The sequence below is a fragment of the Pantoea sp. PNT03 genome, assembly GCF_014852515.1.
GTDB lineage: Bacteria > Pseudomonadota > Gammaproteobacteria > Enterobacterales > Enterobacteriaceae > Pantoea > Pantoea leporis.
The window spans coordinates 1,035,116-1,265,801 of the sequence record NZ_JACVBT010000001.1 but is presented as its reverse complement, the minus strand read 5'-3'; the positions used below and the strand labels follow the sequence as shown (position 1 = coordinate 1,265,801).

Sequence of the window (230,686 nt, the reverse complement as noted above, 5' to 3'; positions counted from 1 at the left end):
CGCGGCGATGATTTTAATTTCGACTTTATACTTCGGGTTCATCAAACCGGCCTGCACGGTGCAACGCACCGGCGCATTGCCTGGCGAAACCCACGCATCCCAGGCGCGATTCATCGCCGGAAAATCGCTTTTCTCCACCAGAAAAATGGTGGCGTCGAGGATCTTGCTCTTATCCGATCCCACGCGCGTCAGAATGGCGTCAATCACCGCCAACGCATTGGCGGTTTGCGCTTCCGCATCTTCATCCAGGTTTTCCGGTACGCTGGTGTAATAGACGGTTTGGTTATGCACCACGGCTTCCGACATGCGGTGCTCTGGATCAATACGCGTAATGGTCATGCTGTTCTCCTTTAATTTTGCTGCGCTAGCCTGCCATATCCCAGGGGCGCATGTCATCTGTTGTGGTTGCCCGCCGGGAATCCTGACATAATTACAGTGGTTTTAATTTTTGATGTGAGGAAGTGTGGCAGACGATTTTGCAGCTGATGGCGCACTGGCGCAGGCAATTCCGGGCTTTAAACCGCGTGAAGCACAGCGCCAAATGGCCAAAGCGGTAACCGAGGCGGTGAAAACAGGCGGCGAGCTGGTAGTAGAAGCGGGCACCGGAACCGGTAAAACCTATGCCTATCTGGCGCCGGCATTGCGGGTAAAGAAAAAAGTCATTGTTTCCACCGGATCCAAAGCGTTGCAGGATCAGCTCTATAATCGCGATCTGCCTACCATCGCGCGTGCCCTGAAGTTCAGCGGCAAAACTGCGCTGCTGAAAGGGCGCTCCAACTATTTATGCCTCGAACGTCTTGAGCAGCAGAATCAAACCGGCGGCGATCTCAGCGTTCAGGCGCTGGGCGATTTGATCAGCGTGCGCGGCTGGTCGTCAGAAACCACCGATGGCGATGTCAGCAACTGCAACGGCGTGGCCGAAGACAGCCCGATCTGGCCGTTCGTCACCAGCACCAACGATAACTGCCTCGGCAGCGATTGCCCGCTGTATAAAGATTGCTTCGTGGTCAAAGCGCGCAAAAAAGCCATGGACGCCGATGTGGTGGTGGTGAACCATCATCTTTTTCTTGCCGATCTGGTGGTGAAAGAGGGCGGCTTTGGCGAACTGATCCCGGAGGCCGATGTGATGATCTTCGATGAAGCGCATCAGCTCCCCGATATCGCCAGCCAGTATTTCGGTCAGCAGCTGTCGAGCCGTCAACTGCAGGACCTCGCCAAAGACATCATCATCGCCTATCGCACCGAAGTGCGTGATGTGCAGCAGCTACAGAAATCTGCCGATCGTCTGGCGCAGTGCGCGCAGGATTTTCGTTTGACGCTCGGCGAACCGGGTTTTCGCGGCAATCTGCGCGATCTGCTGAGCGATAACAACATCATGCGCATGTTTACCTTGCTGGATGATGCGCTCGAACTCTGTTACGACGTGATCAAACTGTCGCTGGGGCGCTCCGCGCTGCTGGACGCCGCCTTTGAGCGCGCGGCGTTGTATCGCACGCGCCTGAAACGGCTGCGCGCCATTGACGAGCCCGGCTTCAGCTATTGGTATGAGTGCAATAGCCGCCATTTCACGCTGGCGCTGACGCCGCTGTCGGTGGCGGAACGCTTCCGGGAAGTGATGGATAACCGCAAAGCTGCGTGGATTTTCACGTCAGCCACGCTGGCGGTGAATGAGCAGATGAGCCATTTCTCCAGCCGCCTCGGGGTGGATAACGCTACTACGATGATCCTCGACAGCCCGTTCGATTACACCCAGCAAGCGCTGCTGTGTGTGCCACGCAACATGCCGGAACCCAATCATCCCGGCGGCGCGCGCCAGCTGGCGCGCATGATGAAGCCGCTGATTGATGCCAACAAAGGCCGCTGCTTCTTCCTCTGCACCTCGCACAAGATGATGCGCGAGTTAGCCATTGAGTTTCGTGCTTCCATGACGTTGCCGGTATTGCTGCAAGGTGAAACCAGTAAAGGACAGCTGCTAAAGCAGTTCCTGGAAGCCGGTAACGCACTGTTGGTCGCCACCAGCAGCTTCTGGGAAGGTGTTGACGTACGCGGCGATGCGCTGTCGCTGGTGATCATCGACAAGCTGCCATTTACCTCGCCGGAAGATCCGCTGCTCAAAGCCCGCATGGAAGATTGTCGCCTGCGCGGCGGCGATCCCTTTAATGATGTGCAGCTGCCCGATGCGGTAATCACCCTGAAACAGGGCGTGGGGCGTTTGATTCGTGATACCGAAGATCGCGGCGTACTGGTGATTTGCGATCAGCGCCTGGTTTCTCGCCCCTACGGCGGCCTGTTCCTGAACAGTTTGCCGCCCACGCCGCGCACCCGCGATATTGCGCGCGCCATCGAATTTGTCCGTCAGCCAGTGGATCACTAATTGTGCCAGGCTGTGATAAGATGCGCGCCATTTTGACTCTCTGAGGTTGTTATGTCCGCCCGAATTTTAGCCCTGGACACGGCGACAGAAGCCTGTTCTGCCGCGCTGCAAAATCTGCAGCAGATTGATGCCCGCTTTGAAATCGCCCCGCGCGATCATACCCAACGTATTCTGCCGCTGGTGCAGGAGCTGTTGCAGGCGCAGCAGCTGGAGCTGACCGCGCTTGACGTGCTGGCGTTTGGCCGTGGACCGGGCAGTTTTACCGGTGTGCGTATCGGCATTGGCATTGCTCAAGGGCTGGCGCTTGGCGCGAATCTGCCGATGATTGGCGTCTCCTCGTTAGCGACCATGGCGCAGGGCGCGTGGCGTTTGACCGGCGCGACGCGCGTGCTGGCCGCAATCGACGCGCGCATGGGCGAACTCTATTGGGCTGAATATCAGCGCGACGAAAACGGTGAATGGCAGGGCGCGGAAACCGAAGCGGTGATCAAACCCGACGTGGCGCAGCAACGTATTGCCGCATTAGGTGGCGAATGGACGGCTGTTGGCACCGGCTGGCAAGCCTATCCGCATCTGCTCACCTCGCCAGGCGCGCAGCTTATTGCCTCAGAGGTATTGTTACCCGCAGCAGAAGATATGCTGCCGCTGGCGCTCAGCGCCTGGCAGCGTGATGAAGCAGTTGCGGTGGAGAATGCCGAGCCGGTTTATCTGCGCAATGAAGTGGCATGGAAAAAGTTGCCGGGACGCTAGGCCGCGCGCAACTTATCTTCGCGTGCTCAGTCTAATCAGAGAAATAACAGGAGAAGTGCTATGCCAATAAGTCGTAAAGGGATGTCTGGCGCTCTGTTAGCCTGCGCAATGCTGCTCAGCGGCTGTGTTTCGGTGCCAGATTCAATTAAAGGAAGTTCTGAGCTTCCACAGCAAGATTTACTGCGCGTGATGAACGCGCCGCAACTGTTTGTCGGTCAGGAATCACGCTTCGGCGGGAAAGTGGTGAAGGTCACCAATCTTAACGGCTTAACGCGCGTGGAAATTGCGACACAGCCGCTGGATGAGAGCGCGCGTCCGCGTTTAGGCGCAGCTTCGGTTGGCCGCATCTTTGCTGACATCCGCGGCTTTGTCGATCCGGTCGATTTGAATAACCAATACATCACGGTGCTGGGCAACATCAAAGGCACCGAGAAAGGCGATATCGGTAAGGCCAGTTACAACTTTGTGGTGATCGATGTGCGCGGCTATCAGCGCTGGCATCTGACGCAACAGGTGATGACGCCGCCGCAGCCGATTGATCCCTACATCTGGTATGGCCCAACGCGCCATCGTCCGGGATATTGGGGACCCAATCCGTATTGGGGTATGAACCTCGGCCAACCGGCGCAGGTACAAACTATCCTCACCGAATAAGCTATTAATGGTGTTATTTACGGCCCGGTCGCGGTGCGTGCGAACGGGCCTTTTTATTGGGCGCGCAACCGATGCGCGAAATTTAGTGATGCGCTTCGCAACCTGAAAATGCCGAAACAGGCAAACTGGTACAATCAGTTAAAATATTGTTAACAACATTGATTGTCGAGGCGGCGATGGCTACGCAACAGGATTATCGGGGTGATTCTTTGAATAAGGTTTGGCTCAAACGCTATCCGGCAGATGTCCCTGCGGAAATTAATGCGGATCGTTACGCTTCTCTGGTCGATCTTTTCGAGCACGCAACAGAGCAATACGCCGATCAGGTGGCTTTCATCAATATGGGCCAGCCGATGACCTATCGGCAGCTGGAAAAGCAAAGCCGCGCCTTTGCCGCCTGGCTGCAGCAAGGTTTAGGGTTAAAGCAGGGCGATCGCGTGGCGCTAATGATGCCCAATCTGCTGCAATATCCCGTCGCGCTGTTTGGCGTACTGCGCGCTGGCATGGTGGTGGTCAACGTCAATCCGCTCTATACGCCGCGTGAACTCAAGCATCAGCTCGTTGATAGCGGCGCCAGCGCCATAGTGATCGTCTCGAACTTTGCCCACACGCTGGAAAAAGTGGTGGCCGAAACGCCGATCAAACATGTGATGTTAACGCGTATGGGCGATCAGCTGGCGCCGGTGAAAGCCACGCTGGTGAACTTCGTCGTTAAATACGTGAAAAAGCTGGTGCCAAAATACCATCTGCCGGGCGCGGTCCCGTTCCGCAGCGCCTTGTCGCAGGGCGAACAGATGACCTATCAACGCCCAACCGTGACCAATGACGATCTCGCTTTCCTGCAATATACCGGCGGTACCACCGGCGTGGCCAAAGGCGCGATGCTGACGCACCGCAATATGCAGGCCAATCTGGAACAGACTAAAGCTACTTACGGCAAGCTGCTGCGTCCGGGCAAAGAGCAAGTGGTGACCGCGCTGCCGCTCTATCACATCTTCGCGCTGACGGTGAACGGGCTGTTGTTCCTTGACCTTGGCGGCACCAACCTGCTGATCACTAATCCGCGCGATATTCCCGGCTTTGTTAAAGAGCTCAGCAAGTTCCCATTTACCGCCATTACCGGCGTGAACACCTTGTTCAATGCGCTGCTGAATGATGCCAATTTCAATAAGCTCGATTTCTCTACGCTGCGCCTGTCAGCCGGCGGCGGCATGGCGGTGCAAAAAGCGGTCGCCGAGCGTTGGGAAAAACTCACCGGACACTATCTGCTGGAAGGTTACGGTCTGACCGAGTGTTCGCCGCTGGTGTCAGTGAATCCGTATGACATTACCTGTCATACCGGCAGCATCGGTTTGCCGGTGCCTTCCACCGATGTGCGCATCGTCGATGATGAAGACAAGGATGTGGCGCCAGGTGAACCGGGCGAGTTGTGTATTCGCGGACCGCAGGTGATGACCGGCTACTGGCAGCGCGCCGACGCTACCGATGAAGTGCTGAAAAATGGCTGGCTGCATACCGGTGATATTGTTACCGTTGATAGCGAAGGCTTTATTCGCATCGTCGATCGTAAGAAAGACATGATTCTGGTGTCAGGCTTTAACGTGTATCCTAACGAGATCGAAGATGTGCTGATGCAGCACGAGAAAGTGCGTGAAGCCGCGGCGATTGGCGTTCCCAGCGATCTGTCGGGCGAAGCGGTAAAAGTGTGCATCGTGAAGAAAGATCCGTCACTGACGAAAGAAGAAGTGCTGGATCATTGCCGTCGCCAGCTCACCGGCTACAAAGTGCCGAAGATTATCGAGTTTCGTGACGAGTTGCCGAAGACCAACGTCGGCAAAATATTGCGTCGCGAATTGCGTGATGAGGCGAAGCGAGAAGGGCAGTAACGCGCCATTCTCCTCAGGTTAACGCCGGCACAGTCCGGCGTTTTTATTGCTTTTAACATGGAGCGCTGCGCGTTGTTTGCCGCAGCGAGAAAGACAACGTGAATTACACCCTGATCGACCAAAATGACCAACTGGCCGCCGTGTGCGAGAAAGCACGCCAGCACGCCGCCGTGGCGCTGGATACTGAATTCGTGCGCACCCGCACCTACTATCCGCAGCTCGGCCTGATTCAGCTGTTTGATGGCGACCAGCTGATCCTGATCGATCCGCTTAATATCAGTGACTGGACGCCGTTTGTGGCGCTGTTGCAGGACAAGCAGGTCACCAAATTCCTGCACGCCGGCGGCGAAGATCTGGAAGTGTTCCTGCATCGCTTTAAATGCCTGCCCGATCCCATGATTGATACGCAAATTCTGGCGGCATTTACCGGCCAGGCGTTGTCGTGGGGCTTTGCCTCGATGGTGATGCATTTCAACCAAATCGAGCTGGATAAAAGCGAATCGCGTACCGATTGGCTGGCGCGTCCGTTGACCGAACGTCAATGTGAATATGCCGCCGCCGATGTCGCCTATCTGCTGCCGATTGCCCATCAGCTGGTGGCGCAAACTGAAGAAGCTGGCAACATGGCGGCGGCGCTAAGCGAATGCAAGATGCTGTGCCAGCGCCGCCTGGATGTGCTGCAACCGGAAGAAGCCTGGCGCGACATCACCAATGCGTGGCAACTGCGTCCGCGTCAGCTTGCGGCGTTGCAACGTCTGGCCGCGTGGCGTTTAAACCTCGCGCGTCAGAAAGATATGGCGGTGAACTTCGTGGTGCGCGAAGAGAATCTGTGGAAAGTGGCGCGCTTTATGCCGGGCAGCCTTGGCGAGCTGGATCATTTAGGGCTGAACGGCCATGAAATCCGCTTCCACGGTAAAGTGATGGTGGCGCTGGTGGCTGAAGCGCAGGCGCAGGATGAAGCGACCTTGCCGCAGCCGCTGCCCAATCTGATCGACCACCCACACTACAAGCAGGCGTTTAAAGCCATTAAAGCGCTGGTGCAACAGGTGAGTGAAGAGAGTGGTTTCAGCCAGGAACTGCTGGCATCACGTCGGCAGATTAATCAGGTGCTGAGCGTGCATTGGGGATTGAAAAACGCGTCGCGCACACCTGAGTTACAGACAGGCTGGCGGGGCGACTTGCTGAAAGCAGGTATCGACGAGATTCTGCAGGCACTTTAATGCGAGCATTTTCCCCTGCGCAACACCGCAGGGGAAAATCAGGAAACCGCTTTAATCATTTAGGAACGTCTTCCGGCTCCGGCAGTGTCACGTTGAGCTCGAGGATCGAGATATCATCCCCTTTCTGATCCAGCTGAACGGTCACCATATCCGGGTCAATTTTTACGTATTTACAGATCACTTCCAAAATATCGCGCTTCAGCTGCGGCAGATAGTGGGGCTCACTGTCGCCCCTTCTGCGTTCGGCTACGATAATCTGCAGCCTTTCCTTGGCTATATTGGCTGTGTTCTTCTTACGGGATAAAAAGAAATCAAGTAATGCCATTGGTTATCCCCCGAACAGGCGTTTAAGGAAACCCTTCTTCTCTTCTTCGATAAAGCGGAAGGGGCGTTCTTCGCCAAGCAGGCGATCTACGGTATCAGCATAGGCTTTACCGGCGTCAGCGTTTGCGTCGAGGATCACCGGCTCACCCTGGTTAGAGGCGCGCAGGACAGATTGATCTTCCGGGATGACGCCAACCAGAGGAATGCGCAGAATTTCCAGCACATCTTCCATGCTCAGCATATCGCCACGGGTTACGCGGCCAGGATTGTAACGGGTCAGCAGCAGATGCTCTTTCACCGGATCCTGGCTGTTCTCTGCACGACGGGATTTCGAAGAGATGATGCCGAGAATACGGTCGGAGTCACGTACTGAAGAGACTTCCGGGTTGGTGGTGATGATGGCTTCATCGGCGAAGTACAATGCCATCAGCGCGCCGGTTTCAATACCTGCTGGTGAGTCACAGACGATAAAGTCGAACTCCATCGCCGCCAGATCGTTCAGCACTTTTTCAACGCCTTCACGCGTCAGTGCATCTTTATCGCGCGTCTGTGAAGCCGGCAAAATGTAGAGTTGCTCTGTGCGCTTGTCGCGAATCAGCGCTTGATTCAGCGTTGCATCGCCCTGAATGACGTTTACAAAGTCATACACCACGCGGCGTTCACAGCCCATGATCAAATCCAGGTTACGCAGACCGATATCGAAATCGATGACGACGGTTTTTTTGCCTTTCTGCGCTAACCCGGTAGCGATGGCCGCGCTTGACGTGGTCTTGCCAACGCCCCCTTTACCCGATGTAACTACAATAATGCGTGCCATAAATGTTGATTTCCTTAACGAAAGAAAAGGGGCTTAATTAAGTGTCTGAATGGTAAGCGCGCCCTCTATCAGGCTGAGGCGCGCCGCTTTACCAAAGAATTCCACCGGGATTTGATCGATCATCCAATATTCTCCGGCAATAGAGACCAACTCTGCGGCGAGGTTGGTGCAAAAAATCTGGCTGTCGCGTTGTCCGCCGACGCCGGCTAACGCGCGACCGCGCATCATGCCGTAAATATGGATGTTACCGTCGGCGACCAGTTCGGCACCGGCGCTGACGCTACTGGTGACGATGAGATCGGCATTGCGCGCATAAATTTGCTGGCCCGAACGCACCGGCGTATTAATGATGCGGGTTTTACTGGCGGCATCCGGCACAACTGCCGCAACAACCGGTGCGGCTTCAGCGACCGGCGCCGCGGCTTGTTTGCGGCTCTCTTTACCTTCAGAGAGCACCGGCAAGCCCGCGCGGGCAATCATTTTTTTCAGGGCTTCATCTTTGCAACCGCTGACACCAACGATACGCAGACCGGTCGCCATCACCGCTTGTTGCATCTGTTTCCAGTTAATGTCACCGGTTAACGCTGAAACATTCAGCACCACCGGCGCATTCAGCAAAAAGGCTGGTGCCTGATCGATTTTGTCCTGTAGCGCCTGACGAATCACCTCGGGTTGCGAATGATGCAGATGAACGACTGACAGGGTAAAACTGCTTCCCTTGAATTCGATTGGCGTTTGCGACATCTGTGCTGACTCAGTCCTGTTTTACGACCCTTAAATGTACGCCGATAAAATCGGCAATAACATCAAACGGTCAATATTCGAAGTTCTGCAAGCATGTTATAGTTACTGCTATATTCAGGCAAGTGACGCCATCGGTTAATTCGAGTAAAAAATATGTTTTGTGTGATCTACAGAAGCCCGCAACGTGAACAGACTTATCTGTATGTTGAAAAAAAAGACGATTTCTCACGGGTACCGGAAGAACTGCTGCGTGGCTTCGGCAAACCCCAGCTGGCCATGGTGCTGTCACTGGATAAGCGTGACAAGCTGGCTAACGCGGATATCAATAAAGTTAAGCAAGGTTTAAGCGACCACGGCTTTTATTTGCAAATTCCACCGCCGGTTGAAAGTCTGCTCAACATTCATCTCGATCAGGGTAAAAAAGATTAATTCAGATTCCTCTGTAAATATATCCTGTAGAAATAATCAGTGCTATTTGCGTTAATTAACTGCCCGCTTTAACTCTTTATTGCGGGCAATTATCCCGGCGTTTAGCTGATTTTGTTGTATACGATTAACGACTTTTGACAATTTCCGCCACGCCTGCTGCCATAAACCCGCTAATATATTCCACCTCAGCGTGCCGCGTTCCGGCTCTGAGCCAGACTTCATCGCCAGATGCACTGGCGGCAAACACAACCAAAGCAGGGGAATAGCATGTATCAGCATCGTAACTGGCAGGGCGCTCTGTTGGATTATCCGGTCAGCAAAGTGGTTTGCGTCGGCAGCAACTATGCAAAGCACATAAAGGAAATGGGAAGTGCCACGCCAACCGAACCGGTAGTGTTTATCAAACCGGAAACCGCGGTGTGCGATCTGCGCCAGCCGCTGTCAATCCCGGCAAATTTTGGTGAAGTGCATCATGAAGTGGAGCTGGCGGTGTTGATTGGCTCGACGCTGAAGCAGGCGAGCGAAGAGCATGTGGCGAAGGCGATTGCCGGTTATGGCGTCGCGCTGGATTTGACCTTACGTGACGTGCAGGCCGGGTTGAAGAAAGCGGGCCAACCGTGGGAAAAATCCAAAGGTTTCGATAACTCGTGCCCGCTGTCAGGTTTTATTCCGGTTGCCGAGTTCAGCGGCGATCCCCAGAACACCGAACTGAAGCTGATGGTTAACGGCGAAGTGCGTCAGCACGGGACGACCGCCGATATGATCCACAAAATTCTGCCGCTGATTGCCTATATGAGCCAGTATTTCACCCTGCGCGCGGGCGATGTGGTGCTGACCGGTACGCCTGAAGGCGTTGGCCCGATGCGTTCTGGCGACAAGCTGGAAGTATCGCTGGCGGGTCACGGTATTTCGACGCGCGTTCTGTAAAACTTGCATCACCGCACCTGAACCTTTATAAGGTGCGGTCTCTTTGCTAACCCGGACCGCCATCATGACTGAACAACCTTTCTGGCAGACTAAACGCCTTGACCAAATGAACGACGCAGAGTGGGAATCCCTGTGCGACGGCTGCGGCCAATGTTGCTTGAATAAGTTGCAGGATGCGGATACCGACGAAATCTACTTCACCAACGTGGCCTGCAATCAGCTGAATATCAAAACCTGCCAATGCCGTAACTACGAGCATCGTTTTGAGTTAGAAGAGAATTGCATCAAGTTGACGCGTGAAAACCTCACCAGTTTTGAATGGCTGCCGCGTACCTGCGCCTATCGCGTGTTAGGGGAAGGGAAAACCTTGCCGGCCTGGCATCCGCTGATCGCCGGTTCTAAAAAGGCGATGCATGCGCAGCGCATTTCAGTGCGTTTTATTGCGGTGCGTGAGAGTGAAGTGCGGGATTGGGAAGAGCATATAATCGATCGACCGGATCGCAACGGTTAAACATAAAACAGGCAGCCAGGGCTGCCTGTTTTTTTGTGTTTAACGTCCGAACAGATCGCGGCGTTTCGGTTTGAACGGTTGTGCAATCAACACCAGCAGCGCCACCAGCAGATAAGCGCCGAAAATCACGATCATCCACTGCGGCATGCTCCAGGTCATGAAAGTCCAGCCGCGCTCGGCGCAGTCACCGCTGGCCACAAACACCGAAGGCAACCATTTATCCAGTGGCAACCAGGTTGGGAAACGTGCGGCAAAGTCGCAGGTGACAAACGGATTGGGATGCAGCTGAATCATGGTGTGATCGTAAGAGAGGCGAGTGCCTTCAATCGCGCTATAAATCCAGATGAGGATCGCCGCCCAGCGCAGCGGGGTTTTCGGTGCAATCGCACCCACGATGCCCGCGCCCATCACGCCAAACAGCGCGCAACGCTCATAAATACACATTACGCAGGGTTGCAGCCCCATGACGTGCTGAAAATACAACGCCGTCAATTCAAACGCTAGCGCCGTCAGGGCCAGCAGAAGCCAGGCACCGCGTCCACGCGAGCATTGATTCAAATATCGCAACATATTGCTTTTCCTGTAACCGTTAATGTTTCGCAGTGTAAACCAAAAGCGCAACCGTGCCAGCCAGGTAAAGGGAAAAAATCATGTACAAAAATGACTTAAGTCGCGTTGAGGCCAAAAAAGATCCGGCCATGCGCTTCATCCGATAAGTGCAAGCCACAGGAGCAGCGCAAACGTGTGCTTGCCAGCGTTGTTTCATCTGAATTCACGGCTGAATTTTGCGCCAGCGCGCGCTTTTAATCGGTTGGCAGGCTATTTCCGCTATAGCCGCTCTGGTATGATGAGTCGCATTACGATAAAGAAAGCAACGAGAAATAAATGCTATGGTGATTAAGGCGCAGAGCCCCGCGGGATTTGCGGAAGAGTATATTATTGAAAGCATCTGGAACAGTCGTTTTCCGCCGGGATCCATTCTACCTGCCGAACGTGAGCTTTCTGAACTGATTGGTGTGACCCGCACCACGTTGCGTGAAGTCTTGCAGCGTCTGGCGCGCGATGGCTGGTTGACCATTCAACATGGCAAACCGACGCGCGTAAACGATTTTTGGGAAACCTCCGGTTTAAACATCCTCGAAACCCTGGCCCGACTCGATCACGATAGCGTCCCCCAGTTGATTGATAATCTGCTGTCGGTGCGGACTAACATCTCTTCGATTTTTATCAGCCGTGCGCTGCGTCATCATCCTGATAAAGCGCGCGAAGTGCTGGAAAATGCACTGATCGAGGAAGACAAAGCCGAAGCCTACACCGAGCTGGATTATCGCGTGTTCCGCGGCCTGGCGTTTGCATCAGGTAACCCGATTTATGGTCTGATTTTGAATGGCCTGAAAGGGTTGTATACCCGCGTGGGTCGTCACTACTTCTCCAGTCTGGAAGCGCGTGAACTGGCGCGTAACTTCTATCGCCAGCTGGCTGACCTGTGCGTGGCTAATCCTTCGCAGGAGCAGATTGTCGATAGCGTGCGTGAATACGGACGCCGCAGCGGTGAGATTTGGCACAAGATGCAGAAAAGCATGCCGGACGATTTAGCCAGTAAGCGATAAAAGAAAAACCGGACTTCGACAGTCCGGTTTTTTTTGCCTTAAAGCGTTGGGCCGCGCGTGGGCGAACGATCCAGCAACTCGACGCTGCCGTCTTCATTCTGCTGTTCCAGAATCACATCAAAGCCCCACAAACGGTGCACATGCTTCAACACTTCTTTGCGGCTCTTATCGAGCGGCGCACGCTGTTGCGGCACATAACGCAGCGTCAGTGAGCGATCGCCACGCAAATCCACGTTGTAGACCTGAATGTTAGGTTCCAGATTGCTCAGGTTGTATTGCGCCGACAGCTGCTGACGAATGGCGCGGTAACCCGCTTCGTCATGGATCGCTGCAATTTCGAGGAAATTGTTGCGGTCATCATCCATCACCGTGAACAAGCGGAAATCACGCATCACTTTTGGTGACAAGAATTGGCTGATAAAGCTTTCGTCCTTGAATTCACGCATGGCGAAATGCAGGGTTTTCAGCCAGTCGGAACCGGCAATGTCCGGGAACCAGTAGCGATCTTCTTCGGTCGGTGTCTGACAGATGCGTTTAATGTCCTGGAACATCGCGAAGCCCAGCGCATACGGGTTGATGCCGTTATACCACTGGCTGTTATACGGTGGCTGATACACCACGTTGGTGTGGCTGTGCAGGAACTCCATCATAAAGCGTTCCGACACTTTGCCTTCGTCATACAGATGATTAAGGATGGTGTAGTGCCAGAAAGTGGCCCAGCCTTCATTCATAACCTGCGTCTGTTTCTGCGGATAAAAATACTGGCTAACTTTGCGCACAATGCGCAGCACTTCACGTTGCCAGGATTCCAGCAGCGGCGCATTTTTTTCCATAAAATAGAGCAGGTTTTCCTGCGGTTCAGAAGGGTAGCGCGATGCCTCAACGTGCACCGACTCTTTCTCTTTACGCGGCAGGGTGCGCCACAGCGTATTCACCTGACTCTGCAAATACTCTTCGCGGCTCTGCTGGCGCGCCTTCTCTTCCTGCAGCGAAATTTTCTGCGGACGCTTATAGCGATCCACACCGTAGTTCATCAACGCATGGCAGGAATCGAGCAGCCGCTCAACTTCCTCCACGCCATAGCGCTCTTCGCAGTCGGTAATGTAATTTCGCGCAAACAGCAGGTAATCCACAATCGAACTGGCATCGGTCCAGCTGCGGAACAGATAGTTATTTTTAAAGAAAGAGTTGTGACCGTAACAGGCGTGCGCCATTACCAGCGCCTGCATGGTCATGGTGTTCTCTTCCATCAAATAGGCGATACACGGATTGGAGTTGATGACGATCTCATACGCCAGGCCTTGCTGACCATGCTTGTAGCGCTGTTCCGTTTCGATGAATTTCTTGCCGAACGACCAGTGCGCATAGTTGATCGGCATACCCACGCTGGAGTAGGCATCCATCATCTGCTCGGAGGTGATCACTTCAATTTGGTGCGGATAGGTTTCCAGTCCGTAACTTTTGGCTACGCGGTCAATTTCCGCCAGATAATCATCCAGCAGTTCGAAGGTCCAGTCGGGACCATCACTGAGTCGTTTACTGTTGCGGGTTGGCTCGTCAAAGATTGTCGTCATAGCGCACCTCTGTTTTGCAAGCGGCAGGAGTTACCTGTCACGATCGTTTAAGGCCTCATCCTGAGTAAAGATGGCCCAAAAAACTGAGCGAACACTTCAATGATAGTCCACTGTCGCCTATCCGAAACTGAATCTCAATCGAATTCTTTTGGCAGAAAATCATTCAAAAAGCGTTAGTTAAGCCGATACTGATGACAAGTGTTGGTTAGGTTTCATTTTGCAGAATAATGCTCTGTTTATAAGTGGATTGTATGACTGCGGCGCTTTCTCCTGAAAAAAGTCAAAACCGCTGCCCTCCGCATAATAAATTGCTGATTAAGGGATTTAAGGCATAAAAAATCCTGATTTTGCCGCTGTTGCATGATTTCAGTGTGCAGTCAGGTAAAAAACATGTGAAATAAGTCGGTCGAATGTAAGATTTCAATAGCGGTCGGGTTATGCTGTGTTGGGCTGGGTTAATAGTTAATTATTCTTTTGCTGCGACGAGGGGCTTATGCGCGTAGTGATTCTTGGTAGTGGTGTGGTTGGGGTAGCGAGCGCATGGTATCTGGCGCAGGCCGGACATGAGGTAACGGTTATCGATCGTCAACCTGCCGCCGCGCTGGAAACCAGCGCCGGTAATGCGGGACAGATTTCACCGGGCTATGCTGCGCCCTGGGCGGCGCCGGGCGTTCCGCTGAAAGCGGTCAAATGGATGTTCCAGCGTCACGCGCCGCTGGCGGTACGTCTTGATGGCAGCAAATTCCAGCTGGAATGGATGTGGAATATGCTGCGAAACTGCGACATGCAGCACTATCAAGAGAATAAGAGCCGCATGGTGCGCATTGCGGAGTACAGCCGCGACTGCCTGAAAACGCTGCGCGCCAGCACCGGCATTGCCTATGAAGGTCGGCAGGGCGGCACGCTGCAGCTGTTCCGCACGCAGCAACAGTTCGAAAGTGCCAGCAAAGATATCGCCGTGCTGCGCGATGCGGGCGTGCCCTATGAGTTGCTGGAAGCGCATCAGCTCAAAAATGTCGAACCTGCGCTGGCGGCCACGGCGCATAAACTCACCGGCGGTTTGCGTCTCCCTAACGACGAAACCGGCGACTGCCAACTGTTCACCCAACGTCTGGCTGCGATGGCAGCGGCGGCGGGCGTAACCTTCCGCTACAACACCTCGGTTGATCAGTTGTTGCGTGAGGGCAATCGCATTTATGGCGTGAAGTGTGGCGATGAAGTGATCAAAGCCGATGCTTACGTGGTGGCATTCGGTTCCTATTCAACCGCGCTGCTGAAAGACATTCTCGCCATCCCGGTTTACCCGTTGAAAGGCTATTCGCTGACGATTCCAATCAAGAATGCCGACGCCGCACCGGTTTCCACCATCCTCGATGAAACCTACAAAGTGGCGGTAACGCGCTTTGACGATCGCATTCGCGTGGGCGGCATGGCAGAAATTGTTGGTTTTAACACCAAACTGTTGCCGGCACGACGCGAAACGCTGGAGATGGTGGTCCGCGATCTCTATCCTGAAGGCGGTTTTGTCGAACAGGCCACGTTCTGGACCGGATTGCGTCCAATGACGCCAGACGGTACGCCGATTGTCGGGCGCACGCCGCTCTCCAATCTCTATCTCAATACCGGTCACGGTACGCTGGGATGGACGATGGCTTGTGGTTCCGGTCAGCTTCTGGCTGATTTAATTTCCGGTCAGAAACCGGCGATTGCCGCAGATGATTTGTCAGTGCTGCGCTACCTGCCAGGTTTTGAGCCACATTCTTCGCCACTGCGTAACGCCAGCGCGGCGCGCTGAGACCTCAGGGAGAGTAAAAGCATGTCACGTCCAACCGGTGCCACCATCAATCAACAGGCATTGCGTCATAATCTGGCCGTTGTTCGCCGGGCGGCCCCGCAATCACGCGTCTGGTCGGTGGTAAAAGCCAATGCGTATGGTCACGGTGTGGCTCGTGTGTGGCAAAGCCTGGCAGAAACCGATGGTTTCGCGCTGCTGAATATGGAAGAGGCGATCCTGCTGCGTGAGCAGGGCTGGAAAAAACCGATCCTGCTGCTGGAAGGTTTCTTTCATGCCGAGGATTTAGCGCTAATCGATCGTTACCGCCTCACCACCAGCGTGCACAGCAACTGGCAGATTCAGGCGCTGGCAAAAGCGCAGCTGTCGGCACCGGTCGATGTGTACCTCAAAATCAACAGCGGCATGAACCGGCTTGGTTTCCGTCCTGAGCAGGCTCATGCGGCGTGGCAAAAACTGCGCGCTCTGCCGAACGTCGGTGCAATGACGCTGATGGCGCACTTCGCTGATGCAGAAAATCCGCAAGGAGTTGTTGAGCCGATGAAGCGCGTCGAACTGGCGGCGGAAGGGCTCGATTGTCCGCGTTCCCTGTCTAACTCTGCGGCCACGCTGTGGCATCCTGAAGCGCATTTTGACTGGGTGCGTCCGGGCATCATTCTCTATGGTGCATCACCGAGCGGCGACTGGCAGGATATCGCCAGCACCGGATTGCAGCCGGTGATGACGCTCACCAGCGAAATCATTGGCGTGCAGCAGCTGAATGCCGGTGACGGCGTGGGTTACGGTTATCGCTATCACGCCAGCGGCACCCAGCGTATCGGCATTGTCGCCTGTGGTTACGCCGACGGTTATCCGCGTCATGCGCCCACCGGCACGCCAGTCAGCGTGGATGGCATACGCACGCAAACGCTGGGCGCCATCTCCATGGACATGATGATGATCGATTTAGAACCTTGCCCGCAGGCCGGCATCGGTTCAAAGGTGGAGCTGTGGGGCAATCAGGTGAAGATCGATGAGGTGGCAAAAGCCGCCGGAACGGTGGGCTACGAGCTGATGTGTGCGCTCGCGCCACGCGTTCCGGTTGAGGTTATTTAAGCGCGGTCACGCGACCGTGCATTTTCTTACTGCAGCGCCAGGCGGTCAGTGCCAGCGCTGCACCCAGCAGCATCATCAATGCCAGTGACGACTTCTCCGCAACGGGCAATGCCACGATTGCCATGCTGCCGCCCGCACCACACGCCATCTGAATAAATCCCTGCAGTGCTGAGGCCACGCCCGCTTGCTGCTGATATGGCTCCAGCGCGTAGCTGGTGGCGGGACCGACCGTGAACGCCAGGCCAGCAACGGAAACCGCCACGGGAATCATGTACAGCGCCCAATGGTTTTGCCACGCCGCCGGTAACAGCGTGGTGCCCATCATCAGAAGAATTGCGCCGATCAACATGGTGGCGAAACCCATCGCCAGGCAGAACGGGCGTCCCGCTTTGCGAATGGTTTTGTTTACGAACGCGCTAACCAGCATGATCCAAAACCCGTTGGCGCCAAAGGCGAAAGAGAATTGCAACGGCGTCAGGCCGCCTTCGGTCATCAGCACGTGTGGCGCCAGAGACACATAGGTCAGCACCATACCCAGCGCGCCGGCATTGGCAAAGGCAAAGGCGAGAAAGCGCGGTTCACGGGCGATGGCAGCATACTGCGCCAGCGGTAAACCTTTAACGCGTAAGGTGTCCGCCGGGCGCGTTTCGGGCAGCCACAGCAGGACGATCAAGCCGATCACCACCGCATAGCCGCACAGGAACCAGAACGGCATCCGCCAGCCGTAGGCTTCGGCGAGGATCCCACCCAGCAGTGGCGCCAGCGCGGGAACGATATTCAGCGCACCATTGAGAAAGCCGTAAGCGCGTGCGGCATCCTCGCCACTGAGACGGTCACGCACGCCGCTGAAGGCCACCACCGCCGTGCAGCACACCGCGCAACCCTGAATGATGCGGGCGAGAAAGAACACCGGCCACAGCGTGCTCGTGGCGGCAATCGCGCTGCCAATGATGTAAAGCGCAAGACCAATTAACGCGAGCGGCTTACGACCAAAATTATCCACCAGCGGACCGGTGATCAATTGGCCAATGCCCATCACCAATAAAAACAGAGGAATCGTGATTTGGATGAGGCTCACCGGGCTGTTAAGACCTTCGGCGATTTGCGGCAATGTCGGGAGGTAAAGATCAATGCCAAGCGGCGCCAGCAGCACCAGGCTAAGAAGTATTAAGGTGAATTTTTGCATTACGAACCGGACGACCTGTTAAACAATCCGGAAGGGTAATGACTCTTAGGGGAAAAAGAAAGGGATAATAAAAGCGATGCCTGCCGAAGTGCACAGGCACCGCCTCGAGGGTATTAGTAAGCGCCGTCGCGACGAACCACTACGCCAGCGGTTTTGAACAGAATTGCAATGTCAGTCCATAACGCCCAGTTTTTCACGTACCAGGAATCGAAGTAGACGCGCGTATCGTAGTCAATGTCGTTACGTCCGCTGACCTGCCACAAGCCGGTCATGCCCGGTTTCGCCATCAGGTAGTAATCCACATCACCGGCATAACGCTCCAGTTCTGCTTCAATCACCGGACGCGGACCGACCAGACTCATTTCGCCACGAATCACGTTCCACAACTGTGGCAGCTCATCAAGGCTGGTTTTGCGCAGGAAGTTACCAATTTTGGTCACACGCGGATCGTTTTTCAGTTTGAAATCACGGTCCCATTCGGCACGCGCTTCCTCGCTGGTCGCCAGCAAATTTTGCAGCACTTCCTGCGAGTTGGTCACCATTGAGCGGAACTTCAGGCACTTAAACTTCACGCCATCTTGCCCAACGCGTTCATGACCATAAATCGCATTGCCGCCGTCACGTTTCACCATCGCACACAGCAGTCCAAATACCGGTCCGAGGAACAGCAGCAGCATGGATGCCACCACGATATCGAAGGTGCGTTTCAGGAAGCGCGAAGAGCGTTTCGCCAGGTTGTTGCTGACGCGCAAAATCATCACTTCATGGCTGAAGATGAATGACATATCGGTGCCATACAGCGGCACGCCGCGCAGCGTTGGGATCACGGAAATTGAACGGCACTTCATTTTGGACAGGAACTTCAGCCATTTATCGCGCACCACTTGCTGCTCAAATTCGGTGGCGACGATAAATTGCGTGTTGTCACGGTCCATGGTTTGCCAGTTGATGTCTTTCCAGGTGATCACCGGAACGCCATTAACCTTCTCATGCTGTTGGTCATCATCCAGCGAGATAAACGCCTGCACGTTATAACCGAGGATCTCCTCGCTCTGCAGCGCCGCATAAGCTTCCATGGCATTTTTACCGGAACCAATGATGATGGTTTCCTTCTGCCACTGACCTGCGCGGTTGATGGCGCGTTTTACCACGGCACGCATTAACGGCAGCAGCAGCAGGGCGTAAGTCCAGCTGAATACCCAAACCATGCGCGAGAAGTCCCATTTTGAAAAGGCAATCAACGCCAGATCAAGCAGAGAGAAGACGAACAGGGTTTTAATCACTTCTTTCAGTTCAAACCAAAACGGCTTGCGATAAGTGTAGTGACGCATACGCACCCAGAACCAGGCGGTGCAAAGAATAGAAAGGCTAAATTGGGCAATAAACCGGTATTCAATCTGCTGGGGCGGAATAAAGGTATCCAGTTCGCCCCAAATACCTTGAACGGTGGCGGCAGATAAAAACAATGCCAGATTTAATGCAATTAAATCCGAGAAACTAAGTGCGACTTTTGCGATGAGGTTTTTGCGCAGTCCGCTCCACGAGCGGGTTGCATCATTCATTATCAAAGTACTTGCCATAAAACCTGCTCTCTTTTCTTAAGTAAAAGATGGCCTGACCAGAATCAAGTACGCGCTCAGGAGTGGTCCGCTGAAAAATGGAAAGAATAATTCTTTCAGCGAGATATAAGTCAGTGCTGCCATAAGCGCTGCAAGGAAAGGACCGTTTGAGACGTGATGCACGTCACGAAAAGCTGCAGCAACGTTTAAGAGTATGCAGGAGTTATTTGACCGAGTTAATATGGAAATAGTCTGAAAAGGAAATAAATGACTAAAGAAATAATTGGCTATTTAATTGAAATGTATGGTTAAAAGTTAATTAATCTCGAATATTACGCTTCATTTTAAGACAGCTTTTCGGAATGACCGCCATTCACATCAATGGCGGCGCCAGCCAATCAGGCGGGTTTTTTTAATACCCACAGGTCCTGCTGCTTGTCATAGTGTCCGATTTGCAGATCGACAGCCTCTTCATCAATCCATGCCGGTACACTGGTATCCACATCCCAGCCGTCGAGTTGGTCACTCAGGCCGGGATTGGTATGGCAGGGAATACTGACAGTGTCGCCATTGTCACTATTGAACTCTGCATCAACGATTTCATATTGACCAATCTTCACCACGCGTCCCATTACATTCTCCCGTATTTGCTGGGTTGAATAGTGAGCATAGTCGTTCACACGCAGTTTACGAGCGATAAAGCCTCGGATTAATCCTTGTCTTCGCTGACGCGCACACCGACCTTCACAATCTGGTTATCTTCTTTTTCTGCCACCGTCCAGGTTAACTGCTTCCATTCCACCTGATCGCCAACCACCGGCGTGCTGCCGAGCAAACTCATTACCAGCTGTCCTAGCGACTGCTGATCGTTGGTCTGTTCATCTAACTCCAGGCCGTAAATTTGCGCCACGTCGCGCAGGCGCGCCTCGGCATCCAGAATAAAGTCGCCGAAGAAGCGTTGATCCAGCGATACCGGCGGCGATTGGCTGAACATTTTACCCAAGGCGGGGAGATCACGTTCACGGCCAATCACACACAGCACATCGCCTTCTTTCAGGCGCGTATTGCCGTTGGGATGCATTAACGCGTTATCGCGGAACAGGGCGGCGATGCGGGTTTCGCGCGGCATCTGCAAATCACGCAGCGCTGCGCCGACGCACCATTTGTCGGCGCTCAGCTGATAAATAAATTGTTCCCACGGATTCTCCGGATGGATATCCAGCCCAACCCGGCTAATCGGCGAGGCGGTTGGTGGCACCACCACTTTGGCGCGTTTGGCGGCATAGCCCAGCGAAGTGCCTTGCAGCATCAACGACACCAATACTACAAAGAAAGCGATGTTGAAGTAGAGCTTGGCGTTCTCCAGCCCGGCCATCATCGGAAATACGGCGAGGATGATTGGCACTGCGCCACGTAAGCCCACCCAACTGATGAAGATACGTTCGCGTCCGGTGAAGCCTTTGAACGGTAACAGACCAACCAGAATCGACAGCGGGCGCGCTACCAGAATCAACCACAGCGACAGAATCATCGCCGGCACCGCGATGTGCCACAAATCGGAGGGTGTCACCAGCAAGCCCAGCACAATGAACATGCCGATTTGGCTCAGCCATGCCATACCGTCAAAGGTTTGCAAAATACCGTGGCGGTTACGGATCGGGCTGTTGCCCAGCAGGAAGCCACACAGGTACACCGCCAGAATGCCGCTGCCTTCCATCACGGTGGTGAGAGCAAACACGATGATGCCACCACTCACCGCCAGCAGCGGATACAAACCCTGCGCCAGATTGATCCGGTTAATCAACTGCTGCAGCGCCCAGCCGCCGCCCAGGCCTAATACGATGCCAAGACCAAACTGCTGCACCAGATGCACCACAAACATCCAGCTCAGGCCGGACTGGCCTTGCTGAATCATGTCGATCAGCGTGATGGTGAGAAACACCGCCATCGGATCGTTGCTGCCGGATTCAATCTCCAGCGTGGAGCTGACACGTTCGTTGAGGCCTTTATCACCCAGCAGCGAAAATACGGCAGCGGCATCGGTAGAACCGATAATCGCGCCAATCAGAAAGCCCTGCATCAGATCGAGCTTAAACAGCCAGGCAGCGGCAACGCCGGTTAACCCTGCAGTGATCATCACGCCAACCGTCGCCAGCGATAATGCCGGGCCGAGCGCCACCTTTAGCGAAGATGCTTTGGTGCGCATGCCGCCATCAAGCAAGATGATGGCTAAAGCGAGGTTGGAGACCAGATAGGCGACGGGATAGTTATCAAAGGCGATGCCACCGATACCATCAATCCCGGCCAACATGCCGAGAGCGAGGAAGATCACCAGAATCGGAATGCCAAGGCGTGAGGAAAAGGAACTGAGCAAAATACTTGCTGCTACCAGCACGGACCCAATAATGAACAAACTGTAAATCATGCTGGTATTCAACGGCGTTCTCCTGCGGCGGGGCAAAAAAGACAAACTGCGGGCGATTCACACAGACAAGGTGGAAAGATAATGCCTTATCAATAGCTTGTCAGCGCTTAATTGCACATTTTTTCATTCTGTGGGTCCGCATCCCATATACAGCTAAATTTGTATGAAAAAACAACAGGAAATGGCGCGAAGTGAGCGGGGCTGCTGCAAAGAAAAAGCCGGTCAGTGACCGGCTTATAAACTCAGGCTTCTGCAGCCTGTTTGTGGAAAAGTTCTCTAAATACCGGATAGATGTCTTCTGGCTCGCGGATATGTTGGATTGCGAAGTTATCAAACATTGCCTGCAGATGTTCATACTCGCGCCATAAGGTCTGATGCGCGCGACGCGTGATCTCGATGTAGCTGTAATAACGCACAACCGGCAGAATATGTTTGGCTAAGATCTCGTGGCAGAGCGGTGAATCATCGGCCCAGTTATCACCATCCGACGCTTGCGCCGCATAGATGTTCCACTGTGACGGGTCATAACGCTCTTTAACCACCTCATCCATCAACTTCAGTGCACTGGAAACAATGGTGCCGCCCGTTTCCTGCGAGTAGAAGAACTCCTGTTCGTCGACCTCTTTCGCCTGAGTGTGATGCCGGATGTAAACCACGTCGACGTTCTTGTAGGTACGGCTCAGGAACAGATACAGCAGAATGTAGAAACGCTTCGCCATATCTTTGGTGGCTTGATCCATCGAACCAGACACGTCCATCAGGCAGAACATCACGGCCTGGCTGGAAGGTTCTGGTCGCTTCTCGAAGTTTTTGTAGCGCAGGTCAAAGGTATCGATAAACGGCACGCGGTCGATGCGCGCGCGCAACTCAGCGATCTCTTTACGTAAACGCTCCTCTTCCAGTAACTGCGCCGGTTCGCTGGTTTCCACTTCGGATAGCGTAGCTTCCAGTTCGTTTAACATGCGGCGTTTACCCGCCGTCATCGCCGTACGACGAGCCAGCGAGTTCTGCAGCGAGCGCACCACGCTGATATTAGCCGGCGTACCGTTTGAGGTGTAGCCCGCGCGATGGGTTTTGTACTCGTTTAACTGCCGATGTTGATTCTTACGCAGGTTCGGCAACGCCAAATCTTCGAACAGAAGATCGAGATATTCATCTTTAGATATCTGGAAGCTGAATTCGTCCTGGCCTTCACCATCCTGACTGGCGTTGCCCTGGCCGCTACCGCCGCTGCCGCCGCCACCTTGCGGACGTTCAATGCGATCGTTTTGCACGAAATGGTCATTCCCAGGATGCACGCGATGGCGACTGCCGCCGCGGCCCTGATGGAAGCTCGGTTCATTGATATCGTCAATTGGAATCGAGACCGATTCGCCGCTCTCGACATCGGTCACCGAACGCTTGTTGATGGCCTCGGAGATCGATTGCTTGATTTGCGACTTATAACGGCGCAGAAAGCGCTGCCGATTGACGGCGCTTTTGTTCTTACCGTTGAGACGCCGATCGATAAAATAGGCCATAAAAATCCCCCAAACTGCATTGCAAGCTTAGGCCGGGAAAACCCGGCCTCCTGTTGCAGCACCGAAGCGCCGCGACGCTTACAGATAACGATTATGAAGATTTACGCACGCGCAGATACCACTCGCACAGCAGGCGTACTTGCTTGCGGGTATAGCCTTTTTCCATCATGCGATCGACAAAATCATCGTGTTTTTTCTGCTCGTCCGTTGAGGTTTTGGTATTGAACGAAATCACCGGCAGCAACTCTTCGGTGTTCGAGAACATTTTCTTCTCGATGACCGTGCGCAGTTTTTCGTAGCTGGTCCAGTTCGGATTGCGTCCGCTATTCTGCGCACGGGCACGCAGCACAAAGTTGACAATCTCGTTACGGAAATCTTTCGGGTTACTGATCCCGGCAGGTTTCTCGATCTTTTCCAGCTCGGCGTTCAGCGATTCGCGGTCAAACAGCTGTCCGGTGTCGGGATCGCGGTACTCTTGATCCTGAATCCAGAAATCAGCGTAGGTAACGTAGCGATCAAAGATGTTTTGACCGTATTCAGAGTAGGATTCCAGATACGCGGTCTGAATCTCTTTACCGATAAACTCGGCGTATTTTGGAATCAAATAGCCTTTCAGGTGCTCCAGATACTTCTCGGCTTGATCCTGAGGGAACTGCTCGCGCTCAATTTGCTGCTCCAGCACGTAGAACAGATGCACCGGGTTGGCCGCTACTTCGGCATGGTCGAAGTTGAATACGCGTGAAAGGATTTTAAACGCGAAGCGGGTTGAAAGGCCGTTCATGCCCTCATCAACGCCCGCGTAATCGTGATACTCCTGCCAGGATTTGGCTTTTGGATCGGTATCTTTCAGGCTTTCGCCATCATAAACGCGCATTTTCGAGTAGATGCTGGAGTTTTCCGGCTCTTTCAAACGCGATAGGATCGAGAAGCGGGCCAGGGTTTCCAGCGTGCCCGGCGCGCATGGCGCCGTGGTCAACTCACTGTGATCCAACAGTTTGTTATAGATCTTAATCTCTTCGGAAACGCGTAGGCAGTAAGGCACTTTGACGATGTAAACACGGTCAAGGAATGCCTCATTGTTTTTGTTATTACGGAAGGTGACCCATTCTGATTCGTTGGAGTGCGCCAGAATGATGCCGTTGAACGGCAGGGCAGAGATCCCTTCGGTACCGTTGTAGTTACCTTCCTGCGTGGCGGTCAGCAGTGGATGTAGCACTTTAATCGGTGCTTTAAACATCTCAACGAATTCCATCACGCCCTGATTCGCGCGGCAAAGGGCACCTGAATAACCGTATGCGTCAGGATCGTTTTGCGCGTGATTTTCCAGTTTGCGGATATCTACTTTACCGACCAACGCAGAGATATCCTGGTTGTTCTCATCGCCTGGCTCTGTTTTGGCAATTGCTACCTGCTCCAGAATCGACGGCCACACTTTCACCACTTTGAAGCGGGTGATATCGCCGCCAAACTCATGCAGGCGTTTCGCCGCCCAAGGCGACATGATGGTGCCCAGATAACGCCGCGGCACGCCATACTCTTTTTCCAGAATATTGGCGTCTTCCTGCGGGTTAAACAGGCAGAGTGGATGATCGTTTACCGGGCTGCGCTCGCCGTCGGCGCTCAGCACATAGATCGGCACACGCTGCATCAGCGCTTTCAGGCGCTCGGCCAATGAGGATTTACCGCCACCCACCGGGCCCAGTAAGTAAAGGATCTGTTTCTTCTCTTCCAAACCCTGCGCGGCGTGTTTCAGGTAGGAGACGATTTGCTCAATCGCTTCCTCCATACCGTAAAACTCTTCGAAGGCCGGGTAGCGTCCCATGACTCGGTTGGAAAAGATTCGGGAAAGGCGAGGCTCTTGCGCAGTGTCAACCATCACCGGCTCACCGATGGCCATTAATAGTCGCTCGGCAGCGTTGGCGTATGCACTGCGATCCTGTTTACAGATGGCGAGGAATTCCTGCAATGAGAACTCTTCGTCCTTGGCAGCTTCATAACGCTGACGATAGTGATCGAATATATTCATAGCGATGCCCGTCCTTTCGTTTTTAGCACAGGTAAAGGAGCGTAATAAAAGTTTGTAGCAGCTCCCGGAAGATATTCTTTATTGAGTACAGCAACCCTTATGCCAACCTGACGTTTTTTTATCGGGATACACAATTCTTATGGTTACTCTGCTCGTACAAAAAAGTCTCGTCTTACATTTAACTGTAGAAGGCATTCAGAAAACCTGCAGCCACTTTTCTCCTTATTCAGCGATATATCAATAACAAAGTCTCATAAGCACTGAGGCAATCAACCTAAGCCGTGAGAGCGATGAAGCCACTGAGAATATTTCGCTATGCTGGTTAGAGAGCATCATTAAACGTTAACCGATAGCAAAATTTTGGTTAGACTCTGCGTGTGATTGTTATATTAATGGACTGAATAAATTGTGAACCAATTCAAACTTAAAGCGCTTACTCTGGCTATTCCTTGTTATTTTGCGGCGTTCGGCACTCATGCAGAACCCTTATCTCTTGGCGCTTCGGTGATTTATGCGCAGTCACCTTATCGGGGCGGACAAGACCGCTATCTGCCGATTCCGGTGATTAATTATGAAGGTGAAAACTTCTGGTTCCGTAGCCTGCAAGGCGGCTATTACCTGTGGAAAGACCCGCAGAATCAGCTGTCGCTGACGGTGCTGGGATCGCCGCAGCAGTACGATCCGAAAGACAACGATTTGGGTGACATGAAAGCGCTGGATAAGCGCCGTATGACGCTGATGGCCGGCGCCAACTATCGCCATGTTGCCGATTGGGGTATCGTGCGCACCGCTCTGCTGGGTGATGTGCTCAATAACAGCAATGGGTTAATCTGGGATCTCACCTATCTATATCGCTTTGATTTCGGCGCATTCAGCCTGACGCCGGGCATTGGTGCCATGTGGAACAGCGCCAATCAGAACCGTTATTACTACGGTGTTTCATCCCATGAAAGTGCGCGAACCGGCATCGCTGAGTATCATCCAGACGACAGCTGGTCGCCGTATGTCGAGATGAATGCCAGCTACCAAATCAGCGAAAGCTGGAACGCCAGCTTGTCAGGTCGCTACACGCGCTTCGACAGCGAAATCAAAGACAGCCCGATGGTCGATAAGAGTGGCCAGTTCACACTCTGGACCGGCATCAGTTACAGCTTCTGACGATTAAATAAACGCCTCGTAATGAGGCGTTTTTCTTACATTGCACCAATTCAGAGCCCCATATCAGCGCAACAGGAGGAGTGATGAAGACTATCCAATTTCACGGTGAATCAGCTTTACCCGCTATTGGCCAGGGAACCTGGTATATGGGTGAGAATGCAGCGCTGCGCAGCCAGGAAGTGGGCGCACTGCAGGCGGGTTTAGATCTTGGACTTAAGGTTATCGACACGGCGGAAATGTATGCGGAAGGCGCTGCCGAAGAGGTGGTCGGCGAAGCGTTACGCGGCCGTCGCGATCAAGCCTGGCTGGTATCGAAGGTGTATCCCTGGAATGCCGGTGAAGTCGATGCTATCGAGGCCTGCGAGCGCAGTCTGCGTCGTCTGCAAACCGATTACCTCGATCTCTACCTGCTGCACTGGCGTGGCAATGTGCCCTTAGAAGAAACCATTCGCGCGATGGAATCCTTGCAGCAGCAGGGCAAAATCCGCCATTGGGGCGTCTCGAACTTTGACCATGACGATATGCTGGAACTGTGGCAAGAGCCCGGCGGCAAATCCTGTTTAACCAATCAGGTGCTGTACCACTTAGCGTCACGCGGGATCGAGTACGATCTGTTGCCGCAGTGTCAGCAGCGCGAGATGCCGATTATGGCCTATTGCCCGTTAGCGCAGGCTGGACGACTGCGACAGGCGCTGTTTGACGATGCGCATCTTCAACAGATTGCACAACAGAAGGGCATCAGCGTGGCGCAAGTGCTATTGGCTTGGGTGATCCGTCAGCAAGGCGTTTTGGCCATTCCTAAAGCCAGCAGCGTTGCACATGTGCAGCAAAACGCGGCCGCGCTTAGCATCAATCTGACTGATGAAGAGCTGAGCATCATTGATCGGGCGTTTCCTGCGCCTCAATCTAAAACTGCATTAGATGTGGTTTAGCGGCGCAACGGCGCCGCATCTTATTACTTATTAACGATACGAATTGTGGTGCCCAAACGCGCAGGGGATTCACCCGCGCTTTTTAACGGCTTGCTAATGCGCGCCGTTTCCACGCACACCATGGTTTTATAGCCTTCATTTGGCATGTCCCCCATGCTGCATGATAACTCCGGACCTGGATTCCACGTGACAACGTCACTCTGATAGTGGTGATAGACTTCAATCTGGCGTTTGCCCGCTTTATCATGAATCACGCTGCAGTCATCCGCCGCGGTGTGGATACGATCCACGCGGTTGGGATAGGTCTGCTTGCCGTCGGATGCGCCAACAGCATTATCGTTAACCTTATCGATAAAACTGTTACCCAATCCGCTCACTTCGACCTGTGAGATGTCCGCAATCTGGAAGTAGCTGTGCAGCGCTGCGGTGGCTTCATAGTCGCCGTAAGCTTCCAGCTCAATTTCACAATGCTCAGCAATCCGGAAGCGAGCAAGCAGGGTGAAATCGTGCGGCCAGAGCTTTTTGGTTTGTGCGTTGCTTTCCAGCGTAAAAGTCAGCATTACCGCATCTTCGTTTTCGTCATGGGCGGTCAGCGTCCACGGCATATTGCGTGCAAAACCGTGCGACGGTTCACCTGCCGGACCAAACCACGGCCAGCAAATCGGCACGCCGCCGCGGATTGCTTTACCTGTGGTAAACGGGGTTTTTTCACTGAGCCAAATCACCGGTTTTTGGCCGCTAGGCTGCCACGAAAGCAGATGCGCACCTTGCAGGGCAATCGCCGCACGCACTTTAGGATGGCTGATTACCACAATCGGCAAATCACCCTGCTGGCGCTGTGACAGATAAGGGGTGATTTGACTCACTACCGGAAGGGTATAAAGCGTATCTTGCATGGTCAGACCTTCTCTTTTATCCAGTCGAAAAAAAGGGGCGACCGAAGTCACCCCTTGTCTATGTAGCCGGTTAGCTTACTTTGAAGCAACCAGTGCAATCAGATCCAGAACTTTGTGTGAGTAACCAGTTTCGTTATCGTACCAGGAAACCAGTTTCACGAAGTTGTCGTTCAGAGCGATACCTGCTTTAGCATCGAATACTGAAGTCAGGGTTTCGCCATTGAAGTCGGTAGAAACCACGTCGTCTTCAATGTAGCCCAGAACGCCTTTCATTTTGCCTTCTGACTCAGCTTTGATCACTGCACAAATTTCTTTGTAGGTCGCTGGTTTTTCCAGGCGAACAGTCAGGTCAACAACAGACACGTTTGGAGTAGGAACGCGGAACGCCATACCGGTCAGTTTGCCGTTCAGCTCTGGCAGAACAACGCCAACTGCTTTAGCTGCACCGGTAGAAGATGGGATGATGTTCTGCGCTGCGCCACGGCCGCCGCGCCAGTCTTTGTGAGACGGGCCATCAACGGTTTTCTGCGTCGCGGTGGTTGCGTGAACGGTGGTCATCAGACCTTCAACGATACCGAAGTTGTCGTTGATAACTTTAGCCAGTGGAGCCAGGCAGTTAGTGGTGCAAGACGCGTTAGAAACGATGTCCTGGCCAGCATATTTGTCAAAGTTAGCGCCACGTACAAACATCGGGGTGCTGTCTTTAGATGGACCAGTCAGAACCACTTTCTTCGCGCCAGCGGTGATGTGTTTACGTGCAGTTTCGTCGGTCAGGAAGATACCGGTCGCTTCAGCAACAACGTCAACACCCACTTCGTCCCACTTCAGGTTAGCCGGGTCTTTCTCAGCGGTAACACGGATTTTCTTACCGTTAACAATCAGTGCACCGTCTTTCACTTCTACAGTGCCGTCAAAACGACCGTGAGTAGAGTCATACTTCAGCATGTATGCCATGTAATCGGCGTCGAGCAGATCGTTGATCGCGACGATTTCGATGTCAGAACGCTGCTGCGCAGCACGGAAAACGATGCGACCGATACGGCCAAAACCGTTAATACCTACTTTGATAGTCATATATTCCACCAGCTATTTGTTAGTGAATAAAAGGTTGGCTGTAAAATTACAAAAACCTTACTAGGCGTCAAGCGGAATCGTGTCAATTGTTGCGACAGGTCAATTCCAACACCAGGAATAATTCGTTGCGCAATCGCTTACGCAGCACCCTTATTGCGCGCCTATGTTACGCCGAATGCGGGCTGAAAAGGGATGACTTTTGCAAAGGGTGATCGCCATCACAAAATCGTGCTGTGGAACAGATGTCGGAGGCGTTAGCACGAAAAAAGACCCGATAGATGTTGTACGTTTGTTAGAATACTAGTCGATTTTTTCAGAATGACACTCCGGAACTCAAAATGGCTAAAGACACCGCACCCGACGCAAAAATTGCGCAGCTTTCCGAAATGCAGCGCTATGTCACTCAGCATCGTGGAACGGAGCCCCCTTTCTCGGGCGCCTTGCTGCACAACAAGCAGGAAGGGATTTACCACTGCTTAGTTTGTAATTCGCCGCTGTTTCTCTCCGAAACCAAATACGATTCAGGCTGTGGCTGGCCAAGTTTCTATCAGCCTTTCAGTGACGACGCTATCCGCTATCTGGAAGATGATTCACACGGCATGCACCGGGTTGAGATTCGCTGTGGCAACTGTGATGCGCATTTGGGACATGTGTTCCCGGATGGCCCACAGCCGAGCGGCGAGCGCTACTGCGTGAACTCCGCCTCGCTAAACTTCACTGATGAGCAGGGCAATCAGCAAGAGGGCTAAGCATGAAACAGGAACTGGAAGCGATGCTGGAGGCGATGACGCCGGAAGTGTACGAGCGGCTCTCCACGGCGGTTGAAATCGGCAAATGGCCAGATGGCGTCGCGCTGACGCCAGAGCAGAAAGAGAATTGTCTGCAGCTGGTGATGTTGTGGCAGGCTCGCCACAATGACGATCCGCAACATATGACCATTAGCAAAGGTGGGGATATGGTGATGAAATCGAAGAAACAGCTGAAAGAAGAGTTTGGCATTGAGCCCGACGTCACGCGCATCAACCTGCACTAAAAATCAAAAGGGCTGGTTCTCACCAGCCCCTTATTTTCAGATTAATACCGCACCTTGTGCTTCCATCTGAGCGAAAGCAATTTCACTGTCATCCGGATTCAGGTTCACACCGCGGCAGCCCTCTTTAACCACCTCCACGTTGTAACCTAACTCCAGCGCATCCAGCACGCTGTATTTGACGCAGTAATCGGTCGCAATACCCAGCATCACTAAATCGCTAATGCCGCGCTCGCGCAGCCAACTGTCGAGTTCTGTCTTGCGTCGATGGCCGTTATCGAAGAAGGCGCTGTAGCTATCCACCTCAACATCGCCCCCTTTATGAAACACGGCATCAATTAGAGAGCGATCGAGATCGGGATGAAAATCCGCCCCGACAGAATTCTCAATACCGTGATCGGGCCACCAGATCTGCGCTAAACCGTTTAATTCGCCGAGCGTATAGACCGGCTCGCCGGAGATCGAGGCGAAGCTGCCGTGATTGGCTGGATGCCAGTCTTGCAATGCCACCACACATTCACCCCGATCGTGAAACTCACGCGCAAATCGATTGGCGACGGCAACCGTTTGGTCACCCTCACGCACCGCCATTGGGCCGCCGGGGCAAAAATCGTTCTGAATATCGATGATTATCAATGCCCGCTTCATTGGTTTCGCTCCGTATCAATCTTCGGTCAGTTCGCCGCGTAAATTCTGCTGCATTTTGGCACGAATTTCCGCGCTGGTAAGGTTCTGACTCAATAAAAAATGCAGTTTGGTTAATGTGGCCTCAACGGTGAGATCAAAGCCGCTGATCACGCCCGCATGCTCAAGCGCATTGCCGGTGGCATAGCCGCCCATATTCACTTTGCCGGACATACACTGTGTCAGATTCACCACCACAATGCCGCGATCGCTGGCCTGTTGCAGTTCCGAAAGAAACTCAGCATTTTGCGGCGCGTTGCCAACGCCGTAAGAGCGCAGGATCAAGGCTTTCACCGGTTGACGCAGGAAATTACCCACCACGTCGGCAGAGATACCCGGATAAATCGTCACCACGCCAATCGGCTGTGGTGTTATCGGATGCACAATCAGCTCGCCGTGACCTTGCGGTGCGGGCGGGGTGTTTAACCGGCGGATATGAATACCCGCTTCCAGCAAGGGCGCCAGGTTTGGCGATGCGAAGGCATTAAAGCCGTCAGCATGTGCCTTAGTGGTACGGTTGCCGCGGAACAGCGTGTTATTGAAAAACAGGGCAACTTCACTGATCGGATAATTGGCCGCCACATACAGCGAGTTCAGCAGGTTTTGCTGCCCATCAGAACGCAATTCTGCCAGGGGAATTTGCGAGCCGGTGACAATCACCGGCTTAGCGAGGTTCTCCAGCATAAAGGAGAGCGCCGAAGCGGTGAAGGCCATGGTGTCGGTACCATGCAAAATTACAAAGCCATCGTAACGATCGTAGTTTTGCTTAATATCGTTCGCAATCGATTGCCAATCCTGCGGCGTCATGTCCGAGGAGTCCATCAGCGGCTGATATTCATGGATGGTGAAATCCGGCATTTCAGGCCGATGGAATTCGGGCATGTTTGCCAGCTGCTGTTGTAGATGACCCGATACCGGAATGTAGCCCTGCGCAGAGCGCTGCATCCCGATGGTGCCGCCGGTGTAGGCTACGTAGATATTTTTCTTTTGCATGAAGGAACTCAGACTTGCCGTAAAACGCGCAGTATAAGGGGATTGCGAACGAAAAGCAGCCCGACCAGCGGCCGGGCTGTAAAGATTAGCGTACGTTGCCGCAGTTCAGGCAGAAAGCGTAGCGATTTTGCGGATCGTTGAGGTTATTCAGTAAGCCAGGTTGCTGTTTCATTGCGCTCATTACGTCCAGCATTGGCGCAGGCAGCCAGACTTTCAGCGCAGCCGGCAACACCGCCTGAACCGACGCGTTCATCTGATTCAGCAGCAGATCGATCATGCCCGGATCGTCCTGATACCAGCTCAACTCCGGCTTAGCGACTTTCGCCAGCTCAGCAGCTTTCGCCACGGCATCGTCAAAGTCTCCCAACGCATCGACCAAACCATTGGCTTTCGCATCGCTACCGGTCCAGACGTGACCCTGCGCAATCGCATTGATCTCTTCAGGCGTTTTGTGACGTGAGGTCGCCACCAGGCCCACGAAGTTACGATAGCCGTTCTCAATGGTCAGCTGCATCAACTGCTGCACTTCGGTTGGCAGCGCTTTGGTGGTAGCGACGTCCGCCAGCGGCGATGTGGCAACGCCGTCAGTATGCACACCCACCGAACTCAGGCTGTTTTCAACGGTGTTAATCACGCCAAAGATACCGATGGAACCGGTCAGCGTGCTGGGTGCCGCCACGATGTAATCGGCAGGCGTTGAAATCCAGTAACCGCCGGAAGCCGCCATGCCACCCATTGAGACCACCACCGGTTTACCCGCATCGTGGGCTGCCGCCAGCTCTTCACGAATGGCTTCCGATGCCGTGACACTGCCGCCCGGGCTGTTGACGCGCAACACAATGGCTTTGATTTTAGCATCCAGACGCGCATCTCGGATTTGCGACGCCGTGGTATCACCGCCGACGTTTCCGGCGCTCTCTTCACCGTCCATAATCGCACCGCTGGCAAGGATCACGGCGATATTGCCATCCTGACTCTTCGGCGGCTGTTTAACGGTGTAATCGTAGATACTGACGCTACGGTAATCGTTATTAGCCTTATCCCAGCCGAAGGTTTTCACCAGTTGCTGATCGGCGGCTGCTCGCGTATCCAGCACATCCACTAATTTATTGTTCAGCGCATATTTCGCGGTATCACCTTGCACCGCCTGCAGGCCGCTAATAATGCCGGCTGCACCCGGGAACAGCTGTTCTGGTGTGATTTGACGATTAGCTGCCACAGTATTCAGGTAATTCTGCCACAGCTGGCCGATCCAGCGTCCATCAGCGTCGCGCGCTTCTGGTGACATATCGTCACGCAGGAACGGCTCGACCGCAGACTTATAAGTGCCTACGCGGAAGACATGCGAATTAACTTTCAGCTTTTCCAGCAAAGTCTTGTAGTACAGGCCGTTGGTGGCGAAACCGTGTAGATCAACCGTGCCCTGAGGTGAGAGATACACCTTGTTGGCGTAGCTGGCGATGTAGTATTGCGCCTGGCTGTAGCTGTCGCCGACCGCATAAATAGGTTTGCCGGCGTCACGGAATTCGCGCAGTGCTTTACCCACATATTGCAGCGAAGGTTGGTCGCCACCGGCAAAGTCACGCAGCTCCAGCACGATGCCAGTGACGTTTTTATCGGTTTTTGCCTGGCGGATCGCATCGACGACATCGAACAAGGAATTCTCCTGCAGACGATCGCTATTGGCGCCTAACAGTTGACGGCTGATACGACTCAGACGATTGCTGACGGAAGGTTTATCGACCAGCACTCCACTCAGATCGATTTTCAATGCGCCTTGCTGTACAGGCTCACTGTTGTTGGAACTGGAAACCTGCAGCCAAATCCCGACGCCCGCCAGGATCAAAACAATAAGAAATAAATTAAGAATAAATTCCCGAATAAAATTCAGTACCCGCCAGGTCCAGCGGAACAGACCGGAAATAATTCGCCACAAAGTGCGCATAAACTCTCCATATTCACGTAGCAGGGCAGCCAGCACGCGGTCTGCCCCGATGTCGGGTTCATCCTAAAGAGCGGCGTGCGAAAAGTCAGCAGGAAATCGCGCCAGACTGTTACAAAAGATCGTGCTGTGCCAGGATTAGCCCACGCTTTTTATTCACGGGAGAAGAATAATGGATGCATTGGATTTATTAGTTAATCGCCGCTCGGCGTCTCGTCTGGCAGAACCGGCTCCGGCAGGTGAAGCGTTGCAAAATATTCTGCACGCCGCGATGCGCGCCCCCGATCACGGTACGCTGCAGCCATGGCGTTTCATTATTGTCGAAAATGAGGGGCGCGAGCGCTTTGCTAACTTGCTGGAACAGGCCGCGCGTGACAGCAACCTTGAGCAGAAGGCGATTGACAAAGCAGCCTCCGCGCCTTATCGCGCGCCGATGATCATCACCGTGGTGGCGCATTGTGAAGAGAACGCCAAAGTGCCGCAGTGGGAGCAACTGGCGTCTGCCAGCTGTGCAGTGATGGCGATGCAGATGGCCGCCGTGGCGCAAGGTTTTAATGGCATCTGGCGCAGCGGTCCGTGGACCGATCATCCGTCCGTGCGCGAAGCCTTTGGCTGCCGCGAGCAAGATGCGATTGTTGGTTTCCTCTATCTCGGCACGCCACAGTTGAAAGCCAACACCACCGTGGTTGCGCCGGACACCGCGCAGTTTGTCAGTTATTTCTGACAGACCATGCTGGACTTTTGCGGCAGGTTAGGCGCCGTTGCAAAGATTGCACAGAGCCTGTGCGAAAGATCGAGGTTAGGTCGTGCAACACTTACTCCCAACTGACAGCCAGGCTAACATAGCGCCTTCTGTTCATCGCATAAGGAAGTCGCCATGAGTGAACCTGTTCGTTTAACGCAATACAGCCACGGTGCGGGTTGTGGGTGCAAGATTTCGCCGCAGGTGTTGGAAACCATTCTGCGCAGTGAGCTCAGTCCGTTTAACGATCCGCAACTGCTGGTTGGCAATGAAACGCGTGATGATGCTGCAGTCTACGATCTCGGCAACGGTACTGCGGTGGTAAGCACCACCGACTTCTTTATGCCGATCGTCGACGATCCTTTTACCTTTGGTCGTATCGCCGCCACTAACGCCATCAGCGATATCTACGCCATGGGCGGGAAACCCATCATGGCGATCGCTATATTAGGCTGGCCGGTGAATCTACTGAGTCCGGAAGTGGCGCAGCAGGTGGTCGAGGGCGGGCGTGCCGCTTGTCAGGCGGCGGGAATCGCCCTGGCGGGCGGCCATTCGATTGATGCGCCAGAGCCGATCTTCGGCCTGGCCGTAACCGGTATCATCGATGTGGCGCGGGTGAAAAAGAACAGCGCGGCGCAGGCCGGTTGTCAGCTTTTCCTCACCAAACCATTAGGCATTGGCATTCTCACTACCGCGGAGAAAAAAGGCCTGCTGCGGCCTGAACACCGTTCGCTGGCTGCCGATGTGATGTGCCAGCTGAATAAAGCCGGAGCGGAGTTCGCCAAACTGGCGGGCATCAGCGCGATGACCGATGTCACCGGTTTTGGCTTGCTCGGCCATTTAAGTGAAATCTGCCAGGGTTCAGGATTGCGTGCCGAAGTGATTGCAGCGCAGGTACCGCGCCTGGCGGGCGTCGATGACTATATCGCTGCGGGAGCGGTGCCCGGTGGCACCAGCCGCAACTTCGCCAGCTATGGCGAGCAGGTTTCACCCTTAGATGACGCCACCCGCGCGTTGCTGTGCGATCCACAAACCTCCGGTGGTCTGCTGGTGGCGGTTCAACCCAGCGCCATTGAGGCATTCCAGCGCTGCGCCTCTGCAGCAGGCGTGCAAGCAACGTCGATTGGCGAACTGTTTGCCGCTAGAGCCGATCGTCCACTGATTACCGTAGTTACCTGACGTTAAGGAACGACGCCATCCATGCGTTTGTTTATTGCCGAAAAACCCAGCTTAGCGCGTGCGATTGCCGACGTGTTGCCAAAACCGCATCGACGCGGAGACGGCTATATTGCCTGCGGGAATGACCAGGTTGTGACCTGGTGTGTTGGGCACCTGCTGGAGCAGGCGCAGCCCGACAGTTATGACAGCCGCTATGCGCGCTGGAATCTGGCTGATTTACCGATTATTCCGGAAAAATGGCGCTTGCAGCCACGTCCATCCGTGGCTAAGCAGTTAAAAGTGATTGAAGGCCTGCTGCAACAAGCCAGCATGGTGGTGCATGCGGGTGACCCCGATCGTGAAGGTCAACTGCTGGTGGATGAAGTGCTGGATTATCTGCAGCTCGCACCAGAGAAACGCAAAGCGGTGCAGCGCTGCCTGATTAACGATCTTAATCCTTCGGCGGTTGAACGTGCGGTTGGGCGCTTACGTGAGAACCGCGAATTCATTCCGCTGTGTGTGTCTGCGTTAGCGCGTGCGCGCGCCGACTGGCTGTACGGCATCAACATGACGCGCGCCTTTACCTTGCTGGGCCGTAACGCCGGTTACGACGGCGTGCTGTCGGTTGGCCGCGTGCAGACGCCGGTGCTGGGTTTAGTGGTGCGCCGCGATGAAGAGATCGAAAACTTTATCCCTAAGGACTATTTCGAAGTTAAAGCGCACATCGTCACGCCAAAAGACGAGCGTTTTGTCGCGACATGGGTGCCAAGCGATGCTTGCGAGCCGTGGCAGGATGAAGAGGGGCGTTTGCTGCATCGTCCGCTGGCGGATCACGTGCTTGAGCGCATTAATGGTAAGCCGGCGCTGGTCACCGGATATAACGACAAACGTGAATCCGATACCGCACCGCTGCCATTTTCGCTTTCTGGCCTGCAGATCGAAGCCGGTAAGCGCTTTGGCCTCAGCGCGCAGAACGTACTGGATTGCTGTCAGCGGCTGTATGAAACCCATAAGCTGATCACCTACCCGCGTTCCGATAGCCGCTATCTGCCCGATGAGCACTTTGCCGGACGCCATGCGGTGCTGAACGCCATTCAGGCGCATCAGCCCAATCTGACACCGCCAGCGGATTTCAATCCCGATCAGAAGAACCGCTGCTGGGACGACAAAAAGGTCGATGCGCACCATGCCATCATTCCCACTGCGCGTGCCAGTAAGGTTAGTCTGACCGAAAATGAGGCCAATATTTACGGATTGATCGCCCGTCAGTATTTAATGCAGTTTTGCCCGGATGCGGTGTTCCGCAAATGCGTTATAGATCTTGATATCGGCGGCGGAAAATTTATCGCCAAAGCGCGTTTTCTGGCCGAAGCCGGCTGGCGTGCGCTGCTCGGCAGTAAAGAGCGTGACGAGGAGAACGATGGCACGCCGCTGCCGGTCGTCGCTAAAGGTGATGAGCTGCTGTGCGAGCGCGGCGAAGTGCTGGCGAAGCAGACGCAACCGCCGCGTCCGTTTACCGATGCGACGCTATTGTCTGCGATGACCGGCATCGCCCGCTTTGTGCAGGATAAAGAATTAAAGAAAGTGCTGCGTGCAACCGATGGTTTAGGTACGGAAGCGACGCGTGCGGGCATTATCGAATTGCTGTTCCGCCGCACTTTCCTGGTGAAAAAAGGCCGCTATATTCATTCGACGGATGCGGGCAGGGCGTTGATCCATGCACTGCCAGAAATGGCCGCCCGGCCCGATATGACGGCGCAATGGGAATCGACGCTTACCCGGATTAGCGAGAAGTCTTGTCGCTATGATGAGTTTATGCAGCCGCTGGTCAGCACCTTGATTGGGCTGATTGGTGAAGCACGCCAGCGACCGTCGTTACAGGCCTTTCGCGGATTGACAGCGCCTGGGGCCAAAAAGAAAGCCAAACCGAAAACGGCTCGTCGCAAAACCAAGGAGACAGAGTGATGCGTTATGCAATGATGTTGCTGGGCGGATTGTTGTTATGTAGCACCTCGGCGCTGGCCAACCGCCAGCCGGAAAACAATCGTATGGGCAATACCGATGTGGTGGTGGATCTGCCGCCAGAAGTGTGGACACAAGGGCAGAACAATCGTCAAAGCAACTGCATGCAGTGCTGTACCTATGAGAACCGCAGTTATTCTGAAGGTGCGGTGGTCAAAGCGGAAGGCGTGTTATTGCAGTGCGGCAGGGATGAGAAGGTATTAGGCACTAATCCGCTTATCTGGAAAATCATCAAATAAAAGCGCGTGGCGTATCACGCCACGCTGCTTCATTACAGCTTAAATGTCGACCAAACCGGGGCGTGATCCGACGGTTTCTCCATGCTGCGGATATCGTAATCGATGCCACTCTCAATACAGCGCGAGGCGAGCGGTTGACTTGCCAGCAGCAGATCAATGCGCAGACCACGGTTGTCGTCAAAGCCTTTCGAGCGGTAATCAAACCATGAGAAACGATCGTTGGTCTCCGGGAACTTATCGCGCCAGGTATCAACCAAACCCCACTTTAGCAAGCGATCCATCCACTCGCGCTCCTCAGGCAGGAACGAGCATTTTCCGGTACGCAGCCAGCGTTTACGATTGTCTTCACCAATGCCGATGTCAAAATCGGTGCTGCTGATGTTCATGTCGCCCATGATCAATACCGGTTTATCCACGGCTAGCTGTTGCTCAAGATAGCTTTGCAGATCGCGATAAAACTTCTCTTTCGCCGGGAACTTGGTGGGATGGTCGCGGCTTTCACCCTGCGGAAAATAACCGTTGATCACCGTGATATCACCAATCGGACTCGGGATTTCCGCCATGATCAAACGACGCTGCGCATCTTCCTCATCGCCAGGGAAACCACGGTAGACGTTGACAGGCTCAGCTTTGGTCAGCAGCGCGACGCCGTAATGACCTTTCTGTCCATGATAAAACACGTGATAACCCAGTTTGCTGACGTCTTCGAGCGGGAACATATCGTCATGCACTTTGGTTTCCTGCAAGCCGATAACATCGGGTTGATGCTGTTCAACCAGCGCGGCTAATTGATGAGGACGCGCACGCAAGCCGTTGATGTTGAAAGAGACAAATTTCATTTCGCTGCCATTTTTATCCGCAAAAGTATGGCGCGATGGTAACGAGTTTTTGGGGAAAAGTCATGGTGTGAATCAGGAGGTTACAACGATTAAAACAAGTGGGAAAAACAGGAGAATGGTATTGATGGTGGTGGGAGAAGGATTCGAACCTTCGAAGTCTGTGACGGCAGATTTACAGTCTGCTCCCTTTGGCCGCTCGGGAATCCCACCGGGGATATGACATATTGTGGCTTCAGGCAGAGACGATTCAGATGGTGGTGGGAGAAGGATTCGAACCTTCGAAGTCTGTGACGGCAGATTTACAGTCTGCTCCCTTTGGCCGCTCGGGAATCCCACCACTGGCCTGAATCATTGCGTCTTAAAGCGGGGCGCATCATAACAAATGCGCTCAGTCTGTAAAGCGCCGTCACTGAAAATAAAAACTGTTTGCCCACTTTTTATGCGTGGCGCTGAAGAGTTGTGCAGTTCAGCGCCGAAGTGGTTAAAGAATGATCGTGCGGTTGCCGTAAACGAACACGCGCTGGCCTAACACTTTATACAGCGCGCGGCTCAACACATTCTTCTCAACGTCTCGTCCTGCACGCATCATCTCTTCTGCGGTGTAGCTATGATCGACGTTGATCACGTCCTGCATGATAATTGGACCTTCATCGAGGTTATCGTTCACGTAGTGCGCGGTGGCGCCGATGATTTTCACGCCACGCTCATAAGCCTGATGATACGGACGCGCGCCAATGAACGCCGGCAAGAAGGAGTGGTGAATATTGATGATCTGGTTTGGATAACGTTGCACAAAGGCGGGCGTCAACACGCGCATATATTTTGCCAGCACCACGTAATCAGGCTGATAACGGTCAATTTCATCCGCCATGCGGTTGTCGTGCTCTTCACGCGTGTGGCCTTCGTGGCTCACCATCACAAACGGAATATCGAAACGTTCAACCAGTGAGCGCAGCGTTTCGTGGTTACCGATGACTGCAGCAATCTCCATATCCAGACCGCCAAACGCGCTTTTCATTAGCAGATCGCCCAGGCAATGCGCCTCTTTGGTCACCAGAATCACGACACGGCGACGACCGGCACTTTGCAGTTCACGCACTGAACCGACGGGCAGCGCGCTATCGAGATCGGCCAGCAAGGTGTTGTCGTTGAAAATGCCTTCCAGCTCGGTGCGCATGAAAAAGCGTCCGGTGCGGTGATCGACAAACTCATTGTTCTGCACAATGTTGAGTTCGTGCTTGTAGCAAATGTTGGTGATCTTGGCGATCAAACCTTTCGCATCAGGGCAAATGGTTCGTAAAACTTTTCGTTGGATGGTTTGCGCTTGCATCTCGATCAGAGTCCTGTCAAAGCGATGAATGGTAAAGCCGTTGTGTATCTGTCCAGATTACCCACAACATTTTTTGTATTTTTTATCGGCGCCACAAGGACAGCGATCGTTACGTCCCAACTCAGGCGTTGTTCCGTCGACATAGTACCAGCGTTGATCCTCGCGAAGAAAGCGCGAACATTCATAGATGGCTGAAGTGCGGCCTTTTTCGAGGTAACGCGCAAAAAACGTCACGAAGGCTTCATTCTCATGGCTTCCATGATTACAACGAGTTACATTCAAGCCCAGCCATTCAGTACCGGCAAAACTTTCGGATAATAACGTCTCAAGGTCGGCCACGCGTTTACTGGAGTGCCAGGTTTTCGCCAGCCACGCGGCATCTTTCACGACGTAAGCGGTGTAACGTGAGCGCATTAATTGTTCCGCGCTGGACGGGTTCGCTTGGCCATTCAGAAAGGGTTGGCAACATACGCTATACTCCTTTCCGCTGCAGCAAGGGCACTTTTCAGACACGTCATCTCCTGGAAGTGATTAAAGTAAATTTAAGCGTGCGCTATGGTAGCCGACTGTCAGGCGTGATGCTACGTACCATGCCAATCATGAGGTGAGATGAGAAAGGTCAGGATTGGGCTGGCACTGGGTTCAGGTGCTGCCAAAGGTTGGTCGCACATCGGCGTGATCAATGCGCTGGAACGCGCAGGGATTGAAATCGATGTGGTGGCCGGATGTTCTGTTGGCGCGTTGGTCGGTTCGGCTTACGTGAATGGACGGCTGGGCATGATGGAGAAGTGGGTGAGTGCATTCCGTTATTGGGATGTCATTCGATTAATGGACCTGTCGTGGCAGCGCGGTGGTTTATTGCGCGGCGACCGGGTGTTTAGCCACATCCGCCAGCTGATTCCCAACGACCTCATCGATGAGTGCGATAAGCCATTCGGCGTCGTCGCGACCAATCTCAGTACCGGACGAGAAGTGTGGTTGACCGAAGGCGATTTGCATCAAGCTGTGCGTGCGTCCTGTAGTATGCCAGGCTTATTGCCACCCATTGCTTACAATGGATACTGGTTGGTGGATGGCGCGGTGGTGAATCCCGTGCCGATCTCATTAACCCGCGCATTGGGTGCTGACATCGTTATCGCCGTGGATTTACAGCATGACGCACATCTGATGCAACAGGATTTATTGTCAGTTACGCCGCAGAGCGGTGAAGAAGCGGCGGCAGTAGAAGCGCTGAGCTGGGGAAAGAAACTGCGTCAACGCCTGATTGGCCTGACGCATCGCCGTGCTAATCAAACGCCGGGTGCGATGGAGATTATGTCGACATCAATCCAGGTTCTGGAAAATCGCCTGAAACGTAACCGCATGGCGGGCGATCCGCCGGATGTGCTGATTCAGCCGTTTTGTCCACAAATTTCCACACTGGACTTCCATCGTGCAGAAGAAGCCATTGCGGCTGGCAAGGCCGCCGTTGAGAAAAAAATGGATGAACTATTACCGCTGGTCCGTGGCAGATAGTCAGGTTGTTCATTCACAGGTGTTGCGACTTCAGCCAATTCTGAAAGGCGCAACGGCATTTTATGAACCACTATTGAATTATCTGGTACGCAGGGGGAGAGAATGGAAAAACCGCTAATCGGCAAAAAGATACTCATTGTCGAAGATGAGGTCGTTTTCCGTTCATTGATAGACAATTTATTAACCAGCTTAGGTGCAACAACGCTTGAGGCAGGTGATGGTGTTGATGGCTTAACCTTGTTGTCGGCGCAGTCAGTGGATCTGGTTATTTGCGATCTTGAAATGCCGCGTATGGGCGGTATCCCGTTCGTTGAGCGTCTTCGCACGCGCGGCAACAATGTGCCCATTCTGATTATCTCCGCCACACAAAATATGGCTGACATCGCGCATGTGTTGCGTTTGGGCGTGCAGGACGTATTGCTAAAACCGCTCAAAAATATGGAACGTTTCCGTGAAGCGGTGTTTGAGTGTCTCTATCCATCAATGTTTACCTCCAAAGTCGAGGAGGATGAACAACTGTTTCAGGATTGGGATGCGCTGGTCAGCGATCCGCTGGCGGCATCTAAATTACTCAAACAGCTCCAGCCGCCGGTGCAGCAAACCATTGCCAATTGCCGTATCAATTACCGTCAGCTCACCATGGCGGAACAGCCGGGCTTAGTACTGGATATCGCGGCGCTGTCAGATAACGATTTGGCATTCTATTGCCTTGATGTAACGCGCGCTGGCGATAATGGCGTGTTAGCCGCGCTGTTACTGCGCGCACTGTTTAATGGTTTGCTGCAGGAGCAGCTCTCCGGCCAGAAGCAGCGACTGCCTGAGTTGAATGGGCTGCTGCGTCAGGTCAACATGCTGTTAAGGCAGGCGAATCTCAGCGGGCAGTTCCCGTTGCTGGTGGGCTATTATCATCGCCAGTTAAAAAACCTAATCCTGGTTTCAGCAGGGCTCAACGCGACGTTGCATGTCAATACTCATCAAATCCAACTCAGTAATGGTGTGCCGCTTGGTACTATGGGCAGCACTCATCTTAATCAAATCAGCCAACGTGCCGACGCCTGGCAGTGTCATATTTGGGGCGCCGGAGGCAGGTTACGTTTGATGCTATCAGCCGAAGAATAACCGGTTAGATTTAATTTTTCCGTGGGTTAAAGACAGGACCAGGAGCAAGCTTTACACTTGGGTAATAGTCCTAAATTCCGTGGATTAACTTCTTCCAGGATAATTCCACCTGATAGTAACTGATATACTCATTTCGTTTTTAAACCGACATATCAAGTATTAACTTGAACGGCCTATTAAGAGAGGTATTTTTGATGTCTGCCTATAAGACTAAAGTTAAAAAAGCGGTAATCCCAGTTGCAGGCCTCGGCACGCGTATGCTGCCTGCGACCAAAGCTATTCCAAAAGAGATGTTACCGTTGGTCGATAAGCCGTTGATCCAGTATGTCGTAAATGAGTGCATTGCAGCAGGCATTAACGAGATTGTGCTGGTTACGCACTCTTCTAAAAACGCCATCGAAAACCACTTTGATACCAGTTTTGAGCTGGAATCTATGCTGGAAAAACGTGTTAAGCGTCAGCTGCTGGACGAAATCCAGTCAATCTGCCCTCCACACGTCACCATCATGCAGGTTCGTCAGGGTATCGCGAAAGGTCTGGGCCACGCAGTAATGTGCGCACATCCACTGATTGGTGATGAGCCGTTCGCCGTAATCCTGCCAGACGTAATCATCGACGAATACGAATCTGATCCAACCAAAGACAACCTGGCAGAGATGCTGGCTCGTTACGAAGAGAGCGGCCGCAGCCAGATCATGGTCGAGCCGGTTGCTGATGTAACCGCTTACGGTGTAGTTGATTGCCAGGGTGCTGAACTCTCTGCAGGTCAGAGCGCGCCAATGGTTGGCGTGGTTGAGAAGCCTAAAGCTTCAGAAGCCCCATCAAACCTGGCCGTTGTAGGACGTTACGTGTTGTCTGCTGAAATCTGGCCGCTGCTGGCGAAAACGCCTCCAGGTGCAGGTGGCGAAGTTCAGCTGACTGACTCCATTGCGATGCTGATGGAAAAAGAGACCGTTGAAGCTTATCACCTGAACGGTGTCAGCCATGACTGCGGTAACAAACTGGGTTACATGCAAGCGTTTGTTGAGTACGGCGTTCGCCATCCAGTGCTGGGTAAAGATTTCACCCAGTGGCTTGAAGGCGCGGTAGGCAACAAAAAGTAACTCAATAAACACAGGATAATTCAATGAAAGTCACTGTATTTGGTATCGGCTATGTCGGTCTGGTTCAGGCTGCGGTGTTGGCCGAAGTCGGACATGACGTTCTCTGCATTGATGTCGACGAAAAGAAAGTCGAGAACTTAAAGAAAGGCAATATTCCGATCTTTGAACCAGGCCTGACGCCGCTTGTTATGTCTAATTACGAGTCGGGTCGCCTGAAGTTCAGTACGAATGCGGAAGAAGGCGTTAATCATGGCGTGATGCAGTTTATCGCCGTGGGTACGCCACCGGATGAAGACGGTTCTGCCGATCTGAAGTATGTGACTGCCGTTGCGCGCACGATTGCGCAGCACATGAACGATCACAAAGTTGTTATCGACAAATCTACTGTACCAGTGGGTACCGCAGATCGCGTGCGAGCGGTAATGACGGAAACCCTGCAAAAGCGTGATGCAAACATCGCCTTTGACGTGGTTTCAAACCCGGAATTCCTCAAAGAAGGTGCGGCAGTCAATGACTGCATGCGTCCTGAACGTATCGTTGTCGGTACCGATAATGATGAAGTAGTTGAGCTGTTACGCGAGCTGTACGAGCCGTTCAACCGTAATCATGATCGTATGATTTTGATGGATATCCGTAGTGCAGAGCTGACCAAATATGCGGCTAACTGCATGCTGGCAACCAAAATCAGCTTCATGAACGAGATCTCTAACCTGGCAGAACGTCTGGGAGCCGACGTTGAGAAAGTTCGCCAGGGTATTGGTTCAGATTCACGTATTGGTTATCACTTCATCTATCCAGGCTGCGGCTATGGCGGCTCTTGTTTCCCGAAAGACGTGCAGGCGCTGATTCGCACTGCTGAGTCAATTGGTTACACTCCGCGTCTACTGCAGGCGGTTGAAGACGTTAACGATTCGCAGAAGAACAAGCTGCCTACATTTATCAAACGCCATTTTGGCGACGATCTGCGCGGCAAAACCTTTGCTCTGTGGGGACTGGCGTTCAAACCGAACACTGACGATATGCGTGAAGCCTCCAGCCGCGTGCTGATGGAGACGCTGTGGGAAGCAGGGGCAACGGTTCAGGCGTTCGACCCAGAAGCGATGGACGAAGCGCAACGCATTTACGGCCATCGTAACGATCTGAAGTTGATGGGTACCAAGGAAGCAGCGCTGCAGGGTGCGGATGGCTTAGTGATCTGTACTGAGTGGCAAAACTTCCGTGCGCCAGACTTTGACGTCATCAAAAGTGCGTTAAAAGAACCCGTGATTTTTGATGGTCGTAACCTGTATGATCCTGAGCGTATCAGCAAGCGCGGTTTCACGTACTATGCAATCGGCCGCGGAGCGTCAATTAAAATCATAGAATAATGAGGGATGTATGAAGTTTCTGGTCACCGGCGCGGCAGGTTTTATTGGATTTCACGTCAGTCAGCGTTTGCTGGCCGCTGGTCACCAGGTTGTCGGTATCGATAACCTGAATGACTATTATGATGTCAGCCTTAAACAGGCTCGTTTAGACCAGAACACCCAACATCCTGATTTTATTTTCGTAAAAATGGACCTGGCGGATCGCCAGGCCATTTCCTCTTTATTCGCTGAGCATGCGTTTGAACGCGTTATTCATTTGGGCGCTCAAGCTGGCGTGCGTTATTCAATCGAAAATCCCCATGCTTATGCCGAAGCAAATCTAATCGGCCACCTCAATATTCTTGAAGGTTGCCGTCATCATAAAATCGGCCACCTTTTGTATGCCTCATCCAGTTCAGTTTATGGCCTGAATCGCAAAATGCCTTTTTCAACGGACGATTCCGTTGACCATCCGGTTTCACTTTACGCGGCCACAAAAAAAGCCAACGAATTGATGTCGCATACTTATTCACACCTTTATCAATTGCCCACTACGGGATTACGTTTCTTCACCGTGTATGGCCCATGGGGCCGTCCGGATATGGCATTGTTCAAATTTACACGCGCGATGTTAGCGGGTGAGCAAATTGACGTCTATAACAACGGACAAATGACGCGTGACTTTACGTATATCGATGATATTGCTGAAGCCATCGTGCGCTTGCAGGATGTGATTCCTCAACCGGATGAAAAGTGGACGGTGGAAGCAGGTTCTCCCGCCAGCAGCTCGGCTCCTTATCGCGTTTACAACATTGGTAATAGCCAGCCGACCAGCTTAATGACGTATATTGAGTCGCTGGAAAAAGCATTGGGCATTGAAGCGAAGAAAAATATGCTGCCCATGCAACCTGGCGACGTACTGGGCACCAGCGCTGACACGCAACCTTTGTACGACGCGATCAATTTCCGTCCTCAAACTAGCGTAGAGCAAGGTGTTCAGCATTTTGTTGATTGGTATCGCCGCTTCTATCAACAATAATTAAGCATGAAAAAAGGAAGCCATTGGCTTCCTTTTTCTTACCTGGTCAAAGTGAATTAGCGATGAACTAATTACAATGCTGAGCGCTGGAATGATTACAGTAGGAAATCGTCCAGTTGTTTACCTTGTTCTTCAATTGCTTTTTTAATCACAGCAGGAGTGCGGCCCTGGCCAGTCCAGGTACGGTTTTCACCGTTTTCATCAACGTAAGAATATTTAGCTGGACGCGCAGCGCGCTTAGCTTTGCCCGGAACTTTCGTTTCAGATAATGCCTGTAACAGATCATTTGGGTCAATACCATCGGCAATTAGCATCTCGCGGTATTGTTCGAGTTTGCGTGTGCGTTCTGCATTTTCCGCTTGTGCATGAGTATCATCTTCACGACGCTCATTGACCACAACTTCGAGTTTTTCTAGCATCTCTTCCAATGTTTCCAGAGAGCATTCCCGAGCTTGTGCGCGCAATGTACGGATATTATTAAGAATTTTAAGTGCTTCGCTCATTGTCCTAATCTCAAAATATAATAAATGGGAGTTGTTCTGCCGACTCATAATAATGGTGCAAAAAAATAACTGCAATAGCCAGATTTAAAAGCAAAACGTAAAAATAAAAAAGAAGGGCAGATTGATAACGCTCTTCAGAATATATTTACTTATTTGGTAATCTTTTCTAACTTGCTGACCAGACTGAACGCTGAACCTGACGCTTCGGCTTTAATTTAAATGAATAAAATATCGGCGTAATCGTTATTTTGTCAAAACGTGCTTTCTTTCTATAGTGACTGTGATATCCATCTTAATGGTGATGTTATTTTGAGCAGATGATAAAAATAATGCATCGCTACAGCTATACAGGTTTATGGTAAACTGCGCCGCAACAGATATAGGCTGCGATGAGATTTTCTAATGGCTCAACTTTATTTTTATTACTCTGCGATGAATGCGGGTAAATCAACGGCTTTGCTACAGTCTTCTTATAATTATCATGAACGTGGTATGCGATCGTTGGTTTATACCGCCGAGATCGACAACCGCTTTGGTGCAGGCAAAGTCAGTTCACGTATCGGGCTTTCGTCTCCTGCATTTTTATATAACGATGAGACAAAGCTCGATGAGGAAATAGCTGCAGAACATGCGAAGCAACCCGTGCATTGCGTGTTAGTCGATGAAAGCCAGTTCCTTACGCGCGAACAGGTCAAAGCATTATCTGATGTTGTCGACAATCTGGATATTCCGGTGCTTTGCTATGGCCTGCGCACCGATTTCCGTGGAGAGCTGTTTGTTGGCAGCCAATATTTACTGGCATGGGCGGATAAGCTGGTTGAGCTTAAAACCATCTGCCACTGTGGCAGAAAAGCCAGCATGGTGCTTCGTCTTGATGCTAAGGGTAAACCTTTCAGCGAAGGTGAGCAGGTGGTGATTGGTGGCAATGAGCGTTATATATCGGTCTGTCGTAAACACTATAAGCAGGCAATCGATGAGGGTTCACTTCAGGCGATATATGGCTCACAATCGCCGCAGGTTTAACTCATCAGCAAGCCATAAAAAAACCCGCCGTAGCGGGTTTTTTGTTTAAAGCGGTTTACGCTTTTTTGGTTTTCTTATCAATTTTCACTTCGGCTTTAACTTCTTGAGCATTCTCACTTAATGACTCAGAAAATTCACGGCCGTAGAAGGTATCCAGCATGATTTGTTTTAACTCAGCAATCAGCGGATAGCGTGGGTTCGCACCGGTACATTGGTCATCGAATGCATCCTCAGCCAGTTTGTCCACTTTCGCGAGGAAATCAGCTTCCTGCACGCCCGCTTCGCGGATTGAGGTTGGGATGCCCAACTGCGTTTTCATCTCTTCAAGCCAGGCGAGCAGTTTTTCAATTTTCTGCGCGGTGCGGTCGCCAGCGGCGGAGAGTCCCAGATGGTCAGCAATCTCAGCATAACGACGACGTGCTTGTGGGCGGTCGTACTGGCTGAAAGCCGTTTGCTTAGTCGGGTTGTCATTGGCGTTATAGCGAATGACGTTTGAAATCAGCAGGGCGTTTGCCAGACCGTGTGGAATGTGGAACTCCGAGCCCAGTTTATGCGCCATTGAGTGACACACACCCAGGAAGGCGTTTGCGAACGCAATCCCCGCGATAGTTGCCGCATTGTGAACGCGTTCACGTGCTACCGGATTTTTTGCGCCATCGCGATAACTGGCTGGCAGGTTCTCTTTCAGCAGTTTCAGTGCTTGCAAGGCCTGGCCATCAGAATACTCATTCGCTAATACGGAGACATAGGCTTCGAGTGAGTGCGTTACCGCATCGAGGCCACCGAAGGCGCAAAGTGAACGCGGCATATCCATCACCAGGTTGGCATCAACTATGGCCATATCTGGCGTCAGCGCATAATCCGCTAATGGATATTTCTGGCCGGTCGCATCGTCCGTCACCACGGCAAACGGCGTTACTTCAGAACCCGTACCGGAAGTGGTAGTGATGGCCACCATACGCGCTTTAACACCCATTTTCGGGAACTTATAGATGCGTTTACGGATGTCCATAAAGCGCAGTGCCAGCTCTTCGAAATGCGTCTCAGGATGTTCGTACATCACCCACATGATTTTTGCTGCATCCATCGGTGAACCACCGCCGAGTGCGATAATCACATCAGGTTTAAAGCTGTTCATCTGCTCTGCACCTTTACGGACGATGCTCAGCGTTGGGTCAGCTTCTACTTCGAAGAAGACTTCGGTTTCAATACCGTGAGATTTCAGTACGCGAGTCACCTGATCGGCATAGCCATTATTGAACAGGAAGCGGTCGGTAACGATAAAGGCGCGTTTGGCACCATCAGTTGCCACTTCTTCCAGAGCAATCGGCAGTGAGCCGCGACGGAAGTAAATAGACTTCGGAAGTTTATGCCACAACATATTCTCAGCTCGCTTGGCCACGGTTTTCTTGTTGATGAGATGTTTTGGTCCCACGTTCTCAGAAATGGAGTTACCGCCCCATGAACCACAGCCCAACGTCAGTGATGGAGCCAATTTGAAGTTGTACAGGTCACCGATACCACCTTGTGACGCCGGCGTGTTAATCAGAATACGCGCGGTCTTCATTTTGTCGCCGAAGTAATGCACACGCTCGATCTGATTATCCTGATCGGTATACAGACATGAGGTGTGGCCAATACCGCCCATGGTTACCAGTTTTTCAGCTTTATCGACCGCGTCGTGGTAATCCTTCGCCCGGTACATCGCTAAGGTTGGAGAGAGTTTTTCATGCGCGAAAGGCTCTGATTCATCAACCAGTTTCACTTCACCAATCAGAATCTTGGTGGTTGCCGGCACGCTAATTCCCGCCAATTCGGCAATCTTAGTCGCCGGCTGGCCGACAATCGCCGCATTCAGCGCGCCATTCTTCAGAATGATATCCTGAATCGCTTTCAGCTCTTTACCTTGCAACAGATAGCCGCCGTGGCTGGCAAAACGCTCACGTACCGCGTCATAGGCCGAATCAACCACAATTACGGATTGCTCAGACGCACAAATCACACCGTTATCGAAGGTCTTCGACATCAGGATGGATGCGACAGCGCGTTTGATATCCGCTGTTTCATCAATTACGACTGGCGTGTTACCGGCACCAACACCAATTGCGGGCTTACCGGAACTGTAAGCGGCTTTGACCATGCCCGGACCGCCGGTTGCAAGGATCAGGTTGATATCAGGGTGATGCATTAACTGATTAGAAAGTTCGACGGATGGGGTGTCGATCCAGCCGATGATATCTTTTGGCGCACCCGCCGCAATCGCTGCCTGCAGCACAATGTCAGCGGCTTTGTTAGTGGCATCTTTCGCACGTGGATGCGGAGAGAAGATAATGCCGTTACGGGTTTTCAGGCTGATCAGTGCTTTGAAAATCGCCGTAGAAGTTGGGTTGGTGGTAGGAACGATGCCACAGATCAGGCCAATCGGTTCAGCAATAGTAATCGTGCCGAAGGTGTCATCAGTGGCGAGAATACCGCAGGTTTTTTCATCTTTATAGGCGTTATAGATGTATTCAGAAGCAAAGTGGTTCTTGATGACTTTATCTTCAACAATACCCATACCTGATTCGGCAACGGCCAGCTTGGCCAGTGGAATTCGTGCGTCTGCAGCGGCGAGGGCGGCAGCGCGGAAGATTGCATCAACTTGTTCCTGACTAAAATTAGCGTACTCACGCTGTGCCTTTTTTACACGTTCAACCAGTGCATTAAGTTCGGCAACATTAGTAACGGCCATAGTGCTCTCCTGAAGGAAGTTAAACTCTTTTAGTAAACAAGCCTGAATCCAGAAGTATAGTCACGCTATGCTTATATATTGGGCAGGTTGGCGTCTGTTTTGCCGTTGCTTACTAAAAGGGTTTCCTGGTCAAGATACTTAAGCGTCAGGAAGTTGTTTCGACGGGGTAAGATTACCCCTGATGAGGTAGGTAAATTTTGATGCAGATCAATCCGGATCTAAGCTGACACCTTTCAGCACAAACTTTCGCAAGTAAAGTTAGCGCGATGTGCCACATATTCTGCACGCATCGGCTGCATCGCAATAACCAACGGTTAACAGCAGTTGAAAAAACTGGCTCAAAGCCAGACGTATAGCATAAATTTCTGCCGTCAACTCTGGTTTTTCGCCCGGCTTATGCACTACATTAAGCGCGCTTTTCTACTCAGACTTTACCGGAGCCTACTTTGAATCCCGTGCTACTCGATCTTTCCGGCTACATTAAGTTTTTTGTCGGTTTGTTTGCCCTGGTAAATCCGGTAGGTATCATCCCGGTCTTTATCAGCATGACCAGCTATCAGGCGGTGGTTGAACGTAATAAAACTAATCTTACCGCCAACCTGGCCGTGGCCATCATCCTCTGGACGTCACTGTTTCTTGGCGATGGCATCCTGCATCTGTTTGGCATTTCGATAGATTCATTCCGTATTGCTGGCGGTATTCTGGTGGTCACTATCGCGATGTCGATGATCAGCGGAAAACTGGGTGAGGATAAGCAGAACAAGCAGGAGAAGTCAGAGAGCGCTATTCGCGAAAGCATTGGCGTGGTACCGCTAGCGTTACCGTTAATGGCTGGTCCCGGTGCAATTAGTTCAACCATTGTCTGGAGTACGCGTTATCACAGCTGGCAGAACTTAATTGGTTTTAGTATCGCGATTGCCATTTTCGCCTTTTGCTGTTGGCTGCTGTTCCGCGCAGCACCGCTGATGGTGCGGGTGCTTGGACAAACCGGGATTAACGTGATTACCCGTATTATGGGCTTGTTGTTAATGGCGTTGGGCATCGAGTTTATTGTTACAGGTATGAAATCTATTTTTCCTGGTTTGCTGAATTAAACGAAGTTATTTTTTTCTTTTAAGAGATTTCACGATCCAAAATGGTGCATATCTTCATTTTATTGCACCATTTTGGTTAATTTATTCATTAACCTTAACTGCAAACGTCCAGCATCACTTTTACTACTATCCTCATCCCATCCGAGTAAAACCTCACACTAAACTGTGATAATTGTCACAGATAATTGTTCTGCACATAACTTTGAAATTAGCATTTGAGAAAAGTTGATAAGTTAATCGATGACTCTTTATGCGGATAATGGCTATTTTTATAGTCGAATTCGTAAAAATCATATTGAAAGAACAATAACGAGTAAAATACATGCAGTTATCCTACAAATAACTTTAAAATCATTTGGTTAATCGATAATTCAATAAAAGAATTAACACTTCTCCTACTCTCGCGAACGTGATAAAAGAGAATCTGCTAACATTTTTGCAGTTTAGCTTTGGCGTGCGGGCATCGGTTCTGATAATTTTCGGCACATCACAAATTTTTTATCTGATAGTGACAAATGTGTACGCTTCTTGCTTACAGGCTATCAGGCTTATGATTAAGGTTGATATTTGTTGATGAAATGCATGGTAGCGAAAACGGCCGTACTTTCAGTGCTTGCCTTCTGCCTTACAGACGCACTGGCAGCAAGCCAGGCAGCCCAAATTCCCGCGGGCACGCAATTATCAGAATTACAGCGTATCGTGATTAATAATGGCGGTGAGGTGGCAACGCTTGATCCGCAGAAAGCAGAAGGCGTGCCGGAATCCAATGTCATGCGTAATTTGCTGGAAGGCCTGGTTGAAACCGATAATAACGGTCAACTGGTCCCCGGTGTCGCTAAGCAATGGCAAAGCGAAGAAGGGCGCATCTGGATTTTCACGCTGCGTGACGATGCGCGCTGGAGTAACGGCCAGCCTGTTACTGCTCAGGATTTCGTCTACAGCTGGCAGCGCCTGGCCGATCCTAAAACTGCTTCGCCTTACGCCAGCTACTTACAGGCTGCGCATGTGGCGAACGTTGACGCCGTTCTGTCTGGAAAAGCCGCACCCTCTGAACTCGGCGTTAAAGCCCTCGATGATCGTCATCTGCAAGTCACCCTTTCTGAACCCGTTCCCTACTTTGTTGCCATGCTGGCTCACAGCGCGATGAAACCGGTCTATCGTCCGGCGATAGAGCAGTGGGGCGAGCAGTGGACACAGCCGCAACACTATGTTGGCAATGGCGCTTTTACACTCGCGGAGTGGGTGGTAAATGAAAAAATCGTGGTTAAACGCAATTCACAGTATTGGGATAATGCCCACACGGTGATGGAAGAGGGTGTATTTTTACCGCTCTCCTCAGAGAACAGCGATATCAACCGCTATCGCAGCGGTGGCACCGATATGACCAACAGCGTAGTGCCGCCGGAAATGTTCAAAAAGTTACAGCAGGATCTCGGCGATGAGGTCAAAATCAGTCCGCTGCTGTGCACCTTCTATTACGAAATCAATAACAAAAAAGCGCCATTCGATGACGCGCGCGTACGCGCCGCGCTAAAGTTAACCCTCGATCGCGACATCATTGCGCAGAAGATCATGGGCCAGGGCCAGATTCCTGCCTACGGATTGACGCCGCCGTTTACCCACGGTATTACGCTTTCCCCTCCGGCCTGGGCGCAACAAACGCAGTCCGAGCGTAATGCCAGCGCCAAACAGTTATTAGCCGATGCCGGCTTTAATCAGCAAAACCCGCTGCGTTTTACGCTGCTGTACAACACCTCCGAACAAAACAAGCGACAGGCGATTGCTGCGGCCTCGATGTGGCAAAAAAATTTGGGGGCGGTGGTGACATTGCAGAACCAGGAGTGGAAAACGCTGCTGGAGACGCGCCATCAGGCGCAGTATGACGTGGTGCGCGCCACATGGTGCGCGGATTACAATGAACCTTCTACCTTCCTGAATATGCTGTTGAGCGGTTCGTCCAATAACACCGCGTTTTACCACAGCCCGGCGTTTGACCAGTTGATGAAGCAAACATTAACCAGCGCAGACGAAGCAAAGCGCGCCTCGCTTTATCAGCAGGCGGAAGCGCAACTCGATAAAGACTCGCCAATCGTACCTGTCTATTACCGCGTTAGCGTGCGGTTGGTAAAACCCTGGGTGGGCGGTTTTACCGGCAAGGATCCGCAGGACATGCTGGCGTTGAAATACTATTACATAAAGAAACATTGAGTAATGGGCCGATCCGGCGCTAAAGTCGGGCGGCACTTTACCGTGGTAAACCCTGAAGGGTGATTAGGGTCTTCGTTCAGACACGCGAAGATCACCTGGAAACGGGGTACGCCGGGCGTTAAATCGACCCGGTAAAGATAATAAAACTGGAGCGTAATAATGAACAACATCACAAAAAAAAGCCTGATTGCCGTGGGCGTATTAGCCGCAATCGGCGCGCTGGCAGGGAATGCCGCGCTGGCAGCAACAGTGCCAGCAGGCGTTGAATTGGCAGCAAAACAGGAACTGGTTCGCGGTAACGGCGATGAAGTACAGTCGCTGGATCCCCACAAGATTGAAGGTGTACCCGAAGACAACATCGCGCGTGACCTGTATGAAGGTTTAATCACCAGCGACAGCGATGGCAAACCGGTACCGGGCGTGGCAGAAAGCTGGGAAAACAAAGATTTCAAAGTCTGGACTTTCCACCTGCGCAAGAACGCAAAATGGTCCAACGGTGAGCCGGTTACTGCACAAGATTTCGTATATAGCTGGCAGCGCCTGGTCGATCCGAAAACCGCATCGCCTTATGCCAGCTATCCGCAATACGGCCACATCGTCAATGTTGACGACATCATCGCCGGTAAAAAGCCAACTTCCGAGCTGGGCGTAAAAGCCATCGACGATCACACGCTGGAAGTGACGCTGAGCGAGCCCGTACCCTACTTCTATAAGCTGCTGATCAACTCCGTGATGTCTCCGGTGTATAAGCCGGCGATCGACAAATTTGGCGATCAGTGGACTCAACCGCAAAACTGGGTCGGTAACGGCGCCTTTAAACTTGAATCGCACGTGATCAACGAACGCGTAACGCTGGTGCGTAACCCGCAGTATTGGGATAACGAGCACACCGTGCTGAACAAAGTCACCTTCCTGCCAATTAACTCCGAAGTCAGCGACGTTAACCGTTACTTCTCTGAGAACGGCAGCGATATCACTTACAACAACATGCCTATCGAGCTGTTCAAAAAACTGCAGCGGGACAACGGCAAAGAGTTGATGGTCAAGCCATACCTGTGCACCTATTACTACGAAATCAATAACCAGAAAGCGCCATTCACCGATCCACGCGTGCGTACCGCGCTGAAACTCGGTCTGGATCGCGACATCATGGTGAACAAGGTTCTGGCACAAGGTCAGCAACCGGCTTACAGCTTCACCCCGCCAGCCACCGATGGCATGGAACTGCTGCCGCCGGATTGGTTCAAGTGGGATCAGAACAAGCGTAACGAAGAAGCGAAAAAGCTGCTGGCTGAAGCGGGTTACACCGCGGATAAACCGCTGACCTTCAACCTGCTGTACAACACCTCCGATTTGCACAAAAAACTGGCGATCGCCGCCTCTTCTATCTGGAAGAAAAACATCGGCGTGAACATTAAGCTGGAAAACCAGGAGTGGAAAACCTTCCTCGACACGCGTCATCAGGGCAACTTTGATGTCTCTCGTGCGGCATGGTGTGCGGATTACAACGAACCCACTTCATTCCTGAACATCATGCTGTCTGACAGCAGCAGTAACACCTCGCATTACAAAAGCGCTGACTTCGATAAAGTTATTCACGATGCGGTTAAAGCCACAGACGATAAAGCGCGCGTAGCGGATTATCAGAAAGCTGAGCAGATTCTGGATAAAGACAGCACCATTGTACCGGTTTACTACTACGTCAATGCGCGTTTGGTGAAACCTTACGTGGGCGGTTACACCGGCAACGATCCGCTGGATAAAACCGTCGATAAAAACCTGTATATCATTAAACATTAATAGCACTCAGGCTATCGACAGTGGCGGTGCTGCGGCACCGCCTTTTTACTTTGTGAAGCAACAGCCTGGTAGGTACGGCAATGTTAAAATTCATCCTGCGTCGGCTCCTTGAAGCCATCCCGACGCTGTTTATCCTCATCACCATCTCTTTCTTTATGATGCGACTGGCACCCGGCAGTCCATTTACCGGCGAACGTGTCCTCTCGCCGGAAGTGATGGCGAATATCGAAGCGAAGTACCATCTCAACGATCCCATTGGCAAACAGTACCTGAGCTACCTGGTGCAGTTGGCACATGGCGACTTTGGCCCTTCGTTTAAATACAAAGATTACTCGGTCAATTATCTGGTCGGCCACGCCTTCCCGGTGTCAGCCAAACTTGGTCTGGCTGCCTTCTTCCTCGCCGTGGTGCTGGGCGTAACGGCTGGCGTGATCGCCGCCCTGAAGCAAAACAGTTTGTGGGATTATGCCGTGATGGGGGTCGCGATGACCGGCGTGGTGATCCCCAGCTTTGTCGTGGCACCGTTACTGGTGCTGGTGTTTGCGATTACCTTACGCTGGCTACCAGGCGGCGGCTGGAACGGCGGCCAATGGAATTACATGTTGCTGCCGATGGTGGCGCTGTCGCTGGCCTACATCGCCAGCATCGCGCGTATTACCCGTGGTTCGATGATTGAAGTGATGCATTCAAACTTCATCCGTACCGCGCGCGCTAAAGGACTGCCATTGCGTCGTATCGTGCTGCGTCACGCGCTGAAGCCTGCCATGTTGCCGGTGCTTTCCTATATGGGACCGGCGTTTGTCGGCATCATCACCGGTTCCATGGTGATTGAATCCATCTATGGTTTGCCGGGCATCGGCCAGCTGTTCGTTAACGGGGCATTGAACCGTGACTACTCGCTGGTGATGAGTCTGACCATTCTGGTTGGCGTGCTGACCATTCTGTTTAACGCGATCGTTGATGTGCTGTACGCCGTGATCGATCCGAAAATCCGTTACTGATTGTGGAGCTCGCCCATGATGTTAAGTAAGAAAAACAGCGAAGCTCTGGATGCCTTCAGTGAAAAACTGGAAGTCGAAGGGCGCAGCCTCTGGCAGGATGCGCGTCGCCGCTTTATTCACAACCGCGCAGCCTTCATCAGCCTGCTGGTGCTGCTGGTGATCACTTTGTTCGTGGTGTTCGCCCCGATGTTGTCGCAGTTCAAATATGACGATACCGACTGGGCGATGATGTCTGCCGCGCCGGATACCGTCTCCGGCCACTGGTTTGGCACCGATTCATCGGGTCGCGACCTGCTGGTGCGTGTTGCGATTGGTGGCCGTATCTCGCTGATGGTGGGTATCGCCTCCGCGCTGATCGCGGTGCTGGTGGGCACGCTGTATGGCTCACTGGCGGGTTATCTGGGCGGTAAAATCGACTCGGTGATGATGCGTATTCTGGAGATCCTCAACTCCTTCCCGTTCATGTTCTTCGTTATCCTGCTGGTAACCTTCTTTGGTCGCAACATTCTGCTGATCTTTGTGGCGATCGGCATGGTGTCGTGGCTGGATATGGCGCGTATCGTACGTGGGCAGACGCTGGGCCTGAAGCGCAAAGAGTTCATCGAAGCGGCGCAGGTCGGCGGTGTGAGCACCTTCAAAATCGTGCTGCGTCACATTGTGCCAAACGTATTAGGCGTAGTAGTGGTGTATGCCTCGCTGCTGGTGCCGAGCATGATCCTGTTCGAATCTTTCCTCAGCTTCCTTGGCCTCGGCACTCAGGAACCGCTGAGCAGTTGGGGCGCATTGCTAAGCGATGGCGCCAACTCGATGGAAGTGTCGCCGTGGTTACTGATGTTCCCGGCAGGTTTCCTCGTGGTCACGCTGTTCTGTTTTAACTTTATCGGCGATGGCTTGCGTGATGCCCTCGACCCGAAAGATCGTTAAGGAGTTTCCCGATGACCATTCATGAATTTCAGCCAGCCCTGGCTGCACGTGCGGGAAACAATAACCTGCTGCTTGATGTAAAAGACCTGCGCGTCACCTTCAGCACCCACGATGGCGATGTCACCGCTGTGAACGACCTCAACTTTTCACTGCATGCGGGTGAAACGTTGGGCATTGTTGGCGAATCCGGCTCGGGGAAATCGCAAACCGCGTTTGCCTTGATGGGCCTGCTGGCAAAAAATGGGCGCATTGGCGGTTCAGCGAAATTTAACGGCGCAGAGATCCTCAATCTGCCGGAAAGCAAGCTCAACAAACTGCGCGCAGAGCAGATTGCGATGATCTTCCAGGATCCAATGACGTCGCTTAACCCTTACATGCGCGTCGGCGAGCAGTTAATGGAAGTGCTGAAGCTGCATAAAGGCATGAACAGCGCTCAGGCGTTCGAAGAGTCGGTGCGCATGCTGGATGCGGTGAAAATGCCGGAAGCGCGTAAGCGTATGAAGATGTTTCCGCATGAGTTCTCGGGTGGTATGCGTCAGCGTGTGATGATTGCGATGGCGCTGCTGTGTAGGCCAAAGCTGCTGATTGCCGATGAGCCGACTACGGCGCTCGACGTGACCGTACAGGCGCAGATCATGACGCTGTTGAATGAGCTGAAGCGCGAATTCAATACCGCGATTGTGATGATTACCCACGATCTCGGCGTGGTAGCGGGTATCTGTGACAAAGTGCTGGTGATGTACGCCGGTCGTACCATGGAATATGGACGCGCACGCGATGTGTTCTATCATCCTGCCCATCCATACTCGATTGGCTTGCTGAGTGCGGTGCCGCGTCTGGATGCTGAGGAGGGCGAGTCGCTGACCACCATTCCAGGCAACCCGCCAAACCTACTGCGCCTGCCGCAAGGCTGTCCGTTCCAGCCTCGCTGCGCCTACGCCATGGACATTTGTGCCAAGGCACCGCCGCTGGAGCCTTTCGCTGAAGGTCGCTTGCGTGCCTGCTTCAAGCCGGTGGAGGAGTTAGTATGAGCACCGTAGTCGAAGAGAAAAAAGTCCTGCTGGAGATCGCCGACCTTAAGGTGCACTTCGAGATTAAGGATGGCAAACAGTGGTTCTGGCAGCCACCGCATACCCTGAAAGCGGTCGACGGCGTCAGTCTGCGTTTGTATGAAGGTGAAACATTGGGCGTGGTAGGCGAATCAGGTTGCGGTAAATCAACGCTGGCCCGCGCCATCATTGGCCTGGTAAAAGCCACAGAAGGGCGCGTCGCCTGGTTAGGACGCGATCTGCTCGGGCAAAGCCAGGAGCAATGGCGTCAGGCGCGCAGCGATATCCAGATGATTTTCCAGGATCCGCTGGCATCGCTCAATCCGCGTATGACCATTGGCGATATCATTGCTGAACCGCTGCGCACCTATTACCCGAAGATGCCGGGCCAGCAAGTGAAGGATAAGGTGAAAACCATGATGATGAAGGTTGGGTTGTTACCTAATCTCATCAACCGCTATCCGCACGAGTTCTCGGGCGGCCAGTGTCAGCGTATTGGCATTGCGCGTGCGCTGATTCTCGAGCCGAAGCTGATCATCTGCGATGAGCCTGTATCGGCGCTGGACGTGTCGATTCAGGCGCAGGTCGTTAACCTGTTGCAGCAATTGCAGCGAGAAATGGGGCTGTCACTGATCTTTATCGCGCACGATTTGGCGGTGGTAAAACACATCTCCGATCGCGTGCTGGTGATGTATCTCGGGCATGCGGTTGAGCTGGGTACTTACGATGCGGTGTATAACAATCCGCAGCATCCGTACACCCGCGCGCTGATGTCAGCGGTGCCAATTCCCGATCCGGACCTGGAGAAGAACAAGCAAATCCAGCTGCTGGAAGGAGAGCTGCCATCGCCGATCAATCCGCCATCGGGATGCGTGTTCCGCACCCGTTGCCCGATTGCCGGACCAGAGTGCGCGAAAACCCGGCCGCTGCTGGAAGGCAGCTTCCGTCATGCGGTCTCTTGTTTAAAAGTCGATCCGCTGTAAATGAAAACGCCGGGCGATTGCCCGGCGTTTTTTTGTCTGTCGCTTACTCGCGCCACAGGATGTGGCAGAGTTTGTGATCTTTCTCGCGGCAAAGCAGGACGCGTGCGAACACATCAGTGATCGGCTCGCCGTCGGCTTCACCTAAGCCAATCACCACTTCTGCGAAGAAGTCTGGGTTGAGATCGAAATCAACATGTTCCTGCCAGTCTTCCGCAGGATCGAACAGTTCCGCGCCACCGCGCTCTTCAAACTGCAGATTGAACAGAATAATGTCAGCGGGATCGAGATTGTCACCAGCCAGCTCAAGAAAAATATCGTAAGCCTGCTCCAGCGTTTCATCTTCAGTAAGGCGATTATTTAAATCCATGGTCATTCCTGCTTGCCCTGAGGCGGTAATATTTTCGCTCGTTTTACAGTAAAGGACTAAAGAAGTAAAACAGTCGTTCAACGATGCGTTGCCACCAGGCACGTTTAGCCCAGCGAGCACCATCCAGTAAGCGTGAGCGGGCGATGTAATCATCCTGCACGGTAGCGAGATCGCTGCCAAAGCCGTCATCATCAACCACCAGAGTGATCTCAAAGTTGAGCCACAGGCTGCGCATATCCAGATTTACCGTGCCGACCAAACTCAGCTGCCCGTCAACCAGCACACTTTTGGTATGCAACAGGCCATCTTCAAACTGGTAAATCTTCACGCCGGCTTCCAGTAGTTCGGTGAAGAAGGCACGACTCGCCCAGCCTACCAGCAGCGAATCATTATGGCGCGGCACAATGATGCTCACTTCCACACCGCGTAACGCTGCGGTACAGATGGCGTGCAGCAGGTCATCGCTCGGCACAAAGTAGGGCGTGGTCATAATCAGCTGCTGACGCGCGGAGTAGACCGCTGTGAGTAACGCTTGATGGATCATATCTTCCGGGAAGCCGGGACCAGAAGCGATCACCTGAATGGTATGCCCGCTCTCCTGTTCGAAGGGCATCACGTTGCCATCCGGCGCGGGCGGCAGAATGCGTTTACCGGTTTCAATCTCCCAGTCGCAGGCATACACAATGCCCATGGTGGTTGCCACCGGGCCTTCCATGCGCGCCATCAGGTCAATCCATTGTCCCACGCCGGCTTCCTGCTTAAAGAAGCGCGGATCGACCAGGTTCATGCTGCCGGTATAAGCGATGTAGTTATCGATCAGCACCACTTTGCGATGCTGACGTAGGTCCATGCGGCGCAGGAAAACGCGCAGCAGGCTTACCTGCAATGCTTCAACCACGTCGATGCCGGCATTGCGCATCATATTGACCCACGGACTGCGGAAGAAGGTGACGCTGCCCGCTGAATCCAGCATCAAACGGCAATGTACACCGCGACGAGATGCAGCCATCAGCGATTCCGCCACTTCATCGGCCAACCCGCCGGGATGCCAGATATAGAACACCATCTCGATATTATGCCGTGCCAGCTGGATATCTCGGATCAGTGCGTGCATCACGTCATCGGAGTTGGTCAGCAACTGCAGCTGATTACCTTTCACGCCGGCGATGCCCTGACGGTGGCGGCACAAATCAAACAGGGACCGCGCCACGTCGCTGTGTTCAGTGGCGAAGATATGCCGGCACTGTTTGAGATCGTTGAGCCATTTGGCGGTGGAGGGCCACATGGTGCGCGCGCGTTCGGCACGCCTTTTACCTAAATGCAACTCACCAAAAGAGAGATAAGCGATTATACCCACCAGCGGTAGAATGTAGATGATCAGCAGCCAGGCCATTGCTGAGGTGACTGCGCGGCGTTTCATCAGAATACGTAGCGTGACACCCGCAATCAGCAGCCAGTAACCAAACAGCAGCAACCAACTGATTAGGGTATAAAATGTGGTCATTAAGTGGACGTCCTGTTCGCGCTTTGTTGTGCAAAGTTTACGTGCTGATCACAGGGAGTGAAACCTTTAATCGTGAATGACGTTTCGATGAAGCTTTCGATTTGGCATTTCCTGGCAGATCTTTATAATGCCTGCCGAGTTTAGCCTGTCTGAGAGGATGTGATGAGACGCAGCAAAAATGAAGTGGCGCGCTGGAGAATGTTACGGCAGGTACACCGTCGTCGTTCTCGCTGGCTGGAAGGGCAGTCGCGTCGTTATAAGCGCATCCATACCATTCGTCATCAGGTGGCGCAGCAACATCGCCGCTCCATCCTGTTTATCTCGCAAATGGACTGATGGGTTTACGCGGCCATCATGCGCCGCGTAGCACCCGAATGACATTGACCATCTCTACTGCCGCTGCCAGCACAATTAACATCACAATGTGCTGACGAGCGTTGCGCCAGCCTTGCTGACGCCATAGCCAAAGTGCTCTGCCGATGAGAGCGAATGCTATCACCAGCAGTAAAACTGACAACCACATAGATTAGAAAACGCGTTTGAACGGTTTGACCGCGACTTTCTCATACACGCCTGCGGCAATGTAGGGATCATCCTTGGCCCATGATTCCGCGACTTCCAGCGAAGAGAATTCGGCGATGATCACGGAACCGCTGAAACCGGCCGGGCCTGGATCGTTGCTGTCAACTGCTGGCAGCGGACCCGCAGCAATCAGTCGACCTTCATCTTGCAACAGCTTCAAACGAGCAAGATGCGCGGGACGTACCGAGTTGCGTTTTTCCAGTGAATCAGCGGTATCTTCCGCATAAATGACGTAAAGCACGATGGGATACTCCCGTTAGACTTGCCGAAATTGCGTGACACGTTAAGTGATCGTTAATCAGAGTGCAAACGAAAGATAAATACGCTGTCATTCAGCGCAATCAGGGTTAAAAAAGACCTTTCTGCGGGGCGCTTGCACATCGCTTATTGAAACTGATTGCTATTTGCATTTAAAATCTGCGCTTCACTCAATGAACATGAATGATATGACCACGTTGACTACGCCTTTACCTTCACGTACCCCCATTGCTGTAATTTTATCCGTGGTACTTCACGGTTCGTTGATCGCTGGCATTCTCTATGCATCGTTTCATCAGGTGATTGAAGTTCCAAAAGCGTCGCAGCCTATCAGCGTTTCGCTGGTGGCTCCGGAAGTGCAACCCGAACCTGCGCCTGCTCAGGTCACGCCGCCGCCACCTGAACCTGAGCCGGAGCCTGAAGTGGTGCCAGAGCCGCCGAAGGTTGAGCCGGTACCGATTCCTAAACCGGAGCCTAAGCCGAAGCCAAAACCTAAACCGAAGCCAAAGGTTGAAAAGAAGGTTGAGCCGAAACCGCGTCAGCAAGTGAAGCCGCAGGAAAATCCGTTTAAGCAGGAAGCGCCAACCACGCAGACGCGTCCAACAACCGCGCCGAAAGCCAATCCGACCGCAACGCCGAGCATCTCAGATGGTCCGAAAGCGATGAGCGTCAGCAAGCCTGCCTATCCGGCACGTGCGTTCGCGCTGCGTGTTGAGGGACGTGTGCGGGTGCAGTTTGACGTTGATAGCGACGGTCGTGTGGATAACGTCCAGATTTTGTCGGCAGAACCGCGCAACATGTTCGAGCGCGAAGTGAAGCAGGCGATGAAGAAGTGGCGTTATCAGCCAGGTCGTCCGGGCAAGAATCTCACCATGAACATCGTATTCCGCATCAATGGTGGCGCCAATATCGAATAAGCACTCGTGGCTGAGAGGCAATAAGAAAGCGGTCAGATGACCGCTTTTTTAATGTTACAGATCGCTTAAATTGCTTCTGCCGGGCGGCAACGGGCGAGATTGACCGGTATTGTCGACAGCGACGTAGACAAACACCGCTTCGGTTGCGCAGTAGGTCTGTCCAATCGGTTCGGACGACACTTTCTTGATCCACACTTCGACGTTTATGGTCATGGAACTGTTGCCGGTGCGGATGCAGCGTGCGTAGCAGCTCACCACATCGCCAACCGCCACCGGTTTAAGGAACGTCATTCCGTCCACGCGCACGGTGACGACACGTCCTTCGGCAATCTCTTTCGCCTTAATTGCGCCGCCCATATCCATCTGCGACATCAACCAGCCACCAAAGATATCTCCGTTAGCATTGGTATCCGCTGGCATGGCCAGGGTACGCAACACCATCTCGCCTTGCGGCGACTTATGTTTTTCGTCCATTGCTCAGTTCTTCTGCAGGTGAAGAGAAGCCCGACGCTGTCGGGCGGAGTGGCATTATTTTTGTTCTTGTTGCGGCATCTGTCGCCAGATATACACGCCGCTTAACAGAGTAAAGAGTAGGGTCAGGCCGGTCAGACCGAACACCTTAAAGTTAACCCAAAATTCCTGCGATAACCAAAACGCAACATAAATATTCGCTAAGCCGCAGGCGAGGAAGAAGATTGCCCAGGCAATGTTGAGATTGCGCCACACGCCTGAAGGCAGTTGTAACTCTTTACCCAGCATGGTTTGGATCAGCGGTTGCTTCATAAACCACTGGCTGTAGAGCAGCGCGACGGCAAACAGCGAATAGATCACCGTGACTTTCCATTTGATGAATTCATCGTTATGGAATACCAGCGTCAGCGTGCCGAATACCGCGACCAGCACAAAGGTAAAAATGGTCATCTTTTCCAGCTTGCGGTAGAGCACCCAACTGACGACCAGCGCCAGACCGGTGGCAACGATCAGTGCGCCGGAGGCGACAAAGATGTCGTACAGCTTGTAGAAAATGAAGAAAACCACCAGGGGAAGAAAATCGAGTAACTGCTTCATAGCGTTTCCAAGTAGGCAGGAGCGTACTGTTATGGCGCCCGGGTGAGCGCCATAACGATTAACGTAACAGCATATACAGCCGGTACAGATAGATAATCAGCACTGCGGAGACCAGGTTACCCAGCGCGTTCAACCCCACGGAGGCGATATTGGCGGGCAGCACGGTCAGCGATGAAAAGAAGAACATCAGCACAATTTTGGCCAGCAGCCACAGCACAATAGCCGGTGCGATAACCTTAATATTCTTCCAGGCGAGACGCATGCTGACACGCATCGCGCCAATCACGCCGAGCTTCTCATTGGCGAGAATCACCGGTGCCAGTGAAAACAGGATCGCCAGAATCACGCCCGGTACCATCAGCACCATAAAGCCCAATTGAACCAGCAGGGTAATCAGGAAGGTCTGCAGCAGCAGCTTTGGCAGGATGGGCGCAGATGCACCAATAGCGCGCAGCGCGCTGACGCGTTGTCCGCCCGATACCATAGGGATCAGAAGCAGCATGCCACCCAGCAGCAGCGCGTTGCCAATCAACGCAGCGAACGTGCCTGCAGCGGAAGCGCGCAGCAAAATACGCTGCTGATCCGGAGACATATTTTGTACCAGCTCAAACAGCGACGATGCGCTGTCATCGGACTGGCTCAACAACGAGAGCTGGTCTTCACCTGGCGTTAACGCGTGGCCGACGATCACAGTAATGAACGAGGTCAGCAGCGCCAGCAGTAAAATAGTAACCAGCTGATGGCGCAAAAAATTTCCTGTGTCACGGTATAACGAGCTTGCCGTGATAGACATGTAAACTCCTTGAAAGAACCGGATTAATTAACCCGGCGATTGTACATGTTCTACTGGCGTGCTGGCACCCGCATTGGGATAACTTTCTGTCATAACAGGTAAAGAAGGGTGAAAAAGCGCAGGAAGACCGTAGCGAGCACGGGCGCGATCGCAAGCTTCGTTCTGTTCACCGTTCTCGCCGGACATCGAAAACTCCCGACAGGGCGAAGGGCGCTGCTGATAAATACTGCAGGAGACGCAGCCGCCGACGTCGCCCTGCAGCGCAATACAGCGCGGCTGGCGTTGGTTGGTGCCGCGCATATTGCGCATAAACGGGGTTAACGGTTCGGTTAATTCAACGGGAACAGCACCGGCGCCATCATCGGCTTCGGCCCAGTAAAATGAGACACGGAAGTGCGCGCAGCATGCGCCACAGGTCACGCAAGGATTTAGTGAATCGCTCATCTGATCGCCCGCCACCTTTAAGGTATCGAACCAAAATCACACAGGGGAAAGTTAAAATAGTCACGGCGAAAAATTTTCGCAAGCGGACTTTTATTACGCGTTGTAAAGCCAAAATTGATCTGAATCAATTCATTGTTTTTTAAGTGATTAATTTAGATTGATGCAGATGATCTTTTACCAAAAAAGGGGTAAATGTTGTGCCGCATTCAACATTGTGACCCATCTTTATTTGGCAAAGGAGTGATTATGAAACTGGCAAAATGCGCACTGCTGATGGCGCTGGCAATTCCGCAACTGGCTCTGGCTCATGAAGCCGGTGATTTCTTTATGCGTGCAGGTAGCGCCACCGTTCGTCCGACCGAAGGCTCTGACAATGTGCTGGGTATGGGTGGCTTTAACGTTAGCAACGATACGCAGCTGGGCTTGACCTTCACCTATATGGCAACGGATAACATCGGCGTTGAGCTGCTGGCTGCAACCCCGTTCCGTCATAAGGTTGGACTGGGCGCCACCGGTAATCTGGCCACCGTGCGTCAGCTGCCGCCAACCTTAATGGCGCAGTACTATTTCTTTGATAGCAAAAGTAAAGTCCGCCCGTACGTTGGCGTCGGTATCAACTACACCACCTTCTACGATGCCAAATTCAACCAAACGGGTGAGGATGCCGGTTTAAGCGACCTGAGCGTCAAAGACTCGTGGGGCATGGCGGGCCAGGTTGGTCTGGATTATCAAATCAACCGCGACTGGATGCTGAACGCATCGCTTTGGTACATGGATATTGATACCGAAGTGAAATTTAAAGCTGGCGGTGAGCAGCAAAACATCAACACGCGTATCGATCCGTGGGTGTTCTTCTTTGGTGCGGGATATCGATTCTAATCGGCAACCAGAAATGAAGCGGGCGACCAGAAGGTCGCCCGTTGTATTATTTGATCTGCATATTGTTAACCACAGATTTCACACCCGCCACGCTACGCGTTACGGCCACCGCGCGATTTGCCATCTGCGGTGAGCTGACAAAACCGCTCAGCTGAACTTTACCCTTGAAGGTTTCAACGTTAATTTCGGTCGATTTCAGCGACTCGTCATTCAACAGCTGAGCCTTAACTTTGGTGGTTACCACGGTATCGTCGATGTAACCGCCAGTGCCTTCTTTGGTCGCTGTGGGTGCACACGCGCTAAGTGCCAGCGCCATTACCGCAGCCATCATAAATCCTGCAACGACTTTGAAAAATTTCATTGGTTATCTCCCTGTCTTAGATGATGTTTCGCCGCAATGGGGCGGCGCAGTTAATTGTGGTCTGGAGATGCGAAATCAGCAAATCGGCGCGCGCGAAAAAGTCAGAAAGAGGGCATTTTTACCACTTAATGAGCCAATCGCAGTTTTCGCTGGGCATGAAAATCTGAGAGTAGCCGGGAATTTGAGTTTGGGGATGTTTGTGGCAATAAAAAGGCCTTATCCGCACCTGCGAATAAGGCCCTGAAGATTTTAGCGGGTGGCTGCTTTCAGACTACTCACAAAGGCTTTCAGCTCGCTGAGCAGCGTGGCCGGATCGTTCTGGTTACGCTCAATGATTTTCACAATTGCCGACCCGGAAATGGCACCCGCCGCACCAGCGGCGATGGCTTCTTTCACCTGGCCGGGTTCAGAGATACCAAAGCCCTGCAGCGGCGGCGCAGCGTTAAACTCACGCAGCTTTTCGATCAGGTGATGCAGCGGCAGGCTGGCACGATTTTCCGAACCGGTGACGCCTGCGCGTGACAGCAAATAGGTATAACCGCGACCGTGCGCAGCGATCTCACGCAGCAGTTCATCGTCAGCATTTGGTGGACAGATAAAGATCGGCGCCACATTGTGGCGCAGCGCAGCCTGACGGAAGGGCGCAGACTCTTCCAGCGGCACATCCGCAACCAGCACGGAATCGACGCCCACCGCTTCACACTGCGCATAAAAGTTGTCGATACCTTTGCTGAACACCAGATTGGCGTACATCAGCAAGCCAATCGGCAGCTCGGGATATTTCTGACGCAAGGTCGCCAGAATTTCAAAGCACTGCGCCACGGTGGTGCCGGAAGCAAAGGCACGCAGCGTCGCGCCCTGAATGGTTGGGCCGTCGGCCAGCGGATCCGAGAACGGAATACCGAGCTCTAGCGCGTCCGCACCGCCTTCAACCAGGGTATCGATAATTTTTAGCGACAGTTCAGGTGACGGATCGCCGAGAGTAACGAAGGGGACAAACGCGCCTTCTTGCTGCGCCGACAGACGTTGAAACAGCTGATTATAACGCTCCATCAGATCTCTCCCTTGGCTTTCAAAATATCGTGAACGGTGAAAATGTCTTTATCGCCGCGGCCAGAAAGGTTAACCACCAGCAGCTGCTCTTTTTCCGGATTTTCGCGGATCATTTTCAGTGCATGTGCCAGCGCGTGTGAGGATTCGAGCGCAGGAATAATCCCTTCAGCACGGCACAGCTCTTTAAAGGCGCTGAGCGCTTCGTCATCGGTGATCGAAACATATTCCGCGCGGCCGATACTGTTCAGATGCGCATGCTGAGGACCCACTGACGGGAAGTCCAGACCCGCAGAGATTGAGTAAGATTCTTCAATCTGCCCCTCTTCGGTCTGCATCATCGGCGCTTTCATACCGAAATAGATCCCTACGCGACCGTGCTTGAGCGGCGCACCGTGTTCTCCGGTTTCGATCCCGTGACCGGCCGGCTCTACGCCGATCAGGCCAACACTTTCTTCTTCGATAAAATCAGCGAACATGCCGATAGCGTTCGAACCACCGCCCACGCAGGCTAACACCGCATCCGGCAGGCGACCTTCGCGCTCCAGAATCTGCGCTTTGGTCTCTTCACCAATCATGCGCTGGAATTCACGCACGATAGTCGGGAACGGATGCGGGCCAGCGGCGGTGCCGAGCATGTAGTGCGCGGTTTCATAGCTGCCAGACCAGTCGCGCAGCGCCTCGTTACAGGCATCTTTCAGCGTGGCTGAGCCGCTATGCACCGGAATCACTTCCGCGCCCATCAGACGCATACGGAATACGTTTGGCGACTGACGCTCAACGTCCTTGGCGCCCATGTAGATGCGGCACTTCATACCCAGCAGGGCACAGGCTAACGCTGACGCGACACCGTGCTGACCGGCGCCGGTTTCCGCGATGATCTCGTTTTTGCCCATGCGTTTGGCCAGCAGCGCCTGACCCAGCACCTGGTTGGTTTTGTGCGCGCCACCGTGCAGCAGATCTTCACGCTTTAGATAGAGGCGGGTTTTGCTGCCTTTAGTCAGGTTGCTGCACAGCGTCAAAGCCGTTGGGCGTCCAGCGTAGTTTTTCAGCAGGTCAGTAAACTCGGCCTGAAACTCGGGATCGCGCTGCGCTTCAACAAACGCATTTTCCAACTGGCGCAAGGCTGGCATCAGGATTTGTGGTACGTACTGGCCGCCAAACTCGCCAAAATAGGGATTCAATAACGTGGTCATTTTTTCATCTTCCTTATTCGGCCCGCGCCATGGCGGGCAAGCGAAATTAATAGGCGCGCAGCGTGCGGAATACCGCCGCGACTTTGCTGGCATCTTTAATGCCTGGCGCAGATTCTATGCCGGAGTTGAAATCGAGGCCGGCACAGCCCAACTGCGCGGCTTCAACGCAGTTGTCCGCGCTTAGGCCACCGGCCAGCAGCACATTGCTGAGATCCTGGCCTTGCAGCAGTGACCAATCAAAACGCTGGCCGGTGCCGCCCTGGCCATTATCAAACACGTAACGATCGACGTGCGGCCAGTCGCGCGCAGGTAACTGCTCTTTAATGCTCAGCGCTTTCCAGATTTTGGTGTCTGCCGGCAGCGCCTGACGCAATTGTGCGACAAACGCCTGATCTTCATCGCCGTGCAGCTGCACCGCATAAAGTTTTAAACTTTCCGCTAGCGTGACAATGTCACTTAGCGCATTGTTGCGGAATACGCCAACATACTTCAGCGGGGCAGCCGCCTGCACAATCTGCGCCTGCTCGCGGCTGATTTTACGCGGTGAGCCTTCAGCGAAGATCAAGCCACCGTAAATGGCGCCGGCTTCCTGCGCTGCGCGTGCATCTTCGGCGCGGGTCAGGCCGCAGACTTTGTTATCACCGAGCAATACGCGACGCACGCCAGCGGTGAGATCGGCTTCTTCCATCAGCGCGGAGCCAATCAGGAAGCCGTTAGCGAAGTGGCTCAGCTCACGTACCTGCGCATAATTGTGAATGCCAGATTCGCTGATGACGGTGACGCCATGTCCGAGGCGCGGCGCTAACTGACGCGTGCGATTCAGGTCGATGGACAGGTCGCGCAGGTCGCGGTTATTAATGCCGACGACTTTGGCTTCCAGCGCAATCGCGCGTTCCATCTCTTCTTCATTACTGACTTCGGTCAGCACGCCCATTTTCAGGCTGTGCGCCACGGCGGCGAGCTGACGATATTGCTCATCATCCAGCACCGACAACATCAGCAGAATGGCGTCGGCCTGATAATGTCGTGCCAGATAGATCTGGTAGGGATCGATGATGAAGTCTTTGCACAACACCGGTTGCGTGATGGCGGCGCTAACAATCGGCAGGAACGCAAAATCGCCCTGGAAGTATTTCTCATCGGTTAACACCGACACCGCAGAAGCGTAATGACGATATACGCCAGCGATGGTGGCGGGATCGAAATCCTCGCGAATCAGCCCTTTGGAGGGCGATGCTTTTTTGCATTCCAGGATGAATACCGTGCGCGATCCACGCAGTGCATCGTAAAAATGACGTTCCGCAGGCTGCAAATCGTTCTGGAAGGTGGCCAGCGGCTGCTGTGCTTTGCGCGCTTCAACCCAGACGGCTTTATCTTGTACGATTTTCTCTAAAACAGTGCCCTTAATACTCATCTCATCCTCTCGCTGCCAGAGCGACAACGCGCTCGTAGGCCTGTCCGCTGCGAATGGCAGCGATGGCGCGCTGTGCGTTGTCGCGCAAATCTTCATTTCCGAACACTTTCAGTAACATTGCGACGTTGACCGCCACCGCCTGCTCATGGGCGGGCTGGCCTTTACCCTGAAGTAAACGGGTCAGAATGTCACGGTTTTCTTCCGGCGTGCCGCCTGCCAACGCGTCTTTATCATGGAAGCCAAAACCGAAGTCTTCTGGCGTCAGCTGATAGCCAGTGATTTCGCCATCACGCAACTCGGCGACCTGCGTTGGGCTGTGCAGCGCCACTTCATCCATGCCGCCGCCGTGAACCACAGCCGCACGTTGATAGCCGAGCACTTTTAGCGTTTGGGCGATTGGCAGTACCAGCTCCGGGCTGTACACGCCAATCACCGCCAGCGGTGGACGCGCGGGGTTAATCAGCGGACCCAGCACGTTAAAGATGGTACGGGTTTTCAACTGCTGACGTACCGGCATTGCGTGACGAAAACCGCTGTGGTACTGCGGAGCAAACAGGAAGCAGACGTTGAGATCGTCCAGCGCCTGGCGTGCTTGTTCCGCAGGCATATCCAGATTGATGCCAAATGCCGCCAGCAGATCGGAAGAACCCGACTTGCTGGAGACGCTGCGATTACCGTGCTTTGCCACTTTCAGGCCGCAGGTTGCCGCAACAAAGGCGCTGGCGGTGGAGATATTGATGCTGTTGCTGCCGTCACCGCCGGTACCTACGATATCGGCAAAGGTGTAATCCGGGCGCGGGAACGGTTTTGCATCGGCCAGCAGCGCGGAAGCGGCACCGGCGATCTCTTCCGGACGCTCGCCACGGACTTTCATGGCAATCAGCGCGGCGGCTAACTGCGTCGGCTCCAGCTGACCGGTAATAATAGCGCTAAATAGCTGGTGGCTTTCGCCCTGGCTCAGCGTCTCAGACTGATAAAGTTTTTCCAAAATAGTTTGCATCATAATCTCCCTATTACTTCGCCAGCGCCCAGGCTAACGTCTGTTCTAATAAGCGCGCGCCCTGAGTGGTGAGAATGGATTCGGGGTGGAACTGGAAGCCACAGACGCGGTCGGCATCGTGGCGCACGGCCATCACCATGCCGTTGTAGCTGGCGTTAACGGTCAATTCGGCTGGCGTATTGCTACCGACCAGCGAGTGATAGCGCGCCACCGGCAGCGGATTGCTCAGGCCAGCGAACATGCCTTCGCCATCGTGGGTAATAGAAGAGGCTTTGCCGTGCAGGATCTCGCCGGCCTGGCCGACATGGCCGCCGTAGGCTTCAACAATCGCCTGATGACCGAGACAGATGCCGATAATCGGCAGACGACCGCGCAGCGCTTGCAGCAAATCTGGCATGCATCCGGCATCTTTCGGCGCGCCCGGACCCGGCGACAGCATCAGAATCGGATTTTCCATCTGCTGCAGGCGTTCAATCAGCACCTCAGCGGGCACGTTGTTGCGGTAAATCACCACGTTATGGCCAAAGGTACGCAGCTGATCAACGAGGTTGTAAGTAAAAGAGTCGATGTTATCGAGCAGCAGGATATCGGCCATCAGAAAATCTCCTTGCAGTGATGGGCTGTTGCGATGGCACGCAATACCGCGCGCGCTTTATTGCGGCTCTCGTCCGCTTCTGCCTGAGGCTGGGAATCCAGCACCACGCCGGCACCGGCTTGCACGGTGGCTACGCCGTCTTCAACCCACGCGGAACGGATAACGATGCAGGTATCAAGATCGCCGTTAGCGGTGAAATAGCCGACTGCGCCGCCGTAGCTGCCGCGACGTGTGCCTTCTTTCCCGGCAATCAGTTGCATCGCACGCACTTTCGGTGCGCCGCTCAGCGTGCCCATGTTCATGCAGGCGCGGTAGGCGTGCAGCACGTCGAGATCTGCGCGCAACGTGCCGACCACGCGTGACACCAGATGCATCACAAACGAGTAGCGGTCAACTTTAGTCAGGTCTGCCACGTAACGGCTGCCCGGCACACAGATACGCGCCAAATCGTTACGTGCTAAATCCACCAGCATCAGGTGCTCAGCCATCTCTTTATGGTCGGTGCGCATTTCCAGTTCGATGCGGCTGTCGAGATCGCGATCCAGCGAGCCATCGGCATGGCGGCCGCGTGGACGCGTACCGGCAATCGGGTAGATCTCAATCTGACGCGACGTCGCGTCATATTTCAGTGAGCTTTCTGGCGAGGCACCAAACAGCGCGAAATCCTGATCCTGCATAAAGAACATGTAAGGACTTGGATTGCTGTTTTTCAACGTGTCGTAAGCGGCCAGTGGAGAAGGGCACGGCAGCGAGAAGCGACGTGAAGGGACAACCTGGAAGATTTCGCCAATGCGAATCGCTTCCTGCATCTCACGCACCACGTTGCAGTACTCTTCATCGCTCTGACTGGTGCTCAGCGTCATGTGCTCGACGCGCTGGACCGGCAATGCGGGCGCTGCTTGCGTCATCTGGCCGCGCAGTTGTTCGATGCGGCCTTGCAGACGCTGGAACTCGCTGGTCGATGGGCTGAATAAGCTGGCCTGCAGGCGAGCAGTGCGCTGCTGATGGTCGATCACCAGTAAGGTTTCGGCCAGATAGAAGCAGTAATCCGGGCAACGCTGTTCGTTGCGCAGTTGCGGCAGATCTTCGAAACCGGCCACTAAGTCATAAGCGAACAAGCCGCCAAGTAGCATCGCTTCACGCTCCTCTTCCGGGCTGTTCACCAGTTGCGGGATCAGGCGCAGCGCATCAAATACGGAAAGGGCCTTCAGGCGGGAATCTTCGTCCTGCATGCCTTGCGGCTGGGTGAAATGCAGCTCGCGGCCATCAGGGCGCACCTCGATACGCACCTCAGAGGGCAGCGCCTCGTCCAGCAGCGGCAAGATGGCGCGACCATTTTCCGACAGCGCTTTGATGGCGACGATGTTGCCCAGCGCACTGACGCGCAGCGCGCTATCCACGATTAACAGGCTTTTCAGGTTTTGTTTGCTGTCGATATCTGCGGATTCAAGCAGCAGAGTTGCTGGACGTGCGCCGCATAACTGATGAAACACTGCGGCCGGATCTTCGCGGTAGGGCGCGGTACCGGTTATCAACTTCAATGTAGGTTTCGCAATAGCCATAATGGATTCTCTGAATTTCGCTCAAAAAAAAGCCCGCTCGGTGGCGGGCTTAGGTATCAATCTGCACTGCGGTTACGCAAATTGTGCACGACGACGTCGCCCGATAAAGGGATCTTCGCGCCACCAACCATTTAGATGCGTACCAAAAATAGTCATGATTAAATACCCGTTACGTGTGAACTTGTGTACTAGTTAACTGGTTCGGGCGAAAAATGTCAATACCCTTTTTCAGCCAGGGGCAAAATCGTTATCATGCCTGCCGGTTTATGCAGTTGCTGGAGTTATTTTGTCGGACATCGCTCGTTTTCCCCTTTACGATTTACACAGCCATACGCTGGCTTCTGACGGCTTATTGACGCCGACCGCGCTGGTGCAGCGCGCGGTTGAGATGAAAGTCGGTGTGCTGGCGATTACCGATCACGACACGGTGGCGGGCGTGGCAGAAGCGCAGGCGGCAGTGATGCAACAGGATCTACCGATCCGCGTGCTAGCCGGTTTAGAAGCATCAACCTTATGGGAAAATCACGAAATCCACATTGTGGGGCTGAATGTCGATTGCCAGCATCCCGCGCTGACTGAATTCCTTGCGCAGCAGTACCAGACACGCCTTGATCGTGCGCAGCAGATTGCCGAACGCCTCGAGCGCGCTCGCATTCCTGATGCGCTAGCCGGTGCGCAGCGACTGGCGCAGGGCGGCTTGATCACGCGTGGCCACTTTGCGCGTTATCTGGTGGAGATTGGCAAAGCCGACAATATGGCGCAGGTATTCAAGAATTATCTGGCGCGCGGGAAAACCGGCTACGTGCCGCCGCAATGGTGTACAATTAAACAAGCCATTGATGCTATTCATCATTCTGGCGGCTATGCCGTTTTGGCGCATCCCGGTCGTTATGGTTTGTCGGCTAAATGGTTAAAGCGGCTGATTGCGCATTTTGCCGACGTGGGTGGCGATGCCATGGAGGTCGCGCAGTGCCAGCAAGCGCCCAACGAGCGCACGCAGCTGGCAACCTATGCGCGTGACCATCAGTTAGCCGGGTCGCAGGGATCAGATTTCCACCAACCTTGTCCGTGGATAGAACTGGGACGCAAGTTATGGCTACCGGGCGGCGTGGAGCCGGTTTGGGAACGCTTCCCCGCATTGGCGCCCAGCAGTGCTATTACAGACAGGTGATATGAGGTTTTTATGAGTCAATATTTTCACATTCATCCCGACAATCCGCAGCCGCGCCTGGTAAATCAGGCCGTTGATTATCTCAATAAAGGCAGCGTGATTGTTTATCCAACCGACTCTGGCTATGCGCTGGGGTGTCGTCTGGAAGAGAAAAATGCCATGGAACGCATTTGTCGCATTCGCCAGTTGGATGGCAATCACAACTTTACGCTGATGTGCCGCGATCTGTCGGAGCTGTCGACTTACGCGCAGGTGGATAACTCCGCGTTTCGCCTCCTGAAAAACAACACGCCGGGCAACTACACCTTCATTTTGAAGGCGACGAAAGAAGTGCCGCGTCGTCTGATGAATGACAAACGTAAAACCATCGGGCTACGCGTGCCGTCCAACCCGGTGGCGCTGGCGCTATTGGAGCGCCTCAACGAGCCGATGATGTCGACTTCGCTGATGCTGCCCGGCAATGATTTCACCGAGTCCGATCCGGAAGAGATTCAGTACAGCATTGGCAAGCTGGTGGATCTGATCATCGATGGCGGCACGCTGGGACAGCAGCCGACCACGGTGATCGATCTCACCAGCGATGCGCCGGTGGTGGTGCGCGAAGGTGTCGGTGACACGAGCCCGTTCCAGTAATCATGCATGGTCAGGCGTGGCTTTCTGCGTCTGACCAATATTGGATTCCAGCCAGGTTTTGAAATCCCCGTACGGAATATACAGCGAGACATCTTTTAAGATGACTTTCTTGCTGCGAACGTTAGATATTTCATGGCTGTAACCGACAATCACCCCGCCAATAGTTTGGTCCGCATTATATACCGCGCCACCCGACATCCCTTGCACCACGCCAGCATTTGATGCCATCGCCATACAGGGCTTTTTATTCCAATTATTGGTAATGGCGGTACGCGCTAAATTAACGCCGCTCGATTCCACCGGCATAGCGGAAATAAAGCTGTAACCGTACATTTTAATCGGTTCGCCAATAGCACCGTTGCGGAATTTCGCCAGCGTTTCTGGACTGTTTTTGTGATAAATAATCGCGACGTCGCAATAAGGATGATAGGCCTTGACACGCTGCACGGCCGTTTTTGCCACGTGCGCCGCCGTCAGGCTGTATTCTGGCGTCAAAGGAATGGTTGTACCGAGAATGCCCAAACCCAGCACGGTCGGAATGCCTGTCACGCTCATATCAACGTGTTGCATCGCAGTACGACTGTACTCAGTGTGGCCCACGGAACAACCGCTCAGAGCCAGCGCAGCGAGCGCAGGCCAAAGCAGAGAGGTTTTCATGGCTGTGATCTTCTTTAAAGCATGTCCGTAAAATCCCTGGTGAAGACTTTCGACATGCAAATTAAATTCATTCCGTAAATGAATAAACGCGTCTAATCCCGCGCGCGCCGGTTTGTAATATCAGTGAAATTACACAGTGGTTCGTTAATGATTTGTAAGTTGAACGAATATAAATAGTAAATGAAAGCTATGTTATTATGACGACGCACTGGATTTCAGGCTTAAATTTTACACAGTTTTTTCTGCAGAACAATTCATCAAATTTAATATTAATCAAATAATACAAAAATACAGACTTAATCCAACCTGTAGTGCCAATAAACTATCAGTTTGCATTTATTACGGTAATGGGCCTTATTTAATGCTGTTAAATAGTTTTTTATGCTGTTTTATTGTTTTTACTTAGATTTAAAGTTTGTGATTATCCTTAAGCGTGGCGAGCAATAGCGGTTAAGCAGTCTTGCAAAGTGCTAATGTATCAGTTGTCTTAAGTTGATAATAGGCTCAGGCGGGAAAGGTTAGGGACAAGTAATAATAATTCAGTCACTTGGCGTGGATGCTGCGGATGCAAATAAGATCGATCTATCAGCCAGCTGAATGTTTATCGTCATGGTCTTAATGGCCATGTTTTTACCAGACCCTCTGTTATCGGCAGCAAAGGAAAAGGTGTTAACGAAACTTGCGTTAGTGTAAAATCGCGGGCCGTCTGAGATTGCAGCAGCGATGCAGAGCGGTAACAGATTCTGATATGGGAATTGGTAATCCCTGTATCGCACCTCTTCTTACCACGACGCCTGGGAAGGCGACAACGAGGCTCCATGAGCGAAAAATTACAGAAAGTATTAGCGCGCGCCGGTCACGGTTCGCGTCGCGAAATCGAAACCATGATTTCAGCCGGACGCGTCAGCGTTGACGGCAAACTGGCGACGCTTGGCGATCGCATCGAAAGTGATAAATCCCTGAAAATTCGTATCGATGGCCATCTGGTTTCCATCGCTGAGTCGGCGACCGAAGTGTGTCGCGTATTGGCGTACTACAAACCAGAAGGTGAACTCTGCACGCGTAACGATCCGGAAGGGCGTCCAACCGTATTTGATCGTCTGCCGCGTCTGCGTGGTTCACGCTGGATTGCCGTCGGTCGTCTGGATGTGAATACCTGCGGTTTGATGCTGTTCACCACCGATGGTGAACTGGCTAACCGTTTGATGCACCCAAGCCGTGAAGTGGAGCGTGAATATGCGGTTCGCGTGTTTGGCGAAGTGGATGACGATAAAATCCGTCAGCTGAGCAAAGGCGTGCAGCTGGAAGATGGCCCGGCATCGTTCAAAACCATTAAGTTTGCCGGCGGCGAAGGCATTAACCAATGGTACAACGTGACGCTGACCGAAGGTCGTAACCGCGAAGTGCGCCGTCTGTGGGAAGCGGTTGGCGTGCAGGTTAGCCGACTGATGCGTGTGCGTTACGGTGATATCCAGTTGCCAAAAGGGTTGCCACGCGGCGGCTGGATCGAGATGGAATTACCGGCAGTCAACTATCTGCGTACGTTAGTCAGTATGCCGGAAGAGACGGTAACGAAAGTGGCCGTTGAAAAGGATCGTCGTCGCACCAAGGCTAACCAAATTCGTCGTGCGGTAAAACGTCACGGTGTGGTGAGCAACAATCCGCGTCGGAATAACACTAAACGCGGTTCCTGATCCTAAGCCTGACGCCGTGCTCTGCGGCGTCAGCGTGTTACCAATCTATTCCTTGCTGTGCCTGAATTCCCGCATCAAACGCATGTTTCACCGGACGCATTTCCGTTACGGTATCTGCCAAATCCAGTAACGTACGATGACAGCCGCGACCGGTAATGATCACGCTTTGCTGAGCAGGGCGCTGTTGCAGCGCATCGACCAGCTCCGCTAAATCCAGATAATCCATGCTCACCATGTACGTGATTTCATCCAGGATCACCAGATCGACGCGGCTATCGGCCAACATACGACGCGCCTGCTGCCACACTAACTGGCAGGCGGCAGTGTCGGTCTCGCGGTTCTGCGTATCCCAGGTAAAACCGGTGGACATCACCTGAAATTCGACGCCGTGCTGTTCCAGCAAGTTACGTTCACCGTTGGGCCATTCGCCTTTAATGAACTGTACCGCCGCCACTTTTTTACCGTGTCCGCATGCGCGCAACGCAGTGCCAAAAGCCGCGGTGGTTTTCCCTTTGCCGTTACCGGTGAACACCATCAAGATGCCGCGCGTCTCGGTGGCGGCGGCGATTCGGGCATCAACCTGCTCTTTTAGTCGCTGCTGGCGTTGCTGATGGCGATCGTTCATGCGGTTGCCGGACCCGCTTTGCGTCCCGGCTGCGCATCAAAGCTGGTACCGGTTTTACGTCGGCTGTCATCGCCCATCAAATAGAGGTAGAGCGGCATCAAATCCGCGGGGGTTTTGAGTAAATTGGCATCCTCATCCGGGAAAGCGCTGGCGCGCATTTTGGTGCGCGTACCGCCAGGATTGATGCAGTTCACCCGCAAGTGACGGTTTTTATACTCGTCGGCCAGCACCTGCATCATACCTTCGGTGGCAAACTTCGAAACCGCATACGCGCCCCAGCCTGCACGGCCGGTACGGCCCACGCTGGACGTGGTAAACACCAGCGATCCGGCATCTGATTTCAGCAGCAGCGGCAGTAATGCCCGGGTTAAATAGAAGGTGGCATCAAGGTTAATCTGCATCACGTCACGCCAGATCTGTGGATCGAGCTCCTCCAACGGTACGATTTCGCCCAGAATGCCAGCGTTGTGCAGCACGCCATCCAGACGCGGCACCAGCGCAGTAACCTGGTCGGCTAACTGCTGGCAGCTTTCTGGCGTAGCTTCGGCCAAATCCAGTAATAAAGAAGCGGCTGGCTGCTTGTTTAACTGGTTAATGGCCTGCTCCGTTTTCTGCAGGGTGTCGGCGTTGCGGCCCAACAGAATGACGCGCGCGCCGTAGCGCGCATAGGTCAGCGCCGCTTCACGGCCGATGCCATCGGAAGCGCCGGTGACGAGGATGATGCGATTTTCCAGCAGATCGCTTTTCGGTTGATAATGCACAGCGATGTCCTTTGCTCGGGTCAGAAGGTTTTTGGCTTTATGCCTGAATTTGCCGCGCGGTGCAACGCTTGAGCCTCGCATTCTGTGCCGCCTGCGGGCATTTCAGGCGACGACAGCGCGTAAAGCGGGTAAACTTACAGCTGTTGTAATTTACTGTTTAATAAGGCGGCAGAATGGATTTTTTCTCCAGTTATGGATTATTTCTGGCTAAGGCCGTTACCGTGGTGGTGGCGATCGCAGCTATTGTTCTGATTGTGCTAAATGCCGCGCTGCGTAAACGTCACAGCAGCGGTCAGCTGCGTTTGACGCATCTCGATGATGATTATCGTGAGATGAAGGAAGATCTGCAGCTCGCCAAAATGAAGCCACAGGCGCAAAAAGTGTGGCTCAAGCAGCATAAGAAAGAAGAGAAGCAAAAGGCGAAAGCTGATAAACGCAATGCTAAAGCGGGCGTGAGCGAGACGCTGAAGCCCACGCTGTATGTGCTGGAGTTCAAAGGCAGCATGGACGCGAGTGAGGTCACCTCATTGCGTGAAGAGATCTCCGCGGTGCTGGCAGTTGCGGTGCCGGGCGATGAAGTGCTACTTCGCCTGGAAAGCCCCGGCGGCGTAGTACACGGCTACGGTTTGGCGGCTTCGCAGCTGCAACGCCTGCGCGATGCCGGTCTGCAATTGACGGCGGTGGTGGATAAAGTCGCTGCCAGCGGCGGTTACATGATGGCTTGCGTGGCGGATCGCATTGTGGCCGCACCGTTTTCTATTATTGGTTCAATTGGCGTGGTCGCGCAGATTCCCAACTTCAACCGCCTATTAAAGCGCAACGATATTGACGTCGAGCTGCATACCGCCGGTCAGTACAAACGGACTTTGACGCTATTTGGTGAAAATACGGAAGAAGGGCGCGAGAAATTCCAGGAAGATCTCAATGAAACGCATCAGCTGTTTAAAGATTTTGTACAGCAGATGCGTCCGTCGCTTGATCTGAACAAAGTGGCGACCGGCGAGCATTGGTATGGCCGTCAGGCGCTGGATTTGGGTTTGATTGATGAAATCGGCACCAGCGATGCGTTGATTATTAAGCATATGGATCGCTTCACCGTGCTGGGCGTCCATTACGCACGTAAGCGTAAAATGATGGATCGCTTCACCAACAGCGCCAGTCTGGCGGCAGAACGGTTGATTCTGAAAATATGGCAGCGCGGCGAGAAGCCGCTGTTGTAACCGAGCCCGGCAACTGCCGGGCTTTTTTATGCCAGATGATATTGAGAGGAGAGTTCGACCGCGAGGTGTTTAAACACGTTAAATACCGTGGTGGTTTTCGCGGTGGGCAAGCCTTCATCATCGAGAAAATAGGGACCGCGAAACACCAAAACATCACCTTGCTGAATCACATCATTGGCTTCTAATCCGACAAAATAATCGTCGTGCTGCGTGATTATCTGATTGGCTATTTCCAGTAACGCGTGGCGTGAAATAGCTTCCGTTGGCACTGACATTTTTCACCTCTTTTTTGACAGCCATTTTTCTCCTTCTATATTACTTGCGAGCTATCGCGTTCAGCAAATCAGCATGGCGTCGTAAAACTGACGCAAAATTAGGCAGAATGCTAATTAAGTTGCGTAACGGATTTTATCAGGTAGAGTGTGGGCGATTCAGCTTTCAGGGAGATCACACCCGGATGTGTGGTTCTGTCAGATGGAAAACTCGCTCCTAATCATAAAGTTGCAGAAGTCGACGCAATCTGACCTGAGATTATCCCTGCTGCCTTGAAATGCGAAATGCCGGCAGCAATATTGAACCCATTGGGTTTTGGGACCTCCAATTCTCTCCCGTTTATCAGGACGTTTCATTTAGGTAAAGGTACATATGGGTAAATCACTCGTAATCGTTGAGTCCCCGGCAAAGGCCAAAACAATCAATAAATACCTCGGTAATGACTACGTGGTGAAATCCAGTGTCGGTCATATCCGTGATTTGCCGACCAGCGGTTCAACTGCCCGTAAAAGTGCCGACGGGGAAAAAGCGAAACCTGGAAAAAAGGTTAAAAAGGATGAGAAAGCCGCACTCGTAAACCGCATGGGTGTGGATCCCTGGCATGGTTGGGAAGCGGATTATCAAATTCTGCCGGGCAAAGAAAAAGTTGTCGCTGAGCTGAAAAACCTGGCTGCCGATGCAGACCACATCTATCTCGCAACCGACCTTGACCGCGAAGGGGAAGCCATTGCCTGGCACCTGCGGGAAGTGATCGGTGGGGACGATAAGCGCTTTAGCCGCGTAGTATTTAACGAAATTACCAAGAATGCGATTCGTCAGGCGTTTGACAAGCCTGGCGAGCTTAATATTGAACGTGTCAACGCACAGCAAGCGCGCCGCTTTATGGATCGCGTGGTGGGTTACATGGTGTCGCCACTGCTGTGGAAGAAAATTGCCCGCGGCCTGTCAGCCGGCCGCGTTCAGTCGGTTGCGGTGCGTCTGGTCGTTGAGCGCGAGCACGAAATCAAAGCCTTCGTGCCAGAAGAGTATTGGGAAATCGATGCTGATTTCGCCACGCCGAAAGGCGCCGATCTGGCCATGCAGGTGACGCATCAGAATGACAAAGCGTTCCGTCCGATCAATCGTGAGCAAACTCACGCGGCGGTAGCGATTTTGCAGAAAGCGCGTTACGAAGTGCTGGAACGTGAAGACAAGCCGACCAGCAGCAAGCCTTCTGCACCTTTTATTACCTCAACGCTGCAACAGGCGGCGAGTACGCGTTTGGGCTTCGGCGTGAAGAAGACCATGATGATGGCGCAGCGTTTGTATGAAGCGGGCCACATCACCTATATGCGTACCGACTCCACCAACCTGAGCCAGGATGCCGTGGCGATGGCGCGCGGTTATGTTGAGAGCAGCTTTGGTAAAAAGTATCTGCCAGAAGCGCCGAATACCTATGCCAGCAAAGAGAACTCACAGGAAGCGCACGAAGCGATTCGTCCTTCTGACGTGAATATCGTGGCTGAGCAGCTGAAAGATATGGAAGCTGATGCGCAGAAACTTTATCAGCTGATTTGGCGCCAGTTTGTTGCCTGCCAGATGGTTCCGGCTCAGTACGACTCCACCACGCTGACCGTGGGCGCGGCTGAATTCAAATTGAAAGCCAAAGGCCGCACGCTGCGTTTCGATGGCTGGACGCGCGTGATGCCTGCGCTGCGTAAAAATGATGAAGATCTGACGCTGCCGCCGGTAGACGTTGGCGACATGCTGGATCTTAAAGAGCTGATGCCAAGCCAGCACTTCACCAAACCGCCGGCGCGCTTCAGTGAAGCATCCCTGGTGCGTGAGCTGGAAAAACGTGGCATTGGTCGTCCATCAACGTACGCCTCGATTATCTCCACCATTCAGGATCGTGGTTACGTGCGTGTTGAGAACCGCCGTTTCTACGCTGAAAAAATGGGTGAAATTGTTACCGACCGTCTGGAGTCTAATTTCCGCGAGCTGATGAACTATGACTTCACCGCGCGCATGGAAAATAGCCTCGATCAGGTGGCGAATAATGAAGCCGAATGGAAAGCGGTACTCGACTCATTCTTCAGTGATTTCAGTCAGCAGCTAGATGATGCTGAGAAAGATCCGGAAGAGGGCGGCATGCAGCCGAACCAGATGGTGTTGACGTCAATTGATTGTCCAACCTGTAGCCGCCCGATGGGGATTCGCACCGCCAGTACCGGCGTGTTCCTGGGTTGCTCGGGTTATGCTTTGCCGCCGAAAGAGCGCTGCAAGCAGACCATCAACTTGATCCCGGAAAATGAAGTGCTCAACGTGCTGGAAGGCGATGATGCTGAAACCAATGCGCTGCGCGCTCGTCGTCGTTGCCAGAAGTGTGGCACCGCGATGGACAGCTATCTGATCGATAACCAGCGCAAGTTACACGTCTGTGGTAATAACCCAGAGTGCGACGGCTACGAGATTGAGCAGGGCGAATTCCGCATCAAGGGCTACGACGGTCCGATTGTTGAGTGCGAGAAGTGTGGTTCTGAAATGCATCTGAAAATGGGTCGTTTCGGTAAGTACATGGCGTGTACCAACGACGAGTGCAAAAACACCCGTAAGATTCTGCGTAACGGTGATGTCGCGCCGCCAAAAGAAGATCCGGTGCCGCTGCCAGAATTGCAGTGTGAAAAGTCGGATGCTTACTTTGTGTTGCGTGATGGTGCAGCGGGCGTGTTCCTTGCTGCGAATACCTTCCCGAAATCACGTGAAACGCGCGCGCCGCTAGTGGAAGAGCTGCAACGCTTTGCCGACCGCCTGCCAGAAAAGCTGAAATATCTGTCAGAAGCGCCAGCCGCCGATCCGGAAGGGAATAAGACGATGGTACGTTTCAGTCGCAAGACCAAACAGCAATACGTCTCTTCCGAAAAGGATGGCAAAGCCACCGGCTGGTCAATGTTCTATATTGATGGCAAATGGCAGGAAGCGAAAAAGTAATTCCCCGAAAGGCCAGCATTCGCTGGCCTTTCTCTTATCCTTATAGCTAATCGTTCTACATTCTTCCTTTAACTGATATAGTAGTTATAGAACTCTTTTCGTTTCGCTGATTCGCTTTCCCTCCCTCACCGCAATTAAAGCGGAAACACGCCTGCCGGGAATGCACCTCTGTCGCTACCAGGAAGATATAACTATGAAATTGCAGCAGTTGCGTTACATCGTCGAAGTGGTTAATCACAATCTTAATGTCTCATCGACCGCCGAAGGCTTATATACCTCGCAGCCAGGCATCAGTAAGCAAGTCCGTATGTTAGAAGATGAGCTGGGCGTGCAGATATTTGCGCGCAGTGGTAAGCATCTGACGCAAGTAACGCCTGCAGGTGAAGAGATTATTCGGATTGCGCGCGAAGTGCTGTCCAAAGTTGATGCGATTAAATCTGTTGCTGGTGAACACACCTGGCCAGATAAAGGCTCGCTGTATGTAGCAACTACCCATACGCAGGCACGTTATGCGCTGCCAGGCGTGATTAAAGGCTTTATTGAGCGCTATCCTCGCGTCTCTTTGCATATGCATCAGGGGTCGCCGACGCAAATAGCTGAGGCGGTTTCAAAGGGCAATGCAGACTTTGCCATTGCCACAGAAGCGCTGCATTTGTATGACGATTTGATTATGCTGCCGTGCTATCACTGGAACCGCGCCATTGTGGTAACGCCAGATCATCCGTTGGCGGGTAAATCAAATGTGACGATTGAAGAGCTGGCGGATTTCCCGTTAGTGACTTACACATTTGGCTTTACAGGCCGTTCAGAGTTGGACACCGCGTTTAATCGCGCCGGATTAACGCCACGCATCGTCTTCACTGCGACGGATGCTGACGTCATTAAGACGTACGTGCGTTTAGGCCTGGGCGTTGGCGTAATTGCCAGTATGGCGGTTGATCCGGTTGCAGACCCCGATTTGGTGCGTATTGAAGCTTCAGAAATCTTTACGAATAGTACGACCAAAATTGGCTTTAGACGTAGCACTTTCCTCCGCAGCTATATGTATGATTTCATTCAACGTTTCGCACCACACCTGACGCGTGATGTGGTGGATGCGGCGGTCGCATTGCGCTCCAATGAAGACATCGAAGCTATGTTCCGCGACATCAAGTTACCCTTCAAGTAAATTCCTAACTCATTCTTTTGCCAAGGTGTCCAGTGGGCACCTTCGGAATCCCTTAGCGCTTAGCGCCACGAGTACTTCAAAAAAAATCATTATTTTTTTGTAAATGAAACATGGGTCACATGTTTTTTCATTGTTATCTATTAAATGCGAATCAGTACACAATTTTTACGATGCTGCTTTGCAGCTCGCCAGGAATATTCCCATACTCTAGTTAAGAGTTGATGAAGAAGGGCTTTTTAACTGGATTGATAAATTAAACTCAAATTTAGATTGGATCTAATTTGCTGTTAACCCAAATTTACAATGTAACGTTTTAATTAATAGTTGTGTTGGTAATTAAATTTATCTCATCAATTTTTGGCGTTTTGATAAATAGCGTTAATCGTTGTGCTCAATAAAAATAACTGGATTTTCGGTCTTAACAAGTTTAGGATTCGTCCTAAATCTTAATCGTTGTCATCAATCGTTTTATTGAGAGTGATTATCAAAAACTATGAACACGAGAATAACTGTACAGCCGGGCTTCCGGACTAAAAGCACCAAAGTTGAGCGTACTGGTAATACCCGTCGCAAAGCTTGGATGACTGTCTTCGCTGCTTCAGCACTGTTCTGGGTAGTGGTGACGTTAATGATTTGGCGTATGTGGGGTTAAGCCATGTGGGCAAATACACTCAGTCGTAAGCATCCGGTTTCTGCACGTCAGCCGCAAACGCCTGCGTGCAAAGTTAAAGACGTTGTATCCACTGAACCTCAGGTCACCATTCCGACTTCGTGGGAACTCAGCGAGAATCAGCGCAACTTTATTGAATCCTTCATGGATATGAAGTCGAAATAACGCAGCATGCGTTCCGTACTATATTTAGTCGTTTAGTCCCTCTTTTTGCCGGATTATCCGGTGGGCAAGTTAAAAGCCCGTCCTTTAACACTCAGCATTAAAAAAACGGTGTCATCAGTACAACGCTGAAGACGGTGGACTTTTTTGCCCGGAATCCGGGAGGGAGTGAATTATGAGCATCAATACAACAACATTATCCTGGGTGAGCGTTTATACCTTTTCCCTGGCTTTTTGGGCCGCCGCCTTCTGGGCAATGATTTAAGCCCTAACTCAAATTACACTGAATTTTATAAATGCCCTGACAAACGTCGGGGCATTTTTCATTGTGTTTTAATGTGTCTATTCGTGTTGTTATCAAAACGTTAACGGCAATGTAGTCTATCTTTAAGTTAAACCTTGCAGTCACTGAGGTTTAAAAAAGATTCACTTACATGGAGGCGCTATGTCGTTAACGTTACGCGAGCAGAGTCAGGACACGCTGGATGTTCGGGCAAAAAAATATCATTACTACAGCTTGCCCAAAGCAGCTCAGCAACTGGGCAATATCGATCGCTTGCCCAAGTCGATGAAAGTCCTGCTGGAAAACCTTTTACGCTGGCAGGATGGTGATTCTGTCACGCTTGAAGATATTGAAGCGCTGGTCGCCTGGCAAAAAGATGCTCACGCCGATCGTGAGATTGCCTATCGTCCCGCGCGTGTATTAATGCAAGATTTTACCGGCGTACCGGCGGTGGTAGATTTGGCTGCCATGCGCGAAGCGGTGAAACGCCTTGGCGGCGACGTCGCCAAAGTCAATCCCTTATCCCCGGTAGATTTGGTTATCGACCACTCTGTCACCGTGGACCATTTCGGTGATGACAAAGCCTTTGATGAAAATGTGCACCTGGAAATGGAGCGCAACCACGAGCGCTACGTTTTCCTACGCTGGGGGCAAAAAGCTTTCAATCGATTCCGCGTAGTTCCGCCAGGCACCGGGATTTGTCATCAGGTCAATCTGGAATACCTCGGTAAATCTGTCTGGCATGAGACGCTGAATGGGCAAGAGATCGCCTATCCCGATACGCTGGTGGGCACCGATTCGCATACCACCATGATCAATGCGCTCGGCGTATTGGGTTGGGGCGTTGGCGGGATTGAGGCTGAAGCGGCGATGCTTGGTCAGCCGGTCTCAATGCTGATTCCTGACGTAGTCGGTTTTAAACTCACTGGTAAATTGCGTCCGGGCATCACCGCAACGGATCTGGTGTTAACCGTAACGCAAATGCTGCGCAAACATGGTGTTGTGGGTAAATTCGTAGAATTTTACGGCGACGGCTTAGCCGACCTGCCGCTTGCCGATCGCGCCACCATCGCCAACATGGCGCCTGAGTATGGTGCGACCTGCGGCTTTTTCCCTGTCGATGATGTCACCCTGAGTTATATGACGCTCACCGGCCGCGATGCGGAGCAGGTTGAACTGGTTGAGGCTTATGCTAAGCAACAAGGTATGTGGCGTAACGCGGGTGATGAGCCGGTGTTCACCAGCTCTCTAGCGCTGGATATGGGCGACGTCGAGTCCAGCCTGGCCGGTCCAAAACGTCCGCAGGATCGTGTATCACTCGGTGATGTTCCTACTGCCTTTGATGCCAGCAACGAACTGGAAGTTAATCAGGCGCAAAAACCGCATAAAACCGTGAGCTACCGCGATAGCGAAACTGGAGAAAGCTATCAGCTGGATGACGGTGCGGTCGTGATCTCGGCGATTACCTCTTGTACTAATACCTCAAACCCTAGCGTGCTGATGGCTGCCGGTTTACTGGCGAAGAAAGCCGTTGAACGCGGTCTGATGCGCAAGCCCTGGGTTAAGGCCTCACTGGCACCCGGTTCCAAAGTGGTTTCTGACTACCTTGCTGTGGCCCAGCTTACGCCATATCTGGACGAGTTAGGATTCAATCTGGTCGGTTACGGTTGTACTACTTGCATCGGTAATTCCGGCCCGTTACCAGACGCGATAGAAAGTGCGATTAAAGAGGGGGATCTCACGGTTGCTGCGGTGCTTTCGGGTAACCGTAACTTCGAAGGCCGTATTCATCCGTTAATTAAAACCAACTGGCTGGCTTCGCCGCCGCTGGTGGTTGCTTATGCCTTAGCGGGTAATATGAAGCTCAATCTGCAATCCGATCCGCTCGGCCAGGATCGCCAGGGCAACGATGTTTTCCTCAAGGATATCTGGCCTTCGCCGGAAGAGATTGCGGAAGCGGTGCAAAAAGTCACCAGCGATATGTTCCACAAAGAGTATGCCGAGGTGTTTAACGGCACGCCTGAGTGGCAGCAGATCAAAGTCAGCGAAGCGGCAACCTACGATTGGGATGGTGATTCCACCTACATTCGTCTGTCGCCATTCTTTGACGACATGGAGAAAACGCCGAAGCCGGTGCAGGATATCAAAGGCGCGCGCATTCTGGCGATGCTGGGTGACTCCGTCACCACCGACCACATTTCTCCAGCGGGAAGCATCAAAGCCGAAAGTCCAGCCGGACGCTATTTGCTGTCGCATGGCGTTGAGCGCACCGATTTCAACTCTTACGGTTCGCGTCGTGGTAACCACGAAGTGATGATGCGCGGCACCTTCGCTAATATCCGTATTCGAAACGAAATGGTGCCGGGTGTAGAGGGCGGTTATACCAAACACTTCCCGACTAACGAGCAGTTGGCGATTTACGATGCGGCGATGAAGTATCAGCAGGAAGGTGTGCCGTTAGCGGTGATTGCTGGTAAAGAGTACGGTTCAGGCTCAAGTCGTGACTGGGCAGCAAAAGGGCCGCGCTTACAGGGCGTGCGCGTGGTTATCTCCGAATCCTTCGAGCGAATTCACCGCTCTAACCTGATTGGTATGGGGATTCTGCCGCTCGAGTTTCCGGCTGGCGTGACGCGTAAAACGCTGCAGCTTACGGGTGAAGAGTTTATAGATGTGGCAAACCTGTCGCAGCTTAAGCCGGGTGGCACGGTAACCGTAATTCTGACGCGCGCGGATGGCAGCCAGGAGACGCTGGAAACGCGCTGCCGTATCGATACGGGTAACGAGCTAACCTATTACCAGAACGACGGCATTTTGCATTATGTGATACGCAATATGCTGAACTAAAAGAAAAAGCCGGGATTTCCCGGCTTTTTTTATCTGCTACAAAGACCGCTTACGACTTTGGCAACAGATGACCCATTTTTTCGGCTTTCGTATCGAGATAGTGCGCGTTTTTCGGGTTACGCCCGACAACCAACGGCACGCGTTCGACGATATTGATACCGGCTTCACTCAGGATTTCAACCTTGCGCGGATTGTTTGTCAGCAAGCGCACTTCATTGACGCCCAACAGTTTGAACATATCTGCACATAGCGTGAAGTCACGCTCATCAGCGGCGAAACCGAGCTGATGGTTGGCTTCGACCGTGTCGTAGCCTTTATCCTGCAATGCATAAGCACGAATTTTATTCAGCAAACCGATGTTACGACCTTCCTGACGGTGATACATCAGAATGCCACGACCTTCTTCCGCAATCGCCGTTAACGCCGCTTCCAACTGGAAACCGCAGTCACAGCGTAAGCTGAACAGGGCATCGCCGGTGAGACATTCGGAATGGACGCGCGCCAGCACCGGATTGTGATCGCTAATATCACCATAAACCAGCGCGACATGGTCGTGGCCGGTTGCCAGTTCTTCAAAACCAACCATCAGGAAATCTCCCCATGGCGTGGGCAGTTTGGCTTCTGCTACCCGTTTAAGCTGCATGTGACTCTCCAGAACCTTCAGAGGATGCGCTATCATCATGATAACGCACGGGCCATGTGGCCCGATGAAACTTACGCTATTGTGCCACAACCCGAACGGCTGCCGTTAATCGGTCAGAGTGATTGTAGTGATAAAGCACAATTATCCAAGCCGTAATAGGTATGTTATTCTTTTTTCAGCTAAAGTTATGCTTAACGCACCTGTTAATCCGGATCTAAAAGGAAGCGAATGTTAAAAATCATTCAGCGCACCACCTTAGGGGCGTTTTTATTGTTGTTGATGCCGTTGGGCGTGTGGATATCAAACTGGCAATGGCAACCCGGGGAAAGCGGCAATCTACTTCGCGTGCTGTTTTGGATGACGGAAACCGTTACCAGTCCGTGGGGTATCCTCACCAGTATCATCCTCAGCGCCTGGGTGTTGTGGTGTTTACGCTTTAGGCTTAAACCCGCGATTCTGCTCATTCTTATCATGAATGGTGCGATTCTTGCTGGTCAGTACACCAAATCCTCAATCAAAGAGCATGTGCAGGAACCGCGCCCCTACGTCATCTGGCTGGAAAAAAGTCATGGCATTAACGGTGATGAGTTTTATCAGCTTCATCGCCAGCAGCGCGGCGAAATGGTCTCAACTTTGCTGGCCAATGACACTCAGCTGCCGCAATGGCTGAAGAATCATTGGGCATTTGAAACCGGTTATGCGTTTCCTTCCGGGCATACCATGTTTGCCGCCAGCTGGGCGCTTTTAGCCATCGGCCTGTTATGGCCGCGCCGTCATTTTGCTACCGTTGCCGTATTATTCGTTTGGGCGACCGCGGTGATGGGCAGCCGTTTAGTGCTGGGTATGCACTGGCCGCGTGATTTAGTGATGGCAACGCTGATATCCTGGTTATTGGTGACCGTAGCTACGCTGCTGGCCCAGCGTTTCTGCGGCCCGCTCACCATTCCACCAGAGGAACATCGTGAGATCGCGCAACGTGATGATGGATTGTAATCAGCCTATTCATCCCCATATGATTGATTGTGCTTGTAGAAAAAAGCGCTAACTGATGTGGGGATAAGCAGCATCGACGGCGGTTTTTTGGCATACTTCTATTGGATAACCTCTCGACAGGACGCATTGTGAAATATTTGCTTATTTTTCTCGTGGTATTGGTCATTTTCATCATCTCCGTCACGCTCGGAGCGCATAACGACCAAATCATCACCTTTAACTATCTGCTAGCGCAGGGCGAATTCCGCATTTCAACACTGCTCGCCAGCTTGTTTGGCGCTGGATTCCTGCTGGGATGGGCGATTTGCGGTCTGTTCTGGTTACGCTTACGTGTTTCTCTGGCAAATGCACAGCGTAAGCTTAAACGTATGCAGGCACAGAATGAACAATCTACTGCAGTGACCCCATCACCAACTGCCAGTCGTCGGGATTAATTTTCGATGCTTGAATTGCTGTTTCTGCTTCTTCCTGTTGCTGCGGCGTATGGCTGGTATATGGGCCGCCGCAGTGCACATCAGGATAAGCAACAGGAAGCGAATCGCCTGTCGCGCGATTATGTGACCGGCGTAAACTTCCTGCTCTCCAATCAACAGGATAAAGCGGTTGATCTCTTTCTCGACATGTTGAAAGAGGACAGCGGCACGGTTGAGGCGCATCTGACGCTTGGCAATCTGTTCCGTTCGCGTGGTGAAGTTGATCGCGCCATTCGCATTCACCAATCCCTAATGGAAAGTGCGTCGCTCAGCTATGAGCAGCGCTTGCTGGCGATTCAGCAACTCGGCCGCGATTACATGGCAGCCGGGTTGTACGATCGTGCCGAAGATATGTTTGGGCAGCTGGTGGAAGAGACCGATTTCCGTATTGGCGCGCTGCAGCAATTGTTGTTGATTCATCAGGCAACCAGCGACTGGCAAAAAGCCATCGACGTGGCGGAAAAGCTGGTTAAGCTCGGCAAAGACAAGCAGAAAGGGGAAATTGCCCATTTCTACTGTGAGCTGGCGTTGCAGGCATTAAGCAGTGACGACCTTGATCGGGCGATGAGCTTGCTGAAGAAGGGCGAGTCAGCCGATCATCAAAGTGCGCGCGTCTCAATCATGATGGGCCGCATTTTGATGGAGCAGGGCGAGTACGCTAAAGCCGCCAGCCGACTGCAGCGCGTGCTGGAGCAGGACAAAGAGCTGGTGAGTGAAACGTTACCCATGCTGGAAACCTGCTACCAGCGCCTGAACCAACCCGAAAACTGGGCGCAATTTTTACAGCGTTGTGTCGACGAGAATACCGGCGCCGCAGCAGAGCTTTATCTCTCTGATATTCTTGAGCAACAGCAGGGACCGGAAGCGGCACAGCTGTATATCAATCGTCAGCTTCAGCGTCATCCGACGATGCGTGTGTTTCATCGTTTGATGGATTTCCACTTACACGAAGCGGAAGACGGACGTGCGAAAGAGAGCTTGATGGTGCTGCGCGATATGGTCGGCGAGCAGATCCGCACTAAGCCGCGATATCGCTGCCAGAAATGTGGCTTCACTGCCCATGCTCTGTATTGGCATTGCCCATCTTGTCGCGCCTGGTCTTCAGTTAAACCCATCCGTGGACTCGACGGCCAATAAATGGCCGCATCACGCGTCTGGTTACATCTATTTAGTTACAACATACTTGTGAGTTTGATTAAGAAACTGCCTTGGCATCGTGCAGCTAGCAGTCAAACAGGCAAGTTCTGGCGGTAGCGTGATTGTCGGCACCGGCCTGCGCAGGTAGAATGCTTGCCGTTTGTCCATCGCGCCTGCGGGTGCCAGTTACTGAGGAAACGTTATGCCTGTAACCACTTCACCTATTCTGGTGGCACTCGACTATCATGATCTCAACAGCGCGCTGCAGTTTGTAGACCGCATCGATCCAGGCCAGTGTCGCCTGAAAGTGGGCAAAGAGATGTTCACACTGTTTGGTCCATCGCTGGTGAAAACGCTGCAGGAACGGGGTTTTGAAGTGTTCCTCGATCTCAAGTTTCATGACATCCCAAACACCACCGCACATGCAGTCGCGGCCGCAGCCGATCTTGGCGTGTGGATGGTGAACGTGCACGCCAGCGGTGGCGCTCGCATGATGAACGCGACTCGTGAAGCGCTGGTGCCATTCGGCAACGATGCGCCGCTGCTGATTGCTGTCACCGTATTGACCAGCATGGATGAAGACGACCTCAAAGGTTTAGGCATCACCTTATCTCCAGCCGCGCAGGCTGAGCGGCTGGCACGTTTGACCCGCGATTGCGGCCTGCACGGCGTGGTTTGTTCGGCGCAGGAAGCCGCGCATTTTAAGCAGGTGATAGGTCAGGATTTCGCGCTGGTTACGCCAGGCATTCGTCCGGCCGGCAGCGATGCGGGCGATCAGCGCCGTATTATGACGCCGCAGCAGGCAAAACTCGCGGGCGTGGATTATATGGTCATCGGGCGTCCGATCACCCAATCCGCCGATCCGGCCGCCACGCTGCAGCAAATCCTGCAAAGTTTACAGGAGGCTTAATGGCTCAGGACAATCGATTGGTGTATTCGACCGATAGCGGTCGTATCACCCATGAAGAAGAGAAAGCGCCACGACCTAAAGGCGATGGCATCGTGCGTGTTCAACGCCAAACCAGCGGACGTAAAGGTAAGGGCGTGTGTCTGATTACCGGTGTCGATCTGGATGATAGCGCTCTCGAAAAACTGGCTGCTGAACTGAAGAAAAAGTGTGGTTGCGGTGGGGCAGTGAAAGAGGGCGTCATTGAGATTCAGGGTGATAAACGCGATTTGATAAAAACGCTGCTGGAAGCCAAAGGCATGAAAGTCAAGCTGGCGGGTGGTTAAGCAGTTCGGGCCACTTTTTAGGTGGCCCGGTGTTAAGTAGATGCGCTGCGTAGCCTGATAATTATAATTTATTTGCTGATCTGGTGGCCGATGATGCCGCCGACAGCTGCGCCACCAACGGTACCAAGTCCGCTACCGTTGGTCAGCACTGAACCACCAATGGCACCCGCACCCGCACCGATTGCGGTATTACGGTCGCGTTTAGACCAATTCGAACAGCCGCTCAGCGCGACAACTAGTGTTGTTGCCAATACGGCAGCAGTAAGACGTTTCATTGTTGTAGTCATTAACTTCTCCTTGATTGTTAACACCGTGGTAACCATATAAGTATAGATGTTACACCGCACTCGGCAGGGTAAAACGGTCCTAAAATGCGAGTTTGCAAGCCACTTCTTGTTTAATCATCAAAACCAACCCGCGCCACACATTTAACCCATTAGCCACTTTCCGCAGCTTTTACAGCCGTTCCATCCATAACGCTTTTTCTCCCTGCTCCGCACAATTCAGCTATCACAGTTCGCAGGAGAAAAAAGATGCTGGAAGCGTTAAAGCAGCAGGTGCTGGAAGCCAATCTCGATTTACCCCGTTACAACCTGGTCACCTTTACCTGGGGCAACGTCAGTGCGGTGGACCGCGATCGGGGTTTACTGGTGATCAAGCCGTCGGGCGTGAAGTACGAGCAGATGCAGCGCGACGATATGGTTGTCGTCGATCTCGCCAGCGGCGAGGTAATAGAAGGGAAAATGCGCCCATCCTCGGATACCGCCACCCACCGCGCGCTCTATCTCGCCTGGCCAGAGATCGGCGGCATCGTGCATACGCACTCGCGCCATGCCACCATTTGGGCTCAGGCTGGACGTGAAATCATCGCGTTAGGCACCACGCACGCCGATGATTTTTACGGCACCATTCCCTGCACGCGGCAGATGAAGCGCGAAGAGATTGAGCAGGAATACGAGTGGAATACCGGCCAGGTGATCATTGAAACTTTTGCGCAGCGCGGAATTGAACCAACGGCAATCCCCGCCGTGCTGGTGAACTCCCACGGCCCGTTTGCCTGGGGTAAAGACGCGCATGCTGCAGTACACAGCGCGGTGGTATTAGAAGAGGTGGCCTATATGGCATTGCATACCGAGCAGCTGCGCACTGAGTTACCGCCGATATCGCAAACACTGCTTGATCTGCACTATCTGCGTAAGCACGGTAAAAATGCGTGGTATGGGCAGAATTAACCTGTATTTAAAAACATAAGCGTCTGCAGGTGTCATGCCAGTCAATTAAGTTAATGGTGAGCGCGCAGGCCGGTGACACTTTTGGTCCGGCGGTCCTCGCGCCGCTTACGCGGTACCTTCACTTCGTTCGTCTGCCTGACGGACCGGCGGAGACGGGACGTCCTTGTCCCGGCTCCGCCTTTCGCCCGCGTCCTGCGGGCTCTCCTGGCCTCCTCGCTTCGTTCAGCGCTGCGGATTGCCGGCACAAAAGCGCCCCCGGCCTGCTCATAAGCTTCAGTGCGAGTTGTTGAAAAGGGCAGATGTGTCAGCGCCCGCAAAGATAATCCATCCTTTGAGCAAAAACGCCTCCCGGCTCCTCTCTTTTAACTTCCAATCATCTGGTATGGCGATTCACGTCATAAATACAAAATGATCAATCAATAAAAATAAAACGGCGTTTCATAAATGCATTTGCGATCACTTTTTTCCTTTCTGCCAATCGTTATCTTGCTCGCCATGCCATCTGGCAATTCATAAAAACACCTCCCTCTGGCTCAGTTAAGGTGACACCTTTATGCATATCAAACGTGCAATCGATAAAATTCCTGGCGGCATGATGCTGATTCCGCTGTTTTTGGGCGCGCTGTGCCATACGTTCTCTCCGGGCGCAGGTAAATACTTTGGTTCGTTCACCAATGGCTTGATGACCGGAACCGTCCCAATTCTTGCGGTGTGGTTCTTCTGTATGGGTGCATCCATCAAACTCAGCGCCACCGGCACAGTACTGCGTAAATCGGGCACGCTCGTGCTCACCAAGATTGCGGTGGCGTGGGTAGTAGCGGCGATTGCTTCACGTGTAATGCCGGAAAATGGCGTAGAAGTAGGCATGTTTGCCGGTCTCTCGACGCTGGCGTTAGTGGCGGCGATGGATATGACCAACGGCGGTTTATACGCATCCATCATGCAGCAATACGGTTCGAAAGAAGAGGCTGGTGCGTTTGTCTTGATGTCGCTGGAGTCCGGGCCGCTGATGACGATGGTGATTCTCGGCACCGCAGGCATTGCGTCGTTTGAGCCACATGTCTTCGTTGGCGCAGTACTGCCGTTTATTGTCGGGTTCGCGTTGGGTAATCTCGATCCCGAACTGCGCGAGTTCTTTGGCAAAGCGGTTCACACGCTGATTCCGTTCTTTGCTTTCGCGTTGGGTAATACCATTGATTTGACCGTCATCGCGCAAACTGGCCTGCTGGGCATTATGCTGGGTGTCGCAGTGATCATTGTCACCGGCATTCCGCTGATTATTGCCGATCGCCTTATTGGCGGTGGCGATGGGACAGCGGGGATTGCGGCATCCAGCACCGCAGGCGCTGCCGTAGCCACGCCAGTGTTGATCGCCGAGATGCTGCCACAGTTTAAACCGGTCGCACCCGCCGCAACGGCGTTAGTCGCCACGTCGGTCATTGTCACCTCCGTCATTGTCCCCATCATCACCGCGGTTTATTCACGACGCGTTAAGCGTTCTCATGTTGCTGTGGGGCAACGCGCTGCCATCAAGTAAGCCCGCTAATGCTTCCCCGGCCGCTGGTCGGGGATATCTCTGGATTTTGCTTTATAAATCAATCTCTCATTTGGTCTGGCCTCACTCTGGATTACGCTGATGTGGCGTTTAACGCACTACATAAACATAAACAGAGGATGAGACAATGACAGTAATTAACCAACCAACATGCAGACTGTTCACCGAAGTTGGACAAACCACACAGCTCGCGGCCTACTATGAAGAGGGTCGCCGCACCATGTGGATGATGCTGCGTGCGCAACCCCGTCCGAGTTTTAACCACGAATTAATTGAGGAGATCATGAACCTGAGCTATTCCGCTCAACGTTCCGGTTTGCCGATTGATTTCTGGGTGACGGGTTCGTTAGTGCCACAGATGTTTAACGCCGGAGGCGATTTGCGTTTCTTTGTGGAATGCATTCGCAACAACCGTCGTGAAGCACTGCGCGCTTATGCGCGTGCCTGTGTCGACTGCATCCACTCCGCAGCGCGGGGTTTCGATACCGGTGCGGTTACGCTGGCAATGATTGAGGGCAGTGCGCTCGGCGGCGGCTTTGAAGCGGCGCTGGCACATCACTTCATTCTGGCGCAGAACAGCGCGCGCATGGGTTTCCCGGAGATCGCATTCAACCTGTTCCCCGGTATGGGCGGCTACTCGTTAGTGTCGCGTCGGTCTGGCATGAAGCTGGCCGAAGAGCTGATTATGGAAGGTGAGTCACACAGCGCGGAATGGTATGAAACGCGTGGTCTGGTCGACAAGGTGTTCCAGCCGGGCGATGGTTATCGCACCACACGCACCTTCATTGATACGTTACGTCCAAAACTGAACGGCGTGCGGGCAATGCTGAAAGCGCGTCAACGCGTATTGCAGTTATCACGCGCTGAGCTGATGGATATCACGGAGGACTGGGTCGATTATGCCTTCACACTGGAACCTAAAGACATTGCTTACATGGAACGACTGGTACAACTGCAGAACCGTCATAGCGCATCCTTGCGCAAAGCCGGCTAATCTCGCAGACCAGCGTTAAACGCGGGCAGGATGCTTAGCCAGCCAATGCCCGAGCTGTTCTGCGGGCATTGGTTTTGCATAATAATAACCTTGACGCCCATCAACACCGTTGGCCATAACAAACTTCTCTTCGGCTTTGGTTTCAATGCCCTCGGCGATCACCTGCAGCTTCAGGGCTTTGGCCACCGCGACAATCGCACGCACCAGCGACTGCGCCACGGGTTGTTTGTTGATATTACGTACAAAGCTCTGATCCAGCTTAATGGCATCAATCGGAACGCGCGCCAGCTGAGAAAGTGAGGAGTAACCGGTACCAAAGTCATCCAGATGCACCTGCGCACCCAGCTCCTGAAATTGTTTCATCAGCATCAGCGCACCAGCTTCGTTCTCAATCAAACAGCTTTCCGTCAGTTCGATATCAATCGGACAATCGGTCAAACCGGCTTCATTCAATGCCTGTTTCAGATCGGTGTAAATGCTCTGGTCGATCAGCTGCTTAGCCGAGACGTTAACCGCGACGCGCAGAAAGATGCCTTCGCTGCGCCACTTAATGATCTGCTGCAGCACGTTGAGCATCACCCAGCGGCCCAAGGGCACAATCAAACCAGACTCTTCGGCGTAGGAGATAAAATCGCCCGGCGGCACCAGACCACGCTCTGGAGAATTCCAGCGCACCAGCGCCTCGGCGCTCAGCACTTCGCCTTCGGCATTGAGTTTTGGCTGGTAATGCACCACCAGATGATCCAGCTCGAGCGCTTTGCGCAGGTTGGTATCGAGCCACAGATACTCAAACACGCGCTGATTCATCTCATTAGCGAACACGCAAAACTTGCCGCGGCCGTTTTCTTTGGCGTGATACATCGCGGTATCGGCGTTACGAATCAGGCTTTCACGATCTTCACCATGCAGCGGGGCGAGGGCGATACCCAGCGAGCAGCCGCTGTAAACCTCAATCAGGCCAATGCGGAATGGCTGACGCAGCCGCTCAAGAATACGCGACGCCATCGCTTCCAGCGCTGCCTGGCTGGTGTGTTCCGCCAGCACCACGAACTCATCGCCGCCAAGGCGCGCCAGCGTCTGGTCTTTGCCAAGACAGCTGAGGATGGCCAGCGACACCGCTTGCAACAGCTGATCGCCAAACATATGGCCGTAAGCGTCATTTACCTTCTTAAAATTGTCTAAATCGAGGTACACCACACCGGTCTGACTGCCATTCGCCAGCTCCAGTGCCAGACTAATCTGCTGATGGATCGCGTTGCGATTGGGCAAGCCGGTGACGGTATCGGTATTGGCCAGCACGCGCAGACGTTCCTGAGCGCGGCGCTCTTCGGTTATGTCGGTTCCGGAACAGATGAGGAAAATTTCATTTTTTCCGCTGCCGCTGTGAACGAACTTATTACGAAACAGAAACAGTCGCTGACCTTTACGGGTTTTTATCCAGCGTTCAACTTCGTAAGAACTGCCTTCACGGAAGAAACCGGCGATATTACGGCGCGATGCCTGCGCTTCCTGCTTGGTCATAAACAGCTGGAATACGTTGCGGCCAATCACTTCCTGCTCTTTCAGCCCGGTGTACTCTTCACTCAAACGGTTGAAACGCTGGATATTGCCGCGTTGATCGAGGATCACGATGACGGAATTCGCCTCAGAAACCACTTGCTCGGCGAAGGATAAACCCAGCGTCAAATCACGCGCGACAGACGACGTATCGCCCCAGGCTGACGAGGTGCCTGCCCAGGTAGATTGATTGACTTTACGGCCGACAAAATGCATCGGAACAGGTTCGCCATGCAGCGACAGCGTGAGGTTAATACTTGAGGTAATGACCGTCATCGCACGTAATAAACTGGCTTGTGCTGGAGTCAGCGGCACCGCCATATTGGTGTTTGCGTTCTCATCTTCGGCAAAATGCAGAGCATCACTATCTGAAGTTAAACGCCAATGAGGGCTGGTGGTGCCAAACAAGGTATATAGCAATGTTTGCCCTTGTTCATCGGTCATGGAAACTTCCTCCGGGGGAATGCTCAGCGGGCGGTATCTCATTATTTTAGCAACAGTATTCAACCTCCTGCGTCAGCACAAGATGCAATCCAAATATATTTTTGTTTTTATTAAAGAATGGCACGAAAAAGCCCCGACAAGCGGGGCTAATCTCTGTTAGCAAGGGCACTTACCGAGTTTTCCGGCCTGGCTGGGAAAGCGGGCATCGAGGCAGTGACGGTGAAAAGCACGCTCATCCATGGGGGCGATCGTTGGATGATGTTCGCGCATATGCTTCAGATAAGTTTGATAGTCATGAACGCCGACCATTAAACGAAAACTTTGCTGCAATCCCTGCCAGATGCGCTGCCAGCGCGTAAGATTTTGCCCAGCCGTGGCGGGGGCGATTGGTAAGCACTGCTGAATGTGCCACGGCCCGTTGGGTTTTCTCCAGTGATAAATGGACTCAGACATTTCGCACCTCTTTGCGCAGTGAGATCTCAGATTCATGGGTGGTTGGCACCGTGCTGTTGAGCGCCCGACGAATCACGAAGAAGGCCGCCACCAGCATGGTCACCGCCACCAGCATGAAGAAGGCGCACAGGGCCGCGTTAATTTGATTGCTGAAGACGATGGTTTGCATGTCAGCGACACTCTTCGCCGGGGCGATGACGATGCCGTCATCAATGCCTTTGCGGAACTTGTTGGCCTGCGCCAGGAAACCAATCGAAGGTTTTTCGTGGAAAATCTTCTGCCAGCCCGCGGTCATCGAGGTAATGAACAGCCAGGCGGTTGGAACAATCGTCACCCACGCATAACGCTGCTTCTTCATTTTGAACAGCACCACGGTGCCGAGAATCAGCGCCATTGACGCCAGCATCTGGTTGCCGATACCAAACAGCGGCCACAGCGTATTGATGCCGCCGAGCGGATCGACCACGCCCTGATACACGAAGAAACCCCAGCCCGCCACCGCGACGGTGGTTCCCGCCATGTTGCCCAACCATGAACGGTTATTCGCCATCGACGGCACCACGGTGCCCACCAGATCCTGCACCATAAAGCGACAGGCGCGGGTGCCGGCATCCACAGCGGTCAGGATAAACAGCGCTTCAAACAAGATGGCGAAGTGATACCAGAACGCCATCATGGCGCGGCTGTTAAACACTTCGGTGATGATATGCGCCATGCCGACCGCAAAGGTTGGTGCACCACCGGCACGCGAAAGAATGGTGCTTTCGCCGACGTCGCGCGCAATGCCGCTCAGCATCTCTGGCGTCACCACGAAGCCCCAGCCGTTAATCACCTGCGACGCATTTTCCACCGTGGTGCCAATCAGCGCGGCAGGGGAGTTCATGGCAAAGTAGACGCCCGGGTCAAGCACCGAGGCACAGATCAGCGCCATGATTGCCACAAAGGATTCCATCAGCATCGCGCCGTAGCCGATGAAGCGGATATGGCTTTCGCGCTCCACCAGTTTCGGCGTGGTGCCGCTCGAAACCAGCGCATGGAAACCTGAAATGGCGCCACAGGCGATGGTGATAAACAGGAACGGGAACAGCGCGCCGGAGAAGACCGGCCCGGTGCCATCAATAAATTTGGTCACCGCGGGCATCTTCATCTCGGGCATGGCAAACACGATGCCGATGGCCAAACCGATGATCACGCCAATTTTCAGGAAGGTGGAGAGATAATCGCGCGGTGCCAGCAGCAGCCACACCGGCAGCGAAGAGGCGACAAAACCGTAGATCACCAGCACCCACGTCAGCTCCGTGCCTTTCAGCGTGAACAGCGGGCCCCAATAGGGATCGGCTGCTACATTGCCGCCGTAAATAATCGCCGCCATCATCAGCACGAAGCCAATGATCGACACTTCCGCGATTTTTCCCGGACGCAGGAAGCGCATATACACACCCATAAACAGCGCAATCGGAATGGTTGCGGCAATGGTGAACAAACCCCATGGACTGTTGGCCAGCGCCTTCACCACCACCAGCGCCAGCGCGGAGAGGATGATGATCATCACACCCAGCGCGCCGAGCATGGTGACCACGCCAGCGAATGAGCCGAGCTCCTGACGCGCCATCTCACCCAGCGAGCGGCCATCACGACGCGTTGAGATAAACAGGATCAGGAAATCCTGCACCGCACCAGCAAACATTACGCCAACCAGAATCCAGATGGTGCCTGGCAGGAAGCCCATCTGCGCCGCGAGAATCGGGCCAACCAGCGGGCCCGCACCGGCAATCGCCGCAAAATGGTGGCCGAACAGCACCCATTTATTGGTCGGCACATAATCGAGGCCGTCACTAAAGCGCTCCGCCGGCGTGCGACGGCGATCGTCCAGTTCGAAAATACGCTTAGCGATAAACAGGCTGTAAAAGCGATAGGCAATGCTGTAGCAGGCGACGGAGGCAATCACCAGCCACACCGCGTTGACGTGTTCGCCACGGCTGAGGGCCAGCATGGCAAATGCGCCCGCGCCAATTAACGCCACCGCTAACCAGATGAGACTGGTTTTGACGTTGTTCATGAGTTAACTCCTTGTAGGGACCGGGAAAAGAGGCGATCGAATACAACAAGTTAAAAGTAATGTAATGAATTGTTAACGACAGACAAAGGCATTAGAAATGTGAAGCGGAAAGCAAATTTAACATTTGCTAAAGCGGGCGGAGAGAAATGCGGGATAACGGCTGTTATCCCGCGAGTTTTCATGCTCAGGCGGCCGGACGCGCGACCACGCTGCGGGTTTCCATACGCACTTCGGCGATGGTCACGTCAATGATGTCAGTGACACGGTAAGCGACCTCACCTTTAATCTGCACGGTGCCGCTTTCCTGCGAGCACACCAGCTCATCACGCACCGCGTGGATGAACGGCGCAGGAATGAAGGCTACCGCGCCATTCTCCAGCAGACGAACGCGCATGCCGCCGCGAGATACGTCGATGATCTCGGCGCTGAACTTGCGATCGGTAGCGGCAAACGGTGCGAGGAAACGGGCATACAACCAGTCCCCAACATCGCGCTCGGCCATGCGGTTCAGGCGACGACGTTCGCTCATGATGGTGGTCAGCTCATCCTGCGGACGGCCAGTGCTTTCACCGCGCACAATTGCCTTCAGCAAGCGATGGTTGATCATGTCGCCAAACTTACGAATCGGCGAAGTCCAGGTCGCGTAGGCTTCGAGGCCAAGACCAAAGTGCGGGCCCGGCTCGGTGCCGACTTCTGCAAACGACTGGAAGCGACGAATGCGGCTATCCAGATACTGGGTTGGCTGCGCGTCGAGTTGACGACGCAGCTGGCGGAAGCCTTCCAGCGTGGTAATCGCCTGCGGATCCACGGTGATGCCATGCCCCGCCAGCACGCCAGCGGCCTGCTCAGCATTGGCCAGATCGAAACCGGTGTGCAGGTTATAGATACCGAAGCCCAGCTTCTCCTGCAGCACTTTCGCGGCACAGACGTTAGCCAGAATCATCGACTCTTCAACGATGCGGTTCGCTATGCGACGTGGCTCAGAGATGATATCCAGTACTTCACCTTTCTCGCCCAACACAAAGCGGTAGTCTGGACGATCTTTAAACACCAGCGCGTGGGTTTGACGCCATTCGCTGCGCGCCAGGCAAACCTGATGCAGCAGGCGAATCTGCTGAGCAATGGCGTCGTTTTCAGGCTGCCAGCTGCCGCTGTTTTCCAGCCAATCGGAAACTTCGTCATAAACCAGCTTGGCTTTCGACTCAATCCACGCAGCAAAGAAATGCACGTCATCAGCCAGGCTGCCATCTTTCAGCACGGTAACGCGGCATGCCAGCGCGGGACGACGCTCGTTCGGACGCAGGGAACAGACGTCGTCAGAGAGTTCGCGCGGCAGCATCGGTATATTGAAGCCCGGCAGATAGTTGGTGAACGCGCGTTTCGACGCCAGCTTATCCAGCTCGCTGCCTTCTGCCACGTAAGCGGTTGGATCGGCGATAGCGATGGTCAGGATCAGATTGCCGTCGGCAGCCTCTTCCACGTACAGCGCATCATCCATATCCTGGGTGCTGGCGCTGTCGATGGTGACGAAGTTCAGTGCGGTCAAATCTTCACGCTGCAGATTTTCGTCGAGCATCTCACCAAAACCGACGTCCGGAGCCTGACGTTCGAGGTTATGGCGCGACAACGTTACCCACCACGGCGCGAGGTGATCGTCCGCAGTGACAATGAATTCGGTCAGTTCAGCATAGAAACCGCGATCGCCTTTCAGTGGGTGACGACGCATCTCTGCTACCGCCCAATCGCCGTTCTGGAAATCGTGGGTCACGCCACGTTCGGCGCGGCACTGAATCGCCTCTTTCAGCAGCGGATGATCCGGCACAATTGACAGGCGATCGTCTTTCTTCTGCACGCGGCCGACAAAGCGGGTCAGGAACGGCTCAACCAGGGTTTCCGGCTCGGCACTCTCGCGGTCTTTATCGGTGTGGATCACGGCTGAAATACGGTCGCCGTGCATCACTTTCTTCATCTGCGGTGGCGGAATGAAGTAGCTTTTCTGGGCATCAACTTCGAGGAAGCCAAAGCCTTTTTCCGTACCTTTAACAACACCTTCGACGCGCGGAGTCTGCGCGTGAAGCTTCTCTTTAAGCTGCGCGAGCAGCGGATTATCCTGGAACATAATTTATATAGTTTCGTGGCCTAAGAGCGGCTGACAGTTTTACGCGAATCGGGTCCGCGCGGCAAGGCCAAAACAGGCTAAAAAGCCGCTTTACGCGGCTTTTTACCTTCTGATAACGCTTTGGTCAGGCGATACGTTGTGACGGTGTGGCGGCGCTTAATGCCAGCTTCACCGGCACCGATTTTGAGGTCGGCGTACCGCTGCCGTCGCCAAAACTCGAGAGCGGCACCAGCGGGTTGGTTTCCGGATAATACGCCGCGAGGTTACCGCGCGGAATGTTATACGGCACCAGCTTGAAACCGCTGACGCGACGGGTTAAACCGTCATTCCACAGCGTCTCGATATCCACCAACTGGCCTTCAGTGAAGCCCAACGACGCCATATCATCCGGATGGATAAACACCACTTCGCGCTGACCATACACGCCGCGATAACGGTCATCGAGGCCGTAAATCGTGGTGTTGTACTGATCGTGTGAACGCAGCGTTTGCAGCGTGAACGGCACCGCGACATCGCCCAACTGCGGGAACAGCGACGTTGGCAGGGCGGCGGCGCTGAACTCAGCACGTTTGCTTGGCGTATTGAAGCGCAGCTCGGCGGCAGCGCTACCCAGGTAGAAACCGCCCGGAATGTCGCACTTGTTATTGAAATCAGCAAAGCCGGGAATCGTGGCGGCGATGTGATCGCGAATCAGATCGTAATTGCCTGCCATCGCCAGCCAGTCGATTTTATCGCTGCCTAATGTCGCATGGGCTATGCCAGCCACAATCGCGGTTTCAGAGCGCTGCGTCTCCGCCAATGGAATGCCGACGCCTTCTGAGGCGTGCACCATGCTGAACGAGTCTTCCACGGTGATGTACTGATTACCGCTTGCCTGACGATCGCGTTCGGTACGGCCCAGCGTTGGCAGAATCAGCCCTTCGTGGCCCGGCACCAAATGGCTGCGATTGAGTTTGGTGCTGATGTGCACGGTCAAACCGCAATGCTGCAACGCTTCTTCGGTGACCGGTGAATCCGGTGCGGCCGCCGCGAGGTTGCCGCCCAGCGCAATCAGCACTTTCACTTCGTCACGCAGCATCGCGTTCAGCGCTTCAACGGTGTTGTGACCATGCTCGCGCGGGGGTTCGAAATCAAAGTGCGCGCCGAGTGCATCGAGGAACGGCTTGCCCGGCTTCTCATCGATGCCCATGGTGCGGTTGCCCTGCACATTACTGTGGCCGCGCACCGGACACAGGCCTGCGCCTTTCTTGCCCAACTGACCAAACAGCAGCTGCAGGTTGGTGATCTCGCGAACGGTATCCACCGAGTGTTTATGCTGAGTAATGCCCATCGCCCAGGTGACAATCACGCGTTCAGCACTTTGATAGATCGCCGCCGCCTCACGAATCTGCACTTCGCTGAGACCGGATTGGCGCACGATATCGTCCCAGCGGGTGTTATCAACGGCGGCAAGATACGCATCAATGCCATGAGTGTTGGCATCGATAAACGCCTGATCGAAAATGCCTTCTTCACCGGCAGCTAAACGTGCACGCTGTAGCTCAAGCAGGGCTTTCACCATGCCGCGCACCGCCGCCATATCGCCGCCCAGATTAGGTTGGTAATAGGCGGAACTGATGGTGCCCGCCATCGACGTGACAATCTCCAGCGGCTTTTGCGGATCGGCAAAACGCTCGAGGCCGCGCTCGCGCAGCGTGTTAAAGGTGACGATTTTCGCGCCGTGATCGGCCGCGTGCCGCAGGCTGTGCAGCATGCGCGGATGGTTGGTGCCCGGATTCTGACCCAACACGAAAATCGCGTCGGCATGATCAAAATCGTCCAGACGAATGGTGCCTTTACCCACGCCGATGCTGCGTTTCAGGCCGGTGCCGCTGGCTTCGTGGCACATGTTGGAGCAGTCGGGGAAGTTGTTGGTGCCCATCACACGGCCAAAAAGCTGATAGAGCCAGGATGCTTCATTGCTGGCGCGGCCGGAGGTGTAAAGCTCCATTTGATTTGGATGATCCATCGCCTTCAAATGGCGAGCAATCAAGGCTAACGCATCGTCCCAGCTGATCGGTTCGTAGTGGTCGGTCGCGCTGTTGTAGCGCATCGGATGGGTCAAGCGTCCCTGATACTCAAGGAAGTAATCGCTCTGCTGGTAAAGGGTGCTGACGCTGTGCTGGGCAAAAAATTCCGGCGCAACCACACGACGCGTGGCTTCCCACGTCACCGCTTTTGCTCCGTTTTCACAGAAGCTGAAGGTGCTTTTGTTGTCATCGCCCCATGCGCAACCTGGGCAGTCGAAACCGCGCGCTTTATTCATGCGCATCAGGTTTCGCATGTTCTTCAGGGCAGCTTTACTATCAAGGACGAAACGGGTGGTGGCTTCCAATGAACCCCAGCCGCCCGCAGCAGCGCGATAGGGTTGAATCTTACGTTTAAATTTCATAGTTGCAGGCTTATTTGTTTATGAGTTGTTATCAGAATATGTCTTCTGTTAGCGGGAAGTGTGCGACTCTCCTTAAAAGTTGTCTAATTGATTGGTTTAATGGTGCGATAGGCGGCGTTTATCGTGAAACGCACGCAAAGCGTGACCTAAGTCAAACTTCCCCGGCTGTTAAGGGGCGGCAGTTACGTGCTGCTGAGATAACTGACTAATAATTGCTCTTTCCATTCTGAAAAGGGCACGCAGCATGAAGAATCTGGCAAGCCAAATTCACGCCTTCGGTAAAGCCTTAATGATGCCCATCTCGGTGATTGCTGCAGCAGGGATCTTTCTTGGCCTGGCCGCCGCAATGCAAAATCCGGCCATCACCGGCGATGCCTTCGCCAGTCTGCAGGTGCCACAGCTGATTATCGGGTTTATCCGCAAGGTGGCGGGCGCGCTGTTCGCCAATTTGCCGCTGTTCTTTGCGGTGGCCAGCGCCATCGGGCTGGCGAAAGCGGAGAAACCGACCGCCGCCTTTGCCGCCGTAATTGGCTATATCGCCATGAATGTTGGTATCAGCTCCACGCTGGCGTCGAAAGGTTTGACAGCCGCTACCACCACGCCAGAAGCGCTGCAGAAAGCGGGTATGGATCAAACCGCAGCGATGATGACGTCGGCCGAATACATCGACATGCTCGGCATCTTTACTTACAACATGAGCGTGCTGGGCGGCGTGATTGCTGGATTGATTACCGTGCTGCTGCATAACCGTTTTTACACTCAGCAACTGCCGACGGCGATCAGCTTCTTTGGTGGACGCCGCTTTGTGCCGATCGTGACCGTGGTGGTGCTGCCGCTGGTGGGCGTGCTGCTGGCGTTGATTTGGCCGACCATCGGCGAAGGCATCGCGTGGGTGGGTTTGATGATTGGTAAAAGCGGGCAATACGGCGCCTTCCTGCTTGGCACCAGCGAACGCTTACTGATTCCCACCGGTTTGCACCATATCCTCAACGAAACCGTGCGCTTCACACCGATTGGCGGCATGGCAACGGTTGATGGACAAAGCATCGTCGGCGCGCTGAACATCTTCAACACCTCGCTAACGCATCCCGGCGCCATCCCGGACGATACGGTGCGCGGCGCGACGCAGTTCCTCGCGCAGGGCAAAATTCCGGTAATGATGTTTGGCTTACCAGCCGCCGCGCTGGCGATCTACCACACTGCGCGCCCTGAGCATAAGCAGCGCGTTAAAGCGCTGGTGCTGGCCGGTGCACTGACTTCCTTTACCACCGGCATCACCGAGCCGCTGGAGTTCTGTTTCATCTTCGTGTCGCCGGTGCTCTATATCCTGCATGCGCTATTAACCGGCCTGTCATTTATGTTGATGTCGATGCTGCATTTGATGATTGGCAACGTGCAGGGCGGCGCCATCGATCTGGTGGTGTTCGGCATTCTCGGCGGCAGTAAAACGCACTGGTGGTGGACGATTGTACTCGGCGTGATTTACGTGCCGATTTACTACTACGGTTTCCGTTTTGTGATCACGCGGATGCGGGTTGAAACGCCGGGACGGGAATCCGATGATGAGCACAAACCCGAACAGGTGGCGGCGGATGAGCGCACCAAAGTGATCATCAGCGGGCTGGGCGGCGAAGCCAATATAGAGGATGTCGATTGCTGCTTCACCCGGCTGCGCGTGCGGGTTAAACAGATGAATGAAGTGGTCGATCAAACCTTACTGACAACCGGCGCGAACGGCATCAATCGCGTCAGCGAACACGATATCCAGGTGATTTACGGCCCGCAGGTCGAGAAGATCGCCAACGACGTAAAAAGTGCCTTGGGTGTGGCGTAACAAAATGACCGCTGCGCGTGGACTCAGCGCAGCGGCAAACGCCATGATACACTGCCGTTTTCCAACCAATTCTGCTTTCCATGGACATCAAACAACTCATCTATCTTTGTAATCTGGAGCGCGAACGCCACTTTGGCCGTGCAGCAGAAGCCAGCTTTGTCAGCCAGCCGACGCTATCGATGCGCCTGAAAAACCTCGAACGCGAATTAGGGCTTTCGCTGATCAACCGCAGTAATAATTTCGATGGCTTTACGCCGGAAGGCGAGCGCGTGCTGACCTGGGCGCGGGAAATTGTTTCGGTGTATCAGGGATTGAAGCTGGAAGTGGAGTCGCTCAAGCATGGCGTCAACGGCACCTTGCGGCTGGGTGTTATGCCGCAGTGCAGCGTGGCGCTGCCTGCGTTGTTGAAAGCGATTGAAGCGCGTTATCCACAGCTGGATTATCGCGTGGCCGCGATGAGCGCCGATCAGCTGCTGGAAGCGCTTAACAGCCACACCGTGGATGGCGGTATCGGCTTTTTTGAACTGACGTCACTGCGCGAGCTGCATTTTCAAACTGCGCTGTTGAAAGATCCTGGTGTCGAGGCGCTGTTCAATCCGGCGCACTTTCCGGCGCTGCTCGAGCAAGAGAACATCTCGCTCGCCACGCTTGCCTGCCAGCCGCTGTGTCTGGCAGAGCCCACGCGCTATTTTCGACGCTATCTTGATGGGCAGCTGCGGGAAACCGGCTTGATTCCACGTGTGATTGTTGAGAGCGCGTCGATCATGCAACTGCTGCAAAGTGCGCAGGTTGGTTTGGGCGTGATGGTGTCGCCATGCGGACATCTGTTGCCGGAGCTGATGCAGAATCTGGCGCGGCGGCCGATTGAGATGGCGCCGATGGGCCGGCAGGCGGCATTAGTGATTGCCGAGCCGGGCAGAGCATCGCCGCTGGCTCAGCATTTCTTTGATGAAGCGCGGCGACATCTGCCCGATTAACGGGTTTCGCCCAGCGCCATCAGCAGGCGATCCTGCCAGCTGGCGAAAGCCACCGCTTGCAACAGCGTGAAGATGCGTTCGCTGCCCCAGCCCGCGTTCAGCAGCGGCTGCAAATGTGCAGCGCTGAAGCGGTCGGGCAGGCGAGTGAGCTGGGCGCTGAGTGAAATCACCGGCGATGCTGCGCCAGCGCTTTCGACATCCTGCAGCAGTGCGTCACGCCATTCATCGGTAACAAAATCAAACTGACGTCGACAACCCAGCACGCGTGCGCTAACCGCCTGCGCCAGCGCTTCATCCCCGGCAAAATGTTCACTCAGCCGCTGTTTTAGCGTGGCGAAGCCATACAGCACTTGCGCATCGTGCACCAGCAGCCAAATGGCATCATCCAATCCCTCAATACCCTGACAGTAAGTAACCGCCGCCAGTTGATCGGCGCTGGCATAGCGCAGTTCAACCGGTTTCAACGCGTGCTGCCAGCCGTCGTTGCCGGTAAACAGCGCTGCGCTGGCGTCCGGCGGCGGTGTTACGCCCGGAATCCAGCGCACCGGCAAGCCCATCATCGCCTGCAGCGATGCCACCACGCGTGACTGATAGCTGACATATCCCACCAGTTGATTCAGCGTGACGATATCGGGCTCGGTTAAGCCCACCGCGTCCAGCGCGCTGATGCTGCTGGTGGTGATCAGTTCCGGCTGCATCGCCAGCTGACGCGCATATTGGGTGATTTGCGTCAGGCGATTATTGCTTTCACGTGATGAGTCCGGACCCGGCAACGGATTGAGCCGGGCTGAGTAGTGATTGCACAGGCGCTGCACGCCGGCGACCTGCGCCACCGTTAGCGCGGTGCTGAGGCGATCGTACAGCGTTAAGGTGTGGGTCAAACTGGTGGCAAGCGTATCGGGAAACAGAATCTGGCTGAGATCGCGCGCGGCCAATAACGCAGGCTGAAAACGCGACAGCAGCGGCTGTAGCGCGGTCGCTTCCTGTTGCAAACCGAGTAAGAAACGATCGTCGATATAGGCGGCTTCGGGCACCAGCGGCGCAGTGGCGGTGCTATTCGGGCGAGTCTGGCTTTCATAAAACCAGTGGTCATGGCCGGGAGAACGGCGTTGTTCCATGGTCATTCCTTGCGCTAAAAACGGACTTGCTGCACAGCGTGCGAATCTGAAAAGCAGGCATGCAACAAAGGGCTAGCTTATCGTCGCTGAACGGCTGTCCACGGCAAAAGAATGTTGGGGAATAATTAATAGCTTACGAGTATAAGGAGAGCGTTATTTGATGAGGAGGTCGCCATGAAAGGCGACCTTAGGTAAATCTTATTTCAGTTCCAGCTCGTTCATTGCGGCAATGCTGAATCCGCCATCAACGTGTACCACTTCACCGGTGATACCACCCGCCAGATCAGAGCACAGGAATGCAGCTGAGTTACCCACGTCTTCGATGGTAACGGTACGACGAATCGGGGTAACCGCTTCGCAGTGCGCCAGCATTTTACGGAAATCTTTGATGCCTGATGCAGCCAGCGTACGGATTGGACCGGCAGAAACGGCGTTAACACGTGTGCCTTCTGGACCCATTGCGTTCGCCATGTAGCGTACGTTAGCTTCCAGAGACGCTTTCGCCAGACCCATCACGTTGTAGTTCGGGATGGCGCGCTCTGCACCCAGGTAAGACAAGGTCAGCAGGGCGGAATTCGGGTTCAGCATCGCACGGCACTCTTTCGCCATCGCAACAAAGCTGTACGCGCTAATGTCGTGAGCGATCTTGAAGCCTTCACGGGTCACGGCATTCACGTAATCGCCATCCAGCTGATCGCCAGGTGCGAAACCGATGGAGTGAACGAAACCGTCAAATTTCGGCCAGGTTTTTGCCAGTTCGGTGAACAGCGCAGTGATGCTCTCGTCTTCAGCCACATCGCATGGCAGAACAATGTCTGAACCCAGATCTTTAGCAAACTCTTCCACACGACTTTTCAATTTGTCGTTCTGGTAGGTGAAAGCCAGTTCTGCGCCCTGTTTGTGCATCGCCTGCGCAATACCGTAGGCGATTGAGAGTTTACTGGCAACGCCAGTAATCAGAATGCGCTTACCGGAAAGAAAACCCATAGCTGTAATCCTTTTGGTCATTGTTGTTGGCGGTCGCGATGGTTGAAAAACAGGCGACCGACGTTAATCTCGTGCGAAGTCTAGCACGTCTCTATAAATGCGGTAAATCGCACCGCGTTTTCGGCGCCTTAACGCTCGCGGCGCCAGGCTTCAGCGGTTAAGGCTTCACCAAAGTGGCTGGTGATCAGGCGTTTGGTGAGATCGTGCAGCGGCGAGGCCAATACATCGGCGGTGCCGCCGCGCTCGACCACTTCGCCCTGATGCATCACCAGCACCTGATCGCTGATGTGCTTCATCATGCCGAGATGCTGCGTGACATAAATATAGGCGATGCCGTGCTTCTCCTGCAGTTCCAGCATCAGGTTTACCAGCTGTGAACGCATGGTCATATCCAGCGAGGCGAGGGCTTCATCGGCGACGATCACTTTTGGCTGCAGAATCAGCGCTCGCGCCAGCGCCAGACGCTGCTTCTGGCCCGGCGCCAGCATGTGCGGATAGTATCCGGCGTGGTCGCGCAGCAAACCGACCTGACGCAGCGTGGCGATAATGCGTTTTTCACGCGCGTCATCATCCAGCTCGGTATTCAGGCGCAGCGGGAAATCGAGTATCTGGCTGATGCGCTGGCGCGGATTCAGCGAGGTTGAGGGATCCTGAAAAATCATGCGAATGCGCTGGCTGCGATAACCATAATCACCGTACTCCAGCGGATGATCGTCAATCAGCATCTCGCCCTCGCTCGGCTCGACCATGCCGCTGAGCATTTTTGCCAGCGTCGATTTTCCCGAACCGTTTTCACCAATTACCGCCAGCGTCTGTTTTTCACGCAGGGTAAAACTGACGCCTTTCACCGCCTCAACGTGCTGACGACGGAACAAACCGGTGCGATAGCGGTAGGTTTTACTCAGGTTGCGCACTTCCAGCAGCGTTTCCATGTTTACTAGCTCTCCATATTCAGCGGGAAGTGACAAGCAAACAGATGCGCTTTATTGCCGGTCAGGCGCGGTGTTTCGATGCATTTACGCTGCGCATACGGGCAGCGCGGCCCCAGACGACAGCCAATCGGCAGATGTTCCAGTGAAGGAATCGCGCCAGAAAGCGTGTTGAGGCGGCTTTTGTGCGGCAGCGCGCTACCGAAATCGGGCATCGCCCGGATCAGCGCCTGCGTGTAAGGATGATGCGGTGACTCCATTAACTCTTCGCTTTGCGCGATCTCCACCGTCTGGCCGCAATACATCACATTAATGCGGTCAGCCCAGTGGCTCATGGTGCGCAGATCGTGGCTGATCAGCAAAATGGTGGTGTTGTTATTCTGATTGAGGCGGCTCAGCAGGCGGAAAATTTGCGCCTGCGTGGTCGGCTCCATCGCATTGGTTGGTTCATCGGCGATCAGCAAACGCGGCTGATTGGCCAGCGCGATGGCGATCATCACCTTTTGGCATTCGCCGTCGGTGAGTTCATACGGGAAACTGCGCATGATGTCTTTATGATCTTTGATGCCGACACGATGCAGCAGCTCAATGGCGCGCACTTTGCGCCAGAACCACAGCCGTTTATACCAGCGGCCTTTGTGCGTCCAACGCGGAATCGCCTGCATCAGCTGGCGACCAATACTTTCTGACGGATCAAGACAGGATTGCGGCTCCTGAAAAATCATCGACACGTTATGGCCGACGATCCGACGGCGTTCGCGCGGTGACAGGCGCAGCAGATCAATATCATCAAACACCATGCGATCGGCGGTGACGCGCCAGTTATCTTTGGTGACGCCGCAAATTGCTTTGGCGATCAGACTTTTGCCTGAACCCGATTCACCCACCAAACCGCGGATTTCGCCTTCGCTTAGCGTCAGGTTGATGCGATCAACCGCTTTGACCGGACCGTCAGCGGTCATAAATTCGATGGTCAGGTTACGGATATCCAGTAGCGGCATTATTCAACTCCCGCTTCTACAGCGCGACGAATGCCGTCGCCCAGCAGGTTAACGATCAACACGCTGACCATCAGCGCCACGCCCGGCAGCATGACCGTCCACGGCGCAACGTAGATCAGCTCCAGCGCGTCACCCAGCATCGCACCCCATTCGGGCGAGGGCAGCTGCGCGCCAAGATCGAGGAAACCGAGTGCGGCGATGTCCAGAATCGCCATCGACAGCGAGCGGGTAAATTCGCTCACCAGCAGCGGCAGCACGTTAGGCAGCACCGCATTCCACAAGATATTCAGGTTGCGCGCGCCATCAAGACGCAGCGCCACCACATACTCTTTTTCCATCTCATCATGCACAGCAGTATAGATCTCGCGCACCAGACGTGGGATCAGCGCGAGAAACACCGCCAGCATCGCGTGTTCCAGGCGCGGGCCGAGAAATGCCACCACGATAATCGCCAGCAGCAGCGAGGGAATCGACAGTAAGGTATCCAGTACGTGATTCATCACCGCCGAGCGCATGCCGTGCGTGATACCGGCAAACACGCCAAGCACCAGCGCACAAATTGCCGCCAGCACCGTCACCAAAATCGCCGATCCCACGGTCGGCGCTACGCCGCTCAGCAGGCGGCTCAGCACATCACGGCCTAAATCGTCGGTGCCGAGGAAAAAGGAGACATCGCCGTAGCGCGACCACGATGGCGGCAGCAGCTGATAACCGAGGAATTGCTGATCGATACCATACGGCGCCAGCAGACCGCCAAACAGGCACAGGAACAGCAGCAGGCCAAAGCCGTACAAGCCGACCATACCGCTGGTATCGCGATACAAGCGCTGCCAGCTGCGACGCAGCGTGCTGGGCAGCCGCTTCTCGTCGTAGACATTATCTAAGGGCATACCATTCCTTATGTTTCAGCGGGTTAAGCGCCGCACCCAGAATATCGGATAACACGCTGACCAGAATCACCAGACCGCCCACCACCATCACGCCAGCGGAAATCGCCGCGTAATCCTGCTGGCGAATGGCGTTAATCAGCCAGCGGCCGAGGCCCGGCCAGTTGAACACCACTTCGGTGATCATCGCCAGCGTCAGCATGGTGGAAAATTGCAGCCCAAGGCGCGGAATCACCGGCGGCAGCGCATTGTGCAGCACGTGGCGGCGGATCACCGTGAAGCGCGACAGGCCGCGCGTGGCGGCGGCTTTGACGTAGTTTTTGTCCATCACATCGCTGGTGCTGCTGCGCAGTAAGCGGATCATCTCGGTAGCAGGCGCAACGGCGAGAACGACCACCGGCAGAATCATGTGCGTTAAGGCGCTGACCAGCATTTCATGACGCCACGGCGACGGGCTCAGCCAGGCATCAATCAGCGCGAAGCCGGTAACGTTTTGCACCGGATAGAGCAGGTCGAAACGTCCGGACACCGGCAACCAGCCGAGCGTTAACGAGAAGAACAGCGTAAACAGCAGCGCCAGCCAGAATACCGGCATCGAGAAGCCAAGCAGCGCCAGTGCAATAATGGCTTTATCCTGCCATTTTTTGCGCATCACGCCGGCGCAAATTCCCAGCGGAATCCCCACCAGTAGCGCCAGAATAAATGCCATTACGCACAGCTCCAGCGTGGCGGGAAACACTTCGCGCAGCTGAAGATCAATCGGCTGGCCGTTGGTGCTGGAGACGCCAAAATCGAACTGCAGCAAGCCCTTGAACCAGAACCACCACGCATCAAACAGCGATGCGCCTTCGAGCGGGGCATTTGGTGTGAAGTAGCTCAGACTGAAGCTCACCAGCGACAGCAAAAACAGGGTGATGAGCAGCAGCACCACGCGACGCAGAATATAGATAATCATGCTTACTCCTCGCTGCTCTCATCGCGGTAAACGCCAGCGAACGAAGCGTTACCAAACGGGCTCAACACCAGGCCTTTGATATCATGCCGATAGGCTTGCAAACGCAGCGATGACGCCAGCGGCAGCACCGGCAACTCCTGCGCCAAAATCTGCTGCGCCTTGTCATAGCTGTCAATGCGCGCCGATAGCTGCTGGGACAACAGTGCATGCTGCAAAGCCTCATCAAAGGCGGGCGAGCACCAGTGTGCGTAGTTGGTCTGCGAACGGATCGCCGCGCAGCTTAACAGCGGACGGAAGAAACTGTCGGGATCGTTACTGTCGGTTGCCCAGCCGGTGAGCGTGAGGTCATGATTCATCTCCATCAACTGCGCTTCCTGGAAGCGGCCTTCCACCGGCGCGATAGTGACGCGCACGCCAACCTGAGCCAAATCCGCTTGCAACAATTCAGCGGTTTTTAGCGGGCTGGGATTCCACGACTGCGAGGAGGAGGGCACCACTAAACGTAAATGCAAATCTTCCAGCCCCAGCGCTTTCAACTCTTCACGCGCTTTAGCCGGATTGTATTCGGTGACGCGCGCATCGTTGTCATACGCCCAGGACGCACGCGGCAAAATGGAGGCGGCAGTTTCGGCGGTGCCGTAATAGATCGACTCCATCAGGCGTTCGTTATTGATCGCCAGCGCCAGCGCGTGACGCACTTCCGGGCGATCCAGTGGCGGTTTGCGCGTGTTGAACGCCAGATAGGCGATGTTCATGCCGGGACGCAGCGTCATGCGCAGGCGCGGATCGTCACGCAAAATGCTCAGCTGGCTGGCGGCGGGATAGGCCAGCACATCGCATTCGCCGGTCAGCAGTTTGGATAACCTTCCGGTGCCGCCGACGCCCAAATCAATCACCACCTGCTGCAGACGCGGCACGCCTTTCCAGTACTGCGGATTACGCGCCAGGCGGAGATATTGCCCGGTACGGTATTCGCTCAACTGGAACGGGCCGGTGCCGACCGGTTCGCGGTCCAGCTGTTCCTGCTGGCCTTTAGCGCTGAGTTTATTGGCGTACTCCTGCGACAAAATCGGCGCGTAATGCGTCGCGATATGCCACAAGAATGAGGCGTCCGGGCTATTGAGGCGGATTTCAACGGTATCGCTATCCAGCTTTTTCACACTCTGCACTGAATCGGCAAACTGCAGGCTATCAAAATAGGGATAGCTGCCGCCGTTGACGTTGTGCCACGGATGCTTGCGATCAAACATGCGTGCAAAGCTGAACACCACATCATCGGCGTTCATTTTCCGCGTCGGTTTAAACCAGTTGGTGTGCTGGAAGGCGACATCTTTACGCAGGTGAAAACGGTAGGTTGCGCCGTTATCACGCACTTCCCAGCTCTGGGCGAGGTCGGGAATCAGCCGATAAGTATAAGGATCCACGTCCAGCAGCCGGTCATAAAGCTGCGCCGCCAGCGTATCAACGACTAATCCGCTGCTAACCATTTGTGGATTGAAGGTATTAACCGTGCCGTTAACGCAATAGACAAAACCGCTGTTGCGGATGTTGTCCGTTGGCGCGGCCCACGCTGACGCGCTCATTATGCTGAGACCCAGCAGCAGAGAGGGGAATAATTTTGGCATAGAACTCAACGATTCTGAGGCAATAGCGTGAGTGTATCTTAAACGCCACGTACTCCCCAAATTCGCGACGCTTCTGCTGTGTTTTTCGCCAAACTGGCGATGGGGTAATCACAATCTCTGTGTGGAGATGAGAAAAATTCTCAATTAGGGCTTTACAGATGATAATAAGAATGATTATTATTCTTCTGCGCTTCGACGGTGGCTCTACCGAAGAAGAGCACGACATTGCTCACATTGCTTCCAGTATTAGTTGCCCGCGTTAACCCGCGGGCCTTTTTTCGTCCTGTTTCGAGCGGCTGCCGCGTTGGCTGCGCTCGTCCACCCTGGTCACATACTTATGTATGCTCCCAGGGATGTCCTCGCTTGCCGCCTTGCATCCACTCGAAACAGTTAGAAAAAAACACCGTGCGATTTGCTTTAAAAAAGAAAAATCAAATGAATACGTATAGGCGACGTTTATGGCGATTTGGCTAATCCTCGTCGCGTGCCTGAATACCGTGCTTTTTCATCATGGCGCGTAATTGGTGATACGTCACACGCAATAACTCGGCGGCGCGGCGCTGGTTGTATTTGGCTTGCTGTAAACTCGCTTCAACCAACTCGCGTTCCTGTTGATTTTGCCACTGACGCAAATCCAGCGGCAGGGAAGGCAAGGCAGATACGTCCGCCTGGGCAATGACGTCGGCGGGCGGCGTGCGGGGGGCGAACGGGTTAATGATAATGTTATCCAGCTCATCGTCGGCGCTGTGATGGCGATAAACCGAACGCTCGACCACGTTCTTCAGTTCACGCACGTTGCCGGGCCAGCTGTGATTGAGCAACGTCAGCTGAGCGCGATCGCTGAAGCCAGGGAACAGCGGCAAGCCCAGTTCGCGGCACATCTGAATGGCGAAATGGTTGGCCATCACCAGTATGTCGCTGCGGCGTTCACGCAGCGGCGGCAGTTGCACCACATCAAAGGCGAGGCGATCGAGCAGGTCGGCGCGGAATTTACCGGCGGCGGCAAGCGCCGGCAGATCTTCATTGGTGGCGCACACTAAACGCACATTCACCTGCAAAGATTGATTACCGCCAACGCGTTCCAGCTGTCCGTATTCAATCACGCGCAGCAATTTCTCCTGCACCAGCATCGGCGCGGTGGCGAGTTCATCAAGAAACAGCGTGCCGCCATCGGCGCGTTCGAAGCGTCCCAGATGGCGTTTTTGCGCCCCGGTAAACGCGCCGGCTTCATGGCCGAACAGCTCGGAATCGAGCAGGTTTTCATTTAGCGCGGCGCAGTTCAGCGATACAAACGGCCCTTCCCAGCGGTTTGACAGATAATGCAGGCGGCTGGCAATCAGCTCTTTGCCGGTTCCGCGCTCGCCAATCACCAGCACCGGTTTTTCCAGCGGCGCTAAGCGCGAAACCTGTTCCAATACTTCCAGAAAGTTATTCGATTCGCCTAAGAGGTTGTCTGAATTGTTCGCCATGATGAAATTCGCCACTGATTAATCAATTTCACTACCTTAAGCGATGTCCAGGCGGATGTAAAATAAACAAATCGCGTAAAATCAATAAATTAAAAGTTGGCACGCGAATTGTATTAGTGAAGGGCGCCTCGCGCACCTACACACAAAATTTGAGGAACATCATTATGGGTATTTTTTCTCGTTTCGCCGACATCGTGAACGCTAACATCAACTCTCTACTGGAGCGCGCCGAAGATCCGCAGAAACTGGTACGCCTGATGATTCAGGAAATGGAAGATACGCTGGTAGAAGTCCGTTCAACCTCAGCCCGTGCGCTGGCCGAAAAGAAACAGCTGCTGCGCCGCAGCGAGCAGGCTGAAATTCAGCAGGCCGAATGGCAGGAAAAAGCGGAGCTGGCAATCAACAAAGGTAAAGAAGATCTGGCGCGTGCTGCTTTAATTGAGAAGCAGAAGCTGACCGATTTGATTGCTGCGCTGCAGCAGGAATCGACTCAGGTTGAAGAGACGCTGGACCGCATGAAAGGCGAGATCGGTGAGCTGGAGAAAAAACTCACTGAAACCCGTGCGCGTCAGCAGGCGTTAACGCTGCGCCATCAGGCAGCATCGTCATCACGTGATGTGCGTCGTCAACTCGACAGCGGCAAGATTGATGATGCGATGGCACGTTTCGAATCCTTTGAACGTCGCATCGATCACATGGAAGCAGAAGCAGAAAGCCAGCGTTTTGGTAAACCAAAAGGTTTGGATCAGGAGTTCGCCGAGCTGAAAGCCGATGATGAAATCAGCCAGCAGCTGGCCGCGCTGAAAGCTAAAATGAACCGCCCTGAGTGATCGCCACGGGCCTGATTGCGGGCCCGAGTTAAAAATGGTGTTAGTGATTAAGGAGAGTCAATGAGCGCACTTTTTTTAGCCATACCTTTAACGATTTTCGTGCTGTTTGTCGCACCAATTTGGTTATGGCTGCATTACAGCAACAAACGCAACGGCGGCGCCGATCTATCGTCCAGTGACCTGCAGCGTTTGCAACAAATTACCCAGGATGCGCGCCGCATGCGTGAGCGTGTTGAAGCACTGGAAGCCATTTTGGATGCCGAACATCCAAACTGGAGGCAACCATGATGAATGGCCGTAAACTGTGGCGCATTCCGCAGCAGGGCAAAGTACGCGGCGTCTGCGCGGGTATCGCCGAGTACCTCGACATTCCGGTGCGCTTGCTGCGTGTGATTGTGGTGCTGTCGCTGTTCCTTGGGCTGTTTATGTTCACCATCGTCGCCTATTTTATTCTGGGCTTTGTGCTGGACGAGAAACCCGTTGATGTGACATCTGAACGGGCACCCAGCGCACGTGAACTGCTCGACGAGCTGGAAACAACGCTGCAAAGCGATGAGCGAAAAGTGCGTGAAGTTGAACGCTACGTCACTTCAGAGACGTTTAGCGTGCGCAGCCGCTTCCGCCAGATCTAAATTCCCGGGCTTTCGGGCCCACTTCTTCTATTGTGATAAGAGGCTCTATGCAAACTCAACGTTTTACTGCTCTGCGCCGTCGCGCGACACCTGCGTTGATGTCGGCGGGGAAATTTATCATCATTAGTGCAGTAACTTACGGGCCCGGCGGTATCGCTGGCTGGGCGGTGAAATCGGTGGCGCGCCGTCCGCTGCGCCTGTTGCTGGCGGCCGCCCTGGAACCGTTGCTGAGCAAAGCGTTTAAACGCTTATCGGCACGATTCATCAGGGAGAACGATGAAAAGACTGCAAAATGAATTTGTGGCGTTGATGAACCGCGGTGTTGACCGCCATCTGCGCCTGGCTGTAACCGGTTTAAGCCGTAGCGGCAAAACCGCGTTTATCACTTCGCTGGTTAACCAGCTTCTCAATGTCCACAGCGGCGCACGTTTGCCGCTGTTTTCCGTGGTGCGCGAAGATCGCCTGCTGGGCGTCAAGCGCGTGCCGCAGCGTGAACTCGGCACGCCGCGTTTCACCTACGACGAAGGTCTGGCGCAACTGTACGGCACGCCGCCGATGTGGCCGACGCCGACGCGTGGTGTGAGCGAAATGCGTCTGGCGCTGCGCTATCGTCCGGATGAATCGCTGCTGCGCCATTTCAAAGATACCGCCACGCTCTACCTTGAAATTGTCGATTACCCCGGCGAATGGCTGCTGGATCTGCCGATGCTGGCGCAGGATTATCTCAGCTGGTCACGCCAGATGGTGGGCTTGCTGCAGGCCGATCGCGCAGGCTGGTCAGCGCACTGGCGCAGCTTGTGCGCCGATCTCGATCCTTTTGCGCCCGCCGATGAAAATCGTCTGGCAGCGATTGCCGCTGCCTGGACCGACTATCTGCACCAATGCAAAAGCGAAGGCTTGCACTTTATCCAGCCGGGCCGCTTTGTATTGCCGGGCGATATGGCCGGCGCGCCCGCGCTGCAGTTCTTCCCGTGGCCGCAGGTCGACGAGATGCAGGTTAGCAAGCTGGCGCAAGCGCCAGCAGGCAGCAACTTCGCCATGCTGCAGCAGCGTTTCAACTATTACTGCCAGCACGTGGTGAAAGGATTCTATAAAAATCATTTCCTGCGCTTCGATCGCCAAATCGTGCTGGTCGATTGCCTGCAACCGCTTAACAGCGGGCCGCAAGCGTTCAACGATATGCGCCTCGCCTTGACGCAACTGATGCAAAGTTTCCACTACGGTCAGCGCACGCTGTTCCGCCGTCTGTTCTCTCCGGTGATCGATAAGCTGCTGTTTGCTGCCACCAAAGCCGATCATGTGACTTCGGATCAGCACGCCAATATGGTGTCCCTTTTGCAGCAGCTGGTGCAGGACGCGTGGCAAAACGCGGCATTCGAAGGCATCAATATGGATTGCCTCGGTTTAGCCTCGGTGCAGGCCACAGAAAGTGGGCTGGTTGATCATCGTGGCGAGAAATTACCGGCGTTGCGCGGTCATCGTCTTGCCGATAATGAAGCGCTGACGTTTTATCCCGGCGAAGTGCCGCCACGCTTGCCTGGCCACAATTTCTGGCAGCAGCAGGGATTTCAGTTTGAACAGTTCCGGCCGCAGCAGCTGGATGTCGATCGCCCGCTGCCGCACATTCGCATGGATGCCGCGCTGGAGTTTTTATTGGGAGATAAATTGCGATGAGCGACGAAACACCTTTGAAAGGACGCATTGATTTTGCCCGTCCGCTGACGGTGGAAGCGGAAAAACCGCTGCGCGCCGCACAAACCTTTAGCGCGGACAGCGAGAAAGCCTTTCTCGCCACGGCGGAAGCCGAGCCGTTGGAAGAGGGCGAAGGCGAAAAAGTGGTGGAAGCCGCGCTGCGGCCGAAGCGCAGCCTGTGGCGTAAAATGGTGGGCGTTGGCCTCGCTATTTTCGGCGTCAGCGTGGTGGCGCAGGGCGCGCAAACGCTGCACGATGCGTGGCTGGTGCGCGACTGGTTTACCCTCGGCACCGGCGTGGCGGGCACATTGATTGTCGCCGCGGGGGCGGGTGCGCTGATTGGCGAATGGCGGCGTTTATATCGTCTACGTCAGCGGGCCGAAGAGCGCGATATTGGCCGCGAATTGCTGCACAGTCACGGCGTCGGCAAAGGTCGCGCGTTCTGTGAAAAACTGGCGCAACAGGCGCAGCTTGATCAGGCGCATCCTGCTCTGCAGCGCTGGCATGCGGCGCTGCATGAAACCCACAACGATCGTGAAATTGTCACCTTATATGCCCAACTGGTGCAGCCGGTGCTGGATCGTCAGGCGCGCCGGGAAATAAGCCGTCATGCCGCCGAATCGACGTTAATGATCGCCGTTAGCCCGCTGGCTTTGGTAGACATGGCGTTTATCGCCTGGCGCAATCTGCGGCTGGTCAATCGCATCGCGGCGATCTATGGCATTGAGCTGGGCTACTTTAGCCGCATCCGCCTGTTCCGCTTAGTGCTGCTCAATATGGCGTTTGCCGGGGCTTCCGAACTGGTGCGCGAAGTCGGGATGGATTGGATGTCACAGGATCTTGCCGCGCGCCTGTCAACCCGCGCTGCGCAAGGGATCGGTGCTGGTTTGCTCACCGCACGCCTAGGCATTAAAGCGATGGAGCTGTGTCGCCCGTTACCGTGGCTGGAAGATGATAAGCCGCGTCTGGGCGATTTCCGTCGCGAGTTAATCGGTCAGCTGAAAGAATCCCTGGTAAAAAGTGGGGATAAAGCAGGGCAGGCTGCTAAATAATCAGCACTTGCGTACCTTTCACGCTGCAACTGGCGTGAAAGGTAAAATTATCTGTGTTACCACGCATATTCGGCGGGATTTTTGTTGGTCGCTCCGTTACACTTCCCTTTATCACCTGCCTCTGGCTGTCAACTTTTCCTGACAGGCCTCTTCTGAGGCGCTGCAAGTTAGCGTATTATCACTAAAATCAAAACCTGACTAAGGCTCATCGCAATGCGTTTGGAAGTTTTCTGCCAGGACCGAATCGGTCTGGCGCGCGAGTTGCTCGACCTGCTGGTTGCCCGCAATATCGACCTGCGCGGCATCGAAATTGCGCCACTCGGTCGCATTTATCTCAATTTTACCGCACTGGAGTTTGAACCCTTCAGCAATCTGATGGCGGAAATCCGCCGTACACCTGGCGTGACAGATGTGCGTACCGTTTCGTTTATGCCCTCTGAACGCGAGCATCGCGCATTGAGCGCGCTACTGGTGGCGATGCCCGAACCGGTGTTATCCATCGATCTGAAATGCAAAGTCGAGCTGGCCAATCCGGCAGCACAGAATCTGTTCACCCTTGATGAACAGAAGCTGCGCAATCAAAACGTTGGCACCCTAATCACCGGCTTCAATTTCCAGCGCTGGCTGGAGAATGATCGCGTTGACGCACAGGCGCAGCATGTGGTGATTCAGGGGCGCGATTTCCTGATGGAAGCGCGACCAATTTATCTGGCAGAAGAAGAGGGCCAGAGCGATCTGCCAGTCGGCGCGATGATCACCCTGAAATCGACCGCGCGTATGGGCCGACAGTTGCAGAATCTTACCGTTACCGATGAATCGGAATTCGATCATATCGTGGCGGTTACGCCAAAAATGCGTCAGGTGATCGATCAGGCGCGCAAGCTGGCGATGCACGATGCGCCGCTGTTGATCGTCGGTGATACCGGCACCGGCAAAGATATGCTGGCACGCGCCTGTCATTTGCGTAGCGCGCGCGGCAAAAAACCGTTCCTGGCGCTGAACTGCGCCTCATTGCCGGATGATGTGGCGGAGAGCGAGCTATTTGGTCACGCTGCCGGTGCTTATCCCAATGCGCTGGAAGGCAAGAAAGGCTTCTTCGAGCAGGCTAACGGCGGTTCGGTATTGCTGGATGAGATTGGCGAAATGTCGCCACGCATGCAGACCAAACTATTGCGTTTCCTCAACGACGGCACGTTCCGCCGCGTGGGTGAAGAGCATGAAGTCCACGTTGATGTGCGCGTGATTTGCGCCACGCAGAAGAATTTGATTGAGCTGGTGCAGCGTGGTGAGTTCCGCGAAGATCTGTTTTATCGCTTGAATGTGCTGACGCTCAATCTGCCGCCGCTGCGTGAACGTCCGCTGGATATTCTGCCGCTCACCGAAATGTTTGTCGCGCGTTTCGCCGATGAACAAGGCTTGCCGCGTCCGCGCCTCTCATCGCAGTTGACGCCATTCCTGACGCGCTATAACTGGCCCGGTAACGTACGCCAGTTAAAGAATGCGCTGTACCGCGCGCTGACGCAGCTGGAAGGTTACGAGCTGGGACCACAAGATATTGTGTTGCCAGAGCAGGCGCTGGATGTGTCATTGGGCGAAGAGGCGATGGAAGGTTCGCTGGACGATATCACCAGCCGTTTCGAACGTTCGGTGCTGACGCGTCTCTATCTCTCTTATCCCAGCACGCGCAAACTGGCGAAACGCCTCGGCGTGTCGCATACCGCGATTGCCAATAAGCTGCGTGAATATGGGTTAGGGCAGAAGCGCAACGAGAGCGAGTAATAGAGCGCGTGCATCTCGCAACGCTGTTCTACGTTTACGTTCAACATTCATGGCGTAATGCCTGTTAGTTAAGCCAACGACGAGTGCGCTGGCCGGAGCTTCCGTACGTGTTGTTGAAAAGGGCATATTTGCCAGAGGCGCTGGCGCGTCTGCTGCGGCAAAAGGGCCATTCGCAGCGCTGAGGCTTTTACGTTGGGCCAGGAGCCTCACGCATGGATGCGTGAGGCAGTTCGGGGCCGGCCAGGACGGCCGATCCCCGAATGGTCCGTTGGCACAATGTGAAAGCCGAAGGTACCGCGCTAGCGGCGCGAGGACGGCCCGTGACGCAGCAGATGTGTCAGTGCCCGCACCAGATTTAAAGCAACATGCTCTCTAACTGACAAGCATTACGCCATTCATGGCGACCTTTCGTAAATCTGCATCTACTCTGGCACGCGGATGTCTACCTGACTTCCTGCTCTCGTAAACACTGGAATTTCCCTCAGTGGCGCGGCGACGCTGATGCGTTGGCCGCCTTGATAGCACTCACCATTGCGGGTAATCCATTGCTCGCCAGCAGGTAACCACACTTCACGTTCACGCTGCCCGGCGTGCAGTACCGGCGCGATCAGGAGGTCGCGGCCCAGCAGATACTGATCTTCCACTTGCCAGCTCTCTGGCTGCTGCGGGTAGTGATAGAACAGCGGGCGCATCACCGGATCACCGAGCTCATGGGCTTCGCGCATCAGGCCATCAATATAGGGGCGAATCTGCTCACGTTGCAGCAGGCAGCTTTTCATCAGCGCGTAATTCTCCTCACCGTAACTCCATACCTCATTGGGTGAGCCGCTGTTACACTGCGCAATACCATCGCGCCAGGCTTCTTCAGGTGCAATTTGTGGCTCGCGGTAACCATGCAAACGCATCACCGGACAGAATACCGCCCATTGGAACCAACGGATCAACAGTTCATGAAACGCCGGATCATGAATATTCCCGCCCTGAAAACCGCCGATGTCGGTGGTCCACCATGGAATACCTGCCATCGCCATATTCAGCCCGGCAGTAAACTGATTACGTAAGGCATGGAACGAGGAGTGAACGTCGCCCGACCAGGCAAGCACGCCGTAACGCTGGCTGCCCGCCCAGGCGCAGCGCACCAGATTGACGACCTCGCTCTCGCCCTGTTGTTGCAGACCTTCATAAAATCCGCGGGCAAACAGCTGCGGATAGATATTGCCCACTTCCTGTACCGGGCCGAGATGATAGCGGTAATTATCAAAATCGTAGGCGCGGTATTCTGGCTCTGCTTCGTCGAGCCAAAAAGTGCGGATGCCGTGGTCATAATAGTTGCGCTTAACTTCCTGCCAGACGAACTCGCGAGCGGCGGGATGCGTGGCGTCAAAAAAGGTGGTGTTGCCCATAAAATCAAGGTTCACCGATACGCCGCGCTCGCTGTTAACCAGCAAGCCTTTGGATTTCATCAGACGATAGTTATCACTGCGGCTATCCACCGTGGGCCACACCGACACCATGGTTTCGATGCCCATCTCTTTCAGCTCCTGCACCATAGCACGCGGATCCGGCCAGTCGCGCGCATCGAAACACCAGGTTCCCTGATTTGGCCAGTGGAAAAAGTCGATGACGATCACCGAGAGCGGTAGCTGCAGGCGGCGATATTCGCGCGCGACCTCCAGCACTTCCTGCTGAGTGCGATAGCGCAGTTTGCATTGCCAGAAACCGGTCGCGAAGCTGGGCATCATCGGAGCTGTGCCGGTGGCGCGTCCATACTGACGCACGATCTCAGCGGGTGTGTCGCCTGCGGTGATCCAGTAATCCATCTGATCGGTTACTTCGGCTTGCCAGCGCGTGCCGTTTTTACCAAAGGTCACTTCGCCGATGGCCGGATTATGCCACAGCAAGCCGTAGCCGAGATTGGATACCATAAACGGCACGCTGGCCTGCGAGTTGCGCTGCGCCAGCTCAAGCGTGCAGCCTTTCAGATCGAGACAATCCTGCTGATACTGGCCCATGCCATAGATTTTCTCTTCGGCACGCGCTTCAAAGCGCACGCTAAGCTGATATTTCCCTCCCGGAATCGGTCGAAAGGCGCGCGCATCCAGCTTGAGGGCGCTGATGTATTTGTCCTGGCTCTTTTCGCTGGCACCGATGCCCACGGTGCTGCGCTGACGCCAGAACTCCTCGAGCAGCAATTCGCCGTGCTGATTATAGAAAGCCAGCTGGCCGCGAATATTCAGCGTGGCGGTGATATTGCCGTTACGCAAGCTGAGAGATTCATGCTCGCGCTGGATCTCCACCTCGCAAGCCGCAGGCGATAACAACGCCCAGTCATGGTCGATCAGTTCGGGCTGACAGGTGGCTCGTACTCGCAGGCTATGCGCGCCCCAGGGTTCGATAACCAGCGTCTGACGGTCAAATGTCCAGATAATACGCTGGGATTCGGCGCGTAATTCACTCATGACAACTCCTGTGGTTGTAAAAGGGGGGAAGCAGTGGCAGCCGGTTGGGCTGACACTTTGTGCTGATTGATGGTGCGCATGGTGGCATCGTTAAGTTTGTAGCCACGCATCGCCAGCGCGCTTAACAGCGACAGCAGGCCGGGAACCACCGAAAACAGCGCCACGATGGCCATCATGGCGGCGGGTTGCTGATGCGGTGCCTGAGCGACGTAACCGCTCAGGCCAAGCGTCCAGCCTACAATCGCGCCGCTAATGGCCATGCCCATTTTCAGTACGGCGAGCAGAGTCGAGAAGACGGTGCCATCGAGGCGTTTTCCCTGACGATATTCACCGTAATCCACCACATCGGCCATCATCACCCACATCAATGTGGTGGTGACCTGATAGAAGCTGGAGACGATGAATGTCATGCCAACCAACAGCGCCAGCGAGCCGGGCAGGAACACGATGCTGATGCTTAGCACGCCAGCAGTAATGGCGCTGAGCGTAAAGGCGGTGATTTTGTTCAGGCGGCGCGTCAGCAGTTTCGCCAGCACGCTACCGACGCTTTTGCCGACAATATGCGCGGCCAGCAGCCACATGAAGAGGCTGGCATCACCCAGAAAATAGGTGACGTAGTACATCATCGCGCCGAGCCGCACCACGCCGAATGAGATATTGCAGAACACCAGCAACGCGACCACGCGCCACTGATCGTTACGCAGCAAATCGCGCAGATCGGCAAGAAAGTTGCCGTGGCTAGCGGGAGCATTGATGCGTTCTCGTGTATTGAGAAAACAGATAAAAAACAGCAGGGTTGCCAGCGTCGCCATTATCGACATTGCTGCGAAGTAACCGTCCAGTTTGTTACCGCCGCCCAGCCAGGTGGCGAGCGGGATCATCAGGAAAGTGGACATCGCGCCGCCCAGCGTGGCGAGGAAGAAGCGCCATGATTGCAGGGAGATGCGCTGATTATCATCGGCGGTGATAATCGCCCCCATCGAGCAGTAAGGAATATTGATGGCGGTGTACATCAGCATCATCAGGCTGTAGGTCACGGCGGCGTAAATCATCTTGCCAGTCAGCGACAGGCTTTCCGGCACCGCATAAATCAACATACAGCTGACGCCGAACGGTACCGCGAGCATCAATAGCCAGGGACGGAATTTGCCCCAGCGTGAACGGGTTCGGTCAGCCACCATCCCCATCGCCGGGTCGATCACCGCATCGGCGACGCGCGCCAGTAAAAACAGCGTGCCGACAAAGATCGCGGGCAAACCCACCACATCGGTGTAGTAAAAGGTGAGAAAAATAATGACGTTATCGATGGCGATATGGCTGGCCATATCACCGAGGCCGTAACTAAACTTTTCTTTAATGGATAAGCTTGCTTGCATAAAGATTCCCGCCTGTCTTTGAATCGCTTAAGTGCAATTGACGGTTAGTTATAGGTAGCGATGCTGATGGGAACAATTGCGGGATTTGTTACGGGTTTTATGTTTTTTAATTAATGTGATACGGGTAACAAGAATCACAGTAAAAATGCAACATGGCGGGAAGAAGTGCTACGTATCGCGATAAATCAACAGGTTGAAAATTGAGCCATCCTGAAGGTGAGCATAAAAAAAGCACCGACGCGTTAATCATTCGGTGCTTTTTGTTTCGCCTGGCAGGCGAGAGATTTACTTCAGCGCAGCCAGCGCGGCATCGTAGTTTGGCTCTTCGGTGATTTCATTCACCAGCTCGCTGTAAATCACTTTATCGTTTTCATCCAGCACCACAACCGCACGTGCGGTCAGGCCTTTCAGCGGGCCATCAGCAATCGCCACGCCATAGTTTTCTTTGAACTCAGCGCCGCGCAGGGAAGAGAGCGTGATCACGTTGCTGACGTTCTCTGCGCCACAAAAGCGTGACTGGGCGAAAGGCAGGTCGGAGGAGATGCACAGCACAACCGTGTTGTTCGCTTCACCTGAACGCTCGTTAAACTTACGTACCGATGCCGCACACACGCCAGTATCAATGCTTGGGAAAATGTTCAGAACTTTGCGTTTGCCTGCATAATTAGCCAGGGATACGTCAGTAAGATCTTTTGCGACCAGGTTGAAAGGTTTAGCTTGCTCGCCAACTTGTGGGAACTGGCCTGCAACCGGCACCGGATTGCCCTGAAAGTGAACAGTCTGAGACATGCGATTTCCTTTTTTAACGATGAAATATCTGACTTTTGGAACGTCAGAACAGGTATAGCGCTTGTTTATGACATAATTTTTAAGGGTTTACGAGCGCATTTCCTGGCGATAATCGAGCCGGCTCGCATTAAAGCGACGGATTTAAGGAGAAATAATGAGAACAGTGAAGAGTTATCCGGAAGCCTGGCCGTTACATTCGCCGTTTGTTATTTCGCGCGGCAGCCGCACCGAGGCGCATGTTGTGGTAGTGGAAATCGAGCAGGATGGCGTTAAAGGCGTTGGCGAAGCGACGCCTTACGCGCGCTACGGTGAAAGTGAGGAGTCGGTGCTCAAGCAGATCGCCTCGCAGCTAAGCGCGTTGCAAAGCGGCATGACGCGAGAAGCGCTGCAACAGGCGTTACCGGCGGGCGCGGCACGCAACGCGATTGACTGCGCACTGTGGGATCTGGCACGACAGCAGCAAGGCGAAAGTCTGGTGCAATTGTGCGCGGTGCAACTGGCTGACGAGATTGTCACCGCACATACCATCAGCATCGATACGCCAGATGCGATGGCCAGCAGCGCGCAGGCGCTGTGGCAACATGGCGCGCGTTTATTGAAGATTAAAATGGACGATCACCTGATCAGCGAACGTTTGGTGGCGATACGCAGCGCGGTACCTGACGCGACTTTGATTGTCGATGCCAACGAATCCTGGCATGCCGAAGGCCTGGCGGCACGCTGTCAGCTGCTGGCCGACCTCAATGTCGCGATGCTGGAACAGCCGCTACCGGCCGCAGAAGACAGCGCGCTGGGCAACTTTATCCATCCGCTGCCAATCTGCGCCGATGAAAGCTGCCACACGCGTGAAAGCCTGCCGCAGCTGAAAGGGCGCTATGAGATGGTGAATATCAAGCTGGATAAAACCGGCGGATTAACGGAAGCGCTGGCGCTGGCAGAGGCGGCGCAGCAGCAGGGGTTCGCGATTATGCTCGGCTGCATGCTCTGCACCTCGCGGGCGATTCGTGCGGCATTACCGCTTACGGCGCGCGCGACCTTCGCGGATCTCGACGGTCCAACCTGGCTTGCGGCCGATGTTGAACCGTCGCTGCATTTCTCTCACGGCGTACTCAAGCCGCTGGCTGCCAGCGCAGCAGATTGATCATCGCTTCCAGATAGACTTCGGTGGCTTCGTCCACCGAAATCGGTGGCATCTCGGCGGTAATGCATAACAGACCGAGATCGTCGCACCAGCTGCCAAACGAACCCGGCGTAGCATAACCCACGCTGCTCACCACCGGCAGCGCGGTCTGCTGAGCCAGCCACTGCGCTAAATCGCTGTGGTGCGGATCATCAATACAGGCCAGCGGTTCATGCCACGAAACCACCCAACGCGGTTTGATCTGATGAATCAGCTGGCACAGCGCGCGGGTTTCTGGTTCGGAAGAGGGCGCAGATCCGGTTGAGAGCACCACATCGCGCTCATCCGCTTCGCTGTTCCAGCGATACACCGTGTTGCCATGCTGCCAGTTAGCGGCGGGGAAATTACGGTTAAGATCGACGCCGTTGGCGTTGGCGCGCAGCCCCAACTGACAACCATCGGGATTGACCGCCAGAACAACGTGATGACGCCGCAGCGCCTCCGGCAAGGTGCGCATCGCGCCCGACAAGGTGGCAATCGCGGCATTCTCGTCGCCGTGCGTGCCAGCAATAATCAGCCCGCTTTCGGCATCGGCGGCGGGTGCCGGAAACCACAGCAGCGGTGCACCCAGCACCGATTGCCCGTATTGTTGCCAGACAGCGTCCAGCTTGCCGCGCAGCGGACGTGGATGGTATGACGACATGACGTTCCTCTATGAAATGCTTCCAACACCGCCAAAAGCCTTCTGGCGCTCAAGGTAAAAATGTGACCGGGAATCCAGCCTCAACATAACGGTAAATAGCCTGCGGGGAAATAGCTATATATCAATCAGCAATTTGCGATAAAGTGCCAAAAGTTGCTGGCGACACAATCTCTTCGCGGTCGCCATTTTTTTCGCGTAAAGGAGTGGTGATGAAACTAACGTTCCGCAAAACGCTGACTGCCTTAATTGTAGCCAGTGCAGTCTCACCCGCATTCGCCGCCAACGTGCCGTCGGGCGCACAGCTGGCCAGCACCCAGGAAATTGTTCGCCATATTAAAGATGAACCCGCTTCACTCGATCCGATGAAGGCGGTTGGCTTGCCAGAAATTCAGGTGATGCGCGATCTGTTTGAAGGGCTGACCAATCAGGACGCCCACGGAAAAATCGTGCCGGGCGTGGCGCTAAGCTGGAGCAGCAACGACAACAAAACCTGGATGTTTACCCTGCGCAAAGATGCGCGCTGGTCAAATGGTGAGCCGGTTACCGCGCAGGATTTTGTCTACAGCTGGCAACGTTTAGTTGAGCCGAAGAACAGTTCGCCGTTTGCCTGGTTCGCCGCCTTAAGCGGCATTGAAAACGCCGAAGCAATCACCAAAGGACAGATGAGCGCCGATAAGCTGGGCGTGACGGCAACCGATGCGACTCACCTTAAGGTGACATTGTCACGTCCTGTGCCGTGGTTCCCGAGCATGGTCGCCAACGCCGCGATGTATCCGGTATCGAAGCAAGTGATTGAAAAAGAGGGTGATAGCTGGACGTCACCGGGCAAGCTAGTGGGCAATGGCGCTTATCAGCTGCAGGATCGCGTGGTGAACGAAAAAATTGTATTGGTGCGCAACGCTAATTATTGGGATGACCAAAAATCGGTGCTGACGAAAGTCACGTTTATTCCGATTAATGAAGAATCCAGTGCTACCAAACGCTATCGTGCCAACGATATCGATATCACCGAATCCTTCCCGAAAAACATGTACGCGCTGCTGAAAAAAGAGTTGCCTGGTCAGGTGTATACGCCGGATCAGCTTGGCACCTATTACTACGCGTTCAATACTGAGAAAGGGCCAACCGCTGATGTACGCGTGCGCAAGGCGCTGTCGTGGAGCATCGATCGTCGCATCATTGCGGAGAAAGTATTGGGCACCGGCGAGAAACCGGCCTGGCACTTCACGCCGGACGTTACCGCCGATTTCACCCCGATGAAGAGCTACCTGCAGCAACACAGCCAGCAGGAGCTCAATGCGCAGGCTAAAGCATTGCTGACGGCGGCAGGTTATGGGCCGGGCAAACCGCTGCATTTGACGCTGCTCTACAACACGTCGGAAAGTCATCAGAAAATCGCTATCGCGGTGGCTTCGATGTGGAAGAAGAATCTTGGCGTGGATGTCACCTTGCAAAATCAGGAGTGGAAAACCTATATCGACAGCCGTAACAGCGGCAGTTTCGATGTGATCCGCGCCTCGTGGATCGGCGATTATAACGAGCCTTCAACCTTCCTCAGCCTTCTGACCTCGACGCACACCGGCAATATCGCGCGCTTCCGCAGTGCCGAATACGATGCGGTGATCACCAAAGCCAGCACCGAAACCAGCGTTGCGGCGCGTAACACCGATTACAACAAAGCCGAGCAGATCATCGCCGATCAGTCACCGATCGCGCCGATCTACCAATATACCAACGGTCGCTTAATCAAGCCGTGGGTGAAAGGTTATCCGATCACCAATCCTGAAGACGTGGCGTACAGCCGCGAGCTGTGGATTGAGAAGCATTAACCCCGCACATCCGCAGGCGGTGATTGTCACCGCCTGTCATCTTTGCTCACAGCCTGAGGATTGCAACTGGTCTGCGCCACGCTAGACTGTATCGTATTGATTTTGATAGTGAGGCGAGTTCGTGAACGTCATTGAAGGAAAAGCGTTACAAGTATCCGATGCCATTGTGTCCTGTCAGCTGGATGGCGCAGGCGGCATGATCCCCATCGAAGATAAAGACGTCATCAACTGCGAACGTCCCTGCTGGTTGCACCTCAATTACACCCAACGGCAAAGTGCGGAATGGCTGCAAAACACGCCGCTGATCCCCGATTCGGTGCGTGATGCGCTGGCGGGCGACAGCATGCGGCCGCGCGTGACACGCCTCGGCGACGGCTTCATGATTGTGCTGCGCAGCGTGAACCATAACGCCGATTCACGTCCCGATCAGCTGGTGGCGATGCGCGTGTTTATCAACGATAAGCTGATTGTCTCGACGCGCCGTCGCAAAGTGTACGCCATTGATGCCGTGCTGACCGATCTACAACAGGGTAACGGTCCGGTTGATGGCGGCAGCTGGCTGGTGGATGTGTGCGATGCGTTAACCGATCACGCCAGCGAATTTATCGAAGAGATGCACGATAAAATTATCGAGCTGGAAGATGCGCTAATGAATCAGGAAGTACCAGCGCGCGGCGATTTGGCGCTGCTGCGTAAGCAGCTGATTGTGATGCGTCGTTATATGGCACCGCAGCGCGATGTCTATGCGCGGCTGGCTATCGAGAAGATGGCGTGGATGAACGACGACGATCGTCGCCGTATGCAAGAAGTTGCCGATCGCTTAGGTCGCGGATTGGACGATCTTAATGCGGGCGTGGCGCGTACTTCGATTCTGGCGGATGAAGTGGCGTCAATCCTTGCGGAATCGATGAACCGCCGCACTTATACCATGTCGTTGATGGCGATGATTTTTTTACCGGCCACGTTCCTTACCGGCTTATTCGGCGTCAACCTCGGCGGCATTCCGGGCGGCAATTGGGCGCTGGGCTTTACCGCTTTCTGCGTGCTGCTATTGGTGATGGTTGGCGGCGTGGCGATATGGTTGAAACGGCGGAAATGGTTGTAAGGCATAAAAGCGGATTAAACCTGATCGATATCAATATCCCGCCAGCGCAATCGGGGCAAACTCTTTCCCGCAGGTGAATGCAACGTCAAGCGATGGGCGTTGCGCTCCATATTGTCTTACTTCCTTTTTTGAATTACTGCATAGCACATTTGATTCGTACGACGCCGGCTTATCCGCCGGCTTTTTTTTTGCCTGCCTGGCTTGCTCGGCCAACCTTTCCTATGCTTAAAGAACATTCAGCGACAAGGAGAAGGGCATGCAAGAGATCATTGCCAGCGAACCGATTCCTACCGATCCACCACCGATTCCCGAACCGATTCCACAACCGCAGCCGATACCACCCGCACAGCCACCGCACGATCCCGAATTCCCACCGATCCAGGATCCACCGCCGCACCGTTAATAAAAAAGGCGCGTAGCCGAAGCGACGCGCCTTTTTCACAGCAAAACCGATTACTTAATTTCCAGCACATCAAGACGTACGCTGAGATTCGGCGCATCATCCTCTTCTGGCTGCCAACCCGCAGGCTGCACCGGCAAGCTTTCGCGATCAAACGCCAAATCACCGCCATCCACCACGGCATCACCGTGTTTGATGCCCTTGAAATCGAACAGATTAATGTCGGCCATATGTGATGGCACCACATTCTGCATCGCGGTAAACATGGTTTCGATACGGCCCGGATAACGTTTATCCCAGTCACGCAGCATGTCGGCAACCACCTGACGTTGCAGATTCGGCTGCGAACCACACAGGTTGCACGGAATGATCGGGAACTGGCGCGCTTCCGCAAAACGAATGATGTCTTTCTCGCGGCAGTATGCCAGCGGACGAATCACGATATGTTTACCGTCATCGCTCATCAGTTTTGGTGGCATGCCTTTCATCTTGCCGCCGTAGAACATGTTGAGGAACATGGTCTGCAGAATATCGTCGCGATGATGACCTAAGGCGATTTTGCTACAACCCAACTCGGTGGCGGTGCGATACAGAATACCGCGGCGCAGACGCGAACAGAGCGAGCAGGTAGTTTTGCCTTCAGGAATCTTATCTTTAACGATGGAATAAGTGTCTTCGTTAACGATGTGATACTCAACGCCTTGTTGTTCCAGATAGGCCGGCAGAATATGCTCCGGGAAACCGGGCTGTTTCTGGTCGAGATTCACCGCCACCAGCGAGAAGTTCACCGGCGCGCTCTGCTGCAAATTACGCAGGATCTCCAGCATGGTGTAGCTGTCTTTACCACCAGACAGACAAACCATGATGCGATCGCCTTCTTCAATCATGTTGAAGTCAGCAATGGCTTCGCCAACGTTGCGACGCAAACGCTTCTGCAGTTTGTTGAGGTTGTACTGCTCTTTTTTTGTTACTTCTTGATTTTCTGACATTATTTTCACGCTTGAGAGTGAAGGCGAGGGCCGTTAGCGGCTGAAGCAATCTTCAACGGCAATAAACCCTATAAACATGACTGCGTATGGTACGGATTGCGGGCGCGAATGCTAGCCTGAAGTGATCTCTTTTCTGATGATAACTCAATGCGCTTGAGACAAAGGCGCGCACTTTGTCAGAACAATCTGGCTATTTATTGATCTGGGCAAATATTTACCTCATCTGGGCCTGACAGGATGGCCGAAGTGCTTTTTTTACTTTCTTTAGGTGAGGAGCGGCAAATGCAAACGTACGATATGGTTTTTGAAGAGGCGTGTCGGCTGGTGGGGCAATGTTATCTGGAGCTGGCACAGCGAGGCGCAGCAACCGAAAAAGAGGTGCTAGCCAGCGAGTTGCGCAATCTACAGTTGCGCTATCGTGAACTCACCGGTTCACCGAATCGGGCGGTAGAGATGGCCATCGTTCAGCTCAAGCCGTGTTAATCCATCAACATTAACCCAGCAAAGCAACGCCCGGCCATCGCGCCGGGCTTTTTCATCTACTCGCTTTTCTCGGTTTTCCCGGCTAACTCGGCCAGCCGCTGATAACGCTGACTGGCGGCTTCCGTTGCATCACGCCACAGCTGCGACGCTTCTTCTGGCCGCTGAGTTTGCAATTGGCGGAAACGCTGCTCGTTCATTAATGCTTGTTCGAGTTCCGAGGTCGGCGGACGCGAATCCAGCGCCAGCGCGGCTTTACCTTGCTCGGCGCGTCGAGGATCAAAACGATAAAGCGGCCAGAAACCGCTGGTGGTCAGCAGGCGCATCTGTTCGTGGCTATAAGCCAGATCGTAGCCATGCTCTTCACACGGGCTGTAAGCGATGATCAGCGAGGGTCCCGGCCAGGCTTCCGCTTCCTGAATCGCTTTCACGGTTTGATTGAGCTGCGCGCCCAGCGAAATCTGCGCCACATACACATGCCCATACAGCAGCGTCGACATGCCGAGATCCTTACGCGCCTTGCGTTTCCCCTGTTCGCCAAACTTGGTCACCGCGCCGAGCGGCGTCGCTTTTGATGCCTGGCCGCCTGTATTGGAGTAGCACTGCGTATCCAGCACCAGCACGTTGACGTTTTCGCTCAGGCTCATCACGTGATCGAGGCCGCCGTAGCCAATGTCGTACGCCCAACCATCACCACCAATTAGCCAGACTGATTTCGCCACCAGCGCATCCGCTGCTTCGTTTAACGCTTTGGCTTCAGGCTGCGGTGAAGCCCCGAGAAGGGCGCGCAGCTGTGTAATCTGCTCGCGTCGTTGCGAAATGGTGACGTTGTCACCTTTTAATGCGTCAACCAATGCCGCCGGTAGCTGCGCAGCGCATTGATCCAGTAATCTCAGCGCGCGCTGTTTCTGCTGGTCGACGCTCAAGCGGAAGCCCAGACCAAATTCGGCATTATCTTCAAACAGCGAATTCGCCCACGCCGGACCGCGACCTTCAGCATTGGTGGTGTAAGGCGTGGAAGGCAGATTACCGCCATAAATGGAGGAGCAGCCGGTGGCATTGGCAATCAGCAAGCGATCGCCATACAGCTGCGTCAGTAGTTTGATATAGGGCGTTTCCCCGCAGCCCGAGCAGGCACCGGAATATTCAAACAGCGGCGTAATCAGCTGCGAGGTGCGAATATCAATACGTTCCAGCTGCTCGGCGGTGATCTCCGGCAGCGCAAGGAAGGCAGCGTAATTGACCTTTTCCGTCTCAACATGCTCCAGGCGTGATTTCATGTTGATGGCTTTGATTTCCGGATGCTGGCGATCGCTGGCCGGGCACACTTCCACGCAAAGATTGCAGCCGGTGCAATCTTCCGGCGCTACCTGCAGCACGTATTTCTGTCCGCGCATATCGCGCGATTTCACATCGAGTGAAGCGAGCGAAGCTGGCGCATCGTCCAGCGCTGCAGGATCGACCACTTTGGCGCGAATGGCTGAGTGCGGGCAGGCGGCGACGCAATGGTTGCACTGCGTACAGAGATCGGGCTGCCAGATCGGCACGGCTTCGGCGATATTGCGCTTTTCCCATTGCGTGGTGCCAACTGGCCAGGTTCCATCAGGCGGCAGTGCCGAAACCGGCAGTTTATCGCCAAGGCCGGCCAGCATCGCTGCGGTGACGGTTTTGACGAAATCGGGTGCGCTATCGGACACCACCGGCGGGCGATGCGGACTGCGATCGTCTACCGGCTGCAGCGGCACCCTCTGCAGCGCTTGTTGTGCCATCGCTAGCGCTTGCCAGTTGCGCTGCACCAGCTCTTCGCCTTTGCTGCTGTAGCTGCGCGCAATGGCGTTTTGCAGTTCAGTTAACGCGCTATCGCCCGGCAAAATCTGGGTCAGCTGGAAAAAGGCCATCTGCATCACGGTGTTGATGCGTGCGCCCAACTGGCATTCGCGCGCGATACGCGCAGCGTTGATCACATAAAATCGCGCCTGTTTATCGTTGAGCTGGCTCTGCACTTCCTGCGGCAGGCGCGACCACACTTCCTCAGCGCTGTAGGGCGTATTGAGCAGAAAAATCCCGCCCGGTTTAAGCTGATCGAGCATCGAATACTTATCGATAAACTGCAGCTGATGGCAGCCAATGAAGTCGGCTTGCTGAATCAAATAGGCGGATTGAATCGGATATTCACTGACGCGCAGATGGGAAACCGTCAGGCCGCCGGCTTTCTTCGAGTCGTAGACGAAATAGCCCTGCACCTGCCACGGCGTGGCGTTACCGATTATCTTCAGGTTGTTTTTACTGGCGCTGACGCTGCCGTCGCTGCCCAAACCATAAAACAGCGCTTCAAGCCGTGCACGATTCGGCACGATATTGGCTTCCAGCGGCAGCGAAAGATGGGTGACGTCGTCGTAAATGCCGACGGTAAAACGCGCTGGCGGTGTTTCGCGCAGCAAGGCACGAAACACCGCCAGCACCGCATCGGGTGCGAACTCTTTCGACGACAAACCATAGCGACCGCCGATTACCTTCGGCAGCGACGCACGCTCGCCACGGCTGTAAGCTTCAGCCAGCGCGGTCATCACATCCAGGAATAGCGGTTCGCCGAGCGCGCCGGGCTCTTTGGTGCGATCGAGCACCGCAATCCGCTGGGCGGAAGCGGGGATCTTTTGCAGCAAATACGCCGCCGAAAACGGGCGATAGAGGCGCACTTTCACCAGCCCGACTTTCTCGCCACGCTGCAGCATTTCATCAATCGCCTCTTCAGCCGTGCCGCAGCCGGAGCCCATCATCACCATTACGCGCTCGGCCTGCGGATGGCCGTAAAACTCAAACGGCTGATAATGGCGGCCGGTATTTATGCCAAACGCGGTCATTGCAGCCTCAACGTGCTGGGTGCAATCGTCATACCAGCGGTTGGTGGCTTCACGTGACTGAAAATAGGTATCAGGGTTGGCGGATGTGCCGCGAATCGTTGGTCGATCTGGCGTTAATGCACGAGCGCGATGGGCGTTAATTGCCTCGGCGGGCATCAGCGCCTGCAAGGTTTCATCGCTGATCGGCACGATCTTGTTGATCTCGTGCGAGGTGCGGAAGCCATCGAAGAAGTGGATAAACGGGATGCGGCTATTCAGTGAGGCGATTTGTGCAATCAGGGCAAAATCCTGCGCTTCCTGCACGCTGGAGGCGCAGAGCTGCGCGCAGCCGGTTTGTCGTACTGCCATGACATCGGAGTGATCGCCAAATATCGACAGCGCGTGCGTCGCCACGGTCCGCGCCGCGACGTGCAGCACAAACGGCGTCAGCTGGCCCGCCAGTTTGTAGAGCGTCGGGATCATCAACAGCAATCCCTGCGAAGAGGTAAACGTGGTTGAGAGTGCGCCAGTTTGCAGCGCGCCGTGCACCGTGGCAATCGCGCCGCCTTCAGATTGCATCTCGACCACGCGCGGCACATCGCCCCAGATATTACGGCGGCCTTCGCCGGACCAGCTATCCGCCAGCTCGGCCATGGTTGAGCTGGGCGTGATGGGATAAATGGCAATCACTTCGCTGGTGCGGAAGGCGACTGAAGCCACTGCACCGTTACCGTCGACGGTAATCATAAATCGTCCTTTGCTACGCTGAGAAACCCGCAAACTTTACGGGGGTTATCAGTTCAGTTTAGCAAAGGGCTTGGACGCGACTTTTTCATCTGTGTGCTAGCGAGATGGCAGCGCACCGCAATCTAACATTGATGATTTTTACATCATCTCTAACGATTGAACGCCTTTGATTTCCATCACTTTGTCATAGATATTATGCATTGGTGTACGTCGTGACAACGTCACCTCAACGCTCAGTTCGCACAGACCAACCTCTTCATCACGGTTCACTACGGCGATGTGACCGTAGCGCACATTTTCGCGTTGCAGCACCAGCAGCACCAGCGGCACGCTTTTCGGTTTGAGGTGCACCAGCAGCGTATGGTGACGGCCAATCAGCCAGTGACTGATGCGACGGAACGTCTCCAGCACCACCAGCGCCAGCACGGTGCCGTAGATACCGATTTCATACATGCCGCTACCGATCACCAGACCAATCGCCGCAGTGACCCATAAACCGGCGGCGGTAGTAAGACCTTTCACCACTTGCTTCTGAATAATGATGGTACCGGCGCCAAGGAAGCCCATGCCGCTCACCACCTGCGCCGCAATACGGCTGGGATCGAGCGCTACATGGTCGCTGACTAACATATCGGCAAAGCCATATTTCGATACCAGCATAAACATCGCGCTGCCGATACCGACCAGGATATGGGTGCGCAAACCGGCCTCTTTGGCGCGCAGCTGCCGTTCCAGGCCAATCAGTCCGCCGAGAATTCCCGCCAGCGCGATGCGGATAAGCATATCCGTCAACATCGTTCCCTCCTTAGTTGTTGATAAACAAATCATCCGCCGGGTGAAAAGGGCGGAAATAACTCAAACAGGATAATTCTGCTTGCAAACAATGAAATTAAATTTTGTAAAAAGCTGTGTCGCCTATCGATCCCTCAGCGCACCTGACATATGCTGGTGCGACTTTTTCGCTCAATCCCCGGAGCCCCATCGATGAAAGCTGCTCTCTTCCTGCTGGCTGGCGCCACCTTGTTACTTTCTGCCTGCAGCAGCAACAGTGACAACGAACCGCCGCAACAAGCTACTGCCGCCCACGTACAACCGCGCGTTGTGATGTCATCAATGGCTGAAGTGAATTGCAGTAATGCCGGGGGATCGCTGGCGTTTTCGCGTCAGTTAGACGGTTCACGCATCGGTATGTGCCAGTTGGCGAATGGTCGTCGCTGTGACGAACAGGCGCTAATGGGTGGAAGCTGCGCCCGCTAAGGCAGGCGCAGAAGGGTTAAGCGGTGACCTGATTCGGGCTGATTTCGCCGCGTTCCAGCTGTTGCAAGTTGCTGAGCGTGGTTTCTGAAATTGCCGTCAAGGCTTCGGCGGTCAGGAAAGCCTGATGGCCGGTGAACAGCACGTTGTGACAGGCCGACAGACGACGGAACACATCATCCTGAATCACGTCATTCGATTTGTCTTCAAAGAACAGATCGCGCTCGTTTTCATACACATCCATTCCCAGCGAACCAATCTTCTGCTGCTTAAGCGCATCAATTGCCGCTTGTGAATCAATCAAACCGCCACGGCTGGTGTTGATGATCATCACGCCATCTTTCATTTGGCTGAACGCCTGCGCGTTGAGCAGATGGTGGTTTTCCGGCGTAAGCGGACAGTGCAGCGTAATCACATCGGCTTCAGCGAACAGCGTTTTGAGATCGACATATTCCGCGCCCAGCTCCAGCGCCGCCTGGCTTGGATAGGGATCGAACGCTAACAGGCGCATGCCAAATCCCTTGAGAATACGCATCGCCGCGATACCAATCTTGCCGGTTCCGACCACGCCCGCGGTTTTGTTATGCATGTTGAAGCCGGTTAAGCCATCCAGCGAGAAGTTAGCGTCGCGCGTGCGTTGATAGGCGCGGTGAATGCGACGATTCAGCGTCATCATCAGGCCAACCGCATGTTCCGCCACCGCTTCTGGCGAATACGCCGGGACGCGCACCACGTTTAAGCCGAGCGCTTTCGCCGCCGCCAGATCGACGTTATTGAAACCGGCACAGCGCAGCGCAACGTGCTTCACGCCCAGCGCCGCCAACTCTTCCAGCACCGCTTTGCTGGCATCATCGTTGACGAAAATACACACCGCATCACAGCCCGCGGCGTTCTTTGCCGTCGCCGGTGTCAGCAGGAAGTCAAAAAACTGCAGCTCAAATCCGTAGCTGTCGTTGACGTGTTCAAGGTATTTTTGGTCGTAATGCTTGGTGCTGTAAACCGCAACTTTCATTGTTTCGCTCCTGAAAAATGCAACGTCGGTATCACAACAGGATAACGTTTTCCGCGTCATTTTGCTGTGCTTCAGCCAGACTATGTCGCTAACACCTTCATTTGCCGGACGTAACATGCCATCATTTGGCCTCGTCAGGATTGTGTAAAGAACAGGAACGTTAATTGCCATGACGCGTGGCCTTCGCCGAACACTTGCTGCGCTGCTGGCGCTGATACTGCTGCTATTGGGATTGCTGCTGACGCTCACGCAATGGTTGCCGCGTCTGGCCGGTATCTGGCTGCCCGAAAACACCCGAGTGGAACTCAACGGCACGCCGCGCTGGCAGCAGGGTGCGCTGCATTTCCCGTCGGTGCGCTATCTGGCGGGCGATTGTGAACTGGCAAACGTCAGCGATGCGGCGCTCGGCTGGCAGCAAAAGCGCTGGCAACTTAGCGCGGGTGAAGTCCAACTCAACAGCGACTGCCTGCAATCGCTGCCGCACAGCGAAGCGAGCGGTGCGCCGCGCAGCCTGGCCGACTGGCAGAAGATGTTGCCTGGCGCCGATGTCCACCTGCAAAAAATCACCATTCTGCCGTGGCAACAATATGCCGGACGTTTCGATCTCACCTTAAATAACGATGTGCAGCGGCTGCATTATCAGGGCGACAACCTGAGTGTGGATGCGCGGTTGCAAGGCCAACTGCTGCAGATTGCCCAGCTGCAGCTCAGTCATCCTTTACTGCCCAAACCGCTCAACCTGCATGGCGATGTCACCTTGCCAACCTTTGCCGATGGCTTGCCGGTAGCGGGCGAACTCAGCGCTGACCTCAATATTGTGCAGTGGCCGCAGCCGCTGGCCCTGACGCTTAACTGGCGGCAACAGCAAGGCACCCTGACGGTGACACAGCAGGATGACGATCAGCCGCTGCTGCAGCTGCCGTGGCAGGTCGATGAGCGGCAGATTCGTATTACGCAAGGTCAATGGCGCTGGCCGCAGGCCGATCAGCCGCTATCGGGTGGCGTGGCAGTAACGCTGGAAAACTGGCAGCAAGGACTGGAAAACACGCTGGTCAGCGGGCGATTTAATTTGCTGACGCAAGGGCGCGGCGGTAAAGGCAATCTGGTATTAAGCGTTGGCCCGGGCAAACTGAGCATGGTCGATAGCGCCTTGCCGTTCCAGTTGACCGGCGAGAGCAAATTCGCCGATCTGCAGCTGTTTGGTAGCATGCCGGGCTTACTGCACGGCGTGCTGACCGATCCGCAATTGACCCTGAAACAAGGCGCGCTGCTGCGTTTGCGCGGTCGCTTGCTCTCAACGCTGGAAGTGGATGAAGCGCGCTGGCCGCTGGCGGGCGTGACGGTGGCGTCGAGCGGAATTAATGGTCGCCTGCAGGCAATACTTAAGGCACACGATCCCAGCTTTGGTCGTTTCAGATTGCATCTCGATGGCCGCGCCAGCGATTTCTGGCCCGACAGCGGCGTGTGGAACTGGCGTTATTGGGGGGACGGCCTGATCGAGCCGCTCACCGCCAAATGGGACGTGAAGGGCACCGGCAGCTGGCAGGACACTTTGATCAGCCTCGACACGCTGAATACCGGTTTCGATCAGCTGGCGTACGGCATGGTGCAAGTGGCTAAACCGCGCCTGACGCTCAATGCGCCGGTGCGCTGGCAGCGCGATCCCTCGCATCCGGCGTTTAACGGTGGCTTCACGCTCAAATCCGGTCAAACCCAGTTCAGCTACGGCGGCTGGCTGCCGCCATCAGAACTTAATTTTGAAGCCAAAGGCAGCGATCCCAGCCAGTTTATCTGGCGCGGTCAGCTGACGGCGGAGGATATTGGCCCGGTACGCGTGCATGGCCGCTGGGACGGCGAACGTCTGCGCGGCGAAGCCTGGTGGCCGGCGCAATCTTTGACGGTGTTCCAGCCGCTGCTCAGCAGCGATTTAAAAATGCGTATCCAGTCGGGTGAACTGCGCGCGCAGGTGGCATTCTCGGCGGCTAGCGAGCAGGGCTTTGAAGCGGGCGGTCACTGGACGGTGAAAAACGGCAGCCTGTGGATGCCGGACAGTGAAATCAACGGCATCGATTTCTCGCTGCCGTTCCGGCTGAAGGATCATCAATGGCAGCTTGGACGGCGCGGCCCGGTTTCACTGCGTATCGCCGAAGTAAAAAATCAGTTCTCACTGCAAAACATCACCGCTGATTTGCAAGGTCACTATCCATGGCAGGAGCGCCAGCCGCTAACGCTCAGCAACGTCAATCTCGATCTGTTAGGCGGACACGTCAGCATGCCCGAACTGCGCATGCCACAGCATCAAGCGGCGCGCGTCTCGCTGAAGGAGATCAATCTCAGCAAGCTGGTCAGCGCGATCAAACCCAAGCAGTTTGCCATGTCTGGCAAGGTCAATGGCGAATTGCCGCTGTGGGTGAATAATCCGCAATGGCTGGTTGAAAAGGGCTGGATCGCCAACAGCGGTCCGCTCACCTTCCGGCTGGATAAAGATATGGCGGACGCGATTGTCAGCAATAACTTTGCGGCCGGAGCGGCGCTGGATTGGCTGCGCTACATGGAAATCTCGCGTTCATGGGCCACTATCGATCTGGATAACTTCGGCAATCTAATCATGCAATCGGAAGTGAAAGGCGTTAGCCAGTTCAGTAACCGCCGACAGACCGTTAATCTGAACTACCGGCATCAGGAAAATTTGTTCCAGCTGTGGCGCAGCCTGCGCTTTGGCGATAATTTGCAATCCTGGGTGGAGCAAAATGCCACCTTACCCTCGAAGAAGGATCCCCAACCATGAGCCTCAGGGCATTACTGGTGCTGGCAGCTTGGCTGCCGCTGATTGGCTGCGTGCCGCGCATTGAAGTTGCGGCGCCGAAAGAGCCCATCACCATCAATATGAACGTCAAAATTGAGCATGAGATTCACATCAAGGTGGATAAAGATGTGGAAGCGCTGCTGAAGAATCAGAGCGGACTGTTTTGAGGAGAAGCATGATGAAACGCAAGGGGATCGCGCTGCTTGCGGCGCTGCTGTTGATGCCGTCTGCCTGGGCGCTCACGCTGGATGAGGCGCGTCAACAGGGGCGCGTGGGCGAAACGCTCAGCGGCTATGTGGCGGCGCGTCAGCAGGACGAAGAAACGCTGGCGCTGGTCAAGCGCATCAACGATGGCCGCCTGCAGCAATATCAGCGCGTGGCGCAGCAAAATAACCTGACTGCCAGCGAAGTGGCGCGCATCGCCGGCGAAAAGCTGGTGAACCGCGCAGGTAGCGGCGAGTATGTGCGCGGCATCAATGGGCAGTGGCTGCGTAAGTAAGGTTTATCCGCAGATAATCTTTTTGGGAGCTTAAAATGCCAATGCCTCAAACGACAACGGATGCACAGAAGCGCGCCTTAATCGCCGGTTCAGTGGGCAATTTCATTGAATGGTACGAGTTTGCGGTTTATGGCTTTCTCGCGACGGTGATCGCGCAGAACTTCTTTCGCCTGCAAGGCGAAGCCGAGCTGACCGGCATTATTTTGACCTACGCTTCCTTCGCCATCGCCTTTTTCTTCCGTCCGTTGGGCGCAATATTTTTTGGCCGCATGGGCGATCGTATTGGGCGCAAGCCGACGCTGATTTTTGTCTTGATCATGATGACGCTGGTAACGACCGCGATCGGCATTATTCCCACCTATGCCAGCATTGGCGTGGCGGCGCCGCTGATCATTACCGGTCTGCGTATTCTGCAGGGCTTGTTTGCTGGGGGGGAATACGGCGGTGCGGTGTCACTGATGACAGAGTTTGCCCCCAAAGGGCAGCGAGGACGTTACGGTGCCTGGCAATCATTCACCGTGGCGTTGGGCCTGCTGGCGGGCGCTGGCATTGTCGCGTTGCTGTCGGCGGTGTTGAGTGTGGATCAGATGCACAGTTGGGGCTGGCGCATTCCCTTCTTCCTCGCCTTGCCGATGGGGATGGTGGCGCTGTGGCTGCGCTACAGCATGGAAGAAACGCCCAGCTTCGTGCGTCAGCAGCAAACGCAAAAAGCGCATCAGCCAATGGCGGTCAGCGCCAGTTTTGGCGCGACGCTCAGGATTATCTTGCTGGCAATCAGCCGCGTGATGGTGTGGTCAGCGGCGGGCTATACCTATCTGGTGATCATGCCAACCTATCTGCAATCTTCGCTGCACACCGGCTTTAACCAGGCGCTATTGATTGCGGTGATCTCCAATCTTGGCTTTGCCGCCACCATCATTCCAGCGGGCATGCTTAGCGATAAAATCGGACGCCGCAGCGTGATGGTTATCGCGGCATGTTTGTTGCTAGTGCTGGCATTACCGTTATTGAAAGTGTTGCAGGCCGAGTCCTCAACGCTGTTGATCAAGGCGCTGGTGGTGTTTGTGGCGGGTGGAATTGTGGGATTGCTGGCAGGACCGGGCCCGGCAATGTTAGCTGAAATGTTCCCCACGCGCGTCCGCTATACCGGGCTGGGGCTGGCCTATTCACTCTCTAACGCGGTTTTCTCGGGGTGTGCCGGACTGATTATCACCTCCCTGATTAAGCAAACGGGGAATCTGGATATCCCCGCCTGGTACATCATGGTCACGGCTGCAATCAGTATTCCGGCGCTGATGACGCTAAACAAAAAAGACCATCTGCGTTCGCTGGATGAAGCAGATGGTTGAAGACGCTAGCGTGTTGCCAGTTGCTTAACTGCTTCATGCACCGGCACTTCACCGCCGGTTAACTCAATGATCACCCGGCTGACCGCCGGTTGATCGATGATTTCAGCCAGCGTCGCCGCCACGTCATCGCGAGGAATATCGCCATACGGGATGGCCAAACCAGCACGCACCCGGCCTTGGCCTTGCTCATCCGTTAGCGTGCCGGGGCGTAAAATCACCCAATCCAGATCGCTTTGCGCCAGCTCGACATCTGCTGCTTTCTTCACGCGCATGTAGTTTTCGAAGCTGGCGGAGAGGTTTTTGTTTCTGCCGGCTTCAGGGAAAGCCGAAACCAGCAGAAAGCGTGAGATGCCGGCCTGCTGCGCGGCAGCAACTGCGGTAGTTAATCCTTTGCCATCAATGGCGTTCGTCATCTCTTCACCGCCTTTGCCACCGGCACCGGCGGTGAAGACCACCACATCGCTGCCCTTCATCAGCGCGGCCAGCGATGTTGCGTCCAGCGCGGTTAAATCGCCGTTAACCGGCTCCGCACCCCGTTCACGCAAAGGCTGCTCCTGTTCCGCTTTGCGAAACAGCGGGCGCGCAACGTGCCCGTTTGCGGCCAGCAGTGATGCCAGACGACGGCCAATGTTGCCTGCGCCGCCAATGATAAATACCTTGGACATGAGTACCTCTTAAATTGCGTGGATAACAGCGAGTCAGTATAGCCAACGTCAATCTGCGGAGAAAAAGCAGCGCAGCTTTTGCCTTTCGCGTCCGTGCTGATCCATATTCTCCACCGCCAGCCATTGGGTTAAAGCCTGCTGAATCGGCGGCCATTCACCATCAATGATCGATAACCAATCGGTATCGCGATTGCGCTGTTTGCGCGTCATGGCCTGACGAAAACGACCTTCAAAGGTAAAGCCGATACGTTCAGCTGCGCGTCGGGACGCCAGATTTAGGGAATCACAACGCCAAGCCACGCGGCGATAACCGAGCGCGAAGGCCTGCTGCAACAGCAGATATAACGCTTCAGAGCCCAATACGTTGCGCTGCATCAGCGGCGACCAGGTCACATGGCCAATCTCAATCGCGCCGTTCTGCACGTCGATATTGGCGAAACAGACCGCGCCAACCGCTTGCTGATTAGCCTGATCGATCACCGCATAACTGACCAATCCACGGTCACCTATTTTGTTAGCAATCCAATCGTTCATCTCGACTAAGGATTGTGGCTGCGATGCGCCAAGCCAGGTCCAGTCGCGATCGTCGGGTGCCTGCAAAAAGGAGGTAAGCAGGGCAGGCGCGTGATTGAGTTGAAGCGGTGTGAGATGGCAAAAGCGGCCAGTGAGAATAGCAGCGGGCGGGAAGATTGCGGGTTGCCAGTCGGGTAGCGCAAAACCGATAGGCTGACCATATTGATTGTGTTGTGTCACTTCATCTCCTTTCGCTGTGCTGAAAAATAACAGCAAAAAAAATGCCCGCCAGTTAAACCTGACGGGCATTGATCATGCGAAAAAAATGATTACGCAGCAACAATTTGTTTGATGGCGTCTTTTGCATCGTTAGCCGCTTTGGTCGCCACTTCTGGACCATAAGCGATGCCTTCCGCGAACACGAACTCCACGTCAGTGATACCGATGAAGCCGAGGAACAGCTTCACGTATGGCGTCAGCAGATCGCTGGCCGTATCTTTATGGATGCCACCACGGCTGGAGAGGATCACCGCACGTTTGCCGGTCACCAGACCTTCCGGGCCTGCTTCGGTGTAACGGAAGGTCACGCCAGCGCGGGCAATCAGATCGAAGTAATTTTTCAACTGAGTTGGAATGTTGAAGTTGTACATGGGTGCGGCAATAACCACGGTGTCATGGGCTTGCAGTTCAGCAATCAGCTCATCGGAGAGAGACAGCGCTTCCTGCTGACGTGGTGACAGTGGGGCATCGGATGGGCGCAGCGCGCCAACCAGCTCACCATCCAGCACCGGAATCGGCTGCGCGGCTAAATCACGTACGGTAACCGAGTCACCTTTAGCGCGTGCTTCGTCAGCGTAGAAGTCAGCCAGTTGATTTGACTGAGAGTAACCAGCGAGGATGCTTGATTTCAGAACTAAAACTTTGCTCATGGTATTTTCCTGTGCGTTACGCGGTTGGCTTACCGCTCAATGCTTTACACTGTACGGAGTTAGCCCGCGGGGTAAAAGCGCAATATTTCGAGATCAATGTTCGAAATAATTGAATAACCTCGCACGTCCCGTTCAGGCAGGTGTTCCAAATTGTGCTATGATGCCGACCATTAATTGCTTGAATCCGCCGGGAAATCATCTGCCCGCTGCAACAACAGGTAACGCATCGCTATGTCATCATCCGACTCTTCACCTTTAGCCTCCCTCTGGCCGCGGCTCGATAATCTGACGCTGCGCGACAGTCAACGTCTGCGACGTCGACTGCTGGGCGCTGCAAAGGTGAAAAATCCTGCGGCGCAGCAGGGCATTGTGGCTGAACTGGAGCCGGAATTTGTCGCGGCGGAGCAGCGCCTGGCGCAGCGCACGGCGGCGACACCGCGCATCACTTTCCCTGACAACCTGCCGGTAAGTCAGAAGCAGCAGGATATTGCTGATGCGATCGGTCAGCATCAGGTGGTGATCGTCGCGGGTGAAACCGGATCGGGTAAAACCACGCAGCTGCCGAAAATCTGCCTGGCGCTGGGGCGCGGAGTTAAAGGGCTGATTGGTCATACTCAGCCGCGTCGTCTGGCGGCGCGCACCGTGGCCAACCGCATTGCCGATGAGCTGGAAACCTCGCTCGGCGGCACCATCGGTTACAAGGTGCGCTTTAACGATCAGGTGAGCGAAACCACCCAGGTTAAGCTGATGACCGACGGTATCCTGCTGGCAGAAATCCAGCAGGATCGCCTGTTGCTGCAGTACGACACCATCATTATCGATGAAGCACACGAACGCAGTCTCAACATCGATTTCCTGCTCGGCTATCTGCGCGAACTGTTGCCGCGTCGTCCCGACTTAAAAGTCATTATCACGTCAGCGACCATCGATCCGCAGCGCTTCTCACGCCATTTCCACAATGCGCCGGTGATTGAAGTGTCCGGCCGGACGTATCCGGTCGAAGTGCGTTATCGCCCAATGGTGGAAGAGGCTGACGACACCGATCGCGATCAGCTGCAGGCGATTTTCGATGCGGTCGATGAGCTGGGCCAAGAGAGCCGCGGCGATATCCTGATCTTTATGAGCGGCGAGCGCGAAATCCGCGATACCGCCGATGCGCTGATGAAGCGCGATATTGCGCACACCGAGATTCTGCCGCTGTATGCGCGCCTGTCGAACGCCGAGCAAAACCGCGTGTTCCAGTCGCACAGTGGACGCCGCATCGTGCTGGCGACCAACGTGGCGGAAACCTCGCTGACCGTGCCTGGCATCAAATATGTTATCGATCCTGGCACCGCACGTATCAGCCGCTACAGTTTCCGCACTAAAGTGCAGCGCTTGCCGATTGAGCCGATTTCGCAGGCTTCCGCTAATCAGCGAAAAGGGCGCTGCGGCCGCGTTTCGGAAGGTATCTGTATTCGCCTCTATTCCGAGGATGATTTCCTCAGCCGCCCGGAATTTAACGATCCCGAAATTCTGCGTACTAACCTCGCCTCGGTGATTCTGCAGATGACCGCGCTGGGACTGGGCGATATTGCTGCCTTCCCGTTTGTCGAAGCGCCGGACAAGCGCAATATTCAGGATGGCGTGCGCCTGCTGGAAGAGCTGGGTGCCATCACGCTGAGTGAAGACGAAACCTACAAGCTGACGCCTTCGGGCCGCCAGCTCGCGCAGTTGCCAGTCGATCCGCGTATGGCGCGCATGGTGCTGGAAGCGCAAAAATTTGGCTGCGTACGCGAAGCGATGATCATCACCGCGGCGCTATCGATTCAGGACCCGCGCGAGCGTCCTTCGGATAAAAAGCAGGCATCTGACGAAAAACATCGTCGTTTTGAGGATAAAGAGTCTGATTTCCTCGCCTTCGTAAATCTGTGGAATTACCTGCAGGAGCAGCAAAAAGCGCTCTCCAGCAATCACTTCCGCCGCTTGTGTAAAACCGAGTTCCTTAACTATCTGCGCGTGCGTGAATGGCAGGATATCTACACGCAACTGCGTCAGGTGGTGCGGGAACAGGGGATGCCGGTCAACAGCGAACCCGCGCCGTATCGTGAAGTGCACTGCGCTTTGCTCACCGGCTTGCTGTCGCATATTGGTCAGAAAGATAACGACAAGCAGGAGTTTACCGGCGCTCGCAACGCGCGCTTCGCCATCTTCCCCGGTTCCGGGCTGTTTAAGAAGCCGCCGAAGTGGACGATGGTGGCAGAACTGGTGGAAACCAGCCGTTTATGGGGCCGCGTTGCCGCGCGTATCGATCCGGAATGGATCGAACCGCTGGCGCAGCATCTGATTAAACGCAGTTACAGCGAACCGCACTGGGAAAAAGCACAGGGCGCGGTGATGGCGACGGAAAAAGTGACGCTTTACGGCCTGGCAATTGTGCAGGCGCGTAAGGTTAACTACAGCCGCATCGATCCGCAACTGAGCCGCGAGCTGTTTATCCGTCATGCGCTGGTGGAGGGCGATTGGCAGACGCGTCACGCGTTCTTCCGCAATAACCTGAAACTGCGCAACGAAATTGAAGATCTGGAGCACAAATCGCGTCGACGCGACATTCTGGTCGATGATGAAACGCTGTTCGCTTTCTACGATCGCCGCATCGGCAGCGACGTGGTGTCTGCACGCCATTTCGATAGCTGGTGGAAGCAGGCCAGCAAAGAGAATCCGGATCTGCTGAGCTTTGATAAGCAAATGCTGATCAAAGACGGCGCGGACAAAGTCAGCCAGCTCGATTACCCCAACTTCTGGCATCAAGGCAACCTGAAGCTCAAACTGAGCTATCAGTTTGAACCGGGCGCGGATGCCGATGGCGTGACGGTGCACATTCCGCTGCCGCTGCTGAACCAAATTGAAGAGACCGGTTTTGAGTGGCAAATTCCGGGCGTGCGCCGCGAACTGGTTATCGCGCTGATCAAATCGCTGCCCAAGCCGGTGCGCCGCAATCTGGTACCCGCGCCCAACTACGCCGAAGCGTTTCTCGGTCGCGTTACGGCGATGGAACTGCCGTTGCTGGATGCGCTGGAACGCGAATTCCGCCGCATGACCGGCGTCACCATTGACCGGGAAGCCTGGCAGTGGGATCAGGTGCCCGATCACCTGAAAATGACTTTCCGGGTGGTTGACGAGCACAACCGTAAGCTGCAGGAAGGCAAAAATCTGCATCAGCTGCGGCTGCTGCTGAAAGGCAAAGTGCAGGAAACGCTGTCGAAAGTGGCGGATGATGGCCTGGAACAGAGCGGTTTGCACATCTGGAGCTTTGGCGATTTGCCGCAAAGCTACGAGCAGAAGCGCGGCAGCTATCAGGTCAAAGCCTGGCCGGCGCTGGTGGATGAAAAGGACAGCGTGGCGATTCGCCTGTTCGATAGCGAAGTGGAACAGCAGAAAATGATGTGGCGCGGTCAGCGTCGCCTGCTGCTGCTCAACATTCCGTCGCCAACCAAGTATCTGCACGAGAAGCTACCGAACAAAGCCAAACTCGGTTTGTACTTCAATCCCTACGGCAAAGTGCTGGAACTGATCGATGACTGCATCGCCTGCGGCGTTGATAAGCTGATGGCGGAGGCGGGCGGCCCGGCGTGGCAACAGGAAAACTTCGAACAGCTGCGCGACAAAGTGCGTGCTGATTTGAATGAAACCGTGGTCACCATCGCTAAACAGGTCGAACAGATCCTGACCTGCGTGTTCAATATTAACAAGTTCCTTAAAGGACGCGTGGATATGTCGCTGGCGCTGGCGTTAGGCGATATCAAAGCGCAAATGAATGGCCTGGTGTATCGCGGTTTCGTCACCGGCAATGGCTGGTCGCGTCTTGGTGATACGCTGCGCTATCTGCAAGGTATTGAGCGTCGTCTTGAGAAGCTGCCGGTCGATCCTCACAGCGATCGTGCGCGTATGCTGAAAGTGCAGGCGGTGGAGCAAGCCTGGCAGACGTGGCGGAATAAATTGCCGCCCCAGCGTCAGGATGATGCCGACGTGCAGGCGATTCGCTGGATGCTGGAAGAGCTGCGAATTAGCTATTTCGCCCAGCAGCTGGGCACGCCTTATCCAATTTCGGATAAGCGTATTCTGCAGGCGATGGAGCAGTTGAGTTAATTGTTAGATGGCGCGATAAATCGCGCCGCTACGAAACAGCGCGGTTTTAACATCGCAAAATTCGCGAAGAAAACGGCAAGACGGTGCAGAGGCCCCAGGGATGGGTCCACGGCGACTTTACGTAGCGGCCCCGCCTTTTTGCCTGAGAGGGCAGAATTACTGGGCTAACTCTTCCAGCTTATCTTTAAAGGACGGCACCGCAATCGCGCGGTTATCGGCACGGTAACGATCGGCCGGCGCGGGTGCTGAACTCTGTACCGCAATCAACTGCCACTCATCACCGTTCTTCAACAGCAGCGGCGAACCGCTGTCGCCCGGCAAGGTATCGCACTGATGCGACAACACTGCACGCTGCGCCCAACCGGTCACTAAACAATCGCTGTGCGAATAGAGCGTATCCAGATGATCGGCCGGATATCCGGCTTGCGTCACTTTACGTTGCGTGGTTTTCAACGCGGTGGTTAAATCGCCACGCGAACCCTCAAACAATGGAATCGGCACAATACCGGAGGGCGGATTATGCAAAATAACCAGCCCATAATCGTAGGGAGCGGCTCCCGGCGGCACGATCCAGCCTTCGCCGTCTGCCTGCAACCGGCGCGCTAAAGAGGGTTCAACGCGCGCATCAATATCATGAATCTCGTAGCGCCAACCTTTCGCGCTGGCCATAAAACGCAGCGCCACCGGCTTATCAAACTTGCCGGGCGGAGCCAATAAACAGTGTCCGGCGGTCAACGCCAGATGGGCAGAAATCAAGGTGGCAGTGCAGAGGTTACCGCTTTCGGTCTCTAACTGACCGATGGCATCCCAGGGCGCGGCGCTCACGTCGCTAATCGCCTGGCGATGATCTTTGCCAAAGAACAACGTTTTGATGTCTTCCGGGCTTGGCCCATCTTCATCATCGGCATGTGCTGTGTGGGTAAAACTGAAAAGACCAACGAGTAACAGGATAGCCAGGCGCATAGTTCTCTCAATGGCGAGAATAAGTAGAAGTTGTTGTCATCACGCTTGAGCGATAACTATAGTCGGTGAGCGGTGAAAAAGGGAGAAATATTGGAGTAATCAGCACGCTACAACGACTAGATAAAAAAGCTGGCTGCAACTATGCCACAGAGGATCATCACAATCAGAATAATTTCGAAGCGATAGCGACGCACCATTTTTCGCTACTCCAGTAAATAAACACCCGGCATAACCGGGTGTTTTCAATCATCAATACGGTGTTGGCGCTAAAGGCGATCTTATTTAGCTGCTTTTTTCACTTTGTGGTGTTTTTTAGCAGCCTGAGCTTTCTGCGCAGCTGGCTTGGTTACTTTGTGGTGCTTTTTAGCAGCCTGAGCTTTCTGTGCAGCTGGCTTGGTTGCTTTGTGGTGCTTTTTAGCAGCTTGGGCTTTCTGTGCAGCTGGCTTGGTTGCTTTTTTGTGGTGCTTTTTAGCAGCCTGGGCTTTCTGTGCCGCTGGCTTGGTTGCTTTTTTATGATGCTTTTTAGCGGCCTGAGCTTTCTGTGCAGCTGGCGCTTTCTTCTCTACTTTTTTGTGCTTCTTAGCAGCCTGCGCTTTCTGAGCAGCAGGTTTCTTATGGTGTACTGCTTTGTGTTTCGCTGGCGCTGCAGTGGTTGCTGGCGTTGCTGGAGCAGCTGTGGTCTCAGCAGCGAAAGCAACAGAAGACATACCCATAGCAGCGGCGATCACCAGTGCAAATAATTTTTTCATTGCAAAATCCTCGAACTATTTTTTCATGTGTAGCCCACTGCGGGGCCGGTGAAAACACTATATGAAAAACAATTCAGGCTTTCCGTGAGGCATTGGTATCGGCGTGTAACGGATTGTACAAAGCGGCGTAAAGAAAGAGAAAAGAGCGGCCGCATCGGCCGCCGCGCAGTTTACTCAGAGAGATAACGTTGTTCAAGGTGCTGACGGAAATAGCGCGGATTCAGCGCTTCGCCGGTGGCATTGATCAGCAGCTGCTGCGTTGGGAAACGGCTGCCGTGCTGCCAGATGTTCTGCTGTAACCAGTCAAACACTGGCTGCAACTCACCTTGCTGGATCAGCGTCTCAACCTGCGGAATGGCACGCTTCACCGCCTGGAACAGCTGGGCTGCATACATCGCACCCAAGGTGTAGGTTGGGAAATAGCCAAACGCACCGTCGGTCCAGTGAATATCCTGCATGCAGCCATCGCGATAATTACCACACGTATCAATGCCCAACGATTGCTGCATCTTCTCGTCCCACAGCGCCGGGATATCTTCAACTTCAATCTCGCCCTCAATCAGCTCGCGCTCGATTTCGTAACGTAAAATCACGTGCGCCGGATAACTCAGTTCATCAGCGTCGACACGAATAAAGCCCGGCTTCACGCGCTGCGCCTGACGGATAAAGTTGTTTAGCGCCAGCGCAGGCTGATCGCCCATCAGCGCCACCACCTGCGGATGGATATGTTGCAGGAAGGCTTCACTGCGCCCCAGCTGCATCTCCATAAACAGGCTTTGCGACTCATGAATTGCGGTAGAACGCGCTTGCGCCACCGGCTGACCGCGCCACTGTTTTGGCAAATTCTGCTCGTAGCGCGCATGGCCGGTTTCATGGATCACGCCCATCATGGCGCTGAGGAAGTCGTTCTCGTTGTAACGCGTGGTAATGCGCACATCTTCCGGCACGCCGCCGCAGAACGGATGCGCACTCACATCTAAACGGCCGTGATTGAAATCGAAGCCCAGCGTTTTCATCACGCTCAGGCCGAGCTGTTTCTGCGATTCGATAGCGAACGGACCCACCGGCTGCGCGATCGGGGTTTGCTGCTGCTTCGCCACTGCTCTTTGTAGCAGGTCGGGCAACCAGCTTTTCAGATCGCCAAAGGTTTGATCCAGCTGCGCGCTGGTCATGCCAGGCTCAAACACATCCAGCAGCGCGTCGTAGCGCGATACGCCGAGTGCATCGGCACGCAGCTGCGCCTCTTGACGACTCAGCTTGACCACTTCTTTCAGATTGGCGGAGAAACCTTGCCAGTCGTTTGCCGGACGCTGTTGACGCCAGGCGTGTTCACAGCGCGAACCGGCCAGCGACTTGGCTTCCACCAGTGAGGCGGGCAGCAGCGTCGCTTGCTGCCAGGCGCGCTGCATCTCGCTCAGGTTAACCTGCTCGACATCATTCAATGATTCCTGCTGCGCGGCATCAAACAGCCCGCCGAGGCGTTTATCGGTCAGCACTTCGTGCATGAACACGCTCAGTTCGGCCATCGCTTCACCGCGTGCCTCGCTGCCGCCCGGCGGCATGGTGGTTTGCATATCGACACCGGCAATGGCGCCTAAATGGCCAAAGCGGGAGAGACGCTGAAAAGTGCGGCTAAGTTCTTGATAAGCTGAAGTCACGTAAAAAGCTCCTTATGACGGTAAGCGTGGCGCAATGTCCCGCAAGGGTAGATCAACCGGCCAGCAAAAGCGAACGCTGGCGCCGCCAAGCGGGCTGCTCTCAATCGAGACATTTCCCTGCATGGCCAGCGCAATGGAGTGCACGATCGCCAGACCCAAACCACAACCGCCGGTGGCGCGATCGCGGCTTGGATCGAGGCGTACAAAAGGTTCGAACACGCGGGCGCGCTCTTCCTGCGGAATGCCCGGACCGTCGTCTTCCACCTGCAAACAGCCCAGCGCGCCATCAAACCATAAGCTGACGCGCAGGCGCTGTTGCGCATAACGCAGGGCGTTATTCACCAGATTATCCAGCACACGCTCCATCAGGCGCGTATCGGCGCTGCCGACGTTCTCCAGCTGCGGGATATCCAGCGCAATCTGCGTCTGCGGATTCATGGTTTGCACGTCTTCAATATGTACACGCAGCCATTGCGCCAGATCGAAGGATTGCAGATGAAGATCAACGCGCGGACGATCGAGGCGCGCATACGTCAGCAACTCCTCAATCAAACTCTCCAGCTGGCCCACATCGCGGTTCAGCGCGGCGGATTCCGTGGCGGTGAGGTTATCGCTCATCTCCAGCCGGTAGCGCAGTCGTACCAGCGGCGTACGCAACTCGTGTGCGATGCCGTCAATCAGTTGTTTCTTACTGGCAACCAGCGTGTTGATGTTCTCCGCCATCTGATTAAACGCCACGCCAAGACTGTGCAGGCTTGAGGTGCTTTCAAAATGGGTGCGCACGTCGAGTTCGCCACGGCCAAAACGCTGCGCGGCTTTCTCTAGCCGCTGCATCTCTTGCCAGTGCGGACGCAGCCAGATAAACACCGGCAGCGCCAGCGACATCCCGATAAATGCCAGCAGCGCGATATCCAGAATGCGCATCTGATGCAGATAGAAAAGATACGGAATCGGGCCAACGGAAAGCACATAGTGGCTGCGCGGAATATGCTGTAAGAAGGTGTACTGATCGTCAATCGCCACGATTTCCCCGGCGCGCAGGCGCTTCATGTCTGCATCACCCAGCTGATATTTGCTCATCGGTTCAATATTCAGATCAAACGACAGGTCAAGATCGAGGCTGCGAATGGTTTTGCTCCAGTCGCGCGGTGGGATCTCGCGCAGTTCGCTGCGCATCAAAAAAAGCGAGCTGGCCATCAAGTCGTTCATCGACTGGCGTCCGGCGCGTTCGGCGGTGAATTTGTATACCAGCCCAACCAGCAGCGTCATCACCAGAAAACAGACGAACAGCAGCAAATAGAACTGAATAAAGAGCTTTCTCATGCGGAACGGGTATCCCAGGCCTGCGGCGCGAACAGATAGCCTTTGTTACGGATGGTTTTGATGCGGAATGGCTCGGTGGCGCTGTCGTAGAGTTTTTTGCGTAAGCGAGAAATTGCCACGTCGATGCTGCGATCCATGCCATCGTAGGTCACGCCGCGCAGGGTTTTCAGCAGCGCATCGCGATTGAGGATCTGTCCGGCGTGATTAGCCAGTTCCCACAGCAGATCGAAATCGGCGGTGGATAGCACAATATTCTCCTCAAACAGCGTCACCTGACGATTGAGCGAGTCGATGGTCAGGGAACCAAAACGCAGCACGCGTTGTGAGCTTTGTAGGGCGGGCGTCACTTCCGGCTGACCGACATGCGCCTGACGCAGATGCAAACGCAGGCGCGCCAGCAACACCGCCGGCGGCGTGGTTTTGAGGATGTAATCGTTAGCGCCCATCTCCAGCGACAGAATGTGGTTCATGTCGCTATCGAGCGAGGTGAGCAGCACAATCGGACCTTGCCAGCTGGCACGCAGATCGCGGCACAGTGTCATGCCATCTTTGCCGGGTAACATGATATCCAGCATCACTAAATCGGGATCGTGCAGGGCGATGGTGGCTTCGGCGCGGTCACCGCGCGTTTCAACAATAACTTCAATATCGTGGCGGCCAAGATAAGCGGCGATCAGTTCGCCCACTTCTGGCTCATCTTCCACATAGACGATTTTGTTCATAATTCACTGTGACGGATGAGAATCTCAGCAGCATAGCTTTTCCTGGTCCTGAGCTCTACGCTACCGCACGAAATATCCCTGCGTGACTGGTATGTATACCGTGAAATGTGCCATCATTAGCGGCGCGTTGTCGCGCAAGGTTCGGAACCGTAACGAAAAACAGGAGGAGTGCGAGAGTGTCTGATAAAGAGCTGGCTTCAGCCGGATACAGTGATCGCATCTGCTTCAATTACAGTGATTTTCTCTCCGCTTCCTGCAAAAAACGCTGGAGTTTTGTCGATGCCATTTATGGCGTGATGCCTATTTTTGGCATGGTGACGCGTAAATCGGCGCACAATCTTCAGGCCAGCGACGACCATCTGAAAGAATTAGCATTACAAATCATTTCAACACAGGTGAGCGACGAGATTAATATCGCGCGTTTGATAACCCTGGCCGAACAACAACACATCAGCCGCTTTGATATTCAGCTGCCGTATCCGCTGTCAGCGGAGCAGCTTGACGCTATTCATCAGGAATACCGTAAGCCGCTCAATCTGACACAGCAGGATGACCTGCTGTGCGTTTCCATTCCCGTCCAGCCGCACTAATTCGTTAGCTGCCACAACGCGGGCAGTGACGCCGCAATCAACAACACAATCGCGATGCGCTCCAGCTGTGACAACACCTTGTCGCCACGGCCGCCGCGTCGTGCAAACAGGAACAGCAGCAATCCAGGCGCATAGAGCACAACAGAGAGCAGCAGATGCAAAGGACCCGACGCATACAGCAGCCAAATGCCATACGCGCTGGCACCGACGCCGGTAAACATCGCCCAGGGTTTGTTCTGCCCGCGCACCACCTTAATCAGATACAGACCCACCAGCAGATAGGGCACCAAAATCATTTCTGAAGCGATGGTCAGCAGCGTGTTGTAATCCGCACCGGTTAAGGCGATCAAAATCAGGCAAACCTGTACGCTGCCGTTGGTCAGCCATAACGACGCCGAAGGGGAGTTGTGGCGGTTCTGACGCGCGATGCTGCGCGGGAAGGCACCTTGTTGTGCGGCGAGGAACGGCACTTCAGCGGCCATAATCGTCCAGCTCAGATAAGCGCCGCACACCGAAATAATCAATCCGACCGCAATCACCGCATCGCCCCAGTGACCGAGCAAATGCTTCATCAAACCCGCCATAGAAGGGTTGCGCATCTGCGCCAGCTCGGCACGCGGAATCACGCCTAACGACAGCAGCGTAACCAGCAAGTAGACCAGCAGCGCGGCCAGCACCGCCATCAGCGTGGCGCGTCCGACATCCTGTTTATTACGCGCACGCGCAGAAACCACCACCGCGCCTTCCACACCAATAAATACCCACAAGGTGATCAGCATGGTTTGCTTCACCTGCTGCCACAGCGGCTGACCGAGTTCCACGCCGCTGAAATCAAAGCGGAAGCGATCGTAGTTGAATGCCAGCAGCGCCAGCACCACAAACAGCAACAGCGGCACCAGTTTTCCCAGGGTCGCCAGCACATTAATGCTGGCCGCAGTTTGCACGCCGCGCAGCACCAGACAATGCACCAGCCACAGCAGCACCGACGCGCCGAGCATCGCCTGCCACGTATTGCCATCACCAAACACCACGCGATCCGGCGTGTCGGTAAAGAAACTCAGCGCCGAGAAGACGATCACCAGATAAGAGACGTTGGCAATGACCGCACACAGCCAATATCCCCACGCCGAGCAGAAGCCCATCAGCTCGCCAAATCCGGCGCGCGCATAGGTAAAGATGCCGCCATCCAACTCCGGCTTCAGCCGCGTCAGCAACAGCATGGCGAGCGACAGGAAGATGATGCCAACGCCGGTGATGAGCCAGCCGATCAGCAGCGCCGCCGGGCCGGCAACCGCTGCCATATTTTGCGGCAGGCTGAACACGCCAGCGCCCAGCATAGAGCTGAGTACCAACGCGGTGAGCGCACTAAGACCTAATTTTTTATCCAAAACGCCCATCCTAAACAGCAGAGTATGCTGGGTGGTGACGATTCCGCTGGAGTGTCGCGTGGCAATGAGCCAACTTTGAAACGGAATCCCCTAAAAACAGGCGGCAGATTTTACGGAGTGCAAACGGGGAAGGCAATGCAAGACTATGCAAATCTGCGCACAGATTATGCAGTTAGTATGAAGGAGATTTTGAAAAGGGCGACGGACGCCGCCCTTAATCGCTATTACTTGAACAGATCGGCGGTGACGGTCAGGTTGCCGCCGCTCTGGTTCTGCCATTGACGCGTGATGTGGTAGTACTTAGCGCCTTTTTCCACTGCGCGTTTGCCAACCGCTTCCGAGATTTCGGTTGGGGTACCAAAGTGATCGGAGAAGGTGATGGTGTCAAACGGCTGCATCTGCGCAGCAGTAATCGCATTCACTTCCTGCACGCTACGGCCATCGGCAGTTTTCACCGTGTAACGTTGGCCGGTTGAGCTTTGCGTTTCGAAGAAACGACCAACGTTGCGGCTTGGGGTATCCGAAGAGGCCACGCCAGGAATGGCCACTTTAGTGGCGGCGGTGCCACCTGCGGCCAATGCTGCTTTACCGGCTTCAGAATCTGCTGGGATTGAATCAGAGGTGTTCTGTACTTTACGTTCTGGCGCATCAGCCTTGTAAACATACGCGGTCACGTACTGGTTGCCGCCGTTATTAGCATCAACCTGACGCACGATAAAGAACGATGCCGCACCTTTATTTTTGGCTGCCTTGGCAATCGCTTCATTAACATCTGGCTGGCTGGAGAAGAAGCCATTTACCGACACGGTGTCATACGGCTCAAGGCGATAGGCTTCTGCTTTCGGCAGCTCTTTCACGCCTGAGAAGGTGCGATATTTAGTGGAGTCATCCGCTTTTGGTGCGTTAGCTTTATACAAATCAGCCGTTACGCGCCAGTTACCGCCGTTGCCGTTGCTATCATTAATACCCTGAACATAGAAAGAGTCAGCGCCTTTGGCATCGGCTTGTTTGGAGATGGCATCAGTTGCATCGCCAATCGCATTGAAACGGCCGCTGATATTAATACGTTCGAATGGTTTCAACGCGGCCGCTTGCTCTGGCGTTAACTCTTTAGCAGCAAACGCATTCGCTGCCAGCAGTGATAACAAGGTTGACGCCAGAATGGTGTTCTTCAGCTTCATAAAAATGATCCTTCGCCTTACGCAAAATGAGTACGAAAACGTGCTGGACTCTTGATGTATAACAGATTAGCCGTTGATTATTGCATGTAATAATCGGCCTGTCTCAGCCAATTTAAGCGCATAACATTGACAATCTCTGCCGTTTATTCATCGACCTGTCATTGACTTCTGTTACGGCTCTTTTTTGCACAGATAACCACTTATTCTGGTAACACTTAGTGCCATAATAGTTAACGCATTGTTAATTAAAGGTTTTTAAAAACACTTAATTCGACGTGACACGATTTTGCGCAGCAGAATATTTTTTAATAAACACCAAATGCAGTGGCAAAACATGGCATTCAATCTTTGTGTCTGAATATTTGTGTGAATGTCATAAGTGGGCGTTATCGCTGTGGATCACTCTTCATATTTTCAGTAGGTTATAAAGACTTTGTTACATTGTGCATTTGCTCATAAAAAGCTGAAACACTGTTTCGGCTTTTGAGCTTTTTGCCACTTACAGAACCTCATCCTTTAATTGTTGAAAGGAAACAGTATGTTAATTGGGATACCCAAAGAACGGTTAGCCAACGAGTCGCGCGTGGCCGCCACGCCAAAGACCGTTGAGCAACTGATCAAGCTGGGATTTAGCGTCACCGTTGAACAGAGCGCAGGACTTCGCGCCAGCTTTGATGATGAAAGCTTTATCGCCGTTGGCGCCACTATTACTAACACTCACGATGTGTGGCAATCGGACATCGTTTTGAAGGTGAATGCGCCGGACGATCAGGAGATTGAACTGACGCGCGCCGGTAGCACGCTGGTGAGCTTTATCTGGCCTGCGCAGAATCCCGCGCTGTTAGAAAAGCTGGCAGCACGCAGCGTCACCGTGATGGCGATGGATTCGGTGCCGCGTATTTCTCGTGCGCAGGCGCTGGATGCGTTGAGCTCAATGGCGAACATCGCGGGTTATCGCGCCATCGTTGAAGCCGCTCATGAATTCGGCCGCTTCTTCACCGGTCAAATCACCGCTGCCGGTAAAGTGCCGCCAGCCAAAGTGATGGTGATCGGTGCGGGCGTCGCGGGATTAGCGGCCATCGGTGCGGCAGGCAGTTTAGGCGCCATCGTGCGTGCGTTCGATACGCGCCCGGAGGTGAAAGAGCAGGTGCAGAGTATGGGCGCCGAGTTCCTTGAGCTGGACTTTGAAGAGGAAGCGGGCAGCGGCGATGGTTATGCCAAAGTGATGTCTGAAGCCTTTATTAAGGCAGAGATGGAGCTGTTTGCCGCGCAGGCGAAAGAAGTGGACATTATCGTCACCACCGCGTTGATTCCTGGCCGTCCGGCCCCGAAGCTGATTACTGCCGAGATGGTTGCCAGCATGAAACCAGGCAGCGTAATCGTCGATCTGGCTGCGCAAACTGGCGGTAACTGCGAATTGACGGTGGCCGATCAGGTGACCTTAACCCCTAACGGCGTGAAGATTATTGGTTACACCGATTTGCCAAGCCGCCTGCCAACCCAATCCTCACAGCTTTACGGCACCAACCTTGTCAACCTTCTGAAACTGCTGTGCAAAGAGAAAAACGGCGAAATTACCGTTGATTTCGACGACGTGGTGGTGCGCGGGGTGACGGTGATTCGTGATGGCGAAGTGACATGGCCAGCGCCGCCGATTCAGGTTTCCGCCGCGCCGAAAGCGCAACCCGCCGCACAGCCGCTGACGAAGGCCGAAGCCAAACCGGTTTCACCATGGCGCAAGTATCTGCTGCTGGCGCTGGCGGTGGTGCTGTTTGCCTGCCTGGCCAACGTCGCGCCGCCGGACTTCCTGTCACACTTCACCGTGTTCGCGCTCTCTTGCGTGGTCGGCTATTACGTAGTGTGGAACGTGAGTCACGCATTGCACACGCCTTTGATGGCCGTCACCAACGCCATTTCCGGCATTATTGTGGTGGGTGCGGTGCTGCAGATGGGCCACGGCGGTTGGGTCACGATTCTGTCGTTTATCGCCGTACTGATCGCCAGCATCAATATCTTCGGTGGTTTCACCGTCACCCAGCGCATGCTGAAAATGTTTCGTAAGAATTAAGGGGTAGCAACATGTCTGGCGGATTAGTTACTGCAGCATATATTGTTGCCGCGATTCTGTTTATTTGCAGCCTTGCCGGTCTCTCGAAACACGAGACCTCAAAGCAGGGTAATATTTTTGGTATGAGCGGCATGGCGATTGCGCTGCTCGCCACCATTTTTGGCCCGAACACCGGGAACGTTGCCTGGATTCTGCTGGCGATGGTGATCGGCGGTGCGATTGGTTTGCGTCTGGCGAAAAAAGTCGAAATGACCGAAATGCCGGAACTGGTTGCCATTCTGCACAGCTTCGTGGGTTTGGCGGCGGTGTTAGTGGGCTTCAACAGCTACATCGATCACGCTCCGGGCCTCGCGCCGGTGATGGAAAATATCCATCTGACCGAAGTGTTCCTCGGCATTTTCATTGGTGCGGTGACCTTTACCGGTTCACTGGTGGCGTTTGGCAAACTGCGCGGCAAGATCTCCTCATCAGCGCTGATGCTGCCACATCGTCATAAAATGAACCTCGCGGCGTTGGTGGTCTCTTTCCTGCTGATGCTGTGGTTCATACAAACTGATAGCACCGGTGCGCAGGTGTTTGCGCTGCTGCTGATGACCGTCATTGCGCTGGTGTTTGGCTGGCATCTGGTGGCGTCAATTGGCGGCGCGGATATGCCGGTTGTGGTCTCGATGCTGAACTCTTACTCCGGTTGGGCGGCGGCGGCGGCAGGCTTCATGCTGAGCAATGATTTGCTGATCGTTACCGGTGCGCTGGTCGGTTCTTCCGGTGCCATCCTCTCTTACATCATGTGTAAAGCGATGAACCGCTCCTTTATTAGCGTGATCGCCGGTGGTTTTGGTGCCGACGTAAGCGTGGGCGGCGAAAGCGATGAAGTGGGCGAGCACCGTGAAATTACGGCGGAAGAGACAGCAGAAATGCTGAAAGCCTCTTCTTCTGTAGTGATCACGCCGGGTTATGGCATGGCGGTGGCGCAGGCGCAGTATCCGGTTGCGGAGATTACCGAAAAGCTGCGCGCGCGCGGTATCAAAGTTCGCTTTGGTATTCACCCGGTTGCCGGTCGTTTGCCGGGCCACATGAACGTACTACTGGCGGAAGCGAAAGTGCCTTACGATGTGGTGCTGGAAATGGACGAGATTAACGATGACTTCAGCGATACCGATACCGTTTTGGTGATTGGCGCAAATGACACCGTTAACCCAGCCGCACTGGAAGATCCGCGCAGTCCAATCGCTGGCATGCCGGTGCTGGAAGTGTGGAAAGCGCAGAACGTGATTGTATTTAAACGCTCGATGAGCACCGGATATGCGGGTGTCCAGAATCCGCTGTTCTTTAAAGACAATACGCAGATGCTGTTTGGCGATGCAAAAGCGAGCGTGGAAGGCATTCTGCGCGCGCTGTAAAAAAGCAGGGCGGTGATGTGATTCACCGCCCTGAGTAGAAATAAGTAGGGCGGCCATGGCGAGCCGCCCTTTTTTTAATCAATCGTCTTCATCTTCTTCGTCATCGTGATCAATCGGCGATTTGAAATCGTCTGGCTTGATCGCCAGCAAATCACAACGCAGATGATCAATCACCTGTTCCGCAGTGTTACCCAGGAACGCGGCTGACAAACCGGTACGGCCGATGGTGCCGAGCACCACAATGCCGGCGTCCAGATGCGAGGCAATATCCGGAATCACTTCCTCGGGCAAACCTTTCGCCACGTGGGTGAACTCTTCACTGATGGAGAATTTTTGACGCAACGCTTTCATCGCCACTAAATGCTGGCCGCGAATCGCGTCGTTGTAAACGCTGGGATCAAAGTCGGGCAGTTCGATAGCAATATTGATCGGGGTGATGGGGTAAGCGCCGACCAAATGCACTTCGGTGTGATTCACCATCTCGGCAAGCAGCGAGGTTTCACGAATCAGCTTCTGATTCAGCTCATCATGATGCGGCTCTTCGCTGGCTAAGTTGACCGCTACCACCGCTTTGCCGCCTTCAGGCCACGCCTGATCTTTCACCATCCACACCGGACATGGACATTTACGCAGCAGATGCCAATCCGTCGGCGTAAATATTACCGCTTCGAGGCGATCGTGCTGGTGCGCCATTTTCAACACTAAATCATGCTGATGTGCCAGAATTTCCTGGATGATGGCTTCATAGGGACGGTTATGCCAAACCACTTTGATTTCAATTTCAACGCCAGCCTCAATATATGCCTGGGCCTGTTGGCGGATCCATTCGGTACGTTGGCTGATCACCCCTTTGCGCATATTGGAGCGCTCGTCGGGCGACAGCAGCGTGGTCATTTCATATGAGAAGTCGTAAATAGGCAGGAAAGCTTTGATTTTTCCGCCAATACGTTGATTGAGATAAACCGCACGACGCAGCGCGGGCTGATCGTCCTGCTGGGCATCAATAGCCACCAGAATATTTTGGTACCGGGACATAAGCCGATCTCCTAAAACCAAAGCAAGTTGGGTTAAAGATAGCCTAAGTTTGGACAGGGCAGAAGCGGAAAAGTTGTTGCCGGATCAATAAAATAACTTTTATTAACCCGGCACAGAATCACGCGGCTTGTTCGGTCTGGCCAGCTAATTCTGCCAGCAGAGCGTGGTTCTCAATGGTGATATATTTGCCTTTTACGGCCAGCATGCCACTTTTCTGGAAGCGACCCAGCAGACGACTGATGGTTTCTACGGTTAGTCCCAGATAGTTACCAATGTCGCCACGCGTCATGGTCAAACGGAATTCACGCTGTGAGAAGCCGCGCTGACCGAAACGACGCGACAGATTCCAGACAAATGCCGCCAAACGCTCTTCGGCATTTTTCTTCGACAGCAGCAGAATCATATCCTGATCGCCTTTGATTTCACCGCTCATCAAACGCATCATCTGCTGACGCAGCGCCGGCATTTTACCGGAGAGGTCGTCAAGCGTTTCAAACGGGATTTCGCACACCATCGCCGTTTCCAGCGCTTGCGCAAAGCTTGGATGTTTGGCACCAACAATGGCGTCAAAACCCACCAAATCGCCTGCCAAATGGAAGCCAGTAATTTGCTCGTCGCCTTGTTCAGTGATGGTGTAGCTTTTGATGGTGCCGGAGCGGATAGCGTAGAGAGATTTCAGTTCATCACCGGCTTTGAACAGCGTCTGGCCTTTTTGAATCGGCTTTTTGCGCTCAATGATGTTATCCAGCTGATCCAGTTCGTGCTCGTTCAGCGTGAAGGGAATACACAATTGGCTGATACTGCAATCCTGACAATGGATGGCACAACCGCCAGACTGAATACGTCGAATGCTGCGTTTTTCCTGGATCATATAGTTACGCTCGATGATTATTGACTGCGGTCAATTTTAACATTTTTCTAAGCGAAGGGAACTCATCCGAGCAGTAAATGTCCTTAAAACCCCACAAATGTCAGGTATTACGCGGTTTGCGCTGGTCTGACTGAAGCGCATTTATTGATCTGGAACGTTTTGTTGCCAGGTTTACAGCTATAGCGCGCTTCATACAGCGCAAAAAGTGACAGATGTTTTGCCCATAATCCTTTGCTACTCTTTTGCTTTAGCGTCGAATTGGACGCGCAGGCAAACACCAGGCGAGAGGAAACACCATGAACCTTGATGATGAAGACCTTTTCCGTGATGCCATGGGTGATGTGACACCATTAAAAAATTGCGCTAATACCCAATGGCTGCGCGCACCTTCGCCTAAAGGGCCGCGTACGCCGCAGGAAAGTGACGAGCAGGAAAATTTCCTCACGCGTGGCTATCTCGACATCGTTCCGCTGACAACACCGCTGGAATTTAAAGTTGAAGGCGTGCAGCAAGGCGTGCTGGATAAGCTGCGACTGGGCAAATATCCGCCTGAAGCCAGCCTTAATCTGTTGCGTCAGCCAGTGGAAACCTGTCGTCAGGCGCTGTTCAGCTTTATGCAGCAGGCCAATAAACATGGGTTGCGCAATCTATTGATTATTCATGGCAAAGGGCGTGACGATGAGTCGCACGCCAATATCGTGCGCAGCTATGTGGCGCGATGGTTGCCGGAGTTTGCAGAAGTGCAGACCTTTTGTACGGCGCAGCCGAAAGATGGTGGGGCGGGCGCGCTCTATGTCGGTTTACGAAAAACCGAACAGGCGCGCCTGGAGAACCGTGAGCGTCATGCAAAACACAGTCGCTAGCTGTGGAATTTGCGGATGGTCGCCATCAACACTTCGGCGCTCAGGCTTAATGGACTGCCGCTGCGCGTAATAATGCCCACCGGTTCGCCTGGCCCCGGCGAGGCGATCGGTAGCGCGCACAACGCATCGTGATTCAAATCCTCTTTGATGGCGCCAGAAGGCACAAACCACACATAGTCGTAACGCAGTGCCAGCTGTCGCGCCAGCGATGTCGATGAAGTTTCGACGCAGTTTGCTGGTAAGGTACAACCTTGCTCATTCAGCATATGCTGCGCGATACGGCGCGGTGCGGTGCCTTCCGGCGAAATCACTACTGGCCACTGCATAGCGCGCGACAGCATAACGTTCTCGCTTAACAGCGGATGATCGGGGCGCACCACCAGTTTGAGTGATTCCAGAAACAGCAATTCATAAGTGAGTCCGGCCATCATATCGCTGTCCGCCATACGACCAATCCCGACATCAAACTCACCGGCACGTAAACCGGCCAACAACACGTTGTTATGCAATGTCGCAACCTGCACCGTGGTGTTAGGTTGCTGTTCATGGAAGCGATCGAGAATTTGCGGCAGCATGCCCATCGCCGCAGTCGTCAGCGCGCCGAGCCGAATCACCACCGGTCGGCCCGGCTGGGGCGCGTTGAAGCTCTGACCCGCATGATTAAGCGCATCCAGCACTTTCACCGCATGAACCAGAAACTGTTCGCCCAGCGTAGTGAGCTGCGCGCCGAGTCGTCCGCGCTCAAACAGTCGCGCGCCCGCCAACTCTTCCAGCTCATTCAGTGTTTTCGATAAAGCGGGCTGGCTCAGATTGAGCGTTTCAGCGGCACGACCGAGCGTGCCTTGCTGCGCCACCGCCACAAAGGTATGTAAATGACGCAAGCGAATGCGCTGATTGAAAAGGATATTTTTGTCCATACGCCCAACATAATGAGTTACGCCGAGGAGCAGCAATGAGGAAACGTTAATTATGTTAACTTGCCTGCAAATTTATATTAACAAAAACACCGCTATGCAAGCTTCGCCGCTAACCTGATGTATTTATGAGTAAAGCTGAAAAAGACACTTTTTGCAGCATATTCGCGCGCTCTAAAATCAATAACATACAGCGTAAAAAGTTGAATAGTTCTCAATTACATCCAAAAAAGTGCCTGTTATTGTTAACGATGAGCTATGATAAGCGCCGTTTTTTTTACTAAAACTGATGCCCTAAACGGTTAAAAGTGCAGGAGTCGTTACGTGACCAGCGTTGAAGCAGTAGACGTTCGCCAGCTTATCAATAAGAGTGCGCTTAGCAGCTGGCAGAAGCGCTTAATCGCGCTGTGCTTCGTGGTAGTGGCGCTGGACGGCATGGACATTGCGCTGATGGGCTTTATTGCGCCCACGCTGAAAGCCAGTTGGGGCGTCACGAATCATCAACTCGGCATGGTGATCAGCGCGGCGCTGATTGGTCTGGCATTGGGGGCGATGGTCGCTGGACCGCTGGCCGATCGCTATGGTCGCCGCGTGATGATCCTCATCAGCGTGCTGTTTTTCGGTCTGTGGACGCTGGCCACGGCGATGGCGCAGAACATCGAACAGATGATGCTGTTCCGCTTTCTCACCGGCTTAGGGCTTGGGGCCGCGATGCCCAACGTGGGCACGCTGGTGGCCGAATACGCGCCCGAACGTCGCCGCTCATTTATTATTACCGTGGTGTTCTGTGGCTTTACCTTTGGTGCCGCGACGGGAGGCTTTGCCGCTTCGTGGCTGCTGCCGCGCTATGACTGGCACTCCGTTATGCTGATGGGCGGCGTGCTGCCGCTGCTGGTGCTGCCTTTTTTAGTGCGCGGCTTACCGGAATCGGTACGTTTTCTGATTAGCCGTCGCGCGCCTGCCGCACATATTCACGCCATCCTCGAACGTATGCTGCCCGGCAGCGTGCAGCCGGATAGCCATTATCAAAGCACTGAGCTGCCCACCGCGCGAAAAGGTTCGGTGGCGACCGTGGTGTCGCGCCGCTATCTGTTCGGCAGTTTGATGTTGTGGGGCGGCTACTTTATGGGGCTGTTCCTCGTTTACCTGATTGGCAGCTGGATGCCTTCATTGATCAGCACGCTCGGCATGTCGGTGACGGAAGCGGCGATTGTCACGGCGATGTATCAGGCTGGCGGAACCCTTGGCTCGCTGTTTGCGGGTTGGTTGATGGACCGCATCAACGCCAACCTGGCGCTGGCGGTGATCTATTTCTGCGGTGGCATTGCGATTGTGGCGCTGGGTTTTTCACCCGCGCAGGTCGGCTTAATGAGCGCCATCGCTTTCTGCAGCGGCTTCTGTTTTAACGGCGCCAATACCGGCATGAATGCGCTCTCCGCCAGTTATTACCCAACTCATGCGCGTGCCACCGGCTCCAGCTGGATGCACGGCATTGGTCGCATCGGCGCCATTATTAGCGCCTTTGTCGGTGCCGAGTTGTTAACGCTTGGCTGGACGTTCAGTCAGATCTTCCTGCTGCTGGCGATTCCCGCCGTGTTAACCACCATCATGCTGGTGCTGAAATGTCGCTTTGGTGACCAGTCAAACCTCACCGAGTGACAAGGCGATCACAGTTCCATGAAATTGTTACCCGCCGCTAAAGGGTTGATCTACAGTAGCAACAACCCGTTAGCCCAAGGTGATGATGATGCCAAACTTTCTCAGCAGCGATGCCATCCGCACGCTGTTCTCGCAGGCAATGTCGACCCTGTATCAGCAGGAAGTGCCGCAATACGGCACGCTGACGCAGTTGGTCACCGCTGTTAATGAACGTACGCTGGAAGCCAATCCCGAGTTAAAAAACCGCTTGTCGGCCGCCGATGAACTGAGTCGCCTGAGCGTCGAGCGTCACGGTGCGATTCGCGTCGGCAAGGCTGATGAACTCAGCACGTTGCGCCAGATGTTTGCCGTGATGGGCATGGAAGCAGTGGGGTATTACGACCTGTCGCAAGCCGGTGTGCCGGTGCACTCCACGGCGTTTCGTCCGGTCAGCGATCGCGCGTTGCGCCATAATCCATTCCGCGTTTTCACTTCGTTGCTGCGTCTGGAACTGATTGATGATGCGGCGCTGCGCGAGAAGGCCGCTGCAATTCTCGCCGCGCGCGATATCTTTACGCCAGGTTGCCGCGCGTTGATCGCTAAGCATCAGCAGCAGGGCGGTTTGAACGCCGCGGATGCCGCCACTTTCGTGCAGGAAGCGCTGGAAACCTTCCGCTGGCATGCGCATACCACCGTAGACAGCGCCACTTATCGCGCACTGAGCCAGCAGCATCGTCTGATTGCCGATGTGGTGTGTTTCCGTGGTTGCCACATCAACCATTTGACGCCGCGCACGCTGGATATTGATCGGGTGCAAGCGCTGATGCCTTCGCGCGGCATCGATCCCAAAACCCTGATTGAAGGCCCGCCGCAGCGTAAAGTACCGATTCTGCTGCGCCAGACCAGCTTCAAAGCGCTGGAAGAAGCGGTGCACTTTAACGATGGCACGCCGGGCACGCACACCGCGCGCTTTGGTGAGATTGAACAGCGCGGCGCGGCGCTCACCCCGAAAGGACGCGAACTTTACGATCGTCTGCTGGCCGAAGCCGGTACCGGCAGCGATAACCAGCATCACCAGCAACATCTAAGTGAAGTGTTTGGTGATTTCCCCGACGACGAAGAGTCTTTGCGCGAGCAGCAGCTGGCGTGGTTCCGCTATCGCCTGACCGAAAAAGGCGAGCATCTGCCGCCACGCGCGGGCGAAAGCGTGACGCAGTTGCTGGCTGAAGAGCGTTTGAGTGCCGAACCGATCGTTTACGAGGATTTTCTGCCGGTCAGTGCCGCGGGGATTTTCCAGTCGAATCTGGGCGACGTGGCGCAAACACGCAGCGCGGGGAATGCCAGCCGAGCGGATTTTGAAAGCGCGTTAGGTTGCGCGGTGCAGGATGAAATGGCGTTGTACCAGCAGATGCAGCAGCGCAGTCTGGAACGGTGTGGCGTAGCCTGAGGAGAAATGTTACAGCCGGTCTGAAATTCAGCAGACCGGCTGCTTTTCTTGTGGTTATTGCAAGCGCGCGTCACGCACCAGCGTGTACTTCCCGGCACCCAAAAACATAATGGCGAGCGCACCCAGCAGGTAAAGCGCTTCTGTCTCCAGCGCCCACGCACCGACGTCGGTGCGATGCCAGACAGCGCCCATTTTTACCAGCAGTGTTGCAACAATCATGTTCACCGCAATAATGAACGCCGCAGGGCGCGTCAAAAATCCGATGATCACCATTACAGGTGCCGCTATTTCCCCGATGTAAGCACCGTAAGCGATGAAACCTGGCATTCCTTTGACGGCGAGCATGTGCGCAATCCAACCCACGCCATGCACCACTTTGAACGCCCCATGAAACAGCAGCAATCCGCCAAACGTCAGGCGCAAAAGCAGTTTGCCAAGGTCCGGGTGATCGCACATCCGGTTGAACATTTGATTAATGCCACCAAACATGGTGTTTCTCCGTCGCGCCAGGTTAACTTGCAACCTTAAAACAAATGGCCTCGATGGGGTTAGCCAAAATATTTGATGGAGTTGTTCAAAGAATCGCGCCGCGTTTCGGCTTAATCTGCAAATGCTTTCAGAACATGGACATTCGTCCAAGGCCTGCAAATAATGGAACGATGCATTATCAGGGAACCCGAGATGAAAAATGAACGACGTCTGAGGATCATGACCGCAGAAGGGGAACTCAGAGGCCTGATGGACGAAGATCTTTTTGTCTTTAAAGGAATACCGTACGCAGCTGCACCTACTGGCGCTTTACGCTGGCGACCGCCGCAGCCGGTCCAGCCGTGGCAAGAGGTGCGTGAGGCGACCGAATGGGGCGCAGCAAGCTGGCAAAATCGTGACTATTGCGTGGCCGCCGGCGGTGGCGATCCCGGTCGCTTTAGTGAGGATTGTCTCTACCTGAATATCTGGACGCCGGATGTTGAGCCTTCGCGGCCGTTGCCGGTAATGGTCTGGTTGCATGGCGGGGGATTTTCCATCGGCGCCGGTAATCTTGATCCTTATCGCGGTAAAGCGCTGGCGGCGCAAGGTGTGGTGGTGGTGACGCTCAATTATCGCCTTGGTCACTTCGGTTTCTTCTCTCATCCGGCGCTGGATGCGCAATACCCCGACGGGCGCGTGATCAACAACTTTGCCTTACTCGATCAAATTGCTGCTTTGCAGTGGATTCAGCGCAACATTCCTGCCTTTGGCGGCGATCGCCATAACGTGACGCTGTTTGGTGAATCCTCCGGTGCGCGTAGTGTGTTATCGCTGTGCTGCTCGCCGCTCTCCGAGGCGCTATTTCACAAAGGCATCGTACAAAGCGCCTACAGCTTGCCCGACATCCCGCAAAAGCAGGCACAACAGATCGGTTTACAGGTCGCGGCGCATTTTGCGTTACCCGAAGATGCCAGCGCCGAGCAGCTGCGCGAGCTACCGGCCGAACAATTCTGGCCGTTAGAACGCCCGCTGGCGCTCGGCCCGGTGCCCATCAGCGGCGATGCGGTACTGCCGAAACCGATGTTAACCACGTTTATCTCCGGCAAGCAGCATCGCATTCCGTTAATGATCGGCAGCAACAGCGATGAAGCCAGCGTACTGGACTATTTTGGCGTGGATGCCACGGCAGTATTGCGACAGATGCGCAGCAAAAACCGCATCAGTTATCGCCTGATGAAGTGGCTGTACGACATTCATGATGATGCGCTGCTGGGACGTGCGGTGGCGCGCGATATGGCGTTCACGGTGTTACCGTTAATCATCGCTCAGGCGCAGCACAATATCGGCCTGCCCGCATGGCGTTACTGGTTCGATTACGTCTCCGAAAACGCGCGCGATCTCTACCCGCACGGCACCTGGCACGGCAACGAAATTCCCTATGTCTTTAACACGCTGGATACGCTAGCGCCGCCAGCGGAACGCAGCTACAGCGAGCAGGATAAAGCGTTCGCCTCCACAGTCAGCGCTTATTGGGTCACCTTCGCACGTGAAGCCAGCGAGTTCAGCTCGCACTTAGCGGGTGAAGTTGATTGGCCAGCCTGGCGACCGGGCGACGATCTGACGCTGGCGCTGGGCGATCAGGGCAAAGCCCAGGCGGTGGTAAAGGCGCGCTTTATGCGTGGACGGCTGCGTTTGTTCCGTTTGATGATGCGCAGCCACGTTAAGCTTTAATAAGCGTGCTAATGGTGTAATCTGGCAAATCAATTTATAAGGCAAATTATCGCCTATCTTGCTGATAAATCATAAAAGCGCATATTCCTTACCTGCGTCAGTAAGCAATTAATTAGCTTACAAAACCGTTACATTTTCCCGATCCGATGCCGATAAACGCAATATGCCCGATTTTATCGGGCCTCCTTCGCGTTTCACACCAAGGGATTATGTATGGGTATCTTAAAAAATTTCACCATCCGCGCCGTATTGCTCACCATTCTTGGGCTGTTTTGCCTGCTGTGGTGTGCCGTTGGGCTGTTTAGCGTCCACTCACTGAACGCCCTCGGCGAGGGCAACGAGATTGACCGCCAACTGGTCAATCAAATGACGATTTTAAGCAAAGGAAATGATCAATATTTTCGTGTCGTTACGCGTCTGTCTCGCGTGATGGAAGGCCGCGCCTCAGGCAGCGCAGTCGGTGCTGATGCTTTTACCCCGGTGCAACAAGCGCTCGACAATATGAAAACGCTGCTGGCGCAGTTTAAAACCATGGCGCCGGGTCCGATGGATGCGGAGACCGCCAATAGCGTCATCACCAACTGGCAAAAACTGCTCGATGAAGGCATCGCACCGCAGGTTTCGCTGGCGCAGCAGGGCACGCTTGAAGCCTATCGTGCGCAAGCCAATAACGTCACGCCGCCGCTTAGTCGTGCGTTTGGTGCCAGCGCGGAAGCCTTTAATAAAGCCGCAGGCAGCAAACTGGATGAGACGCGCGTCACCGTCGATAAGCTCACCAGCATCACTAAAGTCATCATTCTGGTGGCGGTGGTGATTGGTTTGTTCATCCTGCTGTTTACCGATCGCTATCTGGTGGCGATGCTGGTGAAACCGCTGGAGCGCATCCGTAACCATTTCACGATTATTGCGCAGGGCGACCTCAGCCAGCCGGTGGAAGATTTTGGCCGTAACTGCGTCGGCAAACTGGTGCCGCTGCTGCGTGCCATGCAGGACAGCCTGCGTGAAGCAGTCAGCGCGATTCGCAGCGGCACTGAAAACATCTACCGCGGCGCAGCGGAGATCTCCTCTGGCAACAACGATCTCTCGTCGCGCACCGAAGAGCAGGCGGCCGCGCTGGAGCAAACCGCGGCCAGCATGGAGCAGTTAACCGCCACCGTGAAGTTCAACGCCGACAACGCGCGTCAGGCCAGTTCGCTGGCCGAAACCGCTACCGGTACCGCGCAGCAGGGCGGACGGTTGGTAGGCGAAGTGGTTACCACCATGCAAGGCATCTCAGGCAGCTCGAAGAAGATCGCTGAGATCACGAGCGTGATTAACAGCATCGCTTTCCAGACCAACATCCTGGCGCTGAACGCCGCGGTAGAAGCCGCACGCGCCGGTGAACAGGGCCGCGGTTTTGCCGTGGTGGCCAGTGAAGTGCGCAATCTGGCGCAGCGCAGCGCCGGTGCGGCGAAAGAGATCGCTACACTGATCGAAGATTCCGTGCAGCGCGTGGAAAAAGGGTCGGCGCTGGTGAGCAGCGCGGGCAGCACCATGCACGACATTCTTAAGTCGGTGCAGGATGTGAATGAAATCATGAAGCACATTGCTGCTGCGTCAGAAGAGCAGAGCAAAGGGATTTCGCAGGTCGGTACCGCCGTCACCGAGATGGACAGCGTCACTCAGCAGAACGCCTCGCTGGTTGAGGAAGTTTCTGCCGCTGCCAGCGCGCTGGAGCGCCAGACGCAGGAGCTGCAGGCCTCGGTGGCGAAATTCCGTCTGTCGGACAGCGCGCCTGTGAACAAGGCCGTGGTATCGCCAACCGCGCTGCGTCGGCCGGTGCTGACCGGCGCAGGCCTTGCACAGCCAAAATCAGCCTCTGACGAATGGGTCTCGTTCTAAACCTCAGATAACCACGCCACCAGTTCCGGCAGGAACGGTGGCGCATCTTTTTCCGCCCGCTGTAACAGGCTGTAGCTTGCGCCGGTCGCCACACTGGTGGCAAACGGCGCAATCAGTCGCCCATTCACCACATCGTTCTGCACCAAGGTGACATCCGCCACCGTGACGCCAAATCCCTGAATCGCAGCGCTGATCGCGAGATCCATGGTGGCGAAATGCTGATTGCGCGCCATTGGCAACGCGGCATCCAGCCCGGCTAGCCAAAGCTGCCAGTCGCGTGAATCCGGCGTGGGATGCAGAAAAGTAAACTTCGCCAGTTCGCCAATCTGCGTGGGCGGCGTGACGCTGCTGGCCATCACCGGCGTTAAACGCTCCTCAAACAGACAAATCGAACCGGCTGGCGACGGGCCAAACACAATCGCCGCGTCAAAATTATCGAGCTGCGAGCCATGATCGAGTGTGGTGGTCAACGCTACGTGAATATCTGGCCGCTGCTGTTCCAGCGCCACCAGACGCGGCACCAGCCAGCGCATGGCGCAGGTAGGCGCTTTCAGACGAATCGAGGCGTTGCTGCGGCTGGCTTTTTCTGTGGCATTCACCAGCATGGCGAAACCTTGCTGCAATTCCGGCAGCAGCGCGGCACCTTGTTCGGTGAGATGCAGACCACGCGCGTGGCGGGTAAACAGCGCGAATCCCAGCCAGCTCTCCAGCGTGGCGATTTTACGGCTCACCGCGCCTTGGGTGATGCACAGCTCGCTGGCGGCACGCGTCAGGTTGAGATGGCGCGCGGTGACCAGAAACGCGTGGATGGCATTGAGCGGCAGAGCGGAGCGGGACATAACAACCTCAAGCTATGATTTTTAATCATGGCTATTATGACAACAATTCGCTTGTCGACTCAAGCCGCACACCGTTGAATAGAAATCTACTTTCGATACGTGGTTATGCAACCTTACGAGGCACCGATGACCTTGAACAGCAGTGTTAACATCTCTTCCAAACAGCCCGATGTCGGCACGACGATTTTTAGCGTCATTGGCCAGCTGTCGGCGCAGCATAAAGCCATTAACCTGTCGCAAGGCGCACCCAACTTCCCGTGTGATCCCCAGCTGGTTGAGCTGGTCAGCCAGGCGATGCGTGACGGTCATAACCAATACGCTTCAATGACCGGCCTGCCGTCGCTGCGTGAAGCGCTGGCGGAAAAAGTTCACACGCTGTATGGCCAGCACTATGATGCCGGCAGCGAAGTGCTGATCACCGGCAGCGCCAGCCAGGGCATTTACATGGCGATTTCCGCGCTGGTCCACGCAGGCGATGAAGTGATCTTCTTCGAGCCGGCTTTTGACAGCTACGCGCCGGTGGTCCGTCTGCAGGGCGCTACGCCAATTGGCCTGAAGTTGCAGGTGCCGGATTTCGCCATCAATTGGGACGAACTGCGCGCCACCATTACGCCGCGCACCCGCATGATCATTATCAATACGCCGCACAATCCCAGCGCGCAGGTGCTGTCAGCTGCGGATCTGAATCAGTTAGCCGCGTTGACGCGCAACACCGATATTGTGGTGCTGTCTGACGAAGTCTACGAACACATCCTGTTTGATGGCCGTAAGCACTGCGGCATGGCAACGCATCCGGAACTGGCGCAGCGCAGCGTGGTGGTTTCCTCCTTCGGTAAAACCTTCCATGTCACCGGCTGGCGCGTGGGTTATGCGCTGGCACCGGCAGCGCTGATGGAAGAGATCGTCAAAGTCCATCAGTTCATGATGTACGCCGCCGATACGCCAATGCAGGTCGGTTTTGCTCACTATCTGCAAAATCCGCAGAACTATCTGCAGCTGTCGCCGTTCTATCAGGAGAAGCGCGATCGCCTGCTGACCTTGATGGAGGATTCGCCGTTTAAACTGCTGCCGAGCGCCGGTTCGTTCTTTATGTTGGCCAGCTACGGACATTTCAGTGACGAAAGTGATAGCGAAATGGTAAAACGTCTCATCGTCGATCACGGTGTGGCCACCATTCCGCTGTCGGCGTTTTATATGGACGGCACTGACAATAAATTAATTCGCCTGTCATTCGCAAAAGACGACGCAACACTTCAGGCCGGTGCAGAAGCGCTCTGCCGGGTCAAAGGGTAACTTAGGGGTAAATATAATGAAAAAATTGAACGCACTGTTTGTCGCTTTGGGCATGCTGACCTCGGCGCACGCGCTGGCGCAGGAAACCTTACGCTATGGTCTGGAATCGCAGTATCCGCCCTTTGAGAGCCGCAACGCGCAGGGTGAACTGGAAGGTTTCGACATCGAACTGGGTAAAGCGATTTGTCAGGTAGGCAACTTCGACTGTAAGTGGGTGGAAAGCAGCTTTGATGCATTGATTCCGGCGCTGCAGGCGAAAAAATTTGATGCCATTAACTCCGCAATGAACATCACCGAAGCGCGGGCGAAAAGCATCGACTTCACTAAGCCGATCTACCGCATTCCGACCATGTTAATCGTGAAAGAGGGCGAGAAGCTGCTGCCAACCGCCGAATCACTGAAAGGGAAAAACATCGGGGTGCTGCAGGGTTCGATCCAGGAAACCTATGCCAAGAAGCATTGGGAAGCGCAGGGCGTTACAGTGACTTCTTATCAGGATCAGAACCAGGTTTACAACGACATGGTTGCCGGTCGTCTTGACGGCACGCTGGTGATGTCAGCTGCCGGTCAATCGGGCTTCCTCGAAAAGCCGCAGGGTAAAGGTTTCGCCTTTGCCGGCAAGCCGGTAGAAGATGACACTATTCTCGGTACCGGTATTGGTTTTGGCCTGCGTAAAGGCGATGACAAACTGAAACAAGAGCTGGATGAGGCAATCACCAAGGTGCAAGCCGATGGCACCGTCACTAAGCTGGCGGCGAAATTCTTCCCTGGGATTGATGTTTCAGCGAGCAAATAACCTAAAAAAGGTCGCCATGAATGGCGACCTTTTTTTATTTCGCGGCTAAATAGCACAACGCTTCGGCCACCTGATACGACTTCACAAACGAGGGAACCGGCAAAAACTCAAAACGCGAATGGAAGTTGTGCGCGCCGGTGAAGAAGTTCGGCGTCAGCAGCCCTTTCGCTGACAGCGCTGCACCGTCGGTGCCGCCGCGCATCGGGATCACCTTCGGTTCCACGCCCACTTGCTCTAACGCGGCAAAAATCAGGTCAATCGCACGACGGTCTTCACCAATTGCATTACTGATATTGCTGTAAGTATCGTTAATCGTCAGCGCTACATGGCCGGTGGGATAACGCGCGGCGATTTCATCGGCCACTTCCACCAGTTGCTGTTTCTTCGCATCAAAACCCTGCAAATCGAAATCACGAATTGAGGCTTTCAACATCGCGCGGCTGGCGTTGGCATTCATATCGTTGAACCAGATATAGCCTTCGCGGCCTTCGGTGTGTTCGGGGGTTTTTAAGCGATCGAAGCGGGAGATGAAGTCATGCGCCATCAGCAGCGGATTGACCAATACGCCTTTGCCCGACATCGGATGCGCCGGCACGCCGGTAAACACCAGCTCAGCGGCGGCGGCATTGAAGTTTTCATACACCACTTCACCCAGCTCGCAGCAGTCGATAGTCCAGGCGAAATCGACGTTAAAGCGCTGCTCCAGATCCAGCGCTTTTGCGCCACGCAGGCCAATCTCTTCATCGGGCACAAACGCCACCACGATATCACCGTGATCGCCGCGCAGGTTCTCCAGCAACGTCATAACCACCGTCACCGCTGCTTTGTTATCGGCGCCCAGCACGCTGGTGCCGTCGCTGAAGATAATCTCCTGCCCGAGATAAGGTTGGATCTCCGGATGTTCCGCCACGCGCAGCCAGATGTCCTGCGTGCTGTTAAGGCACAGATCTTCCCCGATGAACCTGAGGGTTTGCGGGTGGATATCTGGCGACAGGCCAACATCCACGGTATCAATATGGGTGATAAAACCGATACGCGGCGCATCAGGGCGATTACCGGGTTTCACCGCAGTGACCGTGGCGTGCTGGTCAATCACGATATCCTGTAAACCCAATTCGTCCAGCTCCTTGGCCAGTAACTCCGCCATCGCATGTTGGGACGGCGTACTCGGCAGCGTGGTTGATTTGGCATCGCTCTGGCTGGAAACCGCCAGATAACGGTAGAAACGCTGGGTCAATTGGCTGGCAAGTTGGTCTGTCATCACAATTCCTTATTAGCATTGCGGCGTCTGTAGTACGCGTGCTGGTTAAATCATGTTATTTATTAATCAGATGAACATTACATAACGAAGCAGACTCATGGAAGTCAATAAAAAGCGAGGATCATGATGAAAAAAATGATGGCAAATCTCACTCTCACTGCAATCGGCTTGGCGGTCGCGGGCGGGGTTTCGGCAAAAACGCTGGTGTACTGTTCAGAAGGATCGCCAGAGAACTTTAACCCGCAATTGTACACGTCGGGAACCAGCGTCGATGCCAGCGCGGTACCGATTTTTAACCGACTGGTGGACTTCACGCCCGGCACCACCGAACTGGTGCCGAGCCTCGCCGAGAGCTGGGATATCAGCCCGGATGGTAAGGTCTACACCTTCCATCTGCGCAAAGGGGTGAAATTCCAGAGCAACAAGCTATTTAAGCCGTCGCGCGATTTTAACGCCGACGACGTAATCTTCTCGTTTATGCGCCAGATGGATGCCAAAAACCCCTACCACAATGTCTCCGGCGGTAACTATGCCAACTTCGAAAGCCTCGAGCTGGCGAAGCTGATCACCAGCATTGAGAAGGTCGATGACAATACCGTGCGCATCACCTTAGCTCACGCTGAAGCGCCATTCCTCGCCGACTTAGCCTGGTATTTTGCCTCGATCCATTCGGCTGAATACGCCGACCAGATGTTGAAAGCCGGCACGCCGGAGAAGGTCGATATGGAGCCGATTGGCACCGGGCCGTTTGAGCTGGTGCAGTATCAAAAAGATTCGCGCATTCTCTATAAAGCCTTCCCGGAATACTGGCAGGGCAAGGCGAAGCTCGATCGTATTGTCTTCTCGATCACGCCGGACGCCTCGGTGCGTTATGCCAAGCTGGAGAAAAATGAATGCCAGATTATGCCGTTCCCCAATCCGGCCGATCTGGAGAAGATGCGCACCAATCCCGATTTAACGCTGGAACAGAAATCAGGCCTGAATACCGGTTTCCTGTCGTTCAACACCACCAAAGCACCGCTGGATAACGTCAAGGTGCGTCAGGCGCTGGCGATGGCGATCAATAAGCAGGCGATCATTGATGCCATCTTCAAAGGTACTGGCACGGTAGCGAAAAACATCCTGCCGCCGGACGTGTGGAGTGCGGATAAAGATCTGAAGGATTACGACTACGATCCGCAGAAAGCCAAAGCGCTGCTGCAGGAGGCGGGGATTAAGCCAGGCACCGAAATCGCCCTGTGGGCGATGCCGGTACAGCGACCGTATAACCCGAATGCGCGACGAATGGCGGAGATGATTCAGGCGGACTGGGCCAAAGTGGGTATCAAAGCCAATATCGTCAGTTATGAGTGGGGCGAATACCTCAAGCGCGTGAAAGGCGGTGAGCATCAGGCGGCGCTGATGGGCTGGACCACGGCGACCGGCGATCCGGATAACTTCTTCGGCCCGCTCTACAGCTGCACCTCGGCGAATGGCGGCTCCAACTCGTCAAAATGGTGTTATCAGCCGTTTGAGAAGATCATTACCGAAGCGCGCGCCGAGCAAAATCACGACAAACGCGTGGCGCTGTATCAGCAAGCGCAGCAGATTATGCATGATCAAATGCCAGCGGTGATGATTGCTCACTCAACCATCTTCGAGCCGGTGCGCAAATCGGTGAGTGGTTATCAGGTCGATCCGTTCGGTAAACACATCTTCTACCCGGTGGATATCAAGAACTGAGTTACGGCTTCCAGCGCTGGCGCAGCGGTTCCTCTAACGCATCCAGCTGTTGCAGCAAAAAGGTGAGAAACACATTCAGGGCGGCACTGCGAGGTCGCCCTGATTGCGTCTGCAGCTGCAAGGTGCGCTGGCTCAGCTGATCGATGCCTACCGAGCGCAAAATCAAACCGTGCGTTTCCGCTTCCTGCAGCACGGTAAAGGCGCTGCAAATTGTCACCGCCTGCGGCGTGCGCAGCAGGAATTGAAACAACATCGAAAAGGTATCGCAGGTCATCACCGGCTCAACCAGGCTGCCATTCATATGGCTGGCGAGCTCAAACAGTTGCCGCACGGTGGTGTTTTGCTGCGGCAAGGCCAGCGGATAGTGACTGAGATCGGCGAGCGTGACCTGCGGCGCGTTGGCCAGCGGATGCGTTTGATGCATCACGATTAATACCGGTGCCGGCCACGAACCCATCACTTCCACACCGCGCTCAGCGTGAAGACTAAATTGCAGCGCCACGTCACACTCGCCGTTGCGCAGCGCTTCCGCCACGCCTTGCGTGCTGGCGACTTTCACATCAAACAGCACGCCCGGATTGTCATTGCGAAAATCTGCGATCAAACGCGGTAGCAGCGTAAATGCCAGCCCATCGGTGCAGGCCACGCGAATCAACGTGCGGCGCACCGCTTTCAGTCCCTTAATTTCCGCCAGCGCATACTCCATATCCAGCAGGTTCTTTCGAACGTGATGTGCAAAGATTTCGCCCGCTTCGTTCAACACCATGCCGCGCGCGTGACGCGCAAACAGCGGCACGCCAACCTGATTTTCCAGCCGCTGAATTTGCCGGCTGATCGCCGACACCGCCACAAACAGCTGTTCGCTGGCGGCGCTGAGCGAGCCAGTATTAGCGACGGCGAGAAAATAGCGGATTTCACTGCTTAACATGCGGATGCCTCATGGTGGTGCATGCCTCGAAATCGGGCAGGCTAGCTTTGCTATAAAAGCAAATCTTACTCGATAAATTGATAATTGTGGCAAAGCAGTGTTTCCGCAAAGATGCCTTAACGACAAAACAATAAAAGACAGGGCAAACATGACAGCACAACAGGCGGTTCAACAGGCCACCGCTTATTTTGACAGCGGGGAGTTTCAACGAATTTTGGCGCGTCGCGTGGCGCAACGTACCGAAAGCCAGCGCGACGATCGTGACAACGAATTACAGCGCTATTTGCAGGATGAGATCGGCCCGCAGCTGATCGCTCTGGGCTTCACGTTGCATTTCATCGACAACGCGGAAGCTGCTAATCGACCGTTCCTCGTGGCGGTACGCATTGAAGATCCCATGCTGCCAACCTTGCTCAGCTATGGTCACGGCGATGTGGTGTTTGGTGATGATGAAAACTGGCGCGACGGCTTATCGCCATGGCAGATGGTTGAAGAGGGCGATCGCTGGTATGCGCGCGGCAGCGCAGATAATAAGGGCCAGCACTGCGTCAATCTGGCGGCGCTGGAGCAGGTGTTTGCGTTGCGCGGTGGCAGCCTGGGCTTTAACTGCAAAATACTGTTCGAGATGGGTGAAGAGATCAGCTCGCCGGGGCTGGCGCATTTGTGCCAGCAGCATGGCGAGCTGCTGCAAGCCGATCTGTTTATTGCTTCAGACGGTCCGCGTCTCAATGCGGTTCGTCCAACGCTGTTCCTGGGCTCACGCGGCGCGGTTAATTTCCGTTTGACCGTTAACGCGCGTGACAACGCTTATCACTCCGGCAACTGGGGCGGATTGTTGAGCAATCCGGGTACGCAGTTGGCCAACGCCATCGCTTCGCTGGTCAACGCGCAGGGCGTGTTGCAGGTCGAGGCGCTGAAACCCAACTCTTTGACGCCGCAGGTGCGCGATATTCTCGGCGATATCGAGGTGGGCGGCATGCCGGGCGATCCCGATATCGACGTGAACTGGGGCGAGCCGGGACTGACGCCAACCGAACGCCTGTATGGCTGGAACACGCTGGAAGTGTTGTCGTTTCTCACCGGCAATCCGGCGCGTCCGATGAATGCTATTCCGGGCAGCGCCACCGCCGTTTGTCAGCTGCGTTTTGTGGTGGGTACCGACTGGGAAAATCTCGCCCAGCATGTGCGCGCCCATCTGCATCAGCACGGTTTTGACTATGTGGAGGTGGAGTTTATGCGCGGATCGCCCGCGACACGCCTTGATCCCACCGATCCGCTGGTCAATTGGGTGCTGACCAGCATGGCGGAAACCAGCGGTAAGAAACCGGCGCTGCTGCCTAACCTCGGCGGTTCGCTGCCCAATGACGTGTTCTCCGATATTCTCGGTTTGCCAACCTTGTGGGTGCCGCACTCGTATCCGGCATGTGGCCAGCATGGCGTCAATGAGCATATGTTGAAATCGATTGCCCGCGAAGGTTTGCAGATTATGACGCGTCTGCTGTGGGATCTCGGCGAGCAGGGAACGGAACTGGTGGCGCAGCATCGTGCGCACGTTGGAGGTGGCCAATGAGTACATTAAATACCACGATGCCGTTGAACGCAGCGAAGCCCAATCTGCACAAAACGCTGTTCGCGACCTGTATCGGTAACGCGCTGGAGTGGTTTGATATCGCCGTGTACGGCTTTTTTGCCAGCTACATTGCGCATGCCTTCTTTCCTACCAGCGATCCGTCGGTTTCAATGTTGCTGACCTTTGGCAGTTTTGGTGTGTCATTCCTGATTCGTCCGCTGGGCGCGATTGTGCTGGGCAACTATGCCGATCGTCACGGTCGAAAAAAAGCGCTGCTGTTATCGATCAACCTGATGATGCTCGGCGGCGCGGTCATCACCTTTATGCCGAGCTACAGCAGCATTGGCCTGATGGCACCGCTGCTGATTTTGCTGGCGCGTCTGGTGCAGGGTTTCTCTGCCGGGGGCGAATTTGGCAGCTCGACGGCGTTTCTGGTTGAACACTTCCCGGAGCGCAAAGCCTTTATCGCCAGCTGGCAGTTCGCCACGCAGGGCGCCAGTACGTTGATGGCGTCGGCATTTGGACTCGGACTGACGCAGATTCTCAGCGAAAGCCAGATTCAGGATTGGGGATGGCGTATTCCCTTCGCCTTCGGCCTGCTGATTGGCCCGCTGGGGATCTATATCCGACGTCACGTACATGAACCGGCGAGCTTTGCTGAGCACAAACCGGAAGCCGCGCCGCTGAAAAGTCTGTTTGGTCGCCAGAAGGAGTTGATGCTGTTGGCGATAGGCCTAATGGTGATTTCGACTGCGGTGAACTACATGCTGAACTATGTGCCGACTTACGCTACCAAAAATCTGCACCTGTCGGGCAGCGTGGCGTTTACTGCTACCTTGTTGGCGGGCGTGATTCTGACGGTGGTCACGCCCATTATGGGGTTATGGGCCGAGCGGGTGGGGCGCGTGCCGCTGATGTGGGGATCGTTAATTTTGCTGATCGTCACCATCTATCCGGCGTTTAAGCTGGTGGTTGATCACACCACGCCGACTACGTTGATTTTGCTGGTGTGCTGGATGGCGCTGCTGAAGTCGATCTACTTCTCAACGGTGCCGTCGGTGATGGCGGATCTGTTCCCGATGGGTACGCGCGCCAGCGGCATGGCGATCAGCTATAACGTGGCGGTTACGGTGTTTGGTGGCTTTGCCCCGCTGATTTGTACACTGCTGATTAGCGTGACCGGCACAAGTCTGGCGCCCGGTTATTATCTGATGGCGATGTCGCTGTTAAGCGGCCTGGCGCTGCTGCGCAGCCAGAAGCGGGTTTCATAAAGGTTTCAGGGTTACAGGTCGCCACTTATGGCGTAATGCTTGTCAGCTAAGGCAACGGCGAGTGTGCTGGCCGGGGCCACTTTTGGGCCGGCGGTCCTCGCGCCGCTAGCGCGGTACCTTCACTTCACTCGTCTGCCTGACGGACCGGCGGAGACGGGACGTCCTTGTCCCGGCTCCGCCTTTCGCCCGCGTCCTGCGGGCTCTCCTGGCTTCCTCGCTTCGTTCAGCTCTGCGGATTGCCGGCCCAAAAGCGGCCCCGGCCTGCTCATCAACTTCAGTGCGTATTATTGAAAAGGGCTCATTTGCCAGAGGCGCTGGCGCGTCTGCTGCGGCAAAAGGGCTATTCGCAGCGCTGAGGCTTTTACGTTGGGCCAGGAGCCTCACGCAGGGATGCGTGAGGCAGTTCGGGGCCGGCCATGGATGGCCGATCCGCGAACGGTCCGTTGGCACAACGTGGAAGCCGAAGGTACCGCGTTAGCGGCGCGAGGACGGCCCGTGACGCAGCAGATGTGTCAGTGCCCGCACGAATAGCAATCCTGAAGAAAAATGCTTTCTTACTAACAAGCATTTTGCTGTTCATGGCTTCTGGAGATCACTATCTACGAGAACTGCAAATACGCCACGTGCGTCTGCAAGAACTCTTCCAAACCGTGACGGCCATCAGCACCGCCAATGCCCGATTTACGCCAGCCCGCATGGAAACCTTGCATCGCCTCGAAGTTCTCGCGGTTGATATAGGTTTCACCAAACTTCAACTTACGCAGGGCAACCATCGCGGTGTTGAGGTTCTGAGTGTAAATCGATGAGGTCAGACCATATTCACAGTCATTCGCCAGCGCTATGGCTTCATCAAGGGTTTTAAAGGTCATCACTGGCAGCACTGGACCAAAAATTTCCTGCTGCATGATCTCCATATCCTGACGCACGCCCGTGATAATGGTTGGTTCAAAATAGAAGCCTTTGCTGCCTGCACGCTTTCCGCCCAGCAATACTTTGCCGCCATCCGCGACCGCGTTCGCCACTTTCTGCTCAACGCGTTCCAGCGCGGCCGCAGTGATTAGCGGCCCCATATCGATATCGTTTTGCTCGGCCGGATTACCAAACTTCACCTGCTGCATGGCGGCAGTCAGCGCGCTGATAAAGCGGTCGTAGATGCCTTCCTGCACGTAAACGCGTTCAGCACAGTTACACACCTGTCCGGTGTTGATCACGCGGGAGCTAACAATCGCTTTGACCGCCAGATCGAGATCGGCATCATCCATGACGATGGCCGGCGCTTTTCCGCCCAGCTCCAGTGATACTTTGGTGACATTTTTCGCTGCAGCTTCCATGGTGGCGATACCGGCGTTGACGCTGCCGGTCAGACTGACCAGGCCGACTTTCGGGTTGCCTGCCAGCTCCTGACCAATCTCCGGGCCATAGCCGTAAACAAAGTTGATCACGCCTTTCGGCAGACCAATTTCATGGATGATGTGCGCAAAAATCGCCGCATTGTTAGGCGTCAGCTCACTTGGCTTGATAACAATGGTATTGCCGGTTACCAGCGCGGGCGCGGCTTTACGTGCAATCAGGAAGAAGGGGAAGTTCCACGGCAGAATGCCGGTGGTGACGCCAATCGCTTTCCTGAACACAAAGATGTTTTCGTTGGGACGATCGCTATTAACGATCTCGCCATCATAACGGCGTGCCCATTCGGCCATGTACTCAAGATAATCAGCTGTAAACAGTACTTCAGTTTGCGCCAGACCCTGGGTTTTTCCGCCTTCGGCGACGATAGTGGCGGTCAGTTCTGGTTCACGCTGACGAATAGCAGCGGCAATTTTGCGCAGCCAGTTGCCGCGTTCAACGGCGGGGAGCGCTTCCCAATTCGGCTGCGCCACTTCAGCAGCGTCGATGGCCTGCGCGGCGTCGTGTTTACTGCCTTCCGGCACGCGCGAAAGTAATGCCTCAGTTGCTGGGTTAATCACTTCTATCCACTTATCGTTCTGATCGGCAACAAACGCGCCATTAATATAATGTTGATGGTGTGTTGTCATGTGCAGGTTCTCCGCGATCGGTTTCGTTAAAGATTTGTGAATTGAAGAGTGAAACAGATCAGGGTGTAGCACCTTTTTGCTATTGCCAATGCGACTTGAGGGATGGCAAAGAAGGGAAGAACAGTACGACAGACGCAGCATTCCTGGCGAAATGCCGCGCTTTCAGCGGCTTAGTAGTGATTTAAGGTATGTTAAAAAATGTCAGGAACCTGGCATCGCCGCGCCGCTGACAATAAACCACGCCAAAAAACTGACGCCAGCAATGATGATGGCAATAGGGAAAAGCAGTCCGATTTTCATAGTCATCCCGAGAGTTAAGCGATCTGCACGATCGCGCGATGGGTTTTCATCATACTGAACAGCTGGAATTGCGTGGCGTCGTCGACCTGACGCAGATGCTCACCTTTCTGATAATGAATCGCATGAACGTGACCCAGCTGTCGCCACACCACAATCACCGAAGCCAGCAGGGCGCAATTCTCCTCGCTCTGCACGCAATCCAGCGTGGCGTAATGTGCTTCATCTAATCCATTAATAAAGACGTTCAGCGCCTGCGCCGGCACGATGGCCCGGATGTCATCCAGCATCACGCGGCTCACCGATTGTGACAGCAACAGCCGCAATCTTTTGGTATTCATCTCAATCCTTCGTCCTGATGATTTTCCCAACGTTATACGGATTAAACGCCTGCGGGGAAAGTCTGGTACGCGGCTTTGTGTGACTGCCATGTTAACTGTTGCAGTGGCAGTGAATCAAAAACTGTGCTGATCGGCACAGCATAATAGAAAAATATGTTGAAGAATAAGCCACTTATAAAAATCACCCCGTGACCTGCCTGCGAATGCGATTTTGTGATCCTTATGTTGACGACCCACCGAATTTTGCCAGCAACCTCCGCTTTCCGGCAGCCATCCAAAGGCTGACTAAAAGCTGCCCACCGTAGACTGCCGGTAATCGGGAAACCGCCGGTTTCCTGTTGGCCTCAACCTTACGAAGGAATAACAATGAACAGTGCCATCATTGCAGGTATTTTCTGGCATCTGGTGGGTGCCGCCAGTGCCGCCTGTTTTTATGCTCCATTTAAGCAGGTGAAAAAGTGGTCCTGGGAAACGATGTGGTCGGTAGGCGGCGTTATGTCGTGGCTGATTCTTCCCTGGGCAGTCAGTGCGGTATTACTGCCGAACTTCTGGGCGTATTACGGCAGCTTTAGTTTCTCTCAACTGATGCCGGTATTTCTGTTTGGTGCCATGTGGGGCATCGGTAACATCAACTATGGTTTGACCATGCGCTACCTCGGGATGTCGATGGGCATTGGTATTGCCATCGGTATCACGTTAGTGGTGGGAACCTTGATGACGCCGCTGCTGCAGGGCCGCTTTGTCGAGCTATTCAGCTCACCAGGCGGACGTATGACACTGCTCGGCGTGTTAGTTGCGCTGATCGGCGTAGGGATTGTATCGCGTGCCGGTCTGTTAAAAGAGCGGGCGCTGGGCATCAATGCCGAAGAGTTCAACCTGAAAAAAGGGCTGATTTTGGCCGTAATGTGCGGCATCTTTTCGGCCGGCATGTCGTTTGCGATGGATGCCGCTAAGCCGATGCATGAAGCCGCAGCCAATCTGGGTATCAATCCACTCTATGTTGCGTTGCCAAGCTATGTGGTGATCATGGGCGGTGGTGCGTTAATCAATCTGGCTTACTGCTTCATCCGTCTGGCGGTAAAAACCGATATTTCAGTCCGCCGTGATTTCTCCGTCGCCAAACCAATGCTGCTGGCCAATATTGCGTTTGCTGTGCTGGGCGGCACCATGTGGTATCTGCAGTTCTTCTTCTACGCCTGGGGACACGCCAAAATCCCAGCACAGTATGACTTCATCAGCTGGATGCTGCATATGAGCCTCTACGTGCTGTGCGGTGGTTTGGTTGGTCTGGTACTAAAAGAGTGGAAATCGGCGGGTCAACGTCCGGTTCGCGTTCTCTCGCTGGGTTGTGTGGTGATTATCATTGCTGCCAACATCGTTGGATTAGGCATGGCAGCCTGATGTAAAGCCTGACGCCGCTACGGCACGTCAGGCCTTCACTTTCTCTGCTGAGAGTTCACGATGCGGCAGGAAACGCTGCCGCCAGGCGCTCGGCGTTAAACCGGTTTCCCGCGTAAACACCACCGAAAAGTAGTTACTGTCATCGAAGCCGCAACGCGCGGCCACTTCACTGATTAAGCAATCCTGCGTCCGCAGCAGATATTTCGCCTGACACAGCTGTAGTTGCCGAAGATAGTGTCCCACGGTCATACCGGTTTGCTGGCGAAACAGTTGTTTCAACGCGCGCTCGCTTAACTGATTCTGCTGGCAGAACACTGCCAAATCGAATGGACGGCTGATGGCACCTTGCAGCGCCGACATCAGCAGATCTAATTGTTCTCCTTCAGGTAATGCCCAGGGCCGATCGGCAGCATAACCGTGACGGCGTAGAATCAATGCTAATTGCAAAAACAGCGCCTCAGAGAGTTGAATCGATAGCGAATCACTTTTGCGGCTTTCGCGTTCCAGCTGGCTAATCACACCGCGCGCTAACGCCATCCCGCGGGTGGTCAAACGCCAGCAGCCCGGCGAATCTTCTTCTTGCGGCGGCAACAACTGGCTCCAGTCAAGGCTAAGACGAAAGCGATCGCGGCAGTAAAGAATGTTATCCAGCGCCAGATCGTTGACGCTGTCATAGCTGTGGCAGTCGTTATCGTGAATGTAAAAAACGTCGCCGCAGGTTACCAACCATGGACGATCGTTCAACACATGCAGGCCGTTACCGCGCCAGACGATAACGATTTCACTGAATTCATGACGGTGCGGAGGAAAGGAGGGCTGCGGCATGCGCTCGGCCACCGCAATCGGCAGATTGGTGGCTGGAAAATAGTCTTCGCGCGTTAAGATCAGCGACATGAGGAAACGCTCCAGTTATAGCATCTGCTGGCGCTCCGCTCTGGGCGCACAGCCAAATTCCCGCCGGAACAGCGTGGAGAAGTGATTGCTGTCACCAAATCCACACTGGTAGGCGATGTCTGTAATGCGCATATCGCTATGACGCAGTAAATGCCGCGCCTGTAACAGGCGAAGCCGATTAAGGTAACGCTGCGGTGTATTACCGGTTTGCTGCTTCATCTGGCGGTGCAGAGTGCGCAGCGACAATGAAAAACGATCGGCTAATGCATCCCACACAATCTCTTCACTGTAGTGCTCATTGAGCCAGTCGAGCAACCGATGTAAGCGTGCTTCCTGATCCTGTGATTGATCGTTGTGAGCCGCTTCGCGCAACAACACCAGCAGTTGCAGAAAAAGTTGCTCCTGACGTGCGTGACGTTCCAGCGACCACACATCTTGCTGCTTCATCTGCGTAACGATTTGCAGCGCCTGCGCCATCACCTTGTGATTGATGCGCCAGTGCGACGCGTAGTGATCCTCTTCTTCGCGCGGCAGGAGCTCCTGCAAACCCGAGAGAAAACGAAATGACGCCGGACTGCGATACAACACGTTGGTCAGACACAAATTTTCCGTTTGCTCATAAAGATGACGATCGTGATCGCGCACAAAGCACACGCATCCTGCGGATAAAGCTTGTGGCTGACCGTTAAACACATGAATGCCAGAACCTTGTTCCACCAACACAATTTCATGGAAATCATGATGGTGCTCCGGAAATGCCTGCTGCGGCACACGCGGCTCGATGGCGATGGCGTAATTCCCTTCAGGGAAGAAATCTGCGCTATGTAGAACGGTCATGATTCGCCTCTTAATTAACTCAACCGTTGCCGAGTCTACGCAGGCGCCCCGCACCTTACCTTGAATTTTCATCTTAGTGACGCAGGAAAATGGCTAATTTTTCAAGATCTCACCGGCGATTGACAGAAATGCGGCAAGGCTCACATCTCGCCACTTGTGTGGTTCTGTGAGCTTTCTCACGAACTTCTTTGTCAGCCTGCCAGTGACTATTACGCACTGGCAGTAAGGGGAAGGTGGCAAAAAGCGGAGATTTCTAATCTGTAGTCATCTCATTACAGGAAGAACACGCCATGAGTATGCGTAACATTGTTGCCATTGATTTAGGCGCATCCAGCGGGCGCGTGATGCTCGCACAATGGAGTTCAGCGAATCAGCAGATCAGCCTGCGCGAAGTGCGTCGCTTCACCAATCAGCGTGTGCGCCGTGCAGATTATGATTGTTGGGATTTGGATCGACTGGAGCAAGAGATTCGTTTAGGGCTGGCCCAGCTTGATGATGAAGGCATTGTGCCGGACAGCATTGGCATCGATACCTGGGGCGTTGATTTGGTGTTGCTGGATGCCAACGGTAAACGCGTCGGCGAGGCGGTAAGTTATCGCGATAAGCGCACAGAAGGGCACATGGCTCAGGCCATTAACGATCTCGGCAAAGGAGCAATCTATCAGCGCACCGGCATTCAATTCTTGCCGTTCAACACCCTTTATCAACTGCACGCACTGCATCAGCAGCAGCCAGATTGGCAGGAAAAAGTGCAGTATGCGCTGATGATTCCTGACTATCTGCACTATCGCCTTACCGGCCAGATGAACTGGGAATACACCAACGCCACCACCACACAACTGCTCAATATTCACAGCGGCGAATGGGACAGCGATTTGCTTGCGTGGGCTGGCGTGCCGGCTAAGTGGTTCGGCAAACCCACATCGCCAGGTAACACTGTCGGTAACTGGACCAGCGCCAGCGGCAACCACATTCCGGTGATCGCGGTTGCGACTCACGATACGGCGAGCGCGGTTTTGGCCACCCCGTTAATGCAGGATGATGCCGCTTATCTCAGCTCGGGAACCTGGTCACTGATGGGGATTGAGAGCTTGCAGCCTTGTGTCAGCACGGCGGCGCTCAATGCCAACGTAACCAATGAAGGTGGAGCAGAAGGCTACCGCGTTCTGAAAAACATTATGGGTTTGTGGCTGCTGCAACGTGTCTGCACTGAGCTGCAAATTACCGATCTCTGTTCGCTGATCAAAGAAGCCGCAAAAGAGCCCGCCTGTCGTGCGCTGGTTAACCCCAATCACAGCCGTTTTATCAATCCAGACAGCATGGTTCAGGAGATTCAAAACGCCTGCGCCGAACAGAACATGCCCGTACCGCAGACGCCGGCTGCGCTGGCTCGCACCATCTTCGACAGTCTGGCCTTACTCTATCGCCAGGTTATTGGCGAACTCGGCACACTGCGCGCGGCACCGCTGCGTCAACTGCATGTGGTGGGCGGCGGCAGTCAGAACCCGCTGTTAAATCAATTGTGTGCCGATGCCTGCCAGCTGCCGGTATTGGCGGGGCCGATTGAAGCCTCGACGCTCGGCAACGTCGGCTGCCAGCTCATTGCTTTGGGCGAACTGCGTGACGTCAGCGATTTACGCCGCTGCATTAGCCAAAACTTCCCGTTAGAAAAATTTGAACCGTTGAACAACAGCGCCTTCGCTGCCCATCAGGCACGCTTTGCCGCGCTCAGCCAACCTGCTAAGGAACTTGCATATGACTAAGCTGATTGAACAGGCCTTCGAACTGGCCAAACAACGTTACGCCGCCATAGGTGTAGATGTGGAAAAGGTAATGGCGCAGCTGGATGGCATTCCGGTCTCGATGCACTGCTGGCAAGGTGATGACGTGCGCGGCTTCGAAAATCCGAACGGTGAACTGACCGGCGGTATTCAGGCTACCGGCAACTATCCGGGACGTGCACGTAATGCTGATGAGCTGCGCTCTGATGTTGAAAAAGCGATGTCACTCATTCCGGGTGCTAAACGCCTCAACCTGCATGCGATTTATCTGGAGAGCGATAAGCCGGTCGACCGTGATGCGATTGAACCGAAACACTTCAGCAACTGGGTGGAATGGGCCAAAACGCACAAGCTGGGCCTCGATTTTAATCCAAGCTGTTTCTCCCATCCGCTGAGCGCCGATGGCTTTACCTTGTCACACGCCGACAAAGGGATTCGTCAGTTCTGGATCGATCACTGCAAGGCCAGCCGTCGTATCTCTGCACACTTTGGTGAGCAACTGGGTACCGCATCCGTTATGAATATCTGGGTGCCGGACGGAATGAAAGATCTCACCGTCGATCGTTTAGGACCGCGTCAACGCCTGGCGAGTGCGCTTGATGAAGTAATCAGTGAAAAACTCAATCCTGCGCACCACATTGATGCGGTAGAGAGCAAACTGTTTGGCATCGGCGCAGAGAGCTACACCGTGGGTTCCAATGAATTCTGCCTGGGTTATGCCAGCAGCCGCCAGACCGCGCTGACTCTGGACGCCGGCCACTTCCATCCAACCGAAGTGATTTCCGACAAAATTTCCACGGCCATGCTGTATGTGCCGCGCCTGCTGCTGCACGTAAGCCGTCCGGTGCGCTGGGACAGCGATCACGTGGTGATTCTCGACGATGAAACCCAGGCCATCGCTACCGAGATCGCGCGTCACAAATTGTTCGACAAGGTGCACATCGGTCTCGACTTCTTCGATGCGTCGATCAACCGCATCGCGGCGTGGGTAATTGGGACACGCAATGCCAAAAAAGCGCTGCTGCGTGCTCTGCTGGAACCTACCGACCAGTTACGCAAGCTAGAGAGCGAAGGGGATTACACCGGCCGCCTGGCGATGCTGGAAGAACAAAAATCGTTGCCGTGGCAAGCGGTGTGGGAAGCCTGGTGTCTGCGCCACGATGTCCCTGCTGATGCCAGCTGGCTGAGCGAAGTCCGTCATTATGAACAACAAACACTGCGTCAACGTTAAGGGACACACCATGCAAAATATCCTCTCTTCCGCTTTTGTTCAGGGAATGGTTAAAGCGACCAGCGACATGTGGTTGAAAGGCTGGGATGAGCGTAATGGCGGCAACGTCAGCTTACGTTTACTGCCGGAAGAAGTTAAAGATTTCGCCGGTGATTTCTATGCCGAGCCGCGCTGTATTGAGCTGACCAAACCTGCTCCAGCGCTGGCCAATGATTGGTTCCTGGTCACCGGATCGGGTAAGTTTTTCCGTAACGTTCAGCTCGACCCGGCCGACTGTCTGGCGCTGCTGCAGGTGGATGACAAAGGCTTGTCATACAAAATCCATTGGGGTTTGAGTAACGGCAGCCTGCCAACATCAGAGTTGGCAGCTCACTTCCAGTCGCACAGCGTGCGCAAGCAGGTCTCAAACGGCATTGATCGCGTCATCATGCATTGCCACGCCACCAACTTTATGGCGCTGAGCTATGTGGTAAATCTGGATTCCGCACGCTTCACACGCCTGTTGTGGGAAGGCAGCACCGAATGTCTGGTGGTGTTCCCGGATGGCGTAGGTATTCTGCCATGGATGGTGCCCGGTACCGATGGAATTGGTCAGGCAACGGCAGACGCAATGGCAAATCACAGCATTGTGATGTGGCCGTTCCACGGCATCTTTGGCGCGGGTCCAAACCTCGACGAGACTTTCGGCCTGATCGATACGGCGGAGAAATCCTCCGAAGTGGTGGTAAAAGCGCTGTCAATGGGCGGTATTCGTCAAAGCATCACTACTGAGCAGCTGATCGCGCTGGGTGAACGCTTCAACGTTAAGCCGTGGCAAGCCGCGCTGCAGGCGGAGCGCAGCGATGTTGCGTAAAGCCTTTGTGATGCAGGTGCATGCACACTGCCACGATGAGTATCTGCGCCGTCATACGCCAATTTGGCCGGAGCTGGCTGAGACGCTAAAAGCGCATGGCGCGCACAATTACGCTATCTGGCTGGATGCTGAACGCAATCTGCTGTTTGCCAGCGTGGAAATTGAGTCTGAAGCGCGCTGGGAAGCAGTGGCAAAAACGGAAGTGTGTCAGCGCTGGTGGGCATCGATGAAGGATTTAATGCCATCGAATCCGGATAACAGTCCGGTGAGTGCAGCGTTGAAACCGATGTTTTTCCTGCCTTAACGCTCGCTCACCTCAGTATTTGTACGGAGGCAATAATTTTAGGCCGACACGGAAGTCGGCCTGAATTTTATTTGGTGCTCAATTCACAATATCCCGCCAGAGCGGGCCAGATTGCCATCTGCGTATCCACGATCTGGTCAAGGTCCTCACGATTAGCGCCTTCACGCGCACGCACCGACATTCCCTGCAGTAAACACGCCAGGTAGCGGGCTAACCTTGCACTATTGGCACATTGCGGTAACTCGCCGCGCTGCTGCCGGGTATCAAGAAATGCTTTTAACGCTGATTCCTGCGCGTGATGCTGTTGAGCCAGCATTTGCGCCACTTCTTCTGAGCCGGAAGAGAGCGCGCTCGAGGTACAAATGAAGAAACAACCAGCAGGCTTATCACATGCGGTGAAGCATGCGGCGGTTGCGCGAAAATAGGCTTCAATGGCCGTTTTCACGTCTAAAGCATCATCATTTAGCACGGCGTTGCGTTGTGCGCTGAACGTTTCAATGTATCGCTGCATCGCCGCACGAAATAACCCTTCTTTATTTTCAAACTCAGCATAAAGGGTTGGGGCCTTAGCGCCGGTAGCGTTAACCAAATCGGACAGCGAAGTGCCTTCATAGCCATGCGCCCAGAACAACATCATTGCCTTGTCCAGGGCATCGTTGCGATCAAACACTTTCGGACGGCCGCGCGTTTTCCTGTTCACCACATCGATAACTTCTGTCATTGGGCACCTCAAAGCGTAAAAACACCCCATTAAATTACCGATCATTAAATAAATATGCAAGCGCAGCCCGGAATGAGTCTATTCGTCTTTGCCCGTTTGTGCTTTTTGCTTGCGAAAGCACCCAAATGGATAAGTCAAAAAGGGCTGGGAAGCCCATAATCACGCCACTTCCGATTAAAATAACGATCGTTAATAAAATTATTGACACGCGGGTACATTCGGCAGTAGCATTTAATTAACGGTTGTTAACTTAATCGCGACCGACCCCAATTCACCCGTTTAAGAGAGCAAAATTATGAAAAGCATCAAACTGACTTTGGCCGCTGTAGCATTGTCTTCAATCGCGTTTGGTAGCATAGCTGCAGACTTAGTAAACGAAGCGCCGCTGAATCAACAACAAATTGGTGTGGTTAGCGCATCAGGTAGCACCAACCTGACATCGCTGGAGAATCAGCTAGCGGAAAAGGCCAGTGCTGCCGGAGCAAAGTCATTCCGCATCACTTCGACCTCTGGCAACAACAAGCTAAATGGCACAGCAGTAATTTATAACTAAGAGAATTAAGCGGAGGGCAATTAAGCATTCCGCAGGAAGTGAATAAAAGGCTTCAGAAGATAACCTTCTGAAGCCTTTTTTCTTATCCGTTTGAACGCAGCTGAGGATAGCGGCGGAAGATAGCGATACACCAGAACAGTGCGGCAAGGCCAATAATGCCGCCGACGTTACCGACATCAGACATTTGCATATGCAAACTGACCTGATTACCCAGCAGCGCACCCGCGCCGATACCGATGTTGTAGATACCCGAGAACAGCGACATCGCGACGTCGGTGGCATCCGGTGCCAGCGCCAAAACGCGCACCTGCATCGCCAGACCAATCATCATCATTGCCATGCCCCATACGATGCACAGCACGGTGATTGCAGCGGGACGTACTGCAGCAAACACCAGCAAGCCCATGCTTAGGGTGATCATCGCAATTGCAGCGATCAGCATCGCAGAAGGGAATCTATTGCCCAGCGTACTAAACAGCACGCTGCCGAGAATGCCCGCTGATCCAAACAGCAGTAACAGTAGCGTGGTGAAATTATCATCGGCATTAGCCACCACCTGCATAAACGGTTCGATGTAGCTGTAAGCGGTGTAATGCGCCGTCACCACCACGGTAACCAGAACGTACATTGCCACCAGCGCCGGACGGCGGAATAGCATCGGAACGCTGCTCAGTGAACCCGTGTGCTCGCTAGGCAGACGCGGCAGTATGCGCATCAGCAAAATCAGCAATACCAAAGCAGACAAGCCGATCATGCCAAAAGTAGTGCGCCAGCCAAGATATTGACCGACGATACGCCCAATCGGCACGCCCAGAACCATCGCCAGCGCAGTCCCGGTTGCCAGCATACTCAACGCCTGAGTTTTCTTGCCTGCAGGCGCCACGCGAATGGCCAGCGAAGCGGTAATTGACCAGAACACGGCGTGCGCTAAGGCAATACCGATGCGCGAGATAACCAGCGAGGTGAAATCCCATGCCAAAGACGAGAGCACATGGCTGGCAACAAACACAATGAACAACACCGCCAACAGCAGGCGACGCTCAATATTGCGCGTTAACAGCATCAACGGCAGTGACAATAGTGCGACAACCCACGCGTAGATGGTCAGCATAATGCCAACATCGGCAGTCTTCATGTCATAGCTGGCGGCGATATCCGACAGCAGACCGACAGGCACGAATTCTGTGGTGTTAAAGACAAAAGCAGCAATAGCCAGCAGTACAACGCGTAGCCAGGCCGTTTTACGGGAAACAGTAGTAGATTGCATGGAGTTCAAATCAGTCAGACGGCAAATGAAAGGGCAAAAAGCACCCCAGAAAGTGACCGGAGTCACAAATTGCCGCTATTGTGGAGCATTAATGAGCGGAGGGAAACCGTTTGTCGGGCTTTTATTACTGAATATTTTTTATCAAGAGTGGCGTAATTAATAGCCTGAGTTTTTACGCTTTCTGTCATCAATACGAGAGCGAGCAAGATTAACAACGGGGGAGAAAGAGGCAACTGGACCTGACGCCACCTTGAGCGCCTTAAGGTCCAGTTATTATTACACTTAAATTTATAGTTATTATGAAACGCCGCAGTGCTGCTTAACAAAAGAGTTAGGTCTGCTGACCACTCTCACATCATGATTATCAGAGTCGCACCATGTGTTTTAGTGCCACACTATTCTGAGTCGTCATGTTTTTTTTTAACCCCACCGGACAGCAGTGCTCGCAGCCCAGCGCGCTGGCATAAAATTTACGCGCTTGCTGAATGGCGGCATTTGGCGTGTAGAAAGTCCCAAGAAAACGGCGTGCCTCATCGGCGGGTAGGTACGGGCATCCCGTTGCGTGTACTACATGGTTGTCGTTATAGCCGGCATGCTTATCGACGTAATAATAGAGTCCCATCTATCGTCCTCATTGCTGTGAAATAATAAAAGTCTAACTATTGTTGGAATGGAATGAATTATAGCGACGAATGGCCGTTTTGTTTTATCTGGGACTGTGAGATCACCGGATGGCGTGGACTTGATGAGAGAACGGGGCGCATTAGCCCCGTTTAACAGATGAAAGGTATTACAGTTTCCGGCACTGCAATCGCCAGCCGACCAGCAAAGCCATTAATAATAGCAAGCTAATGAATGCCGTAACGCCCATCCAGCCATAGCTGTGCCAGAACACGCCGCCCAATGTACCCGCCACGCTGGATCCAACGTAATAGCTAAACAGATAGAGTGACGATGCCTGGCCTTTAGCCCGACGCGCACGCGGGCCAATCCAGCCGCTGGCAACGGAGTGCGCCGCAAAGAATCCGGCGGTGAACAACATCATGCCGGGTAAAATCAGCCACAGTGAGTTAAACGCCGTCAGCAGCAATCCCGTCAGCATAATCGCAGTTGCGCCAATCATCACCGGACCGCGTCCAAAGCGGCTGGTCATCGCGCCGGCTTTCGGTGAACTCCAGGAGCCGGTCAGATAGACCACCGACAGCAATCCCACCACCGCCTGGCTCAGCGACCAGGGCGCACTCAGCAGGCGATAGCCGATGTAGTTGAACAGCGTGACGAACGCGCCCATCAGCAGAAAGCCTTCAGCGAACAGCAGCGGCAATCCTTTGTCGCGCCAGTGCAAACGGAAGTTGATCAGCAAACTACGTGGACGTAGCGAAGCTGGACGGAAATGACGAGATGCAGGGAGGATTTTCCAAAACATCAGCGCGCCCGCCAACGCGAAACAGCCAATCACGCCCACCGCAACGCGCCACGAGAAGAAATCGGTCAATACGCCCGTCAACAGGCGTCCGCTCATGCCGCCAATCGAGTTACCGCTGATGTACAGCCCCATGGAAAAGGCGATAACGCGTGGATGAATCTCTTCACTCAGATAGGTCATGCCAACCGCCGCAACCCCGCTCAGTGACAAACCAATCAGCGCGCGCATCAGCAAAATCCCCTGCCAACTGCTCATGGTGGCGGAAATCAAGGTACAGATAGCCGCGAGCAACAGCGCGGTAACCATCACCGATTTACGCCCAATCGCATCCGACAGCGGCCCGGTAAACAGCAATCCCAATGCCATTAAGCCGGTCGATAGCGAGAGAGAAATACTGCTTTGCGCTGGAGAAAAGCCAAACTGTTGCGATAACACCGGCAAAATGGGCTGCACGCAATACAGCAGGGCGAAAGTGGCAAGACCGGCAGAGAACAGCGCCAGCGTAACGCGCATAAACTGCGGCGATCCGCGTTCAATCCATTCTGAAGGGGTTGCAGCTGGAGCAGGCTTTACGGACAACTCGTCTTCATCGAGTATCACCGCCTGAGAAGAGCGACTCACGGAACATCCTCGTTTGAACAATCATGCCGTTACTGTAGGAAAGGGCGAATAGGTTGTACAATATATTAATAATCTCAAATGAGACTTTTAAAGTATGAATGTTGAGTTGCGTCATTTACGCTATTTCGTTGCCGTCGCGGAGGAACTGCATTTTGGCCGCGCCGCGCAGCGCCTGAATATTTCGCAACCGCCGCTGAGTCAGCAGATTCAGCAACTGGAGCAGGAAATTGGCGCCCAGCTTTTTACCCGCACCAATCGCAGCGTACAGATCACGCCCGCCGGCGCGCTGTTTTTGCAGGATGCGCGTGCCATTTTGTTACAGGTGGAGCAGGCCACCCGCCGCGCCGCACGCGTGCACAGTGGGCAGGAGGGCGAGTTGCGCATCGGCTTTACTTCCTCAGCGCCGTTTACCGGTCTGGTTTCTGACGCGCTGTACCAATTCCGCCAGCGTTGGCCAGAAGTACACATTCAGATGCAGGAGAACAACACGCGGCAGCAGCTTGCGCCACTTCATGACGATCGACTCGATCTTGGTGTGATGCGCAATACGCCGCTGCCCAGCGATCTGCAGCACCGCGTGTTACTGCGTGAGCCGCTATGCGCGGTAGTGCATTGGGCGCATCCGCTGGCCGATGCAGAGTCGATTTCCATTCAGGCATTAGCCAACGAGCCGTTTGTATTTTTCGATCCGCAAGGCGGCACCGCGTTGTACGGTGAAATCCTGGCGCTGCTGCATCGCTATCAAATCAAACCTTTTATTACGCAGGAAGTGGGCGAGGCGATGACCATCCTTGGTCTGGTGGCGACCGGACTCGGCGTTTCGATTCTGCCGGCGTCATTCAGCCGTGCACGTCTGGCCGATGTGGTGTGGATCCCTCTGCAGGAGAGCGACGCGATTTCTGAAGTTTGGCTGGTCTGGTCAGCGACGCGAGAACCGACGGCGCAAATGACAAATATGATGTCGCTGATGCTGCAAAATGCAGAGAATTGAGTCCGCAGTTGAATGAGGGCCCAAACTTTATGTGCGATAAATCACATTTCTAATCAAATATTTGACGCTGCTGGTCAATCTGCATCACCATAGCTGCTGTTTATTTAGAAGCGCGAAAATAATGGGAGCTGGGCGTGAATCTGTACAGTCAACCTGGTCATATTGATCAGATAAAACAGACCAACGCAGGTGTGGTTTACCGACTGATTGACCTTTACGGCCCGATTTCGCGTATTGAGCTTTCTAAACGTGCCCAGTTAGCACCCGCCAGCATTACCAAAATCGTGCGTGAAATGCTCGATGCCCATCTGGTTCAGGAAACTGAATTTCAGGAGCCGGGCAGTCGCGGTCGTCCCGCGATTGGTTTGATCCTCGATACGCTCGCCTGGCACTATCTCGCCGTTCGCATTCAGCCCGGATTTATTACGCTGACGCTGCGCGATCTCAGCAGCCGCGCGCTGCAGGAAGATCGCCTGCCGCTGTACGCCAGCGCCGACAAACCACTGCTGCAAACCTTGCACGAGACAGTGAATGACTTCTTTATTCGCCACCAAAGCAAGCTGGAGCGTTTGACCGCCATCGCCATTACCTTGCCAGGATTGATCAACGCCGCTTCTGGCGTGGTCCATCGTATGCCGGGTTATGACGTGCAGGATATGCCGCTGGGAGAAACGCTGGCGCAGCGCACCGGTCTGCCGGTGTTCGTGCAGCATGATATTTCCGCCTGGACGTTAGCCGAAGCGCTGTTTGGCGCATCCAGTGGCGCGCAACATGTGATTCAGATTGTGATTGATGAAACCGTCGGCGCGGGCGTGATCAGCGGCGGACAACTGCTGCACAAAAATGGTCGTACGCTGGTGGAAATTGGTCATACGCAAATCGATCCTTACGGCCAGCAGTGTTATTGCGGCAATAATGGCTGTCTGGAAACCGTCGCCAGCATCGGAAGCCTGCTTACTCTCACCGCCCAGCGTTTGCCGTCGCAGCCGGACAGTGTATTGCATCAGACGCCGTTGACGATTGAGAGCTTATGCGCAGCCGCGCAGCAGGGCGATCGCCTGGCGCGTGATGTGATTGCGGGCGTCGGACATCATATTGGCCGCATGCTGGCGATGATGGTAAACATCTTTAATCCTCAACAAATCCTTATCGGTTCGCCGCTGAATCAGGCCGCCGATGTGCTGTTCCCTGCGGTGAGCAGTACCATTCGACAACAAGCCTTGCCCGCATATAGCAGTGAAATCCAGCTCACACCAACGGCTTTCAGCGATCCCGGCACCTTTGGCGGCGCCGCACTGATAAAAGACGCGCTCTATAGCGGCCATTTATTGGTAAAACTGTTGCAGGGATAATTACAGCTCACCTTAAGTTTGTCCTAACGCAATCTGCCCGTGAAAACATTTCCTTAAACTGCCTCCTTCGCACGTTACACATCGCTTTAATGAAGGAGGAGAATGGTGAAAACGCTTTTTGTCACCGGTACCGACACCGCGGTGGGTAAAACCGTGGTATCACGCGCGTTATTACAGTGCTTTGCCAAGGCGAATCTGTGCGCCGCAGGCTTCAAACCTGTCGCCAAAAGCGCGCAACTCACATCTGAAGGCTTACGTAATAAAGATGCCCTGTTATTACAGCAGGCTTCAGGTCTCGCTCTCGATTATTCCGCCGTCAATCCTATCGCCTTACAAGAGGATGAAATCAGCACCAGCGCGTCGCAGCGTATAGATTATCCGTTGCTCAGCCGCAGTCTAAACGATTTGCAGCAGCGCGCCGCGCGCGTGGTGGTAGAAGGCACCGGCGGCTGGCGCAGTTTAATGAACGACTTACAGCCTTTGTCCCACTGGGTGCGGCAGGAACATTTACCCGTTGTGTTGGTAGTCGGCATTAAAGAAGGTTGCATCAGCCACGCTTTACTGACCGCCGAGGCGATTGCGCAGGATGGATTGCGACTCGTGGGTTGGGTAGCCAACCGTATTAATCCCGGTCTGGCGCATTACGCTGAAATTATTGATGTTTTGAGAGAAAAGCTAGGCGCACCTTTACTAGGCGAGTTGCCTTATCTGCCGCGCGCAGAACAGCGGGAACTGAGTGGTTATCTGGATATTTCACTGCTCGATGATAATTTTACGCACGACAATAGTGCAAAGCCTGCGGCCTGATGAAACAAAAAGCCGCAAATGATCAATGGCTGAATCTAAGATTTCAGATTCAGCCCTCCTCTTTACTGAATTTATTGCTATAATATTCAACATCTTACTTCCAGTTTTTGATGAACCCCTTGTTCTGGCGTGATTCATGCATCAGCAGCTCTGATGAATATTTTGCCGGAGCACCTGTATGTCGCAATCAGATGAGAAAGGTTTGTTGTATGGGCTGAATGACCGCATCGGTCCATTGCCTGCATTTTGTGCCGCACTGCAACATGTGCTGGCCAGCGTAGTGGGCATCATTACGCCGCCGCTGATTATTGGTTCCGTGTTGGGATTACAGGCATGGATCCCTTATCTGATCAGTATGTCTCTGCTCGTTTCCGGTCTCGGTACTTTCCTGCAGGCGCGCCGCTTTATGGGCATTGGCGCAGGCATGATCTGCCTGCAGGGCACCAGCTTTGCCTTTCTCGGGGTGATTCTGTCGGGCGGATTGATGGTCAAAGCGCGCGGCGGATCGCCAGAAGAGATCATGGCGATGATCTTTGGTTGCAACCTGGTGGCGGCGATGATTCCGATGTTGATCAGCCGCTGCATCGCGCCATTACGCAAAGTGTTGACGCCGGTGGTTACCGGCACCGTTATTACCTTAATTGGTATCAGCCTGATTAAAGTCAGCATCACCGATTGGGCTGGCGGCCATAACGCCAGCGATTTTGGCGCGCCCGGCAATCTGGCGCTCGGTGCCTTGACGCTGCTGGTGATTATCGTACTTAACCGTTCGCAAAATCGCTGGACGCGGCTGGTTGCGGTGGTGGCCGGCATTGCTGCGGGCTGTATCGCCGCAGCGTTAACCGGCCATCTCACCCTTAAGCCAATGGGTGATACGCCGTGGCTGGTAATGCCGGCGCTGTTCCGTTTTGGTTTTGCCTTTGACTGGACCATCTTCATTCCCATCGCGCTGGTATCAGTGATAGCCGTGATTGAAGCGGTGGGCGACCTCACGGCGAACTGCATGTTGTCGCAGCAGCCGATTGAAGGCGAAGCGTTTGAGCGCCGCATGCAGGGCGGTATTTTCGCCGATGGCATCAGCTGCTTGCTCGCCGCCGTGTTCTCTGCCTTTCCCAACACCACTTTTGCGCAAAATAATGGCGTCATCCAAATGACCGGCGTTGCCAGCCGTTATGTTGGCATGGTGATCGGCGTAATGCTGGTGCTGCTCGGTATGTTCCCGGCGATTGGCTATATGCTGCAGCAGATTCCACCGCCGGTACTGGGTGGCGCGACCATCGTGATGTTTGGGAGCGTGGTGGCGGCCGGCATCCGCGTGATGACGCAAACGCCACTTGGCCGTCGCGAGATGCTGATTGTTGCCGTGTCGTTTGGTATCGGTTTGGGTGTCGAAGCGGTACCTGAGGTGCTGAAACAGTTTCCGACGCTGATTAGCAACCTGTTTGGTCACGCAGTGACTACCGGCGGGATACTGGCGATTATTTTGAATGTCGTGCTGCCTTCAGAGCGCAGCGAAGCAGTGGCGGCAAAAACGGCTGAAGAGTCGCACTAACGTGCAGGGTGCATACGCAAGAAGAGGCGGCAGATCGTAAAGACGCCATAAACCATCCCTGGGGCTTGGCCCGCGCCATCCATGGCGCGGGACACTTTACTCCTCTGCCGCCTCTTCCTGCGTTTCAAGCATTGTGCGGTTTATGGATTCAACCGACGGCGCGTACGTCCAGAACTGAGATAATCGGCAATGTAATCCTGCGATATCTCGCCGCTATAACGACCTTCCTCATCGACGATCGGCATCCACACCGTGTTGTGCTCATAGAGCTTCGACAGCACCACGCGCAGGTTTTCTTCCGCTTTGCCGGTCACTTTAAAGGTATGCAGCATCTCTTCGCAGCGGCCAGTGGCGCCGCGCGCTTCACGCCGCTTCACAAATCCCAGTGGCTTGCCATCTTCATCAACTACCGTCACCGAACGCATATCGTTATCGTCCATGGTGGCGAAGGCTTCCTGCAGTGGCGTATTACGCTGCACGGTGATGGTGGGCTGCTGATCGGTGACATCGCCGGCCTGCACCAGCAACAAACGTTTCAGCGTACGGTCCTGACCGACAAAGGAGCCAACAAAGTCGTTCGCCGGTTTGGCTAACAGCTCATCCGGGCTGGCGCACTGCACAATTTTCCCCTGACCAAACACCGCAATGCGGTCGCCGAGCTTCAGCGCTTCATCAATATCATGGCTAACCAGCATCACGGTCTTCTTTAACTGGCGCTGCATCTCAAGGAATTCGTTCTGAATCACTTCACGGTTGATTGGGTCGACCGCACCGAAAGGTTCATCCATCAGCAATACCGGTGGATCCGCAGCCAGCGCGCGAATCACGCCAATACGCTGCTGTTGACCGCCAGACATTTCGCGCGGATAGCGATGCAGGAACTTGGTCGGATCGAGCGCCACCATGCTCATCAATTCCGTGGCGCGTTCACGGCAGCGCTTCTTATCCCAACCCAACATGCGCGGCACCACGGTAATATTCTCCTCGATGGTCATATTCGGGAACAGACCAATCTGCTGGATGACATAGCCAATATTGCGGCGCAGGGTGACGGTATCTTGTCCGCTGGTGTCTTCACCGTTGATCAAAATCCTGCCGCTTGAGGAGGGAATCAAACGGTTAATCATCTTAAGGGTGGTGGTTTTGCCACAACCCGATGGGCCGAGCAGCACGCACATTTCCCCGGCAGGCACTTCAAGGCTGACGTTGTCCACGGCATTGAGTGATGTGCCGTTCTTTTGCGTAAAGGTTTTCGTCAGGTTTTCCAGTTTTATCATTATCGAATCCCCTTAGGAGTCAGCGCCGACTGCAAACGGTGCAGCAGCCAATCAAGCACAATCGCGAGCAAACAAATCATCAAGGCACCGGCAATCAACATGCGCACATCGCTGCCGCTGATCCCGTCGAGCAGTTGCAGGCCCAAACCGCCCGCACCAATCACGGCGGCAATCGCCATCACGCCGACGTTCATCACCACCGCTGTACGAATACCGCCAAAAATCACCGGCAGCGCCATCGGAATTTCTACCCAGCGCAGACGCTGCCAGAAGGTCATGCCAATCCCGCGACCGGCTTCACGCAGTCCGGGAGACAAATTCTCCAGCGCGGTGTGGGTGTTACGCACAATCGGCAGCAGCGAGTAGAGAAACACGGCGGTAATAGCGGGAAGGGCGCCAATGCCCTGACCGATCATAGAAAACAGTGGAATCATCAAACCAAACAACGCGATGGTGGGAATGGTTAACACAATGGTGGCGATGCCGAGCACCGGCGTTGCCAGCCACTTAAAGCGCACAATCAAAATGCCCAGCGGTACGCCAACGATGATGGCGAAACCTACTGCCACCAGAACCAGCCACGTGTGTTGCCAGGTGAGCGTCACCAAGGTGTGCCAGTTATTCATGATGTAATGCAAGGTATCCACAGCGCCTCCTTACAGCATGTTCTTGGATTGAAGGAAATCACGCGCCACCTGTTGCGGCGACTGATGATCAATATCGACACGCTTATTCATCTCGGTGATCGCTTCGTCATTAATCAACGCGGAGAGCTGATTGAGCGCCGTATCCAGGCCCGGATGGCTTTTCAGCACATCCTGACGCACTACGGGCGTGACGTTGTAACTTGGGAAGAAGTGCTTATCATCTTCTAACACTTTGAGTTCGAACCCTTTCACGCGGCCATCGGTGGTGTAGATCAAACCGGCATCAACAAAGCCATCGCGAATCGCGTTGTAAACCAAGCCGGGATCCATCTGGCGAATCTGCGGACGATCGAGCGGCATGTTGTAGGCTTTCTGCAATGGCTTAAGACCATCGGAGCGGCCTGAGAATTCCAGGTCCAAACCCAGTTTCCAGTTATGATCCGGATCGTTCTTGCGTACCTCTTCCAGCTTCGCCACCAGTTGCGACATGGTGTTGATGCCTTCTTTCTCCGCACGATCGCGTTGCATGGCAAACGCATAGGTATTGTTCATCGGTGCAGGATTAAGCCACACCAGGCCCAATTTCGCATCCAGTTGTTTTACCGTTTTATACGCGTCTTCGGTCGACATCGGCTTATTGATGTGGTTAAAGATGATCAGCGAAGTTCCGGTGTATTCCCATGTCATATCAATCTGTTTATTGATCATTGCGTTACGACCAATAGTGGTGGCGATATTGGTCTTGGGGATCACCTGAAAACCTTTCTTCTGCAACCAGATCACCGTCATCGCGGAGAGGATGTGCTGCTCCGTAAAGCTCTTGGTTGCCATGGTAATCGGTGTTGCAGCCGCGGCGCTTTGGCTGATTGCCAGCGTCGCGGTGAGTGCCAGCGCAGTACGTTTAACCCAGCGCGCCAGCTTATTGGCAGTGGCCATCACAAAACTCCTTGTGTTAAGCCGCAGAGTGCGGGCTGAGATAACGTCCCAATGCCGCGAGCAGCATGTCGAGCACCAGCGCAACCAGCGCGGTGGCCACAGCGCCGAGGATCAGCGTAGGGAAGTCGTTGAGGTAGATGCCGGGGAAAATCAGCTCACCAAAACTGCTGGCACCGATCAGGAACGCCAATGGCGCGGTACCGACGTTAATCGCCGTGGCGATGCGCACGCCTGCCAGAATCACCGGCAGCGCATTGGGAATTTCCACCTGACGCAAACGCTGAAACTTCGTCATACCTATACCGTTGGCGGCTTCAATCAGCGACGGCGGTACCGCGCTTAAACCGGCAAAAGTATTACGTACAATCGGCAGCAGCGAGGCGAGGAACAGGGCAATCAGCGCGGGACGATCGCCGATACCGACAATCACCATCGCGAGCGCCAATACCGCCAGCGGTGGCAGCGTGTTACCCACGTTGAAGATTTGCATCACGTACTCTGCCGAGCGACGAGCAAATGGACGGCTGAGCAGGATGCCGCTGGGAATGCCCACCAGCAGCGCAAAGAACATTGACCAAAACACTAAAAACAGATGCTGCTGCCCGAGATAAACCAAATCTTCCCGCCGGTCGCGCAGCGTATTCAGCCCCAGCCCCCAAACCAGCAGGGCAATCACCGCAACAATCGCGAGCAGAGCCAGCCCAGCGCGGCGGGCGAGCGATGCATTTTGCATAGCCAGTGTCTCCCTGATTCAAGAAATCGTTCGATAGGTAATGTCATTCCCAGGATGACGGCGCAGTGTTAAAACGCACACACACGAAAATCCTTCACCCCGTTAAATTGCAGTTAAAATGACTGTTATCAGATGCTTTTTCAGTGAATATCTGGAAAGCACCGCTTAGACCTATAGCAATGCTTGTCGATAAGCGCTAGTTTTTGCGGCAAAATCAGACAGATAGAAATAATAAAAAACGCCATCTAACCCGCGTGGAATAAGGCATCATCCGACAATAAAAAATTTTCATCGAAATAAGTGACGTCGTAACAGATGGGGCGCACGTAGAGGAAACTGGTTTGGTGAATTTTCAGCTAGCCTTGTTAGAAATTAAGGAGACGTATGACTGAAACTGCAGAATTGAACACGGAACATCGCCACTGGATTCTTATCGGCTGCATGCTCGCTATGTTTATGGCGGCGATTGAAGTCACCATCGTAGCCACCGCCATGCCGACCATTATTGCCGATCTTGGCGGCTTTTCGCAGTTTGGCTGGGTATTTTCCATCTATCTACTGACGCAAGCCGTTAGCGTGCCGCTATATGGCCGACTGGCAGATATGTGGGGCCGCAAACGGCTGTTGTTTATCGGTGTTTCGCTCTTTTTACTGGGATCGATTCTGTGCGGATTTGCCCACAGCATGGCGTGGCTGATCCTGTTTCGCGCTTTTCAGGGGTTAGGTGCCGGGGCGATTATGCCGCTAACGTCCACCATTGTGGCGGACGTCTATTCGCCGCGCGAACGCGCCAACGTACAGGGCTGGCTCTCCAGCGTCTGGGGCGTGGCGGCAATCATTGGTCCGCTGAGCGGCGCGTGGCTGGTGCAGCACTTTAGCTGGTCGGTGATTTTCTGGGTCAACGTGCCGATTGGCGCCATCGCCATGCTGCTGCTGGCGCGTTTTCTTCCATCGCGCGAACAAAATCAGGCCACCACGCTCAATCTCACCGGCAGCTGCTGGCTGATGATCTGCGTAACGGCGTTGCTGGTCGCGCTGCTGCAGGCAGAAGTGCTCGGCTTCTGGCTGGTGCCGTTCCTGCTGCTGGCGGTCATTGCTGCCTGGCGTTTAAAACAGCATGAACAGCGTGCTGATGCGCCGCTGTTCCCGCTGGAAATCTGGCGCAGCCGGCTTATCGTCGCTGGCAACATCGGCAACCTGATTATCGGTGCCAGTATGATGGGCATCAGCGCCTTTCTGCCAACCTGGATTCAGGGCATCACCGGCGGCACGCCGCTGCAGGCTGGCAGCGCACTGGCGATGATGTCGATTGGCTGGCCGCTGGCCAGTACATTGAGCGGTAGGTTGATGCTTATCACCTCCTATCGCTTCACCGCGCAGTTGGGCGCGCTGCTGCTGATTGCGGGCAGCGCATTACTGCTGCTACTGCGCAGCGACAGCTCAATCGTGCAGGCCGGATTCACCGCCTTTGTGATTGGCACCGGCATGGGCATGACCAGCACCACGTTTCTGGTATCGGTACAGAACCATGCGCATTACGATATTCGCGGCATTTGCACCGCCTCAATCATGTTCAGCCGCATGATCGGTTCGGCGATTGGTACCGCGTTATTGGGCGCAGTGCTGAACCTCAACTTGTCGCTGCGTCTGCCGCAGGCCGACGATCCGATGCAGAAAATCATGTCGCCTGAAAGCCGCCAGGCGCTGTCGGAGGCGACGTTGCATGACTGGACCGGACAAATCGCCAGTTCTTTACATTGGGTGTTTGTAGTGTCGTTGCTGATTGCGCTGCTAACGTTGTGGGTGGCGTGGATAATGCCGCGGCAAAGGCCGGAAGTGGAGTAAAAGCAGGGCGGCCAGGGAGCCGCCCGAAAGTTTACTGCGCTGGCGTATCCTGAGAGCTCCCCGCGCTGTCTGGCACGGTGCTGTCACCATCACGGCCATTTTTCTTGTAGACGATTTTCTGTGTGTCGTTCTCACAATGACCCACAACCTGGCCGCCGACCTGATCGGCTTGATCATTGGCCACGATATCCAGCGTGAAGTCCGATTCGGCGACGCCGTTGTTAATGATTTTTTTGCTGATGTCCGCTTTGACGCTTTCACAAGAAGCTTGCGCCAATACCGGCAGCGACAACATCGCCATCAGCAGCACTGCATTACGTTTTTTCATCATTCACTCCTTTGGTCAGAAATCCTGTCAAAACTATAGCAGTGATAAACGATTAAGGTGCAATTGGACGTCCGGTGCGGCGGTCGAGGCAGCGCAGCGTATTCGGTTCCCAATAGGCGTTAACGTTGTAGCTCTTTTCGCAGGAGTCGCGGGTATCAAAGGCTTTGTCCGCTTTATCAAACTCTTTCTCAACGCGCGTATTGACCTTATTACGCAGGTTTTTGGTATCGTTCCACTGCTCTTTGCTCTGGCGCGCGGCTTCATTACTGGAGGCGCTGCTGCCATCTTCAATAATCAGGCGATCGGTTTTGGCCGTAGCGATGGGCGCAGCCATTAACAGGCTCGACGTCACCACGGTAGCCAGCAGGGCGGAAAACAGTTTTTTCATCGTCATTTCCTTCAGTTAACACCAGCACAGCCGGGATCGCGGCTGTAACAACCATGGCCGCTAGTATATCATCGCTGCTTCTTTGCTCACCAGCGGTGAGCGCTTTGTTTAGCTTAGCGAGAGATTTTCTATGCTGGTCAAAACCGCCTTGCTGTTTTTTATCACTGCGATAGCGGAAATTGTTGGCTGTTTCCTGCCGTGGCTGTGGTTGAAGAAGGGCATGACGGCGTGGCTGCTGGTGCCAGCCGCGGCAAGTCTGGCGCTGTTTGTCTGGTTGTTGACGTTGCATCCCGCCGCGAGCGGGCGCGTTTATGCGGCCTATGGCGGCGTATACGTGCTGACGGCGCTAATCTGGTTGCGCGTGGTGGATGGCGTAAAACTGAGTACGTGGGATTGGGTCGGCGCGCTGGTCGCCTTGAGCGGCATGTTGATTATCGTAACCGGTTGGGGCCGCGCGTAATCATCGGCCACACCGGCGTGCGATATCAGGGGGAAACATCCCGATGAGGTCGTCGCGGCGAAAGCCGCCGGAGCGCCTCATCGGGATGGTCGCCCCGGATATTTCGATCAAACAGCGTGTAACCGCGATTAACCTTTATGCACCTTCAGTCCCGCGGTGGTTTGCGTCACCGGCATAATCTCCAGCGTATTGATGTTGACGTGCTTCGGCAGCGTCGTCACCCAATACACCGCTTCGGTGACATCTTCTGCCGTCAGCGCGGTGGTGCCTTCATAAACCTGGCCCGCTTTATCGTCATCGCCCTTGAAGCGCACGTTTGAGAATTCAGTGCCGCCCACCAAACCTGGCTCGATATCGGTCACGCGCAGCGCGGTGCCGTGCAGGTCGGTACGCAGATTCAGGCTGAACTGGCGCACGAACGCTTTGGTCGCGCCATACACGTTGCCACCCAAATAAGGCCAGCTACCGGCAATCGAACCGATATTCACGATATGACCAACATTGCGTTCAACCATTGCCGGCAGCACCGCACGCGTCATGTACACCAAACCTTTGTTGTTGGTGTCGATCATATTTTCCCAGTCTTCGATATTGGCTTTGTGCGCCGGTTCCACACCCAACGCCAGGCCAGCATTGTTAACCAGCACATCAATATTGCGCCATTCAGCGGGCAGGGAGGCGATCGCTTCATCGATGGCGGCGCGATTACGCACGTCCAGCTGAACGGTATACAGATTGTCGCCCAACTCATCTTTCAGCTCTTTTAAACGCTCAGCGCGACGTCCGCTGGCGATCACTTTGTGACCTGTAGCAATGAAGCGGCGGGTGATACTTTGACCAAAACCAGCAGTTGCGCCAGTAACAAAAATAATCATCTCACTGTTCCTTATACGATTTCAGGTTATCAGCCACACCTTAGCATTAACCTCGAACCCATGCTCATGAAAACCCAAAGCAGCGTGTTGCAGGATTTTTCCTGCACATTACGAGTGCAATGGCGCACCACAAAGACGCATCCCAACAGGCGATAATCACGCCATGCGCAGTAAAACTCGCCGCAATGTTAAATCGCAACCGTTTGCGATAGCAGGCAACCGGTTGCGCATACGTTTGCTCGTCAAGCTTGACACAAAAACGCATCGGAACAACCTATTATATTGAAAGTAAACAGTATTTTTTGTTCTTTGCATTGGCATGCGCTTTGCAAACTATCTTTAAGGCAATCACCTGCACTCATAAAAAAGCACCAAGGAACCATTATGCCTTACGCACCCGAAACGCTGCTGCGCGCCAGCTTCTTTGATTTCACCGCTCTGGCCGCGCAGCCAGACGACATCGCTGCCAATGCACGCTATCTCGAAGATGGCTTATTAACGCTGCGTGACGGCAAAGTGGTCAGCCTGGAAAGCTGGCAAATCGCGGAAGGGCGCGTTGATCCCACGCGCGTTACCGATCTGCGCGGTAAACTGATCGTGCCCGGCTTTATCGATACCCATATTCATTATCCGCAAACCGAGATGATCGGCGCCTTTGGCGAACAGCTGCTGGAGTGGCTCAACCAATATACCTTCCCGGTGGAGAGCCAATATCACTGTCCCGATCACGCGGCAAAAATGTCGGCGTTCTTCCTGCATCAGCTGCTGTCGAATGGCACCACCACCGCGCTGGTGTTCGGCACCGTGCATAAGCAGTCGGTCGACTCGCTGTTCAGCGCCGCGCAGCAGCTGGATATGCGGCTGATTGCTGGCAAAGTGATGATGGATCGTAACGCGCCGGAATACCTGACCGAAACGCCGGAAGAGAGTTATCAGCACACGCGTGAACTGATTGAGCGCTGGCATCAGCGCGGTCGCCTGAGCTATGCGCTCACGCCGCGCTTTGCACCGACCTCGTCGCCGGAATTGCTGGATAAAGTGCGTCAGCTGCGCGAGGAGTTTCCTGATGTCTGGATGCACACGCACCTAAGTGAAAATCCGCAGGAGATCGCCTGGGTAAAAGCGCTATTCCCGGAGCGCGCAGGCTATCTTGATGTTTATCATCATCACCAACTTACCGGCAAACGCAGCGTGTTCGCGCACTGCCTGCATCTCGAAGATCAAGAGTGGCAATGCCTGCATGACACCGATTCATCAATTGCCTTCTGCCCGACCTCAAACCTGTTCCTCGGCAGCGGCTTATTCAACATCAAACGCTGCTGGCAGCAGGGCGTGCGCATGGGCATTGGCACCGACGTTGGCGCAGGCACCACCTTTAATCTGCTGCAAACGCTGGGCGAAGCCTACAAAGTCGGCCAGCTACAGCAATACAAACTCAGCGCCTGCGAAGCGTTTTATCACGCCACCTTAGGCGGCGCGCACGCGCTCGATCTGGATGACGTTATCGGCAATTTTAACCCCGGCAAAGAGGCCGATTTCGTGGTACTCGATGCTGCGGTGTCGCCGCTGCAGAAGCTGCGCAATGCCAACAGCAAAGACATCTGGGAGCGGCTGTTTGTGATGATGACGCTTGGCGACGACCGCAACATCGCGCAAACCTGGGTGAGCGGCAAGCCGGTTTGGCAACGCGAAAGTGAGGAACAAATCGCATGATCCAGTTCTTACTCAACGATCGTTTAATCACCGAACGTGAGCTTGATCCTAATCTCACCGTGCTTAACTACCTGCGCGGCCAGCAGCAGCGTCGCGGCACCAAAGAGGGCTGCGCGTCTGGCGATTGCGGTGCCTGCACCGTCACACTCGGTAAAGTGGTGGATGGACAGATGCAGTATCAGGCGGTGAATAGCTGTTTAACGCTGGTCAGCAGCCTGCAAGGCAAGCAACTGATTACCGTGGAAGATCTCAAACAGGGCCGCGAACTGCACAGCGTGCAGCAAGCGATGGTGGATTGCCACGGCTCGCAATGCGGCTACTGCACGCCGGGTTTCGTGATGTCGCTGTTTACTCTGCAGAAAAACAGCGCTGGCTGGGATCGACATCAGGCGGAACAGGCGCTGGCGGGTAATTTATGTCGTTGCACCGGCTATCGTCCGATCATGGATGCGGCGCAGCAGGCGTGTGAACAACCTGATGCAGATGCCTTCAGCGCCAATGCACCCGCGCTAGTACAGCGTTTACAGGCGCTCAGCAACGATGAAGTACAGATCATCGAAGCCGCGGGCAGCCGCTGCTATCTGCCGAAAACAGTAGCGCAACTCGCCGAGCTCTATCAGCAATATCCTGAAGCCCGTCTGGTGGCTGGCGGTACCGATCTGACGCTGCAAATCACTCAGCAATATCAGCGCTTGCCGCTGCTGATCGCGCTGGAGCAGATTGATGAGTTGAAGGTCTGCCACGAAGATGAAACGCATCTTTATCTCGGTGCTGCCGCCTCATTGCAGCACTGCTATCAGTTTTTAGCACAGCACATTCCAGCCTTTAGCAGCATGCTGGAGCGTTTTGCCTCATTGCAAATTCGTAATCAGGGCACGCTCGGCGGCAACATTGGCAATGCATCGCCGATTGGCGATTGCGCGCCGATGCTGCTGGCTCTAAATGCGCGTCTTGTTTTGCAGCAGGGTGAAAAGAGGCGAGAAGTCCCGCTCGATCAATTCTTTACCGCCTATCGTCAAACGGTCTTGCTGCCAGGTGAATTCATTCGCAGCATCACCATCGCCAAAGTGACGGTGTCACCCAACTTTGCGGCGTGGAAAGTGGCTAAACGGCTGGATGATGATATTTCCGCCGTTTTCGCCGCTATCAATCTGCACATCGCGGAAGGGCTAATTGTGCAAGCGCGGCTCGCCTTTGGAGGTATGGCCGCCACGCCGAAACGCGCGCTGGCGGCTGAAGCACAACTGCTGGGTCAACCGCTGCATCTCAGCGCCATCGAAAAAGCCTGCGCCGCGCTGAGTGTGGATTTCAAGCCGCTAAGCGACTTCCGCGCCAGCGCCGATTATCGCTTGCAGGTGGCGCGCAATCTGTTGCGCCGCTACTACGCACAAGCGTCTGGCGAGCTGACCATTACTGAGGTATCGCGCTATGTCTCATAACCGTCCGGAACTGAACGAAACGCTGCTGAAAGCCCAGTTTGCCACCGACATGCAAACGGGCGTCGGGCGCAGCAATAAACACGAAAGTGCCGATAAGCATGTCTCCGGTGAAGCGCTGTATATCGACGACAAGCCAGATCTGCCGGGATTGCTGCATCTCTGTCCGCGTCTGAGCGAGCATGCGCATGCGCACATCACCAAACTGGATGTGCAGCCATGTTACGCGGTGCCGGGCGTGGTCAGCGTGCTAACGTGGCGTGATGTGCCGGGCCTCAATGATGTCGGTCCGCTCGAACCGGGCGATCCGCTGCTGGCGCAGGACACAATCGAATATTTCGGTCAAATCGTCATTGCCGTCGCCGCTGATTCACCGGAAGCGGCGCGTGCCGGCGCCGCAGCGGCGATTGTTGAGTACGAAGCGCTACCGGCGGTGCTCGACGTGCGTGAAGCGCTGGAACAGCGTTTCTTTGTGCAGCAGCCGCACATTCACCAACGCGGTGATGCTGACGCTGCGCTGGCGCGGGCGTCACGCCGTATTCAGGGCGAATTTCACATCGGCGGTCAGGAACATTTCTATCTGGAAACCCAGACGGCGCTGGTGATCCCCGGCGAAGATGACAGCTTGCAGGTGTTCTCTTCGACGCAAAACCCCACCGAAGTGCAGAAACTGGTGGCGGAAGTGATGGGCATCACCATGAACAAAGTCACCATTGATATGCGGCGCATGGGCGGTGGCTTTGGCGGCAAAGAGACGCAGGCGGCGGGCGTGGCGTGTTTGTGTGCCATCGCCGCGCGTCAGCTGCGAAAACCGGTAAAAATGCGTCTGGCGCGCCGCGACGATATGCAGATCACCGGCAAACGCCATCCGTTTTTTGTCCGCTACGATGTCGGCGTCGATGACAATGGTCGCTTCTGCGGCGTGAAGATCGATCTGGCCGGCAACTGCGGTTATTCACTCGATCTCAGCGGATCGATTGTCGATCGCGCGATGTTCCACGCCGATAACGCGTATTACCTCGGCGATGCACTGATTACCGGCTATCGCTGCCGCACACATACCGCCTCGAACACCGCGTACCGTGGCTTCGGCGGGCCGCAAGGCATGGTGGCGATTGAGCAGATCATGGATCACGTCGCGCGCGAAGTGGGAATAGATCCGCTCGAACTGCGCAAACGTAACTATTACGGCAAAACCGATCGCAACATCACCCATTACCACCAGCAGGTGGAAGACAATCTGCTGGATGAGATGACGGAGCAATTAGAAACCAGCAGCGAATACGCCGCGCGGCGTCGTGACATCAGCGCATTTAACGCCAGCAACCGTTTTATGAAACGCGGACTGGCGCTGACGCCGGTGAAATTCGGCATCTCATTTACCTCCAGCTTCCTCAATCAGGCCGGCGCGCTGATTTTGATTTACACCGATGGCACGGTGCAGCTCAATCACGGCGGCACCGAAATGGGCCAGGGCTTAAACACCAAAGTGGCGCAGATTGTGGCGGAAGTGCTGCAGATTGATATCAGCCAGATTCAGGTGACCGCCACCGATACCGGCAAAGTGCCCAACACCTCGCCAACCGCAGCGTCCAGCGGGGCCGATCTCAACGGCAAAGCGGCGCAAAATGCGGCGCAAATCCTGCGCGATCGCATGACCGAGATGCTGTGTCAGCAACATCAATGCGCGGCAGACGCGGTGCATTTCAGCAACGGTATCGTGCGCGTCGGCGAGAAGCACTTCACCTTCGCCCAGGTTGCACAGCAAGCGTGGCTTAATCAGGTGCCGCTTTCTGCCACCGGTTTCTACAAAGTGCCGGGCATCCATTACGATCGCTCCGCCGGACGCGGCAAACCGTTCTATTACTTCTCCTACGGCGCGGCCTGCTGTGAAGTGCTGGTGGATACGCTGACCGGCGAATATCGTTTGCTGCGCGCCGACATTTTGCATGACGTGGGCGCGTCGCTGAATCCGGCCATTGATATCGGCCAGGTTGAGGGCGGTTTTGTGCAGGGCATGGGCTGGCTCACCTGCGAAGAGCTGGTGTGGAACGACAAGGGCAAATTGCTCACCGATGGCCCGGCCAGCTACAAAATCCCGGCGATCAGCGATGTACCCAGTGATTTGCGCGTCACGCTGGTTGAGAACCGCAAAAACCCGCAGGACACGGTGTTCCACTCCAAAGCCGTCGGCGAACCGCCGTTCATGTTGGGCATCGCCGTGTGGTGCGCGCTACAGGATGCGGTTGCCAGCGTCGATAACTATCGTCGCCATCCGCAGCTGGACGCGCCCGCCACGCCGGAGCGGGTATTCTGGGGGATTCAGCGCTTATCAGGAGCGGAACATGATTTATCATGACTGGATCAGCGTGTTGCACAGCCTGCGGGAAAAACGCGAAAGCTGCGTACTGATTACCGTGCTCAGCGAGCGGGGCTCTGTGCCGCGCGATCGCGGTAGCAAGATGGTGGTCAGCGCCAGCGACACTTTTCTCACCATTGGCGGCGGCCATCTAGAATATCAATGCATTGCGCAGGCGCGCGAGATGCTGCAGCAGCGCTGCACTCAACCGCGCAGTGAAGAGTTTGCGCTGGCTGCACGTCTCGGCCAATGCTGCGGTGGTCACGCCACTTTGCTGTTTGAACCGCTAATGCAGCAGCAGCCGGAAATCCAGGTGTACGGTGCAGGTCACGTTGGCCAGGCGCTGGTAAATCTGCTTGCCACTTTGCCGTGCCGCATCACGTGGATTGACAGCCGCGCCGCGCAGTTTCGCGCCGTGCCGCCCGGCGTGACGGTGCGTCAGGTTGAGGATCCGATTGACTGCGTGCAGGAAGCCGCACCCGACAGCTATTTTGTGGTGATGACGCACGATCATCCACTTGATCTGGCGCTTAGCGAAGCGATCTTGCGCCGCGGCGATTTTCGCTATGCCGGTGTGATTGGTTCTGCCACTAAAGCCCAGCGCTTTCGCTATCGCTTAGAGGGCAAAGGCATTGCGGCAGATTCCCTCGCACGTTTACGCTGCCCGATTGGTTTGGCGGATGTGAAGGGCAAGTTACCGGCGGAAATTGCCGTCGCGGTGGCGGGAGAAATCATCAGCGTTTATCAGCAGCAGGCGATAAGTTGTTGAGTGACGAGGAAACTGCCAGGATAGAACCATCCCGCCGCCACCGTGCGGCGTTGCTGATTATCAGGAGCGATAATGAATTCACGAGCCAATCCGTTTTTCACCGCCAGCACCTTGCCGTATCAAACCCCGCCATTTGACCAGATTCAGGAAGAGGATTTTCTGCCGGCGCTGGAAGCGGGGATTGAAGAGAAACGGCGCGAAGTGGCGGCGATCGCCAGCAATCCTGACGCGCCAACCTTCGCCAACACCTTTGAGGCGCTGGAACGCAGCGGCCAGTTGCTGAAGCGCGTGAATCTGGTGTTTGGTGCCATGACGTCCGCCAACACCAGCGATCGCCTGCAGGAAATCGATGAACTGATTACCCCGCAACTCACCGCGCTCAATGATGAAATCTACCTGAACAGCCATCTGTTTGCTCGCCTCGATACCGTTTACCAGCATCGCGGCTCGCAGTGCCCGGATGCCGAAGCGATGCGGCTGGCGGAAGTCACCTGGCAGCATTTCCAGCTGGCCGGTGCCAGCCTGAGCGACACGGATAAAACCCAGCTGCGCGCCTGCAATCAGGAGCTGGCGAGCCTCAGCACCCGCTTCGGTAACAAATTGCTGGCGGCCACCAAAGCCGGTGCTTACGTGGTGAGCAATGTTGCGGCGCTGGCCGGATTAAGTGAAGAAGAGCTGGCGCATGCCAAAGCGGCGGCCGAAGCACGCGGCTTGCACGGCGAATGGCTGATTGCTCTGCAAAACACCACGCAGCAACCGGCGCTGCAGGCGCTGGAAGTGCGCGCCACGCGTGAAGCGCTATTCCAGCAGGCGCTAACACGCAGCGAGCAGGGCGATGATAACGACACGCGCGACATCGTGTTACGCATGGCGCAGCTGCGCGCGCAGCAGGCGAGTTTGCTCGGTTTCAAAACCTATGCCGAATGGAGCATGCAGGATCAGATGGCGAAAACGCCGGAGGCGGCTTTTGCCTTTATGCGCAATATTGTCCCTGCCGCGCGGGCCCGCGCGGAACGCGAAGCCGCCGACATTCAGCAGGCCATCGAAGCCGTGCATCACAGTTTTCCTTTGCGCGCCTGGGACTGGAGTTTTTATGCCGAGCAGGTGCGTAAAGCCCAATACGCGCTGGATGAGAGCCAAATCCGCCCGTACTTTGAGCTGAATAACGTGCTGGAAAAAGGTGTGTTCTGGTCGGCCAGCCAGCTGTTTGGCATTCGCTTTAGCCAGCGCCACGATCTGCCGGTTTATCATCCGGACGTTAACGTCTACGAGATTTTCGATGCCGACGACACGCCGCTGGCGCTGTTCTACACCGATTTCTTTAAGCGTGATAACAAAAGCGGCGGCGCGTGGATGAGTAATTTCGTCGACCAAACCACGCTGCTCGGCACCAAACCGGTGATCTACAATGTGTGCAATTACACCAAGCCGCAGGCAGGCCAGCCGGCGCTGCTGAGCTGGGATGAAGTGATCACGCTGTTCCACGAGTTTGGTCATGCGCTGCACGGTTTGTTCGCCACGCAACGCTATCCGAGCTTGTCGGGTACCGCCACGCCGCGCGACTTTGTCGAGTTCCCGTCGCAGATTAATGAGCATTGGGCTAGCAACGAGGCGGTGTTTGCCAACTATGCGCGCCACTACAAAACCGGCGAGGCGATGCCTGCTGAGCTGCGCGACAAGATGGTGCGCGCCGCGAAGTTCAACAAAGGCTACGACATGACCGAGCTGCTGGCCGCCGCGCTGCTGGATCTGCAGTGGCATTCACTGACCACGCACGACAATCCGCAGGACGTCAGCCACTTCGAGCTGCAGGCGCTGGCCGCCGAAAACATTGCGCTGGCGACGGTTCCGCCTCGCTATCGCTCCAGCTATTTCCGCCATATCTGGGGCGGCGGCTATGCAGCCGGTTATTACGCCTATATCTGGACGCAGATGCTCGCCGATGATGGCTATCAAGCCTTTGTCGAACGCGGTGGATTAACACGCGAAAACGGTCAGCAGTTCCGCGAACATATTCTGTCACGCGGTAACAGCACCGATTTGCAGCATCTGTGGCTGGCGTGGCGCGGCAAAGAGCCGGAGATCGGCCCAATGCTGAAAAATCGTGGATTAGAGTCGTAGAACCGCCATTGATGGCGAGCTGGTTCAACCCAGCGGACCGCCTTCAATGGTATCGCACATGCCGGCCAGCACGCGCTCGCCGGTTTCGTTTTTCAAATCTGCATACCATGCCGCCGTCACTTCCGCGTCTTTAGCGTGGGTCACATCGCAGCGCTTACGGGCTTTCAACACCAAATCTTTGGTGCGATCCACACGTCGGGCTTCATAGCGCAACAAGGCATCCTCAATCCCTAAAGAGTGTGACGCCAGCGTCTGCGCCAGCACCACCGCATCTTCCATCGCCGCACAACCGCCTTGCCCGATATCCGGCGTGGTGCTGTGTGCGGCATCGCCCAGCAACGCCACGCGACCTTTCACAAAACGGCTAAACGGTTCGATGTCGTGGATTTCCACGCGGTTGGTGGTTTCCGGATTGAGGCGTTCAATCAGACGCTGCACCGGTTCGGCCCAGCCGCTGAAGTAGCCTTTGAGATCGTTTTTCAACGTTGCGCGATCTTCCGGCAAGCCTTTTGGCAGCGGAACATCAAAGAAGAAGTAGAAGCGGTTATCGCTGACCGGCATCAGCGACACGCGTTTGCCTTCGCCGACAAAAGTGGTCCATTGATCGGCGGGCGCAATCGCTTCATCAATCGTCACCAGGCCGTTCCAGTTGACGTAACCGGCGTAACGACGTTCCACGCTTTCACCCAGCACATAGTGGCGGATCACCGAGTGCGTACCATCGGCGGCAATCAGAAAATCACCTTCGGCCTGGCTACCGTCATCAAACCAGGCGGTGACGCCATGCTCGGTTTGCTCAACCTGCGTGACGCGTTTACCAAAGCTAATGCGCGAACGTCCGTAGGTATCGATCAGCATCGCCTGTAACTCCGCGCGCGCCACCGGATAGGGATATTCCCCCACCTGCTGCACCAGCGGTTTCATGCTGAAGCGGGTGAGCGTACTACCGCTGTGCGCATCGTTGTAGGCCATAAACGCCATGTTGCCGCCCAGTGCGCGCAGCGGCTCTTTCATGCCCAACGCGTTGAGACATTTCACGCCGTTGGGCCAGATAGAGATCGCCGCACCCACCGGCTTCATCTCTTTCACTGCTTCAAACACCGCGGTGTCAAAACCCGCTTTCTCCAGCGCAATCGCAGCACTCATACCGCCAATGCCCGCGCCAATCACAATCGCTTTCATATCCGTCTCCTTTGCTATGCATTAAAGACTGCAACTTTTGTACCAGGTTGGAAGATTGGCTAAATGAAGGCTAACTCATTGATTTTAAATTAACGAAGCAGCATCTGATCTTGCCGCTCTGCACTACAGTGGCGCACGCCCATGCACTGCAGCAGAGCAACTTCTGCAATAGAGTGAATCGATTGTTTCAGCATGGTAATTGGCCCCGCAGCAGCCATACTCATTACACCCGTTCTGCGAGGACTCAATCATGAAATGGATAATGGCTTTTACCTTGCTGTTCAGCGCCAGCGTGCTGGCACAACCGCAATGGCAGCCGGAGCGAAAAGCACCGGTGGTGCAGCTGACGCCGATTGCGGCGAAGTGCGATGTTTCAGCCTGTCAGCAAAACTGCTATGTGCAGCAATCACAGTGTAAAAATGACAATAACGGCGGCTGCGGCTCGCTGGCACAAATTTGCGTACAAAACTGTGCCAGTCAGTGTCGTTAAGTGAAATAAATCTGTCATAACCGAGTGCTAGCGTGTTTCCCCGGCAAGGTAATATTCTGAAAACAGGGGAAAATAATGAAAACCCGCTTCACACTGATTGCAACGGTTATTCTGCTGGCACAGCAAGCACATGCGGTTTCACTGCCCGATGCGGCCGCGCTGGCAGGCTTAACCTCTACCGGTTCCACCTCCGCTTATAGCGATCTCGAGCAGCAATCGCTACAGGCTGAACGTCAGGCGCTGCAAGGTGACAGCAGCACGTTGACGCGCGAGCAACTGGAAAAAGCCAAACAGACCGCGAAACAGGCAGACACGCAGTGGCTGAAAAACAGCGGCTACGATTTCAAAATGAAAGAGAACCAGCAGGCCGGAATTGCGCTGCTTTCGGGCTTTAGCACGTTGCCCGCCAGCGTACTTGATGCCAGCCAAGCCACCGTCACTCACATCAACCTGAACGCCACGCAAAATGTGCGTCATCAGGCTCTGGCCGATGCAGAAGCCATCAGCTATCTCTATTTCCTCTCCGATGCGCTTGGTCCGCGCCTTGGCAAAGCCTTCCTCGCCGCTTACGACAAAGGTGAGATCGGTAAGGCCGCCGCGCTGATTAAAGCCAGTGAAGTCAGCACCAGCGCGGCGAAAAAGCACTTTAACTATCCGCGGCCGTTCCTGCGTGAAGGCAACATCATCCATCTCGTGCCGGACGATGTAGTGGTGAAGGATAACGTGCGTTACACCGCCGACGGCGGCTCTTTCCCGAGTGGTCACACCAACACCGGTTATACCGATGCTTTGTTGCTGGCCGAAATGGTGCCGGAACGTTTTGAAGCATTGGTGACGCGCGGCGCACGCTACGGTTATTCGCGTTTAGTGTTGGGCGTGCATTACCCGCTGGATGTGATGGGTTCGCGCATGGTAGCTCAGCGCAACGTGGCGAATTATCTCAACGATGCGCGCTATCAGGCACTGTTTAGGGAAGCGCGTAATCAGTTGCGTGCCGCGCTGGAAAAAGAGTGTGGCACGTCGCTGGCAGAGTGTGCGCGCAGCAATGGCAATGACGATCCGTATCGCTCACCGGCGATGAAGCAGTTCTATCGTTTCACCATGAGTTACAACCTGCCGAGAGCCAATGTGCAGAACGCGCCTGTCAAAGTCCCGCAGGGCGCGGAGATCCTGCTAAAAACCGCGTTGCCGCAGCTGTCTGATGCGAAGATTCGTAGCCTGATGGTGAAAAGCGCGCTGCCAAACGGTTATCCGCTGTCCGGCAATGATGCGGATCAGTCATTCTGGCAACGTGTGGATTTAACGGCGGCGTATGCTTTAGCGAAACCGGCGCGTTGATATTTTGCTTTAAATTCGGTGCGGGCGCAGACACATCTGCTGCGTCACGGGCCGTCCTCGCGCCGCTAGCGCGGTGCCTTCGGCTTCTACGTTGTGCCAACGGACCGTTCGGGGATCGGCCGTCCTGGCCGGCCCCGAACTGCCTCCCGCATCCATGCGTGAGGCTCCTGGCCCAACGTAAAATCCTCAGCGCTGTGGATAGCCCTTTTGCCGCAGCAGACGCGCCAGCGCCTTTAGCAAATGTGTCCTTTTCAACAACTCGCACTGAAGCAATACCCTCGTCACGCTTTAATCCGGCGATCAAGCGCGAAGGGCGCTGAAGTAGCTTGTGCAAATAGGGCCGCAGCGGCGGGGTGGTCGGGATTGAGAATGGCGTTGTCTTCGCCGGTCAAAATGCTGGGTACCGTTAATAGCAAAGGAAAGCCGCCTTGCACATCGAGGAATGCGGCGCCAATCGCCTGTGTCTCTTCTTGCTGCTGATACTTTTGCCAATCGTCGGGCAGTTTATTGCTGTCCAGCGCCATGATTTCGCTCTCAGGAATCGGCAGAGTAAAAATCACAAAGCGACTTTTCTCCAGCATCGCTTTACCGGCATGCACCACCAGTTCCAGCGTGGCGAGCGCCTTTGAACTGCTGAGATACACCGTCTTAATGCCGGGCGGATTCCAGCGTCCGCCCCATTTTTCAGCGCCAGCGCCGCTAAATGCCTCGCTGGCGTACTCTTCTTTCACCAGTCGATAAAACAGCCGATAGGGAGCATCCGGTTCCTTCCGTTGCGTCATTACACAATTACTCCGTGTTCCAGGCGACCAATCAGCGTTAACACCGCATCACAACCCGCAGGCGTGCTCAGCATTTCCATCGGCAATGCATCATCCAGTGCAAACGCAGGTTGATACATCCAGCGCATGGCAGCGTCAACGTCACCGGAAAATAATTGCAAAACGGCATCCAGAATTTCGAACACCTGATACACGCGCGCACCTTGCTCCACCGAGAGTTGCGATCCGGCTTTCTCGCGGCGGCGATAGGTATTGCGATCGATAGAGACCATCTGGGCCACATCCAGTGGCGTTGCTTTCAGCACCGTGGCCGCGCGTTCAACGATGCCGACATCCAGACCTTCGGTGATCAACTGGTGCGCTTTCAGCGGATTACGCGGTAAGCCCATTTGATCCATAAACGATTGCTGAGCGTGCTGGATCAGCGTGGGATCGAAGACGCGTGCGGCATTGCCGTGATTGAATGGGGATGCAGTTGTCATAACAACCTCCTGAACAATGTTCATTTGAACATTTTGGTAGCTCAAGTGTACATCACTGCGCAGGGGTTGTCATTTTTTATACGATCTTAAAACTAATGCATTGTTAATAAACAATAATCAACTGGCTTGCTGCCACATCTCGCGCATCGCCAGCTCCAGCTTTTTAAACACCCGATAACGTACGTCGTGAAACGCAACGCGCTCTGGTCGCGGCAACAATTTGCCGGGATTGATCTGCACCGCCTGCTGCGCGGCCTCGGCAAGATTGCGCCACGCGCCGACGCCCACACCGGCACACAAGGCGGCGCCCAGCGCGCCGGTCTCTTTGCACTCCGCCACGCGAATCGGTATGCCTAACACGTCAGCAAACATCTGCGGCCAGACGCAACTGCGCGCCGCGCCGCCCGACAAAATGGCCTGCGTAAAAGGGATGCCTGCCGCACGCAAGCGATCAATATGCGCCCGATGGGCAAAGGTCACGCCTTCAAACAGCGCAAACAGCATATCGGCGCGTGTATGCCAGCCGCCTAAGCCATAAAACCCGGCCTTGGCCGGTTCCGATTTGCGTCCGGAATAGAGATAAGGATGATAGAGCGGTAGCTGGGCATTGGGTTGCACGTGCGCCACGCTATCGCTGCTGCGCACCGCGCCCTGACCGCCGCGACCATCGTCAAATTCGCGCAGGAACCAGTCGAGATTCGCCGCCGAGGTGGCGCTGGCCTCAATCGCCATATAACGATCGGACTCAATAATGGAGTTCATAAATACCGGGCGCAGATAATCGGGTTTATCCACCACCACCTGATTGATGCTCCACGTACCGGCGACAATTGAGGCTTCACCGGTGTTCACCACGCCTGAACCCACGGCGCTGGCCACCACATCAAATATGCCCGCCACCACCGGAATGCCCGCCGGTAATCCGGTGAGCTGAGCAGCCCGGTCCGTGACATGGCCAACCACCTCGCAGGATTCATGCAGTTTGGGCAGCAGGGCGAGCGCCTCTTCAATGTCGTACAGCGCCATCAATTCACGGCTGTAGCTGCGCGCACGATAATCAATTAAGCCGGCACCGGCGGCATCTGAAAAATCAGCGCTAATCGCACCGCTGAGAAAATGGGCGATAACATCTTTCGCGCAGAGTAAATGGCCGATTTGCGCCCAGCGCTCGGGTTGATGTTGCTTAATCCAGCTGATCAATACCGGCGTTGCCGCAGGCCAGGGTTTTTGCAGCGAAATCTGGTAGATGCGCTTATCCGCGCCGCTCATTTCCAGCGCGTGCACCGTGTCACAAGCTCGATGATCGATAGATTGAATACCAAACAGCGGCTGCTGATGCTTATTCAGCGCGTACAAACCGTTGCCGTGGCCGGCCGCGCCAACCGCAATCACATCGCTGGCGGGCGTCTCCGCCTGCTGCAGACAACGGCTCACCGCATCGCTGACGCCATGCCAGATATCCGCCACCGGCCGTTCGGCGTAGCCTTCCTGCGGACGATGGGTTTCTCCCGCGCACTCGGCCACCGACAATACGCGACCGCTGAGATCAAACAGCACCGCTTTGATCATGGTGTTTCCGGCATCAATACCAACTATCTTCATATCCGACTCCGTGCAACTGGCGAAGACGGCGCACCGCTTAAGCGCCGGTGCAGGTAAGGCTCAACCCTGCTGATAGATTTCCAGGGCGTCCGCGCCGCTGACGCCCTGATGAATAATCGCCATCAGCGCGTTCACCACGCGTGACGGATTATCGTGTTGATAAACATTGCGGCCATACACCATACCGCTAGCACCTTGCGCCATCAGCGCAGCACTTTTCGTCAGCACGCCAGCCAGTTCACCTTTGCCGCCGCCGCGCACCAGCGTGGGACAGCGCGCCGCTTCCACCACGCGATGAAAATCTTCCACGTTCTCAGTGGGATCGGCTTTGATGATATCGGCACCTAACTCACGCGCCAGCCGCACCAGCGGCACAATTTTCTCGACATCGCCGAGTGAGCCGTAAGCCGCGCCTTGTCCGGCGGGGGCCATCACCAGCGGCTCAATCATCAGCGGCATGGCGTAGCGATCGCAGGCCTGACGCAGGCGGCCAATATTTTCGACGCACATGCGGAAAATGCCCGGTTCATCCGGGATCAGATAGAGGTTCACCACCACTGCGGCGGCGTCCATCTGCAACGCGGCAAGAATCGGTTCATCCGGATTGTGCAGCACCGCCCACATTTCCCGGTGACGCGCCGCGTTGTAGGCATTGCCCACATCGGTGCGCATCACCAGCGCCGGTTTGCGTCCCGCCACACGCTGCAGCAGATCGGCCTGACCGTAGTTGACCTGAATCGCATCCGGCTGCGCGGCGATCAGGTTATCCATCACGCCCTCAATATTCTCCAGACCGATGAGAAAATCGGGCTCGTTGGCGATACCGTGATCAATGGCGACATCCAGGCATTTACCGTGCTGAAACAGACGCTGCATGCGCACTTTATTGGTTACTAACATGTCGTGTTTCCTCCTGAAAAACCGTGGGGTAAAGGCCGGTAAGCCCGTGCAACCGTGCCAGATTGGCGCAGCCGCGCTGCAGCTGCTGCGCGCGTTCGCTGTCGCTCCAGCCGAGCGTTGCGGCCATGATCTGCGCGATCTCCTGCACCAGCGGCGCGGTGAGTTCACCGCAAATCGCCAGCGAGGTGCGGCGCACCAGCAAATCCTCCAGCTGACAAACCTGCTCGTGCTCAATCAGATACCGTAATTCGACATCGCTGTAGGCGGCGTGATGCTGCAACATTTGCTCGCCGTGCTGCTGGATCAGCGCCAGCAGCGGCAGGGCGCGGCTGCCGTAACGTTTGGCGAGTTGCATTACGCGCGGCAGCGGCACGGCATAACGCTGCGCCAGTTGCGCCAGCCACGCGGTTTGTCCTGAAGGTTTGGGGAAATCACGTCCGCCGCCAATCGGCACATCACCGCTGGAGACCTGCCGTTTTTCGCCGAGCAGCCGCAGCACGCGATCCGCCGCCTCTTCACCAAACTGGCGAAAAGTGGTCCATTTGCCGCCGACTAAACAGAGCGTGCTCCAGGCGCGATTGGCGTCAGCCGGCAACACCACTAACGAGTGATTACGCGAGATTTGGCCGTTGAGTTTGGCCTCGCTGGCGGGCAGCGGACGTACGCCGCAGAAGGTGTAAACGATGGCGGAATCCGCCACCTCGATATGCGGGAAGACGAAGCGCAGTGACTCCAGGATATAACTCTTTTCCTCCTCTTCGCACACCACTGCATCGGGATCGTCCACGCGGATATCGGTGGAACCCACCAGCACCTTGCCAAACCACGGAAACATGATGCAGACGCGGCCTTCCTGGTTTTCGAAATAGACCATTTCGCCATCCAGCATCTGCAGCAATTCGGGATGGTCGAGGATCAGATGCGATCCTTTGGTGCCGCCAATCAGCTTGGGCAGATCGTTGCGTGAAGAGATGCGTTGGTTGAGCTGATCGATCCAGGCACCACCGGCATTCACCAGCACATGCGGTTGCAGGCTAAATCGCTCACCGCTCAACGCATCCTGCAAAATAACCGTTTCGCCCTCGGCGCTGACCAGCTGCAGATAATTGAGCGCCAGCGCCTCTGGACAGGCTTTTTCGGCATCATCAATCAACTCAAATCCCAGCCGTTCCGGCGCGCTGATCCACGCATCGTAATAGCTGGCGCTGTATTTCACCCAGGGCGCGAATCCCGGCCAGCGGTCACGCGTGGCGGCTTCATTGCGCACCTGATGCTTCGGCATCGATCCATATTGGCGGGTGTAAATGTCATACAGGCTAAGCCCGGTTTTGATCAGCAACGCCCCGCGCCGCGTCGGTTTATCGCTCAGGCGTAGAAAACGGCGCGTGGCATTCACTAAACCGCCAGCGAGATTATCGATCGGCACCGTGGTGCGTAGGGGGAAAACATAGTGCGACGCATTTTTCAGCAGGCGATCGCGCTCGGTAACCGACTCTTTGACCAGCGTGAATTCACCGGTTTCCAGATACCGCAAACCGCCGTGAATCATGCGCGACAGCGCACCGCTGGCGGCCTGGCACCAGTCGCCTTTTTCCACCAGAAGCGCCGGAATGCCCTGCAGCGCCAGCTCGCGAAACGTACTGATGCCGTTGATGCCGCCGCCGACAATCAACACCGGTGTCGATGAACGCAGGCGCAGGGCGCTCAGGCGTTGTTCGCGGGTTTTGATGTTATCCATGAGATGCTCCAGTTCCAGTACGCCAGGATGAGATCGTAGTCGCTGGAGCCGAGCTGGAGGACGAAAGGTGAACGAATTGTTAATGGAAGGATTGAGAGTTGAGAGGTCGGTCACTTAACTCGTTTCTGAGAAACTGACAAATCTGTTAAGCGATGGCATTACTCGCTTTCAGAAGGAGAAGCGGGAAAGAAGAGATTAAGGGCTGGCAACTTGAATTGCGTGAAGTTAACTTCACTCATATTTATTTCATTTCAAGGAGATGATCGATGCTCATCTCGTTTAGTGGATTACCCGGCACCGGCAAAAGCACCATTGCGCGCTTATTAGCGCAGCAGATCGGCGCGGTGTATTTACGCGTCGATACTATCGAACAGGCGTTGCGATCGGGTGAAGAGAGCGAGAAAGCGATCGGGCCGGAAGGATATTTCGTTATCTACGGATTGGCACGCGACAATTTGCTGCTCGGTTCCACCGTTATTACCGACTCGGTTCCACCGTTATTACCGACTCGGTTAACGACCTGCAACTGATCCGCAACGCTTATCGCGATATCGCCTTGTTGAGCGGTGCGCCGCTGCTGGAAGTCGAAGTAATCTGTTCCGATCATAACAAACATCGCTTTCGCGTCGAAAATCGCGCTTCCGATATTAAAGGTTTGAAACTGCCGGATTGGCAGGCAGTTGAACAGCGCGAATATCAAGCCTGGGAGCGCGATCATTTGCAGCTTGATAGCGCCTTACTCTCGGCGCAGCAGTGCGTGGATGCCATTCTACAAGCGCTGCCTAAAACGTCACAATCCTGATCTTTCAGTGGTGGCGTAAAACGCGCCGCCACTTTCACCTGAAACCCATTCTTCGATCTTAATGTGATCAACCTCCGGATTCGGCGGTTGCATTATTGTTTATTGCTGCGCATTTGTTATGAATGAAGCGTACTTTAGTTTCGAATGAAACGAGCAAGTTAACGAATCGGAGCATGTCATGAATCATACTTTCACTTCATTGCAACAACCTGATGATTTCAAACATAACGTTCGCCTGATGAAAAGGGTGTTAAGAGAGCAGATCGGCGATGTCGAAGGTCTGTTTGAACAAGTCAGAAGCAAAATCGTCAGCGAAATTGCCGCTGCTCGCGCGGAAGAGGCGCAAAACGGCAGCGCGTGGCCGCAGGTGAGTCAGCAGGATATTGCGGCGGGACGTATCACCGATGAGGTGAAGGATCATATTCGTCGGCGCGGTTGTGTGGTAGTGAAGCAGACATTCCCGCGCGATCAGGCGCTGGCCTGGGATGAATCAATGCTTAAGTACCTCGATGACAACGATTTCGACAACGTCTACCAAGGGCCGGGCGATAACTTCTTCGGCAATCTTGATGCGTCACGTCCGGAAATCTATCCGATTTACTGGAGCGATGCGCAGATGTCCGCGCGCCAGAGCGAGGCAATGGCCCAGACGCAATCTTTCCTCAATCGCTTGTGGACGTTTGAGTCGCGCGGCTCGCGCTGGTTTGATCCTGACGTCAGCATCATTTATCCCGATCGTATTCGTCGCCGCTTGCCGGGCACCACCTCCAAAGGTCTTGGCGCGCACACTGATTCAGGCGCATTGGAGCGTTGGTTACTGCCGGCGTATCAACAGGTGTTCAGCAAAATTTTCACCAACCAGTTTGATCAATACGATCCCTGGGATGCGGCGCATCGCACTGAAGTGAATGAGTATCAATCAGGGACTACCACCAAGTGCTCGGTATTCCGTACCTTCCAGGGCTGGACCGCGCTGTCGGATATGCAGATTGGTCAGGGCTTGCTGCATGTGGTGCCGGTGCCGGAAGCGATGGCCTATTTGTTACTGCGTCCGTTGTTGAAAGATGTACCGGAAGATGAGCTTTGCGGCGTTGCGCCGGGCAAAGTGCTGCCGGTTTCAGCGCAGTGGCATCCGGAACTGATTGAGGGCTTGTGTTCGATTCCCGCGCTGCAGGCGGGCGATTCGGTTTGGTGGCATTGTGATGTGATCCACTCGGTCGCGCCGGTAGAGGATCAGCAAGGCTGGGGCAATGTGATGTACATTCCCGCCGCACCGCTGTGTGAGAAAAATGCCGCATACGCGACAAAAGTGGCGCAGGCGCTGGCCAGCGGTGCGTCGCCTGGCGATTTCCCGCAGGAGGATTATGAAACGCAGTGGCGCGATCGCTTCACCCTCGACGCGCTGAATGCCAATGGTCGCCGCAGTCTGGGATTGGGCTAAATTTCTGGTAAGCTTGCCAAAAATTTCACAGCAGCGGGTGTTATGAACGCACGTCATCAGCAGATTATCCAATTGGTCAGCGAGCGCGGCAGCGTCAGCGTAAA

At 54.5% G+C, this 230,686-nt stretch carries 208 protein-coding genes, 2 tRNA genes, 1 pseudogene and 1 other annotated feature (2 of these 212 cut by a window edge); of the genes and pseudogenes, 108 read left to right on the top strand and 103 right to left on the bottom strand.

Features of this window, described 5'->3' with window-relative positions; translation table 11 throughout:
- Positions 1 to 339, bottom strand: partial view of a RidA family protein gene (locus IB226_RS05920; protein WP_061718729.1) — the 5' portion only. 6 nt of this gene lie to the left of the window's left edge; the window shows 339 of its 345 coding nt (coding positions 1-339); the start codon lies at positions 337 to 339; its stop codon lies off the left edge, out of view.
- A gap of 124 nt (positions 340 to 463) precedes the next feature.
- Here IB226_RS05920 and IB226_RS05915 point away from each other — a divergent pair, with 124 nt between their 5' ends.
- From IB226_RS05915 to rnd, 5 genes are all read left to right on the top strand, one after another.
- Positions 464 to 2,374, top strand: a complete 1,911-nt coding sequence (locus IB226_RS05915; protein ID WP_192234057.1) for an ATP-dependent DNA helicase — start codon at positions 464 to 466, stop codon at positions 2,372 to 2,374.
- A gap of 51 nt (positions 2,375 to 2,425) precedes the next feature.
- Positions 2,426 to 3,124 (top strand): tRNA (adenosine(37)-N6)-threonylcarbamoyltransferase complex dimerization subunit type 1 TsaB, encoded by a 699-nt coding sequence (tsaB, locus tag IB226_RS05910; protein WP_101764196.1) that lies wholly within the window; start codon positions 2,426 to 2,428, stop codon positions 3,122 to 3,124.
- 60 nt (positions 3,125 to 3,184) lie between these two features.
- Positions 3,185 to 3,778 (top strand): Slp family lipoprotein, encoded by a 594-nt coding sequence (locus tag IB226_RS05905; RefSeq protein ID WP_101764197.1) that lies wholly within the window; start codon positions 3,185 to 3,187, stop codon positions 3,776 to 3,778.
- A gap of 209 nt (positions 3,779 to 3,987) precedes the next feature.
- On the top strand, positions 3,988 to 5,664 hold the full coding sequence (gene fadD / locus IB226_RS05900) for a long-chain-fatty-acid--CoA ligase FadD (protein ID WP_146001316.1): 1,677 nt from the start codon (positions 3,988 to 3,990) through the stop codon (positions 5,662 to 5,664).
- A 98-nt stretch (positions 5,665 to 5,762) separates the two neighbouring features.
- Complete coding sequence (rnd, locus tag IB226_RS05895; protein ID WP_192234054.1) at positions 5,763 to 6,884, top strand: ribonuclease D; 1,122 nt, start codon at positions 5,763 to 5,765, stop codon at positions 6,882 to 6,884.
- Between the two features lie 55 nt (positions 6,885 to 6,939).
- On the opposite strand, the gene minE is transcribed toward rnd, so the two are convergent.
- The 3 genes from minE to minC are packed head-to-tail and all read right to left on the bottom strand — an operon-like array spanning position 6,940 to position 8,769.
- Positions 6,940 to 7,209, bottom strand: a complete 270-nt coding sequence (gene minE / locus IB226_RS05890) for a cell division topological specificity factor MinE (RefSeq protein WP_007889661.1) — start codon at positions 7,207 to 7,209, stop codon at positions 6,940 to 6,942.
- 3 nt (positions 7,210 to 7,212) lie between these two features.
- The gene (gene minD / locus IB226_RS05885) at positions 7,213 to 8,025 is read right to left on the bottom strand and encodes a septum site-determining protein MinD (RefSeq protein ID WP_007889662.1); all 813 of its coding nucleotides are present in this window, start codon (positions 8,023 to 8,025) and stop codon (positions 7,213 to 7,215) included.
- A gap of 33 nt (positions 8,026 to 8,058) precedes the next feature.
- Positions 8,059 to 8,769, bottom strand: coding sequence for a septum site-determining protein MinC (minC, locus tag IB226_RS05880; protein ID WP_192234052.1), 711 nt, complete (start codon positions 8,767 to 8,769; stop codon positions 8,059 to 8,061).
- Between the two features lie 153 nt (positions 8,770 to 8,922).
- Here minC and IB226_RS05875 point away from each other — a divergent pair, with 153 nt between their 5' ends.
- From IB226_RS05875 to IB226_RS05865, 3 genes are all read left to right on the top strand, one after another.
- Positions 8,923 to 9,198: a YcgL domain-containing protein gene (locus IB226_RS05875; RefSeq protein WP_110866280.1), complete on the top strand. Its 276-nt coding sequence runs from the start codon at positions 8,923 to 8,925 to the stop codon at positions 9,196 to 9,198.
- Between the two features lie 267 nt (positions 9,199 to 9,465).
- Complete coding sequence (locus IB226_RS05870; RefSeq protein WP_101764202.1) at positions 9,466 to 10,125, top strand: fumarylacetoacetate hydrolase family protein; 660 nt, start codon at positions 9,466 to 9,468, stop codon at positions 10,123 to 10,125.
- Between the two features lie 64 nt (positions 10,126 to 10,189).
- Positions 10,190 to 10,636 (top strand): YcgN family cysteine cluster protein, encoded by a 447-nt coding sequence (locus IB226_RS05865; RefSeq protein ID WP_008110381.1) that lies wholly within the window; start codon positions 10,190 to 10,192, stop codon positions 10,634 to 10,636.
- Between the two features lie 39 nt (positions 10,637 to 10,675).
- On the opposite strand, the gene dsbB is transcribed toward IB226_RS05865, so the two are convergent.
- Positions 10,676 to 11,206 carry a disulfide bond formation protein DsbB gene (dsbB, locus tag IB226_RS05860; RefSeq protein WP_192234050.1) on the bottom strand — a complete coding sequence of 177 codons (531 nt, stop codon included), beginning with the start codon at positions 11,204 to 11,206 and terminating at the stop codon, positions 10,676 to 10,678.
- Between the two features lie 320 nt (positions 11,207 to 11,526).
- Between dsbB and fadR the strand changes: the two genes are divergently transcribed.
- Positions 11,527 to 12,246 (top strand): fatty acid metabolism transcriptional regulator FadR, encoded by a 720-nt coding sequence (gene fadR / locus IB226_RS05855; protein ID WP_101764204.1) that lies wholly within the window; start codon positions 11,527 to 11,529, stop codon positions 12,244 to 12,246.
- A gap of 38 nt (positions 12,247 to 12,284) precedes the next feature.
- On the opposite strand, the gene IB226_RS05850 is transcribed toward fadR, so the two are convergent.
- On the bottom strand, positions 12,285 to 13,820 hold the full coding sequence (locus tag IB226_RS05850; protein WP_101764205.1) for a SpoVR family protein: 1,536 nt from the start codon (positions 13,818 to 13,820) through the stop codon (positions 12,285 to 12,287).
- Positions 13,821 to 14,313: 493 nt separating this feature from the next.
- On the opposite strand from IB226_RS05850, the gene IB226_RS05845 reads away from it, so the two are divergent.
- Both IB226_RS05845 and dadX read left to right on the top strand, forming a co-directional pair.
- The gene (locus IB226_RS05845) at positions 14,314 to 15,615 is read left to right on the top strand and encodes a D-amino acid dehydrogenase (RefSeq protein WP_101764206.1); all 1,302 of its coding nucleotides are present in this window, start codon (positions 14,314 to 14,316) and stop codon (positions 15,613 to 15,615) included.
- A gap of 21 nt (positions 15,616 to 15,636) precedes the next feature.
- Positions 15,637 to 16,707, top strand: a complete 1,071-nt coding sequence (gene dadX / locus IB226_RS05840) for a catabolic alanine racemase DadX (RefSeq protein WP_192234048.1) — start codon at positions 15,637 to 15,639, stop codon at positions 16,705 to 16,707.
- Here dadX and IB226_RS05835 read toward each other — a convergent pair.
- From IB226_RS05835 to yeaG, 6 genes are all read right to left on the bottom strand, one after another.
- The gene (locus IB226_RS05835) at positions 16,700 to 17,893 is read right to left on the bottom strand and encodes a multidrug effflux MFS transporter (protein WP_101764208.1); all 1,194 of its coding nucleotides are present in this window, start codon (positions 17,891 to 17,893) and stop codon (positions 16,700 to 16,702) included. The two genes, dadX and IB226_RS05835, sit on opposite strands and share 8 nt — an antisense overlap.
- A gap of 113 nt (positions 17,894 to 18,006) precedes the next feature.
- Positions 18,007 to 19,473: an undecaprenyl-phosphate galactose phosphotransferase WbaP gene (gene wbaP / locus IB226_RS05830; RefSeq protein WP_008110368.1), complete on the bottom strand. Its 1,467-nt coding sequence runs from the start codon at positions 19,471 to 19,473 to the stop codon at positions 18,007 to 18,009.
- Between the two features lie 377 nt (positions 19,474 to 19,850).
- On the bottom strand, positions 19,851 to 20,084 hold the full coding sequence (locus IB226_RS05825) for a DUF1480 family protein (protein WP_110866277.1): 234 nt from the start codon (positions 20,082 to 20,084) through the stop codon (positions 19,851 to 19,853).
- Positions 20,085 to 20,161: 77 nt separating this feature from the next.
- Entirely contained in the window at positions 20,162 to 21,889 is a 1,728-nt protein-coding gene (locus IB226_RS05820; RefSeq protein WP_101764211.1) for a potassium/proton antiporter, read from the bottom strand.
- Positions 21,890 to 22,119: 230 nt separating this feature from the next.
- Positions 22,120 to 23,397: a YeaH/YhbH family protein gene (locus IB226_RS05815; protein ID WP_137385905.1), complete on the bottom strand. Its 1,278-nt coding sequence runs from the start codon at positions 23,395 to 23,397 to the stop codon at positions 22,120 to 22,122.
- A 91-nt stretch (positions 23,398 to 23,488) separates the two neighbouring features.
- Positions 23,489 to 25,423 (bottom strand): protein kinase YeaG, encoded by a 1,935-nt coding sequence (gene yeaG, locus IB226_RS05810; RefSeq protein ID WP_008110364.1) that lies wholly within the window; start codon positions 25,421 to 25,423, stop codon positions 23,489 to 23,491.
- A gap of 408 nt (positions 25,424 to 25,831) precedes the next feature.
- Between yeaG and IB226_RS05805 the strand changes: the two genes are divergently transcribed.
- A complete protein-coding gene (locus IB226_RS05805; protein ID WP_101764213.1) occupies positions 25,832 to 26,581 on the top strand; it encodes a MipA/OmpV family protein in 750 nt (249 codons plus the stop codon).
- A gap of 80 nt (positions 26,582 to 26,661) precedes the next feature.
- Entirely contained in the window at positions 26,662 to 27,513 is an 852-nt protein-coding gene (locus IB226_RS05800; RefSeq protein ID WP_370579191.1) for an aldo/keto reductase, read from the top strand.
- A 23-nt stretch (positions 27,514 to 27,536) separates the two neighbouring features.
- Here the strand turns inward: IB226_RS05800 and IB226_RS05795 are convergent, their stop codons facing one another.
- A complete protein-coding gene (locus IB226_RS05795) occupies positions 27,537 to 28,409 on the bottom strand; it encodes a D-hexose-6-phosphate mutarotase (protein WP_192234045.1) in 873 nt (290 codons plus the stop codon).
- A gap of 75 nt (positions 28,410 to 28,484) precedes the next feature.
- Positions 28,485 to 29,483, bottom strand: coding sequence for a glyceraldehyde-3-phosphate dehydrogenase (gene gapA, locus IB226_RS05790; RefSeq protein WP_007889697.1), 999 nt, complete (start codon positions 29,481 to 29,483; stop codon positions 28,485 to 28,487).
- A gap of 338 nt (positions 29,484 to 29,821) precedes the next feature.
- Between gapA and msrB the strand changes: the two genes are divergently transcribed.
- Both msrB and IB226_RS05780 read left to right on the top strand, forming a co-directional pair.
- Positions 29,822 to 30,232 (top strand): peptide-methionine (R)-S-oxide reductase MsrB, encoded by a 411-nt coding sequence (gene msrB, locus IB226_RS05785; RefSeq protein ID WP_110866272.1) that lies wholly within the window; start codon positions 29,822 to 29,824, stop codon positions 30,230 to 30,232.
- A gap of 2 nt (positions 30,233 to 30,234) precedes the next feature.
- Positions 30,235 to 30,516, top strand: a complete 282-nt coding sequence (locus tag IB226_RS05780) for a YeaC family protein (RefSeq protein WP_101764217.1) — start codon at positions 30,235 to 30,237, stop codon at positions 30,514 to 30,516.
- A 36-nt stretch (positions 30,517 to 30,552) separates the two neighbouring features.
- Here IB226_RS05780 and pncA read toward each other — a convergent pair whose 3' ends face one another.
- The 3 genes from pncA to sppA form a co-directional block, all read right to left on the bottom strand.
- The gene (pncA, locus tag IB226_RS05775; protein ID WP_101764218.1) at positions 30,553 to 31,161 is read right to left on the bottom strand and encodes a bifunctional nicotinamidase/pyrazinamidase; all 609 of its coding nucleotides are present in this window, start codon (positions 31,159 to 31,161) and stop codon (positions 30,553 to 30,555) included.
- 15 nt (positions 31,162 to 31,176) lie between these two features.
- Positions 31,177 to 32,190 (bottom strand): asparaginase, encoded by a 1,014-nt coding sequence (gene ansA / locus IB226_RS05770; RefSeq protein WP_101764219.1) that lies wholly within the window; start codon positions 32,188 to 32,190, stop codon positions 31,177 to 31,179.
- Positions 32,191 to 32,275: 85 nt separating this feature from the next.
- Positions 32,276 to 34,135, bottom strand: coding sequence for a signal peptide peptidase SppA (gene sppA, locus IB226_RS05765; RefSeq protein WP_192234043.1), 1,860 nt, complete (start codon positions 34,133 to 34,135; stop codon positions 32,276 to 32,278).
- 169 nt (positions 34,136 to 34,304) lie between these two features.
- Between sppA and IB226_RS05760 the strand changes: the two genes are divergently transcribed.
- The 4 genes from IB226_RS05760 to IB226_RS05745 all read left to right on the top strand — a co-directional run bounded on the left by IB226_RS05760 (position 34,305) and on the right by IB226_RS05745 (position 38,293).
- On the top strand, positions 34,305 to 34,856 hold the full coding sequence (locus tag IB226_RS05760; protein WP_110866269.1) for an NAD(P)H nitroreductase: 552 nt from the start codon (positions 34,305 to 34,307) through the stop codon (positions 34,854 to 34,856).
- Positions 34,857 to 35,009: 153 nt separating this feature from the next.
- Positions 35,010 to 36,053, top strand: coding sequence for a selenide, water dikinase SelD (gene selD, locus IB226_RS05755; protein WP_192234041.1), 1,044 nt, complete (start codon positions 35,010 to 35,012; stop codon positions 36,051 to 36,053).
- 21 nt (positions 36,054 to 36,074) lie between these two features.
- Positions 36,075 to 37,997: a DNA topoisomerase III gene (locus IB226_RS05750; RefSeq protein ID WP_137385899.1), complete on the top strand. Its 1,923-nt coding sequence runs from the start codon at positions 36,075 to 36,077 to the stop codon at positions 37,995 to 37,997.
- A complete protein-coding gene (locus tag IB226_RS05745; RefSeq protein WP_192234039.1) occupies positions 37,997 to 38,293 on the top strand; it encodes a YnjH family protein in 297 nt (98 codons plus the stop codon). Before IB226_RS05750 ends, IB226_RS05745 begins: the two co-directional genes overlap by 1 nt.
- 32 nt (positions 38,294 to 38,325) lie before the next feature.
- Here IB226_RS05745 and xthA read toward each other — a convergent pair whose 3' ends face one another.
- The 5 genes from xthA to IB226_RS05720 all read right to left on the bottom strand — a co-directional run bounded on the left by xthA (position 38,326) and on the right by IB226_RS05720 (position 40,975).
- Positions 38,326 to 39,132, bottom strand: a complete 807-nt coding sequence (xthA, locus tag IB226_RS05740; RefSeq protein WP_192234037.1) for an exodeoxyribonuclease III — start codon at positions 39,130 to 39,132, stop codon at positions 38,326 to 38,328.
- A 125-nt stretch (positions 39,133 to 39,257) separates the two neighbouring features.
- Positions 39,258 to 39,342: transfer RNA gene (locus IB226_RS05735), tRNA-Tyr, on the bottom strand.
- A 42-nt stretch (positions 39,343 to 39,384) separates the two neighbouring features.
- Positions 39,385 to 39,469: transfer RNA gene (locus tag IB226_RS05730), tRNA-Tyr, on the bottom strand.
- 144 nt (positions 39,470 to 39,613) lie between these two features.
- Entirely contained in the window at positions 39,614 to 40,462 is an 849-nt protein-coding gene (gene purU / locus IB226_RS05725; protein ID WP_101764236.1) for a formyltetrahydrofolate deformylase, read from the bottom strand.
- A gap of 57 nt (positions 40,463 to 40,519) precedes the next feature.
- The gene (locus IB226_RS05720; protein WP_101764237.1) at positions 40,520 to 40,975 is read right to left on the bottom strand and encodes a YchJ family metal-binding protein; all 456 of its coding nucleotides are present in this window, start codon (positions 40,973 to 40,975) and stop codon (positions 40,520 to 40,522) included.
- A 96-nt stretch (positions 40,976 to 41,071) separates the two neighbouring features.
- On the opposite strand from IB226_RS05720, the gene rssA reads away from it, so the two are divergent.
- From rssA to IB226_RS05695, 5 genes are all read left to right on the top strand, one after another.
- Complete coding sequence (gene rssA, locus IB226_RS05715; RefSeq protein ID WP_192234035.1) at positions 41,072 to 41,977, top strand: patatin-like phospholipase RssA; 906 nt, start codon at positions 41,072 to 41,074, stop codon at positions 41,975 to 41,977.
- A gap of 102 nt (positions 41,978 to 42,079) precedes the next feature.
- Positions 42,080 to 43,096 (top strand): two-component system response regulator RssB, encoded by a 1,017-nt coding sequence (rssB, locus tag IB226_RS05710; protein WP_101764239.1) that lies wholly within the window; start codon positions 42,080 to 42,082, stop codon positions 43,094 to 43,096.
- A gap of 194 nt (positions 43,097 to 43,290) precedes the next feature.
- Entirely contained in the window at positions 43,291 to 44,199 is a 909-nt protein-coding gene (gene galU / locus IB226_RS05705; RefSeq protein ID WP_101764240.1) for a UTP--glucose-1-phosphate uridylyltransferase GalU, read from the top strand.
- Between the two features lie 23 nt (positions 44,200 to 44,222).
- Positions 44,223 to 45,566: a UDP-glucose/GDP-mannose dehydrogenase family protein gene (locus IB226_RS05700; protein ID WP_192234033.1), complete on the top strand. Its 1,344-nt coding sequence runs from the start codon at positions 44,223 to 44,225 to the stop codon at positions 45,564 to 45,566.
- A 10-nt stretch (positions 45,567 to 45,576) separates the two neighbouring features.
- Complete coding sequence (locus tag IB226_RS05695) at positions 45,577 to 46,584, top strand: NAD-dependent epimerase (protein ID WP_101764242.1); 1,008 nt, start codon at positions 45,577 to 45,579, stop codon at positions 46,582 to 46,584.
- Positions 46,585 to 46,679: 95 nt separating this feature from the next.
- Here IB226_RS05695 and hns read toward each other — a convergent pair whose 3' ends face one another.
- A complete protein-coding gene (hns, locus tag IB226_RS05690) occupies positions 46,680 to 47,087 on the bottom strand; it encodes a histone-like nucleoid-structuring protein H-NS (RefSeq protein ID WP_101764243.1) in 408 nt (135 codons plus the stop codon).
- A 402-nt stretch (positions 47,088 to 47,489) separates the two neighbouring features.
- On the opposite strand from hns, the gene tdk reads away from it, so the two are divergent.
- Positions 47,490 to 48,110 (top strand): thymidine kinase, encoded by a 621-nt coding sequence (gene tdk, locus IB226_RS05685; RefSeq protein WP_101764244.1) that lies wholly within the window; start codon positions 47,490 to 47,492, stop codon positions 48,108 to 48,110.
- A 55-nt stretch (positions 48,111 to 48,165) separates the two neighbouring features.
- On the opposite strand, the gene adhE is transcribed toward tdk, so the two are convergent.
- Positions 48,166 to 50,841: a bifunctional acetaldehyde-CoA/alcohol dehydrogenase gene (gene adhE / locus IB226_RS05680; RefSeq protein ID WP_101764245.1), complete on the bottom strand. Its 2,676-nt coding sequence runs from the start codon at positions 50,839 to 50,841 to the stop codon at positions 48,166 to 48,168.
- 446 nt (positions 50,842 to 51,287) lie between these two features.
- On the opposite strand from adhE, the gene IB226_RS05675 reads away from it, so the two are divergent.
- From IB226_RS05675 to oppF, 7 genes are all read left to right on the top strand, one after another.
- The gene (locus tag IB226_RS05675; RefSeq protein WP_008106584.1) at positions 51,288 to 51,935 is read left to right on the top strand and encodes a YchE family NAAT transporter; all 648 of its coding nucleotides are present in this window, start codon (positions 51,288 to 51,290) and stop codon (positions 51,933 to 51,935) included.
- A 573-nt stretch (positions 51,936 to 52,508) separates the two neighbouring features.
- Positions 52,509 to 54,143 (top strand): ABC transporter substrate-binding protein, encoded by a 1,635-nt coding sequence (locus IB226_RS05670; RefSeq protein ID WP_192234031.1) that lies wholly within the window; start codon positions 52,509 to 52,511, stop codon positions 54,141 to 54,143.
- Positions 54,144 to 54,302: 159 nt separating this feature from the next.
- Positions 54,303 to 55,943 (top strand): oligopeptide ABC transporter substrate-binding protein OppA, encoded by a 1,641-nt coding sequence (oppA, locus tag IB226_RS05665; RefSeq protein WP_192234029.1) that lies wholly within the window; start codon positions 54,303 to 54,305, stop codon positions 55,941 to 55,943.
- An 80-nt stretch (positions 55,944 to 56,023) separates the two neighbouring features.
- Positions 56,024 to 56,944 carry an oligopeptide ABC transporter permease OppB gene (oppB, locus tag IB226_RS05660; protein ID WP_007892378.1) on the top strand — a complete coding sequence of 307 codons (921 nt, stop codon included), beginning with the start codon at positions 56,024 to 56,026 and terminating at the stop codon, positions 56,942 to 56,944.
- A 15-nt stretch (positions 56,945 to 56,959) separates the two neighbouring features.
- Positions 56,960 to 57,868, top strand: a complete 909-nt coding sequence (gene oppC, locus IB226_RS05655) for an oligopeptide ABC transporter permease OppC (protein WP_008106577.1) — start codon at positions 56,960 to 56,962, stop codon at positions 57,866 to 57,868.
- 11 nt (positions 57,869 to 57,879) lie between these two features.
- Positions 57,880 to 58,899 carry an ABC transporter ATP-binding protein gene (locus IB226_RS05650; protein WP_101764249.1) on the top strand — a complete coding sequence of 340 codons (1,020 nt, stop codon included), beginning with the start codon at positions 57,880 to 57,882 and terminating at the stop codon, positions 58,897 to 58,899.
- Positions 58,896 to 59,900, top strand: a complete 1,005-nt coding sequence (gene oppF, locus IB226_RS05645; RefSeq protein WP_101764250.1) for a murein tripeptide/oligopeptide ABC transporter ATP binding protein OppF — start codon at positions 58,896 to 58,898, stop codon at positions 59,898 to 59,900. Before IB226_RS05650 ends, oppF begins: the two co-directional genes overlap by 4 nt.
- Before the next feature lie 43 nt (positions 59,901 to 59,943).
- Here the strand turns inward: oppF and IB226_RS05640 are convergent, their stop codons facing one another.
- Positions 59,944 to 60,273, bottom strand: coding sequence for an HI1450 family dsDNA-mimic protein (locus tag IB226_RS05640; protein ID WP_196761379.1), 330 nt, complete (start codon positions 60,271 to 60,273; stop codon positions 59,944 to 59,946).
- Between the two features lie 37 nt (positions 60,274 to 60,310).
- A complete protein-coding gene (gene cls, locus IB226_RS05635) occupies positions 60,311 to 61,771 on the bottom strand; it encodes a cardiolipin synthase (RefSeq protein WP_101764252.1) in 1,461 nt (486 codons plus the stop codon).
- A 162-nt stretch (positions 61,772 to 61,933) separates the two neighbouring features.
- On the opposite strand from cls, the gene IB226_RS05630 reads away from it, so the two are divergent.
- Positions 61,934 to 62,107: a YciY family protein gene (locus IB226_RS05630; RefSeq protein WP_137385893.1), complete on the top strand. Its 174-nt coding sequence runs from the start codon at positions 61,934 to 61,936 to the stop codon at positions 62,105 to 62,107.
- Between the two features lie 190 nt (positions 62,108 to 62,297).
- Here the strand turns inward: IB226_RS05630 and IB226_RS05625 are convergent, their stop codons facing one another.
- The gene (locus IB226_RS05625) at positions 62,298 to 62,594 is read right to left on the bottom strand and encodes a YciI family protein (protein ID WP_101764253.1); all 297 of its coding nucleotides are present in this window, start codon (positions 62,592 to 62,594) and stop codon (positions 62,298 to 62,300) included.
- 205 nt (positions 62,595 to 62,799) lie between these two features.
- Here IB226_RS05625 and tonB point away from each other — a divergent pair, with 205 nt between their 5' ends.
- Positions 62,800 to 63,528, top strand: coding sequence for a TonB system transport protein TonB (tonB, locus tag IB226_RS05620; protein ID WP_192234027.1), 729 nt, complete (start codon positions 62,800 to 62,802; stop codon positions 63,526 to 63,528).
- A 54-nt stretch (positions 63,529 to 63,582) separates the two neighbouring features.
- On the opposite strand, the gene yciA is transcribed toward tonB, so the two are convergent.
- Genes yciA through IB226_RS05600 form a run of 4 tightly spaced genes read right to left on the bottom strand, consistent with a single transcriptional unit; the run spans position 63,583 to position 65,833 of the window.
- The gene (yciA, locus tag IB226_RS05615; protein WP_007892397.1) at positions 63,583 to 64,002 is read right to left on the bottom strand and encodes an acyl-CoA thioester hydrolase YciA; all 420 of its coding nucleotides are present in this window, start codon (positions 64,000 to 64,002) and stop codon (positions 63,583 to 63,585) included.
- A 54-nt stretch (positions 64,003 to 64,056) separates the two neighbouring features.
- Entirely contained in the window at positions 64,057 to 64,596 is a 540-nt protein-coding gene (locus IB226_RS05610; RefSeq protein WP_008106564.1) for a septation protein A, read from the bottom strand.
- Between the two features lie 58 nt (positions 64,597 to 64,654).
- The gene (locus IB226_RS05605; RefSeq protein WP_192234025.1) at positions 64,655 to 65,389 is read right to left on the bottom strand and encodes a YciC family protein; all 735 of its coding nucleotides are present in this window, start codon (positions 65,387 to 65,389) and stop codon (positions 64,655 to 64,657) included.
- Between the two features lie 27 nt (positions 65,390 to 65,416).
- Positions 65,417 to 65,833: a YkgJ family cysteine cluster protein gene (locus IB226_RS05600; RefSeq protein ID WP_192234024.1), complete on the bottom strand. Its 417-nt coding sequence runs from the start codon at positions 65,831 to 65,833 to the stop codon at positions 65,417 to 65,419.
- 246 nt (positions 65,834 to 66,079) lie between these two features.
- On the opposite strand from IB226_RS05600, the gene ompW reads away from it, so the two are divergent.
- Positions 66,080 to 66,712 carry an outer membrane protein OmpW gene (ompW, locus tag IB226_RS05595; protein WP_064738828.1) on the top strand — a complete coding sequence of 211 codons (633 nt, stop codon included), beginning with the start codon at positions 66,080 to 66,082 and terminating at the stop codon, positions 66,710 to 66,712.
- 46 nt (positions 66,713 to 66,758) lie between these two features.
- Here the strand turns inward: ompW and IB226_RS05590 are convergent, their stop codons facing one another.
- The 6 genes and pseudogenes from IB226_RS05590 to IB226_RS05560 all read right to left on the bottom strand — a co-directional run bounded on the left by IB226_RS05590 (position 66,759) and on the right by IB226_RS05560 (position 73,890).
- Positions 66,759 to 67,073 carry a BON domain-containing protein gene (locus IB226_RS05590; RefSeq protein WP_101764257.1) on the bottom strand — a complete coding sequence of 105 codons (315 nt, stop codon included), beginning with the start codon at positions 67,071 to 67,073 and terminating at the stop codon, positions 66,759 to 66,761.
- A gap of 249 nt (positions 67,074 to 67,322) precedes the next feature.
- Positions 67,323 to 68,126 carry a tryptophan synthase subunit alpha gene (trpA, locus tag IB226_RS05585; RefSeq protein ID WP_192234021.1) on the bottom strand — a complete coding sequence of 268 codons (804 nt, stop codon included), beginning with the start codon at positions 68,124 to 68,126 and terminating at the stop codon, positions 67,323 to 67,325.
- The gene (gene trpB, locus IB226_RS05580) at positions 68,126 to 69,319 is read right to left on the bottom strand and encodes a tryptophan synthase subunit beta (protein ID WP_101764259.1); all 1,194 of its coding nucleotides are present in this window, start codon (positions 69,317 to 69,319) and stop codon (positions 68,126 to 68,128) included. The genes trpA and trpB overlap by 1 nt, the downstream gene beginning before the upstream one ends.
- A gap of 46 nt (positions 69,320 to 69,365) precedes the next feature.
- Positions 69,366 to 70,733 (bottom strand): bifunctional indole-3-glycerol-phosphate synthase TrpC/phosphoribosylanthranilate isomerase TrpF, encoded by a 1,368-nt coding sequence (trpCF, locus tag IB226_RS05575; RefSeq protein ID WP_192234019.1) that lies wholly within the window; start codon positions 70,731 to 70,733, stop codon positions 69,366 to 69,368.
- A 1-nt stretch (position 70,734) separates the two neighbouring features.
- Positions 70,735 to 72,328 (bottom strand): annotated as a pseudogene (gene trpD / locus IB226_RS23205) (bifunctional anthranilate synthase glutamate amidotransferase component TrpG/anthranilate phosphoribosyltransferase TrpD).
- On the bottom strand, positions 72,328 to 73,890 hold the full coding sequence (locus IB226_RS05560; protein WP_192234017.1) for an anthranilate synthase component 1: 1,563 nt from the start codon (positions 73,888 to 73,890) through the stop codon (positions 72,328 to 72,330). Before IB226_RS05560 ends, trpD begins: the two are co-directional and overlap by 1 nt.
- A gap of 23 nt (positions 73,891 to 73,913) precedes the next feature.
- Positions 73,914 to 74,022: a sequence feature (Trp leader region), on the bottom strand.
- A 154-nt stretch (positions 74,023 to 74,176) separates the two neighbouring features.
- Between IB226_RS05560 and IB226_RS05555 the strand changes: the two genes are divergently transcribed.
- Both IB226_RS05555 and IB226_RS05550 read left to right on the top strand, forming a co-directional pair.
- Entirely contained in the window at positions 74,177 to 75,061 is an 885-nt protein-coding gene (locus IB226_RS05555) for a PHP domain-containing protein (RefSeq protein WP_192234015.1), read from the top strand.
- 12 nt (positions 75,062 to 75,073) lie between these two features.
- Positions 75,074 to 75,694: an L-threonylcarbamoyladenylate synthase gene (locus IB226_RS05550; RefSeq protein ID WP_192234013.1), complete on the top strand. Its 621-nt coding sequence runs from the start codon at positions 75,074 to 75,076 to the stop codon at positions 75,692 to 75,694.
- Here IB226_RS05550 and IB226_RS05545 read toward each other — a convergent pair whose 3' ends face one another.
- Positions 75,695 to 76,351: a serine protease gene (locus IB226_RS05545; protein WP_192234011.1), complete on the bottom strand. Its 657-nt coding sequence runs from the start codon at positions 76,349 to 76,351 to the stop codon at positions 75,695 to 75,697.
- 818 nt (positions 76,352 to 77,169) lie between these two features.
- On the opposite strand from IB226_RS05545, the gene rluB reads away from it, so the two are divergent.
- Positions 77,170 to 78,045, top strand: a complete 876-nt coding sequence (rluB, locus tag IB226_RS05540) for a 23S rRNA pseudouridine(2605) synthase RluB (protein WP_101764266.1) — start codon at positions 77,170 to 77,172, stop codon at positions 78,043 to 78,045.
- 37 nt (positions 78,046 to 78,082) lie between these two features.
- Here the strand turns inward: rluB and cobO are convergent, their stop codons facing one another.
- Both cobO and IB226_RS05530 read right to left on the bottom strand, forming a co-directional pair.
- On the bottom strand, positions 78,083 to 78,670 hold the full coding sequence (gene cobO, locus IB226_RS05535; protein ID WP_110866250.1) for a cob(I)yrinic acid a,c-diamide adenosyltransferase: 588 nt from the start codon (positions 78,668 to 78,670) through the stop codon (positions 78,083 to 78,085).
- A complete protein-coding gene (locus IB226_RS05530; protein ID WP_192234009.1) occupies positions 78,667 to 79,431 on the bottom strand; it encodes a YciK family oxidoreductase in 765 nt (254 codons plus the stop codon). Before IB226_RS05530 ends, cobO begins: the two co-directional genes overlap by 4 nt.
- Before the next feature lie 173 nt (positions 79,432 to 79,604).
- On the opposite strand from IB226_RS05530, the gene sohB reads away from it, so the two are divergent.
- Complete coding sequence (gene sohB / locus IB226_RS05525) at positions 79,605 to 80,651, top strand: protease SohB (RefSeq protein ID WP_110866249.1); 1,047 nt, start codon at positions 79,605 to 79,607, stop codon at positions 80,649 to 80,651.
- A gap of 26 nt (positions 80,652 to 80,677) precedes the next feature.
- Here sohB and IB226_RS05520 read toward each other — a convergent pair whose 3' ends face one another.
- Positions 80,678 to 80,926, bottom strand: a complete 249-nt coding sequence (locus IB226_RS05520; RefSeq protein WP_101764269.1) for a DUF2498 family protein — start codon at positions 80,924 to 80,926, stop codon at positions 80,678 to 80,680.
- Between the two features lie 370 nt (positions 80,927 to 81,296).
- Between IB226_RS05520 and topA the strand changes: the two genes are divergently transcribed.
- From topA to acnA, 5 genes are all read left to right on the top strand, one after another.
- Positions 81,297 to 83,894: a type I DNA topoisomerase gene (topA, locus tag IB226_RS05515; protein WP_192234007.1), complete on the top strand. Its 2,598-nt coding sequence runs from the start codon at positions 81,297 to 81,299 to the stop codon at positions 83,892 to 83,894.
- Between the two features lie 193 nt (positions 83,895 to 84,087).
- Positions 84,088 to 85,062: an HTH-type transcriptional regulator CysB gene (gene cysB / locus IB226_RS05510; RefSeq protein WP_064738814.1), complete on the top strand. Its 975-nt coding sequence runs from the start codon at positions 84,088 to 84,090 to the stop codon at positions 85,060 to 85,062.
- A 493-nt stretch (positions 85,063 to 85,555) separates the two neighbouring features.
- Complete coding sequence (locus IB226_RS05505; protein WP_192234005.1) at positions 85,556 to 85,714, top strand: YmiA family putative membrane protein; 159 nt, start codon at positions 85,556 to 85,558, stop codon at positions 85,712 to 85,714.
- Between the two features lie 3 nt (positions 85,715 to 85,717).
- The gene (locus IB226_RS05500) at positions 85,718 to 85,897 is read left to right on the top strand and encodes a hypothetical protein (protein WP_064738813.1); all 180 of its coding nucleotides are present in this window, start codon (positions 85,718 to 85,720) and stop codon (positions 85,895 to 85,897) included.
- Between the two features lie 442 nt (positions 85,898 to 86,339).
- A complete protein-coding gene (gene acnA, locus IB226_RS05495) occupies positions 86,340 to 89,021 on the top strand; it encodes an aconitate hydratase AcnA (protein ID WP_101764271.1) in 2,682 nt (893 codons plus the stop codon).
- A gap of 49 nt (positions 89,022 to 89,070) precedes the next feature.
- On the opposite strand, the gene ribA is transcribed toward acnA, so the two are convergent.
- A complete protein-coding gene (ribA, locus tag IB226_RS05490; protein WP_097097212.1) occupies positions 89,071 to 89,664 on the bottom strand; it encodes a GTP cyclohydrolase II in 594 nt (197 codons plus the stop codon).
- A gap of 228 nt (positions 89,665 to 89,892) precedes the next feature.
- Here ribA and pgpB point away from each other — a divergent pair, with 228 nt between their 5' ends.
- The 5 genes from pgpB to yciH all read left to right on the top strand — a co-directional run bounded on the left by pgpB (position 89,893) and on the right by yciH (position 93,500).
- Positions 89,893 to 90,657 (top strand): phosphatidylglycerophosphatase B, encoded by a 765-nt coding sequence (gene pgpB / locus IB226_RS05485; protein WP_101764272.1) that lies wholly within the window; start codon positions 89,893 to 89,895, stop codon positions 90,655 to 90,657.
- Between the two features lie 128 nt (positions 90,658 to 90,785).
- Positions 90,786 to 91,091: a LapA family protein gene (locus IB226_RS05480; RefSeq protein WP_137385878.1), complete on the top strand. Its 306-nt coding sequence runs from the start codon at positions 90,786 to 90,788 to the stop codon at positions 91,089 to 91,091.
- A 6-nt stretch (positions 91,092 to 91,097) separates the two neighbouring features.
- Positions 91,098 to 92,267: a lipopolysaccharide assembly protein LapB gene (lapB, locus tag IB226_RS05475; protein WP_110866246.1), complete on the top strand. Its 1,170-nt coding sequence runs from the start codon at positions 91,098 to 91,100 to the stop codon at positions 92,265 to 92,267.
- A gap of 202 nt (positions 92,268 to 92,469) precedes the next feature.
- Entirely contained in the window at positions 92,470 to 93,177 is a 708-nt protein-coding gene (gene pyrF / locus IB226_RS05470) for an orotidine-5'-phosphate decarboxylase (RefSeq protein WP_192234003.1), read from the top strand.
- On the top strand, positions 93,177 to 93,500 hold the full coding sequence (gene yciH, locus IB226_RS05465; protein ID WP_192234001.1) for a stress response translation initiation inhibitor YciH: 324 nt from the start codon (positions 93,177 to 93,179) through the stop codon (positions 93,498 to 93,500). Before pyrF ends, yciH begins: the two co-directional genes overlap by 1 nt.
- 68 nt (positions 93,501 to 93,568) lie before the next feature.
- Here yciH and osmB read toward each other — a convergent pair whose 3' ends face one another.
- Positions 93,569 to 93,787: an osmotically-inducible lipoprotein OsmB gene (gene osmB / locus IB226_RS05460; protein ID WP_008106509.1), complete on the bottom strand. Its 219-nt coding sequence runs from the start codon at positions 93,785 to 93,787 to the stop codon at positions 93,569 to 93,571.
- Between the two features lie 246 nt (positions 93,788 to 94,033).
- Between osmB and araD the strand changes: the two genes are divergently transcribed.
- From araD to IB226_RS05445, 3 genes are all read left to right on the top strand, one after another.
- Complete coding sequence (gene araD, locus IB226_RS05455; protein ID WP_192233999.1) at positions 94,034 to 94,732, top strand: L-ribulose-5-phosphate 4-epimerase; 699 nt, start codon at positions 94,034 to 94,036, stop codon at positions 94,730 to 94,732.
- Positions 94,733 to 95,285: 553 nt separating this feature from the next.
- Positions 95,286 to 96,269 carry a 2-keto-3-deoxygluconate transporter gene (kdgT, locus tag IB226_RS05450; RefSeq protein WP_007892437.1) on the top strand — a complete coding sequence of 328 codons (984 nt, stop codon included), beginning with the start codon at positions 95,286 to 95,288 and terminating at the stop codon, positions 96,267 to 96,269.
- A gap of 145 nt (positions 96,270 to 96,414) precedes the next feature.
- A complete protein-coding gene (locus IB226_RS05445) occupies positions 96,415 to 97,281 on the top strand; it encodes a crotonase/enoyl-CoA hydratase family protein (RefSeq protein WP_137385874.1) in 867 nt (288 codons plus the stop codon).
- A 15-nt stretch (positions 97,282 to 97,296) separates the two neighbouring features.
- Here IB226_RS05445 and pdeR read toward each other — a convergent pair whose 3' ends face one another.
- The 5 genes from pdeR to IB226_RS05420 all read right to left on the bottom strand — a co-directional run bounded on the left by pdeR (position 97,297) and on the right by IB226_RS05420 (position 106,344).
- Positions 97,297 to 99,282: a cyclic di-GMP phosphodiesterase gene (pdeR, locus tag IB226_RS05440; protein WP_101764279.1), complete on the bottom strand. Its 1,986-nt coding sequence runs from the start codon at positions 99,280 to 99,282 to the stop codon at positions 97,297 to 97,299.
- 156 nt (positions 99,283 to 99,438) lie between these two features.
- Positions 99,439 to 99,735 (bottom strand): YbdD/YjiX family protein, encoded by a 297-nt coding sequence (locus tag IB226_RS05435; RefSeq protein WP_101764280.1) that lies wholly within the window; start codon positions 99,733 to 99,735, stop codon positions 99,439 to 99,441.
- Positions 99,728 to 101,794, bottom strand: coding sequence for a carbon starvation CstA family protein (locus IB226_RS05430; RefSeq protein WP_192233997.1), 2,067 nt, complete (start codon positions 101,792 to 101,794; stop codon positions 99,728 to 99,730). Before IB226_RS05430 ends, IB226_RS05435 begins: the two co-directional genes overlap by 8 nt.
- A 184-nt stretch (positions 101,795 to 101,978) precedes the next feature.
- Entirely contained in the window at positions 101,979 to 103,913 is a 1,935-nt protein-coding gene (locus tag IB226_RS05425; RefSeq protein WP_192233995.1) for an exoribonuclease II, read from the bottom strand.
- Between the two features lie 124 nt (positions 103,914 to 104,037).
- The gene (locus tag IB226_RS05420; RefSeq protein ID WP_137385870.1) at positions 104,038 to 106,344 is read right to left on the bottom strand and encodes an FdhF/YdeP family oxidoreductase; all 2,307 of its coding nucleotides are present in this window, start codon (positions 106,342 to 106,344) and stop codon (positions 104,038 to 104,040) included.
- A gap of 244 nt (positions 106,345 to 106,588) precedes the next feature.
- Here IB226_RS05420 and IB226_RS05415 point away from each other — a divergent pair, with 244 nt between their 5' ends.
- A complete protein-coding gene (locus tag IB226_RS05415; RefSeq protein ID WP_192233993.1) occupies positions 106,589 to 108,178 on the top strand; it encodes a PTS transporter subunit EIIC in 1,590 nt (529 codons plus the stop codon).
- Positions 108,179 to 108,258: 80 nt separating this feature from the next.
- The gene (locus IB226_RS05410; RefSeq protein ID WP_192233991.1) at positions 108,259 to 109,155 is read left to right on the top strand and encodes a LysR family transcriptional regulator; all 897 of its coding nucleotides are present in this window, start codon (positions 108,259 to 108,261) and stop codon (positions 109,153 to 109,155) included.
- Here the strand turns inward: IB226_RS05410 and IB226_RS05405 are convergent.
- From IB226_RS05405 to pspF, 8 genes are all read right to left on the bottom strand, one after another.
- Entirely contained in the window at positions 109,152 to 110,273 is a 1,122-nt protein-coding gene (locus IB226_RS05405) for an oxidoreductase (RefSeq protein WP_192233989.1), read from the bottom strand. The two genes, IB226_RS05410 and IB226_RS05405, sit on opposite strands and share 4 nt — an antisense overlap.
- A 198-nt stretch (positions 110,274 to 110,471) precedes the next feature.
- Positions 110,472 to 111,260 (bottom strand): enoyl-ACP reductase FabI, encoded by a 789-nt coding sequence (gene fabI, locus IB226_RS05400; RefSeq protein WP_007892455.1) that lies wholly within the window; start codon positions 111,258 to 111,260, stop codon positions 110,472 to 110,474.
- Between the two features lie 128 nt (positions 111,261 to 111,388).
- Positions 111,389 to 112,192 carry a putrescine export ABC transporter ATP-binding protein SapF gene (gene sapF, locus IB226_RS05395; protein WP_110866235.1) on the bottom strand — a complete coding sequence of 268 codons (804 nt, stop codon included), beginning with the start codon at positions 112,190 to 112,192 and terminating at the stop codon, positions 111,389 to 111,391.
- A gap of 5 nt (positions 112,193 to 112,197) precedes the next feature.
- On the bottom strand, positions 112,198 to 113,190 hold the full coding sequence (gene sapD / locus IB226_RS05390) for a putrescine export ABC transporter ATP-binding protein SapD (protein WP_192233987.1): 993 nt from the start codon (positions 113,188 to 113,190) through the stop codon (positions 112,198 to 112,200).
- Positions 113,190 to 114,080 (bottom strand): putrescine export ABC transporter permease SapC, encoded by an 891-nt coding sequence (gene sapC / locus IB226_RS05385; RefSeq protein WP_101764289.1) that lies wholly within the window; start codon positions 114,078 to 114,080, stop codon positions 113,190 to 113,192. Before sapC ends, sapD begins: the two co-directional genes overlap by 1 nt.
- Entirely contained in the window at positions 114,067 to 115,032 is a 966-nt protein-coding gene (gene sapB, locus IB226_RS05380; RefSeq protein WP_192233985.1) for a putrescine export ABC transporter permease SapB, read from the bottom strand. The genes sapC and sapB overlap by 14 nt, the downstream gene beginning before the upstream one ends.
- Before the next feature lie 2 nt (positions 115,033 to 115,034).
- Entirely contained in the window at positions 115,035 to 116,657 is a 1,623-nt protein-coding gene (gene sapA, locus IB226_RS05375; protein WP_192233984.1) for an ABC transporter substrate-binding protein SapA, read from the bottom strand.
- A 470-nt stretch (positions 116,658 to 117,127) separates the two neighbouring features.
- Entirely contained in the window at positions 117,128 to 118,126 is a 999-nt protein-coding gene (pspF, locus tag IB226_RS05370) for a phage shock protein operon transcriptional activator (protein ID WP_192233982.1), read from the bottom strand.
- A gap of 164 nt (positions 118,127 to 118,290) precedes the next feature.
- Here pspF and pspA point away from each other — a divergent pair, with 164 nt between their 5' ends.
- From pspA to tyrR, 7 genes are all read left to right on the top strand, one after another.
- Positions 118,291 to 118,956, top strand: coding sequence for a phage shock protein PspA (gene pspA, locus IB226_RS05365; RefSeq protein ID WP_008106471.1), 666 nt, complete (start codon positions 118,291 to 118,293; stop codon positions 118,954 to 118,956).
- A 60-nt stretch (positions 118,957 to 119,016) separates the two neighbouring features.
- On the top strand, positions 119,017 to 119,244 hold the full coding sequence (gene pspB / locus IB226_RS05360; RefSeq protein WP_007888081.1) for an envelope stress response membrane protein PspB: 228 nt from the start codon (positions 119,017 to 119,019) through the stop codon (positions 119,242 to 119,244).
- The gene (gene pspC / locus IB226_RS05355) at positions 119,241 to 119,588 is read left to right on the top strand and encodes an envelope stress response membrane protein PspC (RefSeq protein ID WP_192233980.1); all 348 of its coding nucleotides are present in this window, start codon (positions 119,241 to 119,243) and stop codon (positions 119,586 to 119,588) included. The genes pspB and pspC overlap by 4 nt, the downstream gene beginning before the upstream one ends.
- A gap of 47 nt (positions 119,589 to 119,635) precedes the next feature.
- Positions 119,636 to 119,884 carry a phage shock protein PspD gene (gene pspD / locus IB226_RS05350; protein WP_007888070.1) on the top strand — a complete coding sequence of 83 codons (249 nt, stop codon included), beginning with the start codon at positions 119,636 to 119,638 and terminating at the stop codon, positions 119,882 to 119,884.
- The gene (locus IB226_RS05345) at positions 119,865 to 121,262 is read left to right on the top strand and encodes a YcjX family protein (protein ID WP_192233978.1); all 1,398 of its coding nucleotides are present in this window, start codon (positions 119,865 to 119,867) and stop codon (positions 121,260 to 121,262) included. Before pspD ends, IB226_RS05345 begins: the two co-directional genes overlap by 20 nt.
- A complete protein-coding gene (locus IB226_RS05340; protein ID WP_110866230.1) occupies positions 121,259 to 122,332 on the top strand; it encodes a YcjF family protein in 1,074 nt (357 codons plus the stop codon). Before IB226_RS05345 ends, IB226_RS05340 begins: the two co-directional genes overlap by 4 nt.
- A gap of 213 nt (positions 122,333 to 122,545) precedes the next feature.
- Positions 122,546 to 124,111, top strand: coding sequence for a transcriptional regulator TyrR (gene tyrR / locus IB226_RS05335; protein ID WP_101764295.1), 1,566 nt, complete (start codon positions 122,546 to 122,548; stop codon positions 124,109 to 124,111).
- 422 nt (positions 124,112 to 124,533) lie between these two features.
- Here the strand turns inward: tyrR and IB226_RS05330 are convergent, their stop codons facing one another.
- From IB226_RS05330 to tpx, 3 genes are all read right to left on the bottom strand, one after another.
- Entirely contained in the window at positions 124,534 to 126,570 is a 2,037-nt protein-coding gene (locus IB226_RS05330; RefSeq protein ID WP_192233976.1) for a TIM-barrel domain-containing protein, read from the bottom strand.
- A complete protein-coding gene (locus tag IB226_RS05325; RefSeq protein WP_192233974.1) occupies positions 126,567 to 127,946 on the bottom strand; it encodes a glycoside-pentoside-hexuronide (GPH):cation symporter in 1,380 nt (459 codons plus the stop codon). The genes IB226_RS05330 and IB226_RS05325 overlap by 4 nt, the downstream gene beginning before the upstream one ends.
- Positions 127,947 to 128,231: 285 nt before the next feature.
- The gene (tpx, locus tag IB226_RS05320; RefSeq protein WP_101764298.1) at positions 128,232 to 128,735 is read right to left on the bottom strand and encodes a thiol peroxidase; all 504 of its coding nucleotides are present in this window, start codon (positions 128,733 to 128,735) and stop codon (positions 128,232 to 128,234) included.
- 154 nt (positions 128,736 to 128,889) lie between these two features.
- Between tpx and ycjG the strand changes: the two genes are divergently transcribed.
- A complete protein-coding gene (gene ycjG, locus IB226_RS05315) occupies positions 128,890 to 129,876 on the top strand; it encodes an L-Ala-D/L-Glu epimerase (protein WP_192233972.1) in 987 nt (328 codons plus the stop codon).
- On the opposite strand, the gene mpaA is transcribed toward ycjG, so the two are convergent.
- Positions 129,845 to 130,558, bottom strand: a complete 714-nt coding sequence (gene mpaA / locus IB226_RS05310) for a murein tripeptide amidase MpaA (RefSeq protein WP_192233970.1) — start codon at positions 130,556 to 130,558, stop codon at positions 129,845 to 129,847. The genes ycjG and mpaA overlap by 32 nt on opposite strands.
- Before the next feature lie 209 nt (positions 130,559 to 130,767).
- On the opposite strand from mpaA, the gene IB226_RS05305 reads away from it, so the two are divergent.
- From IB226_RS05305 to IB226_RS05295, 3 genes are all read left to right on the top strand, one after another.
- A complete protein-coding gene (locus tag IB226_RS05305) occupies positions 130,768 to 132,387 on the top strand; it encodes an ABC transporter substrate-binding protein (RefSeq protein ID WP_192233968.1) in 1,620 nt (539 codons plus the stop codon).
- 121 nt (positions 132,388 to 132,508) lie between these two features.
- Complete coding sequence (gene zntB / locus IB226_RS05300) at positions 132,509 to 133,492, top strand: zinc transporter ZntB (protein WP_137385861.1); 984 nt, start codon at positions 132,509 to 132,511, stop codon at positions 133,490 to 133,492.
- Between the two features lie 256 nt (positions 133,493 to 133,748).
- Complete coding sequence (locus IB226_RS05295) at positions 133,749 to 133,895, top strand: hypothetical protein (RefSeq protein ID WP_167391210.1); 147 nt, start codon at positions 133,749 to 133,751, stop codon at positions 133,893 to 133,895.
- Between the two features lie 50 nt (positions 133,896 to 133,945).
- Here IB226_RS05295 and ttcA read toward each other — a convergent pair whose 3' ends face one another.
- A complete protein-coding gene (gene ttcA, locus IB226_RS05290) occupies positions 133,946 to 134,881 on the bottom strand; it encodes a tRNA 2-thiocytidine(32) synthetase TtcA (protein ID WP_101764303.1) in 936 nt (311 codons plus the stop codon).
- Between the two features lie 282 nt (positions 134,882 to 135,163).
- Here ttcA and IB226_RS05285 point away from each other — a divergent pair, with 282 nt between their 5' ends.
- Positions 135,164 to 135,364, top strand: coding sequence for a DUF2767 family protein (locus IB226_RS05285; protein ID WP_008106442.1), 201 nt, complete (start codon positions 135,164 to 135,166; stop codon positions 135,362 to 135,364).
- Between the two features lie 56 nt (positions 135,365 to 135,420).
- On the opposite strand, the gene nifJ is transcribed toward IB226_RS05285, so the two are convergent.
- Both nifJ and IB226_RS05275 read right to left on the bottom strand, forming a co-directional pair.
- Positions 135,421 to 138,948 carry a pyruvate:ferredoxin (flavodoxin) oxidoreductase gene (gene nifJ, locus IB226_RS05280; RefSeq protein ID WP_192233966.1) on the bottom strand — a complete coding sequence of 1,176 codons (3,528 nt, stop codon included), beginning with the start codon at positions 138,946 to 138,948 and terminating at the stop codon, positions 135,421 to 135,423.
- A 138-nt stretch (positions 138,949 to 139,086) separates the two neighbouring features.
- Positions 139,087 to 139,743 carry an MgtC/SapB family protein gene (locus IB226_RS05275; protein ID WP_061718808.1) on the bottom strand — a complete coding sequence of 219 codons (657 nt, stop codon included), beginning with the start codon at positions 139,741 to 139,743 and terminating at the stop codon, positions 139,087 to 139,089.
- 189 nt (positions 139,744 to 139,932) lie between these two features.
- On the opposite strand from IB226_RS05275, the gene IB226_RS05270 reads away from it, so the two are divergent.
- Positions 139,933 to 140,205 (top strand): DUF333 domain-containing protein, encoded by a 273-nt coding sequence (locus tag IB226_RS05270; RefSeq protein ID WP_061718809.1) that lies wholly within the window; start codon positions 139,933 to 139,935, stop codon positions 140,203 to 140,205.
- A 16-nt stretch (positions 140,206 to 140,221) separates the two neighbouring features.
- Here IB226_RS05270 and IB226_RS05265 read toward each other — a convergent pair whose 3' ends face one another.
- Positions 140,222 to 141,214 carry a 2-hydroxyacid dehydrogenase gene (locus IB226_RS05265; RefSeq protein WP_192233964.1) on the bottom strand — a complete coding sequence of 331 codons (993 nt, stop codon included), beginning with the start codon at positions 141,212 to 141,214 and terminating at the stop codon, positions 140,222 to 140,224.
- Positions 141,215 to 141,383: 169 nt separating this feature from the next.
- On the opposite strand from IB226_RS05265, the gene IB226_RS05260 reads away from it, so the two are divergent.
- Genes IB226_RS05260 through IB226_RS05245 form a run of 4 tightly spaced genes read left to right on the top strand, consistent with a single transcriptional unit; the run spans position 141,384 to position 145,868 of the window.
- Positions 141,384 to 144,002: a YdbH family protein gene (locus IB226_RS05260; protein WP_192233962.1), complete on the top strand. Its 2,619-nt coding sequence runs from the start codon at positions 141,384 to 141,386 to the stop codon at positions 144,000 to 144,002.
- On the top strand, positions 143,999 to 144,187 hold the full coding sequence (locus IB226_RS05255; protein WP_008106429.1) for a YnbE family lipoprotein: 189 nt from the start codon (positions 143,999 to 144,001) through the stop codon (positions 144,185 to 144,187). The genes IB226_RS05260 and IB226_RS05255 overlap by 4 nt, the downstream gene beginning before the upstream one ends.
- 11 nt (positions 144,188 to 144,198) lie before the next feature.
- Positions 144,199 to 144,519, top strand: coding sequence for a YdbL family protein (locus IB226_RS05250; protein WP_101764307.1), 321 nt, complete (start codon positions 144,199 to 144,201; stop codon positions 144,517 to 144,519).
- A 35-nt stretch (positions 144,520 to 144,554) separates the two neighbouring features.
- The gene (locus tag IB226_RS05245; RefSeq protein WP_137385856.1) at positions 144,555 to 145,868 is read left to right on the top strand and encodes an MFS transporter; all 1,314 of its coding nucleotides are present in this window, start codon (positions 144,555 to 144,557) and stop codon (positions 145,866 to 145,868) included.
- Positions 145,869 to 145,873: 5 nt separating this feature from the next.
- On the opposite strand, the gene IB226_RS05240 is transcribed toward IB226_RS05245, so the two are convergent.
- The 3 genes from IB226_RS05240 to IB226_RS05230 form a co-directional block, all read right to left on the bottom strand.
- Positions 145,874 to 146,533 (bottom strand): NAD(P)H-binding protein, encoded by a 660-nt coding sequence (locus IB226_RS05240; protein WP_101764309.1) that lies wholly within the window; start codon positions 146,531 to 146,533, stop codon positions 145,874 to 145,876.
- 48 nt (positions 146,534 to 146,581) lie between these two features.
- Positions 146,582 to 147,286, bottom strand: coding sequence for a GNAT family N-acetyltransferase (locus IB226_RS05235; protein WP_192233960.1), 705 nt, complete (start codon positions 147,284 to 147,286; stop codon positions 146,582 to 146,584).
- A gap of 89 nt (positions 147,287 to 147,375) precedes the next feature.
- Positions 147,376 to 147,975, bottom strand: a complete 600-nt coding sequence (locus tag IB226_RS05230; protein WP_110866220.1) for an FMN-dependent NADH-azoreductase — start codon at positions 147,973 to 147,975, stop codon at positions 147,376 to 147,378.
- Positions 147,976 to 148,206: 231 nt separating this feature from the next.
- Between IB226_RS05230 and hrpA the strand changes: the two genes are divergently transcribed.
- Positions 148,207 to 152,103, top strand: coding sequence for an ATP-dependent RNA helicase HrpA (gene hrpA, locus IB226_RS05225; protein WP_192233958.1), 3,897 nt, complete (start codon positions 148,207 to 148,209; stop codon positions 152,101 to 152,103).
- 156 nt (positions 152,104 to 152,259) lie between these two features.
- Here hrpA and IB226_RS05220 read toward each other — a convergent pair whose 3' ends face one another.
- The 5 genes from IB226_RS05220 to rstA form a co-directional block, all read right to left on the bottom strand.
- The gene (locus IB226_RS05220; protein ID WP_192233956.1) at positions 152,260 to 153,066 is read right to left on the bottom strand and encodes a serine protease; all 807 of its coding nucleotides are present in this window, start codon (positions 153,064 to 153,066) and stop codon (positions 152,260 to 152,262) included.
- 278 nt (positions 153,067 to 153,344) lie between these two features.
- Positions 153,345 to 153,815 carry an acid resistance repetitive basic protein Asr gene (gene asr, locus IB226_RS05215; RefSeq protein ID WP_007888004.1) on the bottom strand — a complete coding sequence of 157 codons (471 nt, stop codon included), beginning with the start codon at positions 153,813 to 153,815 and terminating at the stop codon, positions 153,345 to 153,347.
- A gap of 170 nt (positions 153,816 to 153,985) precedes the next feature.
- The gene (locus IB226_RS05210; protein WP_192233955.1) at positions 153,986 to 155,473 is read right to left on the bottom strand and encodes a carboxypeptidase M32; all 1,488 of its coding nucleotides are present in this window, start codon (positions 155,471 to 155,473) and stop codon (positions 153,986 to 153,988) included.
- Between the two features lie 12 nt (positions 155,474 to 155,485).
- Positions 155,486 to 156,796: a two-component system sensor histidine kinase RstB gene (gene rstB, locus IB226_RS05205; protein WP_137385849.1), complete on the bottom strand. Its 1,311-nt coding sequence runs from the start codon at positions 156,794 to 156,796 to the stop codon at positions 155,486 to 155,488.
- Positions 156,793 to 157,518, bottom strand: a complete 726-nt coding sequence (gene rstA / locus IB226_RS05200) for a two-component system response regulator RstA (RefSeq protein ID WP_176971912.1) — start codon at positions 157,516 to 157,518, stop codon at positions 156,793 to 156,795. The genes rstB and rstA overlap by 4 nt, the downstream gene beginning before the upstream one ends.
- 176 nt (positions 157,519 to 157,694) lie before the next feature.
- Here rstA and IB226_RS05195 point away from each other — a divergent pair, with 176 nt between their 5' ends.
- Positions 157,695 to 158,108 carry a hypothetical protein gene (locus IB226_RS05195; protein WP_008106403.1) on the top strand — a complete coding sequence of 138 codons (414 nt, stop codon included), beginning with the start codon at positions 157,695 to 157,697 and terminating at the stop codon, positions 158,106 to 158,108.
- On the opposite strand, the gene IB226_RS05190 is transcribed toward IB226_RS05195, so the two are convergent.
- Complete coding sequence (locus IB226_RS05190; protein ID WP_192233953.1) at positions 158,105 to 159,496, bottom strand: amino acid permease; 1,392 nt, start codon at positions 159,494 to 159,496, stop codon at positions 158,105 to 158,107. The two genes, IB226_RS05195 and IB226_RS05190, sit on opposite strands and share 4 nt — an antisense overlap.
- A 224-nt stretch (positions 159,497 to 159,720) precedes the next feature.
- Positions 159,721 to 160,677 carry a DUF1471 family protein YdgH gene (ydgH, locus tag IB226_RS05185; RefSeq protein ID WP_101764318.1) on the bottom strand — a complete coding sequence of 319 codons (957 nt, stop codon included), beginning with the start codon at positions 160,675 to 160,677 and terminating at the stop codon, positions 159,721 to 159,723.
- Positions 160,678 to 161,215: 538 nt separating this feature from the next.
- Here ydgH and pntA point away from each other — a divergent pair.
- Complete coding sequence (gene pntA / locus IB226_RS05180; RefSeq protein ID WP_192233951.1) at positions 161,216 to 162,745, top strand: Re/Si-specific NAD(P)(+) transhydrogenase subunit alpha; 1,530 nt, start codon at positions 161,216 to 161,218, stop codon at positions 162,743 to 162,745.
- Positions 162,746 to 162,756: 11 nt separating this feature from the next.
- Positions 162,757 to 164,145: a Re/Si-specific NAD(P)(+) transhydrogenase subunit beta gene (pntB, locus tag IB226_RS05175; RefSeq protein WP_192233949.1), complete on the top strand. Its 1,389-nt coding sequence runs from the start codon at positions 162,757 to 162,759 to the stop codon at positions 164,143 to 164,145.
- Between the two features lie 78 nt (positions 164,146 to 164,223).
- Here the strand turns inward: pntB and uspE are convergent, their stop codons facing one another.
- Both uspE and IB226_RS05165 read right to left on the bottom strand, forming a co-directional pair.
- Complete coding sequence (uspE, locus tag IB226_RS05170; protein ID WP_192233947.1) at positions 164,224 to 165,180, bottom strand: universal stress protein UspE; 957 nt, start codon at positions 165,178 to 165,180, stop codon at positions 164,224 to 164,226.
- A 118-nt stretch (positions 165,181 to 165,298) separates the two neighbouring features.
- Positions 165,299 to 166,051: an FNR family transcription factor gene (locus tag IB226_RS05165; protein ID WP_008106391.1), complete on the bottom strand. Its 753-nt coding sequence runs from the start codon at positions 166,049 to 166,051 to the stop codon at positions 165,299 to 165,301.
- A 296-nt stretch (positions 166,052 to 166,347) separates the two neighbouring features.
- On the opposite strand from IB226_RS05165, the gene smrA reads away from it, so the two are divergent.
- Positions 166,348 to 166,914, top strand: coding sequence for a DNA endonuclease SmrA (gene smrA, locus IB226_RS05160; RefSeq protein WP_192233945.1), 567 nt, complete (start codon positions 166,348 to 166,350; stop codon positions 166,912 to 166,914).
- On the opposite strand, the gene IB226_RS05155 is transcribed toward smrA, so the two are convergent.
- The gene (locus IB226_RS05155) at positions 166,911 to 167,831 is read right to left on the bottom strand and encodes a LysR substrate-binding domain-containing protein (protein ID WP_101764323.1); all 921 of its coding nucleotides are present in this window, start codon (positions 167,829 to 167,831) and stop codon (positions 166,911 to 166,913) included. The genes smrA and IB226_RS05155 overlap by 4 nt on opposite strands.
- 321 nt (positions 167,832 to 168,152) lie before the next feature.
- Between IB226_RS05155 and IB226_RS05150 the strand changes: the two genes are divergently transcribed.
- On the top strand, positions 168,153 to 169,487 hold the full coding sequence (locus IB226_RS05150) for an aromatic acid/H+ symport family MFS transporter (protein WP_192233943.1): 1,335 nt from the start codon (positions 168,153 to 168,155) through the stop codon (positions 169,485 to 169,487).
- A gap of 88 nt (positions 169,488 to 169,575) precedes the next feature.
- Positions 169,576 to 170,913, top strand: coding sequence for a VOC family protein (locus tag IB226_RS05145; protein ID WP_192234521.1), 1,338 nt, complete (start codon positions 169,576 to 169,578; stop codon positions 170,911 to 170,913).
- A gap of 54 nt (positions 170,914 to 170,967) precedes the next feature.
- Here the strand turns inward: IB226_RS05145 and IB226_RS05140 are convergent, their stop codons facing one another.
- Positions 170,968 to 171,402 carry a DoxX family protein gene (locus IB226_RS05140; protein WP_101764325.1) on the bottom strand — a complete coding sequence of 145 codons (435 nt, stop codon included), beginning with the start codon at positions 171,400 to 171,402 and terminating at the stop codon, positions 170,968 to 170,970.
- Positions 171,403 to 171,594: 192 nt separating this feature from the next.
- On the opposite strand from IB226_RS05140, the gene IB226_RS05135 reads away from it, so the two are divergent.
- Positions 171,595 to 173,112 carry a carboxylesterase/lipase family protein gene (locus IB226_RS05135; RefSeq protein ID WP_192233941.1) on the top strand — a complete coding sequence of 506 codons (1,518 nt, stop codon included), beginning with the start codon at positions 171,595 to 171,597 and terminating at the stop codon, positions 173,110 to 173,112.
- A gap of 213 nt (positions 173,113 to 173,325) precedes the next feature.
- Positions 173,326 to 174,993 (top strand): methyl-accepting chemotaxis protein, encoded by a 1,668-nt coding sequence (locus tag IB226_RS05130; protein WP_137385842.1) that lies wholly within the window; start codon positions 173,326 to 173,328, stop codon positions 174,991 to 174,993.
- Here the strand turns inward: IB226_RS05130 and IB226_RS05125 are convergent.
- Positions 174,990 to 175,832, bottom strand: a complete 843-nt coding sequence (locus IB226_RS05125; RefSeq protein WP_192233938.1) for a LysR substrate-binding domain-containing protein — start codon at positions 175,830 to 175,832, stop codon at positions 174,990 to 174,992. The genes IB226_RS05130 and IB226_RS05125 overlap by 4 nt on opposite strands.
- Before the next feature lie 126 nt (positions 175,833 to 175,958).
- On the opposite strand from IB226_RS05125, the gene IB226_RS05120 reads away from it, so the two are divergent.
- Complete coding sequence (locus IB226_RS05120; protein ID WP_192233936.1) at positions 175,959 to 177,125, top strand: methionine aminotransferase; 1,167 nt, start codon at positions 175,959 to 175,961, stop codon at positions 177,123 to 177,125.
- Between the two features lie 16 nt (positions 177,126 to 177,141).
- Positions 177,142 to 177,921 (top strand): transporter substrate-binding domain-containing protein, encoded by a 780-nt coding sequence (locus IB226_RS05115; RefSeq protein ID WP_192233934.1) that lies wholly within the window; start codon positions 177,142 to 177,144, stop codon positions 177,919 to 177,921.
- Between the two features lie 34 nt (positions 177,922 to 177,955).
- Here the strand turns inward: IB226_RS05115 and pepT are convergent, their stop codons facing one another.
- A complete protein-coding gene (gene pepT / locus IB226_RS05110; RefSeq protein WP_192233932.1) occupies positions 177,956 to 179,182 on the bottom strand; it encodes a peptidase T in 1,227 nt (408 codons plus the stop codon).
- 126 nt (positions 179,183 to 179,308) lie between these two features.
- On the opposite strand from pepT, the gene IB226_RS05105 reads away from it, so the two are divergent.
- Complete coding sequence (locus tag IB226_RS05105; RefSeq protein WP_192234519.1) at positions 179,309 to 180,904, top strand: ABC transporter substrate-binding protein; 1,596 nt, start codon at positions 179,309 to 179,311, stop codon at positions 180,902 to 180,904.
- Position 180,905: 1 nt separating this feature from the next.
- Here IB226_RS05105 and IB226_RS05100 read toward each other — a convergent pair whose 3' ends face one another.
- A complete protein-coding gene (locus tag IB226_RS05100) occupies positions 180,906 to 181,832 on the bottom strand; it encodes a LysR family transcriptional regulator (RefSeq protein WP_192233930.1) in 927 nt (308 codons plus the stop codon).
- 148 nt (positions 181,833 to 181,980) lie between these two features.
- On the opposite strand from IB226_RS05100, the gene IB226_RS05095 reads away from it, so the two are divergent.
- Positions 181,981 to 183,402, top strand: coding sequence for a M20 family metallopeptidase (locus IB226_RS05095; protein WP_192233928.1), 1,422 nt, complete (start codon positions 181,981 to 181,983; stop codon positions 183,400 to 183,402).
- Positions 183,399 to 184,673, top strand: a complete 1,275-nt coding sequence (locus IB226_RS05090; protein WP_192233926.1) for an MFS transporter — start codon at positions 183,399 to 183,401, stop codon at positions 184,671 to 184,673. The genes IB226_RS05095 and IB226_RS05090 overlap by 4 nt, the downstream gene beginning before the upstream one ends.
- Before the next feature lie 599 nt (positions 184,674 to 185,272).
- Here the strand turns inward: IB226_RS05090 and aldA are convergent.
- From aldA to IB226_RS05075, 3 genes are all read right to left on the bottom strand, one after another.
- Positions 185,273 to 186,709: an aldehyde dehydrogenase gene (gene aldA / locus IB226_RS05085; RefSeq protein ID WP_192233924.1), complete on the bottom strand. Its 1,437-nt coding sequence runs from the start codon at positions 186,707 to 186,709 to the stop codon at positions 185,273 to 185,275.
- A 201-nt stretch (positions 186,710 to 186,910) separates the two neighbouring features.
- Positions 186,911 to 187,009: a YoaK family small membrane protein gene (locus IB226_RS05080; protein WP_137385834.1), complete on the bottom strand. Its 99-nt coding sequence runs from the start codon at positions 187,007 to 187,009 to the stop codon at positions 186,911 to 186,913.
- Between the two features lie 14 nt (positions 187,010 to 187,023).
- Entirely contained in the window at positions 187,024 to 187,347 is a 324-nt protein-coding gene (locus tag IB226_RS05075) for a hypothetical protein (RefSeq protein WP_101764337.1), read from the bottom strand.
- A 366-nt stretch (positions 187,348 to 187,713) separates the two neighbouring features.
- Between IB226_RS05075 and rhaT the strand changes: the two genes are divergently transcribed.
- Positions 187,714 to 188,748 (top strand): L-rhamnose/proton symporter RhaT, encoded by a 1,035-nt coding sequence (rhaT, locus tag IB226_RS05070; protein WP_101764338.1) that lies wholly within the window; start codon positions 187,714 to 187,716, stop codon positions 188,746 to 188,748.
- A 27-nt stretch (positions 188,749 to 188,775) separates the two neighbouring features.
- Here the strand turns inward: rhaT and rhaR are convergent, their stop codons facing one another.
- Both rhaR and rhaS read right to left on the bottom strand, forming a co-directional pair.
- Positions 188,776 to 189,642, bottom strand: coding sequence for an HTH-type transcriptional activator RhaR (rhaR, locus tag IB226_RS05065; RefSeq protein WP_192233922.1), 867 nt, complete (start codon positions 189,640 to 189,642; stop codon positions 188,776 to 188,778).
- 15 nt (positions 189,643 to 189,657) lie between these two features.
- Complete coding sequence (gene rhaS / locus IB226_RS05060) at positions 189,658 to 190,479, bottom strand: HTH-type transcriptional activator RhaS (protein ID WP_176970495.1); 822 nt, start codon at positions 190,477 to 190,479, stop codon at positions 189,658 to 189,660.
- A 290-nt stretch (positions 190,480 to 190,769) separates the two neighbouring features.
- Here rhaS and rhaB point away from each other — a divergent pair, with 290 nt between their 5' ends.
- From rhaB to rhaM, 4 genes are read left to right on the top strand one after another with little or no spacing between them, the layout of a single operon-like run.
- On the top strand, positions 190,770 to 192,242 hold the full coding sequence (gene rhaB / locus IB226_RS05055) for a rhamnulokinase (protein WP_192233919.1): 1,473 nt from the start codon (positions 190,770 to 190,772) through the stop codon (positions 192,240 to 192,242).
- Entirely contained in the window at positions 192,235 to 193,491 is a 1,257-nt protein-coding gene (locus IB226_RS05050) for an L-rhamnose isomerase (protein WP_192233917.1), read from the top strand. The genes rhaB and IB226_RS05050 overlap by 8 nt, the downstream gene beginning before the upstream one ends.
- A gap of 10 nt (positions 193,492 to 193,501) precedes the next feature.
- Positions 193,502 to 194,344 carry a rhamnulose-1-phosphate aldolase gene (gene rhaD, locus IB226_RS05045; protein WP_192233915.1) on the top strand — a complete coding sequence of 281 codons (843 nt, stop codon included), beginning with the start codon at positions 193,502 to 193,504 and terminating at the stop codon, positions 194,342 to 194,344.
- Positions 194,334 to 194,648 (top strand): L-rhamnose mutarotase, encoded by a 315-nt coding sequence (gene rhaM / locus IB226_RS05040; protein WP_008108878.1) that lies wholly within the window; start codon positions 194,334 to 194,336, stop codon positions 194,646 to 194,648. The genes rhaD and rhaM overlap by 11 nt, the downstream gene beginning before the upstream one ends.
- Before the next feature lie 67 nt (positions 194,649 to 194,715).
- Here rhaM and IB226_RS05035 read toward each other — a convergent pair whose 3' ends face one another.
- On the bottom strand, positions 194,716 to 195,369 hold the full coding sequence (locus IB226_RS05035; protein ID WP_192234517.1) for a TetR/AcrR family transcriptional regulator: 654 nt from the start codon (positions 195,367 to 195,369) through the stop codon (positions 194,716 to 194,718).
- 295 nt (positions 195,370 to 195,664) lie between these two features.
- Between IB226_RS05035 and IB226_RS05030 the strand changes: the two genes are divergently transcribed.
- The gene (locus IB226_RS05030) at positions 195,665 to 195,922 is read left to right on the top strand and encodes a YdgH/BhsA/McbA-like domain containing protein (RefSeq protein WP_192233913.1); all 258 of its coding nucleotides are present in this window, start codon (positions 195,665 to 195,667) and stop codon (positions 195,920 to 195,922) included.
- An 82-nt stretch (positions 195,923 to 196,004) separates the two neighbouring features.
- Here the strand turns inward: IB226_RS05030 and IB226_RS05025 are convergent, their stop codons facing one another.
- The 3 genes from IB226_RS05025 to IB226_RS05015 all read right to left on the bottom strand — a co-directional run bounded on the left by IB226_RS05025 (position 196,005) and on the right by IB226_RS05015 (position 199,236).
- Positions 196,005 to 197,189 carry a sugar transporter gene (locus tag IB226_RS05025; RefSeq protein ID WP_101764346.1) on the bottom strand — a complete coding sequence of 395 codons (1,185 nt, stop codon included), beginning with the start codon at positions 197,187 to 197,189 and terminating at the stop codon, positions 196,005 to 196,007.
- Positions 197,190 to 197,553: 364 nt separating this feature from the next.
- A complete protein-coding gene (locus tag IB226_RS05020) occupies positions 197,554 to 197,811 on the bottom strand; it encodes a hypothetical protein (protein ID WP_101764347.1) in 258 nt (85 codons plus the stop codon).
- Positions 197,812 to 197,979: 168 nt separating this feature from the next.
- On the bottom strand, positions 197,980 to 199,236 hold the full coding sequence (locus IB226_RS05015) for an MFS transporter (RefSeq protein WP_192233911.1): 1,257 nt from the start codon (positions 199,234 to 199,236) through the stop codon (positions 197,980 to 197,982).
- A gap of 94 nt (positions 199,237 to 199,330) precedes the next feature.
- Here IB226_RS05015 and IB226_RS05010 point away from each other — a divergent pair, with 94 nt between their 5' ends.
- From IB226_RS05010 to IB226_RS04995, 4 genes are all read left to right on the top strand, one after another.
- On the top strand, positions 199,331 to 200,227 hold the full coding sequence (locus IB226_RS05010; RefSeq protein WP_110866192.1) for a LysR family transcriptional regulator: 897 nt from the start codon (positions 199,331 to 199,333) through the stop codon (positions 200,225 to 200,227).
- A 134-nt stretch (positions 200,228 to 200,361) separates the two neighbouring features.
- A complete protein-coding gene (locus tag IB226_RS05005; protein WP_110866191.1) occupies positions 200,362 to 201,579 on the top strand; it encodes an ROK family protein in 1,218 nt (405 codons plus the stop codon).
- Between the two features lie 105 nt (positions 201,580 to 201,684).
- Positions 201,685 to 202,386 carry a dethiobiotin synthase gene (bioD, locus tag IB226_RS05000; protein WP_192234515.1) on the top strand — a complete coding sequence of 234 codons (702 nt, stop codon included), beginning with the start codon at positions 201,685 to 201,687 and terminating at the stop codon, positions 202,384 to 202,386.
- Between the two features lie 178 nt (positions 202,387 to 202,564).
- Positions 202,565 to 203,938 (top strand): nucleobase:cation symporter-2 family protein, encoded by a 1,374-nt coding sequence (locus IB226_RS04995; RefSeq protein ID WP_192233909.1) that lies wholly within the window; start codon positions 202,565 to 202,567, stop codon positions 203,936 to 203,938.
- A gap of 140 nt (positions 203,939 to 204,078) precedes the next feature.
- On the opposite strand, the gene osmV is transcribed toward IB226_RS04995, so the two are convergent.
- Genes osmV through IB226_RS04975 form a run of 4 tightly spaced genes read right to left on the bottom strand, consistent with a single transcriptional unit; the run spans position 204,079 to position 207,531 of the window.
- Positions 204,079 to 205,215 (bottom strand): osmoprotectant ABC transporter ATP-binding protein OsmV, encoded by a 1,137-nt coding sequence (gene osmV, locus IB226_RS04990; protein WP_101764353.1) that lies wholly within the window; start codon positions 205,213 to 205,215, stop codon positions 204,079 to 204,081.
- Positions 205,215 to 205,862 carry an osmoprotectant ABC transporter permease OsmW gene (gene osmW / locus IB226_RS04985; RefSeq protein ID WP_192233907.1) on the bottom strand — a complete coding sequence of 216 codons (648 nt, stop codon included), beginning with the start codon at positions 205,860 to 205,862 and terminating at the stop codon, positions 205,215 to 205,217. The genes osmV and osmW overlap by 1 nt, the downstream gene beginning before the upstream one ends.
- A 9-nt stretch (positions 205,863 to 205,871) precedes the next feature.
- Entirely contained in the window at positions 205,872 to 206,798 is a 927-nt protein-coding gene (locus IB226_RS04980) for a glycine betaine ABC transporter substrate-binding protein (RefSeq protein WP_192233905.1), read from the bottom strand.
- A 16-nt stretch (positions 206,799 to 206,814) separates the two neighbouring features.
- A complete protein-coding gene (locus IB226_RS04975; protein WP_192233903.1) occupies positions 206,815 to 207,531 on the bottom strand; it encodes an ABC transporter permease in 717 nt (238 codons plus the stop codon).
- A gap of 384 nt (positions 207,532 to 207,915) precedes the next feature.
- Between IB226_RS04975 and IB226_RS04970 the strand changes: the two genes are divergently transcribed.
- Positions 207,916 to 209,376, top strand: a complete 1,461-nt coding sequence (locus tag IB226_RS04970) for an MDR family MFS transporter (RefSeq protein WP_101764355.1) — start codon at positions 207,916 to 207,918, stop codon at positions 209,374 to 209,376.
- Between the two features lie 31 nt (positions 209,377 to 209,407).
- Here IB226_RS04970 and IB226_RS04965 read toward each other — a convergent pair whose 3' ends face one another.
- Both IB226_RS04965 and IB226_RS04960 read right to left on the bottom strand, forming a co-directional pair.
- Positions 209,408 to 209,704, bottom strand: coding sequence for a DUF1161 domain-containing protein (locus IB226_RS04965; protein WP_110866185.1), 297 nt, complete (start codon positions 209,702 to 209,704; stop codon positions 209,408 to 209,410).
- Between the two features lie 52 nt (positions 209,705 to 209,756).
- On the bottom strand, positions 209,757 to 210,092 hold the full coding sequence (locus IB226_RS04960; RefSeq protein ID WP_137385818.1) for a DUF1283 family protein: 336 nt from the start codon (positions 210,090 to 210,092) through the stop codon (positions 209,757 to 209,759).
- 130 nt (positions 210,093 to 210,222) lie between these two features.
- Here IB226_RS04960 and IB226_RS04955 point away from each other — a divergent pair, with 130 nt between their 5' ends.
- Positions 210,223 to 210,552, top strand: coding sequence for a YnfA family protein (locus IB226_RS04955; RefSeq protein WP_192233901.1), 330 nt, complete (start codon positions 210,223 to 210,225; stop codon positions 210,550 to 210,552).
- Between the two features lie 128 nt (positions 210,553 to 210,680).
- Here IB226_RS04955 and ydfG read toward each other — a convergent pair whose 3' ends face one another.
- Complete coding sequence (gene ydfG / locus IB226_RS04950; RefSeq protein WP_101764358.1) at positions 210,681 to 211,427, bottom strand: bifunctional NADP-dependent 3-hydroxy acid dehydrogenase/3-hydroxypropionate dehydrogenase YdfG; 747 nt, start codon at positions 211,425 to 211,427, stop codon at positions 210,681 to 210,683.
- 384 nt (positions 211,428 to 211,811) lie between these two features.
- Between ydfG and guaD the strand changes: the two genes are divergently transcribed.
- The 5 genes from guaD (at position 211,812) to dcp (ending at position 219,825) form a co-directional block, all read left to right on the top strand.
- Positions 211,812 to 213,140 carry a guanine deaminase gene (gene guaD, locus IB226_RS04945; RefSeq protein WP_192233899.1) on the top strand — a complete coding sequence of 443 codons (1,329 nt, stop codon included), beginning with the start codon at positions 211,812 to 211,814 and terminating at the stop codon, positions 213,138 to 213,140.
- Positions 213,137 to 214,579: a xanthine dehydrogenase small subunit gene (gene xdhA, locus IB226_RS04940; RefSeq protein ID WP_192233896.1), complete on the top strand. Its 1,443-nt coding sequence runs from the start codon at positions 213,137 to 213,139 to the stop codon at positions 214,577 to 214,579. Before guaD ends, xdhA begins: the two co-directional genes overlap by 4 nt.
- Complete coding sequence (xdhB, locus tag IB226_RS04935) at positions 214,569 to 216,935, top strand: xanthine dehydrogenase molybdopterin binding subunit (protein ID WP_192233894.1); 2,367 nt, start codon at positions 214,569 to 214,571, stop codon at positions 216,933 to 216,935. Before xdhA ends, xdhB begins: the two co-directional genes overlap by 11 nt.
- Positions 216,922 to 217,704 (top strand): xanthine dehydrogenase accessory protein XdhC, encoded by a 783-nt coding sequence (gene xdhC, locus IB226_RS04930; RefSeq protein ID WP_137385812.1) that lies wholly within the window; start codon positions 216,922 to 216,924, stop codon positions 217,702 to 217,704. The genes xdhB and xdhC overlap by 14 nt, the downstream gene beginning before the upstream one ends.
- Before the next feature lie 72 nt (positions 217,705 to 217,776).
- Positions 217,777 to 219,825: a peptidyl-dipeptidase Dcp gene (gene dcp, locus IB226_RS04925; protein ID WP_192233892.1), complete on the top strand. Its 2,049-nt coding sequence runs from the start codon at positions 217,777 to 217,779 to the stop codon at positions 219,823 to 219,825.
- 24 nt (positions 219,826 to 219,849) lie between these two features.
- Here the strand turns inward: dcp and hpxO are convergent, their stop codons facing one another.
- On the bottom strand, positions 219,850 to 221,007 hold the full coding sequence (gene hpxO, locus IB226_RS04920) for an FAD-dependent urate hydroxylase HpxO (protein ID WP_110866178.1): 1,158 nt from the start codon (positions 221,005 to 221,007) through the stop codon (positions 219,850 to 219,852).
- A gap of 250 nt (positions 221,008 to 221,257) precedes the next feature.
- Between hpxO and IB226_RS04915 the strand changes: the two genes are divergently transcribed.
- Positions 221,258 to 221,497, top strand: a complete 240-nt coding sequence (locus IB226_RS04915) for a hypothetical protein (RefSeq protein WP_101764365.1) — start codon at positions 221,258 to 221,260, stop codon at positions 221,495 to 221,497.
- Between the two features lie 75 nt (positions 221,498 to 221,572).
- Entirely contained in the window at positions 221,573 to 222,835 is a 1,263-nt protein-coding gene (locus IB226_RS04910; RefSeq protein WP_192233890.1) for a phosphatase PAP2 family protein, read from the top strand.
- 281 nt (positions 222,836 to 223,116) lie between these two features.
- Here the strand turns inward: IB226_RS04910 and IB226_RS04905 are convergent, their stop codons facing one another.
- From IB226_RS04905 to IB226_RS04885, 5 genes are all read right to left on the bottom strand, one after another.
- Complete coding sequence (locus tag IB226_RS04905) at positions 223,117 to 223,617, bottom strand: RES family NAD+ phosphorylase (RefSeq protein WP_101764367.1); 501 nt, start codon at positions 223,615 to 223,617, stop codon at positions 223,117 to 223,119.
- A complete protein-coding gene (locus IB226_RS04900) occupies positions 223,617 to 224,099 on the bottom strand; it encodes an antitoxin Xre/MbcA/ParS toxin-binding domain-containing protein (protein ID WP_192233888.1) in 483 nt (160 codons plus the stop codon). The genes IB226_RS04905 and IB226_RS04900 overlap by 1 nt, the downstream gene beginning before the upstream one ends.
- A 117-nt stretch (positions 224,100 to 224,216) precedes the next feature.
- On the bottom strand, positions 224,217 to 225,701 hold the full coding sequence (locus IB226_RS04895; protein ID WP_192233886.1) for an FGGY-family carbohydrate kinase: 1,485 nt from the start codon (positions 225,699 to 225,701) through the stop codon (positions 224,217 to 224,219).
- A gap of 60 nt (positions 225,702 to 225,761) precedes the next feature.
- Entirely contained in the window at positions 225,762 to 226,601 is an 840-nt protein-coding gene (locus tag IB226_RS04890) for a class I fructose-bisphosphate aldolase (protein ID WP_192233884.1), read from the bottom strand.
- Positions 226,585 to 228,339 carry a glycerol-3-phosphate dehydrogenase/oxidase gene (locus tag IB226_RS04885; RefSeq protein WP_192233881.1) on the bottom strand — a complete coding sequence of 585 codons (1,755 nt, stop codon included), beginning with the start codon at positions 228,337 to 228,339 and terminating at the stop codon, positions 226,585 to 226,587. The genes IB226_RS04890 and IB226_RS04885 overlap by 17 nt, the downstream gene beginning before the upstream one ends.
- A 266-nt stretch (positions 228,340 to 228,605) precedes the next feature.
- Between IB226_RS04885 and IB226_RS23385 the strand changes: the two genes are divergently transcribed.
- The 4 genes from IB226_RS23385 to IB226_RS04870 form a co-directional block, all read left to right on the top strand.
- Complete coding sequence (locus IB226_RS23385; RefSeq protein WP_370579186.1) at positions 228,606 to 228,869, top strand: AAA family ATPase; 264 nt, start codon at positions 228,606 to 228,608, stop codon at positions 228,867 to 228,869.
- Between the two features lie 26 nt (positions 228,870 to 228,895).
- Positions 228,896 to 229,141, top strand: coding sequence for a hypothetical protein (locus IB226_RS23380; RefSeq protein WP_370579185.1), 246 nt, complete (start codon positions 228,896 to 228,898; stop codon positions 229,139 to 229,141).
- Between the two features lie 178 nt (positions 229,142 to 229,319).
- On the top strand, positions 229,320 to 230,582 hold the full coding sequence (locus tag IB226_RS04875) for a DUF1479 domain-containing protein (protein WP_192233879.1): 1,263 nt from the start codon (positions 229,320 to 229,322) through the stop codon (positions 230,580 to 230,582).
- A gap of 42 nt (positions 230,583 to 230,624) precedes the next feature.
- Positions 230,625 to 230,686 carry the 5' portion of a DNA-binding transcriptional regulator YciT gene (locus IB226_RS04870; RefSeq protein WP_192233877.1) on the top strand. The gene runs 679 nt beyond the window's last position, so only the first 62 of its 741 coding nucleotides appear in the window; the start codon lies at positions 230,625 to 230,627; the stop codon falls past the right edge of the window.

Coding starts and splice junctions, on each gene's coding strand:
- IB226_RS04960 (WP_137385818.1), bottom strand. CDS start 210,092: ATGAAAAAACTGTTTTCCGCCCTGCTGGCTACCGTGGTGACGTCGAGC.
- ansA (WP_101764219.1), bottom strand. CDS start 32,190: ATGCAAAAGAAAAATATCTACGTAGCCTACACCGGCGGCACCATCGGG.
- IB226_RS04905 (WP_101764367.1), bottom strand. CDS start 223,617: ATGACGCAACGGAAGGAACCGGATGCTCCCTATCGGCTGTTTTATCGA.
- pspB (WP_007888081.1), top strand. CDS start 119,017: ATGAGCGCACTTTTTTTAGCCATACCTTTAACGATTTTCGTGCTGTTT.
- dadX (WP_192234048.1), top strand. CDS start 15,637: ATGTCACGTCCAACCGGTGCCACCATCAATCAACAGGCATTGCGTCAT.
- IB226_RS05445 (WP_137385874.1), top strand. CDS start 96,415: ATGACAGTAATTAACCAACCAACATGCAGACTGTTCACCGAAGTTGGA.
- IB226_RS05825 (WP_110866277.1), bottom strand. CDS start 20,084: ATGGGACGCGTGGTGAAGATTGGTCAATATGAAATCGTTGATGCAGAG.
- IB226_RS05870 (WP_101764202.1), top strand. CDS start 9,466: ATGTATCAGCATCGTAACTGGCAGGGCGCTCTGTTGGATTATCCGGTC.
- IB226_RS05270 (WP_061718809.1), top strand. CDS start 139,933: ATGAAAGCTGCTCTCTTCCTGCTGGCTGGCGCCACCTTGTTACTTTCT.
- yeaG (WP_008110364.1), bottom strand. CDS start 25,423: ATGAATATATTCGATCACTATCGTCAGCGTTATGAAGCTGCCAAGGAC.
- hrpA (WP_192233958.1), top strand. CDS start 148,207: ATGTCATCATCCGACTCTTCACCTTTAGCCTCCCTCTGGCCGCGGCTC.
- IB226_RS05260 (WP_192233962.1), top strand. CDS start 141,384: ATGACGCGTGGCCTTCGCCGAACACTTGCTGCGCTGCTGGCGCTGATA.
- IB226_RS05780 (WP_101764217.1), top strand. CDS start 30,235: ATGAAACAGGAACTGGAAGCGATGCTGGAGGCGATGACGCCGGAAGTG.
- IB226_RS05075 (WP_101764337.1), bottom strand. CDS start 187,347: ATGAATACCAAAAGATTGCGGCTGTTGCTGTCACAATCGGTGAGCCGC.
- cysB (WP_064738814.1), top strand. CDS start 84,088: ATGAAATTGCAGCAGTTGCGTTACATCGTCGAAGTGGTTAATCACAAT.
- sapA (WP_192233984.1), bottom strand. CDS start 116,657: ATGCCAAAATTATTCCCCTCTCTGCTGCTGGGTCTCAGCATAATGAGC.
- galU (WP_101764240.1), top strand. CDS start 43,291: ATGTCTGCCTATAAGACTAAAGTTAAAAAAGCGGTAATCCCAGTTGCA.
- IB226_RS05410 (WP_192233991.1), top strand. CDS start 108,259: ATGGACATCAAACAACTCATCTATCTTTGTAATCTGGAGCGCGAACGC.
- IB226_RS05125 (WP_192233938.1), bottom strand. CDS start 175,832: ATGTCCCGCTCCGCTCTGCCGCTCAATGCCATCCACGCGTTTCTGGTC.
- selD (WP_192234041.1), top strand. CDS start 35,010: ATGAGTGAACCTGTTCGTTTAACGCAATACAGCCACGGTGCGGGTTGT.
- IB226_RS05550 (WP_192234013.1), top strand. CDS start 75,074: ATGAGTCAATATTTTCACATTCATCCCGACAATCCGCAGCCGCGCCTG.
- IB226_RS05500 (WP_064738813.1), top strand. CDS start 85,718: ATGTGGGCAAATACACTCAGTCGTAAGCATCCGGTTTCTGCACGTCAG.
- acnA (WP_101764271.1), top strand. CDS start 86,340: ATGTCGTTAACGTTACGCGAGCAGAGTCAGGACACGCTGGATGTTCGG.
- IB226_RS05815 (WP_137385905.1), bottom strand. CDS start 23,397: ATGGCCTATTTTATCGATCGGCGTCTCAACGGTAAGAACAAAAGCGCC.
- IB226_RS05845 (WP_101764206.1), top strand. CDS start 14,314: ATGCGCGTAGTGATTCTTGGTAGTGGTGTGGTTGGGGTAGCGAGCGCA.
- IB226_RS04995 (WP_192233909.1), top strand. CDS start 202,565: ATGTCGCAATCAGATGAGAAAGGTTTGTTGTATGGGCTGAATGACCGC.
- minE (WP_007889661.1), bottom strand. CDS start 7,209: ATGGCATTACTTGATTTCTTTTTATCCCGTAAGAAGAACACAGCCAAT.
- IB226_RS04885 (WP_192233881.1), bottom strand. CDS start 228,339: ATGGATAACATCAAAACCCGCGAACAACGCCTGAGCGCCCTGCGCCTG.
- pncA (WP_101764218.1), bottom strand. CDS start 31,161: ATGAAGCGGGCATTGATAATCATCGATATTCAGAACGATTTTTGCCCC.
- IB226_RS05030 (WP_192233913.1), top strand. CDS start 195,665: ATGAAAAGCATCAAACTGACTTTGGCCGCTGTAGCATTGTCTTCAATC.
- IB226_RS05145 (WP_192234521.1), top strand. CDS start 169,576: ATGCCAAACTTTCTCAGCAGCGATGCCATCCGCACGCTGTTCTCGCAG.
- IB226_RS05640 (WP_196761379.1), bottom strand. CDS start 60,273: ATGACCATGGATTTAAATAATCGCCTTACTGAAGATGAAACGCTGGAG.
- IB226_RS05745 (WP_192234039.1), top strand. CDS start 37,997: ATGCGTTATGCAATGATGTTGCTGGGCGGATTGTTGTTATGTAGCACC.
- IB226_RS05165 (WP_008106391.1), bottom strand. CDS start 166,051: ATGATCCAGGAAAAACGCAGCATTCGACGTATTCAGTCTGGCGGTTGT.
- IB226_RS05255 (WP_008106429.1), top strand. CDS start 143,999: ATGAGCCTCAGGGCATTACTGGTGCTGGCAGCTTGGCTGCCGCTGATT.
- ompW (WP_064738828.1), top strand. CDS start 66,080: ATGAAACTGGCAAAATGCGCACTGCTGATGGCGCTGGCAATTCCGCAA.
- IB226_RS05695 (WP_101764242.1), top strand. CDS start 45,577: ATGAAGTTTCTGGTCACCGGCGCGGCAGGTTTTATTGGATTTCACGTC.
- IB226_RS05035 (WP_192234517.1), bottom strand. CDS start 195,369: ATGACAGAAGTTATCGATGTGGTGAACAGGAAAACGCGCGGCCGTCCG.
- pspC (WP_192233980.1), top strand. CDS start 119,241: ATGATGAATGGCCGTAAACTGTGGCGCATTCCGCAGCAGGGCAAAGTA.
- rstB (WP_137385849.1), bottom strand. CDS start 156,796: ATGAGAAAGCTCTTTATTCAGTTCTATTTGCTGCTGTTCGTCTGTTTT.
- IB226_RS05020 (WP_101764347.1), bottom strand. CDS start 197,811: ATGGGACTCTATTATTACGTCGATAAGCATGCCGGCTATAACGACAAC.
- lapB (WP_110866246.1), top strand. CDS start 91,098: ATGCTTGAATTGCTGTTTCTGCTTCTTCCTGTTGCTGCGGCGTATGGC.
- pepT (WP_192233932.1), bottom strand. CDS start 179,182: ATGACAGACCAACTTGCCAGCCAATTGACCCAGCGTTTCTACCGTTAT.
- IB226_RS04970 (WP_101764355.1), top strand. CDS start 207,916: ATGACTGAAACTGCAGAATTGAACACGGAACATCGCCACTGGATTCTT.
- IB226_RS05630 (WP_137385893.1), top strand. CDS start 61,934: ATGAGACGCAGCAAAAATGAAGTGGCGCGCTGGAGAATGTTACGGCAG.
- fabI (WP_007892455.1), bottom strand. CDS start 111,260: ATGGGTTTTCTTTCCGGTAAGCGCATTCTGATTACTGGCGTTGCCAGT.
- cls (WP_101764252.1), bottom strand. CDS start 61,771: ATGACCACATTTTATACCCTAATCAGTTGGTTGCTGCTGTTTGGTTAC.
- rstA (WP_176971912.1), bottom strand. CDS start 157,518: ATGAACAAAATCGTCTATGTGGAAGATGAGCCAGAAGTGGGCGAACTG.
- IB226_RS05325 (WP_192233974.1), bottom strand. CDS start 127,946: ATGCAAGCAAGCTTATCCATTAAAGAAAAGTTTAGTTACGGCCTCGGT.
- asr (WP_007888004.1), bottom strand. CDS start 153,815: ATGAAAAAATTATTTGCACTGGTGATCGCCGCTGCTATGGGTATGTCT.
- IB226_RS04915 (WP_101764365.1), top strand. CDS start 221,258: ATGAAATGGATAATGGCTTTTACCTTGCTGTTCAGCGCCAGCGTGCTG.
- mpaA (WP_192233970.1), bottom strand. CDS start 130,558: ATGTCGTCATACCATCCACGTCCGCTGCGCGGCAAGCTGGACGCTGTC.
- IB226_RS04875 (WP_192233879.1), top strand. CDS start 229,320: ATGAATCATACTTTCACTTCATTGCAACAACCTGATGATTTCAAACAT.
- IB226_RS05265 (WP_192233964.1), bottom strand. CDS start 141,214: ATGAAAGTTGCGGTTTACAGCACCAAGCATTACGACCAAAAATACCTT.
- msrB (WP_110866272.1), top strand. CDS start 29,822: ATGGCTAAAGACACCGCACCCGACGCAAAAATTGCGCAGCTTTCCGAA.
- osmV (WP_101764353.1), bottom strand. CDS start 205,215: ATGATAAAACTGGAAAACCTGACGAAAACCTTTACGCAAAAGAACGGC.
- IB226_RS05405 (WP_192233989.1), bottom strand. CDS start 110,273: ATGGAACAACGCCGTTCTCCCGGCCATGACCACTGGTTTTATGAAAGC.
- IB226_RS04910 (WP_192233890.1), top strand. CDS start 221,573: ATGAAAACCCGCTTCACACTGATTGCAACGGTTATTCTGCTGGCACAG.
- pspA (WP_008106471.1), top strand. CDS start 118,291: ATGGGTATTTTTTCTCGTTTCGCCGACATCGTGAACGCTAACATCAAC.
- IB226_RS05330 (WP_192233976.1), bottom strand. CDS start 126,570: ATGAGTGAATTACGCGCCGAATCCCAGCGTATTATCTGGACATTTGAC.
- IB226_RS05250 (WP_101764307.1), top strand. CDS start 144,199: ATGAAACGCAAGGGGATCGCGCTGCTTGCGGCGCTGCTGTTGATGCCG.
- tdk (WP_101764244.1), top strand. CDS start 47,490: ATGGCTCAACTTTATTTTTATTACTCTGCGATGAATGCGGGTAAATCA.
- IB226_RS05905 (WP_101764197.1), top strand. CDS start 3,185: ATGCCAATAAGTCGTAAAGGGATGTCTGGCGCTCTGTTAGCCTGCGCA.
- oppC (WP_008106577.1), top strand. CDS start 56,960: ATGATGTTAAGTAAGAAAAACAGCGAAGCTCTGGATGCCTTCAGTGAA.
- IB226_RS05750 (WP_137385899.1), top strand. CDS start 36,075: ATGCGTTTGTTTATTGCCGAAAAACCCAGCTTAGCGCGTGCGATTGCC.
- IB226_RS05050 (WP_192233917.1), top strand. CDS start 192,235: ATGACTAAGCTGATTGAACAGGCCTTCGAACTGGCCAAACAACGTTAC.
- IB226_RS05670 (WP_192234031.1), top strand. CDS start 52,509: ATGAAATGCATGGTAGCGAAAACGGCCGTACTTTCAGTGCTTGCCTTC.
- IB226_RS05095 (WP_192233928.1), top strand. CDS start 181,981: ATGACAGCACAACAGGCGGTTCAACAGGCCACCGCTTATTTTGACAGC.
- IB226_RS05340 (WP_110866230.1), top strand. CDS start 121,259: ATGAGCGACGAAACACCTTTGAAAGGACGCATTGATTTTGCCCGTCCG.
- xdhA (WP_192233896.1), top strand. CDS start 213,137: ATGATCCAGTTCTTACTCAACGATCGTTTAATCACCGAACGTGAGCTT.
- IB226_RS05600 (WP_192234024.1), bottom strand. CDS start 65,833: ATGAGCGATTCACTAAATCCTTGCGTGACCTGTGGCGCATGCTGCGCG.
- IB226_RS05285 (WP_008106442.1), top strand. CDS start 135,164: ATGCAAACGTACGATATGGTTTTTGAAGAGGCGTGTCGGCTGGTGGGG.
- rhaR (WP_192233922.1), bottom strand. CDS start 189,642: ATGTCGCTGATCTTAACGCGCGAAGACTATTTTCCAGCCACCAATCTG.
- IB226_RS05130 (WP_137385842.1), top strand. CDS start 173,326: ATGGGTATCTTAAAAAATTTCACCATCCGCGCCGTATTGCTCACCATT.
- ydgH (WP_101764318.1), bottom strand. CDS start 160,677: ATGAAGCTGAAGAACACCATTCTGGCGTCAACCTTGTTATCACTGCTG.
- rssA (WP_192234035.1), top strand. CDS start 41,072: ATGAGAAAGGTCAGGATTGGGCTGGCACTGGGTTCAGGTGCTGCCAAA.
- IB226_RS05345 (WP_192233978.1), top strand. CDS start 119,865: ATGAAAAGACTGCAAAATGAATTTGTGGCGTTGATGAACCGCGGTGTT.
- IB226_RS05305 (WP_192233968.1), top strand. CDS start 130,768: ATGAAACTAACGTTCCGCAAAACGCTGACTGCCTTAATTGTAGCCAGT.
- gapA (WP_007889697.1), bottom strand. CDS start 29,483: ATGACTATCAAAGTAGGTATTAACGGTTTTGGCCGTATCGGTCGCATC.
- guaD (WP_192233899.1), top strand. CDS start 211,812: ATGCCTTACGCACCCGAAACGCTGCTGCGCGCCAGCTTCTTTGATTTC.
- xdhB (WP_192233894.1), top strand. CDS start 214,569: ATGTCTCATAACCGTCCGGAACTGAACGAAACGCTGCTGAAAGCCCAG.
- IB226_RS05120 (WP_192233936.1), top strand. CDS start 175,959: ATGACCTTGAACAGCAGTGTTAACATCTCTTCCAAACAGCCCGATGTC.
- trpA (WP_192234021.1), bottom strand. CDS start 68,126: ATGGAGCGTTATAATCAGCTGTTTCAACGTCTGTCGGCGCAGCAAGAA.
- IB226_RS05220 (WP_192233956.1), bottom strand. CDS start 153,066: ATGCGCCTGGCTATCCTGTTACTCGTTGGTCTTTTCAGTTTTACCCAC.
- sppA (WP_192234043.1), bottom strand. CDS start 34,135: ATGCGCACTTTGTGGCGAATTATTTCCGGTCTGTTCCGCTGGACCTGG.
- fadR (WP_101764204.1), top strand. CDS start 11,527: ATGGTGATTAAGGCGCAGAGCCCCGCGGGATTTGCGGAAGAGTATATT.
- rssB (WP_101764239.1), top strand. CDS start 42,080: ATGGAAAAACCGCTAATCGGCAAAAAGATACTCATTGTCGAAGATGAG.
- IB226_RS05275 (WP_061718808.1), bottom strand. CDS start 139,743: ATGTTGACGGATATGCTTATCCGCATCGCGCTGGCGGGAATTCTCGGC.
- IB226_RS05505 (WP_192234005.1), top strand. CDS start 85,556: ATGAACACGAGAATAACTGTACAGCCGGGCTTCCGGACTAAAAGCACC.
- IB226_RS04955 (WP_192233901.1), top strand. CDS start 210,223: ATGCTGGTCAAAACCGCCTTGCTGTTTTTTATCACTGCGATAGCGGAA.
- xthA (WP_192234037.1), bottom strand. CDS start 39,132: ATGAAATTTGTCTCTTTCAACATCAACGGCTTGCGTGCGCGTCCTCAT.
- IB226_RS05605 (WP_192234025.1), bottom strand. CDS start 65,389: ATGTCTATCACGGCAAGCTCGTTATACCGTGACACAGGAAATTTTTTG.
- IB226_RS05700 (WP_192234033.1), top strand. CDS start 44,223: ATGAAAGTCACTGTATTTGGTATCGGCTATGTCGGTCTGGTTCAGGCT.
- IB226_RS05435 (WP_101764280.1), bottom strand. CDS start 99,735: ATGTCTGAGTCCATTTATCACTGGAGAAAACCCAACGGGCCGTGGCAC.
- trpCF (WP_192234019.1), bottom strand. CDS start 70,733: ATGAGTATTAAGGGCACTGTTTTAGAGAAAATCGTACAAGATAAAGCC.
- IB226_RS05865 (WP_008110381.1), top strand. CDS start 10,190: ATGACTGAACAACCTTTCTGGCAGACTAAACGCCTTGACCAAATGAAC.
- rhaM (WP_008108878.1), top strand. CDS start 194,334: ATGTTGCGTAAAGCCTTTGTGATGCAGGTGCATGCACACTGCCACGAT.
- IB226_RS05425 (WP_192233995.1), bottom strand. CDS start 103,913: ATGTTCCAGGATAATCCGCTGCTCGCGCAGCTTAAAGAGAAGCTTCAC.
- IB226_RS05590 (WP_101764257.1), bottom strand. CDS start 67,073: ATGAAATTTTTCAAAGTCGTTGCAGGATTTATGATGGCTGCGGTAATG.
- hns (WP_101764243.1), bottom strand. CDS start 47,087: ATGAGCGAAGCACTTAAAATTCTTAATAATATCCGTACATTGCGCGCA.
- IB226_RS05760 (WP_110866269.1), top strand. CDS start 34,305: ATGGATGCATTGGATTTATTAGTTAATCGCCGCTCGGCGTCTCGTCTG.
- IB226_RS05430 (WP_192233997.1), bottom strand. CDS start 101,794: ATGAACAACGTCAAAACCAGTCTCATCTGGTTAGCGGTGGCGTTAATT.
- rluB (WP_101764266.1), top strand. CDS start 77,170: ATGAGCGAAAAATTACAGAAAGTATTAGCGCGCGCCGGTCACGGTTCG.
- IB226_RS05415 (WP_192233993.1), top strand. CDS start 106,589: ATGAAGAATCTGGCAAGCCAAATTCACGCCTTCGGTAAAGCCTTAATG.
- IB226_RS23385 (WP_370579186.1), top strand. CDS start 228,606: ATGCTCATCTCGTTTAGTGGATTACCCGGCACCGGCAAAAGCACCATT.
- sapC (WP_101764289.1), bottom strand. CDS start 114,080: ATGCCCTTAGATAATGTCTACGACGAGAAGCGGCTGCCCAGCACGCTG.
- yciH (WP_192234001.1), top strand. CDS start 93,177: ATGGCTCAGGACAATCGATTGGTGTATTCGACCGATAGCGGTCGTATC.
- IB226_RS05155 (WP_101764323.1), bottom strand. CDS start 167,831: ATGGACAAAAATATCCTTTTCAATCAGCGCATTCGCTTGCGTCATTTA.
- osmB (WP_008106509.1), bottom strand. CDS start 93,787: ATGACTACAACAATGAAACGTCTTACTGCTGCCGTATTGGCAACAACA.
- smrA (WP_192233945.1), top strand. CDS start 166,348: ATGAACCTTGATGATGAAGACCTTTTCCGTGATGCCATGGGTGATGTG.
- ydfG (WP_101764358.1), bottom strand. CDS start 211,427: ATGATTATTTTTGTTACTGGCGCAACTGCTGGTTTTGGTCAAAGTATC.
- rhaS (WP_176970495.1), bottom strand. CDS start 190,479: ATGACCGTTCTACATAGCGCAGATTTCTTCCCTGAAGGGAATTACGCC.
- dcp (WP_192233892.1), top strand. CDS start 217,777: ATGAATTCACGAGCCAATCCGTTTTTCACCGCCAGCACCTTGCCGTAT.
- IB226_RS04895 (WP_192233886.1), bottom strand. CDS start 225,701: ATGAAGATAGTTGGTATTGATGCCGGAAACACCATGATCAAAGCGGTG.
- nifJ (WP_192233966.1), bottom strand. CDS start 138,948: ATGATTACCGTCGACGGTAACGGTGCAGTGGCTTCAGTCGCCTTCCGC.
- IB226_RS05025 (WP_101764346.1), bottom strand. CDS start 197,189: ATGCAATCTACTACTGTTTCCCGTAAAACGGCCTGGCTACGCGTTGTA.
- pdeR (WP_101764279.1), bottom strand. CDS start 99,282: ATGACCGATGAACAAGGGCAAACATTGCTATATACCTTGTTTGGCACC.
- adhE (WP_101764245.1), bottom strand. CDS start 50,841: ATGGCCGTTACTAATGTTGCCGAACTTAATGCACTGGTTGAACGTGTA.
- ttcA (WP_101764303.1), bottom strand. CDS start 134,881: ATGTCAGAAAATCAAGAAGTAACAAAAAAAGAGCAGTACAACCTCAAC.
- pyrF (WP_192234003.1), top strand. CDS start 92,470: ATGCCTGTAACCACTTCACCTATTCTGGTGGCACTCGACTATCATGAT.
- IB226_RS05795 (WP_192234045.1), bottom strand. CDS start 28,409: ATGCAAGATACGCTTTATACCCTTCCGGTAGTGAGTCAAATCACCCCT.
- yciA (WP_007892397.1), bottom strand. CDS start 64,002: ATGGACGAAAAACATAAGTCGCCGCAAGGCGAGATGGTGTTGCGTACC.
- ribA (WP_097097212.1), bottom strand. CDS start 89,664: ATGCAGCTTAAACGGGTAGCAGAAGCCAAACTGCCCACGCCATGGGGA.
- tsaB (WP_101764196.1), top strand. CDS start 2,426: ATGTCCGCCCGAATTTTAGCCCTGGACACGGCGACAGAAGCCTGTTCT.
- pntB (WP_192233949.1), top strand. CDS start 162,757: ATGTCTGGCGGATTAGTTACTGCAGCATATATTGTTGCCGCGATTCTG.
- IB226_RS04900 (WP_192233888.1), bottom strand. CDS start 224,099: ATGACAACTGCATCCCCATTCAATCACGGCAATGCCGCACGCGTCTTC.
- ycjG (WP_192233972.1), top strand. CDS start 128,890: ATGAGAACAGTGAAGAGTTATCCGGAAGCCTGGCCGTTACATTCGCCG.
- IB226_RS05420 (WP_137385870.1), bottom strand. CDS start 106,344: ATGAAATTTAAACGTAAGATTCAACCCTATCGCGCTGCTGCGGGCGGC.
- pntA (WP_192233951.1), top strand. CDS start 161,216: ATGTTAATTGGGATACCCAAAGAACGGTTAGCCAACGAGTCGCGCGTG.
- purU (WP_101764236.1), bottom strand. CDS start 40,462: ATGCAAGCGCAAACCATCCAACGAAAAGTTTTACGAACCATTTGCCCT.
- wbaP (WP_008110368.1), bottom strand. CDS start 19,473: ATGGCAAGTACTTTGATAATGAATGATGCAACCCGCTCGTGGAGCGGA.
- uspE (WP_192233947.1), bottom strand. CDS start 165,180: ATGTCCCGGTACCAAAATATTCTGGTGGCTATTGATGCCCAGCAGGAC.
- IB226_RS05245 (WP_137385856.1), top strand. CDS start 144,555: ATGCCAATGCCTCAAACGACAACGGATGCACAGAAGCGCGCCTTAATC.
- tpx (WP_101764298.1), bottom strand. CDS start 128,735: ATGTCTCAGACTGTTCACTTTCAGGGCAATCCGGTGCCGGTTGCAGGC.
- pspD (WP_007888070.1), top strand. CDS start 119,636: ATGCAAACTCAACGTTTTACTGCTCTGCGCCGTCGCGCGACACCTGCG.
- xdhC (WP_137385812.1), top strand. CDS start 216,922: ATGATTTATCATGACTGGATCAGCGTGTTGCACAGCCTGCGGGAAAAA.
- IB226_RS05010 (WP_110866192.1), top strand. CDS start 199,331: ATGAATGTTGAGTTGCGTCATTTACGCTATTTCGTTGCCGTCGCGGAG.
- sapB (WP_192233985.1), bottom strand. CDS start 115,032: ATGATTATCTATATTCTGCGTCGCGTGGTGCTGCTGCTCATCACCCTG.
- aldA (WP_192233924.1), bottom strand. CDS start 186,709: ATGACAACACACCATCAACATTATATTAATGGCGCGTTTGTTGCCGAT.
- IB226_RS04890 (WP_192233884.1), bottom strand. CDS start 226,601: ATGTTAGTAACCAATAAAGTGCGCATGCAGCGTCTGTTTCAGCACGGT.
- sapF (WP_110866235.1), bottom strand. CDS start 112,192: ATGGAAACGCTGCTGGAAGTGCGCAACCTGAGTAAAACCTACCGCTAT.
- IB226_RS05105 (WP_192234519.1), top strand. CDS start 179,309: ATGAAAAAAATGATGGCAAATCTCACTCTCACTGCAATCGGCTTGGCG.
- tonB (WP_192234027.1), top strand. CDS start 62,800: ATGACCACGTTGACTACGCCTTTACCTTCACGTACCCCCATTGCTGTA.
- oppB (WP_007892378.1), top strand. CDS start 56,024: ATGTTAAAATTCATCCTGCGTCGGCTCCTTGAAGCCATCCCGACGCTG.
- IB226_RS05875 (WP_110866280.1), top strand. CDS start 8,923: ATGTTTTGTGTGATCTACAGAAGCCCGCAACGTGAACAGACTTATCTG.
- rhaT (WP_101764338.1), top strand. CDS start 187,714: ATGAACAGTGCCATCATTGCAGGTATTTTCTGGCATCTGGTGGGTGCC.
- IB226_RS05140 (WP_101764325.1), bottom strand. CDS start 171,402: ATGTTTGGTGGCATTAATCAAATGTTCAACCGGATGTGCGATCACCCG.
- IB226_RS05835 (WP_101764208.1), bottom strand. CDS start 17,893: ATGCAAAAATTCACCTTAATACTTCTTAGCCTGGTGCTGCTGGCGCCG.
- cobO (WP_110866250.1), bottom strand. CDS start 78,670: ATGAACGATCGCCATCAGCAACGCCAGCAGCGACTAAAAGAGCAGGTT.
- oppA (WP_192234029.1), top strand. CDS start 54,303: ATGAACAACATCACAAAAAAAAGCCTGATTGCCGTGGGCGTATTAGCC.
- IB226_RS04975 (WP_192233903.1), bottom strand. CDS start 207,531: ATGCAAAATGCATCGCTCGCCCGCCGCGCTGGGCTGGCTCTGCTCGCG.
- tyrR (WP_101764295.1), top strand. CDS start 122,546: ATGCGTTTGGAAGTTTTCTGCCAGGACCGAATCGGTCTGGCGCGCGAG.
- IB226_RS05135 (WP_192233941.1), top strand. CDS start 171,595: ATGAAAAATGAACGACGTCTGAGGATCATGACCGCAGAAGGGGAACTC.
- IB226_RS05850 (WP_101764205.1), bottom strand. CDS start 13,820: ATGACGACAATCTTTGACGAGCCAACCCGCAACAGTAAACGACTCAGT.
- kdgT (WP_007892437.1), top strand. CDS start 95,286: ATGCATATCAAACGTGCAATCGATAAAATTCCTGGCGGCATGATGCTG.
- IB226_RS05295 (WP_167391210.1), top strand. CDS start 133,749: ATGCAAGAGATCATTGCCAGCGAACCGATTCCTACCGATCCACCACCG.
- IB226_RS05240 (WP_101764309.1), bottom strand. CDS start 146,533: ATGTCCAAGGTATTTATCATTGGCGGCGCAGGCAACATTGGCCGTCGT.
- IB226_RS05080 (WP_137385834.1), bottom strand. CDS start 187,009: ATGAAAATCGGACTGCTTTTCCCTATTGCCATCATCATTGCTGGCGTC.
- minC (WP_192234052.1), bottom strand. CDS start 8,769: ATGTCGCAAACGCCAATCGAATTCAAGGGAAGCAGTTTTACCCTGTCA.
- IB226_RS05610 (WP_008106564.1), bottom strand. CDS start 64,596: ATGAAGCAGTTACTCGATTTTCTTCCCCTGGTGGTTTTCTTCATTTTC.
- IB226_RS05650 (WP_101764249.1), top strand. CDS start 57,880: ATGACCATTCATGAATTTCAGCCAGCCCTGGCTGCACGTGCGGGAAAC.
- minD (WP_007889662.1), bottom strand. CDS start 8,025: ATGGCACGCATTATTGTAGTTACATCGGGTAAAGGGGGCGTTGGCAAG.
- dsbB (WP_192234050.1), bottom strand. CDS start 11,206: ATGTTGCGATATTTGAATCAATGCTCGCGTGGACGCGGTGCCTGGCTT.
- sapD (WP_192233987.1), bottom strand. CDS start 113,190: ATGCCGCTACTGGATATCCGTAACCTGACCATCGAATTTATGACCGCT.
- hpxO (WP_110866178.1), bottom strand. CDS start 221,007: ATGAAAGCGATTGTGATTGGCGCGGGCATTGGCGGTATGAGTGCTGCG.
- IB226_RS05090 (WP_192233926.1), top strand. CDS start 183,399: ATGAGTACATTAAATACCACGATGCCGTTGAACGCAGCGAAGCCCAAT.
- pspF (WP_192233982.1), bottom strand. CDS start 118,126: ATGGCGAACAATTCAGACAACCTCTTAGGCGAATCGAATAACTTTCTG.
- rhaD (WP_192233915.1), top strand. CDS start 193,502: ATGCAAAATATCCTCTCTTCCGCTTTTGTTCAGGGAATGGTTAAAGCG.
- topA (WP_192234007.1), top strand. CDS start 81,297: ATGGGTAAATCACTCGTAATCGTTGAGTCCCCGGCAAAGGCCAAAACA.
- trpB (WP_101764259.1), bottom strand. CDS start 69,319: ATGACCACGTTATTGAATCCCTATTTTGGCGAGTTTGGCGGCCAGTAC.
- IB226_RS05520 (WP_101764269.1), bottom strand. CDS start 80,926: ATGTCAGTGCCAACGGAAGCTATTTCACGCCACGCGTTACTGGAAATA.
- IB226_RS05545 (WP_192234011.1), bottom strand. CDS start 76,351: ATGAAAACCTCTCTGCTTTGGCCTGCGCTCGCTGCGCTGGCTCTGAGC.
- pgpB (WP_101764272.1), top strand. CDS start 89,893: ATGTTAAAAATCATTCAGCGCACCACCTTAGGGGCGTTTTTATTGTTG.
- sohB (WP_110866249.1), top strand. CDS start 79,605: ATGGATTTTTTCTCCAGTTATGGATTATTTCTGGCTAAGGCCGTTACC.
- rhaB (WP_192233919.1), top strand. CDS start 190,770: ATGAGTATGCGTAACATTGTTGCCATTGATTTAGGCGCATCCAGCGGG.
- IB226_RS04980 (WP_192233905.1), bottom strand. CDS start 206,798: ATGGCCACTGCCAATAAGCTGGCGCGCTGGGTTAAACGTACTGCGCTG.
- IB226_RS05100 (WP_192233930.1), bottom strand. CDS start 181,832: ATGTTAAGCAGTGAAATCCGCTATTTTCTCGCCGTCGCTAATACTGGC.
- IB226_RS05230 (WP_110866220.1), bottom strand. CDS start 147,975: ATGAGCAAAGTTTTAGTTCTGAAATCAAGCATCCTCGCTGGTTACTCT.
- araD (WP_192233999.1), top strand. CDS start 94,034: ATGCTGGAAGCGTTAAAGCAGCAGGTGCTGGAAGCCAATCTCGATTTA.
- IB226_RS05115 (WP_192233934.1), top strand. CDS start 177,142: ATGAAAAAATTGAACGCACTGTTTGTCGCTTTGGGCATGCTGACCTCG.
- IB226_RS05560 (WP_192234017.1), bottom strand. CDS start 73,890: ATGGCTATTGCGAAACCTACATTGAAGTTGATAACCGGTACCGCGCCC.
- IB226_RS04965 (WP_110866185.1), bottom strand. CDS start 209,704: ATGAAAAAACGTAATGCAGTGCTGCTGATGGCGATGTTGTCGCTGCCG.
- oppF (WP_101764250.1), top strand. CDS start 58,896: ATGAGCACCGTAGTCGAAGAGAAAAAAGTCCTGCTGGAGATCGCCGAC.